Below are 228,288 nucleotides of genomic sequence, written 5' to 3'. Positions count from 1 at the left end.
TGGGCGCTCCGGGCAACATCACCCCGTACCTGGACCAGCTGTCCAAGGAAGGCCTGCTGTTCGACCGCTTCTTCTCCAACGGCACCCATACCCACCAGGGCATGTTCGCCACCATGGCCTGCTTCCCCAACCTGCCGGGTTTCGAATACCTGATGCAGACCCCGGAAGGCAGCCACAAGCTGTCTGGCCTGCCGCAGGTGCTGAGCGCCCGCAAGTATGACGACGTGTACGTCTACAACGGCGATTTCGCCTGGGACAACCAGTCGGGCTTCTTCAGCAACCAGGGCATGACCAACTTCGTCGGTCGCAACGACTTCGTCGATCCGGTGTTCTCCGATCCGACCTGGGGCGTGTCCGACCAGGACATGTTCAACCGTGGCCTGGAAGAGTTGAAGGCACGGGAAAACGGCAAGCCGTTCTATGCCCTGCTGCAGACCCTGTCCAACCACACCCCGTACGCCTTGCCGACGCCGTTGCCGGTGGAGAAGGTGACCGACCGTGGCAGCCTGAACGAACACCTGACCGCCATGCGCTACGCCGACTGGGCCCTGGGACAGTTCTTCGAGAAGGCGCGCAAGGAACCGTACTTCAAGGAAACGCTGTTCGTGATCGTGGGTGACCACGGTTTCGGCAACGAGCGCCAGATCACCGAAATGGACCTGGGCCGCTTCAATGTGCCGATGCTGATGATCGCCCCGGGCATCCAGGAAAAATTCGGCCAGCGCAACCACACCGTGGGTACCCAGGTCGATATCGTGCCGACCATCATGGGCCGCCTGGGTGGCGAAGTGCGTCACCAGTGCTGGGGCCGCGACCTGCTCAACCTGCCGGAAGGCGACACCGGCTTTGGCGTGATCAAGCCGTCGGGCAGCGAGCAGACCACCGCCATCGTCACCGCCGACCAGATCCTGGTACTGCCACGCGAGAAGGAAATGGCGCCGAAGATCTACCAGTACGAACTGGGGGCCAATCCCCATGCCGAAGTCGTGCCGGACGCACCGCGTACCGCCGAGTTGAAGCACAAGCTGGAAGCCTTCCTGCAAACCGCTACCAAGAGCCTGCTGGATAACACCGCAGGCGTGGTGCACGGCACGCCGGACTGATTGACCGCGCTAATCAAAAAGAGGCCCTCGGGCCTCTTTTTTTTCGACGGTTGAACACTACCGGGCATGAACGACCGATGCCTATATCCGGCCCAGTAACAGGAGAACCAGCAACACCACCAGCACCACACCGATGATGCCGGACGGGCCATAACCCCAGCTTCTGGAGTGCGGGAACACTGGAAGACCACCGATCAGCAGAAGAATCAGAATAATGATCAGGATTGTGCCCATGTCGTTTTCCTTTTTGGAGGATCGAAGGCGCGGTTGGATGTGAAGGCAACTGATCCACACCGCTTAATCATTCGGACTCTGGGCTTTGCAGGATGATTCCAAGTTTTTTTAATGCTTTTTGCACGCCGGGCTATTTCTTTTCGTACCTGTCGCCAGTGGCCATCGAGTTGAACGTGCAATGCCCCGGAAGTCGCACCGAGGCCCCGGTTTGCCTGGGGCATTCAGCAATCTGATGGTGCGTGGGCGGCACAAAATCCTTCGCTACACTCGCCTCATCTTCCCCGGAACAACAAGGCAACTCCTATGCAAAATCGCATGATGATCACTGGCGCCGGATCCGGCCTGGGTCGCGAAATCGCTCTGCGCTGGGCGCGCGAAGGCTGGCAGTTGGCGTTGTCGGATGTCAGCGAACCCGGCCTGCAGGAAACCCTCAGGCTGGTGCGCGAAGCCGGCGGCGACGGCTTCGTGCAACGTTGCGATGTACGCGACTACAGCCAATTGACCGCCTTCGCCCAGGCCTGCGAGGTCAAGCTCGGCGGCATCGATGTGATCGTCAATAACGCCGGCGTGGCGTCCGGCGGTTTCTTCAGCGAGTTGTCCCTGGAGGACTGGGACTGGCAGATCGCGATCAACCTGATGGGCGTGGTCAAGGGCTGCAAGGCGTTCCTGCCGCTGCTGGAAAAGAGCAAGGGGCGGATCATCAACATCGCCTCGATGGCGGCGCTGATGCAGGGCCCGGCCATGAGCAACTACAACGTGGCCAAGGCCGGCGTGGTGGCCCTGTCCGAAAGCCTGCTGATCGAACTGGCCCAGCAGGAAATCGGCGTGCACGTGGTATGCCCGTCGTTCTTCCAGACCAACCTGCTGGATTCGTTCCGCGGCCCGACCCCGGCGATGAAGGCCCAGGTCGGCAAGCTGCTGGAGAGCTCACCGATCAGCGCGGCGGACATCGCCGACTACATCTACACCCAGGTCGCCGCCGGCGAATTCATGATCCTGCCCCACGAACAGGGGCGCATGGCCTGGGCCCTGAAGCAGAAGAACCCGCAGCTGCTGTACGACGAAATGACCCTCATGGCCGACAAGATGCGCGCCAAGGCCAAGCAAAACGCCAGCTGAGCTTGCTCCTGCCCCGACGCGTCGTTAGGGTTGCCAGCATCTGGCATCCCTGACGAGACCTTGCATGCTCAATTACCTGTGGTTCTTCCTCGCCGCGCTGTTCGAGATCGCCGGCTGCTACGCCTTCTGGATGTGGCTGCGCCAGGGCAAAAGCGCCTGGTGGATGGTCCCGGCGTTGCTGAGCCTGATGCTCTTCGCCCTGTTGCTGACCAAGATCGAAGCGAGCTACGCCGGCCGCGCCTATGCGGCGTACGGCGGGATCTACATCATCGCGTCGATCGGCTGGCTGGGTGTGGTGGAGCGGGTGCGGCCGCTGAGTTCGGACTGGCTGGGGGTAGCGCTGTGCGTGATCGGCGCGAGCATCATTCTGTTCGGGCCGCGTTTTACCAACGGTTGAGGATCTGGCCGGGTTTTGGGCGCCGCCATGGCGCCCCATCCTGGCCAAAGATCAGTCGAACAATTCCTTGGGCACGTCGTGCTTGAGCATCAACTGGCACTGCTCGCTGTCCGGGTCGAACACTATCACCGCCTGGCCCTTGGTCAGCGCCTGGCGCACGCGCAGGACGCGGGTTTCCAGCGGGGTGTCGTCGCCATTGTCGGTGCCGTCGCGGGTGACGAAGTCTTCGATCAGGCGGGTCAGGGTGTCGACTTCCAGTTGGTCATGGGGAATCAGCATAAGGGCCTCCGGCAAACAATCCCGGATCCTACTGCGCCGGGCCCCGCGCGGCTAGGCAAACCTCGCGCGAGGCCCGGCTTTTCACTTCAGGGCTTATCACCTCAGGACTTTTGCCCCACCAGGCTGTCCACCGACGGCACCCGGGTGTCGCTTTCCATTTGCGTGTCGTGCTCCAGCTGATGGCTGAAGCGGTCCAGGGAGCCCTGGGTCGGCTGCGCGTCGCTGGCGAATACCGGCGGGCTGAGGATGTAGGCGCCCAGCAGGCGACTGAGGGCTGCCAGGCTGTCGATATGGGTGCGTTCGTAGCCGTGGGTGGCATCGCAACCGAAGGCCAGCAGGGCGGTGCGGATGTCGTGGCCGGCGGTGACCGCCGAATGGGCATCGCTGAAGTAGTAGCGGAACAGGTCGCGGCGCACCGGCAGCTCGTGTTCCGTGGCCAGGCGCAGCAGGTGGCGCGACAGGTGATAGTCGTAAGGCCCGCCGGAGTCCTGCATGGCCACGCTCACCGCGTGCTCACTGGAATGCTGGCCGGGGGCGACCGGGGCGATGTCGATGCCGACGAACTCGCTGACGTCCCAGGGCAGGGCCGCCGCCGCGCCGCTGCCGGTTTCTTCGGTGATGGTGAACAGCGGATGGCAGTCGATCATCAGCGGCTCGCCACTGTCGACTATGGCCTTGAGCGCGGCCAGCAGCGCGGCGACCCCGGCCTTGTCGTCGAGGTGGCGGGCGCTGATATGGCCGCTTTCGGTGAACTCCGGCAAGGGGTCGAACGCGACGAAATCGCCGACGCCGATGCCCAGCGAATCACAGTCGGCGCGGGTGGTGCAGTAGGCGTCCAGGCGCAATTCGATGTGGTCCCAGCTGATGGGCATTTCGTCCACCGCGGTGTTGAAGGCGTGCCCGGAGGCCATCAGTGGCAGCACGCTGCCGCGCACTACGCCGTTGTCGGTGAACAGGCTGACCCGGCTGCCCTCGGCGAACCGGCTGGACCAGCAGCCCACCGGGGCCAGGGTCAGGCGGCCGTTGTCTTTCACCGCGCGCACGCTGGCGCCAATGGTGTCCAGGTGCGCCGAGACGGCACGGTCCGGGCTGTTCTTCTGGCCCTTGAGGGTGGCGCGAATGGTCCCGCGGCGGGTCAGTTCGAAGGGGATGCCCAGTTCTTCCAGACGCTCGGCCACGTAACGCACGATGGTGTCGGTGAAGCCGGTGGGGCTGGGAATGGCGAGCATTTCCAGCAGGACTTTCTGCAGGTAGTTGAGGTCCGGTTCGGGAATCGATCGGGTCATGGAAACTCCTGGTGAAGTGGAGCCAGTGAGTGCGTCATCGCGTGCAAGTCGGATCGCCGCCCGCTCGCTCCTACAGGCACAGATATTCATGTAGGAGCGAGGCTTGCCCGCGATAAGGCTCTTCAGGCCGCCGGCTGACTATGGGGAAACAACAGGTCGACGAACCGCTCCGCTGTCGGCTGCGGTTCATGGTTGGCCAGGCCGGCGCGCTCGTTGGCCTCGATGAACACGTACTGCGGCTGGTCGGCCGCTGGCACCATCAGGTCGAGGCCGACCATGGGGATATCCAGCGCCCGCGCCGCGCGGATCGCCGCGTCCACCAGCTGCGGATGCAGAATCGCAGTGACATCCTCCAGGGTGCCGCCGGTATGCAGGTTGGCGGTGCGCCGCACGAACAGCCGGTCGCCGGCCGGCAGGATGCTGTCGTAGCCATGCCCGGCGGCCTGCAGGGTGCGCTGGGTTTCGTGGTCCAGGGGGATCTTGCTTTCGCCGCCGGTGGCGGCCTGGCGGCGCCGGCTTTGTGCCTCGATCAGCTCTCTGATGGAATGCTGGCCGTCGCCGATCACCTCGGCCGGCCGGCGAATGGCCGCGGCGACCACCTCGAAGCCGATCACCAGAATGCGCAGGTCCAGACCCTCGTGGAAGCTCTCGAGCAACACCCGGCTGTCGAACCGCCGGGCGTTGTCGATCGCTTGTTGCAGCTCTTCGATGGTTTGCAGATCCACGGCCACACCTTGGCCTTGTTCCCCGTCGAGTGGCTTGGCCACCACCCGTTCATGCTCGTCGAGAAACGCCAGGTTGTCGTCGGCGTTGCCCGCGAGTTGTTGCGCCGGCAGGTTCAGCCCGGCCTGTTTCAGCACCTTGTGGGTCAGGCTCTTGTCCTGGCACAGGCTCATGCTGATGGCGCTGGTCAGGTCGCTGAGGGATTCGCGGCAGCGCACCCGGCGGCCGCCATGGCTGAGGGTGAACATCCCGGCTTCGGCGTCGTCGACCTGCACGTCGATGCCGCGGCGATGGGCTTCCTCGACGATGATCCGCGCATAAGGATTGAACGCCGCCTCGGGCCCGGGGCCGAGGAACAGCGGCTGGTTGATGCCGTTCTTGCGCTTGATGGCGAAGGTGGACAGGGTGCGAAAGCCTAGCTTGGCGTAGAGGCACTTGGCCTGGCGATTGTCGTGCAGCACCGACAGATCGAGGTAGCTCAGGCCGCGGCTCATGAAGTGTTCGATCAGGTGCCGGACCAGCACTTCGCCAACCCCCGGGCGGGTGCAATGCGGGTCCACCGCCAGGCACCACAGGCTGCTGCCGTGCTCCGGATCGTGGAAGGCCTTCTGGTGATCCAGGCCCATGACGCTGCCGATCACCGCGCCGTTGTCTTCGTCTTCGGCCAGCCAGTACACCGGCCCGCCGGCATGGCGCGGGGTCAGCAGGCTCGGGTCGACCGGCAGCATGTTGCGGGCCAGGTACAGCTGGTTGATGGCCTGCCAGTCCGCCGCGCTCTGCGCCCGGCGGATGCGGAAGCCGCGAAACACCCGGGTGGCCTGGCGGTAGTCGCTGAACCACAGGCGCAGGGTGTCGGACGGGTCGAGGAACAATTGGGTCGGTTCCAGGCCGAGAATCTGCTGCGGCGCGGCGACATACAGGGCGATGTCGCGTTCGCCGGGGTGTTCGTTGAGCAGCTCCTCGGCCAGGCTCGTCGGGTCGGGAAAGGTATGGCCGATCAGCAGCCGGCCCCAGCCGCAGTGCACGGCGATGGGGGCGGTGCCGAGGGCGCTGCGGTCTTCGGCAAAACGCGCCTGCAGACGTTCGTAGGAAGGCGCCTGACCGCGCAGCAAGCGTTGGCTGTAAGCCGTGGCGTGGGGTTTCATGGGTCAGACTCCTTGTTCGCTGAGCCACAGGTTCAGCGCGGCCAGTTGCCAGAGCTTGGAGCCGCGCAGCGGCGTCAGCTGGCCTTGTGGATCGGTCAGCAGGCGGTCGAGCATCGCCGGGTTGAACAGGCCGCGGTCCTGGCTCGGGTCGAGCAGCAGTTCACGCACCCAGTCCAGGGTGTCGCCCTGCAGGTGCTTGAGGCCGGGTACCGGGAAGTAGCCTTTCTGGCGGTCGATCACTGCGCTGGGGATCACCAGGCGCGCGGCTTCCTTGAGCACCTGCTTGCCGCCATCGGGCAGCTTGAACTTGGCGGGCACTCGCGCCGACAGCTCCACCAGCCGGTAGTCGAGAAACGGCGTGCGCGCCTCCAGGCCCCAGGCCATGGTCATGTTATCCACACGCTTGACCGGGTCGTCGACCAGCATCACGGTGCTGTCCAGGCGCAGGGCTTTATCCACAGGCTCGGTGGCGCCGGGCTGGGCGAAATGCTCGCGGACGAAATCGCCGGCGGCGTCGTTGGCGGTCAGCCACTGCGGCCGCACGGTGGCCGCGTAGTCGTCGTAGCTGCGGTCGAAGAAGGCCACGCGGTAGGCCGCGTAGGGATCGCTGGCGCCATCCACCTGCGGGTACCAGTGGTAACCGGCGAACAGCTCGTCGGCGCCCTGGCCGCTCTGCACCACCTTGCAGTGCTTGGCGACTTCCCGGGACAGCAGGTAGAAGGCGATGCAGTCGTGGCTGACCATGGGTTCGCTCATGGCGCGGAACGCTGCCGGCAGCTGCTCGATGATCTCGCACTCGTCGATGCGCAGTTGGTGGTGATCGGTGCCGTAGTGCTGGGCGATCAGGTCCGAATACTGGAACTCGTCACCGCGTTCGCCGCCGGCATCCTGGAAGCCGATGGAGAAGGTCGAAAGGTTATCCACACCCACTTCCCGCAGCAGGCCGACCAGCAGGCTCGAGTCGACGCCGCCGGACAGCAGCACGCCGACATCCACCGCCGCCCGTTGGCGGATCGCCACCGCTTCGCGGGTGCTGTCGAGCACCCGGTCGCGCCAGTCCTCCAGGCTCAGCCTGGTTTCATCGGCGCGCGGGCCGTAGGGCAGGGTCCACCAGGTTTGCTGTTCGGTGCTGCCGTCGGCCTCGATGCGCATCCAGGTGGCCGGCGGCAGTTTCTCGATGCCCGCCAACAGGGTGCGCGGCGCTGGCACCACGGCATGGAAGTTCAGGTAATGGTTGAGCGCCACCGGGTCGAGCAGCGGGTTGATGTCGCCGCCCTTGAGCAGTGCTGGCAAGGTCGAGGCGAAACGCAGGCGCTGGCCGGTGCGCGACAGGTACAGCGGCTTGACGCCCAGGCGGTCGCGGGCGATGAACAGGCGCTTGGCGTCCCGTTCCCAGATGGCGAAGGCGAACATGCCATTGAGCCGCGGCAGCAGGTCGGCGCCCCAGGCGTGATACCCCTTGAGCAGCACTTCGGTGTCGCCGCCGGAATAAAAGGCGTAGCCCAGGCTTTCCAGCTCGGCGCGCAGTTCGGGGAAGTTGTAGATCGCGCCGTTGAAGGCCAGGGACAGGCCCAGTTGGTTGTCGATCATCGGCTGGGCCGAGCCGTCCGACAGGTCCATGATTTTCAGGCGCCGATGGCCCAGGGTTATCGGGCCCTGGCTATGGAAGCCCCAGGCGTCGGGGCCACGAGGGGCGAGGTGGTGGGTGATTCGTTCAACCGCTGCCAGGTCGGCGGGTTGATGATCAAAACGTAGTTCTCCAGCTAATCCGCACATAAGTCCTTACCGGTTTTTCCGTTGGGGAGGGATGAATCGCGACCGGCCAGAAATGGCAGGTACCCGGAAACTGACCCAGGTGAAACCCTGGAGTTTTAGACCGATGGGTTATAAGCGGCGGGAGGCTAGAACGTCACGGGCCGAAGTAAAGGCCTTGATCTGCCTGGAGTTTTGCCGCGAGGACAGGCCCCGTGGGCGTTTGCGAGGAGATGGCGAAGCGATGCCAGGGCGCCTGGCATCGCGGTTTGGTTTCATGGCTTGCCGCGAATCAACCGACGCAAGGCAAAGCGATTAGGGTGACAGGCTTCGGCCACGCTGCGCGGCAGGGGCAGGGGTTCGTTGTCCAGCCAGGCCGCCAGCAACTCGCCGGACAGCGGCGCGGTGATCAGCCCGCGCGAGCCATGGCCGCTGTTGATGTACAGGCCGTCCAGCCAGGGGCAGGGCAGGTCCGGAACCTGGCGCGCGTCCTTGCCCAGCACCGCGTAGACCTCGGCGAATGCCGCCTGGTCCGCCAGGGGACCGACGATCGGCAGATAGTCCGGGCTGGTGCAGCGGAAGGCGGCCCGTCCTTCGAGGGTTTCCGGTTGTAGCTGGTCGGCTTCCAGGCGTTCCAGCAGATCCTGAGAGATCTCTTCGAGCATCTGCAGGTTGCCCGCATGCTCGGCGGCGGTGGGTGTCAGGTCGTCGCTCTTGAAGTCGAAACTGGCGCCCAGGGTGTGTTCGCCCAGGCGCGCGGGGGCGACGTAACCTTCGGCGCAGACCACGGTGGCCAGGCTCTGGCTGCGCGGAGTCTGCGGCAGGCGGGTGATCTGTCCGCGGATGCGCTTGAGCGGCAGCTCGGCGCTGGCCGGGAAGCGCTTGATCTCGGCGGCGCCGGCGAGGATCACCACCTCGGCACTGGCCAGCAGCCGTTCGCCGTCCAAGGCCTGCCACTGGCCATCGACTCGGCGCAATTCCACTACATCCTGATGGGGCAGCAGGCGAATCCGCGGGTGCGCGGCCTGCCACTGGCACAGGGCTGGCGGATGCACCCAGCCGCCTTCCGGGTAGAACAGCCCGCCGTGGGCCAGGCCGATGCCAGCCAGGGCCTGGGCCTGGGGTTGCTCCAGCTGATGCAACAGGTCCGCCGGGAAGGCGGCCGCCAACTGCGCCTGGCGCTCGGCCTCCTTGGCGTTGAAGGCCAGTTGCAGCACGCCGCAGCCGTCCCAGTCGACGCCCCGTTGCAGCTGTTCGAGCAGGCGCCGGGTGTAGCCGAAACCGCTGAGGATCATCTGCGACAGGGCGGTGCCGTGGGCCGAGAGTTTCAGGTACAGCACGCCCTGTGGGTTGCCCGAGGCCTCCTGGGCCAGTTGCCCGTGGCGCTCCAGCAGGCTGACCCGCCAGCCCCGCGTGGCGAGGCTGGCGGCGCTGGCGCAACCGGCCAGGCCGGCGCCGATCACCAGGGCGTGTTTCTCCTGGATCTGTTGAGTCGGGCGGGCGAACCAGGGCTTGCTGGCGGCAGGCAGCGGCGTGTCTTCGGGCCAGCCGAGAAACTCGCCGCGCAGCACTTCCCACTTGTGGCCGATGCCCGGGGTGCGCTTCATCTTGAAGCCCGCGGCATTCAGCAGGCGGCGCACCCAGCCGGTGCTGGTGAAGGTGCTGATGCTCGAACCCGGAGCGGCCAGGCGCGCCAGCTCGGCGAACAGCTCGGCGGTCCACATCTCGGGGTTTTTCGCCGGGGCGAAACCGTCGAGGAACCAGGCATCGACCTGCGCGTCGAGTTGCGGCAACTGCTCCAGGGCATCGCCGATCAGCAGGGTCAGGGTGACGCGGCCCTCGTCCAGCACCAGGCGTTGAAAGCCCTGATGCACGGCGACATAGGCACGCAACAGGCGCTCGGCCAGCGGCCCCAGCTCCGGCCACAGGGCCAGGGCGCGCTGCAGGTCCGCTGGCGTCAACGGGAATTTTTCCACGCTGACGAAATGCAGGCGCGCGCTGGGGTCGGCCTGTTGTTCGAACAACTGCCAGGCGCAGAGAAAATTCAGGCCGGTGCCGAAGCCGGTCTCGCCGATGACGAAGCGCCCACTGGGTGGCAACGCGGCAAAACGCTCGCGCAGGCGATTCTGTTCGAGAAACACATGACGGGTTTCATCCAGGCCCGAGTCGTTGGAGAAATACACATCGTCGAAGACCCGCGAGCGCGGGCGGCCTTGGTCGTCCCAGTCGAGCTGGGCGTGGGACTGGGCATGGGGCTGGGTGTGGGGCAATTCAGCGGTCATGTTCGGCTCGGTAACGGCAAGGCGACCATTCTAGCCGATCGACACAGGGGGTAATGATCCACGGCAACGGCCGGTATATTCCATGCCGACAAATCAGGTGTCGATCCGCTAGTCTTGCTCAATCTTGCCAGGGAGTCGCTCATGTTCGAATCTGCCGAAATCGGTCACGCCATCGACAAAAAAACCTTTGACGCTGAAGTCCCGGCCTTGCGTGAAGCGCTGCTGGAAGCCCAGTTCGAGCTGAAGCAGAAAGCCCGTTTTCCGGTGATCGTATTGATCAACGGCATCGAAGGCGCCGGCAAGGGCGAGACGGTGAAACTGCTCAACGAGTGGATGGACCCACGCCTGATCGAGGTCCGCACCTTCGATCAGCAGACCGACGAGGAGCTGGCGCACCCGCCGGCCTGGCGCTATTGGCGGATGCTCCCGGCCAAGGGCCGCATGGGGGTGTTTTTCGGCAACTGGTACAGCCAGATGCTCCAGGGGCGGGTGCACGAGCTGTTCAAGGACGGCCGTTTCGACCAGGCCATCGCTGGCGCCGAGCGCCTGGAGAAGATGCTGTGCGACGAAGGCGCGCTGATCTTCAAGTTCTGGTTCCACCTGTCCAAGAAACAGATGAAGGCCCGCCTCAAGTCGTTGCAGGACGACCCGCTGCACAGCTGGCGCATCAGCCCGCTGGACTGGCAGCAGTCGGAAACCTACGACAAGTTCGTCAAATATGGCGAGCGGGTGTTGCGCCGCACCAGCCGCGATTACGCGCCCTGGCATGTGATCGAAGGCGTGGACCCGCATTACCGCAGCCTGGCGGTGGGCAAGATTCTCCTCGAGGGCCTGCAGAGCGCGCTCAACCGGCCGACGCTCGAAGTCGAGTCCCATGTGGCGCCGCTGGGCGAGGCGGTCGACAAGCTGACCCTGCTCGACAGCCTGGACATGAGCCAGCACCTGGACAAGGACGACTACGAGGAGCAATTGATTACCGAACAGGCGCGCCTGGCCGGCCTGCTGCGCGACAAGCGCATGCGCAAGCACGCGCTGGTGGCGGTTTTCGAGGGCAACGATGCGGCCGGCAAGGGCGGGGCGATCCGCCGGGTGGCGGCGGCGCTGGACCCGCGCCAGTACAGCATCGTGCCGATTGCCGCGCCGTCCGAGGACGAGCGTGCCCAGCCTTATCTGTGGCGCTTCTGGCGGCATATTCCGGCTCGGGGCAAGTTCACCGTGTTCGACCGTTCCTGGTACGGCCGGGTGCTGGTGGAGCGGGTCGAGGGCTTTTGCAGCCCGGCGGACTGGTTGCGCGCCTATGGTGAGATCAACGACTTCGAGGAGCAGCTCGAGGACGCCGGGGTGATAGTGGTCAAGTTCTGGCTGGCGATCGACAAGCAGACCCAGCTGGAGCGTTTCCAGGCCCGCGAAGAGATTCCATTCAAGCGTTTCAAGATCACCGAGGACGACTGGCGTAACCGCGACAAATGGGACGCCTACCGCGCGGCCGTCGGCGACATGGTCGACCGCACCAGCACCGAGGTCGCGGCCTGGACCCTGGTGGAGGCCAACGACAAGCGCTGGGCCCGGGTCAAGGTGCTGCGCACCCTCAACCGCGCGCTGGAAGAGGCATTCGACAAGTCCGACAAAAAGGACAGGAAAGGCAAGAAGGACAAGAAATAACCGCCGCAGGTTGTGAGCGGGTCACGGGATCAACCTGGCGTTGCGATGGTTTTGCATACGCCGGATGAATGATCGTCGCGGTCGGGCAAAGGCTGGATCTATGCTCGACCCACTCACAACCGACAACAACAATGAGGTATGCCATGCGTGAAGTGGTGATCGTCGATAGCGTGCGGACCGGCCTGGCCAAGTCCTTTCGCGGCAAGTTCAACCAGACCCGTCCGGATGACATGGCCGCCCATTGCGTCAATGCGCTGCTGACCCGCAACGGTATCGATCCGGCCAGCGTCGAGGACTGCATCGTCGGCGCCGGTTCCAACGAAGGCGCCCAGGGCTACAACATCGGGCGCAACGTCGCGGTGCTGTCCCGCCTGGGCACCGGTACCGCGGGCATGACCCTCAACCGTTTCTGCTCTTCCGGCCTGCAGGCGATCGCCATCGCGGCCAACCAGATCGCTTCCGGTTGCAGCGACATCATTGTCGCCGGCGGTGTCGAGTCCATCAGCCTGACGATGAAAAGCGTCAACACCGACAACCTGATCAACCCATTGCTCAAGGAGCAGGTGCCGGGCATCTATTTCCCCATGGGCCAGACCGCCGAGGTGGTGGCCCGGCGTTACAACGTGAGCCGCGAGGAGCAGGACCTGTACGCCCTGCAAAGCCAGCAGCGCACCGCGGCGGCCCAGGCGGCCGGGCTGTTCGACGACGAGATCGTGTCGATGGCGGTGAAGTACCGGGTCGAGGACAAGAACAGCGGCCAGGTGCAGATCCTCGACGGCGTGGTCGATCGCGACGACTGCAACCGCCCGGACACGACCCTGGAAAGCCTGGCCGGCTTGAAGCCGGTGTTCGCCGAGGACGGTTCGGTGACTGCGGGCAACTCCTCGCAATTGTCCGATGGCGCATCCATGACCCTGGTCATGAGCCTGGAGCGGGCCCTGGCACTGGGGCTCAAGCCCAAGGCGTTCTTCCGCGGTTTCACCGTGGCCGGCTGCGAGCCGGACGAAATGGGCATCGGCCCGGTGTTCTCGGTGCCCAAGCTGCTCAAGGCCAAGGGCCTGCAAGTGGACGACATCGACCTCTGGGAGTTGAACGAGGCCTTCGCGTCGCAATGCCTGTACAGCCGTAACCGGCTGCAGATCGACAACGCCAGGTACAACGTCAACGGTGGTTCGATCTCCATCGGCCACCCGTTCGGTATGACCGGTTCGCGCCAGGTCGGGCACCTGGTGCGCGAACTGCAACGGCGCAACCTGCGCTACGGCATCGTCACCATGTGCGTCGGCGGTGGCATGGGCGCGACCGGGTTGTTCGAAGCGGTGCGCTAAACCGTCAGACGGGGTGGATCTGTCCGCCTTACGAATCTATTGCGGGCAAGCCTCGCTCCTACAGAAGCACGCCATCTTCTTCTGTAGGAGCGAGGCTTGCCCGCGATGCTTTTTACGACCAGCACAATCCCAATCACGCTCAGCCGGCAATTGTCCCTGTGTTCGTCACCGCCCCGGGCCTAGAATGCGGGCTCTCTCCATCAGGCTTTTGGGGGTCGCATGCACATCTCGTCCGGGCGCTGGGTTTACGGCTTGTTCCTCGCACTGCTTACGGCGCTGCTGTGGGGCATCCTGCCGATCAAGCTCAAGCAGGTGTTGCTGGTGATGGACCCGGTGACCGTGACCTGGTTTCGCCTGTTGGTGTCCGGTGGTTTCCTGCTGATCTACCTGGCGGCGGTCAAGCGCTTGCCAAGCTGGCGCGTGCTCGGGCCGCGCGGCGGCTGGCTGGTGCTGATGGCCGTCTGTGGGCTGGTGGGCAACTATGTGCTGTACCTGATGGGGCTGAACCTGCTGAGCCCCGGCACCGCGCAACTGGTGGTGCAGATGGGGCCGATCCTGCTGCTGATCGCCAGCCTGTTTGTGTTCAAGGAGCGTTTCAGCCTGGGGCAGGGCATTGGCCTGGCGGTGCTGCTGATCGGTTTCGGGCTGTTTTTCAATCAGCGCCTGACTGAGCTGCTGACGTCCTTGAGCAACTACACCGCTGGTGTGCTGACGGTGCTCGCCGCCTCGGCGGTCTGGACGTTCTACGCCCTGGGCCAGAAGCAGTTGCTGACGGTGTGGAATTCCTTGCAGGTAATGATGGTGATCTACCTGTTCTGCGCGTTGCTGCTCACCCCTTGGGCCCATCCCCTTGAAGCGCTGGAGTTGAGCCCGCTGCAAGGCTGGCTGTTGCTGGCCTGCTGCCTGAATACCCTGATCGCCTACGGCGCCTTCGCCGAAGCGCTGGCCCATTGGGAGGCCTCGCGGGTCAGCGCCACGCTGGCGATCACGCCCTTGGTGACCTTCGCCGCGGTGGCTGTGGCGGCCTGGTTGTGGCCGGAATACGTGCATGCCGAACAGATCAACGGCCTGGGTTATGGCGGGGCGGTGCTGGTGGTGCTGGGGTCGGCGCTGACCGCCCTGGGGCCGTCGCTGATGGCCGGGCTCAAGGCGCGTCGGGTGCGTATGCAAGTGCCGGAGAGCTAGGGCGCGTTATCGTCGATCGCGGGCAAGCCCCTATCCTGTAGGAGCGAGGCTTGCCCGCGATAGCGTCTGTTCAATCACCGCCTTCCATCAGCCCTGCTTGCCAGCCTCCAGCATGTTTTCCGGCCGCACCCAGGCATCGAACTCTTCGTCCGTCAGATACCCCAGCTCCAGGGCCGCTTCACGCAAGGTGCGGTTCTCGGCATAGGCCTTCTTGGCGATCTCGGCGGACTTGTCGTAGCCGATATGGGTATTGAGCGCGGTGACCAGCATCAGCCCGCGTTCCAGGTGGTCGGCCATCTGCACCGGGTCGGGCTCCAGCCCGGCGATGCAGTGCTGCTGGAAGTTGCTGCAGCCGTCGGCGAGCAGGCGCACCGATTGCAGCAGGTTGTGGATGATCACCGGCTTGAACACGTTCAGTTGCAGATGGCCCTGGCTGGCGGCGAAGCCGATGGCGACGTCGTTGCCCAGCACCTGGCACGCCAGCATGGACAGGGCTTCGCACTGGGTCGGGTTGACCTTGCCCGGCATGATCGAACTGCCCGGTTCGTTGGCCGGCAGCCTGACCTCGGCCAGCCCGGCGCGTGGCCCGGAGCCGAGCAGGCGCAGGTCGTTGGCGATTTTCATCAGGCACACCGCGAGGGTCTTCAGGGCGCCGGAGAGGGTGGTCAGGGGTTCGTGGCCGGCGAGGGCGGCGAACTTGTTCGGCGCGGTGACAAACGGCAGCCCGGACAGGGCCGCCAGCTCGGCGGCGATCGCCTCGCCGAAACCGTGGGGCGAGTTCAGCCCGGTACCGACGGCGGTACCGCCCTGGGCCAGTTCGCACACCGCCGGCAGGGCCGCGCGAATGGCGCGCTCGGCGTAGTCCAGCTGCGCGATGAAGGCCGACAGCTCCTGGCCGAAGGTGATGGGCGTGGCGTCCATCATGTGGGTGCGCCCGGTCTTCACCAGCTTCATGTGGCGTGCCGCGAGTTCGGCCAGGCCGCCGGACAGCTCGGCGATCGACGGCAACAGATGCTGCTGCACCGCCTGGGCCGCGGCGATGTGCATCGCCGTGGGGAAGCAGTCGTTGGAGCTTTGCGAGCGATTCACGTGGTCGTTGGGGTGCACCGGCGACTTGCCGCCGCGCGGGTTGCCGGCCAGTTCGTTGGCGCGACCGGCGATCACCTCGTTGACGTTCATGTTGCTCTGGGTGCCGCTGCCGGTCTGCCAGACCACCAGCGGGAACTGGTCGTCATGCTGGCCGTCCAGCACTTCGTCGGCGGCCTGTTCGATCAGCCGGGCGATATCGGCGGGCAGGTCGCCGTTGCGGTCGTTGACCCGGGCCGCGGCCTTCTTGATCAACGCCAGGGCATGCAGGACCGACAGCGGCATGCGCTCGTTGCCGATGGCAAAGTTGATCAGCGAACGCTGGGTCTGGGCGCCCCAATAGGCTTCGTCCGGGACTTCAACCTGGCCAAGGCTGTCGGTTTCGATTCGGCTCATCGTGCTCACTCCTGTAGGTCTGATTGCGCAGTTTAGGCCGTGATCCTTCGCCTGGGTTCCATAAAGCGCCTTTTGTGTCATTTGGTCGAGCAAATGCAGGTACCACAAGGCTTGGGGTTGAGCGGCAGAGTTTTTTAGGCGCAGAATGGTCGCCCTTGGGGTTATACCTCGCCTGCTAGAAAAGGAAACTCGATGACTCGTCTTCGTGCCATCTGTACCGCGGTTGCTCTGGTTTGCGCCAGCGGCCAGGTGCTTGCCGATACCGCCAGCCACAACGCCAGTGCCGAAGCTTTCCTGACCCTGGCGCACGCTGACAAGCTGGGCACTCCGGTGTACATGCAAGTGCAGCAAATGTTCGCTCAGCGTTTTGAACAGACCAAAGCCCCAGAGTCGAAAAAAGCCGTACTGGAAACCTACCAGGCCAAGGCCAATGCCGCCCTGGACCAGGCCATCGGCTGGAACAAGCTGAAGCCGGACATGGTCAAGCTCTACACCAGCAATTTCAGCGAATCCGAACTCAAGGACCTGGTGGCGTTCTACCAGTCGCCGCTGGGCAAGAAAGTCCTGGAAAAAATGCCGCAACTGACCCAGCAATCGGCCCAGATGACCCAGGCCAAGCTGGAAAGCGCGGTACCGGTAGTCAACAAGCTGCTGGCCGACATGACCGCCGAGCTCGAGCCTAAGGCTGCTCCGGCGAAGAAGAAGTAAGCGGAGCCAGGAATGACCATGCAACAACGTATCGAATCGGCACTGGGCGCATTGCAGCCTGAGCATTTGCAGGTGCTGGATGAAAGCCACATGCATAGCCGCGGTCTGGAAACCCATTTCAAGGCCGTGCTGGTCAGCGAGCAGTTTGCCGGGCTCAACAGCGTCAAGCGTCACCAGAAGGTCTACGCGACCCTGGGCGAGCTGATGGGCCAGTTCCATGCGTTGGCGCTGCATACCTACACGCCGGAAGAATGGGCGAAGATTGGCGTGGCTCCGGCCTCGCCGACCTGCGCTGGCGGCAGCAAGCATTAACCACAGGTTTTTTGCTAGAATCCGCAACGCGCCGCTTAGTCGGCGCGTTTTTTTTGCATCCGGTTCACCCTTTACGAGGGTAGCCACCTGGAGAATTACCCATGACACAACCGATTGTCGTGGCGGCACTGTATAAGTTCGTCACCCTCGAAGATTACGTTTCCCTGCGCGAACCGCTGCTCAACGCGATGCTCGACAACGGCATCAAGGGCACCCTGCTGATCGCCGAAGAAGGTATCAACGGCACCGTGTCCGGCAGCCGCGAAGGTATCGACGGGCTGCTGGCCTGGCTCAGGAACGACCCGCGCATGATCGACATCGATCACAAAGAGTCGTACTGCGACGAGCAGCCGTTCTACCGCACCAAGGTCAAGCTCAAGAAAGAGATCGTGACCCTGGGCGTGCCCGGCGTCGACCCGAACAAGAAGGTCGGCACCTATGTCGAGCCACAGGACTGGAACGCGCTGATCAGCGACCCGGAAGTGCTGCTGATCGACACCCGCAACGACTACGAAGTGTCGATCGGCACCTTCGAAGGCGCCATCGACCCGAAGACCACCAGTTTTCGCGAGTTCCCCGACTACATCAAAGCCAACTTCGACCCGAGCAAGCACAAGAAGGTCGCGATGTTCTGCACCGGCGGCATTCGTTGCGAGAAAGCTTCGAGCTACATGCTCAGCGAAGGTTTTGGCGAGGTCTTCCATCTCAAGGGTGGCATCCTCAAGTACCTCGAAGAGGTGCCGCAGCAGGAGAGTAAATGGCAGGGCGACTGCTTCGTCTTCGATAATCGGGTGACCGTGCGCCACGACCTCAGCGAAGGCGACTACGATCAATGTCATGCCTGCCGCACACCGGTAAGCGTCGAAGATCGCGCCAGCGAGCACTATGTACCGGGTATCAGCTGCCCGCATTGTTGGGACACGCTGAGCGAGAAAACCCGCCGCAGCGCCATCGACCGGCAGAAGCAGATTGAACTGGCCAAGGCTCGCAACATGCCGCACCCGATCGGTTACAACTACAAGCAATCTTCTTCCGAGGCCTGAGCCATGTCTGCCCGCCTGCTCTATGTGATGGACCCTATGTGTTCGTGGTGCTGGGGCTTCGCTCCGGTGGCCGAGGCCCTGGTCGAGCAGGCGCGCGCAGCGGGCGTCGAGTTGCATCTGGTGGTGGGTGGCCTGCGTACCGGCAGTGGCTCGGCACTGGAGCCAACCACTCGCCGCTACATCATCGAACACTGGCAGGCGGTCACCGAGGCCACCGGCCAGCCGTTCAAGTTCGAGGGCGCCTTGCCCGACGGTTTTGTCTATGACACCGAGCCTGCGTGCCGCGCCATCGTGACCGCGCGCAGCCTGGCGCCGGATTGCGCCTGGAAACTTTTGCGACTGATCCAGCAGGCCTTTTACGTCGAAGGCCGGGACGTCACTCGCGCCAGCGTCCTGGTGGAGCTGGCGGAAGAGGCGGGCGTGCCGCGCATCGAGTTCGCCGAGGCGTTCGATCGCGCCGAACAGCATGCCGCCACCGCCGCCGACTTCACCTGGGTCCAGGACCTGGGGATCGCCGGCTTCCCGACCATGTTGGCCGAACGCAATGGCCAACTGGCCTTGTTGACCAATGGCTACCAGCCCTTGAGTGAGCTTGCTCCATTGCTCGGCCGCTGGCTGGAGCGTGCCGCCTGTGCGTGATCTGGTTCGTGATCCACAAGCGCCGGAACCCGTCGATCGCCTGAGCTGGGCGGAAGTCCGCCGGCTGGCACTGCAGCATAAAAAAGCCCTGTGGATCGCCAATGGCGTGGCCGTTCTGGCGACGCTGTGCAGCGTGCCTATCCCGTTGCTGCTGCCGCTGTTGGTGGATGAAGTGCTGCTGGGGCATGGCGATGCCGCGCTGAAGGTGATGAACCACGCCTTGCCCGCGGGTTGGCAGAGCGCCGCCGGCTACATCGGCCTGATGTTGCTGATCACCCTGATGCTGCGTTGCTCGGCGCTGCTGTTCAACGTGCTGCAGGCCCGGTTGTTCGCCGGGTTGGCCAAGGACATCGTCTATCGCATCCGTCTGCGGCTGATCGAGCGCCTCAAGCGCATTTCCCTGGGCGAGTACGAAAGCCTGGGCAGCGGTACGGTGACGACTCACCTGGTCACCGACCTCGACACCCTCGACAAGTTTGTCGGCGAAACCCTCAGCCGTTTTCTGGTGGCCATGCTCACGCTGGTGGGCACAGCGGGCATCCTGATGTGGATGCACTGGCAACTGGCGCTGCTGATCCTGCTGTTCAACCCTTTGGTGATCTACGCCACGGTGCAGTTGGGCAAGCGGGTCAAGCACCTGAAGAAGCTCGAGAACGACAGCACCTCGCGGTTCACCCAGGCCCTGACCGAAACTCTGGATGCGATCCAGGAAGTCCGCGCCGGCAACCGCCAGGGCTTTTTCCTCGGCCGCCTCGGTCGGCGTGCCCAGGATGTGCGGGACTACGCGGTCGCTTCGCAATGGAAGAGCGACGCCTCCAATCGCGCCAGTGGGCTGCTGTTCCAGTTCGGGATCGATATCTTCCGCGCGGCGGCCATGCTCACCGTGCTGTTTTCCGACCTGTCCATCGGCCAGATGCTGGCCGTGTTCAGCTACCTGTGGTTCATGATCGGCCCGGTGGAGCAACTGCTGAACCTGCAATACGCCTACTACGCCGCCGGTGGCGCGCTGTCGCGCATCAACGAGCTGCTGTCGCGGGCCGACGAGCCGCAATATGCCGGCGGTGTCGACCCGTTCCAGGGACGCGAGACCGTGGGCATCGAAGTCAACGGCCTGAGCTTCGGCTACGGCGACGAGCCGGTGCTCGACCAGATGAACCTGTCGATCGAGCCGGGGGAGAAGGTGGCGATAGTTGGCGCCAGCGGCGGCGGCAAAAGTACCCTGGTGCAGCTGTTGCTGGGGCTCTATACACCGCAGGCGGGCGTGATTCGTTTTGGCGGCAAGACCCAGCAGGAAATCGGCCTGGAAACCCTGCGCGAAAACGTGGCGGTGGTGCTGCAGCATCCGGCGCTATTCAACGACAGCATCCGCGCCAACCTGACCATGGGCCGCGAGCGCAGCGACGAAGCCTGCTGGCGGGCGCTGGAGATTGCCCAGCTGGACTCGACGGTCCGCGCCCTGGCCAACGGCCTGGACAGTGTGGTCGGTCGCTCCGGCGTGCGTCTGTCCGGCGGCCAGCGCCAGCGCCTGGCGATCGCGCGGATGGTCCTGGCCGAACCCAAGGTGGTGATTCTCGACGAAGCCACCTCCGCCCTGGACGCCGCCACCGAGTACAACCTGCACCAGGCGCTGACGCGTTTCCTCCACGGCCGTACCACCCTGATCATTGCCCACCGTCTGTCCGCGGTAAAACAGGCGGATCGGGTTCTGGTGTTCGATGGCGGGCAGATTGCCGAAGATGGCGACCATCAGCAGCTAATTGCCGACGGCGGCCTTTACGCCAAGCTTTACGGGCATTTGCAGCAAGTCCAACGACCTTGAGTTTTATCTGGTTTTCTGTGCTTAGTGCTTGAATTCTCTGGTGGAAATGACCCTCCTGGGGCACGGCCCTGTCGTGTCTCGACCGGCATCGTGCTTGAACGTCACGGTCTGTGCGTTCGAAGCCGCGGAAATTAGCCTAGTCTGTGCTGTCAGGAGCGGTATTTTCTCGGGTGTTCATCTGGCAGTGCTTATGCAAGGGACCTCATGAAGCAAAAGCGGACTCTCGGAACGCCACGGCTATTGGGCATCGTCTGGCCATTTATTGCGGTGGTGTTGTTTCAAGCGCTGCTGGGTGGCCTCAGCTTATATGTCCTTTCGGCGGTACGTGGTTACGTTGCCGGAGAGAGCCTTTGGTCCAAGGGCCAGAAGGACGCCATCTACTACCTCAATCTCTACGCCGACAGCCGCGACGAATCGATCTTCCTGAAGTACCAGAACGCCATTGCCGTGCCCCAGGGCGGGCATGAGCTGCGCGTTGCGCTGGATCAGCAGCCGCCTGACCTGAAGGCCGCGCGGGCGGGGATCCTCAAGGGCGGCAACCACCCCGACGACAGCGACAGTGTGATCTGGCTGTACCTGAACTTCCGCCATTTCAGCTACCTGGAAAAAGCCATCGACCTGTGGACCGTGGGCGACAGCTATCTGGTGCAGCTCGATAGCGTAGCCCATGAAATGCACCGCGGCATTACCAGCAACCAGGCGTCCGAAGCCGATATTCAGCACTGGAAGAACCAGATTTTTGCCATCAACGATGGCGTGACGCCCGCGGCCAAGGCCTTTAGCGATGCGCTGGGCGAGGGGTCGCGGGTGATTCTGCGGCTGTTGCTGATCACCAATCTGGCCACTGCACTGGGGCTGATTGTCCTGGCGTTGCTGCGTACCCATAAGCTGCTGACCCAGCGTCATGAGTTCGCCAGTGCCCTGCAGCTGGAAAAGGAGCGGGCGCAAATCACCCTGCAATCCATTGGCGACGGTGTCATCACTACCGACGTGGACGGCGCCATCGCCTACATGAACCCGGCCGCCGAGGAAATGACCCACTGGAAGGCCGAGCAGGCCGTGGGACTGCCGCTGGCGGCCTTGTTCAATCTGCTGGATGAAAACGCCCAGGCCGACGGCTTTACCCTGATCGAGCACATCCTCAGCGGCCAGCTCAGCGGCGGCAGCGAGCACTCGAAGTTGATCCAGCGCCTGGACGGCAGCACGGTGTCGGTGACCCTGGTCGGCGCGCCTATCCAGAATGCCGGCAGGGTCAGCGGTACGGTGCTGGTGCTGCACGACATGACCCAGGAACGCCAGTACATCGCCAATCTGTCCTGGCAGGCGACCCACGACGCCTTGACCGGCCTGGCGAACCGCCGCGAGTTCGAATACCGCCTGGAGCAGGCGTTGCACAACCTGAACCGGCAACCGGGGCGGCATGCGCTGATGTTCCTCGACCTGGACCAGTTCAAACTGGTCAACGATACCTGCGGCCATGCGGCAGGGGACGAGTTGCTCCGGCATATCTGCGCCTTGCTCCAGTCGGGCCTGCGCGAGGGCGATACCCTGGCGCGCCTGGGTGGTGATGAGTTCGGCATCTTGCTGGAGAACTGCTCGCCGGAAGCGGCGGAAAAGATCGCCGAGGGCCTGCGCCAGACGGTGCAGAACCTGCATTTTGTCTGGAAGGGCCGGCCCTTCGTCACCACGGTCAGCATCGGCCTGGTGCACGTGGCGCAAACCCCGACCACCCTCGAAGCCTCGCTGCGGGCAGCGGACATGGCGTGCTACATGGCCAAGGAGAAAGGGCGCAACCGGGTCCAGGTCTATCACGCGGACGATTCGGAGCTGTCCCTGCGGTTCGGTGAAATGGCGTGGGTCCAGCGCCTGCACATGGCCCTGGAGGAAAACCGCTTCTGTCTTTATGCCCAGGAAATAGCCGCCCTGGGTCATGTGGACCGGCTCGGCGGGCATATCGAGATTCTGCTGCGCCTGCACGACGAGGCCGGGCGGATGATCCTGCCCGACAGCTTCATTCCAGCCGCCGAGCGTTACGGCCTGATGACCTCTCTGGACCGTTGGGTGGTGGAAAATGTGTTCAAGATCATCGCCGAATGCATCCGTGAGGAGCGCGAAGGGCCCCTGGCGATGTGTGCGATCAATCTGTCGGGCGCGACCATCGGTGACGAGGCCTTCCTGGATTTCCTGCGCGAGCAGTTCATCGTCCATGGCGTGCCACCGGACCTGATTTGTTTTGAAATCACCGAGACCAGTGCTATCTCCAATCTGGGTAGTGCGATTCGCTTTATCAACGAGCTCAAGGGCTTGGGCTGCCATTTCTCGTTGGACGACTTTTGCGCGGGAATGTCGTCATTCGCTTATCTCAAACATTTGCCTGTAGACTTCCTCAAGATCGATGGAAGTTTCGTAAAGGATATGCTGGACGACCCGATCAATCGCGCGATGGTCGAAGTGATCAACCATATCGGTCATGTGATGGGCAAACGCACGATTGCCGAGTTTGTCGAAACGCCGCAGATTGAGCAGGCATTGTTGGAGATTGGCGTGGATTACGCTCAGGGCTACCTGATCGAGCGCCCGCAACTCTTTACCTGTGACAGTCTGCAGTGTCGGCCTTCACGACCACAGCCTCTGTTATTCAAGGCTCCTGGCACGTTCCGTTGAATCTCTCGCTGATCCGTACCATCACCATCAAAAGGAGCCCCGACAGTGATCGACGCATTCAACAGAACCGGTCCGCTCATGGACGCTGCAAGCTATCCGGCCTGGGCCCAGCAGCTGATCCAGGATTGCAGCGAGAGCAAGCGCCGCGTGGTCGACCACGAACTGTACCAGCGCATGCGCGACAACAAGCTCAGCAACAAGACCATGCGCCAGTACCTGATCGGCGGCTGGCCGGTTGTCGAGCAATTCGCCCTGTACATGGCGCAGAACCTGACCAAGACCCGTTTTGCCCGTCACCCCGGCGAGGACATGGCGCGGCGCTGGCTGATGCGCAATATCCGGGTCGAGCTCAATCATGCCGATTACTGGGTGAACTGGAGCCGCGCCCATGGCGTGAGCCTGGAGGATCTGCAGGCGCAGCAAGTCCCCCCGGAGCTGCATGCCTTGAGTCATTGGTGCTGGCACACCAGCTCCGCCGATTCGCTGATCGTGGCGATCGCCGCCACCAACTATGCAATCGAGGGGGCAACGGGTGAATGGTCGGCGCTGGTCTGCTCCAACGGCGTGTATGCGGCGGCTTTTCCCGAAGAAGAGCGCAAGCGGGCGATGAAGTGGCTGAAGATGCATGCCCAGTACGACGATGCGCATCCTTGGGAGGCGCTGGAAATCATCTGTACCCTGGCCGGCACGAAGCCGAGCAAAGCCTTGCAGGGCGAGCTGCGCCAGGCGATCTGCAAGAGTTATGACTACATGTACCTGTTCCTGGAGCGTTGCATGCAACAGGAAAAGACCCCGGCAGCCCGTGAACGGATGGCGCTGGTCGAAGGTTGAGTGGCGGCCACCGATGAAGGCGGCCCCAGTCATGCTCTCAGCCAGCCATCGCCAGGCGGTTGCGACCTTCGCGCTTGGCCACGTACAGCGCGCTGTCCGCACGGCGCAGCAGGCTCTCGGCTGATTCCCCCGGCAGCAGGGTCGAGCAACCCAGGCTGACCGTCAGCTCGATCAATGTGCCGTCTGCCCAGTAATCCTTGGCCTGAGCTGCCTGGCGCAGCCGTTCCCCCACCATGGCGGCGGCATCGCGGCCGGTGTTGGACAGCAGGATCAGGAACTCCTCGCCGCCAAAACGAAACACCATGTCGACGTTGCGCAACTGCGCCTTGATGGCTGCGGCAACGGCCTTGAGCACTTCATCGCCGGCGCTGTGGCCGTGGCTGTCGTTGATTCTCTTGAAGTGATCGATATCCAGCATCAGCAGCGACAGCGGGTGCAGGTGGCGGCGGGCCATTTCAATTTCCCGTTGCAGCGTCTGGTCCATGGCGATCCGGTTGCCGGTATCGGTCAAGGGATCGCGCAGGGCGCTACGGGTGGCGGCCCGATAGAGCAGGGCATTGCGCATCGGGTAAAGCAGGGCGGACAGCAGGGACTCCAGATGACCCTGTTCCTGGTCGTTGAAACGCTGATTGCGCCGAAACACCAGCTCGCCCATGGTCTCGCCTTCATGGCTCAGGCTGTAGCTGATGGAGTGGTGGCCGCGCTGGCCGAACTCCAGGCGCAGGTCGCTGGGCTTGTGCTGGTAAACCAGGGCATCCAGGGGCACAAGGCGTTGGGTTTCGCGAAAGAACAGGCCGAGAATGCGTTGCGGTTCCAGGCTGGTCTGTAATTGCAGGCTCAGTTGCTGGCGCAACTGGGCCAGGCTGACCGGGCGTTGCAGGAGTGGTGACTGCTGGCCAAAGCCCAGGCGTTGCAATTTGGCGCTATCGAAGTCAATTGCGTTGGTCTGGGTCGGTGTTTTCATATGGCGTGAGGCCCCCTGAGCACGTAATGCAGTCTTACTGGCTGGGTGAGAGCGGCACAGGGCTGCACGTCATGCTGTTCCATCAGTCCCGCAGGACAAAGTGCCCACAGTCTAATCCGCTTTACGGTCCGTTATAAGCCCTGACCCGATCGCCGCCGAGTTTCGCCAGTACGCCGCGTATCCAAGGCAGATCAGAGCGAAAGTCGTGCCATTCGCTTCATTTTAATAAAATGCTTTTGAATTCAGTTGGTTGGCTGACGGTGCCGAGTCTTGGCGCGCCAAGGGTGGCATTTGTCTGGCGATGACAGGGGGGAGGTCGGCGGGAAGGGAGTGCCGCGACGGTATTCCGCCGCGGCCAAAGAAAGGATTACTGGGCGTCGAATGCCTGGCCGTTGATCCCGGCACTGTCCGGACCCATGAGGTACAGGTAGGCCGGCATGATCTCGTCGGGGGCCGGGTTGTTGCTCGGGTTTTCCCCCGGGTAGGCCTGGGCACGCATGCTGGTGCGGGTAGCGCCCGGATTGACGCTGTTGGCGCGCACTGGCGCGACGCCGTCGACTTCGTCGGCCAGGGTTTGCATCAGGCCTTCGGTGGCGAACTTCGAAACGCCATAGGCGCCCCAGTACGCACGGCCCTTGCGGCCAACGCTGCTGGAGGTGAACACCACCGAGGCGTCCTGGGACAGCTTGAGCAGCGGCAGCAGAGTGCTGGTCAGCATGAACATGGCGTTGACGTTGACTTGCATCACACGCATGAAGTTCTCGCCCGACAGTTGTTCCAGCGGCGTGCGCGGACCAATGATCGAGGCGTTATGCAGCAGGCCATCGAGGTGGCCGAACTCGGCCTCGACCATGGCGGCCAGTTCGTCGTACTGGTGCGGCAGGGCGGTTTCCAGGTTGAACGGAATCACCACCGGCTGAGGATGGCCAGCGGCTTCGATCTCGTCGTAGACCTGGGTCAGGTTGGCTTCAGTCTTGCCCAGCAGCAGTACGGTGGCGCCGTGGGCGGCGTAGGTCTTGGCGGCAGCGGCACCAATGCCACGACCGGCGCCGGTAACCAGGATGACCCGGTCCTTGAGCAGTTCGGGGCGGGCGGAATAATCAAACATAAAAACCTCGGGAAATCAGAAGCGAAAGCCTGGGCAGATCAGCAGCTGCACAGCGCCTGATCCAGGACCTGACGCAGTTCCAGTGGATGGTCGACCACCACGTCGGCGCCCCAATGCTTGGGGTTGTCGTCCGGATGGATGTAACCGTAGGTCACGGCGGCGGTCTTGGTGCCGGCATCGCGGCCCGATTCGATGTCGCGCAGGTCGTCGCCGACGAACAGTACGCTGGCCGGGTCGAGGTCGAGCATCTTGCACGCCAGGATCAACGGCTCCGGATCGGGTTTGCTGTTCTTCACGTGATCCGGGCAGATCAGCAGGGCGGAACGTTCCGCCAGGCCCAGCTGCTGCATGATCGGCTCGGCAAAGCGCACCGGCTTGTTGGTGACCACACCCCAGATCAGGTTGGCCTTCTCGATATCGGCCAGCAGCTCGGCCATGCCGTCGAACAGCTTGCTGTGCACCGCGCAATGCTTGAGGTAACGCTCCAGGAACTCCAGGCGCAGCTCCTCGAAGCCCGGGGACTCCGGGTCCATCGAGAAGGTGACGGCCACCATCGCCCGGGCGCCGCCGGAGATTTCGTCACGGATATGCTTGTCCGCGATCGGCGCCAGGCCGCGGTCGGCGCGCATGGCCTGGCAGATGGCGATGAAGTCCGGCGCGGTGTCGAGCAGGGTACCGTCCATGTCGAAAAGAACTGCTCTGATACGCATGGGCTTATTCCTCTCGCAGGGTCTGGATCATGTAGTTGACGTCGACGTCGGCGGCCAGCTTGTAGTGCTTGGTCAGCGGGTTGTAGGTCAGGCCGATGATGTCCTTGACGGTCAGGCCGGCGTCGCGGCTCCAGGCACCCAGTTCGGAAGGACGGATGAATTTCTTGAAGTCATGGGTGCCGCGCGGCAGCAGCTTCATGATGTATTCGGCGCCGATGATGGCGAACAGGTAGGCCTTCGGATTGCGGTTGATGGTAGAGAAGAACACCTGGCCGCCGGGCTTGACCATGCGGAAGCAGGCGCGGATCACCGAGGACGGATCTGGTACGTGCTCGAGCATTTCCAGGCAGGTGACGACGTCGAACTGCTCGGGCATTTCCTCGGCCAGGGCTTCGGCGGTGATCTGCCGGTACTCGACGTTCACCCCGGATTCCAGTTGATGCAGTTGTGCCACCGCCAGCGGGGCCTCGCCCATGTCGATACCGGTTACCGTGGCGCCGCGCTGGGCCATGGCTTCGCTGAGGATGCCGCCGCCGCAACCGACGTCGAGGACTTTCTTGCCGGCCAGGTTGACGCGCTCGTCAATCCAGTTGACCCGCAGCGGGTTGATATCGTGCAGCGGCTTGAATTCGCTCTCGCGGTCCCACCAACGATGGGCGAGGGCTTCGAATTTGGCGATTTCGGCGTGGTCGACGTTACTCATGGGTAATCCTCTGAATCTGGAAAATGCTTGCTGTCGGTCTCGAGCCGGGGCTCGAGGGTTCCTGCTATTCGGTATGGCCGCTGATGCGCCGGCCCCAGGCTGTTGCCGTGGCGTGCAGCTGTTGTTCGTCCAGGCGCGTCAGGCGCCGGTCGTCGAGCAATTGCTTGCCGGCGACCCAAAGGTGTTTCACGCAATCGCGACCGGTGGCATATATAAGCTGCGAAACCGGGTCGTAGATCGGTTGCTGCGCCAGGCCGGACAGGTCGAAGGCCACCAGGTCCGCGGCCTTGCCGAGTTCCAGCGAGCCGATCTCGCTCTCCAGGCCCAGGGCTCGCGCGCCGTTTAGGGTGGCCATGCGCAGCGCCTGGTGGGCATTCAGGGCAGTGGCCGAGCCTGCCACGGCCTTGGCCAGCAGTGCAGCAGTACGGGTTTCGCCGAGCAGGTCCAGGTCGTTGTTGCTGGCGGCCCCATCGGTGCCTACTGCAACATTGACGCCAGCCTGCCACAGCCGTTCCACCGGGCAGAAGCCGCTGGCCAGTTTCAGGTTCGACTCCGGGCAATGAATGACATTGCTGTTGGTTTCTACCAGCAAAGCCAGGTCGTCATCGCTGATTTGGGTCATGTGTACGGCCTGGAAGCGCGGCCCGAGCAGGCCCAGGCGCGCCAGGCGGGCCATGGGCCGCTCTCCGTTCCGGGCGACGGCCTGCTCCACCTCGAAGGCGGTTTCATGGACATGCATATGGATCGAGGCATCGAGTTCTTCGGCAATGACCCGGATCTTCTCCAGGTTTTCGTCGCTGACCGTATAGGGCGCGTGGGGGCCGAAGGTGATCTTGATGCGCGGATGATGCTTGAGGTCGCTGAACAGCTCGACGCCCTGGCGGATGGCCTCGTCGGCGCTGTGGGCGCCCGGGATCGGAAAATCGAGGATCGGAATGGCGATCTGCGCCCGAATGCCGCTGTTGTGCACGCACTCGCTGGCAACCTTCGGGAAGAAGTACATGTCGGAAAAACAGCTGATACCGCCTTTGAGCTGTTCGGCGATGGCCAGGTCGGTACCGTCGCGGACGAAGGCTTCATCGACCCATTTGGCTTCGGCGGGCCAGATGTGGTTTTCCAGCCAGGTCATCAGTGGCAGATCGTCGGCCAGGCCGCGGAACAGGGTCATCGCCGCGTGACCGTGGGCATTGATCAGGCCGGGGCTGAGCAGCATGCCGGGCAGTTCGCGGACCTCGGCAGCCTGCAGTTTCAAGGCGTTGGCACGCGGGCCGATGAACACGATGCGCCCGTCGCGGATACCCAGGCCGTGCTCCTTGAGCACCACGCCGGCCGGTTCAACAGGCACCAGCCAGGTCGGCAACAGGAGTAGGTCGAGCGCAACGACAGGGTTCGGCATCGAAGATCGGTTCCAGGGCGTTTGTGGAGGATGGCGAAGTATACCCGAGCGTCTTCGCCGGGGGATCGCTATAATCGGCGGCTTTTGTTCATGAGTGCGGGGTGAGGGATGCGCGACCGACTGTTGGCTGCGGAGAAGGTGAAGGCCATCGATTGGCGGGATGACGCCCTGTATCTGCTCGATCAGCGTATTTTGCCCTTCGAAGAAAGCTGGATCGCCTACACCAGTGCGGCTGGCGTCGCACAGGCCATTCGCGAAATGGTGGTGCGTGGTGCGCCGGCGATCGGCATCAGCGCCGCGTATGGCGTGGTCCTGGCGGCGCGCGCGCGTTTTGCCGCCGGTGGCGACTGGCAGGCGGCGATGGAAGAAGACTTCGCACTGCTCGCCGATTCGCGCCCGACCGCGGTCAACCTGTTCTGGGCGCTGAACCGCATGCGTGAACGCCTGGAGCGCCTCAAGGGCCACGCCGACCCGTTGGCGCTGCTGGAAGCGGAAGCCCTGGCCATTCATGAAAGCGATCGCGAAGCCAACCTGACCATGGCCCAACTGGGTGTCGACCTGATTCGCAGGCATCAGGGCAACGCCCAGGCCATCCTGACCCATTGCAACACCGGCGCCCTGGCGACCGGTGGTTTCGGTACGGCCCTGGGGGTGATCCGTGGGGCCTTTATCGAGGGCATGGTCGAACGGGTGTATGCCAATGAGACCCGTCCCTGGCTGCAAGGCTCCCGGCTGACCGCCTGGGAACTGGCCAACGAAGGCATCCCGGTGACCTTGAATGCCGACTCCGCTGCCGCGCATATCATGAAAACCAAGGGCGTGACCTGGGTGATCGTCGGCGCCGACCGCATTACCGCCAACGGTGACGTGGCGAACAAGATCGGCACCTATCAGCTGGCGGTCAATGCGATGCACCACGGCGTGCGCTTCATGGTGGTCGCGCCGAGTTCGACCATCGACATGGCCCTGGCCAGCGGCGACGACATTCCGATCGAGGAGCGTGATGGCAAGGAGCTGCTCGAGCTCGGCGGCAAGCGGGTAGGGGCGGATGTGGAGGCCTACAACCCGGTATTCGACGTCACCCCTGCGGACCTGATCGACGCCATCGTCACCGAGAAAGGCATAGTCGAGCGTCCCGACACCGCGAAAATGGCTCAATTGATGTGCCGCAAGCGCCTGCACTGAAGTCATTTTGCAAAAAAATTCGCTGACGGCTGCCGTGGGGCGGTCGTCAGTCCGGAAAAAATCCGCATTTATGGGCGAAATCCGCCTCTGAGCTTCTCTCGTCTCTTATCAGCCTGTCACCGGTCAACTAACTATGCTCCATGCGCATCAGGGGGATAGGTGCGTGGCGGCGATTGTGATAACATCCGGCGGTTTCCAAGGTGGTCCGAAGTGACCGCCTTCACTGCGCAAATCCATGGCATAACTTGTTGATTTGTCGTAAGTCGGTGCATGGCACTAGGCCTGCAGCGGCGAGCTTCGTTCGTCCCATATGGATGTGACGAAGTTTCACCAGAAAAAGGAATCAGGCTTCTCATGGGCGAACTGGCCAAAGAAATCCTCCCGGTCAATATCGAAGACGAGCTGAAACAGTCCTATCTCGACTACGCGATGAGCGTAATCGTCGGGCGGGCACTGCCTGATGCGCGCGATGGCTTGAAGCCCGTGCACCGGCGTGTGCTGTACGCGATGAGCGAGCTCGGTAACGACTGGAACAAGCCGTACAAGAAATCTGCCCGTGTTGTCGGTGACGTGATCGGTAAGTATCACCCGCACGGTGATACTGCGGTGTACGACACCATCGTTCGTATGGCCCAGCCATTCTCCCTGCGCTACCTGCTGGTAGACGGCCAGGGTAACTTCGGTTCGGTCGACGGTGACAACGCGGCGGCCATGCGATACACCGAAGTGCGCATGACCAAGCTGGCGCACGAGCTGCTGGCCGACCTGCACAAGGAAACCGTGGACTGGGTGCCGAACTACGACGGCACCGAACTGATCCCCGCGGTCATGCCGACCAAGATCCCCAACCTGCTGGTCAACGGCTCCAGCGGTATCGCCGTGGGCATGGCGACCAACATTCCGCCGCACAACCTCGGCGAAGTCATCGACGGTTGCCTGGCGCTGATCGACAACCCGGAGCTGACCGTCGATGAGCTGATGCAGCACATCCCGGGCCCGGACTTCCCGACCGCGGCGATCATCAACGGTCGCGAAGGCATCATCGAAGCCTACCGTACCGGTCGCGGGCGCATTTACATGCGTGCCCGCTCGATCATCGAGGACATCGACAAGGTCGGTGGCCGTCAGCAGATCGTCATCACCGAGCTGCCTTACCAGTTGAACAAGGCGCGTCTGATCGAGAAGATCGCCGAGCTGGTCAAGGAGAAGAAACTCGAAGGCATCACCGAACTGCGCGACGAGTCCGACAAGGACGGTATGCGCGTGGTGATCGAGCTGCGTCGTGGCGAAGTGCCGGAGGTGATCCTCAACAACCTCTACGCCCAGACCCAGCTGCAGAGCGTGTTCGGTATCAACATCGTTGCGCTGATCGACGGTCGTCCGCGGATCCTCAACCTGAAGGACCTGCTGGAAGCCTTCGTGCGTCACCGCCGTGAAGTGGTGACCCGCCGCACCGTGTTCGAACTGCGCAAGGCCCGTGAACGTGGCCACATTCTCGAAGGCCAGGCCGTTGCCCTGTCGAACATCGACCCGGTCATCGCCCTGATCAAGGCTTCGCCGACCCCGTCGGAAGCCAAGGAAGCGCTGGTCAGCACGCCTTGGGAATCCAGCGCGGTGATGACCATGGTCGAGCGTGCCGGCGCGGATTCCTGCCGTCCGGAGAACCTCGATCCGCAATACGGTCTGCGCGATGGCAAGTACTTCCTGTCGCCAGAGCAGGCACAGGCCATCCTGGAGCTGCGTCTGCACCGCCTGACCGGCCTCGAACATGAAAAACTGCTGGCCGAGTACCAGGAGATCCTCAACCAGATCGGCGAGCTGATCCGCATCCTCAACAGCGCCACGCGCCTGATGGAAGTGATTCGCGAAGAGCTGGAAGTGATTCGCGCCGAATACGGCGATGTGCGCCGCACCGAGATCCTCGATGCCCGCCTCGACCTGACCCTGGGCGACATGATTCCGGAAGAAGAACGTGTCGTGACCATTTCCCACGGCGGCTATGCCAAGACCCAGCCGCTGGCTGCGTACCAGGCCCAGCGTCGTGGCGGTAAAGGCAAGTCGGCGACCGGCGTCAAGGATGAGGACTACATCGCTCACCTGCTGGTGGCCAACAGTCACACCACGCTGCTGCTGTTCTCCAGCAAGGGCAAGGTCTACTGGCTGAAAACCTACGAAATTCCAGAAGCTTCCCGTGCCGCCCGCGGCCGTCCTCTGGTCAACCTGCTGCCGCTGGATGACGGTGAGTACATCACCACCATGCTGCCGGTCGAGGAATACACCGAAGGTCACTACATCTTCATGGCGACCGCCAACGGCACCGTGAAGAAGACCCCGCTGGAATCCTTCAGCCGTCAGCGCAGCGTCGGTCTGATCGCGCTGGAACTGGACGAGGGCGATGTGCTGATTTCCGCCGCGATCACCGATGGCGAGCGCGAAGTCATGCTGTTCTCCGACGGCGGCAAGGTAACTCGCTTCAAGGAGTCCGACGTTCGTGCCATGGGCCGTACCGCCCGCGGTGTGCGCGGCATGCGTCTGCCGGAAGGGCAGAAGCTGATCTCCATGCTGATCCCGGAGGAAGGCAGCCAGATCCTCACCGCTTCGGCGCGTGGTTATGGCAAGCGTACGGCGATCACCGAGTTCCCTGAGTACAAGCGTGGCGGTCAAGGCGTTATCGCCATGGTCAGCAACGAACGTAACGGCCGTCTGGTCGGCGCGGTTCAGGTGCTCGACGGCGAGGAAATCATGCTGATTTCCGACCAGGGCACCCTGGTGCGCACCCGGGTCGACGAAGTGTCCAGCCTGGGCCGTAACACCCAGGGCGTGACCTTGATCAAGCTGGCCAACGACGAAACGCTGGTAGGCCTGGAGCGGGTTCAGGAGCCGTCCGAAGTCGAAGGCGACGAATTGGAAGACGAAGATGGCGAGGTGCTCGAGGGCGCCGTGCTGGATGCGGCGACCGACTCGGATGATGCCGTCGAAGGCCAACAGGCTGACGCCGCAGGCGAAGAAGAGTCGCAAGACTAAATAAATCGTAGCAGGGCAGAGTGTTTGCTCTGTCCGCTACCGTGAATGCATAGCGAGAGTGGATGTGAGCAAACGAGCCTATAACTTCTGCGCAGGTCCCGCTGCGCTACCTGAAGCTGTCCTGTTGCGTGCCCAGGCCGAATTGCTGGATTGGCATGGCAAGGGTCTGTCGGTCATGGAGATGAGCCATCGCAGCGATGAGTTCGTCTCCATTGCCACCAAGGCCGAGCAGGATCTGCGTGATCTGCTGAATATCCCCTCGAACTATAAAGTGCTGTTTCTGCAAGGCGGCGCCAGCCAGCAATTTGCTCAGATTCCACTGAACCTGCTGCCGGAAAATGGCACTGCCGACTATATCGACACCGGTATCTGGTCGCAGAAGGCCATTGAAGAAGCCTCGCGCTACGGCCATGTCAATGTGGCTGCCACCGCCAAGCCTTACGATTACTTCGCCATCCCTGGCCAGAACGAATGGCAGTTGTCGAACGACGCGGCCTACGTGCATTACGCGCCGAACGAAACCATCGGCGGCCTGGAATTCCAGTGGATCCCGGAAACCGGCGACGTTCCGCTGGTGGCCGACATGTCTTCCGACATCCTCTCGCGCCCTGTGGATATCTCGCGTTTCGGCATGATCTATGCCGGTGCGCAGAAAAACATCGGCCCGAGCGGCATCCTGGTCAATATCGTTCGCGAGGACCTGCTGGGTCGCGCGCGCGCGCTGTGCCCGACCATGCTCGACTACAAGGTCGCGGCGGACAACGGCTCGATGTACAACACTCCGCCGACCCTGGCCTGGTACCTGTCCGGCCTGGTATTCGAGTGGCTCAAGGAGCAGGGCGGGGTGGAAGCCATCGCCAAGCTCAATGACGTCAAGCAGCGCACCCTGTACGATTTCATCGACGCCAGCGGCCTGTACAGCAACCCGATCAACAAGTCGGACCGCTCGTGGATGAACGTGCCGTTCCGCCTGGCCGATGATCGTCTGGACAAGCCATTCCTGGTCGGTGCCGATGCGCGTGGTCTGTTGAACCTCAAGGGTCACCGTTCGGTAGGCGGCATGCGCGCCTCCATCTACAACGCCGTCGACATCAATGCGGTCAACGCGCTGGTGGCGTACATGGCAGAGTTCGAGAAGGAACACGGCTAATGTCTGAGCAAGAACTCAAGGCACTGCGCCTGCGCATTGATGCTCTGGATGAGAAAGTCCTGGAGTTGATCAGTGAGCGCGCGCGCTGCGCCCAGGAAGTCGCGCGAGTAAAGATGGCCTCGCTGGCCGAAGGCGAAGTGCCGGTGTTCTATCGTCCTGAGCGTGAAGCTCAGGTGCTCAAGCGGGTGATGGAGCGTAACCAGGGGCCGTTGGGCAACGAAGAGATGGCGCGGCTGTTCCGTGAAATCATGTCGTCCTGCCTGGCGCTCGAGCAGCCGCTGAAAGTGGCTTACCTCGGTCCGGAAGGCACCTTCACCCAGGCTGCGGCCATGAAGCACTTCGGTCACGCGGTAATCAGCAAGCCGATGGCGGCGATCGACGAAGTGTTCCGTGAAGTGGCGGCGGGTGCGGTGAACTTTGGCGTGGTGCCTGTGGAAAACTCCACCGAGGGTGCGGTCAACCACACCCTCGACAGTTTCCTGGAGCACGACATGGTGATCTGCGGCGAGGTCGAGCTGCGTATCCACCATCATCTGCTGGTCGGTGAAAACACCAAGACCGACAGCATCAGCCGCATCTACTCCCATGCCCAGTCCCTGGCGCAGTGCCGCAAGTGGCTGGATGCCCATTATCCGAATGTCGAGCGGGTCGCGGTTTCCAGCAACGCCGAAGCGGCCAAGCGGGTCAAGGGCGAGTGGAACTCGGCGGCTATTGCCGGCGACATGGCGGCGAGCCTGTATGGTCTGACCCGCCTGGCCGAGAAAATCGAGGACCGCCCGGACAACTCCACGCGCTTCCTGATGATCGGTAACCAGGAAGTGCCGCCGACCGGCGACGACAAGACCTCGATCATCGTTTCCATGAGCAACAAGCCCGGCGCCCTGCATGAGCTGCTGGTGCCCTTCCATGACAACGGTATCGATCTGACGCGTATCGAAACTCGGCCTTCGCGCAGCGGCAAGTGGACCTATGTGTTCTTCATCGACTTCGTCGGCCATCACCGTGATCCATTGATCAAGGGTGTGCTGGAAAAGATCAGTCAGGAAGCAGTGGCACTCAAGGTGCTGGGTTCCTACCCGAAAGCGGTTCTCTGAGGCGTTAACAATGAGTGGCGACTTCCTCGCTCTGGCGCAGCCAGGCGTGCAACAACTTTCGCCTTACGTTCCGGGCAAGCCCGTGGACGAACTGGCACGCGAGCTGGATATCGATCCGGCGAAAATCGTCAAGCTGGCGAGCAACGAAAACCCGCTGGGCGCCAGTCCCAAGGCGCTGGCGGCGATTCGCGAAGAGCTGGCCGAGCTGACCCGCTATCCGGATGGCAACGGTTTTGCGCTCAAGACCCTGCTGGCCGAGCGCTGCGGCGTCGAACTGGAGCAGGTCACCCTGGGCAATGGTTCCAACGACATTCTGGAACTGGTCGCCCGTGCCTATCTGGCACCTGGCCTGAATGCGGTGTTCAGCGAGCACGCCTTTGCGGTCTATCCGATCGTTACCCAGGCCGTGGGTGCCGAAGCCCGTGTGGTTCCGGCCAAGGGCTGGGGGCATGACCTGCCGGCCATGCTGCAGGCGATCAATGCCGATACCCGGGTGGTCTTTATCGCCAACCCGAACAATCCGACCGGTACCTGGTTCAGTGCCGAGGCGCTGGACGAGTTCCTCCAGGACGTACCTGCGCACGTGCTGGTGGTGTTGGACGAGGCTTACATCGAATATGCCGAAGGCAGCGACCTGCCGGATGGCCTGGATTTCCTGGCGGCCTATCCGAACCTGCTGGTTTCGCGAACCTTTTCCAAGGCCTACGGCCTGGCGGCGCTGCGCGTGGGTTATGGCTTGTCGACTCCGACCGTTGCCGACGTGCTCAATCGCGTTCGCCAGCCATTCAACGTCAACAGTCTGGCCCTGGCGGCGGCGTGTGCAGCGCTGCAGGATGCCGATTACCTGGCCGAGAGCCGTCGTCTGAACGAGGCAGGCATGCAGCAGCTGGAAGCTGGCTTCCGGGACCTGGGCCTGAGCTGGATCCTTTCCAGGGGCAACTTCATCGCCGTGGATGTCGGGCGGGTTGCCGCGCCGGTGTTCCAGGGCTTGTTGCGTGAAGGGGTGATCGTGCGTCCGGTGGCCAACTACGGCATGCCGAATCACCTGCGCGTGACCATTGGCCTGCCGGCTGAGAACACCCGTTTCCTCGAGGCTTTGGCCAAGGTCCTGGCTCGTGGTTGATGTCATTCCAGTGCAACCTGCGGTGCCTATGATCGGTCGCCTGGTGGTGGTCGGTCTGGGGCTGATTGGCGGTTCCTTTGCCAAGGGCCTGCGTGCAAGTGGCGTATGCCGCGAGGTGGTCGGCGTCGATCTCGATCCGCAATCGCGCAAGCTGGCCGTTGAGCTGGGTGTGGTGGATCGCTGCGAAGAAGACTTGGCGCTGGCGTGCCAGGGCGCTGACGTGATTCAGCTGGCAGTACCGATTCTGGCCATGGAAAAGCTGCTGGCGATTCTGGCCGGCATGGATCTGGGGCAGGCGATCCTGACCGATGTCGGCAGCGCCAAGGGCAATGTGGTGCGAGCGGCGACCGAGGCTTTTGGCGGCATGCCACCGCGCTTCGTCCCGGGGCATCCGATTGCCGGCTCCGAGCAGAGTGGGGTGGAAGCTTCCAATGACCAGCTGTTCCGTCGCCACAAGGTGATCCTGACGCCGCTGGAACAGACCGACCCGGCAGCGCTGGCGGTGGTCGACAAACTCTGGCGAGAGCTGGGGGCCGATGTCGAGCACATGCAGGTCGAGCGCCACGATGAAGTGCTGGCGGCAACCAGCCACCTGCCGCATTTGCTGGCGTTCGGTCTGGTCGATTCGTTGGCCAAGCGCAGTGAAAATCTGGACATCTTCCGCTACGCTGCGGGCGGTTTCCGTGATTTCACGAGAATCGCCGGTAGCGATCCGGTCATGTGGCACGACATCTTCCTCGCCAATCGCGAAGCTGTCCTGCGCACACTCGATACATTTCGCAACGACCTCGACGCCCTGCGCGACGCGGTCGATGCAGGGGATGGGCACCAGTTGTTGGGCGTATTCACTCGCGCCCGGGTTGCTCGCGAGCATTTCAGTAAAATCCTGGCCCGCCGGGCCTATGTGGACGCTATGAACTCCAATAACCTGATTTTCCTGGCAAATCCTGGTGGCCGCCTGACTGGGCGGATTCGTGTACCGGGCGACAAGTCGATTTCCCACCGTTCGATCATGCTCGGCTCCCTGGCCGAAGGTACTACCGAAGTCGAAGGCTTCCTCGAGGGCGAAGACGCCCTGGCGACGCTGCAGGCTTTCCGTGACATGGGCGTGGTGATCGAAGGCCCGCACCATGGTCGCGTGACCATCCATGGCGTTGGTCTACACGGCCTGAAGCCGGCTCCGGGGCCGATCTATCTGGGCAACTCCGGCACCTCGATGCGTCTGCTGTCCGGCCTGCTGGCTGCGCAGAGTTTCGATAGCGTGCTGACGGGCGATGCCTCGCTGTCCAAGCGTCCGATGAATCGCGTAGCCAATCCGCTGCGCGAGATGGGGGCGGTGATTGAAACTGCCGCGGAAGGGCGTCCGCCGATGACCATCCGTGGTGGTCACAAGCTCAAGGGTCTGACTTACACCATGCCAATGGCCAGTGCCCAGGTTAAGTCCTGCCTGCTGTTGGCTGGTCTGTACGCCGAGGGCAAGACCACGGTGACCGAGCCTGCGCCAACCCGCGATCACACCGAGCGCATGCTGCGTGGTTTCGGTTACTCGGTAGCGGTCGAAGGCGCCACGGCCTCGGTCGAGTCTGGTGGCAAGCTGCAGGCGACCCATATCGAGGTGCCTGCGGATATCTCCTCGGCGGCCTTCTTCCTGGTGGCTGCGTCCATCGCCGAAGGTTCTGAGTTGGTGCTCGAGCACGTTGGCATCAACCCGACTCGTACCGGGGTAATCGATATCCTGCGTCTGATGGGGGCTGATATCAGTCTGGAAAACCAGCGGGAAGTCGGAGGCGAGCCTGTGGCGGACCTGCGCGTTCGTGCGGCGAAGCTCAAGGGGATCGAGATTCCGGAAGAGCTGGTTCCGCTGGCGATCGACGAATTCCCGGTGCTGTTCGTTGCCGCGGCCTGTGCCGAAGGGCGTACCGTGCTGCGTGGTGCCGAAGAGCTGCGGGTCAAGGAATCCGACCGTATTCAAGTGATGGCCGACGGTTTGCTGGCCCTGGGCGTCAAGTGCGAGCCGACTCCGGACGGTATCATCATCGATGGCAGCCAGATTGGCGGCGGCGAAGTGCACGGGCATGGCGACCACCGTATTGCCATGGCCTTCAGTGTGGCCTCGTTGCGCGCCAATGCGCCAATCCGCATCCATGACTGCGCCAACGTTGCCACGTCCTTCCCGAACTTCCTCGCGTTGTGCGCGCAGGTCGGTATTCGCGTTGCGCAAGAGGCTCAGTCGTGAACATCAAGGCGCCAGTCATCACCATCGATGGGCCAAGTGGCTCGGGCAAGGGCACTATCGCCGGGATTCTGGCCAAGCGCCTGGGGTGGTGTCTGCTGGATTCCGGTGCCTTGTATCGCCTGCTGGCTTTTGCCGCACGCAATCATGGTGTCGACCTGACCAACGAGGAGTCGCTGAAGCTGTTGGCGGCTCATCTGGATGTGCAGTTCGTCGGAGCGACCGAAGGTCATCCGCAACGCATCATTCTGGAAGGTGATGACGTCACCGATGATTTGCGCAACGAGCAGGTTGGCGCCTGGGCCTCCCAGGTCGCGGCGCTGCCGGCCGTGCGAGATGCGCTGTTGCAGCGTCAGCGGGCTTTTCAGGAGCCGCCGGGACTGGTGGCCGATGGGCGCGACATGGGGACAGTGGTATTTCCCGATGCGCCCCTGAAGATATTCCTTACTGCAAGTGCCGAGGAGCGTGCGCGTCGCCGTTACTTGCAGTTGAAGGGAAAAGTCGATGGTGTTAGTCTGTCGAGTCTGCTAGATGAGATTCGTGCGCGCGATGAGCGTGACACCCAGCGAGCAGTCGCCCCGCTCAAACCGGCGGTTGACGCTATACAGCTGGATTCCACGGAGTTGTCCATCGAGCAGGTGCTGGAACGCATCCTGAGCGAAATCGCCATTCGCGATATCGCCGGGTGACCAAGGAGGAGCGCAGGGGACCAGTCATAGTCCTGCGGTCCTTCTTTTATATGAACGTAACCCACATTGTCTGGGATGTGGCAGATGGGCGTATTCTTCGCCCTTATCAACAGGAATTAAAATGAGCGAAAGCTTTGCGGAACTCTTTGAAGAAAGCCTAAAAACCCTGAACCTTCAGGCAGGCTCCATCATCACCGGTGTTATCGTCGACATCGACTACCAAGCGCGTTGGGTAACCGTTCACGCTGGTCTGAAGTCTGAAGCGCTTATCCCGCTTGAGCAGTTCTACAACGATGCTGGCGAACTGTCCATCAATGTTGGTGATGAAGTTCACGTTGCTCTGGATTCGGTTGAAGACGGCTTTGGCGAAACCAAGCTGTCCCGTGAAAAAGCCAAGCGCGCTGAATGCTGGATCGTTCTGGAAGCAGCCTTCGCAGCCGAAGAAGTGGTCAAGGGCGTTATCAACGGTAAGGTTAAAGGCGGCTTCACTGTCGACGTTAACGGCATCCGTGCGTTCCTGCCAGGTTCTCTGGTTGACGTCCGTCCAGTGCGCGACACCACGCACCTGGAAGGCAAAGAGCTCGAGTTTAAAGTCATCAAACTCGACCAGAAGCGCAACAACGTTGTCGTTTCCCGCCGTAGCGTCCTCGAAGCCGAGAACTCCGCTGAGCGTGAAGCTCTGCTGGAATCCCTGCAGGAAGGTCAGCAAGTCAAAGGTATCGTCAAGAACCTCACCGATTACGGCGCATTCGTCGATCTGGGTGGCGTCGATGGCCTGCTGCACATCACCGACATGGCTTGGAAGCGTATCAAGCATCCTTCCGAAATCGTCAACGTTGGCGACGAGATCGATGTCAAGGTTCTGAAGTACGATCGCGAGCGCAATCGTGTTTCCCTGGGCCTGAAGCAACTGGGCGAAGATCCATGGGTTGCTATCAAAGCCCGTTACCCAGAAAGCACTCGCGTTACCGCTCGTGTAACCAACCTGACCGACTACGGCTGCTTCGCTGAGCTGGAAGAAGGCGTTGAAGGTCTGGTGCACGTTTCGGAAATGGACTGGACCAACAAGAACATCCATCCTTCGAAAGTCGTACAAGTCGGCGACGAAGTGGAAGTTATGGTTCTGGACATCGACGAAGAGCGTCGTCGTATCTCCCTGGGCATCAAGCAGTGCAAATCTAACCCATGGGAAGATTTCTCTGGCCAGTTCAACAAGGGCGATAAAATCTCCGGCACCATCAAGTCGATCACCGATTTCGGTATCTTCATTGGTCTGGACGGTGGTATCGACGGTCTGGTTCACCTGTCCGACATCTCCTGGAACGAAGTGGGCGAAGAAGCCGTACGCCGCTTCAAGAAGGGCGACGAGCTGGACACCGTTATCCTGTCGGTTGACCCAGAGCGTGAGCGTATCTCCCTGGGTATCAAGCAACTGGAAAGCGATCCGTTCTCCGAGTACGTTCAAGAGAACGACAAGGGTGCAATCGTTAAGGGTGTTGTAAAAGAAGTTGACGCCAAAGGCGCCATCATCACCCTGGCCAACGATATCGAAGCTACTCTGAAAGCCTCCGAAATCAGCCGTGACCGCATCGAAGATGCTCGTAACGTCCTGAAAGAAGGCGAAGAAGTTGAAGCCAAGATCATCAGCGTTGACCGTAAGAGCCGTGTAATCCAGCTCTCGATCAAGTCGAAAGACGTTGAAGACGAGAAAGAAGCTATCCAGAGCCTGCGCGACAAGCCAGCTGCTTCGGATATCGCTGCTGGTCCTACCACTCTGGGCGACCTGCTGCGTGCACAGATGGAAAAGCAGAACTAAGTTCTGTCAGACCATAGAAAAAGGGCGACTTCGGTCGCCCTTTTTTGTGCCTGCGATTTGGGTTCTGGCTTGCATCTGTCAATGGGGGGAAACCAATAGAGTCATTCGGGTGTCTATTTTCTTAAGCGGATCAATAACCTATTCAGGGCTAGGCTTACTTGGACTGAATGATGCTGGGGCGATTGCCCGGTATAAGGAAGTAGATGAAAAATCTCATTGTGGTTTTTGCCGTTCTAGTCTTGGTGGGCTGTGCGACCAATGCCAAGGTCCATGCAGTCCGTGGTGTCAGTGGTATAGAGATCGATTGCTCCGGTCTTGGGGCTGGATGGGACAAGTGCTACAAGCGCGCTGAGCGTGAATGCAGGGGGGATGGCTATAAGGTTATCACCAGGTCCAGTGATGCCAAGGATGAAGAGGGGGATTATCCCTTTGGCTGGAATCCTGCGGGTTACCTCACGCGGACCATGCTTGTCATATGCCGTTAGTAGGATGGCGTGGTGAGAGGTCAGATTGCTGCGGAGTTTTCGTTTTAGGCGCTGTTGGATGTCTTCGTTTATGGCGTTTTCGCAAGGGGGGAGATAAGTCAATGCTTGGGCTGTTCAAAATCTCCCGGTCGTGCTAAAACCTTTGAAGCGCTTATCTAGCTGCTTGAAAAAGAAGGGAAAAATATGACGAAGTCGGAGTTGATCGAACGAATTGTCACCCATCAAGGGCTACTCTCATCCAAGGATGTGGAGCTGGCCATCAAGACCATGCTTGAGCAAATGTCCCAATGCCTGGCAACCGGAGATCGTATTGAGATTCGGGGCTTTGGCAGCTTCTCTCTGCACTACCGTGCGCCGCGCGTAGGTCGCAATCCGAAGACTGGTCAGTCCGTCAGTTTGGATGGCAAATTCGTTCCACATTTCAAGCCGGGCAAAGAGCTTCGGGATCGTGTGAACGAGGAAGAGGAGGGGGTGTGATGTTTGTGGCGGGAGGGATCGTATGCGTGCTTTGAGGCGTGTGCTGCTCGTGGTCGTTTTGTTGGTTCTTATCTTGCTGATTTTGATCTTTGTGCTAGAGAATCAGGAAACTGTTGCGTTGAATTTTTTGGGTGGTTCTATTTCTGAATTTCCTATTTCTATCTACATTATAATTTCACTGTTGATCGGAATGACTTTAGGTCCATTGTTGAGAGTCGCTATCAGTGGGGGGCGGAAAAGATAGTGGTCATTGTGGTCATGTAGTGCGGTTCCTTCAGTAAAGAAATTTTTTCGCTGCTAATGTTTTCAACTGCTAGCCTGAAGGTGTTTTAAGTGGGCTTTGGCAGTAATGTTGATCGGTAACTTTTCGAGTCAGGCTGTGTCATTAAAAGGGTTGATGTGCATGCAAGGCGATTCCATAGCAAACAAAAAAAATGAGGAAGTGGATCTGCAGGAGCTTGCTCGGGTTCTCTGGGGCAAAAGAACCATGATACTGATCTTGACGTTGGTGTCGGTGTTGTGTGCTGCAGCGTTCGCTTTTTTGAGTAAGCCTGAGTATGAAGCCAAGGGGTACGTAGTGCCTCCGACACAAAAAGACATAGAAAACTTTAACTACGGCCGAGCCAAGGACTCTCAACTGACTCCTTACACCATTAAAGATGTGTACGGTGTATTTACATCTTACTTTCAGGCTGAGTCGCTCCGGCAGGAGTTTTTCAATAATATCTATTTGCCTTCGTTGAGTGAATCGGAGCGCCAAAAGTCTCCAGACAGATTGTATGCCGATTTCTCCAAAAAAATAGCTGTTGCCCTGCCAAGTAAGGATTTTGCTGGGCGCTATTTCATTACGGTGCGAAGCGATAGTCCTGCTCGATCTGTGGAATGGATTCATCAGTATATTGCTCGTGCCAGTGATCTCGCCAAGCAAGAGTTGTTGGCGAACGTAATGCGAGAAGTTGAGGTCGGTGCGCGAAACGTCGAGCAGCAAATTGCTACGTTGCGTAATGTCAGTCAAAAAGAGCGTGAGGATTCTATTATCAGGCTTCGCGAGGCTTTACAGGTTGCGGAAGCCTTGGGGCTTGAAAGGCCGCTGATCATCACTGGAAATCCAGCTATCGAGATCACCGGCAATATGGCTGGCCAGCTTATTTACATGCGTGGTACCAAGGCTTTGAAGGCTGAAATTGAGAACCTGGAGTCACGAAAGTCGGATGATCCGTTCACTGATCGTTTGCGTGAGCTACAAGCCAAGTATGATTTTTATAAGGGTTTTGAGATCAAGGCTCGTGATGTGTCTGTCTATCGAATGGACGGCAGTATTGCTCGCTATGACACTCCGGTAAAACCTGTGAAATCTTTGATTCTTGTGCTGGGGTTGCTATTTGGTTTGGTCGTGAGCTGTGGGGCGGTGCTCATTGGTTATTTGGTGACTCGAGGAAGGTCTGCATCCTCCTGAAGGTTCTGATCTGTGAGTGAGGAGCGCACTGTCTGTGTTGCGCTAGCGCAGATGTCTCTTTTGGGGGGAAATTTAAGAAATAACCGGCCCTGATCCGGTCTTGCTCTATTGCTTTTGGCTTGATGTGCTTGATGTGCTTGGGGAGGTTGAGGGTTTGAGGGCGGGGCGTCTGCTGTTTACATTTGCTGGCACCGCTCGTCGGCATGTGGTGGAGCTCTGTAATGAGCATCAAATGCATCGTTTTTTTTTTCTATCCGGACTGACCGATAGCGGCCTGATGGGCTAAGGGCTGGGGTTCAAGTTTTCGTGGTAATGGCGCCATAAAAACTTGGGCAGCTGTCCAGAATTACTCGGTCAGTTCAGGCATAATGCTTTGAATAGCTTGGTTGTTGGCTGGTTGATTTCCAGGTTCCGTGATGGCTTCGATTCCTATGGTGCTAATGCGTGTCGGTAGTGGCAAGGTGCTGGCTTTTATTGCTTCAAAAGCAGCTTTCAGCCAGCATCTACGAAGGTTTTGGTCGCCAGACATCGTTCGCCGGGTGAATGTGGATAATGTATTATGCCCGATGGCGATGTCTGCAATTGGGCGTGAGGTCGTCCGATCATATCTGGTCGATAGGTCAAGCAATGGTATGGCGGTAATAAAGCTTTCAGGCTGAACTGCTGAATAAATAATGATATGGAATCATTGGTAATCTAATGACTTTAAAGATCTTGAGTGTTTTCGGGACGCGGCCGGAAGCCATAAAAATGGCGCCACTGGCTTTGGCATTGCATGCGGATGAGCGTTTCGACGCTAAAATCTGTGTCACGGGTCAGCATCGCGAAATGCTGGATCAAGTACTGGAGTTATTCGAGCTTGAGCCTGACTTTGATCTAAATATCATGAAGCCAGGCCAAGATCTTACCGATGTAACCACTTGCATTCTCCAGGGAATGAAAGGCGTATTCTCTAGCTATAAACCAGACATTATTTTGGTTCATGGTGATACGGCTACTACTTTTGCAACAACTCTCGCAGCTTATTACCATCAGATTCCTGTGGCGCATATCGAGGCAGGGCTGCGTACAGGTAATCTCTATTCGCCATGGCCAGAAGAAGCCAATCGGAAGTTGACTGGCGCATTGGCTCACCTTCACTTCGCTCCTACACAAAGATCTGAGCAAAATCTGTTGCAAGAAGGTGTACTGCCTGAATCGATCTATGTAACCGGAAATACCGTTATTGACGCCTTGCTGAATGTTGTCGAGAAGCTCGAGTCTAATACTAAGCTGAATCAGCAGTTTTCAGAGCAATTCAAGTTTCTTTCAGCAGGACGCCGTTTGATTCTTGTCACGGGGCATCGCCGAGAAAGCTTTGGTGATGGGTTTGAAAGAATCTGTATGTCATTGGCTTCTATTGCTCGGGAGTTTGATGATGTCGAGATCGTTTACCCCGTTCATTTAAATCCTAATGTGCGTGAGCCTGTCAATCGTTTGTTGTCCGGTATTGAGAATATACATCTTATCGAACCACTGGATTATCTTCCTTTCGTCTACTTGATGAACCGCTCTTATTTGATTCTGACAGATTCCGGTGGCGTGCAGGAGGAAGCTCCATCCTTGGGTAAACCTGTTTTGGTTATGCGTGACACTACGGAGCGACCAGAAGCCGTCGAGGCAGGTACTGTCAGGTTGGTGGGTACTGAAAAAGAAAAGATTACCAGCAATCTGCGCGAGCTTTTACTTGATAGTGACGCTTATCAGGAAATGAGCTTTGCTCATAATCCTTATGGCGATGGTAATGCCTGTGCCCGGATCGTTAATACTCTTGCCACTTTTAAAAAGTAAGGTTTCGTTATGAGCTTTTCCACTATTTCCGTGATTGGCCTAGGGTATATCGGCTTACCCACTGCCGCAGTGTTTGCTTCGCGAAAGATAAAAGTTATTGGTGTCGATGTTAACCAGAAAGCGGTAGATACCATCAACTGTGGGCAGATCCATATCGTAGAGCCTGATCTTGATATTGTTGTTCACGCGGCTGTAACCGAAGGGTACCTGCGTGCCAGCACTCGCGCAGAGCCTGCAGATGCTTTTTTGATCGCTGTACCTACTCCCTTCAAGGGCGATCATGCTCCAGATCTTTCTTATATCGAGTCTGCAAGCAAGTCGATTGCGCCTGTTCTGAAAAAGGGTGATCTGGTTATTCTCGAGTCCACCTCGCCTGTAGGTGCAACCGAGCAAATGGCGCAATGGCTGGCCGAGGCACGCCCGGACCTGACCTTCCCTCAGACCCATGGCGAGGCATCGGATATCCGAGTTGCTCATTGCCCGGAACGCGTGTTGCCTGGCCATGTGCTGCGTGAGTTGGTGCAAAATGACCGGGTTATTGGTGGCATGACACCTAAGTGTTCTGAGGCCGCTACCCGCCTTTACAAGTTGTTTGTAGAAGGCGAGTGTATTCTTACCAATGCGCGCACAGCGGAAATGTGCAAGTTGACCGAGAATAGCTTTCGTGATGTCAATATCGCGTTTGCCAATGAGCTTTCAATGATCTGCGATAAATTCGGTGTTGATGTGTGGGAACTCATCAAGCTGGCTAATCGACATCCTCGAGTCAATATCCTGCAGCCAGGTCCTGGTGTAGGGGGGCACTGTATTGCTGTCGACCCTTGGTTCATCGTTAGTCAGGCCGAAGGGCAGGCGAAACTGATCAAAACTGCTCGTGAGGTCAATGATTCAAAACCATCTTGGGTTGTTGAAAAAGTTGATGCCGCGGTGGCTGATCATCTTTCGCGTAATCCTGGAAAGCCTGAGAAAGATGTTGTTATTGCCTGTTTTGGTCTGGCATTCAAACCTGATATCGATGACCTGCGAGAAAGTCCATCGTTGGAAATTACCAAACACATTGCGGGTTCTCACCCTGGTAAAGTCTTGGCAGTCGAACCCAATATCGAGTCTTTACCGGCAGCCTTGGCATTGCCTGGCGTGGAACTTTGCGCGATAGAAGAAGCCTTCGGTCGGGCAGATGTTCTTTTGCTTCTAGTGGATCACAAACAGTTCAAGACCGTCCCGTCGTCGACTCTGGAGGGTCGTCAGGTAGTTGATACTCGTGGGATCTGGTTTGTATGAAAATCCTTCCGGTAATCATGTCCGGAGGCGCCGGGACGCGCCTATGGCCTCTTAGCAGAACGCTTTACCCTAAGCAGTTTCTAGCTATATCAGGTCGTGAAACCTTGTTTCAGCAAGCCATTGGCAGGTTGATTGGGATAGCTGCATCAGGTTCTGATTTGCTGCCACCTTGTATTGTTGCCAATGATGAGCATCGTTTCCTGTGTCTGGACCAGATTCGGGAGATGAAGCTGAGCAAGAGTTCCATCATTCTCGAACCTATAGGGCGCAATACGGCGCCCGCGCTCACGCTGGCTGCTCTCTATGCGCGGGATGAACTGGCACAAGTCGATCCAGTTCTAGTTGTGGCGCCTGCTGATCAAATGATTCTCGATGTGCAGATGTTCACGCAGTCGATCAGCAAGGCTGTTGAAGTCGCAGCGGATGGCAGTATTGTCATATTGGGTATCAAGCCCGATCGCCCTGAAACAGGCTATGGCTATATTCATTCGACAGATGCCGCTGAAGTTAAACGAGTTGACGCCTTTGTTGAGAAACCGGGGCTGCAAACTGCGCAGAAGTATCTGAGCGAAGGTAGTTATTTCTGGAACAGCGGTATTTTCGTTCTGCGAGCATCCGTGTGGTTGAAGGCGCTTGAAACTTTCAGGGAAGATATTTTCCTCGCCACTGAGAAAGCCTGGGCCGAGAGAACTCAGGATAATGGATTTATTCGACCTCAGGCCGATGCCTTCTCTCTTGTTCCGTCGGAATCGATAGACTATGCGGTGATTGAGCACTGCGCGAAGCATCCGGAGTTGCAACTCAAGATGCTGGCGATGGATGCTGGTTGGTCTGATCTAGGGGCATGGGACGCCGTCTGGCGCTCAAGCGAGAAGGATGACAGCCTAAATGCAACTCATGGCGATGTGATTGTCGAGTCCAGCGCCAATACGCTGGTTTACGCTTCTCACCGACTGGTGACCGCTGTTGGTCTCGACAATATCGTGATTGTCGAGACGCCCGATGCTGTTTTGGTTGCCAACAAGGAGCGCAGTCAGGGCGTAAAGGCGATTGTCGAAGCATTGAATGTCTGCTCGCGGAGCGAGACCAAACTGCATCGTCGCGTTCACCGGCCTTGGGGTTGGTATGACAGCATTGATTCCGGCTCGCGCTTTCAAGTGAAGCGGATATTGGTCAAGCCAAAGGCAACGCTGAGCTTACAGAAACATTATCATCGCGCGGAGCACTGGATTGTTGTTTCTGGTACAGCAGAAGTTACCTGTGAAGACCGGGTTTTTCAGCTGAACGAAAACCAGAGTACTTATATTCCTGTTGGGCATGTGCATCGTCTTTCCAATCCGGGCACGATACCTCTTGAAATTATCGAGGTACAGTCCGGAAGTTACTTGGGTGAGGATGATATTGTTCGATTTGATGATACTTACGGTCGTGTATAAGATTTAAATAGGGGCTGTACAAATGCAGAAGAATGCGCTGGTCACCGGTGTTACTGGTCAGGATGGGGCTTACCTTGTTGAGTTGCTGTTGTCAAAAGGTTATGAGGTCTACGGAGCATATCGGCGTACGAGTTCTGTAAATTTCTGGCGGATGGAAGAGTTAGGTGTCCTGAATCATGATCGCCTGCATCTTGTCGAATTCGACTTGACCGATCTGGCTGGGACCATTCGCTTGATTGAAAACTGCAAGCCAGATGAGGTGTATAACCTCGCAGCCCAAAGTTTTGTTGGTGTTTCTTTCGATCAGCCTATCACTACGGCTCAGATTACTGGTGTTGGTGCGCTTAATCTGCTTGAAGCAATACGGATTGTAAACCCCAAGATCCGTTATTATCAGGCATCGACTTCTGAGATGTTTGGATTGGTTCAAGCTGTTCCCCAATCCGAAAGCACTCCGTTTTATCCTCGCAGCCCTTATGGGGTGGCGAAGTTGTTCGCGCATTGGACCACGATAAACTATCGTGAGTCTTATGATATCTTTGCTACCAGCGGTATTCTGTTCAATCATGAATCCCCATTGAGGGGTAAAGAGTTCGTTACTCGAAAGATTACCGACGCAGTAGCTTGTATTGAAATGGGTACTCAGCAAGTGCTGGAACTCGGCAATATGGATGCCAAGCGTGACTGGGGGTTTGCCAAAGAGTACGTGGATGGCATGCACCGCATGTTGCAGATCGATACGCCGGAAACTTTTGTCCTGGCTACAAATCGCACTGAAACCGTTCGTGACTTTGTCTCCATGAGCTTCAAGGCTGTCGGTGTTGATATCGACTGGCGTGAAAGTGGTGCGAACGAGTTTGGTGTCGACCGTAGAACGGGCGTAACTCGAGTCAAGGTCAACCCGCGTTTTTATCGGCCCGCGGAAGTAGAGCTGCTGATCGGTGACCCGTCCTTCGCCAAAGAGCGCCTGGGCTGGAAGCCTGAAACCACGCTGGAGCAACTTTGCCAACTGATGGTAGAGGCTGACTTGAGAAGGGCTCGTAATGGCGTCTCACATTAATGACCGAAGGGTCTTGATCACGGGCCTCTCGGGTTTTACCGGGAGGCACCTGGCCGAGACTCTGACCCAGGCCGGCTGGCAGGTTGCCGGCCTGGGGGGGCAGCGACTGCCTTGCGAGTTTGATCACCTGGAAGCTGATCTGAATGAGACCGATCGGTTGCGCGATTGGATAAAGCAGGTTCGGCCGACACATGTCATCCACTTGGCTGCCTTGGCCCATGTGACGGGCAGTGATGCGCTGTCCTATTACCGAGTCAATGTCCTAGGTACGGAAAGTCTGCTTACCGCTATCATCGAGTCGAACATAGACATCGAGAAGGTGGTGGTTGCCAGCAGCGCCAATATCTACGGTAACGCGCTTTCGTCACCTATCGTGGAGTCCGCCCAGCCACAGCCGATGAACCATTATGCGCTGAGCAAGTTCGCCATGGAGGCTCTGCTCCGCAAGTGGTTTGTTCGCTTGCCTATATTGGTGACACGGCCATTTAACTACACGGGACCAGGCCAATCGGAGTCCTTTGTGTTTTCCAAGATCGTCGGTGCTTTTGCCAGAGGCGAGAAGGAAATCAGGCTGGGGAATCTGGATGTTTCTCGCGACCTTTCTGATGTGAGATACGTGGTTGAGGCCTATGCACGCCTTTTGACGTGCGAAAAACATAGTGAGTTTATCAACATCTGTTCGGGGCGCAGTATTTCCTTGCTCAGCGTGATTGACGAGATGGTACAGATTGCTGGATATCGGCCCAATATAGTAGTGGACCCGGCTTTCGTCCGGAGTGATGAAGTAAAAGAGCTTTACGGAAGTTCGGCCAAACTTTTCGATACGGTGGGGTTGTTAGAGGTGCCTAGTCTGCATGAGACACTTCTCTCTATGTATCAGCAAAAGGTAAGAGTCCAAGGTTAATAGCTATAGCGGGTTGGTGAACTGTGCGTATATGTTTTTTTGCGAATATGTCAGCTCACGCCAATTGGCGTGAGCTGTTTGATAAAGTCGAGTTTTATAGAGTCGATATTCGGATTCTCAAAGAGCTCGGGCATGAGGTTGTGCTATCCGGGACGCCAGGGACCCTGGATTGGAAGGCCGATCTTTATTTTTGTTGGTGGTGGGGGCATTCACCTTTTCCGTTGCTTGCGGGAAAACTTCGCCGTCGACCGGTTGTGGTAACTGGAGCTTTTGATTACTCCACCTGCCGAAAAGAAATCCCGGGACTCTGCTATCTGGATCGGCCGTGGTGGCAGAAACTTGTACTGCGTAGCTCTTTGTTATTGGCTGATAGAAACCTATTTATCTCGAAGTCCGAGTGTGAAGAGGTTACTTCCAACCTTCCGGTAAAAAACCCGGTCTATGCCACGTTGGCGATCGATACAGAGTTCTATTCACCGGGTGAAGCGCCGTCTGCCGAGTCGGATTACTTTTTTACCGTCACTTGGACAAGTCGGACCAATGCTATTCGCAAAGGTCTCATTCCGACCATTGAGGCATTCGCAGAAGTTGCGAAGAAATCGACCAATCTTCGGTTGGTAGTGGCTGGCAAGCATGGCGACTATCTGGATGAGCTGAAGAACCTTGCAGATAGACTTGGTGTCGCAGACAGGGTCGAATTTGTCGGGATGATTTCCGATGAAGAGAAGCTCGAGCATTACCGCAAATGCCTTGCTTATGTTCAGCCTACCCTTTACGAGGGGTTCGGGCATGCCATAGGCGAGGCTTTGGCCTGTGGGGCGCGGGTAATCACCTCGCCAAGAGGCGCGGTGCCTGAGGTCGCAGGGGAGTTTGCTTACTGGGTCCAGCCGGACAGCCAGAAAGAGATTGCCGCAGCCATGGAAATGGTAGTGGCTACACCTATTGCGGAGGGAGAGGCACAGGCCAGGCATCAATGGATTTCCTCTAACTATTCGATCGCATCCCGCCGGGCCGCATTGAAAAGTGTTCTGGATTCGTTGTCACCAGAAAAGAAAGGATGATTTTCATTGAGCATAATAAATAATTTTAATGGTGGTACTGCGTGCTAGCTCGTCTGATCAGCATTTTCGAGAATTCGAGGCTATTACAGCTGTTTGTTATCACCGCTTGCATCCAGGGCGGCGTTATCATCAGTCAATTTTTGATTACGCCTTGGGTCGATCCCTCAATTGTTGGGGTCGTGCGTTCTTTAGAGACCATCATAGCGCTTGTTGTGCTGGCGGGTAGTCTAGGGATGCAAAGTATTGCGATTCGGGATACTGCGGCCCACTGCGATGCCTCTAGTCAGAGTGCTGTACTGCGACAGGTTTTTTTGCTTGTCGCGCTCGCGTCCAGTGTTGTCATTTTTGGAATATTCGTGGCTCACGAGTTTGTCCTGACTTCAGCGATAAGCTCTTATGTTTTCACGACCTGCGGTTTGGTCGTGCTCACCAACTTACTACGTGTCAGCACGGGCTTTGCTCAAGGTGCGAAGGCCATTGGTGAGATTTATATTGCGCTGATGCTGGTTACAGCGGTGGGTGTTGTACTGCATGTCGTACTGACAAAACTATATGGTGTAAAAGGCTGGATGGCTGCTCGCTATCTGGGGGAATTCTTCTGCCTTATGGCCGTATGGTGGAAACTTAGAAGCTATATTTTGCCTGCGTTGAACTTTACGGCAGCGGATAGAAAAGAATTGCTGCTTACTGCCAAGTCTGGTTTGACTATCAATGCCAGCCTATTTGTTCGTTTGTTGGTTGACAGCTTGCCGGTCCTGATGTTAACCGCGTTGCATGTCAGAACCGAAGAAATAGGTTTTTTTGGTATCGCCATATTGAGCCTCGTTCTTGGGCTGTTGCCCCTGGCTATCATTGCCCAAAGAGCTTTGCCTGATCTAGTTGAAGCACTTCATTGTCCAGATGAGTTGAGAGCAAAATATTCCGCTGTTTCAAGAAGTATGCTGAAGGTGTCTCTGGCTGTTGCCTTGTCATTGATCTTCGTATCGTCAATCTGGTGGCTGTTTATAGGCGGTGTGTATAAAACTACGGCTCTTTACGTCATGGTGCTGGCATTGACTCTGCCGTTAAAAGCCATTGCGCTCTCTTGCGGAACAATGTTGGTAGCGCTGCGGGTCTTTGGATTGAGTCTAAAGGTTAATATTCTGGAAGGTGTGCTTGTTCTGATTCTTCTCTATATGGGGATTCCGGTTCTGGAAGGGTGGGCCGGGGTTGCGGCTTATATGGCTGGCGCATTGCTATCGGCGGTGTTGCTGTTCTCTGCGGTGAGAATCCGCCTAGCTGATTTATAATGCCAAGAGAGGAGGGGTCATGTTAAAAGAAAGCTGGTTTGTGTCAGCAGCTAAAAAAAAGACTTTTGACTGCTTTAGTGCAGGCTTTTTCTTTTTGGTGATCTGGTTTGCAGGTGTGATAGTCCCCTTGTATCCATTTATTATCGGGATAGATGGGTTTAGTCAGTTTTGGGAGTTCGACTTCTCTGACAAAAGCACAGCCATTGAGTCCGCGCTGCTGTTATATACAGCGGCGCTTTTATTTGTCTTGCTGGGCTGTTATCTGGGGCGTAAGACTCAATTCTCGATCCCTGGTAAGGTTCGTTATATCGGTAGCGCGAGAATTTTCTCCCAGCGCTCGTTTATATTTACCATGTTAGCGCTGTTGGCATTCGCCATGATCTTGGTTGTGTTGGGAGGTGTCTCGGGATTGCTTCAGGGGGCGAGTGATCGAATCAGGGCATTTGCTGGTTTGAATGGTTTGTTTCTTTTAGAGAACCTGCTCCTTTCAGTGTCGCTAGCTTGGTTTATCCGTCTGACGCGTGGTGAAAAGAAGAAGCTTTCCGAACGATTTTGCTTTTGGTTATATCTTTTCGTAGCTTTATTTGTTTGCGCGTTGCAAGGGCAAAAGTCAACAATCTTTATTATCATATTGTCGCTAATTATTGTCAGGCACTATCGGGTTCAACGTGTCAGTTTGGTGAAAGGGGCTGTGCTGGGTTTTGTGATGTTTGTGTCACTGATGATCTATCATTTGCTTAAGCAGGAGTTGTTGGCGACGGGAAGGTTTTTCTTTATTAATGAAGAGCAGGGTGTGTTCTTGTCCTTTGTTCATCTTTTGGCAACGCAGTTTACAGGGAATCTCATGCAGTTGCAGACCATGACTGTACTGGTCGATGCCATGCCCAAGGGCCTGGAGTGGCAAAATGGATCAACACTGTTAATGATTGTTTTGATTCTGATTCCATCTGGGCTTTTTCCCGATAAGCCTCTTACCGCTGCCGGAGTATTTACCGGTGCCTTTTGGCCGGATAAATGGTTGATGGAGGGCACTACACTACCGCCTGGTATATTTGGTGAGCTCTATATGAACTTTGGAGCTCTTGGCGTCTTATTTGGTGGCTTGTTCCTTGGGCTTCTGTGGGGGCGGCTCTACGGGGCTGTTATCTACAACCCCAAAAGTGACCGGGCATTGGGAGTGTATGCACTGGCCGTCGCCTCAATGCTTCATTTGTTCAGGGGGGAACTGGCTTCGGTAGCTCTTCTCGTTGCCTCTATCTTGATTCCCTTTTTATTCTTAAGCTCAAAGCGCCAAGAACCTGTTAATAATTCGATCTAGAGACTCTTATGTGCGGAATTCTGGGCTACATACATAACGGGACGCGAGAGTCCATTGATTTCTCTTCGGCACTTTCTTTCATTCGACGTCGTGGTCCGGATGACAAGGGGATCTGGGCCGATACGGATGTGGGCGTATGGTTAGGGCAGGTTCGCCTATCGATCCTCGATACGACGTCTGCCGGACACCAACCCATGGTTTCGGCCGACGGCCGCGTGGTCATGGTCTTCAACGGTGAAATCTATAACTTCCGCGAATTGAGAGCCCACCTGGAGGCGGCAGGAGATGTTTTCTCCAGCCAATCCGACTCGGAGGTGTTGCTTGCTCTTTTCTGTCGTTATGGCATTGAGTGCCTGAATCGGCTGAACGGTATTTTTGCCGTGGTGTTCTGGGAGCGTGACACGAATACGCTCTGGGTGGCGCGTGATCAACTGGGTGTCAAACCTCTTTATATTCACTCCGGTGATGGTTGTTTTGCTTTTTCTAGTGAAATGAAAGGGCTCATTCGCAGTGGTTTTGGCACAACCGAAATCGATCCAAGGGCTGTTCTGGCCCATCTCGGCTTCTTATGGTCGCCGGGGGAAAAAACAATCGTCCGGGATATCAAGAAAGTTCTTCCCGGGCAGGCACTGTGCGTTCGTAACGGACGTATTGAAAAGAGCTGGTTTTACTACGAGCTGCCTATTGCGGAAAAGAAACTGGCGAAGAACGTCGATGATGTTGCTATCGATGTGGCTGACGCGGTCAGGACTGCTGTCAAGCGACAGCTGGTCTCAGATGTCCCGCTGGGTTCTTTTCTGTCCGGAGGGTTGGACTCCAGTGCGATAGTTGCCTTTGCTGCACAGGAAATGCAGAACAGGGGGCGACTGCAATGTTTCAGCATTCGTATCGATAATGGCGCCACTTCAAATGAAGGGTTTGCCGACGATCTTCCTTATGCGCAGAAAGTTGCCAAGCATCTGGATGTGGATCTGCATGTGGTCGGCGTTGGCGATGAAATGATGGATCGACTGCCCGAGATGGTTTATCTGCTGGATGAACCGACTCCGGACCCGGCAGCGCTGAATGCGTTATTTATCTCTGAGTTGGCGAGCCAGAATGGCATCAAGGTACTGCTATCCGGTGCAGGTGGAGATGATATTTTTACTGGTTATCGTCGACATTTCGCTTTGGCTCAGGAGCGTTGGTGGGGTGGGTTGCCCAAACCACTACGGTCGGTTCTGGCCAGTGCCTCAAGTCTGCTCCCCGCATCATCGCCGCTTTCCCGGCGCGTCGGGAAGGCGTTTCGTTATGCTGATCTTCCAACCAATGATCGCCTGATCAGTTACTTCCTTTGGCTAGAGCCTGAGCAGGCGTACGGGCTGTTGGCACCGGACCTGAGGCGCCAGTTGGCGATGGACGATCTTTTTGCGCCGATGCGTGAGACGCTTTCGCGCCTGCCTTCCGATGTGACTCCGTTGGATAAGATGCTCACCCTGGAGTGCAAGCACTTCCTCACTGATCACAACCTCAACTACACCGACAAGATGGGGATGGCCGCTGGCGTTGAAGTGCGTGTGCCGTTGCTGGACCTGGATCTGGTGCGTTTGGCGGGATCGTTGCCTTCCGACATCAAGCAGAAAGGTCGTGAAGGAAAATGGATCTTCAAAAAGGCGATGGAACCGTATCTGCCACACGACATTATTTACCGGCCTAAAACTGGCTTCGGTGTACCTTTGCGCAATTGGCTGCAGGGGCGCTTGAAGCCTTTGGTTGATGAAGTGCTGTCGCCTGCCTCGTTGCTCCAGAGAGGGATTTTTGATCCTGAAGCGGTTGCACGTCTGATCGAGGCCGATCGTTCAGGACGTATTGATGCGGCCTACACCTTGTTTGGCATCGTTTGTATGGAGCTGTGGTGTAAGCAGTATCTGGACGGCAATTTCGCCCTGGATCGCTGACAGCAATGCCCCCTGCAGTCGAGTTGGGCAGGGGAGCAGAGGTTCTATGCAAATACGGATTGTATGAACCGATGTTAATCTAGGCGGCTAGAGACAGATTCATCAGTGATGAGTGAAATTTTTAACTTTATTGGTACGAATGCATGAAGCAGGTTGTTCAGAATATGGCTAGTGGTGAGACGTCATTGATTAATGCGCCTGCCCCGACCGTTCGCAGTGGCTCTTTACAGATCAACACGACCAATACACTGATTTCTGCTGGCACGGAGCGTATGCTCGTGGGCTTTGGCCGGGCTAACTGGCTGGAAAAGGCCCGGCAGCAACCCGATAAGGTCCGCATGGTCCTGCAGAAGGTCCAGACCGATGGGTTGGCAACTACTGTAGATGCTGTTCGCTCGAAGCTTGCGCAACCTTTGCCGCTGGGATATTGCAACGTCGGAGTTGTTGCCTCGGTAGGCAATCATGTGTCCGGCTTCAAGCCTGGTGACAGGGTCGTTTCAAATGGTCCTCATGCCGATGTGGTGATCGTCCCGAAAAATCTCTGCGCGGTCATCCCCGACTCGGTCAGCGATGAAGCGGCTTCATTTACCGTACTGGCCAGTATCGGCCTGCAGGGTATCCGGTTGGCTCAGCCGACTCTGGGAGAGGCTTTTGTCGTTACTGGTGTCGGCCTGATCGGCCTGATGACTGTCCAACTCCTGCGTGCCCAGGGCTGCCGAGTACTGGCCATCGATTTTGACGAGCAGAAACTGGCACTGGCCCGCAGCTATGGTGCCGAAACCTGCAACCCCGGCAAGGGCGAGGATGCCGTTGTCGCCAGTATGATCTTCAGCCGTTCCAGGGGCGTTGACGGCGTTATCATTACCGCCTCGACCAAGTCATCCGACCCGGTCACCCAAGCCGCGCATATGTGCCGTAAACGCGGCCGCATCGTATTGGTAGGTGTCACTGGTCTGGAGCTGAATCGGGCTGATTTTTATGAGAAGGAACTGACATTCCAGGTTTCATGTTCTTATGGCCCTGGGCGTTATGACCCTACATACGAAGATCAAGGCAATGATTTCCCGATTGGTTTCGTTCGCTGGACTGAGCAGCGTAACTTCGAGGCCGTGCTGGACATGCTTGCCAGTGGTCAACTGGAAGTCGATTCGCTGATTTCCCATCGTTTTGCCTTTGAAGACGCGGCTGATGCTTATCAGACGCTCACGGCGGATAATTCCGCGCTGGGCATCATTCTGCAATATTCTTCAAGCGCCGCTGAGCGCAACATCAAGAAAGTGGTGTTGGCGCCGGAAGCGGTCGCGAGCTTCGACCCGGTCAAACCCGTGGTGGGTTTCATCGGTGCGGGAAACTATGCCTCCAGGATGCTGATTCCAGCTTTCAAGGCGGCAGGCGCGCAATTCCATACGATCGTGACCGCGGGCGGGATAAACGGGGTTATCCACGGCAGCAAGGCTGGTTTTGCGGAGGCGTCGACAGATATCGGAGCGATGCTGGGCAACGACCTGATCAATACCGTGGCGATTGTCACCCGTCACGATAGCCATGCTCGTTTTGTCGCTCAGGCGCTTGAGGCTGGTAAACACGTATTCGTCGAAAAACCATTGGCCATCGAAACCCAAGAGCTGGCGATGGTTGAGCAGGCCTATCAGAGTGCTGTCGAGAAGGGCCTCAAGCCTCACCTGATGGTGGGCTTCAATCGACGTTTTTCGCCGCAAGTGCAGAAGATGAAAGCCTTGCTTGCAGCGGTAAAAGAGCCGAAATCCTTTGTCATGACGATGAATGCCGGCGCTATTCCCGCGAGTCACTGGACGCAGGATCCAGCGGTTGGCGGTGGACGCATTATTGGCGAGGCCTGCCATTTCATCGATCTGATGCGCTTCCTGGCCGGCAGCAAAATCGTTTCGATCCAGGCCCGTAGAATGGGCGATACGGACGCCGTGGAAATCACCGAAGACAAAGCTGCGATCATCCTGGGTTTCGAAGACGGTTCTTTCGGTACCATTCATTACCTGGCCAATGGCGCATCGAGCTTTCCAAAAGAGCGCGTGGAAGTCTTTGCCGCAGGCCGTGTCCTGCAACTGGATAACTTCCGCAAATTGAAAGGTTTCGGCTGGCCCGGCTTCAACAAACTCAACCTGTGGAAACAGAACAAAGGGCAAAGCGAGTGTGCGGCCGCATTCCTCGCTGCTGTGGAAACCGGTGCGGCGACTCCGATCTCTTCCGATGAAATCTTCGAAGTGGCGCGGGTGAGTATCGAGGTTTCGCGGATCCTGCGTGAGCAATGAGCCTTTTTATTACTAAAGCCAGAACTGCCGTCGCGCTGGGGGGCGGCAATCTGGTTCGTGCATTGACGTATCGGCTTGGAGTCAAGACCGGGTTGAACCCTGTCAGACGTCTTTGCGCCGATATGCCACAGGGGCCTTTTTTTGCACCCAGTGCCAGGCGCGCCAACTCATTGCCCGTCAATACCCAATGGGGTACCCGGGCCCGCTATTACGGGTGCTGGGAGATTCCTGTTTCGGACGCGGCACCTGACTGGCACCTGAACCCGCTGAGTGGAGTTCGGGTTCCTGAGCCCGAAAGGGAGTGGTGGCGCATCCCTGACTTTGACGCAGCTGTTGGCGACATCAAGAATATCTGGGAAGCGTCACGCCTGGACTGGACACTGGCATTCGCCCAGCGAGCCTGTTCAGACAATGCCTCGCAGATGGAGCGGCTGAATCTGTGGCTGACGCACTGGTGCAAGAATAACCCTCCTTATTGCGGTCCGAACTGGAAGTGCGGTCAGGAGGCTTCCATTCGGGTTCTGCACCTGGCAATGACGGCGATCATTCTCGAGCAGTCGTCAACGCCATTGCCCGGGTTGATGGAACTTGTCCAACTGCACCTCAAACGCATCGAGCCAACGTTGAGTTATGCGATGGCCCAAGACAACAATCACGGCACCTCTGAAGCCGCGGCCTTGTTCGTCGGTGGTAGCTGGCTGGCGCTGTGCAATCATCCGCAAGGGCAGCGTTGGCAGCGATTGGGGCGTAAATGGCTGGAGAATCGCGCCGCTCGATTGATCGAGCCGGACGGCAGTTTCAGCCAGTACTCGGTCAATTATCACCGGGTCATGCTCGATACCTTTTCCATGGTCGAGGTCTGGCGAATCAAGGCCGGACTCGAAGCCTTCTCCGCAACCTTTCAATCCAGGGTGCGGGCCGCTACGAATTGGCTGTTTTCGCTGGTTGACGAGAGTTCCGGCGATGCGCCGAATATCGGGGCCAATGATGGTGCGCGCCTGTTGCCGCTGACGGACACGGACTACCGCGATTTCCGGCCGGCGGTTCAGTTGGCCATGACGCTGTTCTGTGGAAAAAGAGCCTATGCGGCCCCAGGTGCATGGGATTTGCCTTTGCAGTGGCTGCAATTGTCCGTGCCGTCGGCTGTCGTCGAGCGCCCGGCTAGCCAACTGTTCGACCAGGGTGGATATGCACTGCTACGACGCGCAGATGCCTTTGCCGTGCTGCGTTATCCGCGTTTTCATTTTCGACCCAGCCAGGCCGATGCCCTGCACGTAGATCTCTGGCGTTCGGGCCTCAACCTGCTGCGTGACGCAGGAACCTATAGCTATAACACCTCGGCCCAATGGCTGAGTTATTTCCCAGGTACCGTCAGCCATAACACCGTGCAATTCGACGGGCGTGACCAGATGCCACGACTCAGTCGTTTCCTGTTTGGCGACTGGTTGCGCACGCGCAGGGTCGATGGTCTGAGTGATACAGGAGAGGCCACTACCTGTGGTGCCAGTTATGGCGATAACGCTGGTGCCTTTCATACCCGTCAGGTGCGTCTGAGCGATACCGGGTTACAGGTTCGGGATGAGATCAAGGGGTTCAAAGTCGGCGCGGTTCTGCGCTGGCGTTTGCAGCCAGGCGATTGGCAGATGTCGGATGGTGTATTGAGCAACGGTTCGCACCGGATATCGGTAACGGGCAGCATGCCGATTGTTCGGCAGGAGCTGGTTCAGGGCTGGGAGTCTCGTTACTACTTGCAGAAGACTGAAGTGCCGGTGCTTGAAGTAGAAGTGGATTCGGCGGGTGTTTTGATTACGGAGTATCACTGGTAAACATGAAAATTCTTTATTTTCATCAGCATTTTTCCACTCCGAAAGGAGCTGTCGGCATTCGGTCCTATGAAATGGCCCGTCGCCTGATTGCTCGAGGGCATCAGGTTTCCATGGTCTGTGGTAGCTACGGTGGTGGACAAACCGGGCTGGAAGGCCCTTTTGTCGGTGGGAAACGCAAGGGCACCGTCGACGGAATTGAAATTATCGAGTTCGATCTGGCGTACTCCAACAGTGACGGCCTGTTCACTCGTACACTCAGTTTCTTGAAGTTCGCATTTCGCAGCATTGGGTTGGCGCTGACCGAGCGTTACGATCTGGTTTTTGCCACCACGACACCTCTGACGGCAGGGATTCCTGGCATTTTTGCGCGTTGGTTGCGCAACAAACCATTTGTATTCGAAGTCCGTGATCTCTGGCCCGAGCTCCCCAAGGCAATGGGCGTCATTCGCAATCCGCTGATTCTGTCTGCCATGTCGCTGCTTGAATGGGCGAGCTATCGCTCTGCTCACCGAGTCATCGGGCTTTCCCCGGGCATTGTTGATGGTATCGCCCATCGCGGTGTTGCGCGCGACCGGATCACCATGATTCCCAACGGCTGCGACCTCGATATTTTTAATGCGCCCGCCGAGCCATGGCGGCCTGCCGGTGTGGAAAAAGATCAACTGATGGCCGTCTTTGCCGGTACCCACGGCGTTGCCAACAAGCTCGATTCGGTACTGGATGCGGCGAAGGAACTGAAACTCCGCCAGCGTGACGATATCCGCCTGGTGCTGATCGGGCAGGGCAAGTTGAAGCCGGCGCTGCAGCAGCGAGCGGCCAGGGAAGGACTGGATAATGTGATCTTTCACGATCCGGTGAACAAAGCGAAGTTGTCCGGCCTGATGGCCAGTGCGGATCTTGGCTTGCAACTGCTCGCCAATGTTCCTGCCTTCTATTACGGTACTTCACCCAACAAGTTTTTCGACTACATCGCTTCGGCACTGCCTGTTCTGAATAACTATCCAGGCTGGCTGGCCGAAATGATCACCAAGGAAGATTGCGGTTTTGTCGTACCGCCGGAAAGTCCATCGCTGTTCGCCGATGCCCTGATACAGGCAGCCGATGCGCGTGAAGAACTCAAGGCCAAAGGCCTGAGAGGTCGTGAGCTGGCGGTCAGGGAGTTCGATCGTCGCAAGCTTGCGGATCGGTTTGTCGATTGGCTGGAGGGTGTGGCCCGATGATCAAGCGTGGGTTCGATCTGTTTGCTTCGATACTGGGCCTGTTATTGCTGGCACCGGTCATGGCGATAGTCGCCTGGCAGATCCGCAAGAAACTCGGTTCTCCCGTGTTGTTCCGCCAGGTTCGTCCGGGCAAGGACGGCAAGCCCTTCGAGATGGTCAAGTTCCGTACAATGCGCGATGCTCATGATGCGATGGGCAATCCGCTGCCGGATTCGGAGCGCATGACACCGTTTGGCAGTTTTTTGCGTTCTAGCAGTCTGGATGAGTTGCCAGAGCTGTGGAATGTCTTGAAGGGAGATATGAGTCTGGTAGGGCCTCGACCTCTGCTGATGGAGTATCTGCCGCTATACAATAGTGAACAGTATCGTCGCCATGAGGTGCGTCCGGGCGTGACTGGCTGGGCTCAGATTAATGGGAGGAATGCCCTGGAGTGGGAAGAAAAATTCAACCTGGATGTCTGGTATGTAGACAACCAATCCTTATGGTTGGATTTGAAAGTCATCTTCCTGACGATCAAAAAAGTTGTTATTCGTGACGGTATCAGTGCAGAAGGCGAAGTTACCGCTGCGAAGTTTACTGGGACCAAACGATGAATTTGCGGGCCCTGCTGGAAGCTAAATGGAAATAATACGGTCGTTGTGAATGCGGTTGAGTTCTGCGACTGGAAGGTTATTGAGTTTCCGGCGATTTCTGGCCCGAGCAGCGGCGAAACTGGTGCCAGGGGACCGTTGGCGACATGGCTGCGCGTATGACCCCTCTGATCAGTATGATGGTGTGATCACTGGAGCGGCAGTTATTGCAAATGTGCCTGCCCCGATAATGGGCCGAGTGTTTAAAGCGCTGCCCCAGGCTTTTTGTAGACAGCAGGAGCTCATGAAGAGCTCTCCATATTTTCGAATGAAAACTGACGGGTATTGGTTGTGTTGAATACACCTTTTTCTCCCTGGCCTTCCTTTTCCGACGAAGAGGCCAATGCTGTACGTGATGTGATCCTGTCCAACAAAGTCAATTACTGGACCGGCACGCAAGGACGTGAGTTCGAAAAGGAATTCGCGGCATGGACGGATACTCAATACGCCATTGCGCTTGCTAACGGCACGGTCGCCCTGGACCTGGCCCTTAAGGCTCTGGGGATTGGCGCCGGCGACGAAGTGATCGTTACCTCGCGTACGTTCCTGGCATCGGTGTCCAGCATCGTCAATGCCGGAGCGACTCCAGTTTTCGCCGATGTGGATCGCGATTCGCAAAACTTCACCGCGCAGAGCATTCGCGCCGTAATGACTCCTCGTACCCGCGCGGTCATCTGTGTGCACCTGGCTGGCTGGCCTTGTGACATGGACCCGATCATGGCCCTGGCGCAGGAGTTCGATCTCAAGGTGATCGAGGACTGCGCGCAGGCCCATGGGGCCCTGTACAAGGGGCGTCCCGTCGGTTCGATCGGTCATGTCGGTGCCTGGTCTTTCTGTCAGGACAAGATCATGACCACGGGTGGCGAGGGCGGCATGGTCACCACCAACGATCGCCAGTTGTGGGCAGACATGTGGGCCTTCAAGGACCATGGCAAGAGCTGGGAGGCTGTCTATGAGCGCGAGCATCCACCAGGTTTCCGCTGGGTGCACGAAAGCTTTGGCACTAACTGGAGGATGCTGGAAGTCCAGGCGGTGATTGGCCGGATTCAACTCAAACGCATGACCGATTGGCAGGCAAGCCGTCTGGAGAATGCGCAGCAGATATGGGATTGCGCTCGCCAACTGAATGGCCTGCGTACTCCGGCCATACCCGAAGGCAGTGTTCATGCCGCCTACAAGTGCTATGTGTTCGTGGAACCGCAACAGCTCAAGGACGGTTGGGACAGGGATCGCATTCTGGCGGAGATTACGGCGCGGGAAGTCCCGGTATTCTCCGGTTCCTGCTCCGAGGTCTATCTGGAAAAGGCCTTTGACAATACTGACTGGCGCCCTGCGACACGCTTGCCGATCGCTCGAGAGCTGGGAGAAACCAGCCTCATGTTCCTGGTGCACCCTACGCTGAAGGCATCTGAAATCGAGAAAACGTGCTCGGTGCTCAAAGAGGTCATGCAACTGGCCGCGCGGTAACTATCAGCCAAACTTGTGCGGTGGAGCGGTTTTCGCTCCCCGTACAAAAAGAATTCGGCTGCTGGGCTGTAAAGCGGGCTTGCCTGTTGTCATAAAATGGAACTTCTTGGGATCACCCAGTGTGGCACCAGATATATTTCAGGAGTAATAGAGGTGTTCAAGGTGTTATGGATAAGTTGAGAGCCTTTTTACTGGGATTAACGCGCCGGCAAAAGCGTGCCTTTCAGGTGGTGACTGACGTTATCCTCGTCTGGTTTGCCCTCTGGATGGCTTTTGTCGTTCGTTTAGGCGTCGATGAGCTGGTCAATCCCTTTGCTGATTACCTCTGGTTATTTTTGAGTGCCACTGTTGTCGCAATCCCGTTGTTCATACGCTTCGGTATGTACCGTGCCGTCATGCGTTATTTTGGCAACGATGCGCTGATCACCATTATCAAGGCTGTCAGTCTGTCGGCGCTCATGCTTGCCCTGATCGTGTATTGGAGCAGCAGCCGTCAACCGCTGGTGCCCAGATCGATAATCTTCAACTACTGGTGGCTGAGCCTGGTGATGATCGGCGGGTTGCGTCTCGCGATGCGCCAGTACTTCCTGGGCGACTGGTTCACGGCTGCGCAGCATGTTCCTTTTACCAGTCGGGATGATGGCTTGCCGAAGGTGGCCATTTACGGCGCCGGTGCGGCGGGTAACCAATTGGTCGCTGCTTTGCGGATGGGGCGCTTGATGCGCCCGGTAGCATTCATCGACGACGACAGTAATATTGCCGAGCGAGTGATTTCCGGGCTGCATGTCTATAAGCCCAAACATATTCAGCAAATGATCGATGTGACCGGAGCTCAGCAGATCCTTTTGGCAATCCCTTCTGCTAACCGTACGCGACGCCGAGAGATCCTGAGTTTCCTCGAGGGGTTCGGTCTGCATGTGCAAAGTGTGCCGGGTTTTATGGATCTGGCGAGCGGACGAGTCAAGGTCGATGATATTCAGGAAGTCGACATTGCCGACCTGTTGGGGCGCGACTCGGTCCCCCCTCAGGAAGAGTTGCTCGAGCATTGCATCAAGGAGCAGTCGGTACTGATCACGGGTGCCGGTGGTTCGATCGGTTCGGAACTGTGCCGTCAGATTCTTGCGTTGCGCCCGACCACGATGCTGCTCTACGAGCACAGTGAGTTCAATCTCTACAGCATCTTGCAGGAGCTCGAACAGCGCATCGTTCGCGAGTCGCTGTCCGTGAAGTTGTTGCCGATCCTGGGGTCCGTGCGTAATCAGGAAAAACTGCTCGATATCATGCAAACCTGGCATGTGGATACGGTGTATCACGCCGCAGCCTATAAGCATGTCCCCATGGTCGAGCACAATATCGCTGAAGGCTTGTTGAACAATGTGATGGGTACATTGAGTACGGCGCAGGCCGCTCTTCGTGCGAATGTCGCGAACTTCGTGCTGATTTCAACGGATAAGGCGGTACGCCCGACGAATGTCATGGGCAGTACCAAGCGCTTGGCCGAAATGACGCTGCAGGCTCTGAGCCGTGAGGTGGCTCCGGTATTGTTCGGGGAGCACGCCAATGTTTCCCGGGTGAATAAAACCCGCTTTACCATGGTGCGTTTCGGCAATGTGCTGGGCTCTTCCGGTTCGGTCATTCCGTTGTTTCACAAGCAGATCAAGTCCGGTGGGCCTTTGACGGTCACCCATCCCCGTATCACGCGTTATTTCATGACTATTCCGGAAGCGGCCCAACTGGTAATCCAGGCGGGCTCCATGGGGCAGGGTGGTGATGTGTTTGTGCTGGATATGGGCGAGCCGGTCAGGATTGTCGAACTGGCCGAGAAGATGGTTCATCTGTCCGGATTGAGCTTGCGTTCCGAAAAGAACCCCCATGGCGACATAGCCGTCGAGTTCACGGGACTGCGGCCAGGCGAAAAGCTCTATGAAGAACTGTTGATCGGCGATAACGTCGTAGCGACGCAGCATCCAATGATCATGAGCGCCAATGAAGACTATCTGCCTTGGGATGTATTGAAGGCCAGGCTGGGCGAGTTGCTGTTGGCGGTCGACCAGGATGATTACTCGAGAGTCCGGCAACTGTTGCGCGACACGGTCAGTGGCTACACTCCGGACAGCGAGATTGTCGACTGGATTTATCAGCAGCGCCGGCTCGAGCCCTAGTTGCATCATTAGCCCCTCGGTCGCCATGAACTTGCTGTTTGGTGCTGAGGGGCGATTACACTTGTTAAGCATTACCTGCGTTCTTGTTGTACTTACACAGAGTGGACACTATGGGGGCGGCACTGCCTTGACCCGTCGGTAAAAACGTTCTGCTCTGCAACTACAAAAATAAAAAACATATTGAAGTGGTCAGCCGGGACTGCAGTCTGGTTCCAGACTTTGCTGCCACGACATGCCGTTGGAGTCGACACCTTGAGCTTTCAAGCATCGTCTGACTTATGGTTTCCCTGGATAGGGCTTTTGTGGCCGCTACCGATCATGGCGACCCTCTCGCTGGGGGTGACTGGAGCTTTTCTTCGTTATGCGCTGGCTCACAGGCTGATGGAGATTCCGAACGCACGCAGCTCCCACTCCATTCCTACACCGCGTAGTGGCGGGGTAGGTATCGTCCTGACTTTCCTTATTGCCTTGCCCTTGGCCGGCATGCTTGGAGCTATCGGCCCGAACCTGGTCTGGAGCCTCTCAGGCGCGGGTGCTGGTATCGCCTTGCTTGGATTTATTGACGATCATCGGCCCATTGCGGCCCGCTGGCGTTTGCTCGGACATTTTGCAGGTAGTCTCTGGGCCTTGTTCTGGCTGGGAGGGTTGCCGGCGCTTGAGGTGTTCGGCATGACGCTGGAGCTTGGCTGGATCGGGCATGCATTGGCTGTGGTGTATCTGGTCTGGATGTTGAACCTCTACAACTTCATGGATGGCATCGATGGAATTGCCAGTGTCGAAGCCGTGACATCCTGCCTGAGTATTTGCCTGATCTATTGGCTGTCGGGATATGACGATCTGATCTGGCCGCCCTTGCTGCTCGCCACCTCGACACTGGGTTTCCTGTACTGGAATTTTCCGCCGGCGAAAATCTTCATGGGTGATATCGGCAGCGGTTTCCTGGGTATTGTGCTGGGTATTCTTTCACTGCAGGCCGCCTGGAGAAACGCCGATTTCCTGTGGGTATGGTGCATTTTGCTCGGGGTGTTCATCGTTGATGCGACTTTTACCTTGATCCGGCGTTTTTTACGTGGAGAGCGCATCTATGAAGCTCATCGCAGCCATGGTTATCAGTTCGCTTCACGCCAACTGGGAAGTCATTTCCCGGTTACCTTGGGCGTCGCATTGATCAACCTTCTCTGGCTGTTACCCATAGGTCTGTTTGTTGCCATGCAGAAGCTAGACGGAGGATTGGGGGTGATCGTGGCCTATGTACCGTTGCTCATTTTAGCTGTGAAGTATCGGGCCGGTGAGTCGGAGCGCCGAGCAGAGTGATGAGGGCGGCACTATTACATAAACTGCAATCAATCCATTTTTGACAGTGCATCACCATGGCCTACGTTTGAGAGGCAGCTTCGGAAAAGCTGCATCTTTATCAACGGTGTCATGGAGTGTCACTTATGCGTACAAACTATTTCTATTCCTTGCTTTTTGCCCTGCTGACAAGCGCCTCTATCAGCGTAATTGCTGCTCCCGCGTCGAAACAAGAGACGGCAAGCACGGTGCCAGCCGTGACTGCGGTAGCTGCCCCACAAACTACCATGGTCGATATCAACAGGGCTGACGCTGCTACGTTGCAGCGTGAACTGTTGGGGGTAGGTGAAGTAAAAGCCAAGGCAATTGTTGCATATCGTGAAGCTAATGGAGCTTTCTCGTCAGTGGACGAACTGCTCGAGGTCAAGGGAATCGGCAAGGCGATCCTGGAAAGCAACCGTGAAAAATTGAAGGTCAACTGAGGCTTCAATTCATGCACAAGGCCGATCACTGATCGGCCTTGTGTTTTTCGGGACCTTAGTGCGCAGATCACAATAAGCAAGGTTACGCCATTCAATGTTGTCTATCGCCTCGATAGAATTATGATCGTAATATTTTATTGAATTATGACTATAATCAAATCGCTTCCCAAGCAGCGCATCAATTCCTTGTCTTTCACTTCTCAAGCACTTTTCTGGAGAGCCGTTATGAACTCGATTTCACCCAAGGGGCTGGCACTTGTCACCGGTGCTTCATCTGGTATCGGTGCGGTTTACGCCGAGCGGCTGGCCGCTCGTGGTTACGATCTGTTGCTGGTTGCGCGAGATGAGCAGCGCCTGCAAACCGCGGCTATCCGGCTGCGGGCCGAGCACAAGGTGCAGGTTGAAGTGTTGAAGGCCGATCTGACACTCAAGGCCGATGTGCTGAGGATCGAGCAGCGTTTGCGCTCCGACTCGAGCATCAGTCTGTTGCTGAACAATGCCGGTATTGCTGCTGACGGAAGCCTGGCCGTTGCCGATGCGGATCAGTTGGAGGCGATGATCCAGCTTAATGTGGTCGCGGTCACTCGTCTGGCTGCTGCGGCCGCCACCAGCTTTTCGGCGGCTGGAAGAGGGGCGATCATCAATATCGCTTCGGTGGTGGCGCTGATTCCCGAGCGTTTTAATGCGACCTACAGTGCGACCAAGGCCTATGTCCTGAGCCTGACTCAGTCGCTCGCTGCGGAATTGGACGGTAAAGGCGTGCAGGTCCAGGCGGTATTGCCAGGGGTGACCCGCACCGAGATCTGGGAGCGCTCGGGCATCGATGCCCAGGGAATTCCAGCCGAGATGATCATGGATGCCCCCGAGATGGTGGATGCGGCTCTGGCTGGTTTTGATCAGGGTGAGTTGATCACCATCCCCTCGCTACCCGACTCGGCTGATTGGGATGCCTTTGTAGCTGCGCGTTTTGCCCTGGCGCCGAACCTGTCGAAAAGCAGCGCGGCTGCTCGCTACAAATAAGCGTATCGAGGCCGGAGGGTGGTGCGGATCACTCCGCCTGCCCATCCTGCTTTTTCAGATGCTCGCGTGTTACATCCAGTATCCGTTTGGCCAGGTCTGGGTTCTCGACACTGCGTGATAACACCAGAGCCCCGACCAGGGTCGACATGATCACCAGGCTTTGGTCGGCGGTATTTTCTCCCTCGAGATTTGCTTCTACCTGCGCAAGTCGGGTATTGAGCACTGCATCGGTGGTGGGGCTGGCTTGCCCACGCAGGCCCAGTTCCGAAGACATGGTGGGCAGCGGGCAACCTTGACCGGGGCAGGTCTGATGCCTCTCGGACAGGTAGCTGTCGATAAAGGCCGGCAGTGGCCGTTCCTGGGCAAACAGCGTGGCGCAGTGTGCATCGAGTTCTGCGGCCGCGGCCTGCAGGGCTTTTTCGACCAGATCGTCCTTGGATTTGAAATGCGAGTAGAAACCGCCATGGGTCAGACCCAGGGCTTTCATCAGCGGTTGCAGGCCTGTCGCGCCGATGCCGTCGCGTCGAAAGCGCTCGGCGGCTTCCTTGATGATGCGTTGATGGGTTTGGGCTTTATGGTCTTGCGAGTAACGCATCGGGGGAAGTCTCCACAGCTAGGGAGTCATCTTACCCAAGGTTGATGGGAGGGGGATTGCACTTTTAACCCCAGAAACCTCATTTTCCCCACTGAATGACTAGAAAGTCATGATTTGTCAGTGAGTCAAGTATCAGTTGGCATGAATTGTGATTATTAGATATCCATGGATTGTTCAACAATCGCAAGGCGATATTTATGAGCAACGTATTGTCCCTGGCTGATCAGATAACCCTCGAATTGCGCGCCGATATCATCGGCGGGCGCTTGCTGCCGGGCATGGCGCTAGTGGAAAACGATCTGGTGTCCGCCTACAACGCTTCGCGCAATACCATTCGCGAGGCCTTGCATCGTCTGGGGCAGGAAGGCTTGACCCGCTACGCACGCAATAAAGGCGTCACGGTGCGCAGACTGGGGATCGATGAGGTGCGTGACCTGTTTCAGGTACGCCGTACCCTGGAGTTGCAGGCCATCGCCTCCAGCAAACCGCTGCGCGAATACCAGTCCGATCGAATGCTCGAGGCTATCGAGGCCAGCGAACTCGCTCGTGAGCGTGAGGACTGGCGCTCGGTGGGTACTCACAGCCTGGCCTTTCATCAACACATCGTCGGGCTGATGCGCAGCCCCTTGTTCGACGAGTTTTTCACCAACGTCGTGGCGCAGCTGCGCCTGGTGTTCTGTGCCGCCCCTGACGAGCAGCGTTTCCAGTCGCCCTGGCTGGCCCGGGACCGGCAGATCCATGACTTGCTCGCCGATGGCGACAAGCAGGCCGCCGGCGAGACCTTGGCGATTTACCTGGACGACTCCGAACGGCTATTGCTCGACATTCTCAGCCACTCTTCCCGCCACTGATCGAGGGTTTCAACCATGTACAAGGACTATCCCGCGGCTTATCAGGTCAGCAAAGGCTCGGCCCTACAGGTGGACACGGTCTTTTATGAGCGGGTCCGCGACAGCAAGGAGCAACGCATCTTGATCGAGCAATTCGAGGTGCCGATCCGCACCGGGCGCGCCTGGCATGTGCCGGCCGGGCATGTGTTCCGGGTGACCACGCCGGCCGGCCCGCAGGTCGGGGACTTCAACGTCTGGAATGCCAACGACCCGCGGGAGCGTTTGTGGGCGGCGCGTACCCGGCAGTTGCAGGGCGCGCATGTCAGTACCCATGACCGGCTGTGGTCGAACCTGCCGTTCCTGCGGCCACTGGTGACCATTACCGATGACAGCCTTGCCGGTTATGGCATCGACGAGCATGGCGGGCGTTTGCACGACCTGCTCGGCACGCGCTGTGACCCCTATGTGAACCGCATGCTCACCGGGGAGGACTTCCATCATCATTGCCATTCCAATCTGACGCGCGCGGTCCTGCCCCATGGGCTGACCGAGTTCGATGTGCATGACGTGCTGAACATCTTCCAGTGCACCGGGCTCAATCATGATGACATGTATTTCATGAAGGCCTGTCCTGCGCAGAAGGGCGATTACCTGGAGTTCTTTGCCGAAATCGATCTGTTGTGCGCGTTGTCGACCTGCCCGGGCGGCGATCTGTCGCTGCCCATGTGGGGGCCGGAGGCCCAGGACCCGCTCAGCGTCTGTCGGCCCTTGGGCGTGGAGATCTATCGGCTCGACGAAGCATTGCTCGAAGGCTGGAGCCAGCCAGAGCGTGCTGCCTACAAAGGCCTGCACGGCCTGCAGATCGCCAAGGCTGCCTGGGAGAAATAATGCCGCTGAGGAAATAAAAAGCCCCGCCATTGTGTGAATGGCGGGGCTGTTCGATCGGGTTATCCAGTCAGCGGTCCTGCGCGTCCTTGGCGTCCGCTTCCGCGTTGCGTTCAGCAACGCGCTTGCGTTGCTCCTCGGTCAGTTCCACCTTGTTGGCGGTGTCGCGCAACATCATCAAACCGCCAACGATCGAGCCGATTGCAACGATCAGAATCAACCAGGCATACCAGGGCATAGGGCTCTCCTTGAGGGCATACGGCGGGTGAGGAGTCTCACCCGTCAAGCTGCCATACCACTTCGAGTTACAGCGTTTCGCAGTGGTTCCATTGTAGGCCTGATCTGCCCCGGTAACCTCTCTTGCATCAATCTTCCGTGCGGCTACGCAATCCAATTACAGAGGCATGCTACCCACTCAGAGCCCGGTCAGCATCGCATCCGCCGGGGCATTGGCGCGCAGTTGCGCGGTCAGTTGGAAGTAGACGAAACCGGCCGCCATGAAACCGAGGAAGATCAGGCCGATCAGGCTGTTGAACCAGGCCATGGCCACCAGGCAGACCACGGCCAGCGCCAGGGCGATGGCGGGGACCAGCGGGTAGCCCGGGGCGCGGAAGGTGCGTTCCAGGTGCGGCTCGACTTTGCGCAGTTTGAACAGGCTGAGCATGCTCATGATGTACATCACGATGGCGCCGAATACGGCCATGGTGATCATCGCCGCGGTCAGGGTCATGCCGCCCAGGTTGATCAGGCCATCGCTGTAGATGGCGGTGATGCCGATCAGGCCGCCGGCGATGATGGCGCGGTGCGGCGTCTGGAAGCGCGACAGCTTGGCCAGGGACGCCGGCAGGTAGCCGGCGCGGGCGAGGGCGAAGAACTGCCGCGAGTAGCCGAGAATGATGCCGTGGAAGCTCGCCACCAGGCCGAACAGGCCGATCCACACCAGCATGTGCAGCCAGCCGGAGTTGTCCCCGACCACGGCTTTCATGGCCTGGGGCAGCGGGTCGTTGATGTTCGACAGGGTGCGCCAGTCGCCCACGCCGCCGGCGAAGAACATCACGCCCATGGCCAGCAGGACCAGGGTCAGAATGCCGCTGATGTAGGCCTTGGGGATGGTGCGTTTCGGGTCCTTGGCTTCCTCGGCGGCCATGGCCGCGCCTTCGATGGCGAGGAAGAACCAGATGGCGAACGGAATCGCCGCGAACATCCCGGCAATCGCCGGTGCGCCGAAGGTGTCCGAACCGGCCCAGCCGTTGAGGGCGAAGTTGCTGAAGCTGAAGGCCGGTGCGACCACGCCCATGAATACCAGCAGTTCCGCCACCGCCAGCACGCAGACCACCAACTCGAAGGTGGCAGCGAGTTTGACCCCGAGAATGTTCAGCCCCATGAACAGGATATAGGCGCCAACGGCTGCATGTTTCGGGTCCAGGGCCGGGAACTGCACATTCAGGTAGGCGCCGATCGCCAGGGCGATGGCCGGTGGCGCGAAGACGAATTCGATCAGGGTCGCCAGCCCGGCTATCAGCCCGCCTTTTTCACCGAAGGCCCGGCGGCTGTAGGCAAAGGGCCCGCCGGCATGGGGAATGGCGGTGGTCAGCTCGGTGAAGCTGAAGATGAAACAGCTGTACATGGCCGCGACCATCAGCGAGGTCAACAAAAAGCCCAGGGTGCCGGCGACACCCCAGCCGTAACTCCAGCCGAAGTATTCCCCGGAGATCACCAGCCCGACCGCGATTCCCCATAAATGCAGCGTGCCCAGCGTTGGTTTGAGTTGTGTGTTCATGCGTGGCTCCCGGAATGAAATGCTCGGGCTGCTCATTGCAGCGCTCATGCCAGAGCGAAAACGGGCGTCGTAAAGCGCCAAAAGCTGTCGTATCGAGGATGTTGCCAGTTGTTTCAGGGCTGAAGGCGTCTGGATTGGTGCACAGCCGTGCAACAGAGGAGGGCGGCGGCAGGCATGTTTCTCCTGCATCGTGTCTCCCGTTGCAGCAGCAGAGCGGCTCGCGATGGCTGCCTGCCCCCTCCCGGGCCGCGCCGATTGCCGCTGTAAATCCCGCGTAAAGCCATTCTTTACGCTTTCTTTATGCACCGCCCACACCCTCGATCTCGTTCCTTTACAGCCTCCCTGCGGACAATGCCCCACACGCGGCGATTGCCGTACGACGGAGAGATTCCATGAGCGTTCTGGACGGGGTGTCCCTGCTGCTGGCAGTGGGGCTGTTCATTTATCTGCTGGTTGCGCTGTTGCGCGCGGATCGGAACTAGGAGCGGCTATGCACAGTTATGACTATTGGCTGATCCTCGGCTTCTTTGCCCTGGTGGTGCTGCCCGCGCCTTTCCTGGGGCGGTTCTACTACAAGGTGATGGAGGGCCAGCGCACCTGGCTGACGCCGCTGTTGGGGCCGGTGGAGCGCGCCTGTTACCGGCTCTCGGGCGTCGATGCGCAAAGCGAACAGAGCTGGCAGAAATACACCCTGGCCTTGCTTGCGTTCAACCTGGCCGGCTTCCTGTTGCTGTTCACGATTCTGCTGTTCCAGGACCATCTGCCGCTCAACCCGCAGAACCTGCCGGGACAGGAGTGGACGCTGGCGTTCAACACCGCGGTCAGCTTCATGACCAACACCAACTGGCAGTCCTACAGCGGTGAAGCCTCCCTGAGCTATCTGAGCCAGATGATCGGCCTGACCGTGCAGAACTTTGTCAGCGCCGCCACCGGCCTGGCCGTGCTGGTTGCCCTGTGCCGCGGCATCGGCCGTCGTTCGGCGCGGACCCTGGGCAACTTCTGGGTCGACATGACCCGTGCCACCCTCTACGGCCTGCTGCCGCTGTGCCTGCTGTTGGCATTGTTCCTGGTCTGGCAGGGCGTACCACAAACCTTCGCCCAGTATGTTCACGCCGTGACTCTGCAAGGCGTCGATCAGGTGATTCCACTGGGCCCGGCCGCCAGCCAGATCGCCATCAAGCAACTGGGTACCAATGGCGGGGGCTTCTTCGGCGTCAACTCGGCGCATCCGTTCGAGAACCCGACAGCCTGGAGCAACCTGTTCGAGGTGGCCTCGATCATCCTGATCCCGGTGGCCCTGGTGTTCACCTTCGGCCACTACGTCAAGGACCTGCGCCAGAGCCGGGCGATCATCGCCTGCATGCTGGCGCTGTTCCTGATCGGCGGCGCGACTTCGCTGTGGGCCGAGTACCAGCCCAACCCGACCCTGAACAATGTCGCGGTCGAACAGACCGCGCCGCTGGAGGGTAAGGAAGCGCGCTTCGGTACCACCGCAACGGTGCTCTGGTCGGTGACCACCACCGCGGCCTCCAACGGTTCGGTCAACGGCATGCATGACAGCCTCAGCCCGCTGAGCGGCATGGTTGCGCTGATCAACATGATGGTCGGCGAAGTGATCTTCGGCGGTGTCGGCGCGGGCCTCTACGGCATGTTGCTGAACGTGCTGATCGCGGTGTTCCTCGCCGGCCTGATGATTGGGCGCACCCCGGAATACCTGGGCAAGAAGCTGCAGGCCAAGGAAGTGCAGTTGTTGGTGGTGACGCTGATGGTGATGCCGGTCGGCGTGCTGGTACTGAGCGCCATCGCCGCGAGCCTGCCGGGGCCGGTGGCAGCGGTGAGCAACCCTGGCGCCCATGGTTTCAGCCAGTTGCTGTACGCCTACACCTCGGCCAGCGCCAACAACGGTTCGGCCTTTGCCGGCCTGGGCGCCAATACATCGTTCCACAACCTGATGCTGGGCCTGGGCATGTTGATCGGCCGCTTCGGCTACATCTTGCCGGTGCTGGCCCTGGCCGGCAGCCTGGCGCTGAAAAAGACCGCGCCGATCGGCCAGAACAGCTTCCCGACCCATGGCCCGCTGTTCGTCACGCTGCTGACCATGACCATTTTGCTGGTGGGCGGGCTGACCTTTTTGCCGACCCTGGCACTGGGCCCGATTGCCGAACATTTGAGCTTGGCTGCCTTTGGAATGAAGGGCTGAGGACTTAATGATGAATATGCCTGTTCCTGCCTCCAAGAAGGCTGTAACTGAAATGCCCGGCGCTAAAGCCGTGGCCTCGAAACACACTGCTGCCGAACAACAGAAAACCTCGATCGCAGCCCTGTGGCGTCCGGCGCTGGTACAGGCCTTCGTCAAGCTCGACCCGCGTCAGCTGCAACGTTCGCCGGTGATGCTGGTGGTCGAACTGACCGCGATCCTGACCACGGTACTGTGCCTGGTGCCCAATACCGCGGTGCCAACCTTCGTCGCCGCGCAGATCGCCCTGTGGCTATGGTTCACCGTGCTGTTCGCCAACTTCGCCGAGGCCCTCGCCGAAGGTCGTGGCAAGGCCCGCGCCGACAGCCTCAAGGCCGGCAGCGAAGGCCTGAGTGCACGCCTGAAGAAGGCCAATGGCAGCTTCCAGGTGATCCCTGCCGCCAATCTGCGTAAAGGCGATGTGGTACGTGTCGAAGCCGGGGAAATGATCCCCGGTGACGGTGAAGTCATCGAAGGTATTGCCGCGGTCAACGAAGCGGCGATCACTGGCGAGTCGGCACCGGTCATTCGCGAGTCCGGCGGTGATCGCTCGGCCGTGACCGGCAATACCCGCCTGGTGTCCGACTGGTTGCTGGTGCGTATTACCAGCAACCCGGGCGAGTCGACCCTCGATCGCATGATCGCCCTGGTGGAAGGCGCCAAGCGCCAGAAGACCCCGAACGAAGTGGCCCTGGATATCCTGCTGATCGGCCTGACCCTGATCTTCCTGATCGTGGTCGTGACCCTGCAGCCGTTCGCCCATTTTGCCAATGGCAGCCTGCCGCTGGTGTTCTTGGTGGCGTTGCTGGTGACCCTGATTCCGACCACCATCGGTGGCTTGCTGTCGGCCATCGGGATCGCCGGGATGGACCGTCTGGTGCGGCTGAACGTGATCGCCAAATCCGGTCGTGCGGTGGAAGCGGCGGGTGACGTGCATGTCCTGCTGCTGGACAAGACCGGCACCATCACCTTCGGTAACCGTCGCTGCGCGGCCATCCACTCGGCGCCTGGGGTCAACCACCAGGAAATGGCCGAGGCCACCTTGCTGGCCTCGCTGGCGGACGACACGGCGGAAGGCAAATCCATCGTCGAGTACCTGCGTGGGCTTTATCCACAGCCCGAGCCGGGCGCCGAAATGCTGACTGCCGTGCCCTTCAGTGCTGAAACCCGGCTGTCCGGTGTCGACTATCAGGGGCGGGTCTATCGCAAGGGCGCGGTGGATTCGGTACTGGCCTTCGTCGGTCTGCAACGTGGCGACCTAGCCCCGGCGCTGTCCCGGGAGATCGACAAGATCGCCCAGAGTGGCGGCACGCCGTTGCTGGTGTGCGCCGAGGGCAAGCTGCTGGGCGCCATTCATCTCAAGGACGTGGTCAAGCCCGGTATCCGCGAGCGTTTCGCCGAGCTGCGCAAGCTGGGGATCCGCACCGTGATGGTGACCGGCGACAACCCGCTGACCGCCGCCGCCATTGCCGCGGAGGCCGGGGTGGATGACGTGCTGGCCGAAGCCACGCCGGAGAAAAAGCTGGCGCGCATTCGCCACGAGCAGAACGACGGCCGCCTGGTCGCCATGTGCGGCGACGGCGCCAATGACGCCCCGGCGCTGGCCCAGGCTGACGTCGGCATGGCTATGAACGATGGCACCCAGGCGGCGCGCGAAGCGGCGAACATGGTCGACCTCGACAGCGATCCGACCAAGCTGCTGGACGTGGTGCAGATCGGCAAGGAACTGCTGGTGACCCGTGGCGCCCTGACCACCTTTTCCATTGCCAACGACATAGCCAAGTACTTCGCGATCCTGCCGGCGCTGTTCGCGGCGATTTATCCACAGCTCGGCGTGCTCAACGTCATGCAACTGAGCAGCCCACAGAGCGCGATCCTTTCGGCGATCGTGTTCAACGCCCTGATCATCGTCGTGCTGATTCCGTTGGCCCTGCGCGGGGTACGGGTGCAGGCGGCCAGCGCGGCCCATCTGCTGCGCCGTAACCTGCTGATCTATGGCCTGGGCGGGATCCTGGTGCCGTTCCTGGGCATCAAGCTGATCGACATGCTGCTGACCGCTTTGCACTTGGTGTAACCCCATCCCTGGAGGGGCGAGCCTGCTGGCGAGGCGGTGTCACTGAAGCATCGCCGGCAGGCCGGCTCCTACAGCGTTTGGGGTGAGCTTGTTAACCGAATCGAGGATTTGATGATGTCCACTGTATTGCGTCCGGCCCTGAGCCTGATTGTGTTGATGACCCTGATCACTGGCGTGGCCTATCCGCTGGTGGTCACCGGCGTGGCCCAGGTGGCGTTTCCGAAACAGGCCAATGGCAGCCTGGTGCTCGATGGCGTGGGCCAGGTCCGTGGTTCTGCCCTGATCGCCCAGGATTTCAGCGGCGACAGCTGGTTCCACCCGCGTCCATCGGCCGGGGCCTTTGCCACGGTGTCCAGCAGTGCGAGCAACCTGGCGCCGAGCAACCCGGCCCTGGCCACTCGCGTGATCGACGACGCCAACAAGCTGGCAGTGCCAGGGCAAGGGCCGGTACCGCTGGCGTTGCTGACGACTTCGGGCAGCGGCCTGGATCCGCACTTGCCACCGGCGGCGATTAACTATCAACTGGCGCGCGTAGCCGCGGCACGCAACCTGCCGGTCGCCACGCTGCAGCAACTGGTGGATGCTCATGTCGAGCAGCCTCTGGTCGGCCCGCCGGTGGTGAATGTGCTGGCCTTGAACATGGCGCTGGAAAAGCTCGCCCTGTAGCCAACTGCTACAAGTCTGTATGTCGATGATTTGAGTCCAGAGAGAAAAATGCATGAGTGATTCCGGCCGCGCCGATGCCCTGTTAGCCGATCTGTCCCACGACGGCCGTGGCCGGCTCAAGGTCTTTCTCGGCGCCGCGCCAGGCGTCGGCAAGACCTACGCCATGCTGCAGGCGGCGCACACGCAATTGCGCCAGGGGGTGAAGGTCCTGGCCGGGGTGGTGGAAACCCATGGCCGGGCGGAAACCGAAGCCCTGCTCGGCGGCTTGCCGCAACAGCCGCTGGTGCGTTCCGAGTACCGCGGGGTGATGCTCGAAGAGATGGACCTCGACGCTCTGCTCAAGGCCAAACCCAAGTTGGTACTGGTGGACGAACTGGCCCACACCAACGCCCCAGGCAGCCGGCACGCCAAGCGCTGGCAGGATGTTCAGGAGCTGCTGGCGGCCGGTATCGACGTCTTCACCACGGTCAACGTGCAGCATCTGGAAAGTCTCAACGATCAGATTCGCGGCATTACCGGCGTACAGGTCCGCGAGACCCTGCCCGACTGGGTGCTTCAGGAAGCCTACGAATTGCTGCTGGTGGACCTGCCACCGCGAGAGCTGCTGGAACGCTTGCGCGAAGGCAAGGTGTATGTGCCAGAGCAGGCCCGGGCGGCGATCGATGCATTCTTCACCCAGACCAACCTCACGGCGCTGCGCGAGCTGGCGATGCAGGCCGCGGCGGCGCAGGTCGACGACGATCTGGCCCAGGGTTATCGCAAGCTCGGGCAGGCCGCGCCGGCGGTGCGCGGGCGCTTGCTAGTGGGGGTCGACGGCGACGCCCAGGCCGAGCGCCTGGTGCGCCATGCCAGCCATGTCGCCAGGCGGCGCCATCTGCCCTGGAGCCTGGTGCATGTGGATAACGGCCGCGCTCCCGACGAGCAATCCCGCCAGCGCCTGCAAAGCGCCCAGCAACTGGCCGAGCGTCTGGGTGGCGAGGTGGTCCTGCTGCGGGCCGGCGAGGTGGCGAAAACCCTGATCCAGCATGCCGCGGAGCGGCGCGCCAGCCTGGTGCTGGTGGGGCAGTCACGCAAACGCCTGCGCCGCCGTTTGTTCGGCGGCGGTCTGGCGGCGCGCCTGCTGCGCAACGCCCAGGGTCTGGAAATCAACGTGCTCGACAGCGAGGATGAACCCGGCCAGCCGCGCCTGCGGGTGGAACGTTCGCTGGTCTGGTTCGACTACGCCCTGGCTGTGCTGGCGACGCTCCTGGCGTCGGGGCTGTCGTGGGCGGTGGCGAGTGTGCTGGCGCTGCCGAATATCTCCCTGGTGTTCCTCGCCGCGGTGCTGCTGGTGGCGGTGCGCAGCAGTCTCGGGCCGGCGCTGGTGTGCGCGGCCTTGTCGTTCCTGACATACGATTTCCTGTTTATTCCGCCGACGTTTTCCTTCGCCATCCAGCGTGAGGAAGACGTGCTGACGCTACTGTTTTTCCTGCTGATGGCGGCCCTGACCGGCAACCTGGCGGCGCGCCAGCGTCGGCAGTTGCAGGCATTGCGCGACACCCAGGAAGAAACCAGCGAGCTGCTGGACCTGTCGCGCAAACTCACCGCCGCTACCGACCGGCAGGCGGTGGTCAGTGCCGCGGCGCAGCATCTCAATGGCTGGAAGGAGCTGCAGCTGTGCCTGCTCAATCGCGACGGGCAGGGCGGCTGGAAGGTCGAGACGGGTGGGCCTTTGCAGTTTTCCGAGTCCGAGCGCGCTGCCGCCGACTGGGCTTGGCAACACGACCAACCGGCCGGGATGGGCACCGGAACCCTGCCTTTCGGACGTTGGTGGTGGTGGCCGTTATCCGTTGATGAGGGCCCGCTGGGGTTGCTTGGGGTCTGTCCGAAAGAAGGTGAGGAACTCAACGCCCAGCGTCGTCGCCTGTTGAGCGCCTTGAGCCAGCCCCTGGCCCAGGCCTTGGCCCGGGCACAGTTGGCTGAGGATCTGGAAGCCGCGCGCCTGCACGGCGAGACCGAGCAATTGCGCAGCGCGCTGCTGGCCTCGGTATCCCATGACCTGCGCACGCCGTTGACTTCGATGCGCGGCAGCATCGACAGCCTGCTGGCGCTGGGGGAGGCGATCCCGCTGGAAGACCGTCGCGAACTGCTCGAAGGTACGCGCGATGAGGCCGAGCGTCTGGATCGCTACATTCAGAATCTGCTGGACATGACTCGTCTCGGGCATGGGTCATTGAAGCTGGCGCGGGACTGGGTGGCGCCGGCCGATATCGTTGGCAGTGCGCTGAATCGCCTGCGGGTGGTGCTGGCGCCGCTGCGGGTCAGCACCGAACTGCCGGCCGAGCTGCCGTTGCTTTTCGTGCATGCGGCGCTGATCGAACAGGCGCTGATCAATGTCCTGGAAAACGCCGCGCGCTTTTCACCGGCTAACGGCCGCTTGCAACTGAGTGTCGGGACCCGCGATACCGAGCTGTTGTTTGCCGTGAGCGATGAAGGGCCGGGGATTCCGGTGGAGGATCGACCGCGGATTTTCGACATGTTCTACACCGCCGCACGGGGCGATCGTGGCGGGCAGGGGACCGGCCTGGGGCTGGCGATCTGTCAGGGCATGGTCGGTGCCCATGGTGGGCGTATCACGGTGGGCGAGGGGATTGAGGGGCGTGGTACTTGCATCACCTTGTGCTTGCCGTTGCAGGCGCAACCCGAGCTTGAAGGAGAGGCCTGAGTGCCGGTAAAAAGCGTCAACCCAATGAGGCCAGGAGGGCCGCCCATGTTCTTTACAATCTACAGCGACGCCTGCGCTACTCTTGCGCCACTTATTTGCCTTGAACCAAAACCATGAGCCAGACCGCGACCATCCTGGTCATCGATGACGAACCGCAGATCCGTAAGTTCCTGCGCATCAGCCTGGCGTCCCAGGGCTACAAAGTGCTTGAAGCCGGCACCGGCAACGAAGGCCTGGCCCAGGCGGCGCTGAACAAGCCGGACCTGCTGGTTCTCGACCTTGGCCTGCCGGACATGGACGGCCAGCAGGTGCTGCGCGAGTTCCGAGAGTGGTCGGGCGTACCTGTGCTGGTGTTGTCGGTGCGGGCCAGCGAAGGGCAGAAGGTCGAAGCGCTGGACGGTGGCGCCAACGACTATGTGACCAAGCCCTTTGGCATCCAGGAATTCCTGGCGCGTATTCGTGCCTTGTTGCGCCAGGCGCCTGTCGGCGAAGCGCAGGAAGCAGCCTTGAATTTCGGCCCGCTGACGGTGGACCTGGCGTATCGCCGGGTATTGCTCGACGGTGCCGAAGTGGCGCTGACGCGCAAGGAATACGCCGTGCTGGCGCAACTGGCGCGGCACCCGGGCCGGGTGATCACCCAGCAGCAACTGCTCAAGGATATCTGGGGGCCGACGCACACCGAGGACAGTCACTACCTGCGTATCGTGGTTGGCCATCTGCGGCAGAAGCTGGCGGACGATCCGACCCGGCCACGCTTTATCGTGACCGAGGCCGGCGTGGGGTACCGGTTACTGGGGGCGGAGGAGTGAGCGGGCTCGCGGCCCTCTTTCAATTCAGTTCGTTCTCGTAACGGTCCAGGGTATCGCTGGCAATCTCCCGTCCCAGTGCGATCAGCTCCGGAGCCTTGTAGAACTCGAAGAAACGGCACACCCGCTTGGGCACGTTGATCAGTATGTCCGGCGGGTAGCCGGCGATCTTGTACTGGGCCAGCGAGGTCTGCATCACTTCGAAGCTCTGGTTGATCAGGTCCAGCAGGGAAGCGGGGCCGACGTTATCGATAATGAACGAGCCGGTGGCCGATTTTGGGGCGCCGTCGGTTTCCGGAGCCGCGGCCGGTTGCTGGGCCTCGGGCTCGGCGGATTCGATCCAGGGGTTGCCGATGTCGGCCGCCTCGCTGCGCAGGGCTTCCTGTTCGAGCAGCAGCAGTTGTTCGGCTTGCTTGCGGCGAAAGGGCAGGTGCGAGCCCAGGGAATTGATCAGGCTGTCGAAGCGGCTCTTGAAGGCGGCGGGGCGCTGGATCACCGGCAACTGGTAACGACGCTGGTTGGTCGAGTTGAGGTTGACGGCGATGATCAGGTCGCAGTGGCTGGAGACCACCGGCACAATCGGCAGCGGGTTGAGCAGGCCACCGTCCACCAGCATGCGATTGCCTTGCATGACCGGGGTGAACAGACTGGGGATCGCCGCCGAAGCCCGCATGGCCTGGTGCAGGCAGCCTTCCTGGAACCAGATTTCCTGCTGGTTGGTCAGGTCGGTGGCCACGGCGGTGTAAGGGATGCGCAGGTCTTCGATGTTGATTTCGCCGACGATCTTGCGGATCTGGCCGAACACTTTCTCTCCGCGTATCGCCCCCAGGCGAAAGCTGACGTCCACCAGCCGCAGCACATCCAGATAGTCCAGGCTTTCGATCCAGCTGCGGTAGTCGTCCAGTTTGCCGGCGGCGTAGATGCCACCGACCACCGCCCCCATGGAACAACCTGCGACACAGGCAATGTCATAACCACGTCTTTCGATTTCTTCAATCACCCCGATGTGGGCGTAACCCCGGGCACCACCAGAGCCCAGGACCAGTGCGACACGCTTCTTCATGACCCGATCCTTCGCCAGACAGGTTTCCACAATGCACCCATCGAGGGTTTCGGTTCAATCACTGACTGCCGCTTTGGGCTTTGGGCAAAGGGATTTTTCCAATGCCATGACCCATGGGGTTATGCTCGCGCGGCTATATTTTCCCTTGGCGGGCCAAGGCACTTTTTGCGGCGGCGATCGTCTTACCCTTCACTATTGTTTTGTTTGTTCCCGACTGTTTTCCCTATTGAGGTGTCATTGATGAAAGCCTGGATCTGTCTGCCGTTGATTGCATTGGTACTCGGTGGTTGTGCTGGCAAGACCGCCTATCGCGACAGCTGCGGCACGCAACTGGATGCGGCCTGGCATGAACTGGACCTGGCCAAGGCCGAAGGCTTTGCGGGCACCGTCAGTTATTCCAAAGCCCTGTCGCTGCTGACCGGGGCCAAGACCCAGCAGCAATTCGAAGCCTTCGAGGGCTGCACCAGAAAAGCCGAGAAGGCCCGTTTCTATATTCGTGAGTCGCGCGCCGGCCGCTGATCGCAAGGTCGCCGTTTGCCGCTAGACTGAAGAGCGCTCTTCAGTTTCCGTCTCGCAGGCGCCTTGGTCGCGCCTGCCAGTCATGTCAGGGCCCGGCCGCAGTCTTTGTGCTGCGCGCCGGGTCATTCGTTTCGGGAGTCAATGATGTCTGCCTTGGTTGATCAGTTGGTGGCTCAGGTGTTGGGGCTAGAGGTGCGCTTGCTGGCGTGCCAGGCACGTTTGCAGGCGGTGACCGACACCGAGGCGCTGCATGATCTGCGTACCACGGTGCGCCGCTTGCGCAGCCTGTTGCGAGCGCTGCGCGGCTTGCCCGGTGTCGAGCAACTGGAAGCAGCCGCTTCGGCGGTCGGGCAACTGACGACGCCGTTGCGCGACCGTGAGGTCCTGGCGGCGTACCTGCATCAACATGACTATCATCAGGCTGCGGAACGCCGTACCACTGGCCTGGCGGACGAGTATCGGACGGTGGCAGCAGGCTCCGAACTCAAGCAACTGTTGCTGGTGCTGGATGCCTTTCCGCGTTTCCTGCGGGCGGCGCAGCGTCAGGAACTGTTGTGCGGCTTGCGCAAACGCATCGAAAAGCGCCTGGCCAAGCAATGGAAGGCCCTGGACCAGGCCCTGCATGATCCGGCTCATGACCGGCACCGTTTACGCCTGCTGATCAAGCGGGTGCGCTACGCCGCCGAGGCTTATCCCGAACTTGCCGCGCTGTCGCCCAAGGCGGTCTCTCACTTGAAGGCCGCGCAGGGGGCGCTGGGTGACTGGCATGATTGCTGGCAATGGCTGGCCCAGGCCGAACGGCAGGCGGACCTGTTGCCTTGTGTTCCGGTCTGGCACGCCACCATGCACAAGGCCGAAGCCCGTGCCGATCAGGTACTCGACAAGCTGAGCGCTGCCTGCTTCCGTAGCTGAAAGGTATCTGGGCGGCTTATCTGTCAGTCTTTTTGGCGGGAATAAGTGCTTTACGGCTGCACCCTGCTGGTTAAGATCCTCGAATCTTTCTATGACCCGAGGTGCTCATGCGCTTTTCCGATTTGCTCGATGCCGTCCGCCAACATCCGTTGGAGCTGTCGATTCCAACCGAGTGGGCGCAGGGGCGGGCCAGTTTCGGCGGATTGGTAGCGGCTTTGCAGTATGAAGCCATGCGCGCAAAAGTCCCTGCCGAGCGCCCTGTGCGTTCACTGGCGATCACCTTTGTCGGTCCGGTCACCCCCGATGTACCGGTCAGTTTTGAAGTCGAGGTGCTGCGCGAGGGCAAGGCCGTCAGCCAGGTGCTGGGGCGTGCGCTGCAGAACGGTCAGGTGGTGACCCTGGTGCAGGGCAGTTTTGGTGCCTCTCGGCCTTCCGAAGTGACGGTCGTCTCCGAGGAAGCGCCCGCCATGAAACATTGGGACGAATGCCCGGAGCTGCCTTACGTCAAGGGCGTGACGCCGGAGTTCATGCGCCATCTGGCAATGCGCTGGAGCATCGGTGGCATGCCGTTTACCGGCAACAAGTCGCGGGACATGGGCGGCTGGGTGCGCCTGCGTGGTGACGTGAAGGTGGAACCCATGACCGAGGCGCATATCCTCGCGCTGGTGGACGCCTGGCCGCCGGCCTTGTTGCCGCATCTGACCAGCCCGGTACCCGGCAGCACCCTGACCTGGACCATTGAGTTCGTGCAGCCGCTGCTGGCGCTGAGCACCCTGGACTGGTGCAAGTACCGGGTGAGTATCGAGCATGCCCGTGATGGTTATGGCCACGCGTCCGCGGCACTCTGGAGCGCGGAAGATCAGTTGATCGCGCTTAGCCGGCAGACGGTAACCATCTTCGGCTGAACCCCTCTCAATGCCGGTGGCGTTCGCGCCAGGCACGCCACCAGGCGCCGCTGAGAACGAAGCGTGGAAAGGTCACGAATTGTTCCACCAGCAGGCGCTGGACTGCATCTTTACGGTCACTGAACGGCTCGGCGGCTTGCGCCTCCAGGCTGTGGCCGTGACGCTGCAGGCCCAAGGCCGCAATCAGGCCGACCACGCCGATGGCGACGTTGGTGAAGCTCAAGCCGAATACCCCTGAAACCAGCAACAGAAAGCCGACGATGAACAGCGGCACCGCAATCAAGTGCAACACCAGGTTGGTCGGGTTGCGGTGGTTGTGCGGGTAGGAGCGCCATTGCCAGGCGGGGAGGTTGGGGTGACGTTTACCCATGACGGTGATCCTTGATTCGTAGAAATCTATGTATCAAGGATAGGTCCCGCGCGGGTCTTCGGCGAATCAAGGCTGGCTATGGGGGCGATAGGTTGGCAAGGGTTTCGCTCCGGCAGGTAGGCCGATTCTGCAGGAGCGAAACTCGCGGTTTACAGCTTCAACTGACCGATGGCCTTGCTCAATTCTCCAGCCAGGGTCGCCAGTTCGTTGCTGGTGGTCGCCGAGTCGACGGTCTGTTGCACGGTGTTTTCGGTGACGTCGCGAATACTCACCACGGCGCGATTCATTTCTTCCGCCACCTGGCTTTGCTGTTCGGCCGCCACCGCAATCTGGGTGTTGCTTTCACGCATCTGCGCCACGGCCGCGGTGATTTCCGCCAGCGCTGCGCCGGCTTCCTGTGCCTGTTGCACGCAATCGTCCGCCTTGAACGAGCTTTCCTGCATGAAGTCCACCGCGTCACGGGTACCGGCCTGCAGGGCGGAGACCATTCGGGTGATTTCGTCAGTGGAAGTCTGTACCCGTTTGGCGAGGTTGCGTACTTCATCGGCGACCACCGCGAACCCCCGGCCCATTTCGCCGGCGCGTGCGGCTTCGATCGCAGCATTGAGCGCCAGCAGGTTGGTCTGTTCGGCAATGCTGTGGATCACGTTGACCACGCCATTGATCTTCTGGCTGTCCTCGGCCAGGCGCTGGATCATCTCGGCAGTCTGTTGCACACCGGTGGAGAGCCCGGAGATGGATTTCTGTACGCGGCCCACCACTTCCTGGCCGCTGCCAGCGAGGGCATCGGCGGTTTGGGAGCGATCCCGGGTGGCGCCGGCGTGCTGGGCGATGTGATAGACGGTGGCGGACATTTCGTTGATTGCTGTCGCGGCCTGATCGGTTTCGCTTTGCTGGCCCAGCATGCCGTGACGCACGTCGTTCATGCTCGACGCCAGGCGCGCGGCGCCGATATCCAGTTGTCGGGCGGTGTTGGCGACGGTGTTGACCACCCGCTGGTAACCGGCCTGCATCGCGTTGAAGGCGCTGGCCATCTGGCCTACCTCGTCAGTGCATGACAGGGGCACGCGAGCCGACAGATCGCCGGTCTTCTCCACATGCAGCATCACATCCTTGAGGGTGTTCAGCTGGCTGAGCAGGAAACGGATCAATAGTTGCGAAGCACCGAGCATCGCCAGCATCAGAATGAACACGGCCACCGCGTATTGGTTGAAGCGCTCGCTGAACACCTGGCGCAGGCTCGGCCCATAGGCAAGCACCGCAACTCGTTGGCCGTCGGTCCGGGATAGCACCTGCGCACCGATCAGCGGGTTTTCGCCGAACAGTGGCATCTCGTCGAACGCCACCCATCCGTTGGCGTTGCTCAATTCTGGCAAGGGGCGTTGATCGAGGCTGGGGATCTGGCCGGCAGCGAAGCTCAGCAGATTCTCAGCATTGGGCAGCATTTGCCCGGAGGGCCAGGCGCCGAGCAGGTTCGTTTGGACTCTGGCGTTGCTTTGTGAGGCCTGGCTACGCGCTTGTTGCTCCAGCTGGACGGCGTACAGGACCAATAGAAGGGTGGTCACGAAGGCGACTGCATTGACCGCCCAGAACTTGTATTTCAGTGAGATATTGCTGAGCCAGGCACCCATGGAAGGTCTTCTCTGATTAAGCGGAACAGTATTGGCAAGGTGCCATTATTGTGCCGCTATGCAGAGGGTTAAATCTTGATATGCGTCAAGCAATCCCGGGCAAGTCGAAAAAGGCACGGGCGCTGGCGGTACTGTGGGCCGCCAGCTCTTCCTGGCTTTCGCCGCGATGCAGGGCTACTTCGCGCAACACTTCGGTCAGGTAGGCCGGCTCGTTGCGACCGTTCTTCGGCTTGGGGCGCAGGCTGCGGGGCAACAGATAGGGGGCGTCGCTTTCCAGCATCAGGCGACCGCGGGGAATCTCTCGCACCAGAGGGTGCAAGTGAGTGCCGCGGCGTTCGTCGCAGATCCACCCGGTGATGCCAATGTGCAAGTCGAGGTCCAGGTAGTTGAACAGCGCGCGCTGTTCGCCGGTAAAGCAATGCACCACGGCGGCCGGCAAGCGATCACGAAAGTCGCGGACGATTTCCAGCAGGCGCTGGCTGGCGTCGCGTTCGTGGAGGAAGACCGGTAGTTGCAGTTCAACGGCCAGGGCCAGATGTTCCTCCAGCACTTTTTCCTGTTGCGGGCGGGGGGAGAAGTCCCGGTTGAAGTCCAGGCCGCATTCCCCCACGGCCTTGACGCTGCTTTCCTTGAGCAGGCTGCGCAGACGCTGTGCGCTGTCGGCATTCCAGTCGCTGGCGCAATGCGGATGAATACCGGCGGTAGAGAACAGTTGGTGGCCACTTTCGTCCAGTTGTCGAGACAGTTCGAGCGCCTGTTCGCTGTCTTCGACGCTGGTACCGGTGAGCACCAGTTGGCAGACGCCGGCGGCATAGGCACGGTCCAGTACTGTGCGATGTTTTTCGGCGAAACTCGGGTTGGTCAGGTTGACGCCGATATCGATGAGTTGCATGGTGCTATCTCCGCCTGCGGCCGGAAAGCATATCAGAGCTGTAGATTTATAAGAAAAGCCAAGAACTACAACGAGTTGAAGCTGTCTCTTGATGCCGGAAGAAGGCAGCGGTTGGTTTGCCAACCGTGGTTGTGCCAGTCTTTTGCATCTTGCAGCGCGCTAGGCGCTCTGTTTTTGTTGCCCGTTTTTTTCGCCAGTGCTCGAAAAATCGGACAGTATTCTTTCCTGGAGAGCGGATGACGCGACCCTCGGTTTTGCTAGCGTTGTGCTTGTCGTTGCTGCTGCCCCTGCCGGCGGTCGCGCGCTTGGCTGGCCCTCCGGAAGCAGCCGCTGCGGGCAAGGTTCGCGATCTGGCGGAAATCCGCAGCAGCCGGGTCCTGCGGGTGCTGGTCAACCAGAGCCGCAATAGCTCCGGTGAAGTCCAGGGGCAGGCCATCGGCGTCGAATACCACCGTTTGCGCGCCTTTGAGCAATACCTTAATGGTCACGCTCGCGACGGTCAGGAAATCAGCCTCAAGATCATTCCCAAAGCCAAGGATCAACTGCTCGGTGCGCTGCAGCGCGGTGAGGGCGATCTGGTCGCTCCGGGAGAATTGCTGGAGCCGCTGCCGGGGCAAGCGGTAAGCCCCAGTGATCCAGTCGCCAGCAACGTGCCGTTGCTGCTGGTGGGCATCAAGGGCGAGCGGCGTTACACCCGAGCTGAACAACTCTCCGGCAAGACCCTGGCGTTGACCACGGGCAGCGCGGCCGGGGATGCGGTGAGCCAGATCAATCAGAAGCTGGCGTTGCACAAGCTGGCGCCGGTCAAGATCGAATGGGTCGATCCGAGCCTGGCGGTCGAAGATGTCCTGGAAATGGTCCAGGGCGGGATCTTTCACCTGACCATCGTCGAAAAGCCCATTGCCGAGCGCTGGGGCAAGGTCCTGCCGAAGCTGCGCTTCGATCGGCAACTGGTCATCAGCGAGCCCGGCGAGGAGCACTGGTTCGTACGGCGTGACGCCTCGATGTTGCGGGCGAGCATCGATCGTTTTCTGAAGGTCTACAAGGCGCCGGCGGATCAGGACGTGGCCTTCTTGCGCATCTATCGGCGCCTGTATCAGGTGCATAACCCTTTGACCCGGGCCGATCGTCAGCGCCTGGAAAAGCTGCGCCCGGTATTACAGAAGCATGCCGATGCGCAGAGCATGGACTGGTTGAACCTGGCGGCCCTGGCCTTCAAGGAATCGTCGTTGCAACCCAATGCCAGGAGCGGCAGCGGCCCGACCGGCCTGATGCAGATCACTCCGTCAGCGGCCCAGCGGGTAGGGGTCAGTAACATTCAGACGCTGGATAACAATGTGCTGGCCGGAGCCAAGTACCTGGCGTTGATCCGGCGCAAGTTCTTTTCCAGCCCCAAGCTCAACGAGCGCGAGCGTATGGCATTCGTCCTGGCGGCCTACAACATGGGGCCGGAGCGTGTGCAGGGGATGCGCACCGAAGCCCGGCGGCGGGGGTTGAACCCCAATCAGTGGTTTTTCCAGGTCGAGCGCATTGCCATGGAACAGGTCGGAATGGGCGCCGTCAGCTATGTTAATAGCGTCAACAAATACTATTTGGCGTTTGACCGGGAACGCGAATCGTTGGAGCCGCAAGCGCGTAAGGTCGTCTCACGGAAATAATCGAAAAAATTGATTGTTATCTTGCTGTTTTTGCACTTTTAACATGAATTTTTGTGATTAATATAGCGACCCAATACCCAACACCACAAAGGACTACACAGCATGAGCACACTGATCAAAACCGTACTGAGCACCCGTGCAGGTTATGGCCTGACCGTCCTGCGCGTTTTTGTCGGCATCATTTTTGCCGCACACGGCGCGCAAAAGCTTTTTGGTCTGTTTGGCGGTTACGGATTGGCAGGGACGGCACAGTGGATGGAGAGCATCGGCCTGGCGCCAGGACACTTGATGGCGTTGCTGGCTGGCGGTACCGAGTTCTTTGGCGGTCTGGCGCTGATTATCGGTCTGTTGGCACGTCCTGCTGCGCTGGGGTTGAGCTTTACCTTGCTGGTGGCGATTTTCTCCGTACACATCGGCAATGGCCTATTCATGGCGAACAATGGTTATGAGTTCGCCCTGGCCTTGCTCGGCGGCACCATTGCGGTCCTGATCGAAGGCGCGGGCAAATTGTCACTCGATGCGGCGATTGCCAAGTAACTTTCGGCAAACACTCAAAGGCCCGCTTGTAGCGGGCCTTTTTCGTTGCTGATTTCGTTGTTGGGGATTCTTGACACTACCCCGTCGGCTTCTCTAGGATTGTTGCCCATGCGCCGATTTAAACAGCTACTTGCGGGGCGCCAGGTGATCCGGAATATCACCGACAGAAGCTCTACAGGCTTCGAAATACCGCTAAAGCGCTGGTTCGGTGTTGCCTCTCACCTGCCCGGCAGAAAATTGAGGCAGAGACACGACACGATGAATGCACTTCACCCTCCTGTACGTCTTGCGCCAATCACGGCGAACCTTGTTCAGCACAATCCAAAAATTCTTCTTGGCGGCACACACCAGCCGACATTGCTGCGTTATCTCGATGGCTGGCCACGTCGCAGCACAGGCCCTTCAGCCTTTCTGATCCAGTTCATCGAAGACGGCGAGTCCCTGGCACGTTTTGCCAACGACAGTTTTGACCTGGCGGTGATACAGGCGCCCAGCTCGGAAAATGCCGCCGAAGTCATCCGGCATCTGACCCGTGTGGCTCGACAGGGGCTGATCACCCGTAGGTAAGTACCACAAGTGATCAACCCGGCTGTCGAGGTGGGTGTTTTCCTGATGCTTCTGAATCCCGCCTGAAGGCTCCATCGATATCAGGGCTTTAAACGACAGAGTTGCGTTTGGCCAGCTCCGCCAGTGCGACCAGATTGGAAACGTTGAACCGTTTTAGCAGCCTGACCTTATAGGTGCTCACCGTCTTGTGGCTGATCAGCAGCGCATCCGCGATTTTCTGATTATTCATACCGCTTGCCAGCAGTTTCAGGACGGTGATTTCCCGGTCAGTCAGCTGGGCAATCAAGACGCTTTCCTGGCAGGCGGCGTTTGTATTCTGTTGCAAGGTGCTGATTGTATCTTCGGGGAAGTAGCTATACCCCGACAGTATGGCTTTTACCGCGTTAGCCAGTTCGTTGAGATTATCGTTCTTGCACAGGAACCCGGCTGCACCGGCCTGTAAACAGCGCAGGGCGAAGTTCTTGGAGTTGCTGGAGGTCAGCACCAGTGTCTTTATCGGCAACCCAGCGGACTTTATATGGGAGATAACGGAAAACCCGTCGAGGTTGGGTATGTTCAAGTCCAGAATGAGCAGGTCTGGAAGATGCTTGCGTACCAGCTGGACGGCGTCTGCCCCGTTGTCCGCCTCCGCGACGATGTTGTGTTCGTGAGGTTCCAGAACGGTTCTTATGGCGAGTCGAATCAACGGATGGTCGTCGACGATGATGATACTTCCCATGCAAGGCATCTCGATGTTTAGGGTTGGGTGTGTTTTCTACATATTATCCGAGCACTCTGAAAACTAAATCAGACGAATCTGATAGTTGTCATTGATTGGCTAAGTTATGGTTGAGCACAGTTTTAACCTGGAAAAGACTAACTCTCTATGCACGTTATTATCTTTAAACCGGTCCAGCTTAAAGGCTCCTGGTTATTCAATCTGCTCTTGCGTCTTGATCGCTTCATCTATTGGTTTGCCCCTTCTCTGGCTATGTTGATGGGGGCAGCTGGCATCGCGCTGTGTTTTTTAGCTTGGCAGCAGCAACTGATATTGACAGGGATAGGTGGAGCAGTCCTGATACTAATGGCAGCAGGAATAACCATGCTCTGGTCGAATTATGAGTGGTGGCTGTTCAAACTCAGTCCGCAGAAGGGGTTGAATATCCCTCTTAAGTAAAATCTGAGTTGGAAGATATTGACGCAATAATTTGGTTGTCAGTGTTTTTTATATTTTAAGACGTTTCAATGCGGGGCTCGTCGCTGCGTGGTTTGGTCGCTTGTCGACGGTTTCGGATAATTCTACTTGAGGTTCGGAATTATCTAGTTTTCTGGCAGGCATTGTAAGGTGTATTTTTTGCTCCTTACGATATATATGACGGAGCCTGAGCCAACGATGCTGCTACGAACTATTTCCATCATAAATGCAGAGCAGGAAGTACTGAACGGTGCGGTGCTCTGTAGCTTTGCAATTCCTGTGCTGAGCCATAATTTTCTTGCTTATAGCTTGAATGAGGGCGCTGAAGTTGGAGAGTCGCGAGTTTATTTGGCGATGCTAAATAAGGCGGGACAGAATTATTCACTGAGTTCGATTGAGGCCGAGGAAGATTGGCGTCAGGTTATTCAAGTCTTCAAGGAAATAGTCACCCATGCGAGCCTGCCTGAAGGGCGACAGCAAGGCGCTGGTGGTAGTACTGATATTCCTTACCATCTGATTGACCTTAAGGATTGTGTGATACCGACAGGGAACCTATCGGATCATCGTTCACTCACCATCAAGAAAAATTTGGTGATGAAGCTTATCTCGTCAGAAGCCTCGGTTGCTTGTCTGCCTGCAATCGACAGCGCTGAACTCGGCGTTCCTGCGCTCGATGTCTCTATTTCGATGACTTCTCAAAATACTCCTGCTGCACAAGCTGCCGCGAAGTGTATCGATGAGGTTTCTGATTCGAATGAGCATCGCACGCCAGGAGTCGTTGAGGATCCTGAGGGCGATGTATTCGATGACGTTCCATCCGTATTAGCTCCGATTGGAGAACCAGAGGAGCTCTCTCAAAAGCCGGGAGAAGTTGAGACTGATATGGAGGAGGTTCTTACTGATGCTTCATTATTTACCAAGAGTTTTCAAAACGATATGACTGAAATGCCGACTGCGAATGCCGAAAAATATGTCGACTCCTCTGAAAGTGATGCTCCCTTGTCTGGCCATTTGACGCCTGAGGTTGTCGCTGGCCAGTCTGCCAACTCGGAGGTCGATATTGGACGCCTGTCCCAAGGTATACAGAACACATTGGCTGGCTTGGCGGAGGTGGTTCGCGATTTGGCTTCGGAGGAAGAGGTGGAATTAATCCAGAGTGATGAGTACGACCTGTCGATAGCTGACAGTGTTCCAACTTTGATGGATAGGCCGGCTCAGGCTACCGCAGATATCGATCAATCTGCTCAAGTTGCTGGGGATGTATCACAGGATGAGTTGGCTGATTACCCAGTTCCCTTGGAGAGCTCGTTGGATGAAGCGCAGTTCCTGATGGCAACGCTTCCTGAGGCTGAAGCTGCACTTCAGGGGGCGGATACCGATCATTTACTTCTTGATGTGGAGAGCACTTTGTCGAATCTTGCACTTATGGCGCAGGAGTTGACACAACAAAAAATGGTTGCGGTGAAGCAACAGGAAGCTTTGGAGCTTTTGAAGGAGCAGTTGCAAGAGCGAGAGCGTAAACTTCATGAAAAAGATGAGCACCTGCGCCAGCTACAAAGTCAGCTTCAGCAAGAGAAGATCGCGATCGATAAGTCCGCTGAGCATAATTCCCGAGTGATTGCAGAGCGCAGTACTGCGCTTCAGCAGCTGGCTGAAAGTGTCGAGTCCAGAGAACGAAGCGTTGCCCGGCGCTCAGAACTAATGCAGCTCGAGCAGCAACGTCTTGATGAAATTTCCGCTAAGCAAAGTATCCGCGCAGCCGAACTGGAAAAGAGGGACGTGGGGATCCAGCAAAAAAATGCGGAGCTGGTGGAAAGGTTAACGCAGTTGTCCAGTACCCGTAAGAAACTCAGCAATATTGTAAAAGGTTTCAATGAGACGGTGACCTTCAATAATAGCCTGCATAGCATATCCAGTACATTGCTCAACGATGATGAGTAATGGAATTACAGTTCTCTCTTTTAGTCTGTTGGGTATTTTAATAAAGCAGCATTTGACCTGTATGAAAAGGCGACGAGTGCAGTCAGGCGGGACAAACTGGAGAGAACTGATGAGGCATATCCGGTTTTAAATATGTGCATTCTGATGTGGATTCGTGCATGGGTTTGACGTCCCTATGACCAAACACGACCGCCTTTTCGTACAACGCCCAAGCGGCGGTGTTATCGACCTGCTCATTCTGGATAGGGCGTCCTCGTGTGAAGGCGTGCTGCAGGTGGATTTATCTCGCCTGGCATTGGTTCTCAAGGTCTCGGTTCAACCATAATGCTGAACTGCTCATAAGGCGATGCATGGGGGTTAACCAATTGAGTACCAAGCTCATTACGCAGGAAGGTTTCGAGGCTCTGAAAAACGAGCTGGATTACCTGTGGCGGGAGAAGCGTCCGGATGTGACGCAGAAAGTCACTTGGGCGGCCTCCCTGGGGGACAGGAGTGAAAATGCGGATTATCAATACAACAAGAAGCTCCTGAGGGAAATTGACCGTCGGGTGCGCTACTTGCGCAAGCGCCTCGAAGACATGAAGGTCGTGTCTTATTCGCTGGAACAGGAGGGCCGGGTGTTCTTCGGCGCCTGGGTCGATATCGAGAATGAAGAGGGCGAAACCAAGCGCTTCCGTATCGTCGGTTATGACGAGATATACGGGCAGAAGGATTACATCTCCATCGATTCGCCCATGGCCCGGGCGCTCTTGAAGAAAGAAGTCGGCGACGAGGCGATAGTGCAGACGCCTGGTGGAGAAATGTGCTGGTGGATCAATCAGATCGAATACGTGAAATGAGCCGCGCGCGAGGGGCTTACCCCTCGCGCAGTACTGTCAGCGGGCTGGCATTCAATGCCCGGCGTGTTCCATAGACACCGGCACCGCCGATCAGCAGGGCGCCGATAACGGGCAGGAGCAGCAGCCAGGGATGTGGATGCCAGGGCAGGTCGAAGGCAAACCGATACAGCACCAGGCTCACCAGTTCCGATCCCAATGCGGCCAGTAGCCCGCTGACGGCTCCCAGCAGCCCGAACTCGATACGCCGGGCCTTGACCAGTAATTGTCGTTCCGCCCCCAGCGCCCGTAGCAGGGCGCCCTGACGAATACGTTCGTCCAGGGTGGCCTGCAGTCCGGAAAACAGCACGGCCATGCCGGCGGCGAGTACAAACAGCAGCACGTATTCCACGGCCAGGGTGACTTGGGCCAGTATGCTGCGCAGTTGTTCGAGCAAGGCCTCCACTTGCAGGATGGTCACTGCCGGGAAGGCCCTGGACAGCTCGACCACCTGCTGGTCGTGACCTGCGGCCAGATAGAAGCTGGTCAGGTAAGTGGCGGGCAGATCCCTCAGGGTGCCCGGCTGAAAGATCATGAAAAAGTTGGGCTGGAAGTTGTCCCAGTTGATTTCCCGCAGACTGGTTACCCTGGCCTCGCGATTGACCCCGCCGACGCTGAACGTCATCTGGTCGCCGAGTTTGAGTTTCAGGCTTTCGGCCACCTGGGTCTCGACCGAGACGCCAGGCAAATCCCCTTCGGGCTGTTGCGTCCACCACGAGCCGCTGGTGATCTTGTTGCCCGCTGGCAGATCCGCGGCCCAGGTCAGGCTCAAATCCCTCTGCACGGCGCGGTCGCCACTGGAGTCCTTGCTGACGATTTCTCGGACCGGTTCGCCGTTGATGCTGATCAGCCGCCCTGGCACTACCGGATACAGGGGCGCAGAAGGGGCGGAAAGCGCCACCAGCTTGTCGGTGAAGGCCTGTTTGTCCGCGGGCAGGATATTCAGGGCGAAATAGTTCGGCGCGTTTTTGGGCAACTGGTTTTGCCAGGTGTCGAGCAGCTCTCCACGCAATAGCGCAATCAAGGCCATCGACAGCAGGATCAAGCCGAAGGCCAGGGATTGCCCGGCAGCGGCCAGGGGATGTCGCAGCAACTGGCCCAACCCCAGGCGCCATGGCAGCGACGCCTTGGCCAGCAAACGACGCAGGCTCTGCAGAGCCAGCAGCAGTAATCCCCCCAGAACCAGGGCGGCAATTACACCGCCGCCGAGCAAGGCGAAGGTCAACAGCAGATCCAGGCTCAGGCGCCACATGATCAGGCCCAGGGCCAGCAAGGCGGCGCCATAGACCATCCAGGTGCTTGGGGGGATCGGCAGCAGGTCACGACGCAACACCCGCAAGGGCGGGACACGCCCCAGCGCCGCCAAGGGCGGCAAGGCGAAACCTCCAAGCGCCACCAGGCCGGTACCAATACCGGCGACAGCGGGGAGCAATCCACCGGGAGGCACATCGGTGGGCAGCAGGTCATGCAACAGGTAAAACAGCCCAAGCTGGGCGAGCCAGCCGAGCAGCGCGCCGACGATGCTGGCCAGGATGCCGAGCAGGGCCAGTTGCAGGGTAAACAGCAGCATGGTTTCCCGGCGGGACAGACCCAGGCAGCGCAGGAGCGCACTGGCGTCGAAGCGGCGGGAGGCGAAACGCGCAGCGGACAGGGCAACCGCCACGCCTGCCAGCAGTACTGCCACCAGACTGGCCATGTTCAGGTAGCGTTCGGCCTTGCCCAGGGCTCCGCCGATCTGGCGGTTGCCATCTCGGGCATCCTGCAGGCGCTGGTTGGCCGCAAGGCCTGGCTTGATCAGTTGGCGATAGGTTTCCAGGGCGCTTCCCGGACCGCGCCAGAGCTCCTTGTAACTGACCCGGCTGCCCGGTTGCACCACGCCGGTGGCCTTCAGGTCGCTCAGGTTGATCAGTACCCTGGGAGTCAGGCTATAGAAGTTGCCGGCGCGATCCGGCTCATAAGTCAGTACCCGGCTCAGGCGCAGGGTTTTCATGCCGACGTCGATGCTGTCGCCGATTTTCAGGTCCAGCGCGGTCAACAACCGGGCTTCGACCCAGGCTTCACCTGGTTGCGGACCGCCGCCGATTTCTTCCGCTGCGTATGGGGCCGGGGCGCTTTTCAGCTGGCCGCGCAGCGGGTAGGCGTCGTCCGCGGCCTTGATACTGGAAAGCTGGATGCCATTGTCGGTGGCGATCACGCTGGAGAACTCCACCACCTGCGCATGTTGCAGGCCCAGTTCCCGACCGCTTTGTATCTGTTCGGGCCTTGCCGGAGAACTGCTTTCAAGCAGCAGGTCCGCGCCGAGAAACTCCGTGGCACGCAACAGCATCGCGCCATTGAGGCGCGCACCGAAATAGCCGATGGCGGTGCTGGCGGCTACCGCCACCACCAAGGCGAAGAACAATACCCGCAGCTCTCCGGCGCGGGCGTCGCGCAGAAGTTGGCGAACGGCAAGGCTGAACAGGCGCAACAGCGGCAGACGTGCCATCAAGGCTCCAGAGGGGTGACCAGCAGGCCAGCTTCAAGGCGGATCAGGCGCCGACAACGATGGGCCAGGCGTTCATCGTGAGTAACCAGGACCAGCGTCGTGCCGCTTTCCTTGTTCAGATCGAACAGCAGGTCGCTGATGCGCTCGCCGGTATGGCTATCGAGGTTGCCGGTCGGCTCGTCGGCGAACAGCACGTCAGGTTCGGCGGCGAAGGCGCGGGCGATGGCCACCCGCTGTTGTTCGCCACCGGAGAGTTGGCGAGGCGAGTGACTCAGGCGTTGCCCGAGTCCGACGCGCTGGAGCAGTTCGGTCGCACGTTCGCGGGCATCCCGGCGGCCGTCCAGCTCCATGGGCAGCATGACGTTCTCCAGGGCATTGAGGCTGTCGAGCAGTTGGAACGACTGGAAGACGAAGCCCACATGCTCGGCGCGGATTCGGGCGCGCTGGTCTTCGTCCAATGTGCCGAGGCTGCGACCGGCCAGGGTGACCTCACCGCTGCTGGGCAGATCGAGCCCGGCCAGCAGGCCGAGCAGGGTGGATTTTCCGGAGCCGGAACTGCCGACGATGGCCAGGCTGTCGCCTTTGTTCAGTTCCAGGCTGAGTTCGTGCAGGATGGTCAGTTCACCTTCCGCGCTGGGAACCACTTTGCTAAGGTTCCGCGCAGTGAGAATGCTTGCGCCCATGGAGAATCCGATGCGTGTGTGGTTTTTGAGTGCTGGCCTGGCCTTGATGTGCATGGCCCAGAACGCAGCGGCGGGTACAGTCCTGATCGTTGGCGATAGTATCAGCGCGGCTTTCGGCCTGGATACCCGGCAGGGGTGGGTGGCATTGCTCGAGCAACGGCTCAAGAGTGAAGGTTTCAACGATAAGGTGGTCAATGCTTCCATCAGTGGAGACACCAGCGCAGGTGGCCAGGCGCGGCTGCCGGCGCTGCTTGCAGAGCACAAGCCGGAGTTGGTGATTCTCGAGTTGGGCGGCAACGATGGCCTGCGCGGGCAGTTGCCCACGCAATTGCAACAAAATCTTGCTTCGATGATCGACAGCTCCAAGGCCAGCGGTGCCAAGGTGCTGTTGCTTGGCATGCAGCTGCCTCCCAATTACGGCGTGCGTTACACCCAGGCGTTTGCCGAGGTGTACAGCAAGCTTGCGAATGAAAAGAACATAGCGCTGGTGCCGTTCTTTCTGGAAGGGGTCGGCGGTAATCCCGAGCTGATGCAGGCCGATGGCATCCACCCCGCGGTCGCTGCTCAGGGCAAGTTGCTGGAAAATGTCTGGCCGACGCTAAAACCGCTGCTTTGACGCTTTTCTACCGGCAGTGTTTCGGCTAATGTGGCGCCCCCGATTTGGAGCCCCCGATGCCGCGTCCCGCCTGGTCCCTGTTTGCCTACCAACTGATCGAGCCTGACGAACAGCTCGACCTGTTCGCCTGCCAGGAAGTCCGGGTGCATCTGGTGACGCGTCAGCTGGAGTTGGGGGGCTCTGCCGATCGCACGTTGTGCGGCACCTTGCTGCCCGCGCAACCGCGCTGGTCGAGTGTCGACCGGACGATTTTCCAGGACCAGCGCCTGTGTCCGCTGTGCCGGGCTATCCTGGAATCGCAAAAGCGCGGCACGCCACCGATCTGGCCAGAGTTGCGTTTCGAGCTGTAAGGCAGCAAGTTCTCGCCCGGCTCCCTTCTTGCGCTGATGCGGCTGTCGCTCCCGCAGTCACGGGGGCGGGTGTACAATCACTTTTTTACTCGTTGATCATGCGAAGGATTTTCCGGATGTTGCCGCGCTTTCCTGTCGTCACCCGTTGCCTGACGCTTGCCGCCTTGTGTGTGGCCGGCCCCGTTGCCGCATTGGAACTGCCTCTACCTCCACCGGGCGAAGATATCGTCGGTCAGGTACAGGTGATCAAGGCCAAGTACGAAGACACCTTTGCCGACCTGGGCACAACCTACGACCTGGGCTATTACGAGATGGTCGCAGCCAACCCGGGAGTCGATCCCTGGTTGCCGGGCGCGGGCACCGAAGTGGTGTTGCCGACGCGCTTCATCCTGCCGCCGGGACCTCGTGAAGGCATTGTGATCAACCTGGCCGAATATCGCCTGTACTACTACCCGAAAGGGCGGAACGTGGTGTACACCTTCCCCCTGGGTATCGGTCGGGAAGGTTGGGGATCGCCGATCGCCCATACCAGCATTGTCGCGAAGACCCCGAATCCGACCTGGACTCCGCCTGCCTCGATCAAGGCCGAGCACGCCGCCGACGGTGACCCGCTGCCAAACGTGGTGCCGGCAGGGCCGGACAACCCCTTGGGGCCATTCAAGTTCACCCTGGGCACGCCGGGCTACCTGATCCATGGTTCGAACAAGAAGTTCGGTATCGGCATGCGCACCAGCCATGGTTGCTTCCGGATGTTCAACAACAACGTCCTGGAAATGGCGAGCATGGTGCCGGTGGGGACCTCGGTGCGCATCCTCAACGATCCGTACAAGTTCGGTATCAGCGCTGGCAAAGTCTACCTGGAAGCCCACACGCCACTGGACGACAAGGGCAATCCGTCGGTCGTGGACAAACACACCGCGGTGATCAACGCTTTGCTCAAGCGTGAAGACCTGGCCAATAACCTGCGGATGAATTGGGATGTAGTGCGCGACGTGGTGGCGGCCGAAGACGGTTTACCAGTAGAGATTGCCATACCGACCAATGCACCCGTGGTATCGGCGGTGCCTATCGATATGCAGCAGTAACGGCTGGAACAGCAACCCGTCGACGCTTCAGGGCGTTGACGGGTTTTTTATTGCCGCAAGAAAATCCGGGCAATAAAAAAGCCGACCCAATAAATGGGTCGGCTCGATAACAATCCCGAGGGATTATTACTTGCGGCTAGCTTTTTCCAGCATACGCAGAGCGCGCTCGTTAGCTTCGTCAGCAGTCTGTTGTGCTTTTTGAGCAGCAGCCAGAGCTTCATCAGCTTTACGGTAGGCTTCGTCTGCACGAGCCTGGGCACGAGCTGCTGCGTCTTCAGTTGCAGTCAGACGAGCTTCGGTTTCTTTGGATACGCTGCTGCAACCGGTAGCCAGAACTGCGGCCAGAGCCAGAGCAGAGAATTTCAGAACGTTGTTCATCGTGTTCCCCTTCAAGGACTTTCTATTAAGTAGCTATCTCATCCGAGTGATGAAATGGCCGGCGTACATACTACCCATTACTTGTAGTAAGTAAACTGACGTAGCGCAAGAAGCAAAAAAAATTCTAGGCGTTGAATCTTTTTCGAGCAACTTTTTATTGATCTGTATAAAAAATACGCAACCTTGTCACCCTGTTGGGGGGCTGCGCTTGTTAACCGTATCTGTCGCAGAGTCCCTTTGCACGGCGCCCGCGGAGTGTAGGCTAAAGTCTATCTATATCGACTCGTCTACACTTTTGTTCAGAATCTGTGGGGCGCCTCACGCATCTTTGTCCATGTTGAGGTGACTTTAAATGGGTGGGCTCGTCTTAAATCTCAACATCCGGCGATGTTCAGGTTGTTGATCATCAGCTGGTTTGATCGAGCGCTTTGCATGTATCCGGGAACAGGCCCGGGGGGAAGCATCGACACTAAACTGGCCTGATGCCAGTAGCTTGAACACAAGCGTCCCTTGAGCATTGGTGCCAATGGTGCCTACTATTTGAAACGTGCTCGGTCATGCGAGAGCGGCAAGCTCTCCTCGGTGTCCTGACAGGCACGGGGTGGCGTAGTTGTTCCTTCGCCGGAAAAACATCGGTAAGGTAGGGGTCAGAATTCAAGACCCGCGAGGAGTAGTGATGAGCGAGGCGTTGTCCATCCACCATGACCAGGCTGGTCATCAATTCGAGACCAATGTGGACGGTCATCGTGCCTACCTGACCTATATGGACCTGGGTAAGCAGACCCTGGATATTTATCGGACGTTCGTGCCTAACGCGCTGCGCGGCCGTGGTATTGCCGCGGCACTGACCGAGCAGGCGTTGGAATATGCTGACCGCATGGGCTACACGGTGATTCCGTCGTGCTCATACGTGGAGCGCTACATGGAGCGCCATCAGCGCCACGCCGCGAAACTCTGAGCGGGTACGCCAAAAAAAAAACGCCGGGCTTGGCCCGGCGTTTTTGTGTCCGCGATACGGGATCAGGTACGAACCCGTTTTGGCAGGACGTCCTTGAGCTTGGCGTGCATGCTGCGCAAGGTTTTCTCGGTGCTTTCCCAGTCGATGCAGGCATCGGTGATCGACACGCCGTACTGCAGTTCGGCCAGGTCCTTGGGAATCGCCTGGCAGCCCCAGTTCAGGTGGCTTTCGACCATCAGGCCGATGATCGACTGGTTGCCTTCGAGAATCTGGTTGGCCACGTTCTCCATCACCAGCGGCTGCAAGGCCGGGTCCTTGTTGGAGTTGGCGTGGCTGCAGTCGACCATGATGTTCGGCTTGATCTTCGCTTTGTTCAGTGCCTGCTCGCAGAGGGCGACGCTGACCGAATCATAGTTCGGCTTGCCATTGCCGCCGCGCAGAACCACGTGACCGTAGGCGTTGCCCTTGGTGGTGACGATGGATACGCCGCCTTCCTGGTTGATACCGAGGAAGCGGTGAGGGCTGGAAACCGATTGCAGGGCGTTGATGGCAACGGTCAGGCCGCCGTCGGTGCCGTTCTTGAAACCTACCGCCGAGGACAGCCCGGAAGCCATCTCGCGGTGGGTCTGGGATTCGGTGGTACGTGCACCGATCGCCGACCAGCTGATCAGGTCCTGCAGGTATTGCGGGGAGATCGGGTCCAGCGCTTCGGTGGCTGTCGGCAGGCCCATCTCGGCCAGGTCCAGCAGCAGCTGGCGACCGATGTGCAGACCGTCCTGGATCTTGAACGAGTCGTCCAGGTACGGGTCGTTGATCAGGCCTTTCCAGCCAACGGTGGTCCGCGGTTTCTCGAAGTACACGCGCATCACCAAGTAAAGGGTGTCGGAGACTTCGGCGGCCAGGACTTTCAGGCGTTCGGCATATTCGTGGGCAGCCTTGATGTCGTGGATCGAGCAAGGGCCGATGACGACGAACAGGCGGTGGTCGGTGCCGTCGAGAATATTGCGGATCACTTCGCGACCCTTGGTCACGGTGCGCAGGGCGACGTCGCTCAGCGGGATATCACGCTTGAGCTGGTCGGGAGTGATCAGGGTTTCGTTGGAGGCGACGTTAAGGTCGTTGATCGGTAAATCAGCCATCGTGTTACTCGTCAGGTCACGGGTGCCGGCCGCCAGCGATCCCCGCGCGGCGGTGCACAGCGGATTTAAGCGCGTCGGGGAGCCGAACCTTAGCGCGTTACACCGGGGCTCGACAATGGGCAGAGGCGGGTTTAATCCAGCGCTGGCTGCATAAAAGCCTGGTGAACCCGGTCGTGGGAGAACTCGGCGGCGTGCTGTTCGACCCATTGCTGGGCCAGGGCTTCGATCTGTCGCTGCTCGGCCTGGGGCTCATGCAGGTGGCAGTAGTGGGCGATCTGGCACACCTGCTCGCTCATCCGGGCACGGAACAGGGTCTGTTCGTCGATGAAAGCGATCCCCACCAGATAGCCGCGCTTGCGTCGCAGGCACCAGGCCACATAGCCGTTGTAGCGGGCATTTTCACCGAGCGTGGGGATCCGTACTTCCAGGGCAGTGCCGCAGCGCCAGGCACGGTGATAATTGCAAGCCATGCCACCGAGGCTGATAGTGTGCAACCGTTGACGCGAAATGCATGCGTGCGTGCGTAAGGTCAGCTCAACCGGAACATCGTCAGGATGAGGAATGAAACGTCCCATGAACGCGGACTCCGAGTGTCAGCTATGTGACATTGTTTCCCCCAGTATAGTGGTCGAATTGGAGCTGACTGATTTCGATATCGATCAGCGGCTGTTGGCGATGAGCGGTACTTCGTTGGTGATATTCACCAGCGTTGGCTGTGCCAGCTGTCGTTGGGCCCGGCAGCAGTTGCCTGGCTTCGATCTGCCGATCGAACGGTTGTGCTGGGTCGACGCGGGGAACAATGGCGGCGCGGTCGAGCGTTATCAGGTGTTTCACTTGCCGGCACTGTTCGTGGTGCGCGACGGTGAGTTTTATGGGGCCTTACAGTCGCGCCTGACACCCGGCGAGCTCAGCGAGCGCCTGGCGCAGGCGCTGAACCGAATTCCAGAGGAGTTGCCTTGATGGAAGCAGTCCACACGCCGCGAATCGGCATTATCGGTACAGGAGCGATCGGTGGTTTCTACGGGATGTTGCTGGCGCGAGCCGGCCTGGATGTGCATTTCCTGCTGCGCAGCGAATTCACCGCGGTCACCGAGCATGGTTTGCAACTGCATAGCGCGGTGCATGGTGAGCTGACCCTGAACCCGGTCCAGGCCTATGCCAGTGCCGAAGACATGCCGCCCTGCGATTGGCTGCTGGTGGGGGCCAAGACCACCAGCAACGCCGAGCTGGCTCCGGCGATCCTTCGCGCGGCGGCTCCCGGCGCCAAGGTGTTGTTGCTGCAGAATGGCCTGGATGTGGAAGACGGCTTGCGCGACCTGCTTCCCGACTCGCTGCATCTGTTGGGTGGCCTGTGTTTTATCTGCGTGCACCGTGCCGGGCCCGGGGTGATCGAGCATCAGGCGCTGGGCGCGGTGAACCTGGGTTATCACAGCGGTCCGGCCGCGCAGGACGAATCGCAGCGCCAGGCAATAGTGGAAGAGGGCGCAGCGCTGTTTCGCAAGGCCGGTATCGGTTCCCAGGCCATGGCCAACCTGCAGCAGGCGCGCTGGCAGAAACTGGTGTGGAATGTGCCGTATAACGGTTTGTCGGTATTGCTCAACGCCAGCACCACGCCGCTGATGGCTGATGCCGACAGCCGCGAGCTGATTCAGGCCTTGATGCGTGAAGTGGTGCAAGGCGCGCTGGCCTGTGGTCACAGCATGCCGGACGGCTATGCTGAGCACTTGTTCAAGGTGACCGAAAGCATGCCGGACTATTGGCCGAGCATGTACCACGACTACCGGCACAAGCGTGCGCTGGAGTTGTCGGCCATCTACGCCGCGCCATTGGCCGCGGCCAGAGCGGCGGGGTGCGAGCTGCCGAAAATGGAAGCCTTGTATCAGGCGTTGAGTTTCGTCGACCGGCATAACGGCTGATCGCAGCATCGGGGGAGGCGATATGGCAAAAGGCTTGGGCGGTAAACTGGTGGTGGCGATTTCGTCGCGGGCCCTGTTCGATCTCAGTGAAAGCCACAAGGTCTATCTGGCCGAGGGGGTCGAGGCCTATCGCAAGTATCAGATCGATCACGAGGAGGAATCCCTCGAACCGGGCGATGCTTTTCCCCTGGTGAAAAAGCTCTTGAGCCTCAATGCCAGCCTCGGCCGTGCGCGGGTCGAGGTGGTGCTGGTTTCGCGTAACAGTGCCGACACGGGCCTGCGGGTCTTCAACTCGATTCAGCATTACGGCCTGGATATTTCCCGGGCCGCGTTTGTCGGTGGGCGCAGCCCTTATCCCTACCTCGCGGCCTTTGGCTGCGACCTGTTTCTGTCCACCCACGCTGAAGATGTGCGCAGTGCGCTGGACGCCGGGTTCGCCGCGGCGACCATTCTTTCCGGTGGAGCCCGGCGCGCCGCCAGCGCCGAACTGCGGATCGCCTTCGACGGCGATGCCGTGCTGTTTTCCGATGAGTCGGAGCGGGTCTATCAGCTCGGTGGCCTGGAAGCCTTCCAGGCCAAGGAGCGCGAGTCCGCCCGCGAGCCGTTGCGCGGAGGACCGTTCAAAGGCTTCCTTGCCGCGCTCAATCTGCTGCAGCGCGAGTTCCCCGACGATGGTTGTCCGATTCGCACCGCCCTGGTGACGGCACGTTCGGCACCGGCCCATGAGCGGGTGATCCGCACCCTGCGCGAATGGGATATCCGCCTGGACGAATCGTTGTTCCTGGGCGGCCTGGAGAAGGCCGCCTTTCTCGAAGCCTTCGCCGCCGATGTGTTCTTCGACGACCAGGCGGGCCATTGCGAACTGGCTCGCGAAGTGGTCGCCACCGGCCATGTACCCCATGGCATCAGCAACGAAACCAAGGTTTAGCTCAATGTTCACGGGCTTGCGCGGGACGTCGTAGTCGCCTTGGCACTGCTAAGCTGAATCAATCTCCGCCATATTGGCAGTCGAGGAGGTCATATGATTCGTTCGATGCTGTATGCCACTGACCTCGGTCTGTATGCACCCTACGTGATGCAACATGCCCTGGAGCTGGCTCGAACATTCAATGCCGACTTGCACGTGGTTCATGCGGTGGAGCCCATGGGGCTGTTTGCCGAATCGGTGTTGCAGAGTTATCTCGACGAGCAGGCCCTGAATGAGTTTCACAGTCAGGGCCTGAGCACAGTGATGGCGAATATCGAACAACGGGTGCTCGACAGCTTTCGCGAAGAGTTGGGGGAGGGCATGCAGGATCTCGCACTGATCCAGTCGGTCCGGGTCTTTCAGGGGGACCCCTCGCAAGTCATTCTCGAACAGGCGTCGAAACTCTCCGTGGATTTGTTGATCGTAGGAAGTCACAGCCATGGGGCGGGCGGTGAAACGCCATTGGGCAGGACAGCCGCCAGGGTACTGCAACTGGCCAAGGTTCCGGTTTACCTGGTGCCCTTGGTGCAGCGTCGGCGGTTCGGAGATATCTGACGCGGTTATTGGAATTTTCTTAATAAAAGTTCTAGATTTATTCTTCGAACCATTAATATAGTTATATACCGTCGCTGATGCCCGTGGCGTCTACCTGCTTTGAGGGATTCATATGAAGCTTCAACAATTGCGCTACATCTGGGAAGTGGCGCACCACGACCTCAACGTCTCCGCTACAGCCCAAAGCCTTTATACGTCGCAACCGGGTATCAGCAAGCAGATCCGCCTGCTCGAGGACGAGCTGGGGGTCGAGGTATTCGCTCGCAGCGGCAAGCACCTGACTCGCGTCACCCCGGCTGGCGAACGCATCATCACCACCGCTGGCGAGATCCTGCGCAAGGTCGAAAGCATCAAGCAGATCGCCCAGGAATTCTCCAACGAGAAGAAGGGCACCCTGTCGATCGCCACCACCCATACCCAGGCTCGTTATGCCTTGCCGCCGGTGATCAGCAGCTTCATCAAGCAGTACCCGGATGTGGCGCTGCACATGCATCAGGGTTCGCCGATGCAGATTGCCGAAATGGCCGCCGATGGCACCGTCGACTTCGCCATCGCCACCGAAGCGCTGGAGCTGTTCGGCGATCTGGTGATGATGCCGTGCTACCGCTGGAACCGTTGCGTGGTGGTACCGCAGGGCCACCCGCTGACCAAGCTGCCGAAGCTGACCCTGGAAACCCTCGCCGAATACCCGATCGTGACTTACGTGTTCGGTTTCACCGGCCGTTCCAAGCTCGACGAAGCCTTCAGCCATCGCGGTTTGACGCCGAAGGTGGTATTCACTGCCGCCGACGCCGACGTGATCAAGACTTACGTACGTCTGGGCCTGGGTGTGGGCATCGTCGCCAAGATGGCGGTCGATACCAAGCTCGACAGCGACCTGGTGGTACTGGATGCCAGTGAACTGTTCGAGTCGAGCATCACCAAGATCGGTTTCCGTCGCGGCACTTTCCTGCGTGGCTTCATGTGCGACTTCATCGAGAAGTTCGCGCCGCACCTGACGCGCGAAGTGATGGCCAAGGCCATTCAGTGCCACAACAAGCAGGAACTCGAAGAGCTGTTCGACGGCGTCGAACTGCCTGTTCACTAAGTCGGGCTTACTTGACCTCGGTGACAGCGAACTGTTGCCGAGTGCCCGCGACGACGATCTCCAGCTCATCCCCCTCGAACTTGCCCAGCAGGCCTTTGCCCAGCGGTGAGCGAGGGGTGATGACGGTCACCGGTTGCCCCACCACCTCCACCTTAAGTCCCGCCCCATCCGGCGCCAGGAACAGCCATTGTTCGTGGCCGTTTTCGTCTTCGAGCCCCAACAGTGCACCGACCTGGATACCGACCTGCTCATCGTACGGGCGCAGGGTCAGGTTCTGGCAGAGCGCCAGGGCCTGCCTGATTTCCTCGACGCGCCTGGCCTGGCCGGCGGCGAGATAGGACGCCTCGAGCCCCAGGGTGTCGTACTTGTTTTCGGCAATATTCTCTTCGTGGGTCGCCGCCTCATAGGCGGTCTGCGCCGCACGCTGGGCGATATCCAGATCACCGCGGAGCTTGTCGAGAATCAGTTGGTGGACCGTATGCTTGTTCATGATCAATCGCAGAATTGCAGGACGTTGGCCCGGCTCTTTTCGCTCGGCGCCGTCTGGTCCTGTTGCAACCAGAACTGGCATTTCGGGTTGGACTGGTTGCGCAGGTTACTGCGCGCATTATCCAGTGCCTGCTGCTGTTCGTTCTTGCGCAGGTTTTCCTGGTATTGCTCGAACATGCGGTTGGATGCGGCCGACTCCGTTCTGGGTGGTTTCGCCAGCTGTTGCACGGCCTGGGCGACGGGCGCCAATTGCTGGTCGAATAAAAAACGCCAGGCCAGCCAGCAGGTCAGGGCGATTGCCAGAAAACCCAGCCACAATCCCAGGGCAATACTGCCGCTGAGCTGAAGTGCGTTTACGCTGATACGTAATGATCGACGGGGTGTCGGGCGATAGGGCATGGCAGCCTCCTGGCAGGCGGTGTCGGCAAGCCGTGATTGTCGCACGAAGATTATCGGCGTTGGCTCTTCTGTCTGTAGCGATTTATGCGGACAATCGGCGCTTTTGCCAAACGGAGCCCGGAATGAAAGCCTCCTGGGATATTTTCTGCAGCGTCGTCGACAACTACGGCGATATTGGCGTGACCTGGCGGCTGGCCCGGCAACTGGTGGCCGAGCATCAGTGCGCGGTGCGGCTGTGGGTGGATGACCTGCGGGCCTTCGAGCGTTTGTGTCCGTCGATCGATGTCGCCTTGCCTCAGCAATGGCAGGAAGGTGTCGATGTGCGCCACTGGCCGGCCGAGTGGTCGCCGGTGGCGGCTGCCGATGTGGTGATCGCAGCCTTTGCCTGCCAGTTGCCACCGGCTTATATGGAGGCGATGGCCGAGCGTGAGCGCACGCCCTTGTGGTTGAACCTCGATTACCTCAGCGCCGAGGCCTGGGTGACCGGCTGCCACGGCCTGCCCTCGGTGAAGTTCAAGGGGGTGCAGAAGTACTTCTTCTTCCCTGGCTTTCAAGCCGGCACCGGTGGCTTGCTGCGCGAGGCGGGGTTGTTGGAGCGGCGCAAGGCGTTTCAGCAGGATCCGCTGGCCCGGCAAGGTTTCCTTGAAGGGCTGGGTGTATTTGCTGCACCCGACGTACGCCTGATGTCGCTGTTCGCCTATGAGAACGCGGGCCTGGCCAGTTGGCTGGACGCGCTGGCTGCCGACTCGCGGGCTACCCATCTGCTGGTCCCCGAAGGGCGGATCCTCGGTGACGTGCAAAACTGGCTGGGGGTCGAGGCGCTGGCGGCGGGGGCGGTGCAGGTCCGTGGGGTTTTGACGGTGCAGGTGCTGCCATTCGTCCGACAGGAGGAATACGACCAACTCCTGTGGTCCTGCGATTTCAACGCGGTACGCGGCGAGGATTCGTTCGTGCGTGCGCAGTGGGCCGGCCGGCCGATGCTCTGGCACATTTATCAACAGGACGAAGACATCCACCTGGACAAGCTCGACGCCTTTCTCGAGCTTTACACCCAGGGGCTTTCGCCAGAGGCCAAGGCGGCGCTGATCGACCTGTGGCGGGCCTGGAATACCGGGGGCGAGATGGCGCAGGCCTGGAAAAAACTGCTGGAACACTGGCCGGAAGTGGCCGCTCACGCCGAAAAGTGGTGTCTGGAACAGGGCTCGCAGCCCGATCTTGCTGCGGCGCTGGTGCAGTTTTACCTAAATTGGATATGATACGCGGCCTAGATTTTTGTAAATCCCATCCAAATTCGGATATTCGCAATGAAAACTGGTAAAGAACTCAAACCCGGTACCGTGATCCGTATCGACAACGATCCTTGGCTGGTTCAGAAAGCTGAATTCACCAAGTCCGGTCGTAACAGCGCGATCATGAAGACCAAGCTGAAGAACCTGCTGACCGGTTACAAGACCGAAACCGTTTACGGTGCGGACGACAAACTGGACGACGTGATCCTGGATCGCAAAGAAGCGACCCTGTCGTTCATCAGCGGCGACACCTACACGTTCATGGACACCACTGACTACACCATGTACGAGCTGAACGCTGAAGACATCGAAGCCGTTCTGCCGTTCATCGAAGAAGGCATGACCGACGTTTGCGAAGCTGTGTTCTTCGAAGATCGTCTGGTTTCCGTTGACCTGCCGACCACTATCGTGCGCCAGGTTGACTACACCGAAGGTTCCGCTCGCGGCGACACTTCGGGCAAGGTGATGAAGCCTGCCAAACTGAAGAACGGTACCGAACTGTCGGTTGCCGACTTCATCGAAATCGGCGACATGATCGAGATCGATACTCGCGAAGGCGGTTCCTACAAAGGCCGCGCCAAGGTTTAAGCACTGCTTGAATTCTCGCGTACGAAAAAGCCCGACCATCGAGTCGGGCTTTTTTGTGGCCGAAGATCAGTGACAGCCTTACTTCAGATGTTGCTTGAGCTCTTCGCTGGCTTGCAGCAGGGCCGAGCGCACTGCGGGTACCTGGCTGACCACGTTGAGCAGACCATAGTCGTGGATCATCCCGTTGTAGCGCACCGAGGTCACGGTCACGCCGGCTTCGTCCAGCTTGCGGGCATAGGCTTCGCCTTCGTCGCGCAGCACATCGGCACCGGCCGTCTGGATCAGCGCGGGCGGCAGGCCCTTGAGCTGGGCGCTGGTGGCGCGCAACGGTGAGGCATAGATCTCGTTACGCTGCCGGGCGTCGGTGGTGTAGTTGTCCCAGAACCACTTCATCATGGTTTTGCTGAGGAAGTGCCCCTCGGCATACTGGTTGTACGACGCCGTCTCGAAATTCGCGTCGGTCACCGGCCATAGCAGCAACTGGAACCTGATCGCCGGCGTGCCCTTGTCCTTGGCCATCAGGCTGACCACGGCCGCCATGTTGCCACCGACGCTGTTGCCGGCAACCGCCAGGCGCTTGCCGTCGACATTGATTTCCTGGCCATGCTCGGCCACCCATTGGGTGGCCGCGTAAGCCTGATTGATCGCCACCGGGTAATGAGCTTCCGGAGACGGCGTGTAATTGACGAACACCGCCGCGGCCCCGGAGCCCACCACCAGATCCCGCACCAGCCGCTCGTGGGTCGGGAAATCTCCCAGCACCCAGCCGCCGCCGTGGAAAAACATGAACACCGGCAACGTACCTTTCACCCCGGCCGGTCTGACGATGGTCAGGCTGATGTCCTGGCCGTCGACCTTGATGGTCTTCTGGCTGACATCCGCCTTGGGCAGCGTCAACTTGACCCCGGCCTGGGCGCCGACCAGCACGGCCCGGGCCTCTTTCGCTGTCATCTGTTCCATCGGCTTGCCGCTGCCGGCGTTCAAGGCGTCGAGGAACGCCTGGGTGTTGTGTTCGACCCCGCCTTCGGCGAAGGCCGTGTTGATGGACAGGGCGAGAAGGCTACCGGTCAAGACCTTGCTGAAAGTGTTCATGTTCGTCTCCTGGGCGGTGCGGGCGCTGGTGCGCGGTAGGGTTAGACAGTCACGTGCAGACGTACGTCGACGTTGCCGCGGGTGGCGTTGGAGTAAGGGCAGACCTGGTGAGCCGCTTCGACCAGGGATTGCGCATCGCTCTGTTCAAGGCCTGGCAGGCTGATGTGCAGGTCGATGTCCAAGCCGAAGCCGCCAGGAATCTGGCCGATGCCGACATGGGCGGTGATCGAGGCGTTGTCCGGGATCTTGCGTTTGCTCTGGCTGGCGACGAATTTCAGGGCGCCGATAAAGCAGGCGGAGTAGCCGGCGGCGAAGAGTTGTTCAGGGTTGGTCGCCTGGCCGCCGGCACCACCGAGTTCTTTGGGGGTAGAGAGTTTGACGTCGAGAATGTTGTCGCTGGAGACGGCGCGACCATCACGGCCACCGGTTGCGGTTGCGACTGCGGTATAGAGAGTTTGCATGGTGTGAGCCTCTTGGGTTTCGAAGTTTTGCGCTAAATGTTTGCGCGCTAAGTAAGTGCGAAATAAATGTATCGCTCAAATATTTTGTGCGCAAGATAATTTTTTGGAAAAAATTCGAAAATGCTTGCCGACAGCCCAGGTTTTTTGGCTAAGCGAATGATTTAAATAATATTTCTATCGAGAAAATTTTTTCGTTGGCACGCTGTTGGCGGCGTCGGAACAGGAAGGATCGCGAGCAAGCGCTCCAGCAGGAGGGCAGGGCGTGCTCGCGAGAGTGCCGTCAGAGGCTGTCTTGCAGATGGCCGCGCAGGTTCAGCAGGTCGGCCTGCAGTTTGCGCAGTTGCTCCAGGGTCAGGCCGCTGGCGCCGAGGATGCATTGGGGAACACCGCGCGCCCGGCCATGCAGGGCCCGGCCTTGCTCGGTCAGTTTGATGATCACCACCCGTTCGTCTTCGCGGCTGCGGGTACGGCTCAGCAGTCCCTCGGCCTCCAGGCGCTTGAGCAAAGGCGTCAATGAGCCGGGATCGGTCAGCAGGCGGCTGCTGATCTCGCCGACGGTCAGGCCATCCTGCTCCCAGAGCACCATCATCGCCAGGTACTGGGGATAGGTCAGGCCCAGCTCCTGCAGCAGCGGTTTATAGACTTTGGTCATCAGCAGCGAAGTCGAGTGCAGGGCGAAACACAGCTGGTTATCCAGCAGCAGATCGTCGCATTTTTCCGGGGTGGAGCCTTTGGTGTTCATGGTCGGGCCTTGATCGATACTCGCCCTGAATCTAGCGGGCGAATCTTTAATGCGCCAGATAATTCTCGCGAGCTCTCAGCCCATGGCGCTCTGCAGGGCCAGATCCCAGGGCGGAATCGGGCTGAAGCGGGTCTTCAGGTATTCCAGCAACAGACGGCTGCGGGCGTTGGTGTGCTGTTCCAGGCGCAAGGCATAGATACCGGCGCTTTCCGGTTTGGGCAGGCCGGTTTCGCAGAACAGCGGCAACAGTTCACCGCGCAATAGGTATTCGCTGGCCAGCCAGGTCGGCAGGTGGGCGATGCCCAGCCCGGCCAGGGCGCCGGACAACAGGGCCTCGGCATTGTTGGCGCTCATGCGGATGCGTTGTGGGCGATGGGTCTGCAACTGCCCGTCCAGCTCGAAGCGCCAGGCGAACAGAGGGGCCAGGCCATCCCAGTCCAGGCCGTCGTGCTGGCTCAGCTCGGCGGGATGGATCGGGGTGCCACGAAGCTTGAGGTAGGCCGGGCTGGCGCAGGCGATGCGCACGATGCTCGCCAGTGATGTCGCCACCATGCGGGTATCGACCCTTTGCCCGGCGCGCAGTACCAGATCGACCTTGCCCAGGTGCGAACCCTGCATGTCGACGAAGCTGTCGATCAGGTGCAACTGCACATCCAGCCCCGGATAGAGCATCAGGAAATCGGCGATCGCCGGCGCCAGGTGTCGTCGGCCGAAGGCCGCGGGAGCATCGATGCGGATCAGGCCTTCCGGCGCGTGGCTCAAGGACACGGCTTCCGCCCGCGCCAGTTGCAGTTCGGCGACGATGCGCCGGGCGCGTTCGGCGAAGGCTTGGCCAGCCGCCGTGGCCACCACCGCGTGGGTGGTGCGCATGAACAGCTTGCTGCCGACCGCGTTTTCCAGGCTGTCGATACGCCGGGCCACCGCCGAAGGGGTCAAGGGATGCCGGCGGGCGGCGGCGGAAAAACTCCCGGCTTCCAGGACATCGAGGAACAGGCCGAGCTGGTCGGTGAGGGCGTTGGGGTTCATGGCGGGCATTTGCCTGTGCGAAATTGGCAAAGCCATTGTGCGTTGCTGTGCGTTTCCGCACCAGAGCCGACTGCGTAGCATGCAAGGCCTGAGGTGAGGAGAGCGGCGGTGATCGATTTAGCGATGTATGTGGTGTTGGGCGCGGCGCTGGGCACGGTGGGCGGCTTGTTCGGGATCGGCGGCGGCCTGATCGCGATTCCGGTGCTGGGCGTGCTGTTCGGGCTGGATCAGCAGATCGCCCAGGGCACGGCCTTGGTGATGGTGGTCCCCAACGTGATGCTGGCGCTGTGGCGTTATCACCAGCGCAACCGGATCGAGGCGCGGCATGCGCTGCCCTTGGCCCTGATGGGTTTCTGTTTTGCCTGGCTCGGTTCGATCTGGGCGGTGGGCATCGATGCCCAGGTCATGCGGATCGGTTTCGTCGCGTTCTTGGTGGCCTTGTCTGCCTACAACCTGTTGCGCATGTTCCTGGCCAATGCCCCGGCTTCGGCGCAGATGCGTTATCCCTGGCCGTGGCTCGGTGTGCTGGGGGCGGCTTCCGGGGCCATGGGCGGGCTGTTCGGCGTCGGTGGCGCGGTGGTTGCCACGCCGGTGCTGACCAGCGTGTTCGGCACCACCCAGGTGGTCGCCCAAGGCTTGTCGCTGGCCCTGGCCTTGCCGAGCACTGGGGTGACCCTGGTCACCTACGGGGTGCATCAGGAGGTGGACTGGATGATCGGCCTGCCGCTGGCGGCAGGTGGGCTGCTGAGCATCAGTTGGGGGGTGAAAATCGCCCATGCGCTGCCCGAGCGAATGCTGCGCGGGCTGTTCTGCGGCTTCCTGGTGGTCTGTGCGGTGATGCTCGCCTTTAAAGTTTGAAACCCTCGACTATGTGTTCGGCCAGGCATTCGGTGATGGGCGAGGGCGTGTTGAGGTTGCGCACCAGCATGATGCTGGCTTCGGGCAGCAGGGGCAGGTCTTCGGCGGCGCCCAGGATGCGCATGTCCGGGGTGATCAGGCTTTCCAGTTGCGCGGTGATCGCCAGGCCGGCGCTGACCACGGCCATCAGGGCGGCCAGGCTGGAGCTGTTATAGGCGATGCGATAGTCGCGCCCGGCGGCGTCCAGCGCATTGCACGCCCACTGCCTGCAGAAGCAATCGCTGTTGAACATCGCCAGGGGCAGTGGCGTCTGTTCGTGAGGGCAGAAACCCTGAGCCTCGGCCCAGACGAAACGCTCCTTGCGCAGCAACTGGCCGATTTCGCTGCCCGGCTCGCGGGTGACGATGGACAGGTCCAGGTCCTGGCGCAGCAGCAGTTGCTTGGACGACTCGCAATGCACCTCGATCTGGATCAAGGGATAGGCCTGGGCAAAGCGCGACAGGATCCCCGGTAGAAAGCGCATCACGTAATCGTCCGGCGTGCCGATGCGCACGGTGCCGACCATGTGCGGCTCGCGCAGGGTGTTGAACACCTCGCTGTGCAGTTTCAGGATGCGCCGCGCGTAACCCAGCAGCACTTGGCCTTCGGCGGTCAGGCGCACTTGCCGGCCTTCACGCTGGAACAGCTGGCGCTGCAGCACATCTTCCTCGAGCCGTTTCATCTGCATGCTCACCGCGGACTGGGTGCGATTGACCTGCTCCCCGGCCTTGGTGAAACCGCCCTGATCGGCGATGGCGACGAAGGTGCGCAGGACCTCGGTATCAATGCTTGGGTAACTGGACAATTCATCAAACTCCGAGATGTATTGCATAAGAAACATTCGTTGGATTGATCTTATCCCTGGGTGGAGACTTGAGCCATCCCCACTGGAGGGCAAGACGATGAAAGGTCAAAAAGGTTTTGTATTGGCTCACCGGTTTGCATGGCATGGCGTTTCCTTGCGGCACCTGTTGCAGAGAATTGTCCGCTGGCATGAGCTGCGCCGTGAACGGATCATGCTGGCCGGCATGAGTGACGAGGCGCTGAAGGATATCGGCCTCAGTCGCGCAGATGTGGAACGGGAGACCGTGCGGCCGTTCTGGGACGATCCGATGCACAAGTGAATGTCAAAGCGCTACACAAGCCACTTCTCTCTGAGGTAGTTTGCGGGCAGACAAGGAGATTGCCATGCCCGCAGAACTGTCCTTTTCCCTCAAGCAGGCTCGGCGTCTGGCGCTGGCCGCCCAAGGTTTTTCCGGGCGGCCGCTGCCTGCGACGATCAGGCCGGCGCAGGTCAATCGCCTGATCGCGCGCCTGGGTATCCTGCAGATCGACTCGGTCAACGCCCTGGTGCGCTCGCACTACCTGCCGCTGTTTTCCCGCCTTGGCGACTATCCCGCGCAACTGCTGGACCAGGCCGCCTGGAGCCAGGGCCGGCAACGCACGCTGTTCGAATACTGGGGGCATGAAGCCTCGTTGCTGCCGCTGTCGCTGTACCCGCTGATGCGCTGGCGCATGCAGCGGGCCAGCCAGGGGCAGGGGATCTATCAGCAGTTGGCGCGTTTCGGCCAGGAGCAGCAGGCGACGATCCGCCGGGTGCTGGCCGCGGTCGAGGAGCAGGGTGCCCTTGGCGCGGGAAGCCTGTCGACCCGCGAGGAGCGCGCCGGCCCCTGGTGGGACTGGAGCGCGGAGAAACACGCGCTGGAATGGCTGTTCGCCGCCGGTGAGGTGACAGTCGCCGGCCGGCGTGGATTCGAGCGTTTGTACGACTTGCCGGAGCGGGTGATTCCTTCGAGCATCCTGCAGCATTCGCCGCTCAGCGAGGCCGACGCCCAGCGCGGTTTGCTGCTGCATGCCGCCAGTGCCCTGGGCGTAGCCACCGAGAAAGACCTGCGCGACTACTTTCGCCTGGAGCTGGCAGATAGCCGGGCGCGCCTGGCGGAGTTGCTAGAGGGTGGCGAGCTGCTGGCCTGCGAGGTGGAAGGCTGGAAGCAAGCGGCCTATTGCCTGCCAGCGATGAAGGTGCCGCGTAGCGTGCCGGCCAGCGCCTTGCTTTCCCCCTTCGACTCGCTGATCTGGGAGCGCAGCCGCACTGAGCGCCTGTTCGATTTTCGCTATCGCCTGGAGATCTACACGCCGCAGCACAAGCGGGTGTATGGCTATTACGTGTTGCCGTTTCTGCACCACGAACGGATCGCCGCGCGGGTCGACCTGCGAGCGGAGCGGGCGCTGGGGCGCCTGGCGGTGCATGCCGTGCATGAGGAAGAGCAGGGGCTGGACGAGCAGGGGATGCAGGCGCTGGCGAGCAGCTTGCGGGATATGGCCAATTGGTTGGGGCTGGCCGACGTCCAGCTCAATTGCCCGAGGGCCAGCGCCCAGCGCTTGCGAGGGTTTCTTTGAAGCGTGTCGATCATCCAGCAACTTCCCCTGGATGATCGAGCGCTACAGGTTCAACGCTTGACCTGTTTCAGGGTCTCGGCAATCAGGAACGCCAGCTCCAGCGACTGGTCGGCGTTCATCCGTGGGTCGCAATGGGTATGGTAGCGGTCCGACAACGCATCTTCGGTAATCGGCCGCGCGCCACCGATGCACTCGGTGACGTTCTGCCCGGTCATCTCGATGTGGATACCGCCGGCATAACTGCCCTCGGCTTCGTGGACCTGGAAGAACTGCTTCACCTCAGTGAGGATCTGCGCGAAGTCCCGGGTCTTGTAACCGCTGCTGGCCTTGATGGTGTTGGCATGCATCGGGTCGGAGCTCCACAGCACCTTCTTGCCTTCGCCTTCCACCGCGCGGATCAGCTGCGGCAGATGGTTGCCGACCTTGTTCGCGCCCATGCGCACGATCAGGTTCAGGCGGCCCGGATCGTTGTCCGGGTTGAGGATATCGATCAGGCGGATCAGTTCCTCGGTGTTCATGCTCGGGCCCACCTTGACCCCGATCGGGTTATTCACCCCGCGCAGGAATTCGACGTGGGCGCCGTCGAGCTGGCGGGTACGGTCGCCGATCCACAGCATGTGCGCCGAGCAGTCGTAATAGTCGTTGGTCAGGCTGTCGCGACGGACGAAGGCTTCTTCATAGTTCAGCAGCAGCGCTTCGTGGGCGGTGAAGAAACTGGTCTCGCGCAACTGCGGCGAGCTGTCCATGCCGCAGGCGCGCATGAAGGCCAGGGTTTCGTCGATGCGATCGGCCAGCTGGCTGTACTTCTCGGCCAGGGCGGAGTTGGCGATGAAATCCAGGTTCCATTTGTGCACCTGATGCAGGTCGGCAAAACCGCCCTGGGCAAAGGCACGCAGCAGGTTCAGGGTGGCAGTGGCCTGGTGGTAGGACTGCAGCAGGCGGTCCGGGTCCGGCACCCGGCTTTTTGCGTCAAAGCCTATGCCGTTGACGATATCGCCGCGGTAGGCCGGCAGGGTCACGCCATTGATGGTTTCGTCATTGGCCGAACGCGGCTTGGCGAACTGGCCGGCCATGCGCCCGACCTTGACCACCGGGCAGCCGGCAGCGAAGGTCATGACGATCGCCATCTGCAGCAGGACCTTGAAGGTATCGCGGATCTTCGCCGCGGAGAACTCGGCGAAGCTCTCGGCGCAATCGCCGCCCTGCAGCAGAAAGGCGCGGCCCTGGGTCACCTCGGCAAACTGGCGGCGCAACTCGCGGGCTTCGCCGGCAAACACCAGCGGCGGGTAACTGGCCAGGGTCTGCTCGACCTGCAACAGGTGTGCGGCGTCGGGGTAGGCGGGTTGTTGCTGGATCGGCAGGGCGCGCCAGCTGTCAGGACTCCAGGGTTGGCTCATCACGGACTCGGGTGTTTTTTAAGGTCGGACAGGCATGTTAGCAGCAATTAGTGCGTGACCTGTTCCCGCCGGTTCGCGGACAATCGCGCCTTTCCCGCTCGGCGCCGAGCGGCCGGTTTATCGCGATGGCGAGGTTGAGCCCCGTCGCGGCTAGGAGAAGAGATGACTGAGGAGCGCGTCGAGCGCCTGCTCGCCGAAGTGCACGATGAGTTCGGCATGATCCGAGTGTTCGAAGTGGCGGATTATCGCTTCCTCGAATTTGGCGACGCCATCGAGCAGAGCTGCGTGTTTACCGCCGACCCGAGCTGGCTGGAGTACGACTACACCCGGGCCATGCTGATCGGCGCGCTGTGCCATGAGCAACCCGAGAGTGCGCTGTTTCTCGGCCTGGGCGCCGGCACCCTGACTCAGGCCTGCCTCAAGTTCCTGCCGCTGGAAGATGTCGAGGCTATCGAGTTGCGCCCGGACGTGCCGCGCCTGGCCATCGAGTATCTGGGGCTGGATGACGATCCGCGTCTCTATATCCGTGTCGGTGATGCGCTCGAACTGCTGGACAGCGCCGAGTCGGCGGACCTGATTTTCGTCGACCTGTACACCGACGTCGGGCCGGGCGTCGGGCACCTGGCCTGGGGCTTCCTGGAAAACTGCCAGAAGCGCCTCAACCCGGGCGGCTGGCTGGTGATCAACCAGTGGGCCACCGACGATGGCAAGCCTCTGGGCGCGGCCTTGCTGCGTGGGCTTTACCACCGGCATTACTGGGAACTGCCGGTGAAGGAGGGCAACGTGATTCTGATCGTGCCGTCCGACCTGGATCAGGATCTGGACATGGACGGCCTGAGCGCCCGGGCCGAGGCGCTGGCACCGCGCCTGGGCTATTCGTTGCAGTCGTTGATCAAGTGCATCCGGCCGGCTACCTGAGTCGGCTGTCCGCTTCGCGGATCGTCCGCATCTGTAGGAGCGAGGCTTGCCCGCGATAAGGCCTCACATTTGGCAACTGCCTGAAGCGTTCAACACCCCTTGAACACCCCCGGCCGCTTCTCGAGCATCGCTCGCACACCCTCCTTGGCGTCCTCGCTGTTCAATAGCTTCTTCACCAGTGGCGGCAGCCCCTGCGCCGCCGCGCTTTCTCCTTCGAACCGGGCTTGTCGGGCCGACATCAGGGTCGCCTGAACCCCCAGCGGCGCCTGGCAGGCGATCCGTTCGGCGAGGGCCAGGGCGCGGGGCAGCAGGTCCTCGCTGGCCATCACCTCCTGCACCAGCCCCAGGCGCAGGGCTTCATGGGCGTCGAATTCGTCGCCGGTGAGCAACCAGCGCATGGCGTTGCCCCAGCCGGCGATCTGATGCAAACGCAGGGTGGCGCCGCCGAACGGAAAGATGCCGCGTTGCACTTCCAGTTGGGCGAAGCGGGTATTGCTGGCGCACAGGTTGATATCCGCCGCCAGCATCAGCTCGATGCCTATGGTCAGGCAGTAGCCCTGCACCGCGACTATTACTGGTTTGCTGACCCGTGGCCCGGCGAAGACACCCCAGGGATCGCAGCCACCGGCCGGCGCCTGCCAGCCTTTGGCGAGCTTCGCCCCGACGTTGGCCAGGTCCAGCCCCGCGGTGAAGTGCTCGCCATGGCCGAACACCACGGCGACGCGGGCCTCGCTGCTGGCCTCGAACTCGCCGTAGGCCAGGCTGAGTTGATCGAGCAGTTGCAGATCGAAGGCGTTGCGCTTGGCGACCCGGTCCAGGCCGATGAGGAAGAGATGACCACGTTGTTCACGGCTGACGCGACTGCAACTGGACTGACTCATGGGGCATTTCCTCGGACGGTAAAGAGTGTCTCGGACCGACGGTATCGGCCGGCAAGATGAACCGTTTAAGCGTCATCCCCCGACAGGCGTGGGCCTGTGCAAAATAGACCTTTGCCGGATTATCCGCAAAGCCTGTGACAACTAGGTATTCAGCGGGTTTTTCCGATAAAAAAAACTCCCTTTTTTGAGTAATTCCGGTATAGTGCGCGCCGGCCTTTAACCGGGCCTCGTTTAGGTGATGCAATTCCCCGAAGTCAGCTTCGGCTGCTTGTCCGCTGCGCGGACTATCCTTGACGTTCATTTCTTTCAATCGTTTTCGCAAATCCCCGCCGACAAAGCTGCCAGGGTGACTCTTGAGTCTTACACGGCATGCGCAGCTTTGGAGCATGGGTCTTTGCGGATGCACTTAGAGGCAGACCCATGACCCAGGAAATCGGCGGCTTCGCCGCTCTTGAACTTCATCCCAATATTGTCGCTGCAGTAGTCGCTACCGGCTATGAAGAGCCTTCGGCCATTCAGCAGCAGTCGATCCCGATCATCCTCGCCGGTCACGATATGATTGGTCAGGCGCAAACCGGTACCGGTAAGACCGCCGCGTTCGCCCTGCCTATCCTGCACCGCATTGATCCGTCCAAGCGCGAGCCGCAAGCTCTGATCCTGGCCCCAACCCGTGAGTTGGCGCTGCAAGTTGCAACCGCTTTCGAAACCTACGCCAAGCAAATGCCGGGCGTAACTGTTGTGGCTGTCTACGGCGGCGCGCCGATGGGCCCACAACTGAAAGCAATCCGTAATGGCGCACAGATCGTTGTCGCCACTCCGGGCCGTCTGTGCGACCACCTGCGTCGCGACGAAAAAGTCCTGGCTACCGTGAACCACCTGGTTCTCGACGAAGCCGACGAAATGCTCAAGCTGGGCTTCATGGATGACCTGGAAGTGATCTTCAAGGCCATGCCGGAAACCCGTCAGACCGTGCTGTTCTCGGCCACCCTGCCGCAGTCGATCCGTGCGATCGCCGAGCGTCACCTGAAGGACCCGAAACACGTCAAGATCCAGAGCAAGACCCAGACCGTTACCGCGATCGAACAGGCTCACCTGTTGGTTCACGCTGACCAGAAGACTTCTGCCGTTCTCAGCCTGCTGGAAGTGGAAGATTTCGACGCTCTGATCATGTTCGTGCGCACCAAGCAAGCGACCCTGGACCTGGCCAGTGCCCTGGAAGCCAAAGGCTACAAGGCCGCTGCGCTGAACGGCGACATCGCCCAGAACCAGCGTGAGCGCGTGATCGACTCCCTCAAGGATGGCCGCCTGGACATCGTTGTGGCGACCGACGTTGCCGCCCGTGGTCTGGACGTACCGCGCATCACCCACGTATTCAACGTGGACATGCCGTACGACCCGGAATCCTACGTGCACCGTATCGGCCGTACCGGCCGTGCCGGTCGCGAAGGTCGTGCACTGCTGCTGGTGACTCCACGCGAGCGCCGCATGCTGCAAGTGATCGAGCGTGTAACCGGCCAGAAAGTCGCTGAAGTTCGTCTGCCGGACGCTCAAGCCGTTCTCGACGCACGCATCAAGAAGCTGACCAACAGCCTGTCGCCACTGGTGGCTGACGCTGAATCGACCCACGGTGATCTGCTGGATCGCCTGACCGCCGATATCGGTTGCAGCCCGCGTGCCCTGGCCGCGGCCCTGCTGCGCAAGGCCACCAACGGTCAGGCGCTGAACCTGGCAGCGATCGAGAAGGAACGCCCACTGGTGCCGAACAGCGCGCCACGTGGCGACCGTCCTGAGCGTTCCGGCGATCGTCCTGATCGCGGCGAGCGTGAGCGTCGCGCGCCGATGCCTCTGGCTGAAGGTCGTGCCCGTTGCCGTACCGCGCTGGGCGCGCGTGACGGTATCGCGGCCAAGAACCTGCTGGGCGCCATCCTCAACGAAGGCGGCCTGGCCCGCGAAGCCATCGGTCGCATCCAGGTGCGTGACAGCTTCAGCCTGGTCGAGCTGCCGGAGGAAGGTCTGGAGCGTCTGCTGACCAAACTGAAGGACACTCGCGTTGCCGGCAAGCAGCTGAAGCTGCGTCGTTATCGCGAAGACTGATCGGCGCTGAGCTGATCGGTTGAACAAAAAAATCCCCGCCTGGTGCGGGGATTTTTTTGCCTGGCGTTTGCATCTGTTGTCGCTCGCGATACGCCAGGCTTGGCAGGGCATCAACCGAAGCGATAGATGTCCATGCCCAGCGCGCCCATGGTGAAGCCTTGATGGGCGATGCTGAAGTCGCCACCGGCGCCTCTGGCGAAATACAGCGGCAGCAGGTGTTCATCGCTGGGATGGCTGCGCACGGCATTCGGTGCCTGGCGACGGTAGTCGTGCAGCGCGGCCTCGTCGTTGGCGGCAAGTTTCTCGATTATCCAGTCGCGGAACGCCCTGGCCCAGGGTTCGACGCTTTCCGGGCCGGCGTGCCAGTCCAGTTCGCGCAGGTTGTGGGTAATGCTGCCCGAGCCGATCAATAGCACCCCTTGTTGCCGCAGGCTGGACAGGGCGCGCCCGACCTGAGTCTGCAAGGCTGGGCCCATTCGGCTGGGCAGGGAAACCTGGACAACCGGAATATCCGCCTGTGGGTACATCAGCGACAGCGGCACCCAGACCCCGTGGTCGAGCGGGCGCTGGTCGTCGAGCTGCGCCGGCAGGCCGTCGGCCCTGAGCAATTGCGCCACCTGTTCCGCCAGTTCAGGCTGGCCGGGGGCCGGGTATTGCACGGCGAACAGCGCCGCGGGGAAACCACCGAAGTCATGCCAGGTTTGCGGTTGTGGGTTGCTGCTGACCCGCAGGTCCTGGCTTTCCCAGTGGGCCGACACCACCACTATGGCCTTGGGGCGTGGCAGCTCGGCGGCCAGGCGGGCGAGGGCCGGGCCGCTGGCGCCGGGTTCCAGGGCAAGCATCGGCGATCCGTGGGAGATGAACAGGCTAGGGAGCATGAATAAGGTCCTGAGCGTTAAGATGCACCATCTTCAATCAGATCATTGATCTAAATCTAATATAAGTTTTTGTGGTTTTTGATCGAATTTCAGGGTGATTTATGCAGCCGGAGTTTTGGCACAAACGCTGGGAACAGAATCAGATCGGCTTCCATTTGTCCGAGGTTAATCCTTATCTGCAACGCTACTGGCCCCAACTGGAGCTGGCGCCGGGTTCGCGGGTGCTGGTGCCGCTGTGCGGCAAGAGCCTGGACCTGAGCTGGCTGGCCAGCCAGGGGCATCAGGTGCTGGGTATCGAGTTGTCGGAGAGGGCCATCCAGGACTTTTTCAGCGAGCAGCAGTTGCAGCCGCAGGTCAGCCTTCGAGGTGGATTCAAGGTCTATGAATACGGTCCGATCCAGCTCTGGTGCGGCGACTTTTTTGCCCTGCAGGCCGCGGATGTCGCTGACTGCCAGGCGTTGTACGACCGTGCGGCGTTGATCGCCTTGCCGCCGGAGATGCGCGAGCGGTATGCGGCGCATCTGCAGTCGCTCCTGCCCCAGGCCTGCCAGGGGCTGCTGATCACCCTGGATTACGACCAGGCGCTGATGGCGGGGCCGCCTTTCGCTGTACTCGATGACGAGGTCAAGGCCTTGCTGGGTAAGCGCTGGCAGCTGCGGGTCGAGGAGGAGCGGGACATCCTTGGCGAGAGCTGGAAGTTTCTCCAGGGCGGCGTGACTCGCCTCGAAGAGCGGGTCTATCGTTTGCTGGCGCGCTGATTTCCGGTTTTCCACAGGCCATAAAAAAGGGCGACTCGGGTCGCCCTTTTTGTGTTGCGCCAGCGTTATCCGCGACGACGGCTCAGTGCGTCGATACGCTCTTCCAGCGGCGGGTGGCTCATGAACATACGAGCCAGGCCTTGTTTGAGGCCGCCGTTGATGCCGAAGGCATTCAGGGTGTCGGGCATATGCACCGGCAGGCCCTGTTCCGAGCGCAGGCGTTGCAGGGCGCCGATCATTGCCGCGGTACCGGCCAGTTGCGCGCCAGCTTCGTCGGCACGGAATTCGCGCTTGCGCGAGAACCACATGACGATGGCGCTGGCCAGGAAGCCCAGGACCAGTTCGGCGAAGATGGTCGCGATGTAGTAGGCGATACCCTGGCCTTCTTCGTTCTTGAAAATCACCTTGTCGACGAAGTTGCCGATGATGCGCGCGAAGAACATCACGAAGGTGTTCACCACGCCCTGGACCAACGCCAGGGTGACCATGTCGCCGTTGGCCACGTGACCGATCTCGTGGGCCAGCACGGCTTTCACTTCATCGGGCGAGAAACGCTCGAGCAGGCCCTGGCTGACCGCGACCAGTGCGTCGTTCTTGTTCCAGCCGGTGGCGAAGGCGTTGGCCTCGTAGGCCGGGAAAATACCGACTTCGGGCATCTTGATCCCGGCTTCGCGGGACAGTTGCTCGACGGTTTGCAGCAGCCATTGCTCATGACGAGTGCGAGGCTGGGTAATGATCTGGGTGCTGGTGCTCATTTTCGCCATCCACTTGGAGATGAACAGCGAGAACAGGGAACCGGCGAAACCAAAGACCGCACAGAAAACCAGCAGCTGATTGAGGTTGAGATCAACCCCATTGGCCGCCATGAACCCGTTGAAGCCGAAAAGGCTCAGGGTGATGCTGGCAATCAGCACGACCGCCAGGTTAGTGGCCAAGAACAGCAGGATGCGCATCATGGTTGTAGAAATCTCCTCATGCTAAAGATGTAGCGTTCTGCGGGGTATATAAGGTGCGGCACCGGCCTATTCAACCGGGTGACTATTTCAAACTGTGTCCTGCAGGCTGATTTTAGACGCTTGCATGAGCTTTCTGTCGCAGGTGGGGAAGGCACCGGAAGCTGACCAGCGCTTCAGAGGCGTGTTACCACTGGGCACAAGGCGCAAGGCAAAGATACAGAAGGGGAGGCGCAGCAGGGAGTACAGAAGTGTTGCTGAATTAATCGCAGTGCGACCGGTGTCGGTCGCACTGCGTTGCACGCTTACTGGCGATACGACTTGAGGAAGCTGCCGATACGGCCGATCGCCTGTTCCAGGTCGTCCACTCGCGGCAGGGTCACGACGCGGAAGTGGTCCGGCCATGGCCAGTTGAAGGCGGTGCCCTGAACCACCAGCAGCTTCTCCGAGAGCAGCAGGTCCAGGACGAACTTCTCGTCGTTGTGGATCGGGCAGACTTTCGGGTCGATTTTCGGGAAGGCGTACAGCGCGCCCATGGGTTTGACGCAGCTTACGCCAGGGATGTCGTTGAGCAGTTCCCAGGTGCGGTTGCGCTGTTCCAGCAGGCGGCCCGGCGGCAGCACCAGGTCGTTGATGCTCTGGTAGCCACCCAGCGCCGTTTGAATGGCGTGCTGGCTCGGCACGTTGGCGCACAGGCGCATGTTGGCCAGCATGTCGATGCCTTCGATGTAGCTCTGGGCGTGGTGCTTCGGACCGGAAATGGCCACCCAGCCGGAGCGGAAGCCGGCCACCCGGTAGGACTTGGACAGGCCGTTGAAGGTCAGGCACAGCAGGTCCGGCGCCAGGGAGGCGGTGCAGACGTGCACGGCGTCATCGTAGAGGATCTTGTCGTAGATCTCGTCGGAGAACACCACCAGGTTGTGCTGGCGCGCCAGCTCGAGCATGTCCAGCAACACTTCCTTGGGGTACACCGCGCCGGTCGGGTTGTTCGGGTTGATGATCACCAGGGCCTTGGTGTTCGGGGTGATCTTGGCCTTGATGTCAGCGATGTCCGGCCACCAGTTGGCTTGCTCGTCGCACAGGTAGTGCACCGGGTTGCCGCCGGCCAGGCTCACGGCCGCGGTCCACAGCGGGTAGTCCGGGGCCGGTACCAGCACTTCGTCACCGTTGTTGAGCAGGGCCTGCATGGCCATGACGATCAGTTCGGAAACGCCGTTGCCCAGGTAGATGTCTTCGATGCCGACGCCTTCGACCTGCTTTTGCTGGTAGTACTGCATGACCGCCTTGCGGGCGCTGAACAGGCCCTTGGAGTCGCTGTAGCCCTGTGCGGTCGGCAGGTTACGGATCACGTCCTGGAGGATTTCGTCCGGCGCTTCGAAACCAAAAGGCGCCGGGTTGCCGATGTTCAGCTTGAGGATGCGATGGCCTTCCTCTTCCAGGCGTTTGGCGTGCTTGAGCACTGGGCCGCGAATGTCATAACAGACGTTGGCGAGCTTGTTCGATTTGCTGACCTGCATGGCGATGTGTTCCCGAAAATGAACGATCCAGACGATGAGTGAGCTACCGTACTGGGAATCCTGCGTTTGCACACAGGCCTGAAGCCTGGGTTCGCGGCGGCAAAATCCGTTTGAACCCGTGTAACACGGCTGCCAGACTGGCGTCTAACGAGGCGCAATCATACGTGCCGCCCGATCCGTGGAAAAGATACAGATCGGGCTTTTTCAGTTGTAGAGGAAGGACCATGGAAAAGCTGGAAAAAACCCTTGAAGAATGGCGTGCCATGCTCGATCCGGAGCAGTACAACGTCTGCCGCCTCAAAGGCACCGAGCGGCCGTTCTCGGGCAAGTACAACGCCACCAAGACCGACGGTGTGTATCACTGCATCTGCTGCAATGCGCCGCTGTTCGACTCCAGGGCCAAGTTCGATTCCGGTTGCGGCTGGCCGAGCTTCTACGAGCCGATCGGCGAGAGCGCGATGGTCGAGATCCGTGACCTGAGCCACGGCATGATTCGTACCGAAGTGGTCTGCGCCAAATGCGATGCGCACCTGGGGCATGTGTTCCCGGACGGCCCGCCGCCGACCGGCCTGCGCTACTGCATCAACTCGGTATGCCTGGACCTGGTTCCACGCTGATCGTAGTGGGCGCCCAAGGCGATTTTTCGAAATCGCTTTTCGGCTAATTAAATTGCGTACAATTTAATTGAACGCTATTTTTAGCGTACCTTTCGTTTCTGGAGTCTGCGCCATGAGTGACACATTGCTGAACATTCCGTGCACCACCATCAAGGGCGAGCAAAAGACCCTGGCCGATTTCGCCGGCAAGGCCGTGCTGGTGGTCAATACCGCGAGCAAGTGCGGTTTCACCCCGCAGTACAAGGGCCTGGAAGAACTGTGGAAGACCTACAAGGACCAGGGCCTGGTGGTGCTGGGCTTTCCCTGCAACCAGTTCGGCAAGCAGGAACCGGGCAACGAAGGGGCGATTTCCGAGTTCTGCGAGCTGAACTACGGCGTCAGCTTTCCGCTGTTCAAGAAGATCGACGTCAATGGCGCCGAGGCGCACCCGTTGTTCGTGCAACTAAAAAAACGCGCGCCGGGGGTGTTGGGTTCCCAGGGCATCAAATGGAACTTCACCAAGTTCCTGATCGGCAAGGACGGCGCGCTGGTCAAGCGTTTCGCCCCGGCCACCAAGCCCCAGGACCTGACCCGCGAGATCGAAGCCCTGCTCAAATGACCGACCTGTCCGCCGATTCGCTGAAACTCGACAGCCAGCTGTGCTTCAAGCTGTACGCCGCCTCGCGGGCCGTGGTGCGGGGCTACAAGCCGATGCTCGACCAGTTGGGGCTGACCTACCCGCAGTACCTGGTGATGCTGGTGCTCTGGGAATGGCAGGCCACGCCGCCCGAGCTGCCGACGGTCAAGGCGCTGGGGGAACGCCTGGCGCTGGATTCCGGGACCCTGACGCCCTTGCTCAAGCGCCTTGAACAGCTGCAACTGGTGCAGCGCCAGCGTTCGTCCCGCGACGAGCGCGAGGTGCACCTGAGCCTGAGCGCGGCCGGCCTGGCCTTGCGCGATCAGGTACCACCGCTCAAGGCGGCGCTGCTATGCGACAGCGGTGTCGACCTCGACAGCCTGAGCGAGTTGCGCAATGGCCTGGACCGGTTGCTGGCCCAGGTCAAAGCGCTGTCGTAGTCGGCACCCAGAGGTCCAGCAGGGCAATCAGCTCTTCACGGCGGAAGGGTTTGGCCAGGTAGTCGCTCATGCCCGCAGCCCGGCAGCGTTCGCGCTCTTCGGGCATGGCATTGGCGGTCAGGGCGACGATCGGCAGGTCCGGCCAGCGGCCGCTGCGGCGGATCTGCCGGCTGGCCTCGTAGCCATCCATCACCGGCATGTTGCAGTCCATCAGCACCAGGTCGAAATGCTGGTGCTCCAGCACGTCCAGGGCTTCGGCACCCTGGGAGGCGACCGTCACTTCGCAGCCAAGCTTGCTCAGCATGCCTTTGGCCACCAGTTGGTTCACCGGGTTGTCCTCCACCAGCAGAATGAAGGCGCGGCGCAAGGGCGCCAGGGTTTCCAGCTGGGTTTCGTTGATCACCGCGGTTTCAGCCAGCAGGGCCCGGCGCAGGGTCTGATACAAGGCATTGCGCGCCAATGGCCGCGCCTGTTGTTGCAACGGCGCCAGGGCACTGGCTTCTTCGCTGGGCAGGAAACTGCCGTAGGCGGTGACCAGCAGAATCGGTGCGCTGATGCTCGGACGCAGGCCGAACAGGCATTCCGGGCAGTCGGTGATCAGCAGGTCCGGCTTCTGCCCGAGCAGTGACTCATCGAGATCGCAGCGCCGATATTCCAGCCCCCAGAACGGCAACTGCACGCTCAACAGTTCGGCCAGGCCGCTGCCCTCGGAGGTAATGGCCAGGACCTGGCCGTGCAGCGGCGACGGTGGGCTGGCGGGTGAGTGGCAAGGCAGCGGCAGGTCGGCACAGAACTGGCTGCCAAAGCCCACCTCCGAACTGATGCTCAGGCGACCCTGCATGGCTTCACAGAGGTTGTAGGTCAGCGCCAGGCCCAGGCCGGTACCGCCGTATTGCCGAGTGATCCCGGCGCCGGCCTGGGTATAGGGCTGGAAGATCTTCACCTGGGCCTCGCGGGCGATGCCGATGCCGGTGTCGCAGACTTCGATCCTGACCCCGTCTTCGAACGTACGCAGGCGCACATCGACCCGGCCGAAGCGGGTGAACTTGAGGGCATTGGACAGCAGGTTGCTGACAATCTGCCGCACGCGCATAGGGTCGCCGAGCACCAGCGCCGGGAACTCCGGCTCGATCAGGCAGGCCAGTTCGACGCTTGGCGCCGCATTCTGCGACAGCAGGTTGGCGGTGTCTTCCACCAGCACCCCGAGATCGAAGGGGATGCGTTCCAGTTCCAGTTGGCCGGCGTCGAACTTGGACATGTCGAGAATATCGTTGAGCAGTTCCACCAGCACTTTGCCGGAGTCGTGGGCGATCGACAGTTGCTGGCGTTGTTCGGCGTTCAGCGGGCTGTCCAGCGACAGGGCGATCATGCCCAGCAGGCCGTTGAGCGGCGTGCGGATTTCATGGCTCATGTTGGCCAGGAAGGCGGCACGGGCCTGGGCCATGTCGAGGGCGGTGCTACGGGCGACTTCCAGCTCCTCGTTGGACTGGCTCAGCCGGTCGTTGATGGCCTTGAGCTCGGTGGTGCGTGCCGAGACGATGTTTTCCAGCTGGCCGAGGTAGTCGGTCAGGCGGTTTTCGGCATTGCGCCGTTGCTGGATCTCGGTGGCCATGTTGTCGAACTGCTGGTTGGCGACGGTGACCAGCACGCCGATCTCGTCCTGTTCGTGGCTGGGCGGGAAGTCCAGCCGGGCCTGGTCGGGGCTGCGCGGATCGCGGCCGCTGAGCTCGCGAATGACGCCGACCAGGGGTTTGGTCAGCATCACGTAGAACAGCGCCAGGAGCAGCCCGGTGAGGATCAGGCTGCGCACGAAACCATTGATCAGGGTGATTTCCGCGCGGCGCAGGAAGCGGCTGCCGAACGAGTAGGTGTCGACTTCCAGGTGCAGGACACCGAGGGATTCCGAGGGCAGGTGATCGAGGTACAGGCGGTCCTGGAACTCACGCTTGGCGCCGAACAGGAAGTCGCTGAGCATCCGGTAGCGGCTTTGCTGGGCCGGTCGGGTGACGTTGGCCAGCAGAGTGTCATTGTTGTCGATCAGCCGGGCGCGGATGATCGCCGGCGAGCGCAGCAGGCCGAGCGTCAGCTCCTGGGCGAGCTCGGAGTCGATGTTGTAGGCGATACGCGAGGCCGGATTGTGGCTGATTTCCAGGAGGGCGTTGATTTCCCGGTTGATGGAGGCATCTTCGCTGGCATAATCGATGCCGATTTGCAGCAGACTGAGCGCCGTCCCCAGGACAAACCCGACCAGCACAGTGAGCCTGGCTTGCTTGTAAGACAGGCGGTTGGTGAACTTGATGTCCATGGGGTGTTGAACCAATTTCCGTTTCCCTTCGCTGGGCAAGCATAGCTGATCATCAGTGTGTGCCGGCAGGGCCCGGCGCCGTTCGCTTGCGGTTGACCTGGCATGCGGAAGGTCGTTTTGTCTGTGGGCCACATCATTACTGGGAACCTGCCCGAGGAGAAGTCGTGGAATCTCGATTGAATGCTTTTCTTGAGCGCGCCGACGCGGTTCTGGCGCGTATCGAGCCGCTGTTGCCCGCGCCGCGACAAGCCATCGACTGGACCCAATGCCTGGCCGCGCGCTGGCAGCGTGAAGGCCGCAGCGGTTTCCTGCTGCCGCTGGAGGTCAGCCTGGACATGCGCTTGTCCGACCTGATCGGGGTCGACAACCAGCGCGACCAGCTGGGACGCAATACCCGGCAGTTTCTCGACGGCCTGCCGGCCAACCACGCCTTGCTGTGGGGCTCGCGCGGTACTGGCAAATCGTCGCTGGTCCGCGCGCTGCTGGCCGAGCATGCCCAGCACGGCCTGCGCCTGATCGAAATCGAGCGCGATCACCTGGCCGACCTGCCGCGGGTGGTGGAGCAACTGGTCAAGCTGCCGCAGCGTTTCGTGCTGTTCTGCGACGACCTGTCGTTCGAGTCGGGCGAGGGCGACTATCGGGTACTCAAGAGCGTGCTCGACGGCTCGCTGGAGCAGGCGCCGGACAACGTGCTGCTGTACGCCACGTCCAACCGCCGGCACCTGGTGCCGGAGAAGGAAAGCGACAACGAGAACTGGAAGCGCGTCGATGGCGAGCTGCACCCGAGCGAAGCGGTGGAAGACAAGATTGCCTTGTCGGACCGTTTCGGCCTGTGGCTGTCGTTCTATCCCTTCACCCAGGAGCATTACCTGAATGTGGTCGAACACTGGATCAGCGAGCTAGGGCGCAAGGCCGGCCTGCAATGGCAGCGGGACGAAGCCCTGGATATTCTCGCCGTGCGCTGGGCTACCGGCCGCGGCAATCGCAATGGTCGCTGCGCGTATCAGTTCGCGCGCTACTGGGTAGGTTTGAAGTTGTTGGAGCAAAAAGCATGATCGATCTGCAGAACACCGGCAAAGGCCTGGACGGCTATGCCTTGCTGTGTGCCCAGCTGGAATCGTTGCTGGCCGACGAGCGCGATTTCATTGCCAACGCCGCGCAGTTTTCGGCGTTTCTGTTCAACCAGCTGGACGATTTGAACTGGGCCGGTTTCTACCTCAATCGCAACGAGGAACTGGTGCTCGGGCCGTTCCAGGGCCAGATCGCCTGTGTGCGCATTCCCTTCGGTCGTGGCGTGTGCGGTGCGGCCGCGGCGAGCCTGCAGACCCAGCGGGTCGAGGATGTGCACGCGTTCCCCGGGCATATCGCCTGCGACAGCGCTTCCAACAGTGAGCTGGTGGTGCCCCTGGTCAAGGATGGGCGGCTGATCGGCGTGCTGGATCTGGACAGCCCGAAAATCGCCCGCTTCACCCTCGAGGATCAGGCCGGCATCGAGCGCCTGGCCGCGATCTTCCTGCGCCTGAGCGACTGCTGAGCCTGCGTCAGACCCTGAGCCCGGCCTTGCCCAGCAGGCCCTCGGGGTCTACCCCGTCGATCTGCTGCGGTTCCATGAAACGGTCGGCGTACTGCTGGTAGATCCTGGCCTGGATGAACAACTCGAACAGTTCAGGATCGATATGGGCATTGCGGCACATGCTCGCCATGATGCCCAGCGCTTCGCTCAGGGTCTTGCCCTTCTTGTAGGGGCGGTCCGCCGCCGTCAGGGCTTCGAAGATATCGGCGATGGCTATCATCCGCGCCGGCAGGCTCATCTGCTCCCGTTTCAGCTGCTTGGGATACCCGGTACCGTCCATTTTCTCGTGATGGCCGCCGGCGATCTCGGGGATGTTATTCAGGTGATCGGGGAAGGGCAGGTGGTTGAGCATCAGGATGGTCTGCACCATGTGGTGATTGATCACGTAGCGCTCTTCACGGGTCAGGGTGCCTTTGCCGATGCTCAGGTTGTACAGCTCGCCACGGTTGTACTTGTAGGGCGGCACATCGAGTTTGAAGCCCCAGGGATTGTCCGCCGGGATCAGCTCGGAAGGGTTGCGCTCGATCAGATGCTCGGGCTTGTCGGCCAGCAGCTGTTCGATGACCGGCAGGGGGACCGCCGGGGTGCGTTGCTGGCGACGGTTTTCTTCCCAGGACAGGCCCAGGCGGTCGTCCAGGGTGCGGCTCCAGGTGCGCCGGGCAATCCTGCCCAGCCGTTGCAGATCGGCCTCGGCCATGGCTTCGCTGCCGAGGTTGCAATGGGCGATAAACGCAAAGTCGTCGTCCAGTTCCGCCAGGCCGGCATCGCGGATCGCGCCTAGCGAAGCTTCATCGCCACCCTGGGCGCGAGCCTGCCAATAGTCGATCCAGAGATCGCGCTTGAGCACCTCGAACCGGGTGCGGATCTCGTGGATGCGGTCGTTCAGGGTTTCCAGCTTGGTGGCCTTGTCCACCACGTACTCGGGGGTCGTGACCTTGCCGCAATCGTGCAGCCAGGCCGCGATATGCAGCGCCTCCCACTCGTCCTCGGTGGGCTGGTAGGCGCTGAACGCCGGTTGCTGGCTGGCCGCGGCGGCCTGGGCCAGCATCAGGGTCAGCGCCGGCACCCGCTGGCAATGCCCACCGGTGTACGGGCTCTTGGCATCGATCGCCCCGGCCAGCAACTGGATGAAGGAGTCGAGCAACTGCTTTTGCCGGTTCTGCAGGCGCTGGCTGTCGATGCTGACCGCCGCGGCGCCGGAGACCGCCTGCAGGAAAGCGATGCGGTCCGGGCTCAGCTTTTCCAGGTCGTCTTCCTGCCCGCTGTCGGCCAACAGCAGGACAAGGATGCCGACGGTCTCGTTGTGACGATTGTGCAGGCGGATACCGATCAGATGGACGCTGGGGCAGTTCATGGCCAACAGTACGCTTTGCAGGTCGGCCGCCTGCTCGAATCCCAGGGTCGTGACCACGTTCTCGCTGTTCGTCAGTCGCTGCAGCCACACCGGACTGGCGTCGTGCTGGGCGTCCTGGCTGCGTATATCGAAGACCCGCAGGTCCTGGACATTGTCGGCGATGATCAGGCCGTGAGGTTCCAGGCTCATGCCTTCGTTTTCCCGCAGATAGATCAGCCCGGCCTGGGCCTGGCCGATCTTCATGGTTTCAAACAGCACCCGTTGCAGCAGCGGGTCGAAACGGGTTTCCGCGGAAAGGCTGGCGGTGATTTCAAAAAAGCTGGCCAGGGTTTCCTTCATGCGGGCCATCGACACGCTCAACTGGTCGACTTCCAGCACTGGCGAGCGGCGGGTCAGCGGGTAGTTGAAATCGAAACTGCGGATGGCGTCGGCTTCCTGCACCAGGGCGCGCAACGGCATGACCAGCACCCGCGAGGTCAGCCAGCCGAGCGGCAGGCACAGCAGCAGAATGCTCAGGGTGATCAGCGCGCCTTGCCAGCGCATGCGATAGGCGTCCGCCAGCAACTCGTCTTCGGGCACCAGCAGCGCCAGTTGCAGCCCCTGGGGCCCACCTTCCTGCAGATGACGGCTGGCAACTATCCACTGGCGATCCTTGAGCTGCAGATGATTGCCCTGGGCCTTGCCCTGCAGCAGCGCATCGAGGGCCGGGTTCAGGTCGTTGGCGCGGATCAGCCGGGCGCTCTGTTCTTCGACGATCAGGCGACGGCTGTCCGGATAAGCCACGGCGTTGCCATTGCCATCCACCAGGGCGATTTCGGTACTGGGCGTGACCCTATGCTTGGCCAGGGTGGCCGAGAGTTGTTCCAGGGTCAGGTCGGCGCCCATCACCGCGTTATTGCCGCTGCGACGGGCGAGGGTGGTGCCGACGTTGCGGGTGGAGAAAAAGACGTATGGCTCGGTGGTGATCTGGTCGGTGTCGTCCTTGGCGTTGGCAAACCAGTTGCGACTGCTCGGGTCGTAGGACTCCTGGGTATTGTCCCGGCGGCTGATGAGGGCGAGGCTGGCGTCGTAAAACAGCGACTGCGAATGCAGTTGCCCGGTGCCACGGTCGCGCTCGATGCTCCAGACTTCATAGGCCGCGGGTTCGGGGGCCTGGCGGGCTTGCTTCAAGGCCTGGCTGCGCAAGGGCCGGACCATGAAAAAATCGCCGTCGGCATAACCCACATAGAGGGAGGCCAGATCGGGGTTGTCCTTGAGCGATTGGCTGAAAGGCCCGAGCAGCGCCAGGCGTTGCCCGAGGTCGCTGGCCTGGGCGGCCGGATTGCCCACCAGCAGGCTGAGCAGATGGCGAATCGGTTCGTAGGTCGCTTTCAGGTCCAGCTGCACGTCCTGTTCGATGCGCTGGAACAGTTTTTCACTGCTGGAAAGGATGATGCGGGTGGTCTGCTGGTAATTGAAAACGCCCAGCACCACGCCGGTCAGCAGAAGCAGGCAGGTGAACATCACGCTGATATGCACATGGAGAGGAAATCGGCGTTTATCCAACGACAGCGTGCTCGGCATTGCAGCTCTCTCCAGGGGGCGCGTGATGCGCAACTCAACGTTTCAGCATAGTTAAGGCAGGTGCATTGTGCTCAGGGGCGGCGGCTCCGGGGACGTTGCGGGTTGCAGCCAGGCGGAGGCTCGCCATGAGGCTTTTGGGGCCGACTGACAGGATAGTGGCTTTTTGATATTTATCTGGCAACTGACTGCAACACAAGGCGCTGCGCTGCTTGTTGGGCTCAGGTCGTGGTCGCACTGTGTTGCTGATCGATCTGCCACAGCAGGGCCCGTTCGAGCTTGAGCATTGCCTGTTCCAGGGCGGTTCGGTGTTGCATCAGGGTTTGCCTGCCTGCTTCTTGCAGAACCGCCTGCTCAAGGGCTTCGCACTGCGCTTCAAGGTCTTTTGCCTGCACCATCAGGGCCGAGCCCTTGATCTTGTGGGCGAGCTCCGCCAGTGCCTGGGGCGGGGTCTCGCAGGGCAGGGCCATCAGTTGCTGGCGGTCCCGGTAGCTGCAATGCAGCAGTTCGGTAAGGATGCGCAGGGCGAACTGCGGTTTGCCGCGGGACAGGGTGCGCAGCGCCTTCAGGCTGAACACGCCATTCCAGGGCCGCGGTTGCAGGCCCTCCAGTTTGTGGCTGAGGCTCGCCAGGCCGACAGGCTTGAACAGGCAGTCATCGATGCCGGCCTGTTTGCACTGCTGTCTTTCTTCCGGCCGGGCGCTGGCGGTCACCCCCAATACCCGGCAGGCCGCGCGGGACTCCAGGCGTTCATGCTCGCGGATGGCGCGGATCAGCTTGTAGCCGTTCATGCCCGGCATGTTGCAATCGACGATGAGCAGGTCGAAGAACCCCTTGCACCAGAGCTCGAAACCTTGCTCGACGTCGTCGGCGGTGCGGCAGCGGTGCCCGAGGAAGCGCAGCTGTTCGCTCAGCAGCAGGCGGTCCGCCGAGTGGTCATCGATCACCAGTACGTTCAAGGCCCGGGTGGCACGGGCAATGAATGGCTCGACGATGGCCGCGGGTTCTCGCGCAGGCTGACAGGCCAGGGGCAACAGGACCCGGACTTCCGTGCCTATGCCCGGCTGGCTGGTCAGTTGCAGCCTGCCTTGCATGAGCTCGCAGAGGTGACGGCAAATGGTCAGGCCCAGCCCCGCGCCGTCAGGCCGGGAAAGGGTGCGAGCCTGGGCCTGGAAGAAGGGCTCGAACAGCCTGTGCTGATCCTGCTCGTCGATGCCGATGCCGCTGTCCGTCACTTGCAGCATCAGCCGCACCTGTTGCGGCTGCGTGGCCGCTTGCAGGTCGAGATGGATTTTGACCTGACCCTGTTCGGTGAACTTGATCGCGTTGTGCAGCAGGTTGCCCAGCACCTGTTTGAAACGCAGCGGGTCGAGCCGCACATCGACCGACTCGACGCTGGAGTGGAAGGTCGGCAGCAGCTTGAGGTGCTTCTCCCGGGCCTGGCTATCGAACTCCCTGACGATGGACTCGACAAGGACGCGCGGGTCGAGCCATTCGGGCCTCAGGGCCAGGCTGCCTGATTCGATGCGGGCGATATCGAGGGTATCGTCGACCAGGGCCTGCATCGCCCGGGCCGAGCGATAAGCCATTTCAATGACCGGACGATCCAGGGACTGGCTGTCGGAGCGCTGCAGCACCAGTTCCAGCGTACCGATCAGCGTATTCATGGGACTGCGCAGTTCGTGGCTGGTGCTGGCCAGGAAGGCGCTTTTCGCCTTGCTGGCCGCTTCGGCCTGTTGCCGGGCGGCCCTGAGGCTGTCGCTGAGCCGATGGCGTTCGCTGATATCGATCCAGCCACCGAGGATGCCCTGGATCTCACCGCTCGCATCCCGATAGGGCACAACCCAGTGCTGGACGGTCAGCTCCTGTCCATTCAGGCGCAGTGGCCGGTCACGCAGCAGCGGGCGGTCTTGCGCCATGACCCGCTGGTAGTCGGCGTGATATTCGCGAGCCTGCCCGGGATCGCCCATGGGGCCCTGCAACAGGGTTTTACCGATGAGCTCTTCAGGCCGAGCAGCGAAGCTCTCCAGGTAGCTGGCATTGCAGTTTTTCAGCAGGCCCTGGCGGTCGCGCACGTAAGTCGGATGCGGCATGCCGTCGACCCAGGCCTGTATGAACTCAAGCTGGTGCCTGAAGTCATGGGTGGCCTGTTGCTGCCGGGTCAGGCGCCGGTGCAGCCAGGCATTCCAGCCCAGGGACGCCAGCAGTGGCCCGCCGAGCCCCAGGCCAGCGAGCAGGAGCAGCCCGCGATGGTCGTTATCGGGGGGCGGGGCGGTGGTCGATTCGGCGCAAGGCGCCGTTTCGGTGCACGGGTGGGTGGAGGTTATTCCGGGCTCCCGTTGCCCGGCCTCGACCAGGCCCAAAAACAGTACCGCCGAGGCTGTCGTGGCCATTAGGGTTAAATAATAAAGAATGGGTTTGAACATCCTGTTTTTCACACCAGTTCGTGACGTTGTGCCAACTCAATAAGTTCCGCCATGGAAGTCGCGCGAAGTTTGTGCATGATTCTTTTTTTATAGGTACTGACGGTCTTGCCACTGAGAAATATGCTGTTAGCTATTTGCGTACTGGTGCTGCCCTTGGCAAAAAGTTGCAACACCATCAATTCCCGATCGCTGAGCAACATCAAGCGGCTCAGTTCGTTGTTTGCCGTTTCATCCTGACGTGGGGTTTGCAGGGCGTGACTGGGAAAGTAGTTGTAGCCGCACAGCACGGCTTTCATGGCGCTGAGCACTTCGCTCAGGTCCTCCTGTTTGCACACATAGCCGCAGGCCCCGGCCTGCATGCAGCGTGCGGCGAACAGCGCCGGCGACTGTGCCGTCAGCACCAGCACCCGCAACGACTTGTCCAGGGCGCCGAAACGCAACAGCAGCTCCAGCCCGTCGAGCTTGGGAATGCTGATATCGAGCACGATCAGGTCCGGCATGCTGTCGCGAACCATTTGCAGGGCATCGACACCGTTATCGGTTTCGCCGACGACTTTATAACCTTCATGTTCCAGCAACATGCGGATGGCCAGTCGGATAACGGGATGGTCGTCGATGATGAACACAGAACTCATGGTCAAACCCGTAGGAATAAATACAGGGCTGGACCTTAGCGCAGGCAGGACAGTGGATATATGCGGGTTAAGGCGGGGTTGGGGACAATAAGGCAGTTCTTACATGAAAGACGGTTTCGGATTACAGCGGTTTTTCAGTTGAAAGTAGGAATGAGTATCCAGCCATGTAAAAGGTAAGAAGATGTTGGAGCTTTAGTGCACTTTTTCGCAGGGCAATAAAGGGGAGGAGGGAAGGGCATTGGGCAAGGCTGCCCCCCGTTCATGGGGGGCAGCCGATTACGGAGCGCTTGCCTCAGGGCGCTTTCTGATCGATGCCGGCCTGCAGCAGCTGGCTGTCGCTATGACCGCCGACGCGCAGCGGCCCCAGGTTGAACGCCTGATCCTTCTGGGTGGCCTCGTCCTGCTTGCGGGTCAGCTCATCCTTGGCGCCGAGGGCCAGGTTGACCGGCGACTTCGACAGATTGAGCCCGACATCGGCACGGTAATCCGTACCGGCCAACGCCGTGGTGCTGACGGTCGAGCCGCCGAGGTCGACCTTGCCCTCGCTGGCGCCGATCCGCGCGCCGCTCAGGCGGGTCTCGCCCGACACCTGCAGGTTGACGCCGCGGGTACCGCTGATGCCTGAAGCCTCTGCCACGCTGTCCTTGCTCTGACGGCTGACATTCAGGTTCAGGGTCGGCGTGTAGGAGGTGTTGCCGCTCTTGTCGCCGAACAGCACGCCTTCCGCGGTGTTGGTCAGCTTGCTGCCAGCGCCGGTTTTCTCGCTGACGGCGTAGCTGTCGCTGGTTTTCGGCCAGACCCGTTCCTTGAGGCTGGAGAAGCGATCACCCAAGGCTTCGGTCTTGTCGGCGAGGTAGCCCTTGGCCTTGTCCACGCCGCGACCGAAGGCGCCCTTGGGTTCCGGGTTGACGTCGTAGCTGCCGCTGCGGGTGAATTTCTCGCCCAGGCGCTCCTTGGCGATTTCGGCCTTGTTCACCAGGTTGTCCTTGGCCGCGACCAGGCGCTCGGTGCCTTTGTCGACGACGTTTTCCAGCTTCTCGCGGTGCTTGTCGAAACCGCCTTCGGCCTTGGCCTGCAGCTTGTCCTTGAGCGGGCCGGTCTGCTTGGTCAGCTTGTCGACCACGCCAGGCTGGTTCTTCTCGGCGTCCAGGCGGGCGTCGAGGTTGACGGTGGTGCTGCTGAGCTGGTCCTTGCGGCTCTCTACCTTGAGATCGCCACCGATCCGTCCGTCCACCTGATTGGCGTCGATGCGCGCACCCGCCAGATGGGTATCGCCGCTGCTGTTGAGCGTCACCTGGTCGGCCTTGATCAGGCTGTTGTGCTGGGTGTTGCTGTGCACCTGCGCGACATCGATCTTGGCCCGGGCGTGGATACCGCGATCGGTTTTCGGCGAGTCGTGTTCGCCGGCGTCGGCCCGAGTGGTCTTGCCGCCGTTGCCGCCGGCGCCCAGGGTCAGGCCCCAGTTGTTGTGGGCCTGGGTGGACTGCGCCGACTCCTGGTAGATCCCGCCCTTGTCGGCGCTGAGGATGACGCTTTTGCCCTCGACCTGGGTGCCCTGCAAGTGCAGCGCGGTGTTGCTGTCGGAGCCGCTGGCGAGTGTTACCTGGCCATTGCTGTGCAGTTGCCCGCCGGTCTGCTTCTGGTCCTGCTCCGAGACCCGGCCGATGTTGAAGTTGGCGCTCAGGTTGGCGCTCTTGCCGCTGCTCTGCTCGCTGCTGGTCTTGCTGGCGCCGGCGGTCAGGCCGCCGCCGAGGTTGCTGCCCTGGCTGTTGTGGGTGTCCACCGCGGCCTGCAGGTCGAGCTTGCCGCCGGCGCTCAGGTTGATGTCGCCGGTCTTGGCGTCTTTGCTGCCGATGGTGGTGCCCTGGAGGGTCAGGTCGCCGCCGCTGGACAGTTCGACCGGGCCCTTGCCCTGGATGGTCGCGACGTGCGCCTGGCTGTCCTGTTGATCCAGGCGCTTGTGGTCCAGCTGCAGGCCGGCGCCGAGGTTGAGGTTATTGCCATTGGCGCCCGGGGCGCTGCCGACGGTGAGCGAGGCATCGCCGCGCAGGCTGGAGTCGCTGCTGTTCTGGCGGTCATTGACCTGGTTCAGTGCCAGTTCGCCGCCAGCGTGCAGCTTGACGCCAGCGTCGCGGCCATCGAACTCGCTGCCCTCGTACTGGCCGTCGCCGCTCAGCGCGATGTCCACGCCCTGTTTGCCGACATAGCTACCGACCACCGCCTTGCTGCTGTCGCTGCGCTTGTCGCTGCTGCCGCCGGCGCCGCTGCCACGCAGGTTCAGGTCCTCACCGGTGGTGGTGTAGACCCGTACGCCAGCCTTGGCGTCCAGCGCCTGCTCGCTGCTGCTGTGGGTATCGCTGGCGGCCTTGGCCACCTGGCTGCCGGCCTCGATCTTCAGCGCGCCTTGGGTGGCCTCGTAGCGGCTGCCTTCATCCTGCAACTGGCCGGCTACCTTGACCTCCACCTGGCCGCCCTTGAACTGGCTGACCACGGCGGTGCTGCCTTGCTCGGTGCGCTGTTTGTTCTGGTGGCCGACTTCCACGTCCAGGCCGACGTTGGGTTGTTCCAGGGCATCGAGCAGGCCCGGCTGATGGAACTTGCGCTGGGCCACGCCTTCGATGGCTTTTTCCACCGGACGGGTCAGGCCCTTGTATTCGACGTTGGCGCCGACATCGGCGGTCCAGGTGTTTTCCTTGTGGCTGGTGGACTCGGTGTTGTGCGCCGCGCGGTTGTCGACCTGTTCGGCGTTCACCTGCAACTTGCCGTCGGCCTTGACCTGGGCGCCCTCGGTCACCAGGGTGTTGCCGGCCTTGATGGTCAGGTTGCCGCTGGCGGCGATGCCGGTGGTGTTGGCGGTGCTGGTGTCGCGGGTGTCCTGGGTGCTGCTGTGGGCGAACTCCACACCGTTGCCCGCGCGGTCCAGGCCGCCGGTGTAGTAGAAACCGCCGCCGGTGGTGCGGGTGTCGGTGCTGCTGCTCTTTTGGTCGTGATCGGCCAGCAACTCGACCTGCTTGCCGCTGAGACTGGCGTCGCCGTGGGTGGCTTTCAGGTCACTGCCCTTGATGCTCAGGTCGCCGCCCGCAGCGACTTCCAGGCTGCCGCCGCTGAGGCTCGAACCCTGTTGTTGGGTGTCGTTGGTCTTGACCGTTTTCTGCTGGTCTTCGTAACGCACGCCGGCGCGGTATTGCCGGGTGCCTGGGGCATTTTCCTTGGCATAGGCGTCGAAGCCACGGGTGTGGGTCGTTTTTTCGCTCTGCGTAGTGTCCTGCGCCGAGTCGATCTTGATGTCGCCGTCAGCCTTGGCTTCGAGCTTGCCGGTCGCGGTCACTTGCGCGCCGCTGAGGGCGATGTCCTTGGCGCTTTTGAGCTCGAGGTTGCTGTCCGAGCGCAGGTCGCTGGTGACCGTGGTGCTGTCCTTGCGGTTCTGCCGGCTTTCGTCCTTGGTGATGCCGAAGAACTTGCTGTCCTTGCTGTAGCTGTTGTCGTGGGAGCGGTCCTGCACGCCGTCGATGGTCAGCGAGCCTTTTTCGCTGATCACGCTGGCCTGCTTGCCGCCACGGGCCTGGCTGCCGCTGATGCGGACTTCGTCGGCCTTGACGATCAGGTCGCCCTTGGCGTTGACCTTGCTGCCTTTGTTCAGGGTCTTGCCCTTGTCGCCGTCGCCGTTCTTGCCGAAGAAGCTGCCGCCGACCAGGTCGCCGGAGTAGGACTTGTCGCTGTTGCTCTGGGTGCGGCTGGCGCTAGTGATGTCCACCTGGCGCCCGGTCAGCTGGATATTGTTGCTGGCCAGTTCGGCGCCCTGCAGTTGCAGCTGCTGGCTGCTGGTCAGGTGCAGGTCGTTGCCGGCCTCCAGCTGGCTGGTGATGCTGCGTTGCTCGCTGCTGGACTTGTCCCAGTCGGCTTTCCACAGGTGTTTGCGGTGGTGGCCCTGGTCGCGTTGTTCGTGGGTTTCGGTGGCGGCGGTCAGGCGCAGGTCGGCGCCGCTCTCGACCTTCAGGTTGTTGCCGGCCTTGACCTGGCTGGCCTTGAGCTCGGTGTTGGCGCGGGCTTTGAGCTCGGCATCGCGGCTGGCGGTCAGCCGGTTGCCGTGCTGACGGCTGTCGCTGTCGGTCAGGGTCCGGTCGTAGGTTTCCCAGGTGATGCCGATGGTGCTGTTGCTCCACTGCTCGCGCTTTTCCTGGAGCTTGCGGCTTTCGATGGCGCTCAGGGTCAGGTTGCGCCCGGCGTCGAGCTTGATGTCGCGGGCGCTGACATCGGTGGCGGCGAGGCTCAGGTCCTGGCCGCTGCGCAACTGCACGTCGCCCTGGTCGCTGTGCACGCCGGCTCGGATGGCGTCGAGGCTGTCAGGCTTGGCCTGGCCGCTGATGTGCAGGTCGCCGGCGGAGGCGATATCCACACCGTCGCGACCTTTGACCTGCACCGCGCCGACACGCACGCCGGCGCCTTCGGCGGTGCTGACAATGTTGATGCGTCCGGCCTGCATGGCGCCGAACAGGCTGGCGTCGATGCGCTGCTCCTTGGTGTTACCGGCCGGGTCGGTGCTGAGTACCTTGCCGCTGGCCGCGTCCACGCGGTTGCGCCCGACGGTGAGGTTGAGCTGGTTGCCGGCAGTGAGGGCACCCTGGCTGTCGATGCGCGGGGCGATCAGGTTGATGCTGCCCTTGTCGTTGCTCAGGCCTTTGCCCTCGACCGTCAACTGGCCCTTGGCGTCACGGGTGCTCAGGGCTTGCAGCTTGCCGTCGTTGAGCTCGGGGCGACCGACCAGCAGGCTGGCGTTCGGCGTATTGATGAAGCTGCCGCCGTTGACCGAGATGCCGTTGGGGTTGGCCAACACATAGTCGGCGGCGCGGCCGAAGATTTCCTGGGGGCCGTTGAGCGCCGAGGCGTTGCGGCTGATCACCTCGTTGAGAATCACGCTGGCGTCCTGGCCGTGGAACTGCGGGTTGGCGGCCAATTGCCCGGCCAGTTGCGAGGCTCCGGATTGCAGGGCGTTGTTCAGCACCACGCCTTGGCGATCGACGTTGTAATCGAGGAACTGGTTATGGGAGAGCCCGGCGCCGTTGGGCGCGACGATGTTGACGATAGGCACGCCGTTCTGGTTTTGCAGCTGTGGGATACCGCCCGGGCCTTCGACCACGGTGATGCCGCCGGCCAGCGCCTGCGGCAGGTGGGAGACCAGAAGCAGGCTGGCGATGGCCAGGCGCAGTTTGCCCCTGGGGGACAGGTGAAACACAGATGTGTTGTCGGGCATAAGAAGCTCTCTATGTGTGGGCCGAGTGGCAATGCGCGTTGTTCGTTGCAACGCTGCTGTGGTGTTCAGGCTCGGCTGTTTTCTTCAGGCTGGTGCACGGTTCGCGGGACCTCAGATCTGCACACTCAGGCGGGTCAGCCAGGTGGGCGATTCATGGTGAAAGCGTTGGGGTGTTTCCAGGCTGTGCTGGTAGTCGACATCGACTTGCAGGTTCTTCCAGCTCAGGTTCAGGCCGATGCTGGCGCCGCTCAGGCGCTCGCTGCTGGCTCCCTCTTGCGCCTTGATCCGGCCATGGTCGAAGGCCAGGCGCGGGGTCAGCTTGACGGGCAGATCGTTCTGCAACGGCAGGCGCAGGGTGTTGCGCCAGATCCCGCCGATGGCGCCCGAGGCGCTGTTCTCGCGATAGCCGCGCACGGCGGAGTCATCGGTGCCCAGCAGTTGTTCGATGGCCGGCAGCGGGTCGGGGCTGTACTGCAGCGACAACTGGCTCTGCCACTGCCAGGGCTGGCTGCCGAAGCGGCCATTGCGCCATTGGCTGAGGCTGGCGCGGTACTTGTGGAACTGCGCCTGCGGCAGGTTTTTCTGCACCTGTTGCGAGTCGCGGTCGGCGCCGAACCAGGTCAGGCCCTGGGCGTAGTTGACGTCCAGGTTCCACACCGCGCTGTTGAGCCAGAACAGGTTGAGCCCGGCTTCGGCCACGGTCAGGGTCGGGCTCTGGATGCCCAGGCGGGCTTTTTGCAGGTAGCTGTCGACGTCCTTGTGGGCCAGTTGCAGGTTGGCGCTCAACTGGTGGCCCTGGTCGCGCCACAGCACGCGGTCGGCGCGCAGGCTGAGCAGGTCGGTGCGCCCGCTGTTGTAGAAGGTCACGCTGCTGAGCTTGAACGGCGCCCGGTACTCGGCATGGCTGGCGAACAGGCTGTAGGTCCAGTAGCCGTAGGGGATCGAGTAGAAGACGCTGGTGCTGCGGCTGTAGCGCGGGCCGTGGTTGAGGGTGTCGCTGAAGTTCAGGTTGAGCGCGTCGTTGAGTTGCAGCGGGCTGTCGAGGCTCAGGTTGATGGCGTTGCGGTCGCGCCCGGTGCTGGCGCTGCCGAGGTTATCCACACCCAGCCCCAGGGCCCAGCGCGAGGCGCCGCTGCTGCGCGGGCGCAGGATGATCCGCGAGGCGCCGGGCTGGCTGCCGGGGGCGATATCGGCAGTCAGGTCCAGGGAGCGCAGGCGATTGAGCTGGTCCAGGCCCTGTTCCAGGTCGCGCAGGTTCAGCGGTTCGCCGAGCATGCCGGGAAAGGCCCCGGCCAGCGAAACCGGCAGGCTCTGATCGGCCAGTTCGACGGCCTCGACATAACCTTCGTCGACCACGATATCCAGCGAATGGCCGGCGGCGGGAGCGCTGCTCAGGTAAGGGCGGCTGGCGATGTAGCCGGCCTCGACATAGATCCGGGTGATCTGCGCCAGCAGGCGGTTGATCCCGTTCACCCCCATGCAGGGTGCGATATAGGGTTCGAGCTGGCGGTTCAGCCGGTCTTTCTTGAACAGCGTGACGCCGGCGATCCGCGTGCCGCTCAGGGCCCAGCAGTGTTCATCCTCGCCGCCCTGGGCGGTTTCGGCGGGGGTCACCGCCGGGGTCCCGAAGCTGCCGCGCTGCAACTGGCGCTGGCGCTGTTCCAGTTGCAGTTGTTGCAGGTCGCGCTGTTGCTGTTGCTGCAGGCGCAGGGCTTCCTGACCCGGTTGCGGCATATCGGCGGCCACCACCGGCAGGGACCCGGCCAGCAGCGAGAGCAGCAACCAGCGGCGCAGGCCGGTGTGACAGCTTGGGTGACTTGAGGACGTATAGGGCACTCGACATCCTTAATAGTGAAAAACGGACGAGGAAGTGCGGGAACAACTTATCGACACGGATTCATTCCGTGTACTCACTTCCATTTTGACGCTTGAGTCCTGGGCGTGCTCTTTGTTACAGCGAGGGGTGAAATTATTTTGAAAATATCTACTGAACTAACAGGTTGGCTGGAGTTTGAATGAGAGTACTTAGTTTGCTTGCTATTTGTTTTGCTGCCGATCATCCGGCCTAGGGTCATGAAAGGGGAACGAGCTGTCGAAGAGCGAAATTAATCTTCGTTAGCTCATTAGGGGTCGAGACTAGCGGAAACGATAAAGTCGATTTGTACGGAATTTGTAATCGCACGGAACCCCGCAGGGCCCTTGTATTGCAAGGGTTTCGGCCTGAGGGAGGGGCAGATGTATCGAAAGGTAAAGGTAGGATGTTTGGTTGTATCGTTAACGGTCTGTTTAATTCAGGCTAGTTGGGTTGATTGTTCAGCTACATATGTCGGTCGATATCGCTAGTTATAGAGCAAGTGCTCTAGGTGCCGAAGGCTGTCTGGAATAGTACCTAGCGGATGATATCTGGCGAACTGGGTGGAAGTGAGCGGCACTGTCGAGCCGTGTGAAACAGGCAGGTGATCAAAGTTGAAGTAACGACCGAATCAGGATATTGCCTGATAAGGGACTAGGGGAATCCCTTAGTTGCCGGCTCACGAAAAACCGCTCGAACGGCCACCTCGATAACACGAGGCGGCCGTTCAACGGCGGGTCATTGCGGGCTGGAACGCCCGGTCATTTCCCGGGCCATCTCGCTGGCGTAGCTGTCGGTCATGCCGGCGATGAAGTCGATCATGCGCAGGAAGGAGGCGTGCAGCGAGCCGTTCGGATCCGGCGCGTTATTGCCCAGCAGGTCGAGAATCCGCCGGTTCTTGAATGACGGAGTGCGTCCGCCATGCTGTTCCAGCGCGGCGCCGCAGAACGAGTTGAGGAGGATTTCCAGGGTGGTGTAGGCACCGATCTCGTGCAGGGTCTTGCGCTTGTCCTGGAAGATCTTCTTGCGTGCGATGTCCTTGGCGTTGAGCACGCAACGCTTGGCCGGGCCGTGCATGTGCTCCACCAGGTCGCCAGGCAGGGTGCCGCTGAGCAAGGCGTCCTGTTGTTCGACGAAGGCCCGGGCGGCGGCGTTGGTCAGGTGCTCGATGGCCTTGCCGCGCAGGATCGCCAGCTTGCGCCGGCGCGAGTCCCGCGGGCCGAGCTGGCGATAGGTTTCCGGCAGGTCGTCGCCTACCAGCCCGAGCAGCAGCGACTCGACTTCGGCATAGTCGAGCAGCTCCATTTCCAGCCCGTCCTCGAGGTCGATCAGGGCGTAGCAGATGTCATCGGCGGCTTCCATCAGGTACACCAGCGGATGGCGGGCCCAGCGTTGTTCCTCGAGTTGCGGCAGGCCGAGCTTGTTGGCGATCTGTTCGAGCAACGGCAGTTCGCTCTGGTAGCAGCCGAACTTGTGCTTCTTGTAGCCCAGGGAATCGGCATGGCGCGCGGTCCAGGGGTACTTCAGGTAGGTGCCGAGGGTGGCGTAGGTTAGCCGCGTGCCGCCGTCGAACTGGTGGTATTCCAGCTGGGTCAGCACCCGGAAACCCTGGGCATTGCCTTCGAAGTTGAGGAAGTCATTGCTCTCGTTTTCGCTCATGGCGTCCAGCCAGCCGCGCCCGGCGGCCTGCTGGAACCAGTGCCGGATCGCGTCTTCGCCGGAGTGGCCGAACGGCGGGTTGCCGATGTCGTGGGCCAGGCAGGCCGATTGCACCACCATCCCCAGGTCGCTGGGTTCGCACCAATCGGGCAGGGCGTCGCGAATGGTCTCGCCGACCCGCATGCCCAGGGAGCGACCGACACAGCTGACTTCCAGGGAGTGGGTCAGGCGTGTGTGGATATGGTCGTTGCTGGACACCGGGTGCACCTGGGTCTTGCGGCCCAGGCGGCGGAAGGCTCCGGAGAAGATGATGCGGTCATGGTCCTTGTGGAAGGGACTGCGGCCCAGCTCTTCAGAGCTGTGCAGCGGTTTTCCAAGGCGTTCGCGGGTAAGCAGGGTATGCCAATCCAAGGCGGGGTCTCTCCGTCGAATGACTGATGAGCTAGCTTCCCGGTTCGCGCCAAAGCCTGCAAGTGGAACTAAAGCCCCGCGGCATCGATATCGATCAGCAGCAGGCGCTGGCCATTGTCGAAGAACTGCCCGGCAGTCAGGCAGTACTGGTTGCTGGTGGCATCGCGGTAGGTGTTGGACAGGGTCAGCCGCCGCTCGTCCCAGCCTTCGGCCAGCAGGTGGTAGAAGTACGGACGCCACGACCAGTTGTGGCCGACGTAGCTGTGGTCGGCCTGCCAGCGGTTGTGGCGCCATTCCAGGTTCGGCGTCAGCTGGGTGCCGTGGCGATCGCATTGATAGAAGCGCAGCAGCCAGGGAAAGGCATCCAGCTGGGGCAACCGCTCGATCGGGGCCCGGGCCTGGGCCCAATCCTGCAGCAGGGTCATCAGTTCCGCGAGTTGCTGGCGCATCTGCATCAGGCGTCCGCGCTCGGCCAGTTTCTGCTGTACATAGCGCTGGCGCACCCGGGCAAAAGGCGCGACGAAAGCATCGCTGGCGAAGAACGCCTGCTCGGCCCGGGCAAACAGGAAACCCTGGACATACCGCGAGCCGCATTCCAGGGCGAAGTTGAGTTCGGTTTCGCTCTCGACCCCTTCGGCGATGATCCAGCAGCCGGTTTTCTCGGCCATCTGCGCCAGGGCCTTGACCACGTCGCTGCTGGGCCCGCCACGGGCCGCGGCCTGGAACAGGCGCATGTCGAGCTTGAGAATGTCCGGTTGCAGGGCCAGCACCCGGTCGAGCTGCGAGTAGCCGGCGCCGAAGTCGTCGATGGCGATCCGCGCGCCGGCTTCGCGGTAGCGCGCCACCACTTCGCTCAGGCGCTGGCTGTTGCCACCCAGCTCGGTGATTTCGAAGACCACGCGCCGCGGATCGACACCCTGTTGCTGCAATTGCCTGAGGCTTGGCAAGGGCTGGCCGGCGCGCAGGCGGCTGATCCAGCGGGGCGAGATATTGATGCTCAGGAACCAGTCCGGGGGCGCTTCATGCAGGCGGCTCAGGGCGTCGGCGCGAATCAGCCGGTCGAGCCGCCGCAGGGCGGTCGAGGAGGTCCGGGGATCGCTGAACAATGGGCCGACCGACAACAACTGACCGTTCGATTGACGCAGGCGGCCCAGGGCTTCGACACCGGCAATGCGGCCAGTGGCGGTGTCGATGAAGGGTTGAAAGCAGGCAAGCGGTTGCCCGTCGATCACGGGGCCTCCTTGATTGATCTTGTTGATCTTGGCGCTGCGCCGATGCAACAGGCAGGCACAACCCGACCTCTTGCGAGAGAGGTCGGGGCGCAGCTATTGCGGCAATGATTGCAAGAATGCAGCCAGATAGCGCCGGCTCAATGCTTGCTCGAAGAACCTTGCATGATCAGTTTGATCAGCGGCAACAGGCCGGCGCTGAGCCGCACCAGCCGGGTGAAGTTTCTGACGCTGCCGCTCTTGGCGCCTTTGCCGGTGAGAAACCCCAACAGGGTCACGGCGGCCACGCCCCACAACGGCGCGTGCTTGATGCCGAAGCCCTGTTGCCAGCTCTGGCCAAGGCCACGGACCCGCTGCAAGGGTTGCAGCAACTGCTGGGATTCGTGGCGGATTTCCTGGCGATGCATTTCCATGCGCAGGCGGATCAGCGCCTTGCGCATCTCGCGCCGGGAATTGGTTTGCGGGATGTCGGGCAGGCTCATGGCAGCAGGCGCTCCCTGTCGTTGGCCAGCTCTTCAAGGGTGGCATGAAAGGGCGAGGACTCGTCGAAAATCGCCGCCTTCAGGCGCATGGCGCAGAACAGCGCAGCCAGCGTATAGAAGACGCACAGCCCGATGATGGCGGGCAGGCGATAGGTGTCCCAGAACAGGATCAGCACCAGCGCCGACAGGCCTATCAACAGCAGCAGGGCGAACACCAGGGCCAGCCCGGCGAACAGCAGCAGGCTGACGGTTCTGGCCTTCTGTTCCTGCAACTCGATGCCGAACAGTTCGACGTGGCTGTGCAACAAACCCAGGAAAGCCGCGCCCAGGCGCCGCGTTGAAGAGCCTTGACCCGCGGTGGAGCCGGATTCATCGATAGCCATATCAGCGCCGGGTCGCCAGCAGGCCGATCAGAAAGCCCACGCCCGCCGCGATGCCCACTGCTTGCCAGGGGTTGCTCTGCACATAGTCTTCGGTGGCGGTGACCGCCGCCTGGCCGCGTTCGCGCAGCGATTGCTCGGTCAGTTGCAGGGTCTCGCGGGCGCGCAGCAGGCTGTCGTGAATCTGCGTGCGCAATTCGTCCGCCTGGTCGCCGGCCAGGGTGGCGGTGTGTTCCAGCAGACGTTCCGTGTCACTGACCAGTGCCTGAAAGTCCGCCATCAGTGTTTCTTGAGCTGTCTTGGTGGTTTTGCTGGCCATGATTATCTCCGTAGTGGCGTTCTGAAGGGTTCGAGTATGAGGCTTGCGCGAAGGTTCAGTGCAATTGTCTGGTACAGCTTTTGCTTTGTCCTGGTGCGTAAACACGGGTGGTTGCGCCGAAAGCGCGCAGGATGCGGTGCATGGCAGCTAAAACCTTACCCTAAAAAATCAACACTTATGGAAACACCCCGAGCGATACACCCCTCTCGAAAAAGCGTCGCGCCAAAATGGGTCGTAATACGTAGGTCGACAGGACCTTTGGTGCCAAGTTGGTGCAAAAAACCTTCGAGCGGCTCGCGGCTTTTTCCTGAATATCAGGTCTGCCCATTCCATGGAAAATCTGCAAAGCGCTGTGGACACTCTGGTCCATGGTTCCAATACCCTGTTCATCCTCATCGGCGCGGTCATGGTCCTGGCCATGCATGCCGGCTTCGCCTTTCTCGAGGTGGGCACGGTGCGCCAGAAAAACCAGGTCAACGCCTTGTCGAAGATTCTCAGCGACTTCGCGGTCTCGACCCTGGCCTATTTCTTTATAGGCTATTGGATCTCCTACGGCGTCAGCTTCCTGCAGCCGGCGGCGGTGATCAGTGCCGATCACGGCTACGGGCTGGTGAAGTTCTTCTTCCTGCTGACGTTCGCCGCGGCCATCCCGGCGATCATTTCCGGCGGTATCGCCGAGCGTGCGCGGTTCGTCCCGCAGCTCTGCGCCACGGCGTTGATCGTGGCCTTTATCTATCCCTTCTTCGAAGGCCTGGTGTGGAACGGCAACTACGGCCTGCAAGCCTGGCTGCAGGAGCACTTCGGCGCGGGCTTCCATGATTTCGCCGGTTCCGTGGTGGTGCATGCCATGGGCGGCTGGCTGGCGCTGGCCGCGGTGCTGTTGCTCGGGCCGCGCAACGGGCGCTACCGCGACGGCAAGCTGGTGGCGTTCGCGCCGTCGAGCATTCCGTTCCTGGCCTTGGGCTCGTGGATCCTGATTGTCGGCTGGTTCGGCTTCAACGTGATGAGCGCGCAGACCCTGCAAGCGGTCAGCGGCCTGGTGGCGGTGAACTCGCTGATGGCCATGGTTGGCGGCACAGTGGCGGCGCTGATCGTCGGGCGCAACGACCCGGGCTTCCTGCACAACGGCCCGCTGGCCGGGCTGGTGGCGATCTGCGCCGGCTCCGACCTGATGCATCCGGTGGGCGCGCTGATCACCGGGGCGATTGCCGGCGCGTTGTTCGTCTGGTGCTTTATCGCCACCCAGACGCGCTGGAAGATCGACGATGTGCTGGGTGTCTGGCCGCTGCACGGTTTGTGTGGCGTATGGGGCGGTATCGCCTGCGGCATCTTCGGCCAGAGCGCCCTGGGCGGGCTGGGCGGTGTCAGCCTGATCAGCCAGTTGATCGGTACCGGCCTGGGCGTGCTGGTGGCGCTGGTCGGCGGCTTCCTGGTGTATGGCGCGATCAAGGTGCTCTGCGGCCTGCGCCTGACCCAGGAGCAGGAGTATTACGGCGCCGACCTGTCGCTGCACAAGATCGGCGCGGTCAGCCAGGACTGAGGCCTAACGGCCCTGGCCGGGGTCCCCGGCCAGAGTCGCCTGCCTCTGATCATTGGCCGCCGAGCAGGCGCGCCTCCGACGCTTCGATGGCCGCCAGCGGGCCGGACATCAACACCGTATCGCCGGCTTGCAGCAGGGTGCTGGCGGCCAGCTCCAGGTCGTGGCCATCGCGCTGCACGCCTTACACATCCACGCCCAACTGTTCCAGTGCCAGCTCGCCCAGGGCCAGGTCGCAGGCGTGGGCCGCGCTGCCGAGATTGACCGCATGCATCAGCACCCGCGGCTGGCCACGATTGTCCAGCAGGTCGGTCTGCGCGCCATGGTAGAAACCATGCAGCAGGCGATAGCGGTTGTGACGGACTTCATCGACCTTGGCCTGTACCTGGTGTTCCGGCAGCCCGAGCATCACCAGCGCATGGGACGCCAGCATCAGGCTCGACTCCAGCAGTTCCGGCACCACTTCGCTGGCGCCGGCGGCTTTCAGCTCGACCAGTTGGCTGTCATCCCGGGTGCGTACCAGGATCGGCACTTCGCTGTTGATCCGGCGCGCGCTTTTCAGCACGTTCAGGGCGATATCGGTCTTGTCCACGGCAATCACCAGCAGCCGCGCGCGTTCGAGGCCGACCGCGACCAGCAGCTCGGCGCGGCGGGAGTCGCCGTAATGCACGCAGCTTTCGCCGGCCGCGGCTTCCTGGACCCGCACCGGGTCGTCGTCCAGGGCAATGAAACGCTGCTGTTCGCGGCGCAGGAAGCGGCCGATCGACTGGCCGACACGGCCATATCCACAGATCACCACGTGCGCCTGCAATCCGGCGTTGAGGGCGCTGATTTCTTCCAGGTGGGCCTCCTGGTTCGGCTTGCGGTGCAGGCGCGCGGCAATCCCCGGGGCGGCGCGCAGCAGCAAGGGGGTCAGCAGCATCGAACAGAAGGTCGCGGCCAGCAGCAGGCCGCTCAGCTCGGCCGGCATCAACTGGCTTTGCTGCATCTGCGCCATCAGCGCAAAACAGAACTCGCCACCCTGGGCCAGGGCCAGGCCACTGCGCCAGGCCGTCTCGCCGTCGCTGCCGCGCAGCTTGAGCAACAGCGCTACCACGGTGCCCTTGATCAGCATCAGGGTCAGGGTCAGGCCGAGGATCAACAGGGCATGGCTGGCGAACAGTTGCAGGTCGATCAGCATGCCGATGCTGACGAAAAACAGCCCCAGCAGAATGTCGCGGAACGGCCGGATATCGGCCTCGATCTGGTGCCGGTAACGGCTTTCCCCCAGCAGCATGCCGGCAAGGAACGCCCCAAGGGCAGGGGACAGGCCGAGCAGGTGGGTCAGCCAGGCGGTCAGCAGGACGATGACCAGGGCCAGCAGCACGAACAGCTCGGCGGAATGGGAGGCGGCCACCTCGTGGAACAGCCGTGGCAGCAGCCAGCGGCTGGCCAGCGCCAGGCCGATGAACAGCAGGGCGGTCTTGCCCAGGGTCAGGGGCAGGGCCCAGTACCAGGCCTGTTCGGTGTTGCCGGCGAATACCGGCACCAGGGTCAGCAACAGCACGGCCACCACGTCCTGGAACAACAACACGCCGATCGCATTCTGCCCGTGGCTGCTGAAGATTTCCCCGAGGCTGCCCAGCTCCTTGCTGACGATGGCGGTGGAGGACAATGCCAGGCCCGCGCCGAGCAGCAGGGCCGGGATCAGCGGCCCGCCCGCGAGGATCAGCAGGCCGCCGAGGACGGCGCCGCTGCACAGCACTTGCAAGCTGCCCAGGCCGAAGACCACCCGGCGCAGGGCCAGCATCTTCGATACGGAAAACTCCAGCCCCAGGGAAAACAGCAGGAACACCACCCCCAACTCCGCCAGGTCAGGCAGGTTTTCGTTGTCGTTGACCCAGCCGAAGGCGGTCGGCCCCACCAGCAGGCCCACGCACAGGTAGCCCAGCACGGGCGGCAGGCGCAGGTGCCGGAACAGGGCGATCACCACCAGGGATGAAGCAAGGATGATCAACAGATTGGCAAACACAGGCATCTCCGGCGGCGGGTTGGAATACAGAGCGTAGAGGCAAAAAAAGCCGCGAGGGTCGCTCAATCGCAAGTTGGCGACGCTGACCTGCATCAGCTGTTTGGCAGAATGCCCGACGATGACCGCACGCTGCCGTGTTCATCGGTCGACGGCTTTTTATCGCGGGCCTAGAATAAGCGCCTGTCTCTTTTCGGTCTGTATGTCATGCCTCCTGAATGTCAGCTATTCGGTACCCTGGGCTGCCACCTGTGCGAACTCGCCGAGGCGGAGTTGATGCCGTTGGTGGAGCACGGGTTGTTGGTCGAGCTGGTGGATATCGCGGAAGACGAAACCCTGTTCGAGGCGTATGGCCTGCGTATCCCGGTCCTGCGCCGGGTGGACAGCGGCGCCGAGCTGGGCTGGCCGTTCGATGCCGAGCAGGTGGTGGCCTTCCTGCGCTGAGCCGGCTGTCGCTGGTACGACACTTTCCGTTTGTCGCCTTCGCTGCAATCCCTTGGCGGGATCCCGATTATTCGGTTACTGTATATGCGTACAGTTATCGGGATGGTTCGTCATGTCTCTCACAATCCTCGCCCGCGCCGAGCGTTTGCAACACCTGTCGCCCGAGCATGCAGGGCACGACGGGTTTGCTGCCGGGCTCAAGTTCGAAGGCGGTTTTTCGCTGGATCGCACCGTGGGTCTCGGAGCGCCGCAGATCCGTGCGGTGCTGGTGGATGACGACAGCCTGCTGGGCTTCGGTATCTATCCCGGCGACCGGCTGATCGTCGATCGTTCGGCGGCCCCGGCGGTGGATCAGTACGTGGTGGCCCATCTCGATGGCGAAGAAGCCTATGGCGTGCGCCTGCTGGCTCCCGACCCCAAGGGCGGGCTGCTGCTCAAGGCGGCGCGACCTTCGATTGCACCTATCCCCCTGGACGATCGGGACTCGGCGCAAATCTGGGGCGTGGTGTTGTGGGTGGTCAGTTACGTCGGCCGTGGCTGATACCGATGTGCGGGGCGTGTGCTCAGTGGATGAAATGAGAGGGTAGAAGGACTGATGATGGTCAATGTCGAACAATTGAAGAGCAGTGTGAACCGTATGTCCGCCGATGTGGTGCGTGAAGCGGTACTCGAGTTGCGCCTGGATGGCCTGGTCACGGAAGGCAAGACGCCGTTCAACAAGCTGCATTTCAATACCTGCTTTGCCGAAATCGAAGCCCTGTTCCAGCGTGCGGGTTATCACCGGCAACTGGACGTGGTGGGGTATCAAGGGTTGTTGTATGCACTCTATGACCCGGCCCGCTGGGAAGCGGTCGATGTGTTGCGCTGGCTGAAGGAGTTTACCGATGCCGCCGCACAAGCCGGCGTGGCCCGCGCCTAGTCGTTGGTCCCTAAGGGGGAAACTCTCCTAGGTTCCCCGGGACCCATGTTGGATAATGCCGCTCTGCATTGTCCGCTCGAGCTTTTGTATGTCCTCCGTACCTTTTTCCGCCGCACAGCATCAGGCCAGCACCCTGTACCTACCCCCCGGGTCATGGCCAACCGTACTGGACTGCCTGTGTGATCACTTCAGCACCATCAGCCGCGAACAGTGGCTGAGCCGGATCGCCCGCGGCCGAGTGCTCGATGGACAAGGCTTGCCGATCAGTGGCGACCTGGCGTACCGCGAAGGCCTGCGCATTCATTATTTCCGCGAAGTACCCGATGAAAAGGTCATCCCGGTGCAGGAATCGATCCTCTACGTCGATGAGCACCTGGTGGTAGCGGACAAGCCGCATTTCCTGCCGGTCACCCCGGCGGGGGAATATGTCGAGCAAACCTTGCTGCGCCGCCTGATCCGCAGCCTGGACAATCCCCACCTGGTGCCTCTGCATCGCATCGATCGGCATACGGCGGGCCTGGTGTTGTTTTCGGCCAATCCGCAAAGCCGCTCGGCTTATCAGTCGCTGTTTCCGACACGCAGGATCGACAAGCGCTACGAGGCCATCGCTCCGGCCTTGCCCGGTCTTGAGTTCCCGCGGGTGCATAAAAGCCGCCTGGTCGATGGCGAGCCTTTTTTCCGCATGCAGGAAGGGCCTGGCACCCCTAATACGGAAACGGCGCTGGAGGTCCGGGAAAAGAACGGTGATCTCTGGCGTTATGGGCTGTATCCGGTGACCGGCAAAAAGCACCAGTTGCGGGTGCACATGAGTGCGCTGGGGGCGGCGATCTGCAACGACCCGTTCTATCCCGACGCGCTCAAGGACGTGGAAGACGATTACGCCAAGCCGCTCAAGCTGCTGGCCCAGGGGCTGCGCTTTACCGACCCGCTGACCGGGGAGGAGCGCGAGTTCGAGAGCCGGATCACCTTGCAGTGGTAATCCCGGCAACAGCTTGCTGCATCCAGAAACGATAAAGCCCGCGAAAGCGGGCTTTATGCATTCAGGCTGTAAGGGTATGGATTACAGCTCTTTTACGGTACGAACCTGATCTTTGTTGATGCGGGTTTGTTTGCCGTCCAGTTGTTCGAACTCGTAGAAGCCGGAGTCCTGATCGTATTTCGGCGTATCGACGGCCTGGATTTCGCGACCGTCATTCAGGGTGATCACAGTAGGCGATGCGCAACCGGCGAGAGTGGCAAGGCCCAGTGCAAGCATGAGAGTGGCGAGAGTCCGCTGAATCATTATGTGTCTCCGAGATGAATACTTTTAGTTGCTGTGCTTGAGACGTATACAACGCCTGCAAGTTCCTTGAGTTAAGGGCATTCTGACACGCCGCGCTGCTGGCTTAACAGCTCTGGTGTATTCAGATTAGCCAATCGTGGATCGTTTGCCGGACATTGCAGGGCCTGAGCATCCAGCCCACGCATGATACGTCCGGGGCTGCGTTCACCCTTCTGCCAGGCGCCGTCGAAGGTGCCGAGCAGTGCGCGCGGAATGATACACAGCAAGGGTTCCCAGTGCTCGCCATGGCGCAGCATCAGTGGTTTGTCCGGGTACCGGGCGGCGCTTTGTCGCATGGCGTCGATCAGGTGTGCATCGATGCGCGGTACGTCGCAGGGCAACACCAGCAGCTGGGCATGCCGGGCGACGGCCAATCCAGCACGAATCCCTGCCAGCGGCCCCGGGAAATCATTGCTTTCGTCTTGCACCAGTTGATCGGCAAAAGGCGCGTACTGTTGCCGATTGCGGTTGCAGGAAATGATCAGGTCATCGCTCAGGTCGCGGGTCAGTCGATGCAGGTGGGCGATCAATGGCCGGCCCTGCCACTCGATCAGCCCCTTGTCCCTTCCTCCCATGCGTTGGCCGCGCCCACCGGCCAGGAGCAGAATGGAACAGGGTGGCAAATCTGCGCGCGGGGTCATGGCACGTCTCCACAGGGGCGGTCAAAGAGAGCGCTGTGATATAACACCGAGCTGTTTCTCCTACAACTGGATCGAGCCTATGAAAGCCAAGGCTGATGTACCTTTTGCACCTCTGAATATCGCGGTGCTGACTGTCAGTGATACCCGGACCCTGGAGACCGATACATCCGGCCAGGTCTTCGTCGATCGTCTGGGCGCTGCTGGCCATAACCTGGCCGCACGCGTCCTGCTCAAGGACGATCTCTACAAGATTCGCGCACAAGTGGCGACCTGGATTGCCGACGATCTGGTCCAGGTGGTGCTGATCACCGGCGGCACCGGTTTCACCGGCCGCGACAGCACCCCGGAAGCCGTGTCTTGCCTGCTCGACAAACAGGTCGACGGATTTGGCGAGTTGTTCCGCCAGATCTCGGTGGCTGACATCGGCACTTCCACCGTGCAGTCCCGAGCCCTGGCCGGCCTGGCCAACGGCACTCTGGTGTGCTGCCTGCCGGGCTCGACCAACGCGGTGCGTACCGGTTGGGACGGCATCCTCGCCGAACAGCTGGATTCGCGGCACCGGCCGTGCAATTTCGTCACGCACCTGAAACAGGCCGCGCCTTGTGAATCCCGTGGGTAAGCCGGGCAAGACCGGTGCCTTGATGCCGGTCGAGGTCGCGTTGGCCCGTTTGCTGGAGATGGCCGAGGCTACTCCGATTCTCGAGCGCGAGCGGTTGCCGCTGGCGGCGGCTCAAGGCCGGGTATTGGCCGACGATCTGGTTTCCACCCTGGACCTTCCGCCCTGGCCCAATAGCGCCATGGACGGTTACGCCTTGCGTGCCGCAGATTGGAACGGTGAGCCGCTTGTCGTCAGCCAGCGCATCTTTGCCGGTCAGGCCCCCGAGCCTTTGGCGCCTGGTACCTGTGCACGCATCTTTACTGGTGCGCCGGTTCCGGCGGGAGCCGACTGCGTGGAAATGCAGGAGAACGCCCAAGCCCAGGACGATGGGCGGGTGGCTTTTACCGAGCCTCTCGGCGCCGGGCAGAACATTCGTCCACAAGGCCAGGAAACTACGGTCGGCGAGTGTGTGCTGGTGGCCGGGACGCAGCTGGGGCCGATCGAACTGGGGCTCGCTGCTTCCTTGGGCTGTGCGAAGCTGGATGTGGTACGTCGAGTGCGGGTCGCCGTGCTCTCCACTGGTGACGAACTGGTCGAGCCCGGGCAGGCGCTCGGTCCCGGGCAGATCTACAACAGCAACCGTGTCCTGCTGTGCAGTTGGTTGCAGCGTCTGGGCTGCGAGGTGGTCGACGGTGGAATCCTGCCAGACGATCTGCCCACGACCCGGCATCGCCTTGCCGAACTGGCGGATGTGGATCTGATTCTGTCCACCGGCGGTGTATCGGTAGGCGAGGCGGATTTTCTGGGGATCGCCTTAAGAGAGGAGGGCGAACTGGCCCTCTGGAAGCTGGCGATCAAGCCGGGCAAACCCTTGACCTTCGGGCATTTTCGCGGTGTGCCGGTAATCGGCCTGCCCGGTAATCCGGCCTCTACGCTGGTGACCTTTGCCTTGCTGGCCCGCCCTTATATTTTGCGGCGCCAGGGAGTGAAGGAGCTGCAGCCTTTGCAGTTCCAGGTTCCGGCTGGATTTGCCTGGCCGAAGCCGGGGAACCGACGAGAGTATCTGCGTGGACGCCTGGAGCAGGGTAGGGCTGTCATCTACCGGAACCAGAGTTCCGGGGTCCTGCGCAGTGCCGCCTGGGCCGAGGGTCTGGTCGAAGTGCTGGAAGAGCGAACGCTGGTTGAGGGCGATTGGGTCAACTTCATTCCACTGAGTGAAGTCCTGGGCTGACTCCAGGGGAGGCGGACCTGGTCGGCAGGGCCGGGTCCATCCTCCAGAGCCCTGCCCATCAACGCAGCAGTAGAAGGATCAGCAAGCCAAAACGGCTGTTCAGCCCCCAGGACAGCAGTGCCGATAGAAACCCGGCATAGGCCAATACCCACGCCAGTTTCTTGAGCAAGGCGTGAAGCCGGCTGTCGGGCTTAGGCTCAAGGTCACGGCTATGCACCTGATGGACACTCAGTTCCGAGTGTTTGCCTGTGCCGAGCAGGATGCTCCCTTCCAGTCGGTTGAGCGCGGAGCTCGAGCGTTCAAAGCATTTCTTGTCATCCATGTGTTTCGCTTCCCTGTTTGAGGCGTCGTTCGCCTGCCATGAACATTCTCCGATTGTCTGTTTCGGGTCAATTCAGGTGATTCTCAATCTGCGGTCAGAAAAGTTACCGGTCAGTCGGCAGACGGCCTGATGAGGATGAATTGATTACATCCCGGTCGGACTTTTTCTCATGGAGCGAGGGTCAACATCCTTCAATGGCCCTCGAATGACAGGAGTGATGAGCGATGAGCGAACGCAAGGCGATGCTGATATTGCACGGCAAGCAGGCCCTCAACGAAGAAGTCCGCGCCGCTGTCGAGCGCAAGCGTGAAGAGGGGTGGGAGCTGGCGGTCCGCCTGACTTGGGAAGCGGGCGATGCCCAGCGTCTGGTGGATGAAGCCCTTGCGGTCGGTTATACGCGTCTGATCGCGGGAGGTGGTGACGGCACCTTGCGGGATATCGCCGAGGCCATGGCAGCGCAGGCCAAGGATGCCAGTCTGGTGTTGCTGCCGCTGGGGACGGCCAATGATTTCGCGCGGGCGGCCGGCGTGTCGTTGCTGCCCCATGAGGCTCTGAACCTGCTCGACCTGCCGGCACGGGCGATCGATCTCGGCGAGGTCGGTGGCCAGGTATTTCTCAATATGGCCACGGGTGGGTTCGGCAGCCAGGTGACGGCCAATACCTCTGAGGACCTGAAAAAGATTCTGGGCGGCGCCGCTTATCTGTTCACCGGCTTGTCCCGCTTCAACGAACTGCATGCGGCCTACGGCGAGCTGCAGGGGCCGGATTTCCATTGGCGCGGCGACCTGCTGGCCCTGGGAATCGGCAACGGGCGCCAGGCCGGTGGTGGCCATCTGCTGTGCCCTGAGGCGATGGCCGATGACGGATTGCTGGATGTCAGTATCCTGCCGGCCCCCCAGGAGCTGGTAGGCACCTTGAAGGACCTGCTGGCCGGCGGCTGGGGGATCGACAACCTGTTTGTGCGCACGCGCCTGCCCTGGGTGGAAATCAAGGTGTCCGAGGGGCTGGATATCAATCTCGACGGTGAGCCCCTGCAAGGCGAAAACCTGCGTTTTCGCGCGCTCCCAGGGGCATTGCGGGTTCATTTGCCGGAAGACTCCCCGCTGTTGGGGGCTTCGGCGCCTTAATCGTCGAGGCTGATGATCTGTTCGCGGACGGCAAACAGGACCAGGCCGGCCACGTCATAGATCTGCAAGCGTTTCATGATCTGCGAGCGATGGGTTTCCACGGTCTTGATGCTCAGGCCCAGCCCGTGAGCGATTTCGCGGGTCGATTTGCCGCGAACGATCAGGCGCAGGATCTCCAGCTGGCGTGCGGTCAGGTTATGGGTTTCAACGGGTTCTGGATGAGGCTTCTGCACGCGGATCAGCGCCTGGTTGATCACCGTATGGGCAATGGCCGGGCTGAGATAACGCTCGTTGTTGCGCAAGGCCTCGAGCGCGTGCTCGAGTTCGTTGGCGGTGGTGTCCTTGAGCAGATAACCATGAGCCCCGGACTCCAGGGCCTGCATGATCAGCGCCGGATCGGTGTGCATCGAGAGAATCAGCACCTTGCTCTGCGGGTGCACCACCTTGAGCTTCTTCAGGGCTTCAAGGCCGCTGACATCCTTCATGGAAATATCCAGCAGGATAATGTCTGGCGACAGCCTTTCGACCATTTCCAATACTTGTGCGCCATCGTTGGCTTCGCCGATCACGGCATAGCCAGGAATGTCCATGACCAGGGCACGCACGCCAGCCCTGATGAGCGAGTGGTCATCCACCAGAAGTAAGTTGCAGGTCAATGTAAAACCTTATTCGTACTGGCCCGTTCGAGTGCGCGAGGCGCCCAGGGGAAGAGTGCTTCGATTTGTGTGCCCTGGTCGGGCTGGCTGGAAACCTTCAGGGTGCCACCCAGTTGCGCGATCCTTTCCGACATGCCCGCCATGCCGCGTTGTCCTTGTGCGCCAGGATTGGCCGCCGGGGAAAAGCCACGGCCGTCGTCGCTGATAAACAGCGAAAGCCCCTCGGGCAGGCGTTGCAGGCGCACCAGCAGGTTATCCGCCTGGGCATGGCGCAGCATGTTGGTAACGGCTTCCTGGGTGATGCGAAAGGCGGCCACCGCCATCTCCTCGGGGATGCCTGCCAGGCGTTGCTTGCATTCCAGGCTCCAGTGCACGGAAGTGTTTTCCAGGGTCTTGAGCAAGTGGGCCCGCAGGCTGGCTTCCAGGCCCAGGCTGGCCAATTGTCGAGGATTGAGAATGGCCGATACATCGCGCACCTTGGCCAGGGTTTCTTCCAATGTGCCTTGAAGCGTCATGCAGTGCTGTTGCAGGTCTTCAGGCAGGCGGCGCTTGAGCCATTCGCTTTGCAACTTGGCGGCAGTCAGCAGCTGGCCAATATCATCATGCAATTCACGACTGAGGCGATGGCGCTCGTTTTCCTGGACTTCCAGCAAGCGGTCCGCCAGCTCCTGAGGCTGGAACTTGATCGATTTGCGCGAATCGCCGTAATAGGCCCAGACACTGGCCAGGGCCGCCAGATTCAGGATCAGCAGGCTGAGGGGAAAGGTCGTCGACAGGCAATAGACGGCCAGACTTCCAAGTGCCGAGCATGAGCACAGCAACAGGTTGAGCCAGCGCAGGTTTATTCGAGAAAGAAGCCTGGTGGCGGTTGACTTGAGGCTGGCGTACATAGCGGATGGAGCCAATGAATGTTCGCTGCGGGGAGACTGGTCAAGGCAACTGACGAGCCCCGGTTTGGAAAACGGTATTGTTTGAGTATGCGGCTTCAATTAACGCGATCTATTCGTTGGGAGCAAGCCTTGCACTGATCTGGCGTGTAACAAGATCAATCTGAAGTCACAGTGCCATTAAGTACATCGTCTAGTGGTTGGCATAGTACCAGCTTTAGCTACCGTTGGTCGCGCCTCCATATATGTCCTGCGGGTCAGGAATATTAGCTTTTGGGACGTATGTTCCGATTCGCTTGTTTTAGCTGGCCACCCTGAAACAGTGACTGTATCTCGCCTTGAGCGAACGGCCAGGCGAAATTCAGGACACTTGAAGTCTCTGGATTGGTTTTATTTAGTTGTGCTAGTTGGTTCTGTCGTTAACAGGCATGAAATATTGAATAACGACATGATGCTGGTCAATGTCACAACATATCTAACAGCTGAAGTTAGGGATTAACGACAGGTTATGCGTTTCTCTTGGCGATCGAAAAAACGTTAAACGAATTTTGTTGGCAGGACAGGGACGCGGGCAGAGGGTCGACTTGCACGGCGAGGGATTCGATGAGGGTGGCCTGTTCGTTGCCATCGAGGTTCAACTGTCCAGTCACCGGATCGACGAGTTCAAGCTGCCAGGCCATCAGGCTGAAGCACTCCCCGAGGGTGTCGAGGATCTGCTCGTTCATGTCCGGATGAGGGTGGGGATGATCCAGCAACGAATGGACCTGGCGCGAGAACTCGGCGGTGCTGCGCAGCGCCAGCGCGTCGGTTTTCTCGGCAAGTTTGAGCAGAGTGGACAGCATGCAGTCGATGGCGTCCCGATCGTTCTTGATCAGGTTGAGATGGTTCAGGCACTCAACCGACTTGGCCAATAGTGCTTCTGCCTCAAGCAGAAAGTCGGGTGACTGGTGCCACTCTTTATCGTCGATCAGCATGCTTGTCTCCACGACGCCACGTCAGATGATGGAATGGTCCGTTTTGTGAGCGGCTGTAAGGTATTACGCCGGTTATGCCGTGGGATATAAGACGATTCTGATTGGTTCTTAATGGACGAAGGCGCAGTGCTGATGTTTAGTCGGCAGGTGGCAGACCGTCGGGCACGGTCTATCGACCACGCTTGGACAGCGGAGGCGGGGGGGCTCGAAAGGGCACCAGCCCATCTTCCTGCGATCACAAACAAAAGCCTGACTCCATTCATGCAATGAGAATGGCGTCACATTAATGGCTATTGGATATTGCGAATATCAGGTTGGTCCTGATTGCCGATAGGGGATTCCCTTATAAAGGGGAACCAAGCGCTGAAATAGAGGTCGCGGCGGGGAGATTGTTCGGGTGAAATCGCGAAGCCAGTAAAGCATGATGTTAATGTGACATCAATGCCTTTGCGTGGCATTTTGTACGCGGGTCAAGATTCGGCGAATTGCGCCGATAACCCTCGTTAGTGAATTCATCAGAACAAGCCCAGGAGTCATTACATGGCCGGCATTCTCGACACGGTAGATCAACGCACGCAACTGGTGGGTGAGAATCGCCTGGAAATCCTCATGTTCCGTCTGGCCGGGCGACAGTTGTTCGCGATCAACGTGTTCAAGGTGCAGGAAGTCCTGCAATTGCCGAAGCTGACGCTGATGCCCCAGCGCCATCCGTTCGTCTGTGGCGTGGTCAACCTGCGAGGGCAGACGCTACCGGTCATTGACCTGTCCCAGGCGATCGGCATGCGGCCGCTGGTGCCGGGCCCCAACAGCACCATCATCGTCACCGAGTACAACCGCTCGGTGCAGGCCTTCCTGGTGGGAGGCGTCGACCGCATCGTCAACATGAACTGGGAAGCCATCCTGCCACCGCCGACCAGTGCCGGGCGCCAGCATTACCTGACGGCGATCAGCAAGGTCGACGATCAACTGGTCGAGATCATTGATGTGGAAAAGGTCCTGGCCGAAATCGTTCCGTACAACGCCAAGGTCTCGCGTGACAAGCTCGATGATCCGGTGCTCGAACGTGCCCGTGGTCGTGAAGTGCTGCTGGTGGACGACTCCAACGTGGCGCTTTCGCAATTGCGCGACACCCTGGGCCAGTTGGGGGTGAAGATGCACATTGCCAGCGACGGCCTGAAGGCCCTGAAGATGCTCAAGGCCTGGGCCGATACCGGGGTCGACATGACCGACAAGCTGCTGATGGTGTTCACCGACGCCGAAATGCCGGAAATGGACGGCTATCGCCTGACCACCGAAATCCGCAACGATCCGCGTCTGCGCGGCCTTTACGTGGTGCTGCATACCTCCCTGTCCGGCAGCTTCAACGAGTCGATGGTGAAGAAGGTCGGTTGCGACAACTTCCTGTCCAAGTTCCAGCCGGACAAACTGGTCGACGTGGTGCGCCAGCGCCTGATGCTGGACGAAGTTCCCGCCTGACGGGAGCAGAGGCCGGAGCGACGCCTGCGCGGCAGGTGCTTCTTTGATTCGCGGGCCGGCTCGTATAAGGTTGCTTTTTTTGCCACCCGGGAGCTGGCCATGCGTCTCAGTGCGCTTTATCGATACCCCTTGAAGTCCGGTAGGGGCGAGTCCCTGCAACAGGTCGTGTTGGACAGGCTGGGGCTGGAGGGAGATCGACGCTGGATGCTGGTCGATGAACCCAGCGGACGTTTCCTGACCCAGCGCGCGGTCCCGCACATGAGCCAGCTTTCGGCGCTGTGGAATGCCGAGGGTGGGCTGACCCTCAGTGCTCCCGGCTACCCAGCCCTCGATGTGCCACTGCCTGGTGCGGATGCCCCGTTGCGTGGCGTGACCATCTGGCGCGATACCCTGCGCGTGCCGGATGCCGGCGATGAGGCCCATGCCTGGCTGAGTGACTTCATCGGCAAGCCGACCCGTCTGGTACAGGTGCCCCTGGATCGTGCGCGTACCACTCAGGCCGGTTACGGCAAGGATGACGATCAGGTGGCCTTTGCCGACGGTTTTCCGCTGTTGCTGATTGGTGAGTCTTCCCGGGAGGATCTGTCCAGTCGCGTCGGTCGTCCCCTGGAGATGCTGCGCTTTCGTCCCAACCTGGTGATCGAAGGCTTCCCGGCATTCGCCGAGGACGGCTGGAAACGCATCCGCATCGGCGATATCGAGTTTCGGGTGGTCAAGCCTTGCGCACGTTGCATCCTCACCACCATCGATCCGCAGACTGGCGAGCGCAGCGCCGACCGTGAACCGCTGGCCACGCTGCAGCAGTACCGGGCGCAAGAAGGTGGGGCGATGTTCGGGCAGAACCTGGTAAACGATGGCATCGGCCGACTGGAAGTCGGCATGCCGGTGACTGTGCTGGAATAAAGAGCCGGCAGCGCTGCAACGAAAAATGCCCGTATCGCGAGATACGGGCATTTTTTATGACCGACAATCAGTCCCCGGGGGAGGGATCAGCCGCGGTATTCGCACAGGTAGGCGGTGTCGACGGCGACCTTCAGCTGGAACTTGCTGTTGGCCGGGACGTTGAACTGGCTACCGGCGGCGAAGGTTTCCCAGTCGTTGCTGTCAGGCAGCTTGACGGTCAGGGCGCCGGAAACCACGTGCATGATTTCCCGTTGAGCCGTGCCGAACTCGTATTCGCCCGGAGCCATGACGCCGATGGTGGCTGGACCTTCGGCCGTGCCGAAGGCAATCGACTTGACGGTGCCGTCGAAGTACTCGTTGACTTTAAACATGGGCGATTCCTCAAAAAGGGGTCAAAAAGGCCGGCCAGTATGCACAAGGCCTTCAGATGCGTCACCTGTTGCGCTGACGGATCAGCCGGGAAGAATCAGAGGCAATAAACGCGCCGTATTGCGGGCATCTTCCAGGGCGCGATGCTGCTGGCCGGTGAACTGCAGCCCGGCGAGCTGTAGCGCGCCGTTCAGGCCCAGCGGTCGTTCGAGGCGGCGCGCCTTGGCGAAGCGTTGCTTGAGGTTCATGTGCGGCAGTTGGGCGAGGGCGCTGTGCAGTTGCGAGCGTTGCCATTCCTGCAGCAGCTGCTTGCGATCGTAGTCGCCCCAGCTGGCCCAGCCTTCCAGGCGCCCATGGTGCTGGCCCAGCCAGCGTTCGAACAGCGGCCAGACCTCGCTCAACGGCTGGGCGCCGTCGATCTGGGCCTGGCTGATGTGGGTCAATTCACGGCAGAACGGCGTCAGCATCGGCCGCCGCAGCGGGCGCACGAAGCGCTGGAAATGGTCCAGTTCACGCCCTTCGCGGTTCACCAGGGTGGCGCCGATCTCGATGATTTCCATGTCGGTCACCGGCCAGCCTCCTTCGTCCGTGGTGGCTTCCAGATCAATTACCAACCAGTGGGGCATCACAGGCTCCAGCTTCAACATCCCGATGAGGCTTGAGCGTAGCCAAAGCCGACGTCTGCGCCTAGCGGCTTATTCCACCTCCAGCAGAACCTGGCGGTTTTTCACCTGGTCGCCGAGGTTGACCTGCAGCCGCTTGATCACCCCATCGATCCCGGCCTTCAGCGGATGCTCCATCTTCATGGCCTCCAGCACCAGCAGCAGCTGGCCCTTGCTGACGGTCGTGCCCTCGCTGACCAGTACGTCGACTATGGCGCCGTCCATGGGCGCCTTGAGCATGCCGCTGTGGACGCCGGCCTGGCTGGCGACCGGCGCGTGGCTGAGGTCTTGAAGGTGCAGGCTGCCAGGGCGGGTAAACAGCCAGAGCTGCCCGGCTTCCAGGGTGTAGGCGTAGCGGCGGCGGATACCATTGATGGTCGCCCAGGCCCAGCGGCCATCCGCCTCCAGAAGTTGTACCTCGAAACCTTCGTCGGCCTGTTGAACCTGCAGCGTTCCGGCTTGCTGGTTATTCAATTCAAGGCTCCACAGGGTTTCACCCGAGCCCAGGCGATAGTGCAGCGGCACGCTGGCATTGTTGCGCCAGCCGGCCAACGCCGCGCCGTGGCGCTGGGCCGCGTGCCGATAAAACAGTGCCGCAGCCAGGGCCAGTTCGGCGCCGCTCGGTGGCTGCGGGCGCAGGCTTGGATCGTCGGCGAAATGTTCGGCGATAAAGGCGGTGCTGAATTCGCCGCTGGCAAAGCCGGGATGGCGAAGCAGGTTCGCCAGCAGTTTCTGGTTGCTCGCCACGCCCGTCAGCACCGTGTCTTCGACCGCGCGCAACAGCTTGCGGCGCGCCTCTTCGCGGGTGGCGCCGTGGGCGATGAGCTTGCCCAGCATCGGGTCATAGAACGGGCTGACGCTCTGGCCTTCCAGCAGGCCGTGATCGATACGCACATCGGCGCCCAGCGCCGGTTCCCAGCGCCGCACTTGCCCGGTTTGCGGCAGGAAATCCTGCGCCGGGTCCTCGGCATACAGCCGCACTTCGATGGCATGGCCCTTGAGTTCGACCTGCTCCTGGCGCAGCGGCAGTGGTTGACCGGCCGCCACCTGCAGTTGCAGGGCCACCAGGTCCAGGCCGGTGATCATTTCGGTGACCGGGTGTTCGACCTGCAGGCGGGTGTTCATTTCCAGGAAATAGAACTGCCCCCGCGCATCGAGGAGAAACTCCACGGTGCCGGCGCCGACATAGTTCACCGCGCGGCCCGCCTTGAGGGCGGCTTCGCCCATGGCCTGGCGCAGTTCGGCGGTCATCACCGGGCAGGGCGCTTCCTCGACGACTTTCTGATGGCGGCGCTGGATCGAGCAGTCGCGCTCGCCGAGGTAGATCAACTGGCCGTGGCGGTCGCCGAACACCTGGATTTCCACATGCCGCGGTTCGATCAGCGCCTGTTCCAGAATCAGCTCCTCGCTGCCAAAGGCGTGCAGCGCCTCAGAACGAGCGGTGCGCACCTGCGCCAGCAACTCATCGGCCCGTTGCACCAGGCGCATGCCGCGTCCGCCGCCACCGGCGCTGGCCTTGATCATCAGCGGGTAGCCGATGCGTTCGGCTTCCTGTTGCAGGGTCGTATCGTCCTGTTCCGCGCCCTGATAACCAGCGATGCAGGGCACCCCCGCCGCGAGCATCGCCAGCTTGGACAGGCGCTTGCTGCCCATCAGTTCGATGGCCTCGGCGCTGGGGCCGATAAAGGTGATGCCGGCTGCCTCGCAGGCGCTGGCGAATTCGGCGTTCTCCGAAAGAAAGCCGTAGCCGGGATGCAGGGCATCGGCGCCGGTGCGCCGGGCCGCGTCGAGGATTGCCTGGCTGTTCAGGTAGGACTGCTGGACCGCCGCCGGGCCGATGTGCACCGCTTCGTCGGCCATCCGCACATGCAGCGCATCGGCGTCGGCGTCGCTGAACACCGCCACGGTGCGATAACCCAGGGCTTGGGCGGTGCGCTGGATGCGGCAGGCGATTTCGCCACGGTTGGCGATCAGGATTTTGCTGAAGGCGGGCATGGGTCAGATTCCTGAAGTTGGGGGTGTCTGCTCGCGATGGGGTTCAGACGCCCACGCCGGTTTGCGTTTCTGCACGAACGCCATGGTCCCCTCGATGCCTTCGGCACCGGTGACGGCGGCGCCGAACTGTTCCGCCGCGCGATCGAGCAGGGGCGCCAGCGGTTCTTCAGCGCTGGCCAGCAACAGGGCCTTGGTCACTGCGTTGGCTTCGGGCGCGCAGCACAACACATGGGCCAGCACTTCATCGAGGCGTTCGGCCAGGGCCTCTGGGCTGTTTTCGACAAAATGCACCAGGCCCAGCCGCTTGGCCTCGTGGCCGTCAAAGCGCGCGGCGGTCAGCGCCAGCCGGCGGGCCTGGGTCAGGCCGATGCGCTTGACCACAAACGGAGCGATTTGCGCCGGCAACAGGCCGAGGCTGGTCTCCGGCATGCCGAACTGCGCCTGATGATCGGCGATGGCGATATCGCTGACACAGGCCAGGCCGAAGCCTCCGCCCAGCACCGCGCCTTGCAGCAGCACGATCAGCACCTGCGGGCTGTGCTGGGCTTCTTCGAGCAGCGTGCCGAACGCCCGGTTCAGTTCCTGATAGGCACTGGCGCCCTGGGCGCGGGCACAGGCCATGTCTTTCAGGTCGCCACCCGCGCAGAAGTGCCCGCCGGCGCCCCTCAGGACCAGGGCGCGAATGCCGCGGTCATCGCGTACCGCCGCCAGCACCGCGCGCAGTTCGGCGACCATCTGCAGGCTCATGGCGTTGCGGCTGTCCGGGCGATCGAGGGTGATGTGCAGGACGCCTCCGCGGGGCGCTAGCAGCAGGGTTTCGCAGGCGGGCAGGCGGCTCATTTTCTTTTCCCCGGCAGGATGCCCATGAGTTTGCAGATGATGCCCAGCATGATTTCGTCGGCGCCGCCGCCGATCGAAACCAGGCGCACGTCGCGATAGGCGCGGGCCACCGGGTTGTCCCACATGAAGCCCATGCCGCCCCAGTATTGCAGGCAGCTGTCGCTGACTTCGCGGCCCAGGCGCCCGGCCTTGAGCTTGGCCATGGACGCCAGGCGGGTGACATCCTGGCCCCGCACGTATTGCTCGGTGGCCTGGTACACCAGGGCTCGCAGGCATTCGATTTCGGTGGACAGCTCGGCCAGGCGGAAGTGGATCACCTGGTTGTCGATCAGCGCGCTGCCGAAGGTCTTGCGTTCCTTGCAGTACTCGATGGTGCTGTCGACGCAGTACTCCAGGCCCTTGATCATGTTGGCCGCGCCGAACAGCCGCTCTTCCTGGAATTGCAGCATCTGCATCATGAAACCGGCACCTTCGTGGCCGATGCGATAGCGCTGGGGCACGCGCACGTTGTCGAAAAACACCTGGGCGGTTTCCGAGCTGCGCATGCCGAGCTTGTCCAGGTGCGGGCTGAGGCTGATGCCGGGGCTGTTCATCGGCACCATGATCAGCGACTTGTTGACGTGGGGCTTGTCGTCCGAGGTGTTGGCCAGCAGGCAGATGAAGTCGGCGCTGGGGGAGTTGGTGATCCACATCTTGCTGCCGTTGATCACATAGTCGTCACCGTCCTTGCGCGCGGTGGTCTTGAGCCCGGCCACGTCGGAGCCGGCACCGACTTCGGAGACGCCGATGCAGCCGACCATTTCTCCGCTGATGGCCGGGCGCAGGAACTCCTCGCGCAGCTCGTCGGAGCCGAAACGCGCCAGGGCCGGGGTACACATGTCGGTCTGTACGCCGATGGACATCGGGATGCCGCCGCAATGAATGGTGCCGAATTCTTCGGCGGCGACTATCGAATAGCTGTAGTCCAGGCCCATGCCGCCGAACTTCTCCGGCTTGGAGATGCCCAGCAGGCCCAGCTCGCCGGCCTTGCGGAAAATCTCGTGGATCGGAAAGCGCCCGGCCTTTTCCCACTCATCGACATGCGGGTTGATCTCGCGCTCGACAAAGTTGCGCACCGTGCGTCGCAGTTCTTCATGTTCCTGGGTGAAGATCATTTTTATTGTTCTCCTCAAGTTGAGTGACGCAATTGTCGAACCTCGTGACCCCTGTAGCCGCTGCCGAAGGCTGCGATAAGGCCCGAAGGGCCTTCGACGGCCTCAAGAGCACGTCCCCTGCGGGGCCGATCGCAGCCTGCGGCAGCGGCTACAGGTCAGAACCGTGCGACGCCGAAGCTGTTGGGTTGTAGCTGACGCACCTCGGCCTCGTGGCAGATATCCAGCAGATAACCCAGCAGGGTGCGGGTATTCCGTGGGTCGATCAGCCCGTCGTCCCACAGGTTGGCACTGCCATACAAGGCCGTGGACTGGCTGTCGAGTTTCTGCGCGGTGACCTGTTCCAGCATATCCAGCATCTGCGGATCGGCCGCCTGGCCCTGCTTGGCATGCTTGGCCTCGGTGACGATGCGCAGCACCTTGCCGGCCTGGGCGCCGCCCATCACCGCGGTGCGGCTGTTGGGCCAGGCGAAGATGAAGCGCGGGTCCAGGCCGCGGCCGCACATGGCGTAGTTGCCGGCGCCGTAGGAGCCGCCGACCACGATCGTCAGCTTCGGCACCCGGGCATTGGCCACCGCCTGGATCAGCTTGGAACCGTGCTTGATCACGCCTTGCTGCTCCGACTCGGTGCCGACCATGAAACCGGTGGTGTTGTGGAAAAACAGCAGCGGTGTGCCGCTCTGGTCGCACAACTGAATGAACTGCGCCGCCTTGCTCGCGCCTTTCGGGGTGATCGGCCCGTTATTGCCGATAAAGCCGCAAGGGCGCCCCTGGATCTGCAAATGGCCGCAGAGGGTCTGCTGGTCGAACTCGCCCTTGAACTCGAGGAAGTTCGAGCCGTCGGCGATGCGCGCGATGATTTCCCGGGCGTCATAAGGCTTTTTCGGATCGTCGGGAATCAGCCCCAGCAGCTCGTCGATCGGGTACAGCGGCTCCGCATAGGCGCGCGGCGGCTGCAGCGGCAGCCGGGCATTCCACGGCAGGGCGTCGAGAATTTCCCGCACGATGCGCACGCCGTCGCCGTCGTTTTCCGCCAGGTATTCGGCGGTGCCGGCCACCTGCGCATGCATCTCGGCGCCGCCCAGTTCTTCATCGGTGGCCACCTCGCCGGTGGCGGCCTTGAGCAGGGGCGGGCCGGCAAGAAACAGCTTGGCCTTGCCGCGCACCACTACCACGTAATCCGACAGCCCCGGCTGGTAGGCCCCGCCGGCGGTGGCCGAGCCGTGCACCACGGTGATCTGCGGCAGGCCCATGGCCGACATGCGCGCCTGGTTGGCGAAACTGCGCGCGCCCTCGACGAAGATCTCCGCCGCGTAATTGAGGTTGGCGCCGCCACTTTCGGCCAGGGTCACCACCGGCAGTTTGTTTTCCATGGCGATCTGTTGCAGGCGCAGGGATTTTTTCAGGCCGCTGGGGGAGATGGTGCCGCCCTTGATCGCGCTGTTATTGGCTACTACCAGCACCCGCACGCCGCTGACGTAACCGATGCCGGCGATCAGCCCGCCACCGGCCTGGCTGCCGTCCTTGTCGTCGTGCAGCTTGTAGCCGGCCAGGCTCGCCAGTTCGAGAAAGGGCGCGCCGGGGTCCAGCAGCAGGTTGAGGCGTTCGCGGGGCAGCAATTGCCCGCGTTTTTCGAATTTCGCCTTGGCTTCGGCGGCCTTGGCCAGCAGGTTCTGTTCCAGTTGGCGGATCTGCGCCAGGCCGGCCAGCATCGCTTCGCGGTTCTGCAGGAACTGCGGGCTGTGGGGGTCGAGTTGGGACTGGATGACCGGCATGGCTTACTCCTGATCCTTGAGCACGTCCGGCAGATAAGCGCGGTGAAAGCCGTTGTAGGACTGGCTATGGGAGGCCTTGTACAAAGGCCAGGCGCGGCTGCCGAGGCTGGCGGCGCCGTCGATGCGCAAGGTGCTGCCGCTGATGAAGGCGGCCGCCGGGCTGAGCAGGAAGACGATGGCGGCGCTGACTTCCGATTCGGTGCCGATGCGCTTGAGCGGTACGTGTTCGCGCAGGGTCGGGATCACCGCCTTGAACGCGCCTTCGTAGGTGTCCATGCCGCTGGAGGCGATCCAGCCCGGCGCCACGGCGTTGACCCGCACCCCGGCATGGCCCCATTCGAACGCGGCGGTCTTGGTGAAGTTGTCCATCCCCGAACGGGCGGCGCCGGAATGGCCCATGCCGGGCATGCCGCCCCACATGTCGGCGAGCATGTTGACGATGCTGCCGCCGTGCTTGCTCATGGACTGGTTGAAGACTTCCCGGGCCATGAGAAAACCGCCCACCAGGTTGGTGCGCAGCACGGTTTCAAATCCCTTCTGGTTGATCGAGGCCAAGGGCGAGGGGTACTGCCCGCCGGCATTGTTGACCAGGCCATGCAGCGGCCCATGTTCACGGATCAATTCGCTGACCAGGGCCTTGACCGCTTCCTCGTCACGGATATCGCAGGCATGCCCGCTGGCCTGGCCGCCGTCTTCGGCGATTTCCGCGGCGACTTTCTCAAGCTTGTCCGCCTTGCGCCCCACCAGCAGCACGCGGGCACCAAGGGCCGCCAGTTCGTGGGCGGTGCAGCGCCCGATGCCGCTGCCGCCGCCGGTGACGACTATGGTCTGGCCAGCGAACAGGTCGGGTTTGAAAATCGAGTCGTAACCCACGATAGGCATCCTCTAGTTGACGGCGTCAGCGATGCTCTGCGGCACCGGGATCTGGATTTCCAGCAACTGCTGGGCGAAGGCCTTGCCTTGCGGGTCGATGCGCAGGCTGGCGACACCGCCGCCACCGAGGGCGTTCTCCAGCAGGAAATTCAGGCTGTGGCTGCCCGGCAGGTACCAGCGCTGGACCCGGCCGTGGATCGGGTCCAGCACATGGCTCATCCAGTCCACCACCACCGCGGGGGTCAAGGCTTCGGCGATCCACGGCAGGTATTCGGGCGCGCGGGCCATGACCCCGATATTGCTGTGGTTGCCCTTGTCTCCGGAGCGCGCCACCGCCAGCTTGACCAGCGCCACGCTGGCGTCGGCGCGGCCCAGGGGGCTGGCCACGGCATGGGGCGCGGGCAGGGCACTGGAGTCGAGGCTGTCGAGTTCGGGCAGCTCGACCCGGTGGCGCTGGCCGGCCATTTCGACCTCCAGGGTGCAGGCGCTCTTGTCGATCAGGAACGAGAACAGGCGGATCAGCGGATAGACCGTGGGCCGGCCGCCGACGATGCCGGTCAGGCCCGGGGCCATGCCCGTGGCAGCCTGGGCGATCTCCCGGGAAAACAGCACCAGCGCGCGTTTGTCCGGATGGCGCACGGCGAGCTTGATCACCACTTCGCGGCTGTCCTGGCGCTGGCCGTGGGGACCATAGGTGGCTTCGCTGCCGAGCAGTTCGATATTGACTTCGCTGTAGGGCGCCCAGCCGCGCTGGCCGAACATTTCCGCGGTCTTGTCGATGATCGCCTGGCTGACCCGGCGCGCCTTGGCCACCGCGTCGATGCCGGCGATCAGGCAACTGGCGGTGCAGCGGAAACCGTCCGGGTAGGTGGCGCTGACCTTGTACTGGCCGGTCGGCGGCAGGCCCTTGGCGCCGTGCACGCTGACCGCATTCTTGCCCTGTTGGCGCAGCTTGACCTGGGTGAAGTCGCAGACCACGTCGGGCAGCAGATAGGCCCGCGGGTCGCCGATCTCATACAGCAGCTGTTCGCCGACGGTCAGCGGCGTGACCAGGCCGCCGGAACCTTCGGGCTTGCTGACCACGAATTGGCCGTCGACGCTGACCTCGACTATGGGAAAACCGATGTGTTCATAGTCCGGCACGTCGCGCCAGTCGGTGAAGTTGCCGCCGGTGCACTGCGCGCCGCATTCGATGATGTGCCCAGCGAGGGCGGCCTGGGCCAGCTTGTCGTAGTCGTGCCAGGACCAGCCGAATTCATGCACCAGCGCAGCGCTGACCACCGCGCTGTCGACCCCGCGACCGGTGATGACGATATCGGCGCCCAGCTTCAGGGCTTCGACTATCCCGGGGGCGCCGAGGTAGGCGTTGGTGGACACGCATATGGGGGGCAACGGCGCGCCGCTGAACATTTCATGAATGCCGCTGCCGCTCAGTTGCTTGAATTGGGGTTGCAGGTCGTCGCCCAGCAGCACGGCGATTTTCAGGGCGACTCCGGCCTGGTCGCAGGCCGCTTGCAGGGCCGCGGCGCAGGCCTGCGGGTTGACCCCGCCGGCATTGCTGATGACCCGGATCTGCTGCCGGGCGATCTCGCCCAGCAGCGGGCTCAATACCTCGACGAAATCCGTGGCGTATCCGACAGTGGGGTCCTTCATCCGGGCGCCGGCCATGATCGACAGGGTGATCTCGGCCAGGTAGTCGAACACCAGGTAATCCAGGCGGCCGCCCTGCACCAGTTGCGCGGCGGCGCTCGAGGTGTCGCCCCAGAAGGCACTGGCGCAGCCGATGCGGAGGGTCTTGGTCATGGCAGGGGCTCTCGATAAAAGACTCGATAAAAGGCTCGATGACAGAACTGGGTCGAGACTACCAAGCAAGCGCTTGGTTTGTAAACGTCGGAAATATCTTATTCCCAAGCGCTTGCTTGGTCGTCCCCACGGGCTTAAATTGCGCGCGCAAGCTCCCTGTTTCAGCGGGCTGCGCCGCATAACGATCGAGTGAATGTAGGAGAGAGGCCGTGGACGAGCAAAAAGCCTTGCTGGTGATGCGCCAGCTGGTCGCCAACGGGCAACTGACCGATCCGGACAGCGCCCGCGGCAAGCTGCTGCAAACCGCGGCTCACCTGTTTCGCAACAAAGGCTACGAGCGCACCACCGTGCGCGACCTGGCCGGCGCGGTGGGCATCCAGTCCGGCAGCATCTTTCATCACTTCAAGAGCAAGGACGACATCCTGCGTGCGGTGATGGAGGAAACCATCCACTACAACACCGCCCTGATGCGCGCCGAACTGGCCGAAGCTAGCAGCGTGCGCGAGCGGGTGCTGGCGCTGATCCGCTGCGAGTTGCAGTCGATCATGGGCGGCAGCGGCGAGGCCATGGCGGTGCTGGTCTACGAATGGCGCTCGTTGTCGGCCCAGGGCCAGGCCGACGTGCTGGCGCTGCGCGACATTTATGAGCAGATCTGGTCGCAGGTGCTGGGCGAGGCCAAGGATGCCGGCTTTATCAAGGGCGATGTGTTCATTACCCGGCGTTTTCTCACCGGGGCCCTGTCCTGGACCACCACCTGGTTTCGCGCCGACGGCAGCCTGACCCTCGAACAACTGGCCGAAGAAGCGCTGACCCTGGTGCTCAAGGAGCCGTAGGTGCAAGTAATTAATTACTCAGTGGAAAGTTGTCGAAGCGAAGGAAACCGCCTAGCTTTAATGGCACTGCCCTGTTTCCTTTCTTGAGGTAAGTTACCTGATGTCTTCGCCAATGCGGACGGCTTTGCGAGTGCTGGTGTGGGTCCTGGCCACCCTGACGGTTTTTCCGGCCTGCGCCGCGCAGTTGGTGCGAGTCGGTGCAGCGCATTTTCCTCCTTATACCGTGCGGCCCGAGCAGGGCGCCGACACCGGGTTGCTGCCGCAACTGGTGGACGCCTTGAACGCGCTGCAGAGCGACTACCAATTCGTACTGGTGCCGACCTCGATTCCCCGGCGTTTTCGCGATTTCGAGCAAAGCCGCGTCGACATGGCGATTTTCGAGAACCCGGCCTGGGGCTGGCAGAACATTCCCCACACCAGCGTTGACATGGGCCTGGAAGATGCCGAGATCTTCACCGCCCAGCGCGAGCCCGGCCGCGGCCAGGAATATTTCTCCGACCTCAAGGGCAAGCGCCTGGCCCTGTTCAGCGGTTACCACTACGCGTTCGCCAACTTCAATGCCGACCCCAAGTACCTGGCCGACACCTACAACGCGACCCTGACCTATTCCCACGACAGCAACCTGCTGATGGTGTTGCGCGGTCGTGCCGACATTGCGCTGGTGACCCGTTCCTACCTCAGTGATTTCCTCTCGCACAATACCGACACGGCGCAGCAGTTGTTCGCCTCGGAGCGGATCGATCAGGTCTACCACCACTACGCGCTGATTCGCCCCATGGCGCCGATCAGCGGCGAAGACTTCGCCAAGTTGCTGGGGCGCCTGCGCGACAGCGGTGAACTGCTGAAGATCTTCGATCCCTACCGCATCGTGGTCATGCCGCCGGCCAAGTGAAGCCGGCCCGCCTAAATTTCTCTCTGCGGCTCACGTCACTTGGTTGAACACTGATGACGCTGAGCCCGTGCCATGTCCTCTCTCGATACGCTGTCCGCTGTGGCCGTTGCCGATACCTGCCGTTGCGTCGCCGATACCGGTGGCCTGCAAGCGGTTCGGCTCGCCGGCCTTGAAACCACAGGTGCCAACCTTGGGCCTGGCACGCCGCTGCCGCCGACGGGCAGCGAGGTGCTGCAAGCCTTGCGTGGGCAAGAAGGGCGGCGGGACGAGTGGATGGCCGGCTGGTTATCGGCCCTGGTGCATTCGTTATGCCTCGACCATGGGCCGAACGAGCCGGCGTTTGCCGAGGTCGCTGGCCATGAGCTCGATCAGCAGGAGCGTTGCCTGCATTGCCAGAGGCCCTTCGATTTTTCCCACAAGCGCGCGGCCTTGCTGATTCTGGCGCAGGGGCCTGGCGTCGAACATCGTCGGGCCATCGGGGAAGTCTGGCGAGGAGGAGCGTGTTCGCGGTAGCACCGTGGTGGACGGGTGGCTATCGCGAGCAGGAGCGCGGATCAGTGACGGGCGTAGGTGTCGGCGCGGCTACCCGAGACTTTGCGGCAGTGCACCAGGGCATCGCGGATCATGAAATTCACCAGCGTCGGCGAGACCCCGAGTTCCTTGGCGATGTCCTTTTGCGGCACGCCATGCAGGCGATACATCTCGAACGCATAGCGGGTGCGGCTCGGCAGTTCCGTCAGCGCATCGGCAATGTGTTCCAGGGTCGAGAAATTGATGTGTGAGGTTTCCGGCGACGCTCCCTGCACGACCACATTCAGGCCCTCTTCTTCAGTGCCCGAGTACTTCTGCTCCAGCGCCTGCTTGCGATAGTGGTCGATCGCCAGGTTGCGCACGATCTGGAACAGATAGCTCAACTGCGCCTTGAACGACGAGGTGATCTGCGGCGCCGATTGCAGCCGGAAGAAAGCGTCCTGCACCACGTCTTCGGCGCGGGAGCGGCAGCCGGTAATGCGCGCCGCGATTTTGACCAGGATCAGGCGGTTGTCGACAAAGGCCTGGAGTAGCGGTGAATCGCACCTGCTTGTGGATACTTGTTCCGTCATGGAAATCACCTTGCTGCAAAAGGGTTAGTAGGACGACAGAAAATTCAGATTCGTCTTACACATCGAGCGACAAATTATGTTGAATGATAATGATTGTCAATTGAGAAAGAGAATTAATGATCCTCTTTGGTGCAGAGTGAGAACTGCGGCTCGTTGTCGCACTGGGTGAAGGCGTTAGAGGGGAGAGTGCGGACTAATTATTTCAAGACGTCATCCGTTCTCATTGGAGAAAGATTGCGGGTGAAAAATCCCGCCACAGCAGTCTCCAGATGCCCCATTCCGAGGGCAGGGGCCTTTATTTTTCAAAGATTTATGTAACGGCCGCGGCCTTGGTTCGCGGCTCTACGTGCAAGCACAATCCGCGCAGGAAACCCCATGATGGACGCGTTCGAACTCCCCAGCACTCTGGCTCAAGCCCTTCAACGCCGGGCGGCTCAGACCCCCGATCAAGTGGCCTTGCGCTTTCTTGCCGAAGAGCAGGATCAGAGCGTGGTCCTCAGTTATCGCGACCTGGATCTGCGTGCCCGGACCATCGCCGCAGCGCTGCAGGCCAATGCCGGGTTGGGCGATCGCGCGGTGCTGCTGTTCCCCAGCGGGCCGGACTATGTCGCGGCGTTTTTCGCCTGCCTGTATGCCGGGGTCATCGCGGTGCCGGCCTATCCGCCGGAGTCGAGCCGACGCCATCACCAGGAGCGGCTGATCTCGATCATCGCCGACGCCGAGCCGCGGCTGCTGCTGACCAGCAGCGGGCTGCGCGATTCCCTGGCGCAGATGGACGAACTGCAAGGCGCCGACGCGCCGCAACTGCTTTGCGTGGATAGCCTGGAGGCGAGCCTGGCCGAAGGCTGGAGCGCCACCGAAGTGCGCGGCGACGACATTGCCTTCCTGCAATACACCTCGGGCTCCACCGCCTTGCCCAAGGGCGTGCAAGTCAGCCATGGCAACCTGGTGGCCAACGAACTGCTGATCCGCCGCGGCTTCGGCATCGACCTCAACCCCGACGACGTGATCGTCAGCTGGCTGCCGCTGTACCACGACATGGGCCTGATCGGCGGCCTGCTGCAACCGATCTTCAGCGGCGTGCCCTGCGTATTGATGTCGCCGGCCTACTTCCTCGGCCGGCCGTTGCGCTGGCTGGAAGCGATCAGCCAATACGGCGGCACCATCAGCGGCGGCCCGGACTTCGCCTACCGCCTGTGCAGCGAGCGGGTCAGCGAGTCGGCCCTGGAGCGCCTGGACCTGAGCCGCTGGCGCGTAGCCTATTCCGGTTCCGAACCGATCCGCCTGGACACCCTGGAGCGCTTTGCCGAGAAGTTCGCCGCCAGTGGTTTCACCCCGAACAACTTCTTCGCTTCTTATGGCCTGGCTGAAGCCACCCTGTTTGTCGCCGGCGGCACCCGTGGCCAGGGCATCCCGGCCCTGCGCCTGGACGAGCAGGCCCTGGCGCAGAACCGCGCCGAGCCGGGCACCGGCAACACCATGATGAGCTGCGGCACCAGCCAGCCCGAGCACGCCGTGCTGATCGTCGAACCGAACACCCTGGCCGAGCTGGAAGACAACCAGGTCGGCGAGGTCTGGGCCGCCGGCCCGAGCATCGCCCATGGTTACTGGCGCAATCCCGAGGCCACGGCCAAGACCTTCGTCGAGCATGCCGGCCGGACCTGGCTGCGCACCGGCGACCTGGGCTTCATGCGCGACGGTGAGCTGTTCATCACCGGTCGCTTGAAAGACATGTTGATCGTGCGCGGGCACAACCTTTATCCACAGGACATCGAGCAGACCATCGAGCGTGAGGTCGAGGTGGTGCGCAAGGGCCGGGTCGCGGCGTTCGTCGTTACCGAGCGGGGCCAGGAAGGCATCGGCATCGCCGCGGAAATCAGCCGTAGCGTGCAGAAGATCCTCACGCCGGACGCACTGATCAAGCTGATTCGCCAGACCGTGGCCGAGGCCTATCAGGAAGCGCCGAGCGTGGTGGTCCTGCTCAACCCCGGCGCATTACCCAAGACCTCCAGCGGCAAGCTGCAACGTTCGGCCTGCCGCAACCGCCTGGCCGATGGCAGCCTCGACAGCTATGCCGTCTTCCCCGATCGCCAGGTTGCGACCAGCGAGGCCAAAGGTGAAGCGACCAGCGAACTGCAAGAGCTGATCGGCCGCATCTGGCGCGAACAGCTGCAGGTGGCGCAGGTGGCGAGCGACGATCACTTCTTCCTGCTGGGCGGCAACTCCATCGCCGCGACCCAGGTCGTTGCGCGCCTGCGTGAAGAGCTCGGCCTGGAGCTGAACCTGCGCCTGCTGTTCGAGGCACCGACCCTCGGCGCCTTCGCCGCGCAGATCGCGCAACTGCAACAGGATGGCGGCCTGGCCCAGGGCACGATCAATGCCTTGTCGCGCGCCGAGGCGCTGCCCCAGTCCCTGGCGCAGAACCGCCTGTGGATCACCTGGCAGCTCGACCCGCACAGCAGCGCCTACAACATTCCCGGCGGCCTGCGCCTGCGCGGCGAGCTGGACGAAGACGCCCTGCGCGCCAGCTTCCAGCAACTGATCGAACGCCACGAATCCCTGCGCACGCGCTTTTTCGAGCGCGACGGCCAGGCGCTGCAACAGGTCGAAGCCGTCGGCGAATTCAACCTGCAAGTGATCGACCTCAGCGACCTGCCGCTGGCCGAGCGCGAGGCACGGGCGCAACAGATCCGTGAGGATGAGGCCCGTACCCAGTTCGACTTGGAACAAGGCCCGCTGCTCTGGGTGACCCTGGTACGCCTCGACGACGAAGAGCACCAACTGCTGGTGACCCTGCACCACATCATCGCCGACGGCTGGTCGCTGAATGTGCTGATCGACGAGTTCTCGCGCCTGTATGCCGCCGCCGTGCAAGGCCAGGCGGCGAGCCTGGCGCCGTTGCCGCTGCAATACGCCGACTACGGCAGCTGGCAGCGCCAGTGGCTGGCCCAGGGCGAAGGCGAACGGCAACTGGCCTACTGGAAACAGCAGTTGGGCGAAGAACACCCGAGCCTGAGTCTGGCCACCGATCATCCGCGTTCGGCGCAGCGGCAACACAGCGCCGCGCGTCACAGCCTGCGCCTGGGAGCGAGCCTGAGCGAAGCCATTCGCCAGACCGCCCAGGCCCATGAATCGACACCCTTCATGCTGTTGCTCACGGCGTTCCAGAGCCTGCTGCATCGCTACAGCGGCCAGCGCGACATCCGTATCGGCGTGCCCAACGCCAACCGTCCGCGCCTGGAAACCCAGGGCCTGATCGGCTTCTTCATCAACACCCTGGTGCTGCGCGCCGAGGTCGATGGCCGCCTGCCATTTAGCGCGTTGCTGGCGCAGACCCGCCAGGCCGCGCTGGAAGCCCAGGCCCATCAGGACCTGCCGTTCGAGCAACTGCTCGAAGCCTTCCCCCAGGCCCGCGAACAGGGTCTGTTCCAGGTCATGTTCAACCACCAGCAGCGCGACCTCAGCGCCCTGCGCCGGTTGCCCGGGCTGCTGGCCGAAGAGCTGCCGTGGCACAGCCGCGAGGCCAAGTTCGACCTGCAACTGCACACTGAAGAAGACCGCAACGGCCGCCTGAGCCTGTCGTTCGACTACGCCGCCGAGCTGTTCGACGCCGCGACCATCGAGCGCCTGGCCGAGCATTTCGTCAGCCTGCTGCGCGAAGCCTGCGAGCGTCCGCAGACCGCCATCGCCGACCTGCCGCTGCTCAACCCCTGCGAGCAGGCGCAGCAGCAACAGTGGAGCGAAGCCCCTTGCGCGGCGGCCAGCCAATGGCTGCCCGAACTGCTCGACGCACAACTGCAGCAGACCCCGGAACGCACCGCTCTGGTGTGGCAGGGCGGCGAGCTGAGCTTCGCCGAGCTGCATGCCCAGGCCAACCGCCTGGCCCATTACCTGCGCGACAAGGGCGTCGGCCCGGATGTCTGCGTGGCCATCGCCGCCGAGCGTTCGCCGCAGCTGTTGATCGGCCTGCTGGCGATCGTCAAGGCCGGCGGCGCCTATGTGCCGCTGGACCCGGACTACCCGGCCGAGCGCCTGGCCTACATGCTGGCCGACAGTGGCGTCGAGCTGCTGCTGACCCAGACCCAACTGCTCGAGCGTCTGCCCCAGGCCGAGGGCGTCAGCGCCATCGCCATGGACAGCCTCAAGCTCGACAGCTGGCCGAGCCATGCGCCGGGCCTGGACCTGCACGGCGACAACCTGGCCTATGTGATCTACACCTCCGGCTCCACCGGCCAGCCCAAGGGCGTGGGCAACACCCATGCGGCCCTGAGCGAACGCTTGCAGTGGATGCAGAATACCTACCGCCTGGACGCCAGCGATGTGCTGATGCAAAAGGCGCCGATCAGCTTCGACGTGTCGGTGTGGGAGTGCTTCTGGCCGCTGATCACCGGCTGCCGTCTGCTGCTGGCCGCGCCGGGCGAACACCGCGACCCCCATCGCATCGCCCAGTTGGTGCAGCAATACGGCGTGACCACGCTGCACTTCGTGCCGCCGCTGTTGCAGCTGTTCGTCGATGAGCCGCTGAGCGCCGAGTGCAGCAGCCTGCGCCGGCTGTTCTCCGGTGGCGAAGCCTTGCCGGCCGAATTGCGCGACCGGGTACTGGAACAACTGCCGAACGCCCAACTGCACAACCGTTATGGCCCGACTGAAACCGCGATCAACGTTACCCACTGGCATTGCCGCAGCGTCGATGGCGAGCGTTCGCCCATCGGCCGGCCGCTGGGCAATGTGATCTGCCGGGTGTTGGACGCCGACCTCAACCCGGTACCGGTCGGTGTGCCGGGCGAACTGTGCATTTCCGGGATCGGCCTGGCCCGTGGTTACCTCGGGCGGCCGGGGCTGAGCGCCGAACGTTTTGTCGTCGATCCGCTGAGCACCGAGGGCACACGCCTGTACCGCACCGGCGACCGAGTGCGCTGGGCAGCCGATGGCGCCCTGGAATACCTCGGGCGCCTTGATCAGCAGGTCAAGCTGCGCGGCTTTCGGGTCGAACCCCAGGAAATCGAAGCGCGCCTGCTGGCCCAGGAGGGCGTGGCCCAGGCCGCGGTACTGGTGCGCGAGACCGCGGCCGGTGCGCAGCTGATCGGTTATTACACCGCCACCTCCGATGTGGAGGAGGAAGAGGCGCAGACCGAGCGCCTGAAAGCCGCCCTGGCCAGTGAGCTGCCGGAGTACATGGTGCCGGCGCAACTGATGCTTCTTTCGGCCATGCCCCTGAGCCCGAGCGGCAAGCTCGACCGCCGTGCCTTGCCGGAACCGCAATGGCAGGTGCGCGAACACGTCGAGCCAGCCACCGATCTGCAACAGCAGATCGCGGCGATCTGGCGCGATGTGCTGGGGCAGCAGCGCATTGGCTTGCGTGATGACTTCTTTGCGCTGGGCGGCCATTCGCTGCTGGCCACGCAGATCATTTCCCGGACCCGCCAGGCCTGCGACGTCGAGTTGCCGCTGCGGGCCTTGTTCGAAGCCAGCGAGCTGGGCGACTTCGCCGAGCAGGTGCGGTTGATCCAGGAATCCGGCAAGCGTAACAAGCAGCCGCCGATCGACAAGGTCGACCGCAGCGCGCCTGTGCCGCTGTCCTATTCCCAGCAGCGCATGTGGTTCCTCTGGCAGATGGAGCCAGACAGCCCGGCCTATAACGTCGGCGGCATGGCGCGCTTCAAGGGCGTGCTGGATGTCGGGCGTTTCGAGGCGGCGCTGCAGGCGCTGATCCTGCGTCACGAAACCCTGCGTACCACTTTCCCTAGCGTCGACGGCGTGGCCCAGCAACGGGTGCACGGGGAAACCGGCGTGCGCATGGCCTGGAAGGATTTCTCCAAGCTGGATGCAGCGGCCCGCGAGCAACGCCTGCAACAGCTGGCCGACAGCGAAGCGCACCAGCCGTTCGACCTGGAAACCGGCCCGCTGCTGCGCGCCTGCCTGGTCAAGGCGGCGGAGCATGAGCACTACTTCGTGCTGACCCTGCACCACATCGTCACCGAAGGCTGGGCGATGGACATCTTCGCCCGTGAGTTGAGCGCGTTGTACGAAGCCTTTATCGACGACCGCGACTCGCCGCTGGAACCGCTGCCGGTGCAGTACCTGGATTACAGCGTCTGGCAGCGCCAGTGGCTGGAGTCCGGCGAGCGTCAGCGCCAGCTGGATTACTGGACCGCGCAACTGGGCAACGAACACCCGCTGCTGGAACTGCCGGGCGACCGTCCGCGGCCGCCGGTGCAAAGCCACCAGGGCGAGCTGTACCGCTTCGACCTCAGCGACGAGCTGGCGGTAAGGGTGCGCCGCTTCAACGCGGAACACGGCCTGACCCTGTTCATGACCATGACCGCGACCCTGGCCGTGCTGCTCTATCGCTACAGCGGCCAGACCGACCTGCGCATCGGCGCGCCGGTGGCCAACCGCATCCGCCCGGAAAGTGAAGGGCTGATCGGCGCCTTCCTCAACACCCAGGTGCTGCGTTGCCAGCTCGACGGGCAGATGAGCGTCGGTGAACTGTTCGAGCAGGTGCGGCACACCGTGATCGAAGGCCAGTCCCATCAGGACCTGCCGTTCGACCACCTGGTGGAAGCCCTGCAACCGCCGCGTAGCGCCGCCTACAACCCGCTGTTCCAGGTGATGTGCAACGTCCAGCGCTGGGAGTTCCAGCAGAGCCGCAGCCTGGCCGGCATGACCGTCGAATACCTGGCCAACGATGCGCGGGCCACCAAGTTCGACCTCAACCTGGAAGTCACCGACCTCGATCATCGCCTGGGTTGCTGCCTGACCTACAGCACCGACCTGTTCGACGAACCGCGCATCGCGCGCATGGCGGCGCACTGGCGCAACCTGCTGGAAGCCTTGATCGAGAGCCCCGAGCAACGCCTGAGCGAATTGCCGCTGCTCGACCGCGCCGAGCAACAGCAACTGCTGGACAGCCTGGGCGTCGAGCCCGGCGAGCACCGCCTGGACCAGTGCATCCATCACCTGTTCAGCGAGCAGGCGCTGCTGCGCCCGGACGCGCCGGCCCTGACCTTCGCCGGGCAGACCCTGAGCTACGCCGAGCTCGACAGCCGCGCCAACCGCCTGGCCTGGATGCTCCGTGAACGTGGCGTCGGTCCGCAGGTGCGGGTCGGCCTGGCCCTGGAGCGTTCGCTGGAAATGGTCATCGGCCTGTTGGCGATCCTCAAGGCCGGCGGCGCCTACGTGCCGCTGGACCCGGAATACCCGCTGGACCGCCTGCACTACATGATCGAAGACAGTGGCATCGGCTTGCTGCTCAGCGACGCGGCGATGTTCCAGGCCCTGGGCCAGCTGCCGCCGGGCGTGGCGCGCTGGTGCCTGGAAGAGGACGGCACGCAACTGGCCAACTACCCGGCCGGTGAGCTGCCCTTTATCAGCCTGCCGCAGCATCAGGCGTACCTGATCTACACCTCGGGTTCCACCGGCAAGCCCAAGGGCGTGGTGGTGTCCCATGGCGAGATCGCCATGCATTGCCGCGCGGTGATCGAGCGCTTCGGCATGCGCCCGGACGACTGCGAGCTGCACTTCTATTCCATCAACTTCGACGCCGCCACCGAGCGTCTGCTGGTGCCGCTGCTCAGCGGTGCCCAGGTGGTGCTGCGGGCGCAAGGGCAGTGGGACACCGAAGAGATCTGCCAGCTGATCCGCCAGCACCGCATCAACATCCTCGGTTTCACCCCGAGCTACGGCAGCCAGTTGGCGCAGTGGCTGGCGACCCAGGGCGAAACCCTGCCGGTGCGCATGTGCATCACCGGTGGCGAAGCGCTGACCGGCGAGCACCTGAACCGCATCCGCGCGGCATTCAAGCCGAGCCTGTTCTTCAACGCCTACGGCCCCACCGAAACCGTGGTCATGCCTTTGGCCAGCCTGGCGCCGGAACAACTGGAGGAGGGCGCCGGCAGCGTGCCGATCGGCACGGTGGTCGGTGAGCGCGTGGCCTACATCCTCGACGCCGATCTGGCCCTGGTGCCGCAAGGCGCCACTGGTGAGTTGTATGTCGGCGGGGCCGGCCTGGCCCAGGGTTACCACCAGCGTCCGGGCATGAGCGCCGAACGTTTCGTGGCCGACCCGTTCAGCACTCATGGCGGGCGTCTGTATCGCACCGGCGACCTGGTGCGCCAGTGCGCCGACGGTCAGGTGGAATACATCGGCCGGGTCGACCATCAGGTGAAGATTCGCGGCTTCCGCATCGAGCTGGGGGAAATCGAAAACCGTCTGCTGGAACATGAGGCGGTGCGCGAAGCGGTGGTGCTGGCCCTGGACATGCCGGGTGGCAAACAGCTGGCCGGCTATCTGGTGACCGATGTCGCTGAGCAGAGTGATGAGCAGCAAGCTGCCTTGCGCGAGGCGATCAAGGCCCAGCTGAAAATCCATCTGCCGGATTACATGGTGCCCACCCACCTGGTCCTGCTGGCGAGCATGCCGCTGACCGCCAACGGCAAGCTCGACCGCCGCGCCTTGCCGGCGCCAGACCTGGAGCTCAACCGCCAGCAGTACGTGGCGCCGAGCAACGAGCTGGAGCAAACCCTGGCCCAGGTCTGGTGCGATGTGCTGAACCTGCGGCAGGTCGGCCTGCACGACAACTTCTTCGAACTGGGAGGCGACTCGATCCTGTCGATCCAGGTGGTCAGCCGCGCCCGTCAGTTGGGCATTCATTTCAGCCCGCGGGACCTGTTCCAGCATCAGACCGTGCAGACCCTGGCCGCGGTGGCCAGCCGCAGCGAGCAGATTGTTGCCGAGCAAGGCTTGCTCAGCGGCGAGTCGGGCCTGACGCCGATCCAGCACTGGTTCTTCGACAGCGAGATCCCCGAGCGTCAACACTGGAACCAGGCCCTGCTGCTGGCGCCGACCCAGGCACTCGATGGGCAGCTGTTGGAGCAAGCACTGCAAGCGGTGCTGGCCCAGCATGACGCCCTGCGCCTGCGCTTTACCCAGGTCGAGGGCCAATGGCAGGCGATGCATCAACCGTTGTCCGAAGCACCGCTGCTGGTGCAGATGCATGTGGCGTCTATGGATCAATGTGTTGCGCTGTTCGCCGAGGCTCAGCGCAGCCTGGACCTGAGCAACGGACCGCTGTTGCGCGCGCTGCTGGTGGACGGTCCGGATGAGCAGCAACGCCTGTTCATCGCCATCCACCACCTGGTGGTCGACGGTGTGTCCTGGCGGGTGCTGCTGGAGGATCTGCAAAACGTTTACCGCCAGCTTGAAGCTCAGCAGACGCCGCGCCTGCCGGCGAAAACCAGCGCCTTGCGCGATTGGGCGTCACGCCTGCAGGCCTATGCCGGCAGCGAGTCGCTGCGCGAAGAGTTGAGCTGGTGGCAGGACCAACTGGCTGGCCCGGCAGCGACGCTGCCGGTGCAGCACGCCCAGGGCGGGCGGCAGAACAAGCATGCCCGGACCCTCAGCGTGAAACTGGATGCCGAGCGCACCCGCCAGCTGCTGCAACAGGCGCCGAGCGCCTACCGCACCCAGGTCAACGACCTGCTGCTGACCGCCCTGGCCCGCGTGCTGTGCCGCTGGACCGGCGAGGCTTCGGCGCTGATCCAGCTCGAAGGCCACGGCCGCGAAACCCTGTTCGACGAGATCGACCTGACCCGCACGGTCGGCTGGTTCACCAGCGCTTACCCGCTGCGCCTGACCCCGCTGGCTATAGAGGAAGCGGCCGGGCAGGGCGCCTCGATCAAGGCGATCAAGGAACAGCTGCGCGCCGTACCGCATAAAGGCCTGGGTTATGGCGTACTGCGCTACCTGGCCGATACGACTATCCAGCAGGGCATGGCGGCCTTGCCGCAGGCGCCGATCACCTTCAACTACCTGGGCCAGTTCGACCAGAGCTTTGCCAGCGACGCGCTGTTCCGTCCGTTGGACGAACCGCTGGGCGCCGCCCATTCGCCGGAGGCGCCGCTGCCCAACGAACTGAGCGTCGACAGCCAGGTCTACGCCGGTGAACTGGTGTTGCGCTGGACCTTCAGCGGCGAGCGTTTCGACCCGCAGACCATCGACGCGCTGGCCCAGGCCTACCTCGGCGAACTGCAGAGCCTGATCGCCCATTGCCTGCAGGACGATGCCGGTGGCCTGACGCCGTCGGACTTCCCCCTGGCGCGCCTGACCCAGGCGCAGCTGGACGCGCTGCCGGTAGCGGCCAGCGCCATCGAGGACGTCTACCCGCTGACCCCGATGCAGGAGGGCATGCTGCTGCATACCCTGCTGGAACCGGGCACCGGCCTGTACTACATGCAAGACCGCTACCGCATCAACAGCGAGCTGGACCCGGCGCGTTTCGCCCAGGCCTGGCAGGCGGTGGTGGCCCGTCACGAAGCCCTGCGGGCGTCCTTCTGCTGGAACGTCGGCGAAGACATGCTGCAAGTTATCCACAAGCCGGGCAGCACGCCGATCGAGTTCCTGGATTGGAGTGCTGTCGCGCAAGACGAGCAGGAACCGAAGTTGCAGGCGCTGCTGAAAAGCGAGCGCGAGGCCGGTTTCGATCTGCTCAACCAGGCGCCGTTCCACCTGCGGCTGATCCGCGTGGGGGCCGCGCGCTACTGGTTCATGATGAGCAACCACCACATCCTGATCGATGCCTGGTGCCGTTCGCTGTTGATGAACGACTTCTTCGAGATCTACACCGCCCTGGGCGAAGGTCGCGAAGCCCAGCTCAGCGTGCCGCCGCGCTACCGCGACTACATCGGCTGGCTGCAACGCCAGAGCTTGGCGCAAGCGCGCCAGTGGTGGAAAAACAACCTGCAAGGCTTCGAGCGCACCACGCCTATTCCGAGCGACCGACCGTTCCTGCGCGAACACGCCGGCGACAGCGGCGGCATGATCGTCGGTGACTGCTACACCCGTCTCGATGCCCGCGACGGCGCGCAACTGCGCGAGTTGGCGCAGCAGCAGCAGTTGACCGTCAACACCTTCGCCCAGGCGGCCTGGGCCCTGGTCCTGCGGCGCCTGAGCGGCGAGCGTGACGTGCTGTTCGGCGTCACCGTGGCCGGGCGCCCGGTGGAAATGCCGGAGATGCAGCGCACCGTTGGCCTGTTCATCAACAGCATCGCGCTGCGGGTGAAGCTACCGGAAGACGGCCAGCGCCTGAGCGTGCGTCAATGGCTGGGCGGCCTGCTGGAAAGCAACATGGAGCTGCGCGAGTACGAATACCTTCCGCTGGTGGCGATCCAGGAAAACAGCGAACTGCCCAAGGGCCAGCCGCTGTTCGACAGCCTGTTCGTGTTCGAGAACGCGCCGGTGGAAGTCTCGGTGCTGGACCGCGCGCAAAGCCTGAACGCCACCTCGGATTCCGGCCGCACCCACACCAACTTCCCGCTGACCGCGGTGTGTTACCCGGGGGATGACCTGGGGCTGCACCTGTCCTACGACCAGCGTTACTTCGAGCAAGCGACCATCGAGCGCATGCTCGGCGAGTTCAAGCGCCTGCTGCTGGCGCTGGTGCAGGGCTTCCATGGCGACATGGCCGAGCTGCCGCTGCTGGGTGAAGCAGAGCAGGACTTCCTGCTCGCCGGCTGCAACCAGAGCGAGCATGACTACCCGCTGGAGCGCAGCTACGTCGAACTGTTCGAGGCGCAGGTGGCGGCCCATCCGCAACGCGTCGCCGCCAGTTGCCAGGACCTGCAATACAGCTATGCCGAACTGAACCAGCGCAGTAACCGCCTGGGCCACGCCCTGATCGCCAACGGCGTGGGCCTGGACCAGCCGGTGGCCCTGCTGGCCGAGCGCAGCCTGGACCTGCTGGGCATGATCATCGGCAGCTTCAAGGCCGGCGCCGGCTACCTGCCGCTGGACCCGGGCCTGCCGGGCCAGCGCCTGGGGCGGATCATCGAGCTGAGCCGCACGCCATTGCTGGTGTGCAGCGCGGCCTGCCAGGAGCAGGCGCAAGCCTTGCTCGACGAATTCGCCTGCGCCAACCGACCACGCTTGTTGGTGTGGGAAGAGGTGCAAGCGGCCGATCATTCGCTGGACAACCCAGGCATTTACAGCGGCCCGGACAACCTGGCCTATGTGATCTACACCTCGGGCTCCACCGGCCTGCCGAAGGGGGTGATGGTCGAGCAGCGCGGCATGCTCAACAACCAGTTGAGCAAGGTGCCGTACCTGCAATTGAGCGAAGCCGATGTGATCGCCCAGACCGCGTCGCAGAGCTTCGACATTTCGGTCTGGCAGTTCCTCGCCGCGCCGCTGTTCGGCGCGCGGGTGGACATAGTGCCGAACGCCATCGCCCATGACCCGCAAGGTTTGCTGGCCCATGTGCAGGCCCAGGGCATCAGCGTGCTGGAAAGCGTGCCATCGCTGATCCAGGGCATGCTTGCCCAGGAGTCCATCCACCTCGACGGTCTGCGCTGGATGCTGCCGACCGGTGAGGCGATGCCGCCGGAGCTAGCGCACCAATGGCTACTGCGTTACCCGCAGATCGGCCTGGTCAACGCCTACGGTCCGGCCGAGTGCTCGGATGACGTGGCCTTCTACCGCGTCGATATGGCCTCGACCCGTGGCAGCTACTTGCCGATCGGTACGCCGACCGACAACAACCGCCTGTACCTGATGGATGGCGCGCTGGACCTGGTGCCGCTGGGCGCGGTGGGCGAGCTGTGCGTCGCCGGTACCGGGGTCGGTCGTGGTTATGTCAGCGATCCGCTGCGCACTGCCCAGGTGTTCGTGCCCCATCCGTTCGGTGCCCCGGGCGAACGCCTGTACCGCACCGGCGACCTGGCACGGCGTCGCGCCGATGGCGTGCTGGAATACGTCGGTCGCATCGACCATCAGGTGAAGATCCGTGGCTACCGCATCGAGCTGGGGGAAATCGAAGCCCGCCTGCACGAACAACCGGAAGTCCGCGACGCGGCGGTCGGCGTGCAGGAAGGGGTCAACGGCAAGCACTTGGTGGGCTATTTGGTGGCGAGCGACTCGGTGCTGAACCCGACGGAACGCCTGGAGCGCATCAAGCAACGCCTGCGCGCCGAGCTGCCGGAATACATGGTGCCGCTGCACTGGCTGTGGCTGGAGCGCCTGCCGCTCAACGCCAACGGCAAGCTCGACCGCAAGGCCCTGCCGGCCCTGGAGATCGGCCAGCTGCACAGCCAGGACTACCTGGCACCGCGCAGCGAGCTGGAGCAGACCCTGGCCGAGATCTGGGCCGAGGTGCTCAAGGTCGAGCGGGTGGGCGTGCGCGACAACTTCTTCGAACTGGGCGGGCATTCGCTGCTGGCCACGCAGATTGCCTCGCGGGTGCAGAAAACCCTGCAACGCAACGTGCCGCTGCGGGCGATGTTCGAGTGCAGCACGGTGGAGGAACTGGCGCAGTACATCGACAGCCTGGCGAGCAGTGAAATCAGCGAGGAGAAAGTCGATCGCTTGAGCGATCTGATGGCGGAGCTGGAGGGGCTTTAATCAGCGTCGTCAGCTCTGGCCCTATCGTGGGCAAGCTGGACACCCCAATCGGGCGCCATGATGGCGCCCAAATCTGAACCTTCACCTGGCAGGGCCTTACCATCGAGGTCCTGCTCACTTCCGGCTGGCCCGAGTGCCATCGCCACCTCTACGGCTATCCGCTGCCAATCTTCGAAGTTTAAAAAAACGTGGTCCTTCGGGTTGAATTATTCATCTTCGCGATCAGGGCGATTCAGTCTTTCACTTAGAGTGATTCGAGTTAATCCATCTTCCAAATTTGACTTTTGACACTAACTTTAGTTGCTATGCTCTTACAGTGGGTGACTGTCAAAGTCATTGCCACGCCAGCAATAATGGCAGATCGTTATTTTGGAGTTTTTATGGACATGGAGCTGTTTGAAGCGAGCCATTACCAAGCCCCCGAGACACCAAAACGCCATTGATGTTCTGCTTGCACGCCTCCAGTTATTTCAACGGCTATGTTTCGGAGAATTAAAATGTCCAATGAAAAGTTTGACCGCGTAGCAGCGAATCTGTCTGTTGCCGATATAAGCACTGCAATAGCTTCCGGTTTGCAAAGAGCGCTTGATGCTCGTGGAGAAGCGTTGCGCGATAAAATTCTTATTTATGGCGGAAGGATTGACTTCAACATTCAAGTACTCCCCCAAAGCGCGGTAGGCGAGCTCAAGGAAGTTGCCAATATTGGCAAGGTCTAGGTTTTTCGGCATTTTTTCGTCAAACCAATAGGGACAGAAGGAATGCTGGTGGAGGGAATAAAATGCCACCCAAATCGTTGGAAAAATCCCGCCGATTGATTGAGAACGGTCGAAATAAAGAGCTTCTGTGCCCAAGTGCTCAGCCGGACTGGGAGGGAGCGAAAATATTCGGGGTGGTGAATGGCACGGTGGCAGCTCCTGAAGTAGCTTACCTTTCACAAGCAATACCCATGACCAAAGAGCTGGCTGAATCAACAGTCCCTGTCAGTCCGGCAGAGGTATTTCGCATTTCCGCACCCTGTGCGGAAATGCGATGCCAGCACTACAAGGAAGGAGGCTGCCAGCTTGTATCGCGCACCGTAGATAAATTAAAAACGGTAACAGACAAACTTCCCCGTTGCTCGATAAGAGCCTCCTGTCGCTGGTGGAATGAACAGGGGCCCGATGCCTGTTTTCGCTGTCCGCAAGTTGTAACCAACAGTTTTTCCCAGGACGAGATGATCATTATTGCGGCAACCCCGATATAGCTCAAAGTGTCAGTCTCGTTGAAGATGAAAGGAGTCTGAACAACTTGTACTTGCTGATATGAACTTTGCGTCTATTTACCACTTCTGGAGGGGAGTCGAAGGGACCGGCTGTGCCGCTCATCGATATCTCACTCAAGGGTGTCGAGGGCATACATATCGTTCAGGCGTTCAGCAGCCTACATGGATTCCATCATCCTCTGTAGGAGCGAGCTTGCTCGCGAAAAACCTCCAGGCTTGCACGGCCCTTAGGACTTGTCCGATTGACGGCAACCCTTCACCGGCACAGTCTACCGAGGCTTTTTTCGCAGCCCACCTGACAGGAGACAGTTGATGCCCTTCGCGACTATTGATGGACAAGCCCTTCACTACCTGGACCAGGGCAGCGGCCCCGCGGTGCTGCTGGCCGGCAGTTACCTGTGGGACCTGAACATGTGGGCGCCGCAGATCGAGGCGCTGTCCAAACAGTACCGGGTGATCGCCCTGGACCTGTGGGGCCATGGCCAATCCGGCGCGCTGCCGCAAGGTACCGCCTCGCTGGACGACATCGCCCGGCAGGTGCTGGCGCTGCTGGATCATCTTCAGATCGAACGCATCACCCTGGTCGGCCTGTCCGTGGGCGGCATGTGGGGCGCGCGCCTGACCCTGGCGGCGCCGCAGCGCATCAATGGCCTGGTGCTGATGGACACCTACCTCGGGGTCGAGCCCGAGCCGACCCGCCAGTACTACTTCTCGTTGTTCAAGCAGATCGAAGAGACGGGGACCATCCCGTCACCGCTGCTGGACATCGTGGTACCGATTTTCTTCCGTCCGGGCATCGACCCGCAGTCGGCGCTGTACCAGGACTTCCGCGCCGTGCTCGCGGCACTGCCCAGCGAACGCCTGCGCGAAAGCGTGGTGCCCATGGGCCGCATCACCTTCAGCCGCGCAGACCTGCTGTCGCGCCTCAACCAGCTGGACCCCAAGACTACCTTGCTGTTGTGCGGCGACCAGGACAAACCGCGCCCGCCTTCGGAAACCAAGGAAATGGCTGAGCTGATTGGTTGCCCTTACCAACTGGTGCCGGAGGCGGGGCATATCTCCAACCTGGAGAACCCGGCGTTTGTCACCGAGGCGTTGTTGAAGTTTTTGGCGGAGCGGCATTCCTGCTGATCCCACGGCCACCACCCGACCCTCTGTTATAGTCGCGCCCGGCGCAGGTCCAAGCACCTGCGCCGGGCGTTTTCATTCAGGGACAGGGCCATGACGGAACACATTCACTGGCGGGATATCGAGGATCTGGCTGGCAATTGGAACGGCCTCGGGGTGGACGTCAAGCGCCCGGCCAGCGGCAAGCCGAACCTGCGCCTGCTCAGTGGCAACAACCGACGCATGCAACTGGTGCTGGGTGACCAGACTCTGCTCTGGGGCAGCATGTCCCGCTGCCTATATGGCGTGTGGCTGGTACGCAATCACCTGCTGGAGCAACTGCCGCAAACCCTGGTGGGGCCCATCGATTCGCCCCAGGTGGAGCAACAGGTACGCCTCGACCCGGCCCTGCGCCTCAAGGCCTGGAGCCGCTTCTTCGTCCAGCAGTTGATGCAGCACCAGCCGGAGTTTTTCTACCCCGGCTACTGGCTGGTACGGGCCCTGCGCCCGGAATCCCCCAAGCCGATGCGGCCGTTGCTGAGCGGCACCGAGGCCTGGTACTTCAAGGGCGGCGAAGACGCCCTGAGCCATATGCCGCAGTGGGCGATCCACGGCCGCAACATCCTCGACAACCGGCAACCCGGCGCGGCGCGCTGGGTCGAGTTGGGCGAGAGTGGCGGCGCAGTGGTTGGCCTGCATGCAGTGGACCCGCATTCCGGGCGCCTCAAATGGTGGCGCAAGAAAGCCCGCGAAGGCAGCTTGCCGCCCATCCTGCTGTGGTACGTCAGCGGCCTGAGCTGCCACCTGATTCTCGATGGCCATTACCGCTTGCAGGCGGCCATCGATGAAAACGTTGCACCGGAGTTCCTGGTGCTCAGCTCGCCGCGGCTCTTCAGCTATCGCCCGAACCCGCAAGAGCAGCAGAAGGTGCTGGGGGCTTTGCAGATGCAGATCCAGCGCAAGAACCTGGAGACGGTGCGCTTCAACCAACTGCTGATCAGCACCTTCGATGACCGTCCGTATCACGGCTTCGGCAGCCAGTCGTGGGCCGGGATTGCCTCGGAAAAGGTCTGGGTCGATCAGGTCAGCGGCCTCCTCAACGAACGAGGAGACACGGGCGAACTGGAGAACATCCTTGCCCGCGAAGCGCCGGACGAGTTCGCCTGAGCCTTACGCACAAACGCCGAATTCTGCCCCGCCCCTGTAGCCGCTGCCGCAGGCTGCGATCGGGCTGGGCGGCATTCCGACGAAGCGGCCGCAAACCAGGCAACGGTATTTTGCCTGACACACCGCATGGGCAGGTTTGGCGCCTGCTACGCAGTCGATCGCAGCCTGCGGCAGCGGCTACGGTGAGGCGTTTCGCTTTCTTTTGTAAGGCTTTTCCGAGAAACTCCCACGCGCTTGAGTGCGCCTGTATGCGGGGCTAGGCTGCCTGGGTCATCGCCAAATCGATGGCTTGGACGTGCAAGTCCGGTTCCTGTTAAGGCGCATAAACGCTTAGCCATGCTTGAGCGTTTTTATGTCCGCTGTGTTATGGCGGCCGTGCGCGGGAGATCCTCGGATCTGCTGGGTGTCCTAACAGGCCCGGTCTTGCACTCCGCGTGCGGCTGCCACCCTGATTCGCGTGCAAGCGAACGGTGTCAGCTCCTTTCTTCTGTAGGAGCTCAACCATGAAAAAGCTAGTCCCCGATCCACCCATCGATTCCCCCAGCACCTACCGCTACCCCGAACTGAAACTCGCCAACCAGGCCCTGCGCCAGTCTTTGGCCGAGCAACCTGTCGAGGCGCTGCCATTCGCGTCCTTGGCCACCACCGCGGCGGTGCGTGTCACCCCGGATTCCTTGTTTCATGTACGCGAAGGCATTAGCGCCGAAGAAGCCCTGGTGCATGTGTCGCTGCTGCTCAAATGCGCTGAAGAAGTCAGCGATGAAATCACCGAACGCGGCAGTGGCCTGGAGCGTGGGTTGATCTGGTCGATGGTCCATTCCGTGGAAATGGCCAGGGCGGTGGTGGATGCGTTGCTGGATGGGCGCGGCGCTCGTTGAACCGATACTGTTTTTGAAGTGTTCATCCTGAGCGGGCTCGCCCCCACAGCGACCTGATCGTTGTTTCACAATCAGGTATCCGTGGGGGCGAGCGCGTTCACGAAATATCTTCAGGTCGGCGTCAGGCGCTGACGGTGTTCAACTTGAGGTCTGTTCTTCCAGAGCATTCAGCTTTGCCAGAAATGAAGCAGGCCCCATTCTTTGCAGCGGGAATTTGCCGCGACTCACCGCATCGAAATAGCGCAGCGACCCCCAGAGCTCAAAATCCCCCACCAGATAGACCCGACGTTTGGCCCGGGTGAGGGCAACGTTCAACAGATTAGGCTTGGAGGCGGCCCACTGCGCCGCTCCCGCATGCTCGGGGTCTGCCCCCAGCAGCATGAACACGGTGTCTTGTTCTTTACCCTGGAAGGTATGCACGGTGCCGATGGAGGCTTTCAACCACTGCTTCAACTCGTCCGCGGGTAATTTCGGGCGATGGTTGGGCCTGGCCCAGGCCGCTGCGCGTATGGCTTTTTGCAGGGCCAGGCGCACGGCTTTGAACGGCGAGATCACGTACAGCTGCGGCAGTTCTCCATCGCGCAGGTACAGCTGCCCGAGAAGATCGACCATGAACGCGATCTGCCTGGGGACGACCTGTTTGTGTTCGACATTGCCAGGGATATCGACCCAGCAACTGGAGCTGTACACCGGGGCGTCCTGTGCGGCGTGGGCGTTGGGCAGGCCAAAGACCATCTTGTTACCGTAGGCGATCTGGTTCGACAGGCTGAACATGGGTTCGATGCAGCGTCTGTGGACCCTCAGCGGGCTGCCGATCCACAGCTCTTCGTCGGTGTCGTTCTTGAACACGCTGCCATAGCGATTGTTCTGGTCCGCCAGGCTCTGGACCGACACGCGATTGGGGGCGAAGGCATCGTTTGCCGTGTGCGCCGATAGCTGGCCCAGGGTCTTGACCAGGCGTTGCGGCAGGGTGAAGACCGGCTCGATTTGCAGGGGGTCGCCCACCACCATGGCGCGCTGCGCCCGCCACAAGGCACCGACGGCGGCCTGGGGCACGGCTTGCCCTGCCTCGTCGATGTACAGCCAGCCCAGAGAGCCGGCACCCAGCCCACGGAACTGGTTGCCAAAGGAGGCAAAGGTGCTCGAGACCACCGGGATCACCATGAACAGGCTTTGCCAGAGCACCTGGGTCAGTCGCTCATCCTCGGGTGTCTTGTTGCTCAGCAACAGGCTGATGGCTGCAAGGTTGGCGCTGAAACCCTTGCCGTTCGAGCCTGAGGGCGCTACCTCGGCAAGCCAGGCCTCATGCAGGGTCAACGCCGCGGCGAACAAGGTCGAGCGCAATCGATTGAGTGCGGCATCATGCCAAAGCCCATTTATCTGGAAGTCGCTGTTCTCCAGTTCACTCAGCTGGCCTGGCAGGTTCGGACGGCCCAGGCGGCTGGCAAAATCGTCCAGGCATTGGCACTTGCTGTGCCATTGCGCTTTACGGGTGTCGAGTTCGCTTGCACAGAACAGCAATGCGGTTTGCGCGCGTTCGAGTTCCGGCACGAGGCTATTGTTCAGAAGGCTTTTCGCGCGGTTGATCTCTTCATGCGTCAGACGCTGGAGCCGGGCATTTTCCAGTTGTTCATTACGGTGGGTTTTAGCTGCTTGAGTATTGAACAAGCGCTTCCACCAGACCGGACGACTGCGATCTATCAGGCGCTCCAGTTCCTGCAGGCTGCTCAGATGTTGCGCCGATGCTTGAAGTTGCTGTTGCTGGCGGTCGAGGGCTTGCTGGGCGGACGCCTTGGTCTGTTCGGCCTGATTGAATGACTGCTGTTGAGGGTGCAGGAAGGCCGGCTCATCGGTAGCCGCCATTTCTTCCAGCAGGCTGGCGTAGCGGGCTCGCTCCTCCAGCGCCTTGCTGACCTCCTCGTCGGCTTTTTTGAAGGCTGCGCAGGCATCCTTGAAGGTGGGGCCTTTATAGTCATCCACCCATTGCCGAATCGTCAGTGGTCGATTGGGTTCGGTGGAGTCTACCGGGGCGAAGAACATGCGCTCCTGCAGCACCTTTCGGTTGTTGCTATTACCGAGGGCGGCGCAGATCAATCCCCAGGGTTTGTCCTCATCGGACAGGGGGCTGATGCTGCCATCGCTTTTCTGGGCAGCAATCTTGTGGGCGACCGGTTGCAGGTACTGCAGGTTGTTCCAGCATTTTCCCAGGGATTTGCGTTTGGGCAGGTCCCGGGAAATGTTTTCCACGGCGGCATTGTTGGAGGAGGCCACCACCATTTCATAGCCGGTCAACTCAGGTTTGAGCGCGCGGATGGTGTAGGTATTGGGCATGCCCTTGAAGGTGACCTGCGGTTTTTTCCCGCCAACAAAAGCATCTTCCGCCTCGCTGTATCCCGCCAATACCCGAGCTCGACGAACAATGTTCTCGGCGAACATGTCGCGCAATAACGTCGTTTTGCCTGTCCCGGGTGGTCCGTTAACGGAGAACACCCCGCTGTTTTCCAAGGTGCCGAGCGCGGTATTGATCGCGAACTGTTGCATCAGGCTCATGGCATGGCCGGGCTCATCCGGCCAATGCCCGGGGTTTATGCATTGCGGTTGCAGGGCCTGATAAATGGCCGTGCGGCCATGATCGGTATACAGGTCGATTCTTTTGCCCGGGTTGGCTTCGCTCAGGTACTGAAGCAAAGGCAGCGGCTGTTCTCCGCGCTGCAAGCTGGCGATCGCACGCTCAATGTCTTTTATGAAAAAGCTGTTGAGTATGTCGATCTCGGTATCGGGTTCCTCTTCGTCCTCGACTTCCGTTGCCTGTGCCGCAGAGGGTTGCGTGAGTGGTTTCTCGACCTTGGGCTGGGTCAGCACTTGAATCAATGCGACAGCGGTACCGCTGTTCTGCTCAGGTGTGAAACTGGCCCAGTTGCACAGCAGTTGATGCAAATGCATGACTTCCTCGGCCATCAAGGCCGGGTCATCGTTTTGCTGACGCTGTCCATGGAAGTTGTGCAGCAGTTTGATCAACTGCTCCTTGGCGTCTTCGAAGGCTTGATGGCCAAGAGCGCCAAGCCCTTTGCTCACCGTTTGCCCCAGGGCCCAGGGAGCCGTCGACAGTGACACTGCATCCAGTTGCGGGACGGCTTGAGCATTGAGCTTGATCTTGGCAAAGCACGTCAGCCCTTCAAGCTCCACCCGTTCCTGCTCTTCATAGAAGGTGTTCTCGTCTACCGATAAAGCGGCCAGGTGCGGTTCGCAAAGAGCTGCAATGACGGAGGCATCAAAAACCCCGATGTAGAGGTTGAAGCCTTTGATTTGAAGGTCGTCAGGTATGGAAAAGTTACGCCAGTGGCTGTCCTTGCTCTGCTGGAGATCTTCCTGGGTGAGCCATCGGGTCTCCCATTCCTTGAAGTCCTCGACATATTTTTCGAGGGCATAAGGTAGAAAGAATTCCACCTTGTGCCAGTAGTCGAGAATGTCTAAAAGCCTAGCTTGTCCTTGAGCTGTCAAAACGTTACTTCCCTGTCTACGTGAATAAAGGCAGTAGTGTAACGCCGTCAGTAAGGCTAAAGGCCATTAGTGGTCAGGTCTGGGCGTATCCCATTCATTTCGGCCCGAGAATCTTCACCAACTTGCCCGGCGCCGGCGCACCTTGTTGCTGTTGCAGTTCGCCCTGGTCGTCCATGTAGAAGATCGCCGGGGTGGCGGACAGCTCCAGTTCGTCCATCAGCGCCATGTTGGCGTCGAGCTTGGCCTGGACTTCGGCGGGGATCTTGTCCAGGGGTTTGAGGCTGCTGCCCTTGCCGGCTTTTTCGTGGTCCTGCAGGGCTTTTTGCGGGTCCTTGGCCGCGAGCAGGGCGGCGGATTTGCCCGGGCTGTCCTCGCGGATGATGCCGACCATGATGTGCCGCAGCTGGACCTTGCCAGCGTTCACCCAGGGCCGTGCCTGTTCCCAGAACATGTTGCAGTAGGGGCAGTTGGGGTCGCTGAACAGGTAGACCACGCGCGGTGCGTCGGCCTTGCCGTCGGCGATCCAGTTGCTCTTTTCCATCTTGGCCCAGACGGCCTTAGCCATCGGCGCATACACCAGTTTCTGCAGCGGTTCGGCGCTCAGGTCCTTGCCGTCGGCGTCGTACAGGTTGCCCAGCAGCACATGCTTGCCATCCGGGGTCAGGTACAGGGCCATGCCACGGTTCTGGTACTGCGCGGCATAACCCTTGAGGCCGTCCGGGGCGTCGAAGCTGCCGACGATCTTGGCGCCTTTGGCTTCGATGTTCTTGATTGCCAGGGGCAGTTCTTCGGCGTGCAGCAGCGGTACCTGGAGCAGGGCCGCGCCCAGGGACAGGCTCAGCAGGTGGCGGATGAAGGGCATGGCAGTTTCCTTGAAGGGGCGGCCTGCGTGGCCGTGGTCGAATGCGGTCGGTCGAAATGTTCCAGGGCGCGGGCCAGGCTGGCCTCGGACAGCTCGCCGAGGTGGCTGCCGAGCATGCGCCCGTCAGCGCTATAGAACAGCGTAGTTGGTAGCGCCATGGAGCCCACGGCCTGGCCCAGGCGGCCGCTGCCGTCGAACAGCACGTTGTTCAGGTTCAGCTCCTGGGTGGCCAGGAAGGTGCTGACGCTCTGCATGCTTTCGGCCTGGTTGACGAACAGGAAGGTCAGGTCCGGGCGCTGCTGCTGGGCTCTTTCCAGCACCGGCATTTCCCGGCGGCAGGGCGGGCACCAGGTGGCCCAGAGGTTGATCACCAGGGGCTTGCCCTGGTAGCTGGTCAGTTGCACGGTATTGCCGTCGGCATTGCGCAGGGCGATTTCCGGCAACCGCGTGCCTTGTTCGAAGATGCTCAGGGACAGGCTGGCGAGCAGCCAGAAGGCCAGGCCGCTGCCGACCCCGGCGCCCAGCGGCCTGCGCAGGGCCGGGCGGCGCCAGCCCCAGGCGAGGGCGGCCAGCAGCAGGACGATCACCCCCGGCCAAGGCAGAAAACCGCCATCGCGCAGGTCGATGATCAGCCACAGGTCGTGGCGGTAATGCTTCCAGTAGGCGACCACGAAGCCGATGCGCGCCGCCAGCATGCCCAGCAGGAACAGGCCGAACAGCACCGATTCCGGGTTCTCGCCACCGCGCTTGGCGACTCGCCAGCCGACAAAGGTGGCTAGCGCCAGGGCACTGATCAGCAGCAGGTGGTTGAGCGCGATGGCAAAGGTGCCGATGGTAAAGGTCAGCATCAACGGGCTTCTCGGGTAGCGGTCCAGCGTTGCAGGAAGCCAGCGGCGTCTACCTCGCCGGTAATCCGCTGGCTGCGTCGTTCTTCGCCGTCCGGGCCGATCCACAGCAGGCTCGGCGGCCCCGGCACTTTATACCGGTTGAGCAGCTCGCGGCTGGCGGCGTTGTCGGCCGTCACGTCCAGGCGCAGCAGGCGCACGTCCTTCAGGGCCTCGAGGACCTGGGGTTGGCCGAACACCTGTTTCTCCATGATCTTGCAGGACACGCACCAGTCAGCGTAGTAGTCCAGCAGCACCCACTGGCCCTGGGCCTTGGCAGTGTCGAGGGCGCCTTGCAGGGCGGCCGGGTCCTTGACGGTGGTGAAGGCGTCATGGGCGCTGACCGCCACCACGGCATTGCCGCCGCTGTAGACCTTCAGCGGTCGCCACAGGTCGTCGCTGCCACCGGCGGCGCCCACCAGCAGCAGGCTGCCCCACAGACCGAACACCACTGAACCGGCGCCGAACAGGTGGCCGGCACGCCCGGCCGCGCGCATCTGATGCCAGGCGGTGTAGGCCAGGACCAGCGCCAGCGCGCCCCACAAGCCGATCCACAGCGACTCGTCGAGCACCGGGCGCAGCAGCACGATGGCGGTGCCGAGGAACAGGAAGCCGAACACACCCTTGAGCAGGTTCATCCACGGGCCGGGCTTGGGCAGGAAGCGGTTGCCCACCGTCACCAGCAGCAACAGCGGCAGGCCGATGCCCAGGCCCATGACGAACAGGATCAGCCCGCCGTGCAAGGCATTGCCGCTTTGGGCGATGTACAGCAGGGCGCCGGCCAGCGGCGCGGTCATGCACGGGCCCACCAGCAGGCCGGACAGGGCGCCGAGCACCCCGGCGCCGACCAGGCTGCCACCGCGGCGCGAACGGCTGGCGTTTTCCAGGCGGTCGCGCAGGGCCGCCGGCAGTTGCAGCTCGAAGAAGCCGAACATCGGCAGCGCCAGGATCACGAACACCGCGGCAAAGCTGCCCAGCAGCCAGGGCTGTTGCAGCAGGGCTTGCAGATTGGCGCCGAGCAGCGCGGCGAGCACACCCATGGAGGCATAGACCAACGCCATGCACACCACATAGCTGCCGGCCAGGGCGAAGCCGCGACGCGGGCTGGCGCCGCTGCCTACCACCAGGCCGGCGAGGATCGGCAGCATCGGCAGCGAGCAGGGGGCGAAGGCCAGCAGCAGGCCGAGGCCGAAGAACACCAGCAGGCTCCAGCCCAGGGCCCGCTGTTGCAGGCCGCTGGCCAGGGCCTGGTCGCTGGCCTCGGTGCTGGCTCCGGAGGCGGCCGGGCTGCCGCCCAGGTCCACTTCCAAAGATTGCGGCGGGTAGCACAGGCCGGCGTCGGCGCAGCCTTGCCAGCCGAGCTTGACCTTACCGGTGGCGCCGGCGGGGATTTTCAGTTCCAGGCCCTGGCGATACACCTGCTGCGCACCGAAGAATTCGTCGCTGTGGGCCTCGCCCTCGGGCAGCGCCGGTTTTTGCGCGTCCGCCAGGCCGTCGAATCTCAGCCGCTGCTGATACAGGTAATAGCCGTCGGCGATCTGCCAGAACAGCTGGGTTTCCCCCGACGCCAGGCGTTCGGAGGTGAAGACGAAGGCTTTGCCGACCGGGAGAAAGTCGGGTTTGACCTCGAACGGGTTGTTACCCGCCTGGGCCAGGCCCGACAGCAGCATGAACAACAGGATGAACAGACGACGCATGGAAAAGCCTTAAACCGGTGCAAGTGGGGGGCACAATGGCCGATGGCGATTAACCGATGATTAACCCTGCACGCCTTGTGACACTGGCGGTGCGGGCATAATGTCGGCTTAATCGGCGATAGTTTTAATGCACCCCTTTTCTACAGGTTTCACCATGCACGTACTGGTCTGTGAAGATGATGAACTGATTGCCAGCGGGATCGTGGCCGGCCTCACGGCCCAGGGCCTGACGGTCGAACACGTGGCCACCGCCTCGGCGGCGCGGGCCATGCTCGGCGTGGCGGAGTTCGACGTGATGGTGCTCGACCTTGGCCTGCCCGACGAAGACGGCCTGAAGCTGCTCAAGCAACTGCGCCACAACGGCCTGGAAATCCCCGTGCTGATCCTCACCGCGCGGGATTCGGTCACCGACCGGGTCGATGGTCTGCAGGCCGGTGCCGACGATTACCTGCTCAAGCCCTTCGACCTGCGGGAACTGGCGGCGCGCCTGCATACCCTGTTGCGCCGGGTGGCGGGGCGCAGCGTCAACCTGATCGAACACGGCCGCCTGACCTACGACCCAAGCACCCGCGAGACCCTGCTCGGCGGCCAGCCGGTGGACCTGTCGCGGCGCGAACAATCGCTGCTCCAGGCGCTGCTGCACAACCGCGGCCGGGTGCTGTCCAGCGAGCAGCTCAAGGACAGCGTCTACGGTTTCAACGATGAACTGGAAAGCAATGCCCTCAACGTGCACATCCACCACCTGCGGCGCAAACTCGGCAACGGCATCGTCGAGACCGTGCGCGGCCTGGGCTATCGCCTGGGGCCGGCGGATGGCGGGGAGGAGTCGTAAGTGATGAGCCTGCGTTTGCGCCTGAGCCTGACCATCGGCGCGGCCTTTGTGCTGATCTGGGCGCTGGCCGCGGCCTGGATGTTCAGCGACTTGCGCAACCAGATGATGTTTTCCCTCGACCAGCGCCTGGTGGCTTCGGCGCGCATGGTCGCCGGTCTGCTGGAACAATTGCCGCCCTTGTCGAGCAAGGGCGAGGGCACCCATTTCAGCGCCGAACAGTTGAACATTCCCGGGGGCATGGCCTGCCAGGTCAGCTCCCTGCGCGGCGAGATCCTCGCCCGCAGCCATAACCACCCCGACGAAAAGCTCGAAGCCGAACGCCTGGGCTTTCACGACCAGATGATCGATGGCGTGCGTTGGCGCAGCTTCACCCTGGCCCGGGGCGACCTGCGCATCACCACCGCCGATCGACAGGTCGAGCGCGAAGCGCTGAACATGTCGGTGCTGCTGGCCGCTTCGGTGCCGGTCGGCGTGGCGTTGCTGGGTTGCCTGTGGTTGTTGTGGCTGGGGATCGGCCAGGGCCTGGCGCCGCTGAACCGCATGCGCGATGCCTTGATGCGCCGCAGCGCCGACTCCCTGGAACCTTTGCAGATCCACCCACTGCCCAGCGAGTTGCGGCCGTTGCTGGAAACCCAGAACCAGCTGTTCCAGCGCATCGGCAAGACCATCGAGCGCGAGCGCCGCCTGACCGGTGACGCCGCGCACGAATTGCGCAGCCCGCTGACGGCGATCAAGACCCACCTGCAAGTGGCGCGCATGACCGAAGGCGTGGCCCGCGATCAATCCCTGGCGCGCGCCGAAGAAGGCGCCGACCGTCTGCACCGGACCTTGGAGCAACTGCTGTTGCTGGCCCGGGTCGAGGGCAGCCTGTCGTTCGAGGACGGCGTGCAGTGCAATGCCGAACAGGTGGCGAAGACCGCGATCCAGGACGCCGCCAGCGGTGCCCGGCAGCGGGTCCGGCTGCACATCGACGAACGGGTGTCGGCGGCGCCGCTGGAAATGCCCTCGGTGCTGGCCATCGCCGCGTTGCGCAACCTGCTGGACAACGCCCTGCGCCATACCCCGAGCGATGCGCCGGTGGAGCTGAACCTTGAAACCCTCGGCAACCGGGTGCGCTTCCAGGTGCGCGACCATGGCAGCGGCATTCCCGAGGATGACTTGCAGCACCTGACCCAACGCTTCTGGCGCAACGGCCAGAGCACCGGTTGCGGCCTGGGCCTGGCCATTGTCCAGGCGATTGTCCAGCGCTGCGGCTGCGTGCTGCACTTTGACAGCCGGCCGGATGGCTTGCGGGTCGAGTTGACCATGCCGTTGCAATCGGCCTGAGGGCCTTATCGCGGGCAAGTCGGATCGCCGCCCGCTCGCTCCTACAAAATCCTGTGGGAGCGAGGCTTGCCCGCGATGACGTCTTGATGTTCGCCACCACCTTCGCGGTTGATACGCAATAAACCCTCTCCCGGGTGTAAATCCTCTCGTCGCTGATGCGTTTCCAGAACAGGAAAACCTGCGAGTGCGCGCTGAACCGGCTGCGTACCTGTGTGGTGTGCGGTTTCGCTCAACTCATCAGCGTGAGGATTCGAGAGATGTCAGTTGCTACCAGCCTTGTCGACGATCAGCCCGCGCGGACCAGTGCCGCGCCGGCCGAGACGCTTTACCAGTTCACCGAATCGCCGTTGCTGGCCCGGCAGAACCAGCAGGAGTCCAATGCCCGCAGCTACCCGCGGCGCATTCCCCTGGCGCTCAAGCGGGCGCGCGGGATTCATGTCGAGGACGTCGAAGGCCGGCGCTTCATCGACTGCCTGGCCGGTGCCGGGACCCTGGCCCTGGGCCACAACCACCCGGTGGTGATCGAGGCCATCCAGCAGGTGCTGGCCGATGAGCTGCCGCTGCTGACCCTGGACCTGACCACGCCGGTCAAGGACCAGTTCGTCCAGGACCTGTTCGGCCTGCTGCCGCCGGCCCTGGCCGCCGAGGCGAAAATCCAGTTCTGCGGCCCAACCGGCACCGACGCCGTGGAAGCGGCATTGAAGCTGACCCGTACCGCCACCGGCCGCAGCACTGTGCTGTCGTTCCAGGGCGCCTACCACGGCATGACCCAGGGCGCCCTGAGCCTGATGGGCAGCCTGGGGCCGAAGCGGCCGTTGGGTGCACTGCTGACCAACGGCGTGCAGATCCTGCCGTTCCCTTACGACTACCGCTGCCCGTTCGGCCTGGGCGGCGAAGCGGGGGTGAAGGCCAACCTGAGCTATCTGGAAAACCTGCTGAGCGACCCGGAAGCCGGCGTGCAACTGCCGGCGGCGATCATCGTCGAGGCGGTCCAGGGCGAGGGCGGGGTGATTCCCGCCGACCTCGACTGGTTGCGCGGCGTGCGCCGCATCACTGAAAAGGCCGGCGTGGCCTTGATCGTCGATGAGATCCAGAGCGGCTTCGGTCGTACCGGCAAGATGTTCGCCTTCGAGCACGCCGGGATCATCCCGGATGTGGTGGTGATGTCCAAGGCCATCGGCGGCAGCCTGCCGATGGCGGTGGTGGTCTACCGCGACTGGCTCGACACCTGGCTGCCGGGCGCCCATGCTGGCACCTTCCGAGGCAACCAGATGGCCATGGCCACCGGTTCCGCGGTGATGCGCTACCTCAAGGAGCACAAGGTGCCCGAGCATGCCGCCGCCATGGGCGAGCGTTTGCGCGAGCACCTGCGGATCCTGCAGCGCGACTTCCCGCAGATGGGCGACATTCGTGGGCGTGGCCTGATGCTGGGGATCGAGCTGGTGGACCCGGCCGGCGAGAAAGACGCCCTGGGCCATCCGCCGCAGTTCAGCCGCTTGGCGCCGCTGGTACAGCGTGAATGCCTCAAGCGCGGGTTGATCCTGGAAATGGGCGGGCGCCACGGCAGCGTGGTGCGTTTCCTGCCGCCGCTGGTGATCACCGCGGCCCAAATCGACCAGGTGGCGGATATTTTCAGCCGGGCTTTGGCGGCGGCGGTCGCCAGCCTCTAATTTTCCACAGGCCTCGAACGTTCCTTATTCACAACCGCTGCGCGTTCAGCGCAGCGAGCCTTACAGCGATGGAGACACGTAATGACTTCAGTATTTGACCGCGAGGACATCCTCTTTCAGGTAGTGGTCAACCATGAGGAGCAGTATTCGATCTGGCCGGACTACAAGGCTGTGCCACAAGGCTGGCGCACCGTGGGCAAGAGCGGCTTCAAGAAGGAATGCCTGGCCTACATCGAAGAGGTGTGGACCGACATGCGCCCGCTGAGCCTGCGGCAGAAGATGGACGCCCAGGCGGCCGCCAACTGATTGTGACTGACACAGGCCTGTAGCCGCTGCCGCAGGCTGCGATCGACCCGGGCCGCGTTCGGAGAACGGTCGCTGGCGATCTTGAGATCGCCGAAGCCCTGGCGGGCTTATCGCAGCCTTTGGCAGCGGCTACAGGGAATAAAAAAGCCCGCTGGATCTTCAGGTCCAGCGGGCTTTTTTGTGGGCGTCAGATCGGGCGTTTGATGGCCTGCAAGGTGTAGCTCAGTGGCAGGCGCAAGGGCGCTTCCTTGAGGTGCCATTCGCCTTGTTCGTCACAACGCATCTGCCCGGGCAGGGCGTCCCAGGGGATGCTCTGGTGTTCCACCAGGCCGCTGATCTGCAGGCCGTGTTTGAGCAGCGCGCTGACGATTTCCCCCAGGCCGTGGTTCCATGCATGGGTCACCGTGGCCTTGAGCGGCCGGTCGGTGCTGACGTAGGTGCTGTCGTCGTCCCACACCAGCGGTTCGCTGTGCTCGAAGTAGGGCAACTCCACCAGCAGCGTATCCTCGCGCCTTTCGTCCAGGGCCCAGAGCATCGGGTGGCCTTCGCGGATAAACAGCCGGCCACCGGGCTTGAGCAGTTCGCTGACATTACGCGCCCAGGTATCGACGCTGGGCAGCCAGCACAGGGCGCCGATACCGGTGTAGACCAGGTCGAACGCGGCCTTGGGCAGCACCTCGGAGGCTTTGTAGACGTCGGACTCGACGAACTCGATAGTCGTATCCGTGCGCGCCATCAGGTTGCGGGCTTCGGCCAGGGAGGCGGGGGAGAAATCCAGCCCGGTCATCCGCGCGCCGAGGCGCGCCAGCGACAGGGTGTCGGTGCCGATATGGCATTGCAGATGCACGCCGCGCAGGCCGCTGATGTCGCCCAGCAGCGGCAGGTCGAAACGCACCACCTCGGACAGGTGCCGCGGGTCGTCGACAAACATCTGTACCTGGTAGTCCGGCGAGGCCGCGTGCAGCGGTGCGCGCTCGTCCCAGTTGGCCTGGTTGAGCTTGAGGTAGTCACTCATGAGGGGCTTCCTGTCCGTTCGATGGGAGAGCAGCACCCTAGCACCGGCGAGACGGGCGATTCTTGGGGGAATTTGTAAGCACTGGCAGGCGCCTGTAGCCGCTGCCGAGCCTCAGCGAGGCTGCGATCGCCCGCGGAGCGGGCGCCAAGCCAGACAACCCCACACATCAGACCGGCGTCCGGTCCACGGGGCTGCGCCCCGATCGCAGCCTGCGGCAGCGGCTACAGGAATCGCGGTCGTGCCCCTGTCACCCATTCAGGACTTGGCGTTCAGCGCCGTGGTCACCTGCTTGATGTTGTTCTCCAGCTCCGCCAGCGGGTCGGCGCTGTCGGTTTGCAGCACCAGCAACTGGCTGCCGGCGGCGCTGATGGCGGCCTTGATCGCGTCGGACGGCTGGCGGTGATGCAGGACGATGGCCACGTCGTTGTCCTTGAGCCGGGCTTGCAACTGCTGCAGCGCTTCGGCCGTCCACTCGTTGTCGGCGCGGGCGTCGACCTCCAGCAGTTCCAGGTTGAGCCCGCTGACCAGATACCCGAAGTGGTCGCTGAGGCTGAGCACGCTGAGGTTGTCGGCGTTGGCCAGTTGCCCCTCGGTATCGGCGCTGAGCTTGAGCAGGCGTTGCTTGAGGCTGGCCAGGTTGGCGTCGATCTTCGGCTTGGCGGCGGGGGCCAGGCGCACCAGGTCGGCGGCCAGCACATCGGCCATGCGCCCCAGGTTGTTGCTCGACAGCCACGGCTGGCTGCTCAGGCCATCGCTCTTGCCAGGTTGCAGGGCGACTCCGGGCAGGGCGCCGTCCACCGGGCGCGCGGCATCGACTTCGACGATGCGGATGTTGCTGCGCCGCGCGTTGGGGTACAGCGGGTCGTCCGGCCAGATCGAGCGCAGGCCGATCACCGCGTCGGCGTCGAGGGCCAGCTTGTGCAGCGCCGGGGCGCCGCGGCCGGTGAAGTAGGCGGTCTGGCGCGAGCCCGGCAGGTTGTCGGGGGCGGCGCGTTCGAGCTGCACATTGGTGCCTTGCAGCAGCAACTGGCCGAGGCCGAAGGTCACCGGTAGCGAGGCCAGTACGCTCAGCGGCTTGTGTGAGCTGGCGCTGTGCAGCGCCGTGGTGCCCAGGCTCTGGTTGGCGGTGACGCGCATGGGTTCGAAACGGTCCGGCTGGGCCAGGGCCGGAGCGCTGCTCAGCCCGCCGAGGGCCAGGGCCAGGGCGATGGTCAAGGGTGGTGTCAGGTGACGTAGTGAACTGTGCATTTATCCGATATTCCCTTTGAGGCTGGGGACAATGCCGCGGGCAATGGCGGCCAGGGCGAAGGCGACACCGGCCACCAGGATGATTGCGGCGCCGGAAGGCACCGGCAGGTCGAAGAGGATCGGCAGCAGGATGCCGCACAGGGTGCTGACCGTGGCGATCAGCACCGAGATCCAGAAAAAGCCCTTGAGCGACTGGCTCAACAGGCGCGCGGCCGCCGCCGGAATCACCAAAAGGGCGCCCACCAGGATCGCGCCTATGACTTTCACTGCGGCCACGGTGATCAGGGTCACCAGGATCACGAACAGGTAGTCCAGGGTCTTCACCGCGACGCCGCGCACCGCCGCCAGTTGCGGGTTGAAGCTGGCCAGCATGATGCGGTTGTACAGCGGCAGGCTCAGGCCCATCACCAAAGCGCCGACGATCAGCAGCACCAGCAGGTCGTTGCCGTTGACCGTGAGCACCGAACCGAACAGCACGTTTTCCAGGATGTGCACGTTGATCTTGCCGGCGAGGATCAGCAGCAGGCTGGCGCCCAGGGCCAGGGACACCGAGAGGAACACGCCGATCAGGGTGTCCGGCGCCAGGCCGGTGCGGTTGCGCAGGTAGTTGAGCAGGATGCCGAACAGCAGGCAGTAGCCGAACAGGCTGCCGTACGGGCCGGTGTAGGGCTCACCGAGCAGAATGCCGATGGCCACGCCAGTCAGGGCCGCATGGCCCACCGCTTCGGAGAAGAACGCGAAGCGCTTGACCACCACCAAGGTGCCCAGGCCGCCCAGCACCGGGCCGATGAGCAATCCGGCGAGCAGGGCGTTGACCACAAAACCATAGGCCAGGGCTTCCGGCAGGTAACCGGAGGAGGCCCAGCCCTGGATCATCAGACGAAAGGCTTCGTAACTCATCAGGCAACACTCCCGCTGACGACGTCCGCGCTGCGCGGGTGGGTGGAAAACAGCGTCAGCAGGCGTTCCGGGGTCAGCGCCTGCTGCGGCTGGGCGTCGAACAGTACTCGGCGATGCAGGCCGGTGACCCGGTCCGCCAGGCGGCCGACCGCTTCCAGGTCGTGTTCGATCCACAGCAGGGTGATCCCGGCCTGGCGCCAGTCGCCGAGCAGGCGCTCGAAGACCTGGATGCCGGCCTCGTCGAGGGCCGACATCGGTTCGTCCAGCACCAGCAGTTGCGGCGCCGGGATCAGCCCCTGGGCCAGCAGCACCCGCTGGCGTTCGCCGCCGGACAGGGCGCCCATGCGCCGCTTGCGCTTGTCCTGCATGCCGACCCGTTCCAGGGCCTCGCCTATGGCCTTGGCGTAATGCCGGCTGAGGCCGAGGAAGGCCGGGCGGCGCTGGCACATGGCGGCCATGAAGTCGTCGACGGTCATCGGCAGGCCGCGATCGAATTCCAGGGCTTGCGGCACATAGCCGATCACCCCCGGTTCGCCCGGCCATTGCAGGCTCAACTGGCCCTGGTGGGGCATCTGCCCGAGCAGGGTCTTGATCAGCGAGCTCTTGCCGCCGCCGTTGGGGCCGACCAGGGCATGCAGGGTGCCGGGCTGCACCTTGAAGTTGACGTTATCGAGGATGGTGGTGCTGCCCAGAGTCAGGCTGACCTGGTCGAACTCGATGGACGGGCCGCGGGCCAGGCTGTGCAGGGCGGTCATGCGCCGGCCTCCTGGATCGCCCGGACCACGGTGTCGAGGTTGCCGGCCATTTCCTTCTCGTACTTCTCTGCGCTGTAGTCGCCATAGGAAATGTGCGACAGCGGGTACAGCTTGACCCCGGACTCGCGCTGGATGGTGTCGACGTAGGTGGACGGGAAGTCCATCTCGGAGAAGATCACCTTGACGTCCAGCTCACGCAGTTGGTCGATGGTCTTTTTCAGCTGGCTCGGGCTGGGCTCGATGCCGTGGGCCGGTTCGACCACGGCGGTGACTTCCAGGCCGAATTCGCGCAGCAGGTAGTCGTAGGCGGCGTGCACGGTGGCCACCCGCAGGTCGGCGTTGGGCGCCTTGGTCAGCTTGGCCAGGGCGTCGGCGCGCATCTGCCGCAGGCGCTTGCCGTAGGCGCGGGCGTTCTGGGTGTAGGCCTTGGCGTTGGCCGGGTCCATCTTGCCCAGCTCGCGGGCGATGTTGTTGACCTGGGCGATGGAGGCGCTGATGGACAGGAAGGTGTGCGGGTTGACCACCTTGCCGGCGCCGCGCGCGGCGATGCCGGTGGCGGCCAGCAGCGGCACGTTCTGGTTGGACTCGATCACCGGGATGTCCGGGCGTTCGCTGGCCTCGATCATGCGGTCGGCGAAGTCGTCGTGGCCGACGCCGTTGAGCACGATCACGTCCAGGGTGCCGATGCGCTTGATGTCTTCGGCGCGCGGCTCATAGGCGTGGGGGTTGAAGCCGGCGGGAATCAGCGGCACGACGTCGGCCTTGTCGCCGACGATGTTGGCCACATAGCTGTAGTAGGGGTGCAGGGTGATGCCGATACGCAGGCGCTTGGCCTGGTCGGCCGTGGCGAGAGGGCTGAGCAACAGGGCGAACAGGCTGACCAGCAGCACCCGCAGGAACGGGCGGCGTTGAGATGAAATAGGCATGGGCTAGCAGTCTTCTCTCGGGTGAATGCGTGGGTTCAGTGGCGATGCTGGCGGGTCACTCCGGCATCGAATTGCGCGACCACCTGCTGCCAGCCGGCACTGGCCAGGGCGGCGTCGCTGAGGTCGTCGGGGGCGGCGAGGGACGGGCCGCGGTTGAGCCAGATATCCGGGGCGGCGGCCGGGTCGGCAGCGATACGCATCAGCAAGGAACCGGCCACTGCGTTGTCCTGGCTGAGGCCGACATAGGCCTGTTGCCGCAACTGCCAGACATGCCCACCACGGCTCACCGAACTGGCGTCCTGGGCAAAGGGCGCGAAACCTTCCTCGGCCAGTTGCTCGGGCGTCGGCAGGGCCTGGGCTTCTTCGCGCAGCAGGCGGATTTCGTCGAGGGTCACCCGCAGGTCGGCGTACAGGCCCTGCTCGCCGGCGGTGAGGTCGCGGCGGGCGTCCAGTTGATGGCTGTCGACGCTCGCCACTTCGCGGGTTTCGCCGCGCCAGAGCACCACGGTGCCGGCCACACTGAGGATCAGCAGGCACAACAGCAGGACGTAGAGGGTTTCATGGCCGGCGCCGGCCGGGCGCACGACTTGGCTGGTGGAGGTGTTCATGGGGCCTCGATGTCGGCTTGGTCGATCTCGACCACGTGGCCGGGGCCGGCGTCGAACAGCACATAGAACTCGGCGTCGGGTTTCTTGAAGGTCAGGGTGGAGTCGGCGCCCAGCTTGCCGGGCACCAGGATGGTTTCGTCGTAGCCGATCACGTCCAGGGTCACCCCCGGGGCGCCGCTGCCATCGGAGAAGCCGCCGGTGCAGCGGATCTGCTCGCCGTCGATCTGCTTGCACTCGCACATCGGGTTGTGGGCCAGGGCGCCGCCACTGAACAGAGTGCTGGCGAGCAGGAGCGTGCCGGCACCGAGCAGGCGCAGGCGGGCGGTGGGTACAGCAATCATGGTTTGCCTCCTTGTTTGTTCAGCCAGGCGAGGGTCGCCGGGGATGCCTGGCCCAGGGGGATGGCCGCCTGGTGCATGCTGCCGTCCCAGCCTTCCATGGTTATCCACAGCTCGGCGTCGGCCTTGGTCTTTTCCGGAACGGGCAGGCTGGCCCCCATGCGGTATGGGGTGCCGAAGAAAATCACCCCGGCGGCGCGCAGGCTGCGGGGTTTGCCGATGCGCAGGTAGGTGGCCTTGACCTGATCGATGCAGGCGTCACACAGGGCGGCATTGAAGCCTTTCATATAACCGGCCGGCCCCTGGAGTTGCGGCGCTTCGTTACGCAGTTCGGCCAGGCGCAGGCTCCAGGGGCCGACTTGCACTTCGCCCACCTCGCGTTCGCCCAGGCCGCTGTCGCCACGGGCCAGCGCCGCGTCGGCAAAGTACTTGGGCATGAAGCCAAGGGGGATCAGCAACAGCAGGATGTTCAGGTGGAAACGCCATTTCAGCCAGAACTGGCGCAGGGGCGAAACCGGCATTGGGTTATCTGTCTTGCTCACAGGTTGCCCTCCGGCGTGTCGCGGTGCAGGGCCGCAACCGGGCGCTGGGCGAGGGTGGGGCGCGCGGGCTTGTTGCTGCGCTTGAGGGCGGCGGCGGTGGCCAGGGCGGTGCGTTTGGTCCAGATCAGCAGGCCGCTGAGCACCATCATGCTCAGCAGCAGGCCGAAGAAGAACCAGATCAGCTTGATCCAGATGCCGCCGAAGTCACCGGTGTGCAGCGGGCGCATGGACTCGGTGACGAATTCCAGGGCCGAGCGATGGGACAGCAGGTGCGTGGTATCGACCGAGCCGCTGTAAGGGTTGAGGTTGGCGGTCTGGTACATCAGCGGGTACCAGCCGCGGCCGCCGATGAACAGATGGCTGTAGGCATTGCTCGGCAGCATGACGAAGCCGACCTCGAAGCCCGAGATCTGCTGGGTGGCGATGCGGATGGCTTCATCGACGCCGATCATCGGCGCCGGGCTGCCGTCGGCGGAGGTGGGCACGTTTTCGCGGGCGATCACCGGCACTATGGGTTCGCTGGAGAGGGTGATCTGGTTGTCGCTGAGGATTGCCTCGATCAGAAACCAGGTGCCGGTGATGGAGATCACTGCGATGAACCAGATCGACCAGATGCCGCTCAGGCGATGGAAATCGCCCCAGAAAATCCGCGCGCCGTGGCGCAGGCGCAGGGTCGGCTTGAGAAAGCCCTTCCAGAACTTCTTGTAGACCACCAGGCCCGTGACCAGCGACGCCAGCATCGGCAGGCCAAGCAGCGATACCAGGTACCAGCCCCAGCTGTAGCCGTTGGTGAAAGGCACCAGCCACCAGCCATGCAGGGCACGGGTGAAGGCCTGGAAGTTGAACTGCGGGCTGACACCCTGGATGACCCCAGTGTACGGATTGACGTAGACCTCGACGGAGCGGCCATCGGGGTAGTTGACGCCCACGGTCAGGGCGAAATGCGTTTCGTCGGGGGTCCTGATGCTATTGACCAGAGTCTGCGGTTCGGCCTGTTTGATGGCCTTGACGATCTGGTCATAGCTCAGCGGTTGGGCGTCGCCTGTGGGTTTGCTGGCGCGGATGTCGGGGTTGGCCAGCCAGACGATTTCCTGGCTGACCACGGCCAGGGTGCCGGTGACGCAAACGATCAGCACAAAGAACCAGATGGGCAGCGCCAGCCAGCTGTGAACGAGAAACCAGATTTTCGAGCGGGACTTCTTCGACATTGAGCACGCGTCTTGATTCGAGGAGTGGAGCCGCGGGCGTCTGCTGAGCCCGGAGAGAAACCCGCGGCGTAGCCTTCGCCAACGCGACCTGCTGCATCTAATTAAGACGAATGAGAATCGTAAATCCCGAAAGACGATATGAAAGTAAATGTTTCCGCGCGACCAATGGCGTGCAAAAGGCCGGCGCTGTGGGGCGTTGGGGGGGCGCTATCGCGGGCCAGCCTCGCGCGCTTCTTCTGTAGGAGCGAGCGGGCGGTGATCCGACTGGCCCGCGATCAAGGGTTTTCAGGCACAGGGCTTATCCCTGCTGTTGAAACATCTCCATGGCCCGCTGCTTGATCTGCTCTTCGCTCAGGTCTTCCTTGCGGGTGGCGAGAAACCACAGGTGGCCGAACGGGTCTTTCAGGGTGCCGCTACGGTCGCCGTAGAACTGGTCCTTGACCTCGGACACCACCTGGCCGCCGGCGGCGATGGCCTGGGCGAACTGTTTGTCGACGTCGTTGACGTACAGGTGCAGGCCGACGGCAGGCGATTTATCGGGATTGCTCAATGGGCCCTGATCGCAGGGTGTTCCCAGCATGATCGGGCAGTCGCCGATGCGCAGCTCGGCATGGCCGACACTGCCGTCGGGCATGTCCAGGCGCATGACCTGGATGGCGTCGAAGGCATTCTTGTAGAACTCGATAGCCTCGGCAGCCTGGGTAATCCCCAGGTAGGGCGTGATGCTGGGGTAACCCTCGGGGATGGGTTTGACACTCATCTCAGTTCTCCTTTCTTGTCTGGGTGTTCGTCGAAGTGAACCTGGCCGGTTCTCCGGTCGGTTCACTATAGGCCCGGGTAGCCGGCAGCCCGGCGCGGGCCGACGAGGTGTTGCTCGGGCAACAGTCCTGGGTGTTCGGTGGCCAACAGCGATCCAGCAATTTGCCCCGAAGCCTGGGGGCGTGAGTCCTTTGGTGGGCACAAACCCTTGAATTTGGGGGTAAATCTTCCGGCACAGAAGCTGCAGTGAGCCTGGCAACCTTTAATTCGCCCGAGAGCGTTGTATGCCTGTCTTGCCTGAATCTGCCGAGTACTCCATTCACTCCCCTAATGCCCATGTGATTGGCGATGCCGCCGAGGCCCTGGCGGTGGCCGAGCGGGTCGCCGCCGTCTTGCTGGAGCAGGACGCCGAGCGCGACCGCACGCGCCAGGTGCCGGCCGAGGTGGTCGACCTGTATTCCAACAGCGGTCTGTGGGGTATCAGCGTGCCGAGGGAGTTTGGTGGTGCCCAGGTGTCCTATGCGGTGCTGGCCCAGGTGATCGCGATCATTTCGGCGGCCGACCCGTCGCTGGGGCAGATCCCGCAGAACCATTACTGCCTGCTGGAGGACATCCGCCTGCAAGGCAGCGCCGAGCAGCAGGCGCACTTTTTCACCCTGGCGTTGCAGGGCCATCGTTTTGCCAATGCGCTGTCGGAAACCGGCGGCAAGAACGTGCAGGACATCCAGGCCACTGTGCGCCGCTCGGGGGAGGGCTATCTGATCAATGGCCGCAAGGGCTACTGCACCGGCTCGCTGTACGCCCACTGGCTGGCGGTGCTGGCCCTGGACGAAGAGCAGCGAGCCCAACTGGCGTTCGTCGAACGCGGCACGTCAGGGCTGGCGGTACTTGACGACTGGGACAGCATGGGCCAGCGCACCACCTCCAGCGGCACGGTACTGGCCCAAGACCTGCGGGTCCCGGCGTTCAACCTGTTCCCGACCTATCGCTCCTATGAGACCCCGACCCTGGCCGGCCCCTTTGCCCAGCTGACCACTGCCGCCATTGACGCCGGCATTGCCCGTGCGGCCCTGCGCGACACCATTGCCTTCGTGCGGCAGCACGCCCGGCCGTGGATCGACGCCGGGGTGGAAAAGGCCAGCGAAGATCCGCTGACGATCATTCAGGTCGGTGCCCTGGACATTCGCCTGGAGGCCGCCGAAGCCCTGCTCGAACGCGCTGGCAAGGTGCTGGATGCGGCGCGTTCGGCGCCGGATGCGGAGAATGTCGCCCAGGCGTCGCTGGCGGTGGCCAGGGCCAAGGTGCTGACCACGGAAATCGCCCTCGAGGCCAGCAACAAGCTGTTCGAGCTGGGCGGTACCCGCTCGACCCTGAAACAGCACAACTTCGACCGCCACTGGCGCAACGCCCGGGTGCACACCCTGCACGACCCGGTGCGCTGGAAATATCACCTTGTCGGCAACTGGCTGCTCAATGGGGTCAAGCCGCCGCGTCACGACTGGTCCTGAGCCATGGCCGAACTGTTCAAGAACATCTATTGGGCCGACATCGGCCAGGCCTGCCTCGACACCCTGAGCATGCTTGGCGCGGCGCTGGGTTTTACCGTGCTGCTGGGGCTGCCGCTGGGGGTGTTGCTGTTTCTCACCGGCAAGCGCCAGTTGCATGAGTCCATGGGCGTCTACCGGGTGCTGTCGGTGCTGGTGAACATGCTGCGTTCGCTGCCGTTCATCATCCTGCTGATCGTGTTGATCCCGCTGACCACGCTGCTGGTGGGCACATCCCTGGGGGTACCGGGGACCATTCCACCGCTGGTGGTGGGCTGCACGCCGTTTTTCGCCCGGCTGGTGGAGACCGCACTGCGCGAAGTCGATCGCGGCGTGGTGGAGGCAACCCAGGCCATGGGCGGCAGTACCTGGCAGATCATTCGGCACACCCTGCTGCCCGAAGCTCGTGGCGGGCTGCTGGCGGCGGTCACGGTGACGGCCATCGTGCTGGTGGATTACACCGCCATGGCCGGGGTGATCGGTGGCGGCGGGCTCGGTGACCTGGCGATCCGCTACGGCTACCAGCGCTTCCAGACCGACGTGATGGTGGTCACTGTGGTGCTTCTGCTGGTGCTGGTCCAGGCCCTGCAAATGACCGGCGACCGCCTGGTGGCGCGCTACAGCCGGCGCTGAACTCATTAGCGAAAACCAAAAAACATGGCCCTACGTGCGCCCCACGACGGCTGTCTGTATCTGCCTTAGGAGCAACCCATGAAAAAGACCCTGGCCCTGTTGGCCGCTGTGCTGTCCTTGAGCGTTCACGCCAACGAGAAACTGGTGGTGGGCGCTACCCCGGTGCCCCACGCCCAGATCCTCGAATTCGTCAAACCCGAGCTGGCCAAGGAAGGCGTGGACCTGGACATCAAGGTGTTCACCGACTTCATCCAGCCCAACCAGCAACTGGCCTTGAAGAACCTCGACGCCAACTACTACCAGTACCGGCCGTTCCTCGATGATTTCAACAAGACCCGGCACACCGACCTGGTGCCGGTGGTCGGCGTGCATATCGAGCCGTTCGGCGCCTATTCGACGCGGATCAACAGCATTGCCGAACTCAAGGACGGGGCCAGCGTGTCGATCCCCAACGACCCGGTGAACGCCGGCCGCGCCCTGGTGCTGCTGCACGAAGCCGGGCTGATCAAGCTCAAGGACCCGAGTAACACCCTGGCCACCCAGCGCGATATCCTCGACAACCCCAGGCACTTGAAGATCCGTGAACTGGAAGGCGCCTTGCTGGCGCGTTCGGTGAGCCAGGTGGACCTGGCGTTCGTCTTCGCCAACTACGCCCTGGAAGCCGGGATCGACACCAACAGCGCATTGATCGTGGAGAAGGGCAAGGATCTGTACATCGAGTTCCTGGTGGCCCGGCCGGACAACATCAAGGATCCGGGCATCCAGAAACTGGCCAAGGCATTGAACTCCGACGCGGTGCGCCAGTTCATCCTGACCCGCTACAAGGGCCAGATCGCTCCGGGTTTCTGAGTCAGCCCTTGCTGTGCGGTGCGTCTGTGAGGACGCCATCGCGAGCAAGCTTCGCTCCTACGGGGGCGACGGGTTGCGGGATCAGTCGGTTTCCAGCAATTGTGCGCCCGGGCCGCGTTCGCCCAGTTGGTCGCCCTGGTTGCGCAGCGGGCAGTCTTGCATCGACAGGCAACCGCAGCCGATGCAGCCATTGAGGCGGTCGCGCATCAGGGTCAGTTGCTTGATCCGTTCATCCAGCTCATGGCTCCACTGCTCGGACAACCGCTTCCAGTCGGCGGCTGTCGGTGCGCGGTGGTCCGGCAGGCTGCGCAGGGCCTGGCCAATCTCGGCCAGGGGAATGCCCAGGCGCTGCGCCACCTTGATCAGCGCCACCCGGCGCAGCACTTCCCGCGGATAACGGCGCTGGTTGCCGGCGTTGCGGTTGCTCTTGATCAGCCCCTTGGTTTCATAGAAATGCAGCGCCGTGACCGCTACGCCACTGCGGGCGGCCACTTGGCCGACGGTGAGTTCCTTATGCATGGTTTCGGGGCTGAGCATGCAGCGCTCCTGCGGGTGGGGAATGAGAAAAGTTGCTTGACCTTTACTTAACTGGAGGTTTTACCCTGCAGGCCTTCGAATCACAAGATTCCGTTTATCCGTCAGTGGGGACTCGCCATGCGTGCGCTTGAGCAAAACCGCAGTTTTACGCAATTGATCGAATTCGAAATCGAACCTCATCAGCAATCTGGCCTGGTGTCGGCGCTGTCCGAGCAGACCGAGTGCCTGGCCCAGGGCTACCCGGGGTTCCTGAGCGGCAGCGTGCTGGCCAGCGACGACGGCCGGCGGGTGCTCAACTACCTGCAATGGCAAACCCGGGAAGCCGGCGAGGCGGCTTTCCAGAGTTTCGAGAAGGGCGAACAGGACTTCTGGCACCTGATCCGCGCCTATCAGGCCAAGACCGTGACTTTCGGCTCGTTCCAGGTGGTGCGCAGCATCGAGCGCAGCCCGGACAACGCGCTGCACTGCCGCTTGGCCAGCTAGATCGACAGTTGCAGGGTGCGCTCGTGCTGGCCAGGTTTTTCCAGCGGACGGCGCTTGTTCACCGCCAGTTCGCCGATCTTGATCAGCCGGGTGCGGGTGACGTTGCGGCTCAGGCCCAGCAGGTTGGCGGTGTGCACCTGGTTGTAGTGGCTGAAACGGTAGGCCGCGCGCAGCAGCGCATCCTCGACCTTTTCATGCAGGGCGCCGGCCTGTTCCTCGAAGAGTTTGTGGAAGGCCCGCTCCAGCAGGGCTTCGGCTGAGTCGTCGTGGCTGTGATGGCTGTCGTCCTGGCGTTCGATGCGCATGTTCGACAGGCGCAGGTCGTCGCGCTCGATCACGCCGTCGCGGCAGATCAGCAGGGTGTGGTGGATGACGTTTTCCAGTTCGCGGATATTGCCCGGCCAGCTGTAGCTGCGCAGCTTGTGCTCGGCCTCGCTGCTGATGGTCACGGCGCCGTAGCCCAGGCGCTGGCTGTAGGCTTCGATAAAGTGCCGGGTCAGCGGCAGGATGTCGCCGGGGCGTTCGCGCAGCGGGCTCAGTTCCAGGCTGACGACGTCGAGGCGGTAGTACAGGTCCTCGCGGAAATGCCCGGCGTTGATGGCCTTCTCCAGCTGCACATTGGTCGCCGCCAGCACCCGCACATCGATGGGAATGCTTTTTCGCGAACCCAGGCGCACCACTTCGCGCTCCTGCAACACCCGCAGCAACTTCACCTGGATCGCCATCGGCAGGTCGCCGATCTCGTCGAGGAACAGGGTCCCGCCATTGGCCTCTTCGAACCAGCCGGCCTTGGCGCTCAGGGCGCCGGTGAAGGCGCCTTTTTCATGGCCGAACAGCTCGGCCTCCACCAGCGACTCGGAGAACGCACCGCAGTTCACTGCCACGAACGGTCGGTTGCGCCGGGCGCTGAGATTGTGGATATGGCGCGCCACCAGCTCTTTACCGGTACCGGTTTCGCCGATGATCAGCACGCTGGCCTCGCTCGGCGCGACCTGCTGCAGATGCGCCAGCAAGGCCTGGGATTTCGGGTCTTCGAATACCTGGGCGGTGGCCCGGATCGAGGTGGCCAGGGCGGGCGAGGGCGGTAAGGTCAAAAGCTGCATGGACAAGCTCCGGGAACAGAAGGCTAGGAATAGAAAGTCGGGGTCGGCAGGGACTGGTTCAGGGCCCAGTCGCCCAACTCATGGAGTTTGTAATCCACCGGGTCGTGCAGGGTTTGCGTGCGCAGGTTGCGCCAATGCCGGTCCAGGCGCAGGGAGGCGTGGGTGGAGCGGGCGCCGGTGACCTCGAACAGGCGGCTGCACAGTTCCAGGCCCTGGCGCGTGGTGGCGACCTTGGCGGTGGCGATGGCCGTGGCCAGGTGGCCGCGTTCTTCGGCGCTCAGGTTCGGCCCCTTGGCCCAGGCCTTGTCCAGCAGCTCCGCGGCGCGCTCCACCAACAGGCGCATGCCTTCCAGGGCCACCCAGAAATCACCGTAATGGCCCAGCACATAAGGGTCCTGATGGGCCTCTTGCGCGCTGGACTTATGCCAGGGCCGGGTTTCGGTGAGGGTGTACTGGCGGGCTTCTTCAAAGGCCCCTTCGGCGATGCCGAGGAACATGTGGGTGAAGGTCAGCTGGGCGATCAGCGGACGCAGGCAGGCAAAGGGCGTGCTCAAGGGACCCGGGTCCAGCAGCAGCTCCGATTCCTCGACCCGCACCCGCTCGAAGCTGGCGCTGCCGCTGTCGGTCTGGCGCTGGCCCATGTTGTTCCAGTCGTTGTGCAGGGTGATGCCGCTGCGGCCGCTGGGGATGGCGGCGATCAGCAGCTTGCCGCCGTTGCTTTCGTCGACCGCCGAGGCGATGAGCATTTCCGAATCGCTGGCGCCGGAGCAGAAGCTTTTCTTGCCGGAAAACTCGCGCCAGCCGCCAAGGTTCTTCACCAGGGTACGGGTGTCCAGCGGGTTGAGGGCGTTGCCCCAGAACCAGTTCTTGCGCGCGGTCTGTTCGAACCAGGGTTGCCATTGTTCCGGGCGGGCGAACAGGCGCACGGTGGCCAGCATCAGGTGATGGAAGCCGAAGACGTGGGCGATGGAGCTGTCGACCTTGGCGAACTCGCGGACGATGTTCAGGGTCTCGCTCCAGCTGGCGCCGAGGCCGCCGTACTGGGTGGGAATGCTCAGGGCCAGCAGCCCGCTCTGGCGCAGGGCGTCGCGCTGGGCTTTCGGGGTTCCGCCGCGCTCGTCGCGTTCGACGGCGGTCAGGGCAAACTCGGCCGCCAGCTGGCGGGCGGTCTGCAAGGGGGACAACAGGGCGCTTTGCGGCTTGGCAGTCACGCGGTGTTCCTCGTTCGGGGCCGGTTGTTGGGCCGTGAAATCGGTGGGGCTATCGGGAAGAGCGAGCAAGCTGCAGATTGTTTCTGTAGGAGCAGGGGGGACGCCCAGTTCTTGCCCGCGATAGCGTTCTGTCGGGCGACCCGGGTAGCAGGCCGCCACGGCCATCAGCCTCCAGCCACTTTCGCCGGCAGCACATCATTGGCGATCATTTCGCCAAACGGCCCGGTGAGGTTGGTCACACCACGTCCGGCCAGGCTGGCGTAGGGTTCCGGCAGCAGCGGGAACACCAGCTCGGCAAAGCGATAGGCTTCTTCCAGGTGCGGGTAGCCGGAGAAAATGAAGCTCTCGATCCCCAGGTCCGCGTATTCCTTGATCCGCGCCGCCACCTGCTCGGGGTTGCCCACCAGCGCAGTGCCGGCGCCGCCCCGCACCAGGCCGACGCCGGCCCAGAGGTTGGGGGCGATTTCCAGGTTGTCGCGCCGCCCGTCGTGCAAGGCAGCCATGCGCCGCTGGCCTTCGGAGTCGAAACGCGAGAAGGATTTCTGCGCGGCGGCGATGGTTTCGTCGCTGATGTGTTCGATCAGCTTGTCCGCGGCCTTCCAGGCCTCTTCCGAGGTTTCGCGCACGATCACATGCAGGCGGATACCGAACTTCACCGTGCGGCCATGGCGGGCGGCACGCTCGCGCACATCGGCGAGTTTCTCGGCGACGGCGGCTGGTGGTTCGCCCCAGGTCAGGTAGACATCCACCTGTTCGGCGGCGAGGTCATGGGCGGCGTCCGAAGAACCGCCGAAATACAGCGGCGGATAGGGCTTCTGCACCGGCGGGTACAGGGCCTTGGCGTTCTGCACATGCAGATGCTTGCCTTCGAAGTCCACGGCTTCGCCTTGCAGCACCCGGCGCCAGATCCTCAGGAATTCGTCGGTGACTTCATAACGCTCGCTGTGGCTGAGGAAGCTGCCGTCGCCGCGGTTCTCGTCGGGGTCGCCGCCGGTCACCACGTTGATCAGCAGGCGGCCGTTGGACAGCCGGTCTAGGGTGGCGGCCATGCGAGCCGAGACGGTCGGCGAGATGATCCCCGGACGAATCGCCACCAGGTAGCGCAGGCGTTCGGTCAGGGGCACCAGCGCCGAGGCGATCACCCAGGAGTCTTCGCATGAGCGCCCGGTGGGGATCAGTACGCCGTGATAACCCAGGCTGTCCGCGGCCTGGGCCACTTGCTTGAGGTAGTTGAGGGTGACCGGGCGCGCGCCCTGGGTGGTGCCCAGGTAATGGCCGTCGCCGTGAGTCGGAAGAAACCAGAAAACATCCATGACAGGTCCTTAAGCGATTTTCAGCAGATTTTTCGGATGCACGCCGAACAGGGGCGCGGCGCGTTCTGCCGCAAGGCGAATGCGGGCCTTCAAGGGCTCGCTGGTTATCTGGTAGTTGGCGAAGTCGGCCTCGGTGGCATAGACCCCGATGGGCAGGGTCAGGGCCTGGAAGAAACTGAACAGCGGCCGCAACTGGTGATCCAGCACCAGGGCGTGACGCTCGCTGCCCCCGGTGGCGGCCAGCAGCACCGGGGTGTCGATCAGGGCGTTGAGGTCGATCAGGTCGAACAGGTGCTTGAGCAGGCCCGGGTAGGAACCGCGATACACGGGCGCTGCGACGATCAGCAGGTCGGCGCTTTCGATGGCCTGCAACTCGGCTTCGACTTCCGCCGCCAGTTCCTGACGGGACAGGGCCGCGCCCAGCGGCCGGGCGATGTCGCCCAGTTCGATGAGCTTGCTCTCGATCGGCAATTGCCCCGCCAGTTCGGCGAGCAGCGCCTGGGTCAGCACCAGGGTGCGCGAGGGGCGCCAGGTTCCACCGGACAGGGCAACGACTTTTAATGGACGCGACATGATCAGTTCCTTTGTTGAACAGGGCTCAACGAGCAGTGAGTAGTCCCAGGGCTTGAGCAAGAGCTGTACCAGCGACGCAAAGCCTTGAGTGGCGGGGCTTGTGGCGCTGTTCCAGGATCAGGCTGTTGTTGGGAAGACACTGTTTTGTTGATTGGCTGTTGCCTGGCGAACAGTTGCTCAGGCAACAGCAGGCGACGCGATGGACCTGTTATAAAGGCTTACTGATATTCCTAAAAAATACTTTATTTCCATATTTATAGTTATTTTTGGAATATAAAAGGGTGATATGGACCGCGATAGGAGTAATCGATAGCCACTATCGAGCGTGATGATTTCTGTCCCGGGAAGGGCGCCGGTAGCCTGTGTTCATTGCCTCGCAGCCCAGATCCAGGAGCCTTTGCCATGAACCCTTCGCTCGTCCTTTCCCTGCTTGTCGTCACTGCGGTGCTGGCCGGTTGTGCCAGCCAGCCGGGCCCGGAATCGCGCCCATACACCGCCGAGGAAACCCGCGAACTGGCGCTGGAAGCACTGAACCGGCGCGGGCTGTCCTTTGACGAATACCAGCAGAAGAAGGCCGAGCTGCTTGCCCCGCAGCGGACCTATGGTTTCGACCGGCAGGGGGAAATGAACGCCGAACACAGCGTGCCCCTGCATGGCCGTGCCAGCTGAGTTGTCGATCTGCCGCAGCCCTGCCCGCAGAGGCTGATGGACAGCCGATGGCAGTTGGCAAAACCCTGTGATGATTTTCCCGCCTCCCGCCTTGTTCTTCGGCCCCTTGGCCGAACCTCGCTTAACCCGGCTCCCGGAGCCTGTTAAGCTGCCCCTCGGGAGCGTTCCTACGCACTTTTAAATGAAGTTGTTCTTCTTTAACTGCATCCGATCGGGTATTGCTGACGGTCTGCCGTTTTTGCGTTGCTGAAAGGGCGCGTATCAGCGTTCGGCACCGAGCGAACCTTGATCCTGGAACAGGCTCTGCGGGTATTTTTGCGATGAATAAACGTCCTCTCTATTTCGACTACGCCGCCACCACGCCGGTGGACGAGCGAGTCATTCAGGTGATGGTGGAATGTCTGGGGTTCAAGGGTAACTTCGGCAATCCAGCGTCCAGTTCCCACGCCTTCGGCCAACAGGCCCGGCGCAGCGTCGAGCTGGCGCGGCAGCAGGTCGCCCAGCTGGTGGGCGCGGCACCCGAGCAGATCGTCTGGACCTCCGGCGCCACCGAATCCAACAACCTGGCGCTCAAGGGCGTGGCCCAGGCCCGGGGCGTATCCGGCGGGCACATCATCACCAGCCAGATCGAACACAAGGCCATTCTCGACACCGCCAGCCAGCTGCAGGCCGCCGGCGTGGCAGTGACTTACCTGGTGCCGGACAGCGACGGGCTGATCACGCCCGAGGCGGTCAGTGAGGCCATGCGCGACGACACTTTTCTGGTGTCGCTGATGTTGGTCAATAACGAACTGGGCACGCTCAACGACATCCCGGGCATTGGCCGCGTGGTCCGCGAGCGCGGGGCGCTGCTGCATGTCGACGCGGCCCAGGGCGCGGGCAAGGTGGCGATCGACCTGGCGCAGTGGCCGGTGGACTTGATGTCCTTTTCCGCCCACAAGATTTACGGCCCCAAGGGCATCGGCGCGCTGTACGTCGGCCCTCGCGCGCAGCAGCGCCTGCAGGCGCAGATCCACGGCGGCGGCCATGAGGGCGGTTTGCGCTCCGGGACGCTCGCGACCCATCAGATTGCCGCCATGGGCGCCGCCTTTGCCCTGGCAGCCGAGCATTTCGACGAAGAGGCGGCGACCATCGCCCGTCTGCGCGAGCGCCTGCTCGAACAATTGGCCGATGTGCCGGGGCTGCGCTTGAACGGCAGCCCGGCCCAGCGCATTCCCCATACCTTGAGCCTTACCTTCGGTGAAGGGGAGTTCAACCCGGCGGCCCTGAGTGCCTCCATCGCGTTTTCCGCGACCTCGGCCTGCAACTCGGCGAGCAATGCGCCGTCCCATGTATTGCTGGCGCTGGGGCTCGACGCCCGGGCGGCGGGTCGGACCATCCGCCTGAGCCTGGGGCGTTTCACCACCGAGCAGGACATCGATCAGGCTGTCCAGCTGATCAAGGCTTCATCCGCCAGTGCACCGGCGTTCTGGGCGGTTGCCCAACCCTGAGGGCCGATGCCCTCGGTATCCAATAACAATGATTCACCTGGTAGCAGGAGACACAATGAGTACGCAGCCCTTGACCAATGGAGTGGTCCCCCAGCGCCTGGCGCGCACCCGTGAGCTGATGAGCCGCGAGGGCATTCATGCCCTGCTGGTGCCGTCGGCCGATCCGCACCTGTCGGAGTACCTGCCCGGTTACTGGCAAGGCCGGCAGTGGTTGTCGGGCTTTCACGGTTCGGTCGGCACCCTGATCGTGACGGCGGATTTCGCCGGGGTCTGGGCCGATAGCCGTTATTGGGAGCAGGCGACCAAGGAACTCAAGGGCAGCGGTATCGAGCTGGTCAAACTGTTGCCGGGTCAGCCCGGTCCGCTGGACTGGCTGGCCGAGCAGACCCCGGAAGGGGGCGTGGTCGCGGTCGACGGCGCGGTGATGGCGGTGGCTTCGGCGCGAACCCTGGGCAACAAACTGCAGGAGCGTGGTGCTCGCCTGCGCACCGATATCGATCTGCTGAACGAGGTCTGGAGCGATCGCCCGAGCCTGCCGGATCAGCCGATCTATCAGCATTTGCCGCCTCAGGCCACGGTCAGCCGGGTCGAGAAGCTCGGCAAGTTGCGTGAAACCCTGAAAGAGCGAGGCGCGGACTGGCATTTCATCGCCACCCTCGATGACATCGCCTGGCTGTTCAACCTGCGCGGCGGCGACGTCTCGTTCAACCCGGTGTTCGTCTCCTTCGCCCTTATCAGCCAGCAGCAGGCGACGCTGTTCGTGGCGCTGAGCAAAGTCGATGACGCCTTGCGCGCCGTGCTGGAGCAGGACAGCATCAGCCTGCGTGACTACAGCGAAGTGGCCGCGGCCCTGAGTGCGATCTCCGACGGCACCAGCCTGTTGGTGGATCCGGCGCGGGTTACCGCCGGTTTGCTGGATAACCTCGGTAGCGGCGTGAAGCTGCTGGAAGGCCTGAACCCGACGACGTTGGCCAAGTCCCAGAAAAGCCTGGCTGATGCCGAGCATATCCGTCAGGCCATGGAGCAGGACGGTGCGGCGCTCTGCGAATTCTTCGCCTGGCTGGAGTCGGCCTGGGGCCGTGAACGCATCACCGAACTGACCATCGACGAGCACCTGACCGCGGCCCGCACCCGTCGCCCCGGCTACGTCTCCCTGAGTTTCAACACCATCGCCGCGTTCAACGCCAATGGCGCGATGCCGCATTACCACGCCACTGAAGAAGAGCACGCAGTGATCGAAGGCGATGGCCTGCTGCTGATCGACTCCGGCGGCCAATACCTGGGCGGCACCACAGACATCACCCGCATGGTTCCGGTCGGTACTCCGAGCGCCGAGCAGAAGCGCGATTGCACGCGGGTGCTCAAGGGCGTGATCGCCCTGTCCCGGGCGCAGTTCCCGCGGGGCATCCTGTCGCCGCTGCTGGACGCCATCGCCCGCGCGCCGATCTGGGCCGAAGGCGTGGACTATGGGCACGGCACCGGCCATGGCGTGGGGTACTTCCTCAATGTCCACGAAGGCCCGCAAGTGATCGCCTATCAGGCGGCACCAGCACCGCAAACCGCGATGCAGCCAGGGATGATCACCTCGATCGAGCCGGGTACTTATCGTCCGGGCCGTTGGGGCGTGCGCATCGAAAACCTGGCGATGAACCGTGAGGCAGGCACTAGCGAATTTGGCGAGTTCCTCAAGTTCGAAACCCTGACCCTGTGCCCTATCGATAGCCGCTGTCTGGAGCCTTCGCTGCTGACCCAGGACGAACGTGAGTGGCTCAACGCCTACCACGCCGAAGTGCGTCGGCGCCTGAGTCCGCTGCTGCAGGGCGCGGCGCTGGAGTGGCTGAATACCCGTACCGCCACCCTCTGAATGTGAATCGCGCTGCCAGCCTAAAGCCGGCAGCGCGAATTGCATTGCTTGTCGTGCAGACGCCTTGGCTTAGCTCAGGGCTTCGAGGACAAAGTCCAGGCGATCCTGGCCGAAGAACAACTGGTTATCGACGAACATGCTCGGCGCGCCAAACACGCCGCGCTGCAAGGCTTGTTCGGTCTTGTCCTTGAGGGCGTTCTTGACCTCTTCATCGTTGGTCAGGGCCAGCACCTCTAGGGGATCGAATCCCCCCTCACTGAGTACCGCTGCCACCGTGGCCTGATCGTTCAGGTTGCGCTTCTCGACCCAGAGTGCGCGGAACAGGCAGTCGATAAAGGCAACGAACCGTTGCGGATGTCGCAGCTGCATGCCAGTCACCGCGCGCATCAGCAGCAGGGTGTTGATCGGGAAGTGCGGATTGAACGCCAATGGCACCTCATAACGTCTGGCATAACGCGCCAGGTCCTGAAGTGTGTAGCGCCCTTTGGCGGGGACGCTGATCGGCGATGCGTTGCCAGTGGCCTTGAATACGCCACCGAGCAACATGGGTTGATAAATCAGTTGGCTACCTGTCTGGGCACAGATCTTCGGCAGTTGGGTGTAGGCCAGGTAAGAGGTCGGGCTGCCCAGGTCGAAAAAGAACTCGACGGTTTTGCTCATCGGTGATGCTCCCTTTTTGTTGTTGTGGAGGAGGGGGTTACCAGCGTTCGTTCCAGGGCCGCAGATCCAGCTCGAAGGTCCAGGCATCCCGTGGCTGGCTGTGCAGATGCCAGTAGTTGTCGGCGATGTGCTCGGGGTTGAGGATGCCGTCTTCATCCTTGAGCGCGTACTTTTCCGGGAAACTGTTGCGGATGAAGTCAGTGTCGATGGCGCCATCGACCACCACATGAGCAACGTGGATATTCATCGGCCCCAGTTCGCGGGCCATGCTTTGCGCCAGCGCGCGAATGCCATGCTTGGCTCCGGCAAAAGCGGCAAAGCCCGCTGCGCCACGCAAGCCTGCGGTGGCGCCGGTGAACAGGATGGTTCCGCGTTTGCGAGTGACCATGCGCTTGGCCACTTCTCGCGCATTGAGGAAACCCGAGAAGCAGGCCATCTCCCAGATCTTGAAGTACTTGCGCGCTGTTTCCTCGAGGATGCTGCACGGCACGTTGGCGCCAATATTGAACACCAGGGCCTCGATCGGGCCGATCTCGCTCTCGATCTGTTCGATCAAGGCAATCACTTCTTCCTCTTTTCGAGCATCGCAGGCAAACCCGTGGGCTTCGCCTCCCGATTGCTGGATGGCCTCTACCAGTGGCTGCAACTTGTCCGCGCTGCGTCGGGTGACACAGGCCACAAGACCTTCCTGGGCAAAACGCTTGGCAATTGCACCGCCTGTGGCATCGCCGGCTCCGACGACCAAAACGACTTTCTTGTTCTCTGTAGCTGTAGTCATGGTGGGATCGCTCTATTGGTAAACGGTCGTTAACTAAACGAACGTTATGCTACGATTCACCAAGCGTCAAGGCGAAGAGAGGAGAGGGGCGTCATGCGTTATTCAGCCAGTCACAAGCAGGAAACCAGAGAGCGATTGCTGCAGAGCAGCGCGGTGTCAGCCAAAAAGGAAGGGTTTTCGACTGTGGGTGTCGATGGCCTGATGAAAGCGATCGGGCTGAGTGGCGGTGCGTTCTACAGCCACTTTTCGTCCAAGGATGAACTGTTCGGTTCGATTGTCGAACGGGAACTGAGCCAGAGCCTTGAACGTCTGGGCGCCGATGGCGAGCAAAGCCGGATGCGGCTTGAACGCTGCCTCAAGCATTACTTGAACATGGCGCATCTCGAGAGTCCTGAAACAGGCTGTGCGCTGCCAACCTTGGGCGCGGAAATTTCACGGGCGGACGAGGGGGTTCGACAGCAGGCAGAGGAGTGGATTTGCCGCTTGCAGCAGAGTTGGGCGCGTACCCTGGGCAGCGATAGCCTGGCCTGGTCGATTCTGTCGCAATGTGTGGGGGCACTGGTGGTGGCGCGAATGCTGGTCAGTCCGGACATTCAGCGCCAGGTCCTGAAATCGAGCCATGACGAAATTGTTCGTCAGTTGCCAACACAGGATGTGCAGTAGGCAGGTGCTGCCTACTTGCAGATGACGATCATGCTGCGGCTGGTGTAGCCGGCGGGGTTCAGGCCGAAGGGGTAATCACCCGGATCCTCCACCGTATCGCCGGACTTGGCGATCACTTTGTAGCCTTTGGGGCCACAGGAGGTAGCAGCACTGGCGTAGCATTTGTCCCAGGAGGAGGACAGGCCGGAGCAGTTGATATGTAGGCCCTTCTTTCCGCGCTTGACCTCGGTTTTCGAAGTTGCGGCGCAACCTGCGATGGCAAGTACGGCTAACAGAATCAAAAAACGTTTCATTCCTGTCCCTATTGCTGATCCCGGATCTGTTGTCCAGGTTCGACTGCGTTGGCTGTCACTTTGGCGTCTGTGCGGTCCTTGCCTGAAAAATCCATGACTGGCGCTGAGTTACAGCGCCTAAACATGGCCTAATTGAGCGGCAAATACCAGAGCTATGTACAACCGAGAATCAATCAGCCGCTACCAAAGGTTTCGATTCGCTGCGCATGGTCAGGGTCGCGCCCACTGACGCCAGGATGATGCAGGCAATAGCCAGCCACTGCGCCAGAGACAGGAATTCGTGGAGGAACAGTAGCCCGGACAAGGCGCCGAAAGCTGGCTCGATGCTCATCAGCGTGCCGAAGGTTCTCGCCGGCATTCGGGTCAGGGCAACCATCTCCAGGCTATAGGGGAGGGCGGTGGAGAGAATGGCGACACCTATGGCGATGGGAATCAGGCTGGGCGTCAGCAAGGCGGCCCCGGCATGCACGATACCGATAGGCGCGACGAACAAGGCGGCGATCATTACGCCCAGTGCTGCGGTCTGGATGCCGTTGTCGGCCCCGGCCTTTTGCCCGAACAGAATGTAAAGCGCCCAGCACACACCAGCCCCCAAGGCATAGCCCGCGCCGATCAGGTCGATGCCGGCGCTCGTATCGCTGGTAGGGATCAACAGCAGCAGGCCGATAATCGCCAGGGCAATCCAGAGAAAGTCGATGGCTTTTCGCGAAGCATAAATGGCCACGGCAAGCGGGCCAGTGAATTCCAGGGCGACGGCGATTCCCAAGGGAACGCTGCGTAGCGACATATAGAAGAGGAAGTTCATTCCGCCCAGCGCCATTCCGTAGACGATGACCGTGCGCAGGGACTTGGCGGTGAGCTTGGCGCGCCAGGGGCGCAGCAGAAGCAGCATGATGATGCTGGCGAAGATCAGGCGCAGTGTTGTGGTGCCCTGCGCGCCCACGATCGGGAACATGCTTTTGGCCAGTGACGCACCGGACTGGATGGACGCCATGGCAATAAGCAGCAGTCCCACCGGGAACAGGGTTGAGGCTAGGCTGCGGGGCTGGTCATTCATGGCAAGGCATCATCCGGATCAGGGGGGTGGGTTCGGTGCGCCAACATGATGCTCAACTAAGAAGGCTTGAGCAATATATTGCTCATGGTGTTTCTGCTCTTCTTATATAGAGGAGGATTCATCTGTTTTTGCAGGTTATTGATAGAAAAGACAAATTAGGGGTTGACGGCAGATTCTACAGGTCTATAATTCGCCCCACTTCCGGCGCAG

General features: G+C 61.4%; 201 protein-coding genes and 2 pseudogenes (1 of these 203 only partly in view). 114 read left to right on the top strand and 89 right to left on the bottom strand.

Annotated elements, in window-relative coordinates; translation table 11 throughout:
• A protein-coding gene (locus J4D52_RS03685) for an LTA synthase family protein (RefSeq protein ID WP_097304616.1) crosses the window boundary here: on the top strand, nt 1–1,103 show its 3' portion. 991 nt of this gene lie to the left of the window's left edge; only the last 1,103 of its 2,094 coding nucleotides appear in the window; its start codon lies off the left edge, out of view; the stop codon is at nt 1,101–1,103.
• An 81-nt stretch (nt 1,104–1,184) separates the two neighbouring features.
• Here the strand turns inward: J4D52_RS03685 and J4D52_RS03680 are convergent, their stop codons facing one another.
• Complete coding sequence (locus J4D52_RS03680; RefSeq protein WP_003226960.1) at nt 1,185–1,337, bottom strand: DUF3309 family protein; 153 nt, start codon at nt 1,335–1,337, stop codon at nt 1,185–1,187.
• A 303-nt stretch (nt 1,338–1,640) separates the two neighbouring features.
• On the opposite strand from J4D52_RS03680, the gene J4D52_RS03675 reads away from it, so the two are divergent.
• Nucleotides 1,641–2,456, top strand: a complete 816-nt coding sequence (locus J4D52_RS03675) for an SDR family oxidoreductase (protein WP_009045033.1) — start codon at nt 1,641–1,643, stop codon at nt 2,454–2,456.
• Nucleotides 2,457–2,520: 64 nt separating this feature from the next.
• The gene (locus J4D52_RS03670; RefSeq protein ID WP_025805569.1) at nt 2,521–2,853 is read left to right on the top strand and encodes a YnfA family protein; all 333 of its coding nucleotides are present in this window, start codon (nt 2,521–2,523) and stop codon (nt 2,851–2,853) included.
• 51 nt (nt 2,854–2,904) lie between these two features.
• On the opposite strand, the gene J4D52_RS03665 is transcribed toward J4D52_RS03670, so the two are convergent.
• The 5 genes from J4D52_RS03665 to mnmC all read right to left on the bottom strand — a co-directional run bounded on the left by J4D52_RS03665 (nt 2,905) and on the right by mnmC (nt 10,320).
• On the bottom strand, nt 2,905–3,132 hold the full coding sequence (locus J4D52_RS03665) for a YheU family protein (RefSeq protein ID WP_007932245.1): 228 nt from the start codon (nt 3,130–3,132) through the stop codon (nt 2,905–2,907).
• Between the two features lie 101 nt (nt 3,133–3,233).
• A complete protein-coding gene (locus tag J4D52_RS03660; protein ID WP_063432607.1) occupies nt 3,234–4,418 on the bottom strand; it encodes an osmoprotectant NAGGN system M42 family peptidase in 1,185 nt (394 codons plus the stop codon).
• A 122-nt stretch (nt 4,419–4,540) separates the two neighbouring features.
• A complete protein-coding gene (gene ngg / locus J4D52_RS03655) occupies nt 4,541–6,286 on the bottom strand; it encodes an N-acetylglutaminylglutamine synthetase (RefSeq protein ID WP_102676593.1) in 1,746 nt (581 codons plus the stop codon).
• Nucleotides 6,287–6,289: 3 nt separating this feature from the next.
• Nucleotides 6,290–8,062, bottom strand: coding sequence for an N-acetylglutaminylglutamine amidotransferase (locus J4D52_RS03650; RefSeq protein ID WP_102676594.1), 1,773 nt, complete (start codon nt 8,060–8,062; stop codon nt 6,290–6,292).
• 251 nt (nt 8,063–8,313) lie between these two features.
• The gene (gene mnmC / locus J4D52_RS03645) at nt 8,314–10,320 is read right to left on the bottom strand and encodes a bifunctional tRNA (5-methylaminomethyl-2-thiouridine)(34)-methyltransferase MnmD/FAD-dependent 5-carboxymethylaminomethyl-2-thiouridine(34) oxidoreductase MnmC (RefSeq protein WP_102676595.1); all 2,007 of its coding nucleotides are present in this window, start codon (nt 10,318–10,320) and stop codon (nt 8,314–8,316) included.
• A gap of 141 nt (nt 10,321–10,461) precedes the next feature.
• Here mnmC and pap point away from each other — a divergent pair, with 141 nt between their 5' ends.
• The 3 genes from pap (at nt 10,462) to J4D52_RS03630 (ending at nt 14,495) form a co-directional block, all read left to right on the top strand.
• Nucleotides 10,462–11,982: a polyphosphate:AMP phosphotransferase gene (gene pap, locus J4D52_RS03640; RefSeq protein ID WP_102676596.1), complete on the top strand. Its 1,521-nt coding sequence runs from the start codon at nt 10,462–10,464 to the stop codon at nt 11,980–11,982.
• Between the two features lie 143 nt (nt 11,983–12,125).
• Entirely contained in the window at nt 12,126–13,310 is a 1,185-nt protein-coding gene (locus J4D52_RS03635; RefSeq protein ID WP_102676597.1) for a thiolase family protein, read from the top strand.
• A gap of 219 nt (nt 13,311–13,529) precedes the next feature.
• On the top strand, nt 13,530–14,495 hold the full coding sequence (locus J4D52_RS03630; RefSeq protein ID WP_009050180.1) for a DMT family transporter: 966 nt from the start codon (nt 13,530–13,532) through the stop codon (nt 14,493–14,495).
• 87 nt (nt 14,496–14,582) lie between these two features.
• Here J4D52_RS03630 and J4D52_RS03625 read toward each other — a convergent pair whose 3' ends face one another.
• The gene (locus J4D52_RS03625; RefSeq protein WP_025805562.1) at nt 14,583–15,977 is read right to left on the bottom strand and encodes a class II fumarate hydratase; all 1,395 of its coding nucleotides are present in this window, start codon (nt 15,975–15,977) and stop codon (nt 14,583–14,585) included.
• A 192-nt stretch (nt 15,978–16,169) separates the two neighbouring features.
• Here J4D52_RS03625 and J4D52_RS03620 point away from each other — a divergent pair, with 192 nt between their 5' ends.
• From J4D52_RS03620 to J4D52_RS03590, 7 genes are all read left to right on the top strand, one after another.
• Entirely contained in the window at nt 16,170–16,685 is a 516-nt protein-coding gene (locus tag J4D52_RS03620) for a DUF2059 domain-containing protein (RefSeq protein ID WP_009045024.1), read from the top strand.
• 12 nt (nt 16,686–16,697) lie between these two features.
• Entirely contained in the window at nt 16,698–16,997 is a 300-nt protein-coding gene (locus tag J4D52_RS03615) for a BolA family transcriptional regulator (protein ID WP_007932228.1), read from the top strand.
• A gap of 101 nt (nt 16,998–17,098) precedes the next feature.
• Complete coding sequence (locus J4D52_RS03610) at nt 17,099–18,040, top strand: rhodanese-related sulfurtransferase (RefSeq protein WP_025805561.1); 942 nt, start codon at nt 17,099–17,101, stop codon at nt 18,038–18,040.
• Between the two features lie 3 nt (nt 18,041–18,043).
• Complete coding sequence (locus J4D52_RS03605) at nt 18,044–18,679, top strand: DsbA family protein (protein ID WP_102676598.1); 636 nt, start codon at nt 18,044–18,046, stop codon at nt 18,677–18,679.
• Nucleotides 18,672–20,498, top strand: a complete 1,827-nt coding sequence (locus tag J4D52_RS03600) for an ABC transporter ATP-binding protein (RefSeq protein ID WP_025805559.1) — start codon at nt 18,672–18,674, stop codon at nt 20,496–20,498. Before J4D52_RS03605 ends, J4D52_RS03600 begins: the two co-directional genes overlap by 8 nt.
• 204 nt (nt 20,499–20,702) lie before the next feature.
• Nucleotides 20,703–23,162 carry an EAL domain-containing protein gene (locus J4D52_RS03595; protein WP_025805558.1) on the top strand — a complete coding sequence of 820 codons (2,460 nt, stop codon included), beginning with the start codon at nt 20,703–20,705 and terminating at the stop codon, nt 23,160–23,162.
• A gap of 78 nt (nt 23,163–23,240) precedes the next feature.
• The gene (locus J4D52_RS03590) at nt 23,241–23,993 is read left to right on the top strand and encodes a TenA family transcriptional regulator (protein ID WP_219736159.1); all 753 of its coding nucleotides are present in this window, start codon (nt 23,241–23,243) and stop codon (nt 23,991–23,993) included.
• A gap of 37 nt (nt 23,994–24,030) precedes the next feature.
• Here J4D52_RS03590 and J4D52_RS03585 read toward each other — a convergent pair whose 3' ends face one another.
• The 5 genes from J4D52_RS03585 to J4D52_RS03565 form a co-directional block, all read right to left on the bottom strand.
• Complete coding sequence (locus J4D52_RS03585) at nt 24,031–24,957, bottom strand: GGDEF domain-containing protein (RefSeq protein ID WP_102676599.1); 927 nt, start codon at nt 24,955–24,957, stop codon at nt 24,031–24,033.
• Nucleotides 24,958–25,324: 367 nt separating this feature from the next.
• Nucleotides 25,325–26,065: a YciK family oxidoreductase gene (locus J4D52_RS03580; RefSeq protein ID WP_102676600.1), complete on the bottom strand. Its 741-nt coding sequence runs from the start codon at nt 26,063–26,065 to the stop codon at nt 25,325–25,327.
• 38 nt (nt 26,066–26,103) lie between these two features.
• Nucleotides 26,104–26,775 carry an N-acetylmuramic acid 6-phosphate phosphatase MupP gene (mupP, locus tag J4D52_RS03575; protein WP_025805554.1) on the bottom strand — a complete coding sequence of 224 codons (672 nt, stop codon included), beginning with the start codon at nt 26,773–26,775 and terminating at the stop codon, nt 26,104–26,106.
• A 4-nt stretch (nt 26,776–26,779) separates the two neighbouring features.
• A complete protein-coding gene (gene ubiG, locus J4D52_RS03570) occupies nt 26,780–27,478 on the bottom strand; it encodes a bifunctional 2-polyprenyl-6-hydroxyphenol methylase/3-demethylubiquinol 3-O-methyltransferase UbiG (protein WP_007932212.1) in 699 nt (232 codons plus the stop codon).
• Nucleotides 27,479–27,542: 64 nt separating this feature from the next.
• Nucleotides 27,543–28,874, bottom strand: a complete 1,332-nt coding sequence (locus tag J4D52_RS03565) for a TRZ/ATZ family hydrolase (protein ID WP_102676601.1) — start codon at nt 28,872–28,874, stop codon at nt 27,543–27,545.
• Nucleotides 28,875–28,982: 108 nt separating this feature from the next.
• Here J4D52_RS03565 and mtnA point away from each other — a divergent pair, with 108 nt between their 5' ends.
• From mtnA to J4D52_RS03410, 31 genes are all read left to right on the top strand, one after another.
• Complete coding sequence (gene mtnA / locus J4D52_RS03560) at nt 28,983–30,059, top strand: S-methyl-5-thioribose-1-phosphate isomerase (RefSeq protein ID WP_102676602.1); 1,077 nt, start codon at nt 28,983–28,985, stop codon at nt 30,057–30,059.
• 354 nt (nt 30,060–30,413) lie between these two features.
• The gene (gyrA, locus tag J4D52_RS03555; RefSeq protein ID WP_009050168.1) at nt 30,414–33,083 is read left to right on the top strand and encodes a DNA gyrase subunit A; all 2,670 of its coding nucleotides are present in this window, start codon (nt 30,414–30,416) and stop codon (nt 33,081–33,083) included.
• Nucleotides 33,084–33,147: 64 nt separating this feature from the next.
• A complete protein-coding gene (gene serC / locus J4D52_RS03550; RefSeq protein WP_063432741.1) occupies nt 33,148–34,233 on the top strand; it encodes a 3-phosphoserine/phosphohydroxythreonine transaminase in 1,086 nt (361 codons plus the stop codon).
• Nucleotides 34,233–35,327: a prephenate dehydratase gene (gene pheA, locus J4D52_RS03545; protein WP_009045010.1), complete on the top strand. Its 1,095-nt coding sequence runs from the start codon at nt 34,233–34,235 to the stop codon at nt 35,325–35,327. Before serC ends, pheA begins: the two co-directional genes overlap by 1 nt.
• A 10-nt stretch (nt 35,328–35,337) precedes the next feature.
• Nucleotides 35,338–36,450, top strand: a complete 1,113-nt coding sequence (hisC, locus tag J4D52_RS03540; protein WP_063432593.1) for a histidinol-phosphate transaminase — start codon at nt 35,338–35,340, stop codon at nt 36,448–36,450.
• A 28-nt stretch (nt 36,451–36,478) separates the two neighbouring features.
• Nucleotides 36,479–38,686, top strand: a complete 2,208-nt coding sequence (locus tag J4D52_RS03535) for a bifunctional prephenate dehydrogenase/3-phosphoshikimate 1-carboxyvinyltransferase (RefSeq protein WP_063432592.1) — start codon at nt 36,479–36,481, stop codon at nt 38,684–38,686.
• Entirely contained in the window at nt 38,683–39,372 is a 690-nt protein-coding gene (cmk, locus tag J4D52_RS03530) for a (d)CMP kinase (protein ID WP_007931317.1), read from the top strand. The genes J4D52_RS03535 and cmk overlap by 4 nt, the downstream gene beginning before the upstream one ends.
• A 121-nt stretch (nt 39,373–39,493) precedes the next feature.
• On the top strand, nt 39,494–41,188 hold the full coding sequence (gene rpsA, locus J4D52_RS03525) for a 30S ribosomal protein S1 (RefSeq protein ID WP_007931318.1): 1,695 nt from the start codon (nt 39,494–39,496) through the stop codon (nt 41,186–41,188).
• 203 nt (nt 41,189–41,391) lie between these two features.
• Nucleotides 41,392–41,673, top strand: a complete 282-nt coding sequence (locus tag J4D52_RS03520) for a hypothetical protein (protein ID WP_063432591.1) — start codon at nt 41,392–41,394, stop codon at nt 41,671–41,673.
• Nucleotides 41,674–41,856: 183 nt separating this feature from the next.
• The gene (gene ihfB, locus J4D52_RS03515; RefSeq protein WP_025805547.1) at nt 41,857–42,150 is read left to right on the top strand and encodes an integration host factor subunit beta; all 294 of its coding nucleotides are present in this window, start codon (nt 41,857–41,859) and stop codon (nt 42,148–42,150) included.
• A gap of 22 nt (nt 42,151–42,172) precedes the next feature.
• A complete protein-coding gene (locus J4D52_RS03510; protein WP_025805546.1) occupies nt 42,173–42,394 on the top strand; it encodes a lipopolysaccharide assembly protein LapA domain-containing protein in 222 nt (73 codons plus the stop codon).
• Nucleotides 42,395–42,553: 159 nt separating this feature from the next.
• Nucleotides 42,554–43,606, top strand: coding sequence for a Wzz/FepE/Etk N-terminal domain-containing protein (locus J4D52_RS03505; protein WP_102676644.1), 1,053 nt, complete (start codon nt 42,554–42,556; stop codon nt 43,604–43,606).
• A gap of 416 nt (nt 43,607–44,022) precedes the next feature.
• Nucleotides 44,023–44,265, top strand: a complete 243-nt coding sequence (locus tag J4D52_RS03500; protein ID WP_124303231.1) for a hypothetical protein — start codon at nt 44,023–44,025, stop codon at nt 44,263–44,265.
• A gap of 40 nt (nt 44,266–44,305) precedes the next feature.
• Nucleotides 44,306–45,436, top strand: coding sequence for a non-hydrolyzing UDP-N-acetylglucosamine 2-epimerase (wecB, locus tag J4D52_RS03495; protein WP_025805543.1), 1,131 nt, complete (start codon nt 44,306–44,308; stop codon nt 45,434–45,436).
• 9 nt (nt 45,437–45,445) lie between these two features.
• Nucleotides 45,446–46,717, top strand: coding sequence for a UDP-N-acetyl-D-mannosamine dehydrogenase (gene wecC, locus J4D52_RS03490; RefSeq protein ID WP_081251685.1), 1,272 nt, complete (start codon nt 45,446–45,448; stop codon nt 46,715–46,717).
• Nucleotides 46,714–48,153, top strand: a complete 1,440-nt coding sequence (locus tag J4D52_RS03485) for a mannose-1-phosphate guanylyltransferase/mannose-6-phosphate isomerase (RefSeq protein WP_025805541.1) — start codon at nt 46,714–46,716, stop codon at nt 48,151–48,153. The genes wecC and J4D52_RS03485 overlap by 4 nt, the downstream gene beginning before the upstream one ends.
• A 22-nt stretch (nt 48,154–48,175) precedes the next feature.
• On the top strand, nt 48,176–49,213 hold the full coding sequence (gmd, locus tag J4D52_RS03480) for a GDP-mannose 4,6-dehydratase (RefSeq protein ID WP_025805540.1): 1,038 nt from the start codon (nt 48,176–48,178) through the stop codon (nt 49,211–49,213).
• A 13-nt stretch (nt 49,214–49,226) separates the two neighbouring features.
• Entirely contained in the window at nt 49,227–50,117 is an 891-nt protein-coding gene (locus tag J4D52_RS03475) for a GDP-mannose 4,6-dehydratase (protein WP_231103275.1), read from the top strand.
• A gap of 47 nt (nt 50,118–50,164) precedes the next feature.
• Nucleotides 50,165–51,178, top strand: coding sequence for a glycosyltransferase family 4 protein (locus J4D52_RS30455; protein WP_230589647.1), 1,014 nt, complete (start codon nt 50,165–50,167; stop codon nt 51,176–51,178).
• A gap of 41 nt (nt 51,179–51,219) precedes the next feature.
• Nucleotides 51,220–52,467, top strand: a complete 1,248-nt coding sequence (locus J4D52_RS03465; RefSeq protein ID WP_102676604.1) for a lipopolysaccharide biosynthesis protein — start codon at nt 51,220–51,222, stop codon at nt 52,465–52,467.
• Nucleotides 52,468–52,486: 19 nt separating this feature from the next.
• Nucleotides 52,487–53,785 (top strand): oligosaccharide repeat unit polymerase, encoded by a 1,299-nt coding sequence (locus tag J4D52_RS03460; protein WP_025805535.1) that lies wholly within the window; start codon nt 52,487–52,489, stop codon nt 53,783–53,785.
• 8 nt (nt 53,786–53,793) lie between these two features.
• On the top strand, nt 53,794–55,722 hold the full coding sequence (asnB, locus tag J4D52_RS03455; protein ID WP_025805534.1) for an asparagine synthase (glutamine-hydrolyzing): 1,929 nt from the start codon (nt 53,794–53,796) through the stop codon (nt 55,720–55,722).
• A 143-nt stretch (nt 55,723–55,865) separates the two neighbouring features.
• Nucleotides 55,866–58,010: a bi-domain-containing oxidoreductase gene (locus J4D52_RS03450; protein WP_102676605.1), complete on the top strand. Its 2,145-nt coding sequence runs from the start codon at nt 55,866–55,868 to the stop codon at nt 58,008–58,010.
• The gene (locus J4D52_RS03445; RefSeq protein WP_063432587.1) at nt 58,007–59,836 is read left to right on the top strand and encodes a heparinase II/III-family protein; all 1,830 of its coding nucleotides are present in this window, start codon (nt 58,007–58,009) and stop codon (nt 59,834–59,836) included. The genes J4D52_RS03450 and J4D52_RS03445 overlap by 4 nt, the downstream gene beginning before the upstream one ends.
• 2 nt (nt 59,837–59,838) lie before the next feature.
• Nucleotides 59,839–61,056 (top strand): glycosyltransferase family 4 protein, encoded by a 1,218-nt coding sequence (locus J4D52_RS03440; RefSeq protein ID WP_063432586.1) that lies wholly within the window; start codon nt 59,839–59,841, stop codon nt 61,054–61,056.
• The gene (locus J4D52_RS03435; RefSeq protein ID WP_025805529.1) at nt 61,053–61,649 is read left to right on the top strand and encodes a sugar transferase; all 597 of its coding nucleotides are present in this window, start codon (nt 61,053–61,055) and stop codon (nt 61,647–61,649) included. The genes J4D52_RS03440 and J4D52_RS03435 overlap by 4 nt, the downstream gene beginning before the upstream one ends.
• A 327-nt stretch (nt 61,650–61,976) precedes the next feature.
• Nucleotides 61,977–63,152, top strand: coding sequence for a DegT/DnrJ/EryC1/StrS aminotransferase family protein (locus J4D52_RS03430; protein ID WP_102676645.1), 1,176 nt, complete (start codon nt 61,977–61,979; stop codon nt 63,150–63,152).
• Nucleotides 63,153–63,319: 167 nt separating this feature from the next.
• Nucleotides 63,320–65,314: a nucleoside-diphosphate sugar epimerase/dehydratase gene (locus J4D52_RS03425; RefSeq protein ID WP_025805525.1), complete on the top strand. Its 1,995-nt coding sequence runs from the start codon at nt 63,320–63,322 to the stop codon at nt 65,312–65,314.
• Nucleotides 65,315–65,632: 318 nt separating this feature from the next.
• Nucleotides 65,633–66,628, top strand: coding sequence for a glycosyltransferase family 4 protein (locus tag J4D52_RS03420; RefSeq protein WP_219736162.1), 996 nt, complete (start codon nt 65,633–65,635; stop codon nt 66,626–66,628).
• Between the two features lie 125 nt (nt 66,629–66,753).
• On the top strand, nt 66,754–67,089 hold the full coding sequence (locus tag J4D52_RS03415; protein WP_102676606.1) for a ComEA family DNA-binding protein: 336 nt from the start codon (nt 66,754–66,756) through the stop codon (nt 67,087–67,089).
• Nucleotides 67,090–67,314: 225 nt separating this feature from the next.
• The gene (locus tag J4D52_RS03410; protein ID WP_102676607.1) at nt 67,315–68,109 is read left to right on the top strand and encodes an SDR family oxidoreductase; all 795 of its coding nucleotides are present in this window, start codon (nt 67,315–67,317) and stop codon (nt 68,107–68,109) included.
• A 28-nt stretch (nt 68,110–68,137) separates the two neighbouring features.
• Here J4D52_RS03410 and J4D52_RS03405 read toward each other — a convergent pair whose 3' ends face one another.
• Nucleotides 68,138–68,704, bottom strand: a complete 567-nt coding sequence (locus tag J4D52_RS03405; protein WP_102676608.1) for a TetR/AcrR family transcriptional regulator — start codon at nt 68,702–68,704, stop codon at nt 68,138–68,140.
• Nucleotides 68,705–68,901: 197 nt separating this feature from the next.
• Between J4D52_RS03405 and J4D52_RS03400 the strand changes: the two genes are divergently transcribed.
• On the top strand, nt 68,902–69,555 hold the full coding sequence (locus J4D52_RS03400) for a GntR family transcriptional regulator (RefSeq protein WP_025805520.1): 654 nt from the start codon (nt 68,902–68,904) through the stop codon (nt 69,553–69,555).
• A gap of 15 nt (nt 69,556–69,570) precedes the next feature.
• Nucleotides 69,571–70,422: a DUF1989 domain-containing protein gene (locus J4D52_RS03395; RefSeq protein ID WP_102676609.1), complete on the top strand. Its 852-nt coding sequence runs from the start codon at nt 69,571–69,573 to the stop codon at nt 70,420–70,422.
• A gap of 67 nt (nt 70,423–70,489) precedes the next feature.
• Here J4D52_RS03395 and J4D52_RS03390 read toward each other — a convergent pair whose 3' ends face one another.
• Together J4D52_RS03390 and eat are read right to left on the bottom strand one after the other, a co-directional pair.
• Entirely contained in the window at nt 70,490–70,657 is a 168-nt protein-coding gene (locus J4D52_RS03390) for a DUF2897 family protein (protein WP_008006000.1), read from the bottom strand.
• 177 nt (nt 70,658–70,834) lie between these two features.
• Nucleotides 70,835–72,199, bottom strand: a complete 1,365-nt coding sequence (gene eat, locus J4D52_RS03385; protein WP_102676610.1) for an ethanolamine permease — start codon at nt 72,197–72,199, stop codon at nt 70,835–70,837.
• Between the two features lie 392 nt (nt 72,200–72,591).
• Here eat and kdpF point away from each other — a divergent pair, with 392 nt between their 5' ends.
• The 6 genes from kdpF to J4D52_RS03355 all read left to right on the top strand — a co-directional run bounded on the left by kdpF (nt 72,592) and on the right by J4D52_RS03355 (nt 80,688).
• Nucleotides 72,592–72,681 carry a K(+)-transporting ATPase subunit F gene (gene kdpF / locus J4D52_RS03380; RefSeq protein ID WP_007899818.1) on the top strand — a complete coding sequence of 30 codons (90 nt, stop codon included), beginning with the start codon at nt 72,592–72,594 and terminating at the stop codon, nt 72,679–72,681.
• 8 nt (nt 72,682–72,689) lie between these two features.
• Nucleotides 72,690–74,399, top strand: coding sequence for a potassium-transporting ATPase subunit KdpA (gene kdpA, locus J4D52_RS03375; RefSeq protein WP_102676611.1), 1,710 nt, complete (start codon nt 72,690–72,692; stop codon nt 74,397–74,399).
• Between the two features lie 10 nt (nt 74,400–74,409).
• Nucleotides 74,410–76,509 (top strand): potassium-transporting ATPase subunit KdpB, encoded by a 2,100-nt coding sequence (kdpB, locus tag J4D52_RS03370; RefSeq protein WP_025805516.1) that lies wholly within the window; start codon nt 74,410–74,412, stop codon nt 76,507–76,509.
• Between the two features lie 114 nt (nt 76,510–76,623).
• Nucleotides 76,624–77,175 (top strand): potassium-transporting ATPase subunit KdpC, encoded by a 552-nt coding sequence (kdpC, locus tag J4D52_RS03365; RefSeq protein ID WP_023966324.1) that lies wholly within the window; start codon nt 76,624–76,626, stop codon nt 77,173–77,175.
• A 52-nt stretch (nt 77,176–77,227) separates the two neighbouring features.
• Nucleotides 77,228–79,879 (top strand): sensor histidine kinase KdpD, encoded by a 2,652-nt coding sequence (locus J4D52_RS03360; RefSeq protein ID WP_063432578.1) that lies wholly within the window; start codon nt 77,228–77,230, stop codon nt 79,877–79,879.
• A gap of 113 nt (nt 79,880–79,992) precedes the next feature.
• Entirely contained in the window at nt 79,993–80,688 is a 696-nt protein-coding gene (locus J4D52_RS03355) for a response regulator (RefSeq protein ID WP_016704350.1), read from the top strand.
• Between the two features lie 19 nt (nt 80,689–80,707).
• Here J4D52_RS03355 and J4D52_RS03350 read toward each other — a convergent pair whose 3' ends face one another.
• The gene (locus J4D52_RS03350) at nt 80,708–81,748 is read right to left on the bottom strand and encodes a patatin-like phospholipase family protein (RefSeq protein ID WP_007931359.1); all 1,041 of its coding nucleotides are present in this window, start codon (nt 81,746–81,748) and stop codon (nt 80,708–80,710) included.
• A gap of 240 nt (nt 81,749–81,988) precedes the next feature.
• On the opposite strand from J4D52_RS03350, the gene J4D52_RS03345 reads away from it, so the two are divergent.
• From J4D52_RS03345 to J4D52_RS03335, 3 genes are all read left to right on the top strand, one after another.
• Complete coding sequence (locus J4D52_RS03345; RefSeq protein ID WP_009050148.1) at nt 81,989–82,267, top strand: hypothetical protein; 279 nt, start codon at nt 81,989–81,991, stop codon at nt 82,265–82,267.
• A gap of 144 nt (nt 82,268–82,411) precedes the next feature.
• Complete coding sequence (locus tag J4D52_RS03340) at nt 82,412–83,179, top strand: CHAD domain-containing protein (RefSeq protein WP_102676613.1); 768 nt, start codon at nt 82,412–82,414, stop codon at nt 83,177–83,179.
• 107 nt (nt 83,180–83,286) lie between these two features.
• Nucleotides 83,287–84,084, top strand: a complete 798-nt coding sequence (locus tag J4D52_RS03335; RefSeq protein WP_102676614.1) for an acyl-CoA thioesterase II — start codon at nt 83,287–83,289, stop codon at nt 84,082–84,084.
• A 7-nt stretch (nt 84,085–84,091) separates the two neighbouring features.
• On the opposite strand, the gene J4D52_RS03330 is transcribed toward J4D52_RS03335, so the two are convergent.
• From J4D52_RS03330 to J4D52_RS03320, 3 genes are all read right to left on the bottom strand, one after another.
• Complete coding sequence (locus tag J4D52_RS03330; protein ID WP_009050145.1) at nt 84,092–84,454, bottom strand: Mpo1-like protein; 363 nt, start codon at nt 84,452–84,454, stop codon at nt 84,092–84,094.
• A 149-nt stretch (nt 84,455–84,603) separates the two neighbouring features.
• Entirely contained in the window at nt 84,604–86,085 is a 1,482-nt protein-coding gene (locus J4D52_RS03325; RefSeq protein ID WP_063432576.1) for a methyl-accepting chemotaxis protein, read from the bottom strand.
• A gap of 85 nt (nt 86,086–86,170) precedes the next feature.
• The gene (locus tag J4D52_RS03320) at nt 86,171–86,977 is read right to left on the bottom strand and encodes a TatD family hydrolase (protein ID WP_102676615.1); all 807 of its coding nucleotides are present in this window, start codon (nt 86,975–86,977) and stop codon (nt 86,171–86,173) included.
• A 236-nt stretch (nt 86,978–87,213) separates the two neighbouring features.
• On the opposite strand from J4D52_RS03320, the gene J4D52_RS03315 reads away from it, so the two are divergent.
• From J4D52_RS03315 to J4D52_RS03305, 3 genes are all read left to right on the top strand, one after another.
• Nucleotides 87,214–88,635 (top strand): transglycosylase SLT domain-containing protein, encoded by a 1,422-nt coding sequence (locus J4D52_RS03315; RefSeq protein WP_102676616.1) that lies wholly within the window; start codon nt 87,214–87,216, stop codon nt 88,633–88,635.
• 102 nt (nt 88,636–88,737) lie between these two features.
• Entirely contained in the window at nt 88,738–89,172 is a 435-nt protein-coding gene (locus J4D52_RS03310; protein ID WP_053280323.1) for a DoxX family protein, read from the top strand.
• A 258-nt stretch (nt 89,173–89,430) separates the two neighbouring features.
• Nucleotides 89,431–89,739, top strand: a complete 309-nt coding sequence (locus tag J4D52_RS03305) for a hypothetical protein (RefSeq protein WP_025805507.1) — start codon at nt 89,431–89,433, stop codon at nt 89,737–89,739.
• Between the two features lie 88 nt (nt 89,740–89,827).
• On the opposite strand, the gene J4D52_RS03300 is transcribed toward J4D52_RS03305, so the two are convergent.
• Entirely contained in the window at nt 89,828–90,457 is a 630-nt protein-coding gene (locus tag J4D52_RS03300) for a response regulator transcription factor (RefSeq protein ID WP_025805506.1), read from the bottom strand.
• A 147-nt stretch (nt 90,458–90,604) separates the two neighbouring features.
• On the opposite strand from J4D52_RS03300, the gene J4D52_RS03295 reads away from it, so the two are divergent.
• The 3 genes from J4D52_RS03295 to greB all read left to right on the top strand — a co-directional run bounded on the left by J4D52_RS03295 (nt 90,605) and on the right by greB (nt 93,693).
• A complete protein-coding gene (locus J4D52_RS03295) occupies nt 90,605–90,895 on the top strand; it encodes a hypothetical protein (RefSeq protein WP_102676617.1) in 291 nt (96 codons plus the stop codon).
• 216 nt (nt 90,896–91,111) lie between these two features.
• Nucleotides 91,112–92,854, top strand: a complete 1,743-nt coding sequence (locus J4D52_RS03290; RefSeq protein WP_102676647.1) for a hypothetical protein — start codon at nt 91,112–91,114, stop codon at nt 92,852–92,854.
• Between the two features lie 365 nt (nt 92,855–93,219).
• Complete coding sequence (gene greB, locus J4D52_RS03285; RefSeq protein ID WP_102676648.1) at nt 93,220–93,693, top strand: transcription elongation factor GreB; 474 nt, start codon at nt 93,220–93,222, stop codon at nt 93,691–93,693.
• Nucleotides 93,694–93,709: 16 nt separating this feature from the next.
• Here the strand turns inward: greB and J4D52_RS03280 are convergent, their stop codons facing one another.
• Nucleotides 93,710–96,214, bottom strand: coding sequence for an ABC transporter permease (locus tag J4D52_RS03280; protein WP_102676618.1), 2,505 nt, complete (start codon nt 96,212–96,214; stop codon nt 93,710–93,712).
• Nucleotides 96,214–96,897 carry an ABC transporter ATP-binding protein gene (locus J4D52_RS03275; RefSeq protein ID WP_053280317.1) on the bottom strand — a complete coding sequence of 228 codons (684 nt, stop codon included), beginning with the start codon at nt 96,895–96,897 and terminating at the stop codon, nt 96,214–96,216. Before J4D52_RS03275 ends, J4D52_RS03280 begins: the two co-directional genes overlap by 1 nt.
• A gap of 10 nt (nt 96,898–96,907) precedes the next feature.
• On the opposite strand from J4D52_RS03275, the gene J4D52_RS03270 reads away from it, so the two are divergent.
• The 3 genes from J4D52_RS03270 to J4D52_RS03260 all read left to right on the top strand — a co-directional run bounded on the left by J4D52_RS03270 (nt 96,908) and on the right by J4D52_RS03260 (nt 98,948).
• Nucleotides 96,908–97,513, top strand: coding sequence for an arylesterase (locus J4D52_RS03270; protein ID WP_025805500.1), 606 nt, complete (start codon nt 96,908–96,910; stop codon nt 97,511–97,513).
• Between the two features lie 56 nt (nt 97,514–97,569).
• Nucleotides 97,570–97,863 carry a hypothetical protein gene (locus J4D52_RS03265; protein WP_007931378.1) on the top strand — a complete coding sequence of 98 codons (294 nt, stop codon included), beginning with the start codon at nt 97,570–97,572 and terminating at the stop codon, nt 97,861–97,863.
• Between the two features lie 116 nt (nt 97,864–97,979).
• Entirely contained in the window at nt 97,980–98,948 is a 969-nt protein-coding gene (locus tag J4D52_RS03260) for a L,D-transpeptidase family protein (protein WP_025805499.1), read from the top strand.
• Between the two features lie 126 nt (nt 98,949–99,074).
• Here the strand turns inward: J4D52_RS03260 and oprI are convergent, their stop codons facing one another.
• A complete protein-coding gene (gene oprI, locus J4D52_RS03255) occupies nt 99,075–99,326 on the bottom strand; it encodes an outer membrane lipoprotei OprI (RefSeq protein ID WP_003448337.1) in 252 nt (83 codons plus the stop codon).
• A 676-nt stretch (nt 99,327–100,002) separates the two neighbouring features.
• On the opposite strand from oprI, the gene J4D52_RS03250 reads away from it, so the two are divergent.
• Nucleotides 100,003–100,284, top strand: coding sequence for a GNAT family N-acetyltransferase (locus J4D52_RS03250; protein ID WP_007931380.1), 282 nt, complete (start codon nt 100,003–100,005; stop codon nt 100,282–100,284).
• A 62-nt stretch (nt 100,285–100,346) separates the two neighbouring features.
• Here J4D52_RS03250 and J4D52_RS03245 read toward each other — a convergent pair whose 3' ends face one another.
• Nucleotides 100,347–101,423 carry a 3-deoxy-7-phosphoheptulonate synthase gene (locus J4D52_RS03245; protein WP_025805498.1) on the bottom strand — a complete coding sequence of 359 codons (1,077 nt, stop codon included), beginning with the start codon at nt 101,421–101,423 and terminating at the stop codon, nt 100,347–100,349.
• Nucleotides 101,424–101,554: 131 nt separating this feature from the next.
• The gene (locus J4D52_RS03240) at nt 101,555–101,998 is read right to left on the bottom strand and encodes a PilZ domain-containing protein (RefSeq protein WP_025805497.1); all 444 of its coding nucleotides are present in this window, start codon (nt 101,996–101,998) and stop codon (nt 101,555–101,557) included.
• On the opposite strand from J4D52_RS03240, the gene J4D52_RS03235 reads away from it, so the two are divergent.
• The 5 genes from J4D52_RS03235 to cysB all read left to right on the top strand — a co-directional run bounded on the left by J4D52_RS03235 (nt 101,997) and on the right by cysB (nt 105,948).
• Nucleotides 101,997–102,383 carry a co-chaperone YbbN gene (locus tag J4D52_RS03235; RefSeq protein ID WP_025805496.1) on the top strand — a complete coding sequence of 129 codons (387 nt, stop codon included), beginning with the start codon at nt 101,997–101,999 and terminating at the stop codon, nt 102,381–102,383. The genes J4D52_RS03240 and J4D52_RS03235 overlap by 2 nt on opposite strands.
• Complete coding sequence (locus J4D52_RS03230; protein ID WP_102676619.1) at nt 102,383–103,339, top strand: putative 2-dehydropantoate 2-reductase; 957 nt, start codon at nt 102,383–102,385, stop codon at nt 103,337–103,339. Before J4D52_RS03235 ends, J4D52_RS03230 begins: the two co-directional genes overlap by 1 nt.
• Nucleotides 103,340–103,361: 22 nt before the next feature.
• Nucleotides 103,362–104,267: a 5'-nucleotidase gene (locus J4D52_RS03225; RefSeq protein WP_007931385.1), complete on the top strand. Its 906-nt coding sequence runs from the start codon at nt 103,362–103,364 to the stop codon at nt 104,265–104,267.
• Nucleotides 104,268–104,360: 93 nt separating this feature from the next.
• Nucleotides 104,361–104,861 carry a universal stress protein gene (locus tag J4D52_RS03220; RefSeq protein ID WP_009050130.1) on the top strand — a complete coding sequence of 167 codons (501 nt, stop codon included), beginning with the start codon at nt 104,361–104,363 and terminating at the stop codon, nt 104,859–104,861.
• Between the two features lie 112 nt (nt 104,862–104,973).
• A complete protein-coding gene (cysB, locus tag J4D52_RS03215; protein WP_007931387.1) occupies nt 104,974–105,948 on the top strand; it encodes an HTH-type transcriptional regulator CysB in 975 nt (324 codons plus the stop codon).
• 7 nt (nt 105,949–105,955) lie between these two features.
• Here cysB and J4D52_RS03210 read toward each other — a convergent pair whose 3' ends face one another.
• Entirely contained in the window at nt 105,956–106,438 is a 483-nt protein-coding gene (locus J4D52_RS03210) for a transcription elongation factor GreAB (protein WP_102676620.1), read from the bottom strand.
• Between the two features lie 2 nt (nt 106,439–106,440).
• Nucleotides 106,441–106,836 (bottom strand): hypothetical protein, encoded by a 396-nt coding sequence (locus tag J4D52_RS03205; RefSeq protein WP_102676621.1) that lies wholly within the window; start codon nt 106,834–106,836, stop codon nt 106,441–106,443.
• Nucleotides 106,837–106,958: 122 nt separating this feature from the next.
• Between J4D52_RS03205 and earP the strand changes: the two genes are divergently transcribed.
• A complete protein-coding gene (earP, locus tag J4D52_RS03200) occupies nt 106,959–108,092 on the top strand; it encodes an elongation factor P maturation arginine rhamnosyltransferase EarP (RefSeq protein ID WP_102676622.1) in 1,134 nt (377 codons plus the stop codon).
• A gap of 48 nt (nt 108,093–108,140) precedes the next feature.
• A complete protein-coding gene (locus tag J4D52_RS03195) occupies nt 108,141–108,713 on the top strand; it encodes an elongation factor P (protein ID WP_007931398.1) in 573 nt (190 codons plus the stop codon).
• Nucleotides 108,714–108,791: 78 nt separating this feature from the next.
• Here J4D52_RS03195 and J4D52_RS03190 read toward each other — a convergent pair whose 3' ends face one another.
• The 4 genes from J4D52_RS03190 to J4D52_RS03175 all read right to left on the bottom strand — a co-directional run bounded on the left by J4D52_RS03190 (nt 108,792) and on the right by J4D52_RS03175 (nt 112,034).
• Nucleotides 108,792–109,805, bottom strand: coding sequence for an alpha/beta hydrolase (locus J4D52_RS03190; RefSeq protein ID WP_102676623.1), 1,014 nt, complete (start codon nt 109,803–109,805; stop codon nt 108,792–108,794).
• A 41-nt stretch (nt 109,806–109,846) separates the two neighbouring features.
• The gene (locus tag J4D52_RS03185; RefSeq protein ID WP_009044954.1) at nt 109,847–110,266 is read right to left on the bottom strand and encodes an organic hydroperoxide resistance protein; all 420 of its coding nucleotides are present in this window, start codon (nt 110,264–110,266) and stop codon (nt 109,847–109,849) included.
• Between the two features lie 280 nt (nt 110,267–110,546).
• Complete coding sequence (locus tag J4D52_RS03180) at nt 110,547–111,008, bottom strand: MarR family winged helix-turn-helix transcriptional regulator (protein WP_102676624.1); 462 nt, start codon at nt 111,006–111,008, stop codon at nt 110,547–110,549.
• 75 nt (nt 111,009–111,083) lie between these two features.
• Nucleotides 111,084–112,034, bottom strand: a complete 951-nt coding sequence (locus J4D52_RS03175) for a LysR family transcriptional regulator (RefSeq protein ID WP_063432568.1) — start codon at nt 112,032–112,034, stop codon at nt 111,084–111,086.
• A 108-nt stretch (nt 112,035–112,142) separates the two neighbouring features.
• Here J4D52_RS03175 and J4D52_RS03170 point away from each other — a divergent pair, with 108 nt between their 5' ends.
• The gene (locus tag J4D52_RS03170; RefSeq protein ID WP_025805487.1) at nt 112,143–112,892 is read left to right on the top strand and encodes a sulfite exporter TauE/SafE family protein; all 750 of its coding nucleotides are present in this window, start codon (nt 112,143–112,145) and stop codon (nt 112,890–112,892) included.
• Here J4D52_RS03170 and J4D52_RS03165 read toward each other — a convergent pair.
• Entirely contained in the window at nt 112,882–113,736 is an 855-nt protein-coding gene (locus J4D52_RS03165; protein ID WP_164486091.1) for a LysR substrate-binding domain-containing protein, read from the bottom strand. The genes J4D52_RS03170 and J4D52_RS03165 overlap by 11 nt on opposite strands.
• A 97-nt stretch (nt 113,737–113,833) precedes the next feature.
• Between J4D52_RS03165 and J4D52_RS03160 the strand changes: the two genes are divergently transcribed.
• Nucleotides 113,834–114,055: a DUF1127 domain-containing protein gene (locus J4D52_RS03160; RefSeq protein WP_102676625.1), complete on the top strand. Its 222-nt coding sequence runs from the start codon at nt 113,834–113,836 to the stop codon at nt 114,053–114,055.
• Between the two features lie 64 nt (nt 114,056–114,119).
• Nucleotides 114,120–115,331: a winged helix-turn-helix domain-containing protein gene (locus J4D52_RS03155; protein ID WP_102676626.1), complete on the top strand. Its 1,212-nt coding sequence runs from the start codon at nt 114,120–114,122 to the stop codon at nt 115,329–115,331.
• Between the two features lie 50 nt (nt 115,332–115,381).
• On the opposite strand, the gene J4D52_RS03150 is transcribed toward J4D52_RS03155, so the two are convergent.
• The gene (locus J4D52_RS03150; protein WP_025805483.1) at nt 115,382–116,728 is read right to left on the bottom strand and encodes a class II 3-deoxy-7-phosphoheptulonate synthase; all 1,347 of its coding nucleotides are present in this window, start codon (nt 116,726–116,728) and stop codon (nt 115,382–115,384) included.
• Nucleotides 116,729–116,890: 162 nt separating this feature from the next.
• Between J4D52_RS03150 and J4D52_RS03145 the strand changes: the two genes are divergently transcribed.
• On the top strand, nt 116,891–117,646 hold the full coding sequence (locus tag J4D52_RS03145; protein WP_102676627.1) for a spermidine synthase: 756 nt from the start codon (nt 116,891–116,893) through the stop codon (nt 117,644–117,646).
• Nucleotides 117,647–117,735: 89 nt separating this feature from the next.
• On the opposite strand, the gene J4D52_RS03140 is transcribed toward J4D52_RS03145, so the two are convergent.
• Together J4D52_RS03140 and J4D52_RS03135 are read right to left on the bottom strand one after the other, a co-directional pair.
• Nucleotides 117,736–118,527, bottom strand: a complete 792-nt coding sequence (locus J4D52_RS03140; RefSeq protein ID WP_025805482.1) for a crotonase/enoyl-CoA hydratase family protein — start codon at nt 118,525–118,527, stop codon at nt 117,736–117,738.
• On the bottom strand, nt 118,493–118,828 hold the full coding sequence (locus J4D52_RS03135; RefSeq protein ID WP_164485784.1) for a hypothetical protein: 336 nt from the start codon (nt 118,826–118,828) through the stop codon (nt 118,493–118,495). Before J4D52_RS03135 ends, J4D52_RS03140 begins: the two co-directional genes overlap by 35 nt.
• Before the next feature lie 85 nt (nt 118,829–118,913).
• Here J4D52_RS03135 and J4D52_RS03130 point away from each other — a divergent pair.
• Nucleotides 118,914–120,621, top strand: a pseudogene (locus tag J4D52_RS03130) (DEAD/DEAH box helicase).
• 110 nt (nt 120,622–120,731) lie between these two features.
• On the opposite strand, the gene J4D52_RS03125 reads toward J4D52_RS03130, so the two are convergent.
• Nucleotides 120,732–121,499: a class III extradiol ring-cleavage dioxygenase gene (locus tag J4D52_RS03125; protein ID WP_102676628.1), complete on the bottom strand. Its 768-nt coding sequence runs from the start codon at nt 121,497–121,499 to the stop codon at nt 120,732–120,734.
• A gap of 101 nt (nt 121,500–121,600) precedes the next feature.
• Here J4D52_RS03125 and J4D52_RS03120 point away from each other — a divergent pair, with 101 nt between their 5' ends.
• Nucleotides 121,601–122,257 (top strand): thiopurine S-methyltransferase, encoded by a 657-nt coding sequence (locus tag J4D52_RS03120; protein WP_102676629.1) that lies wholly within the window; start codon nt 121,601–121,603, stop codon nt 122,255–122,257.
• Nucleotides 122,258–122,322: 65 nt separating this feature from the next.
• Here the strand turns inward: J4D52_RS03120 and htpX are convergent, their stop codons facing one another.
• Both htpX and J4D52_RS03110 read right to left on the bottom strand, forming a co-directional pair.
• Complete coding sequence (gene htpX / locus J4D52_RS03115) at nt 122,323–123,213, bottom strand: protease HtpX (RefSeq protein ID WP_025805479.1); 891 nt, start codon at nt 123,211–123,213, stop codon at nt 122,323–122,325.
• Between the two features lie 302 nt (nt 123,214–123,515).
• On the bottom strand, nt 123,516–124,727 hold the full coding sequence (locus J4D52_RS03110) for a pyridoxal phosphate-dependent aminotransferase (RefSeq protein WP_025805478.1): 1,212 nt from the start codon (nt 124,725–124,727) through the stop codon (nt 123,516–123,518).
• Between the two features lie 224 nt (nt 124,728–124,951).
• Here J4D52_RS03110 and msrB point away from each other — a divergent pair, with 224 nt between their 5' ends.
• The 3 genes from msrB to J4D52_RS03095 all read left to right on the top strand — a co-directional run bounded on the left by msrB (nt 124,952) and on the right by J4D52_RS03095 (nt 126,400).
• Nucleotides 124,952–125,344, top strand: coding sequence for a peptide-methionine (R)-S-oxide reductase MsrB (gene msrB, locus J4D52_RS03105; RefSeq protein ID WP_007931439.1), 393 nt, complete (start codon nt 124,952–124,954; stop codon nt 125,342–125,344).
• A gap of 112 nt (nt 125,345–125,456) precedes the next feature.
• The gene (locus J4D52_RS03100) at nt 125,457–125,942 is read left to right on the top strand and encodes a glutathione peroxidase (RefSeq protein WP_063432559.1); all 486 of its coding nucleotides are present in this window, start codon (nt 125,457–125,459) and stop codon (nt 125,940–125,942) included.
• Nucleotides 125,939–126,400, top strand: coding sequence for a MarR family winged helix-turn-helix transcriptional regulator (locus J4D52_RS03095; protein ID WP_063432558.1), 462 nt, complete (start codon nt 125,939–125,941; stop codon nt 126,398–126,400). The genes J4D52_RS03100 and J4D52_RS03095 overlap by 4 nt, the downstream gene beginning before the upstream one ends.
• Here J4D52_RS03095 and J4D52_RS03090 read toward each other — a convergent pair.
• Nucleotides 126,384–128,705: a response regulator gene (locus tag J4D52_RS03090; protein WP_025805475.1), complete on the bottom strand. Its 2,322-nt coding sequence runs from the start codon at nt 128,703–128,705 to the stop codon at nt 126,384–126,386. The two genes, J4D52_RS03095 and J4D52_RS03090, sit on opposite strands and share 17 nt — an antisense overlap.
• A 164-nt stretch (nt 128,706–128,869) precedes the next feature.
• Between J4D52_RS03090 and J4D52_RS03085 the strand changes: the two genes are divergently transcribed.
• The gene (locus J4D52_RS03085) at nt 128,870–129,760 is read left to right on the top strand and encodes an ATP-binding protein (protein ID WP_063432557.1); all 891 of its coding nucleotides are present in this window, start codon (nt 128,870–128,872) and stop codon (nt 129,758–129,760) included.
• Complete coding sequence (locus J4D52_RS03080; protein ID WP_025805473.1) at nt 129,757–130,239, top strand: GAF domain-containing protein; 483 nt, start codon at nt 129,757–129,759, stop codon at nt 130,237–130,239. Before J4D52_RS03085 ends, J4D52_RS03080 begins: the two co-directional genes overlap by 4 nt.
• A gap of 7 nt (nt 130,240–130,246) precedes the next feature.
• Here the strand turns inward: J4D52_RS03080 and J4D52_RS03075 are convergent, their stop codons facing one another.
• The 10 genes from J4D52_RS03075 to J4D52_RS03030 form a co-directional block, all read right to left on the bottom strand.
• Nucleotides 130,247–133,195 (bottom strand): HD domain-containing phosphohydrolase, encoded by a 2,949-nt coding sequence (locus tag J4D52_RS03075; protein WP_102676630.1) that lies wholly within the window; start codon nt 133,193–133,195, stop codon nt 130,247–130,249.
• A 218-nt stretch (nt 133,196–133,413) separates the two neighbouring features.
• Nucleotides 133,414–135,585, bottom strand: a complete 2,172-nt coding sequence (locus J4D52_RS03070) for an ATP-binding protein (protein ID WP_256581510.1) — start codon at nt 135,583–135,585, stop codon at nt 133,414–133,416.
• Between the two features lie 41 nt (nt 135,586–135,626).
• Nucleotides 135,627–136,253, bottom strand: coding sequence for a response regulator transcription factor (locus tag J4D52_RS03065; RefSeq protein ID WP_007931447.1), 627 nt, complete (start codon nt 136,251–136,253; stop codon nt 135,627–135,629).
• A 292-nt stretch (nt 136,254–136,545) separates the two neighbouring features.
• On the bottom strand, nt 136,546–141,504 hold the full coding sequence (locus J4D52_RS03060) for a hemagglutinin repeat-containing protein (protein ID WP_102676632.1): 4,959 nt from the start codon (nt 141,502–141,504) through the stop codon (nt 136,546–136,548).
• 111 nt (nt 141,505–141,615) lie between these two features.
• Entirely contained in the window at nt 141,616–143,340 is a 1,725-nt protein-coding gene (locus J4D52_RS03055) for a ShlB/FhaC/HecB family hemolysin secretion/activation protein (protein ID WP_371860284.1), read from the bottom strand.
• A gap of 754 nt (nt 143,341–144,094) precedes the next feature.
• Nucleotides 144,095–145,426 carry a deoxyguanosinetriphosphate triphosphohydrolase gene (locus tag J4D52_RS03050; RefSeq protein ID WP_063432552.1) on the bottom strand — a complete coding sequence of 444 codons (1,332 nt, stop codon included), beginning with the start codon at nt 145,424–145,426 and terminating at the stop codon, nt 144,095–144,097.
• Nucleotides 145,427–145,494: 68 nt separating this feature from the next.
• Nucleotides 145,495–146,658, bottom strand: coding sequence for an EAL domain-containing protein (locus tag J4D52_RS03045; protein ID WP_063432735.1), 1,164 nt, complete (start codon nt 146,656–146,658; stop codon nt 145,495–145,497).
• 137 nt (nt 146,659–146,795) lie between these two features.
• On the bottom strand, nt 146,796–147,137 hold the full coding sequence (locus tag J4D52_RS03040; protein WP_102676634.1) for a hypothetical protein: 342 nt from the start codon (nt 147,135–147,137) through the stop codon (nt 146,796–146,798).
• Nucleotides 147,134–147,520, bottom strand: coding sequence for a phage holin family protein (locus tag J4D52_RS03035; RefSeq protein ID WP_063432551.1), 387 nt, complete (start codon nt 147,518–147,520; stop codon nt 147,134–147,136). Before J4D52_RS03035 ends, J4D52_RS03040 begins: the two co-directional genes overlap by 4 nt.
• 1 nt (nt 147,521) lies before the next feature.
• Entirely contained in the window at nt 147,522–147,836 is a 315-nt protein-coding gene (locus tag J4D52_RS03030; protein ID WP_025805463.1) for a YqjD family protein, read from the bottom strand.
• A 331-nt stretch (nt 147,837–148,167) separates the two neighbouring features.
• On the opposite strand from J4D52_RS03030, the gene J4D52_RS03025 reads away from it, so the two are divergent.
• Nucleotides 148,168–149,376, top strand: a complete 1,209-nt coding sequence (locus J4D52_RS03025) for an ammonium transporter (protein WP_025805462.1) — start codon at nt 148,168–148,170, stop codon at nt 149,374–149,376.
• 49 nt (nt 149,377–149,425) lie between these two features.
• On the opposite strand, the gene J4D52_RS30450 is transcribed toward J4D52_RS03025, so the two are convergent.
• Nucleotides 149,426–149,554, bottom strand: coding sequence for a hypothetical protein (locus tag J4D52_RS30450; RefSeq protein ID WP_256581511.1), 129 nt, complete (start codon nt 149,552–149,554; stop codon nt 149,426–149,428).
• A gap of 126 nt (nt 149,555–149,680) precedes the next feature.
• A pseudogene (locus J4D52_RS03020) lies at nt 149,681–151,384 on the bottom strand (cation:proton antiporter); the annotation flags it as partial.
• 204 nt (nt 151,385–151,588) lie between these two features.
• Between J4D52_RS03020 and J4D52_RS03015 the strand changes: the two are divergent.
• The 4 genes from J4D52_RS03015 (at nt 151,589) to J4D52_RS03000 (ending at nt 153,723) form a co-directional block, all read left to right on the top strand.
• Entirely contained in the window at nt 151,589–151,825 is a 237-nt protein-coding gene (locus tag J4D52_RS03015; RefSeq protein WP_025805459.1) for a glutaredoxin family protein, read from the top strand.
• A gap of 112 nt (nt 151,826–151,937) precedes the next feature.
• Nucleotides 151,938–152,366, top strand: a complete 429-nt coding sequence (locus J4D52_RS03010; protein ID WP_025805458.1) for a S24 family peptidase — start codon at nt 151,938–151,940, stop codon at nt 152,364–152,366.
• A gap of 57 nt (nt 152,367–152,423) precedes the next feature.
• The gene (locus J4D52_RS03005) at nt 152,424–152,744 is read left to right on the top strand and encodes a hypothetical protein (protein ID WP_007923266.1); all 321 of its coding nucleotides are present in this window, start codon (nt 152,424–152,426) and stop codon (nt 152,742–152,744) included.
• A gap of 88 nt (nt 152,745–152,832) precedes the next feature.
• Nucleotides 152,833–153,723: a pseudouridine synthase gene (locus J4D52_RS03000; RefSeq protein ID WP_063432550.1), complete on the top strand. Its 891-nt coding sequence runs from the start codon at nt 152,833–152,835 to the stop codon at nt 153,721–153,723.
• Between the two features lie 81 nt (nt 153,724–153,804).
• Here the strand turns inward: J4D52_RS03000 and J4D52_RS02995 are convergent, their stop codons facing one another.
• Both J4D52_RS02995 and mobA read right to left on the bottom strand, forming a co-directional pair.
• The gene (locus J4D52_RS02995) at nt 153,805–154,026 is read right to left on the bottom strand and encodes a YgdI/YgdR family lipoprotein (RefSeq protein WP_025805455.1); all 222 of its coding nucleotides are present in this window, start codon (nt 154,024–154,026) and stop codon (nt 153,805–153,807) included.
• 71 nt (nt 154,027–154,097) lie between these two features.
• Nucleotides 154,098–154,706 carry a molybdenum cofactor guanylyltransferase MobA gene (gene mobA / locus J4D52_RS02990; protein WP_063432549.1) on the bottom strand — a complete coding sequence of 203 codons (609 nt, stop codon included), beginning with the start codon at nt 154,704–154,706 and terminating at the stop codon, nt 154,098–154,100.
• A gap of 79 nt (nt 154,707–154,785) precedes the next feature.
• On the opposite strand from mobA, the gene moaB reads away from it, so the two are divergent.
• Complete coding sequence (gene moaB / locus J4D52_RS02985) at nt 154,786–155,325, top strand: molybdenum cofactor biosynthesis protein B (RefSeq protein ID WP_025805452.1); 540 nt, start codon at nt 154,786–154,788, stop codon at nt 155,323–155,325.
• 22 nt (nt 155,326–155,347) lie between these two features.
• Complete coding sequence (glp, locus tag J4D52_RS02980; protein WP_164485813.1) at nt 155,348–156,535, top strand: gephyrin-like molybdotransferase Glp; 1,188 nt, start codon at nt 155,348–155,350, stop codon at nt 156,533–156,535.
• 58 nt (nt 156,536–156,593) lie between these two features.
• Here the strand turns inward: glp and J4D52_RS02975 are convergent, their stop codons facing one another.
• The gene (locus J4D52_RS02975; RefSeq protein ID WP_063432547.1) at nt 156,594–156,857 is read right to left on the bottom strand and encodes a hypothetical protein; all 264 of its coding nucleotides are present in this window, start codon (nt 156,855–156,857) and stop codon (nt 156,594–156,596) included.
• A gap of 224 nt (nt 156,858–157,081) precedes the next feature.
• On the opposite strand from J4D52_RS02975, the gene yegS reads away from it, so the two are divergent.
• Complete coding sequence (yegS, locus tag J4D52_RS02970) at nt 157,082–157,984, top strand: lipid kinase YegS (protein ID WP_063432546.1); 903 nt, start codon at nt 157,082–157,084, stop codon at nt 157,982–157,984.
• Here the strand turns inward: yegS and J4D52_RS02965 are convergent.
• The 3 genes from J4D52_RS02965 to J4D52_RS02955 form a co-directional block, all read right to left on the bottom strand.
• Nucleotides 157,981–158,640: a response regulator transcription factor gene (locus J4D52_RS02965; protein ID WP_025805446.1), complete on the bottom strand. Its 660-nt coding sequence runs from the start codon at nt 158,638–158,640 to the stop codon at nt 157,981–157,983. The two genes, yegS and J4D52_RS02965, sit on opposite strands and share 4 nt — an antisense overlap.
• Entirely contained in the window at nt 158,637–159,530 is an 894-nt protein-coding gene (locus tag J4D52_RS02960) for a sensor histidine kinase (protein ID WP_025805445.1), read from the bottom strand. The genes J4D52_RS02965 and J4D52_RS02960 overlap by 4 nt, the downstream gene beginning before the upstream one ends.
• Nucleotides 159,531–160,033: 503 nt before the next feature.
• The gene (locus J4D52_RS02955) at nt 160,034–160,501 is read right to left on the bottom strand and encodes a hypothetical protein (RefSeq protein ID WP_063432545.1); all 468 of its coding nucleotides are present in this window, start codon (nt 160,499–160,501) and stop codon (nt 160,034–160,036) included.
• A gap of 540 nt (nt 160,502–161,041) precedes the next feature.
• On the opposite strand from J4D52_RS02955, the gene J4D52_RS02950 reads away from it, so the two are divergent.
• A complete protein-coding gene (locus tag J4D52_RS02950; RefSeq protein WP_009044919.1) occupies nt 161,042–161,977 on the top strand; it encodes a chemotaxis protein CheV in 936 nt (311 codons plus the stop codon).
• A gap of 99 nt (nt 161,978–162,076) precedes the next feature.
• Entirely contained in the window at nt 162,077–162,880 is an 804-nt protein-coding gene (locus tag J4D52_RS02945) for an MOSC domain-containing protein (RefSeq protein WP_102676635.1), read from the top strand.
• 86 nt (nt 162,881–162,966) lie between these two features.
• Here the strand turns inward: J4D52_RS02945 and J4D52_RS02940 are convergent, their stop codons facing one another.
• The 8 genes from J4D52_RS02940 to J4D52_RS02905 form a co-directional block, all read right to left on the bottom strand.
• Nucleotides 162,967–163,251 carry a pyrimidine/purine nucleoside phosphorylase gene (locus tag J4D52_RS02940; protein ID WP_007930001.1) on the bottom strand — a complete coding sequence of 95 codons (285 nt, stop codon included), beginning with the start codon at nt 163,249–163,251 and terminating at the stop codon, nt 162,967–162,969.
• Nucleotides 163,252–163,332: 81 nt separating this feature from the next.
• Nucleotides 163,333–163,875, bottom strand: coding sequence for an exonuclease domain-containing protein (locus tag J4D52_RS02935; RefSeq protein ID WP_025805442.1), 543 nt, complete (start codon nt 163,873–163,875; stop codon nt 163,333–163,335).
• A gap of 69 nt (nt 163,876–163,944) precedes the next feature.
• Nucleotides 163,945–165,906: an acetyl/propionyl/methylcrotonyl-CoA carboxylase subunit alpha gene (locus tag J4D52_RS02930; RefSeq protein WP_102676636.1), complete on the bottom strand. Its 1,962-nt coding sequence runs from the start codon at nt 165,904–165,906 to the stop codon at nt 163,945–163,947.
• 3 nt (nt 165,907–165,909) lie between these two features.
• Nucleotides 165,910–166,746 (bottom strand): enoyl-CoA hydratase/isomerase family protein, encoded by an 837-nt coding sequence (locus tag J4D52_RS02925; RefSeq protein WP_102676637.1) that lies wholly within the window; start codon nt 166,744–166,746, stop codon nt 165,910–165,912.
• The gene (gene atuD, locus J4D52_RS02920) at nt 166,743–167,900 is read right to left on the bottom strand and encodes a citronellyl-CoA dehydrogenase (protein ID WP_025805438.1); all 1,158 of its coding nucleotides are present in this window, start codon (nt 167,898–167,900) and stop codon (nt 166,743–166,745) included. The genes J4D52_RS02925 and atuD overlap by 4 nt, the downstream gene beginning before the upstream one ends.
• A gap of 155 nt (nt 167,901–168,055) precedes the next feature.
• The gene (atuC, locus tag J4D52_RS02915) at nt 168,056–169,672 is read right to left on the bottom strand and encodes a geranyl-CoA carboxylase subunit beta (RefSeq protein ID WP_102676638.1); all 1,617 of its coding nucleotides are present in this window, start codon (nt 169,670–169,672) and stop codon (nt 168,056–168,058) included.
• A 3-nt stretch (nt 169,673–169,675) separates the two neighbouring features.
• Complete coding sequence (locus J4D52_RS02910) at nt 169,676–170,545, bottom strand: SDR family oxidoreductase (RefSeq protein ID WP_102676639.1); 870 nt, start codon at nt 170,543–170,545, stop codon at nt 169,676–169,678.
• A 12-nt stretch (nt 170,546–170,557) separates the two neighbouring features.
• Nucleotides 170,558–172,348 (bottom strand): acyclic terpene utilization AtuA family protein, encoded by a 1,791-nt coding sequence (locus J4D52_RS02905; RefSeq protein ID WP_102676640.1) that lies wholly within the window; start codon nt 172,346–172,348, stop codon nt 170,558–170,560.
• A 209-nt stretch (nt 172,349–172,557) separates the two neighbouring features.
• Here J4D52_RS02905 and J4D52_RS02900 point away from each other — a divergent pair, with 209 nt between their 5' ends.
• From J4D52_RS02900 to J4D52_RS02890, 3 genes are all read left to right on the top strand, one after another.
• Entirely contained in the window at nt 172,558–173,181 is a 624-nt protein-coding gene (locus J4D52_RS02900; protein ID WP_025805433.1) for a TetR/AcrR family transcriptional regulator, read from the top strand.
• Nucleotides 173,182–173,281: 100 nt separating this feature from the next.
• Nucleotides 173,282–174,073: an ABC transporter substrate-binding protein gene (locus tag J4D52_RS02895; protein ID WP_102676641.1), complete on the top strand. Its 792-nt coding sequence runs from the start codon at nt 173,282–173,284 to the stop codon at nt 174,071–174,073.
• A gap of 72 nt (nt 174,074–174,145) precedes the next feature.
• Nucleotides 174,146–174,586 (top strand): pyoverdine biosynthesis protein, encoded by a 441-nt coding sequence (locus J4D52_RS02890; RefSeq protein WP_102676642.1) that lies wholly within the window; start codon nt 174,146–174,148, stop codon nt 174,584–174,586.
• A 41-nt stretch (nt 174,587–174,627) separates the two neighbouring features.
• On the opposite strand, the gene J4D52_RS02885 is transcribed toward J4D52_RS02890, so the two are convergent.
• Nucleotides 174,628–175,176, bottom strand: a complete 549-nt coding sequence (locus J4D52_RS02885) for an RNA polymerase factor sigma-70 (RefSeq protein ID WP_009050074.1) — start codon at nt 175,174–175,176, stop codon at nt 174,628–174,630.
• Nucleotides 175,177–175,551: 375 nt separating this feature from the next.
• Here J4D52_RS02885 and J4D52_RS02880 point away from each other — a divergent pair, with 375 nt between their 5' ends.
• The 6 genes from J4D52_RS02880 to J4D52_RS02855 all read left to right on the top strand — a co-directional run bounded on the left by J4D52_RS02880 (nt 175,552) and on the right by J4D52_RS02855 (nt 192,981).
• Nucleotides 175,552–188,568, top strand: a complete 13,017-nt coding sequence (locus J4D52_RS02880; protein ID WP_110721759.1) for a non-ribosomal peptide synthetase — start codon at nt 175,552–175,554, stop codon at nt 188,566–188,568.
• Nucleotides 188,569–189,065: 497 nt separating this feature from the next.
• The gene (locus tag J4D52_RS02875) at nt 189,066–189,284 is read left to right on the top strand and encodes a hypothetical protein (RefSeq protein WP_124303223.1); all 219 of its coding nucleotides are present in this window, start codon (nt 189,066–189,068) and stop codon (nt 189,282–189,284) included.
• A gap of 62 nt (nt 189,285–189,346) precedes the next feature.
• On the top strand, nt 189,347–189,811 hold the full coding sequence (locus tag J4D52_RS02870; protein WP_102677850.1) for a nitrogen fixation protein: 465 nt from the start codon (nt 189,347–189,349) through the stop codon (nt 189,809–189,811).
• A gap of 330 nt (nt 189,812–190,141) precedes the next feature.
• Complete coding sequence (locus J4D52_RS02865) at nt 190,142–190,960, top strand: alpha/beta fold hydrolase (RefSeq protein ID WP_102677849.1); 819 nt, start codon at nt 190,142–190,144, stop codon at nt 190,958–190,960.
• A gap of 90 nt (nt 190,961–191,050) precedes the next feature.
• On the top strand, nt 191,051–192,103 hold the full coding sequence (locus tag J4D52_RS02860) for a hypothetical protein (RefSeq protein WP_102677848.1): 1,053 nt from the start codon (nt 191,051–191,053) through the stop codon (nt 192,101–192,103).
• Between the two features lie 503 nt (nt 192,104–192,606).
• Nucleotides 192,607–192,981 carry a DUF6124 family protein gene (locus J4D52_RS02855; RefSeq protein WP_102677847.1) on the top strand — a complete coding sequence of 125 codons (375 nt, stop codon included), beginning with the start codon at nt 192,607–192,609 and terminating at the stop codon, nt 192,979–192,981.
• 138 nt (nt 192,982–193,119) lie between these two features.
• On the opposite strand, the gene J4D52_RS02850 is transcribed toward J4D52_RS02855, so the two are convergent.
• The 4 genes from J4D52_RS02850 to dsbD all read right to left on the bottom strand — a co-directional run bounded on the left by J4D52_RS02850 (nt 193,120) and on the right by dsbD (nt 199,925).
• Nucleotides 193,120–196,482 (bottom strand): ATP-binding protein, encoded by a 3,363-nt coding sequence (locus tag J4D52_RS02850; protein WP_102677846.1) that lies wholly within the window; start codon nt 196,480–196,482, stop codon nt 193,120–193,122.
• Between the two features lie 94 nt (nt 196,483–196,576).
• Entirely contained in the window at nt 196,577–197,344 is a 768-nt protein-coding gene (dsbG, locus tag J4D52_RS02845) for a thiol:disulfide interchange protein DsbG (RefSeq protein ID WP_025805423.1), read from the bottom strand.
• A complete protein-coding gene (locus tag J4D52_RS02840; RefSeq protein WP_102677845.1) occupies nt 197,320–198,192 on the bottom strand; it encodes a TlpA disulfide reductase family protein in 873 nt (290 codons plus the stop codon). Before J4D52_RS02840 ends, dsbG begins: the two co-directional genes overlap by 25 nt.
• A complete protein-coding gene (gene dsbD, locus J4D52_RS02835) occupies nt 198,192–199,925 on the bottom strand; it encodes a protein-disulfide reductase DsbD (RefSeq protein ID WP_102677844.1) in 1,734 nt (577 codons plus the stop codon). Before dsbD ends, J4D52_RS02840 begins: the two co-directional genes overlap by 1 nt.
• A gap of 154 nt (nt 199,926–200,079) precedes the next feature.
• Here dsbD and J4D52_RS02830 point away from each other — a divergent pair, with 154 nt between their 5' ends.
• The 4 genes from J4D52_RS02830 (at nt 200,080) to J4D52_RS02815 (ending at nt 204,059) form a co-directional block, all read left to right on the top strand.
• A complete protein-coding gene (locus J4D52_RS02830) occupies nt 200,080–200,757 on the top strand; it encodes a response regulator (RefSeq protein ID WP_038577297.1) in 678 nt (225 codons plus the stop codon).
• Nucleotides 200,758–200,760: 3 nt separating this feature from the next.
• Nucleotides 200,761–202,083 carry an ATP-binding protein gene (locus J4D52_RS02825; protein WP_102677843.1) on the top strand — a complete coding sequence of 441 codons (1,323 nt, stop codon included), beginning with the start codon at nt 200,761–200,763 and terminating at the stop codon, nt 202,081–202,083.
• Between the two features lie 257 nt (nt 202,084–202,340).
• Nucleotides 202,341–203,753, top strand: a complete 1,413-nt coding sequence (locus J4D52_RS02820) for an aspartate aminotransferase family protein (RefSeq protein WP_102677842.1) — start codon at nt 202,341–202,343, stop codon at nt 203,751–203,753.
• A gap of 81 nt (nt 203,754–203,834) precedes the next feature.
• Nucleotides 203,835–204,059 (top strand): MbtH family protein, encoded by a 225-nt coding sequence (locus tag J4D52_RS02815; RefSeq protein WP_007923760.1) that lies wholly within the window; start codon nt 203,835–203,837, stop codon nt 204,057–204,059.
• Nucleotides 204,060–204,246: 187 nt separating this feature from the next.
• Here the strand turns inward: J4D52_RS02815 and J4D52_RS02810 are convergent, their stop codons facing one another.
• The 10 genes from J4D52_RS02810 to J4D52_RS02765 all read right to left on the bottom strand — a co-directional run bounded on the left by J4D52_RS02810 (nt 204,247) and on the right by J4D52_RS02765 (nt 212,359).
• The gene (locus tag J4D52_RS02810; protein ID WP_025805417.1) at nt 204,247–205,074 is read right to left on the bottom strand and encodes a bifunctional 2-polyprenyl-6-hydroxyphenol methylase/3-demethylubiquinol 3-O-methyltransferase UbiG; all 828 of its coding nucleotides are present in this window, start codon (nt 205,072–205,074) and stop codon (nt 204,247–204,249) included.
• A 255-nt stretch (nt 205,075–205,329) separates the two neighbouring features.
• Nucleotides 205,330–206,322 (bottom strand): metal ABC transporter solute-binding protein, Zn/Mn family, encoded by a 993-nt coding sequence (locus J4D52_RS02805; RefSeq protein WP_102677841.1) that lies wholly within the window; start codon nt 206,320–206,322, stop codon nt 205,330–205,332.
• Complete coding sequence (locus J4D52_RS02800) at nt 206,323–207,222, bottom strand: metal ABC transporter permease (protein ID WP_009044895.1); 900 nt, start codon at nt 207,220–207,222, stop codon at nt 206,323–206,325.
• Nucleotides 207,222–207,977, bottom strand: coding sequence for a metal ABC transporter ATP-binding protein (locus tag J4D52_RS02795; RefSeq protein ID WP_102677840.1), 756 nt, complete (start codon nt 207,975–207,977; stop codon nt 207,222–207,224). Before J4D52_RS02795 ends, J4D52_RS02800 begins: the two co-directional genes overlap by 1 nt.
• Nucleotides 207,974–208,903 (bottom strand): metal ABC transporter substrate-binding protein, encoded by a 930-nt coding sequence (locus tag J4D52_RS02790; protein ID WP_102677839.1) that lies wholly within the window; start codon nt 208,901–208,903, stop codon nt 207,974–207,976. The genes J4D52_RS02795 and J4D52_RS02790 overlap by 4 nt, the downstream gene beginning before the upstream one ends.
• Nucleotides 208,904–208,938: 35 nt before the next feature.
• Nucleotides 208,939–209,511 carry a DUF6162 family protein gene (locus J4D52_RS02785; RefSeq protein WP_063432502.1) on the bottom strand — a complete coding sequence of 191 codons (573 nt, stop codon included), beginning with the start codon at nt 209,509–209,511 and terminating at the stop codon, nt 208,939–208,941.
• Nucleotides 209,508–209,852, bottom strand: a complete 345-nt coding sequence (locus J4D52_RS02780; protein ID WP_063432500.1) for a hypothetical protein — start codon at nt 209,850–209,852, stop codon at nt 209,508–209,510. The genes J4D52_RS02785 and J4D52_RS02780 overlap by 4 nt, the downstream gene beginning before the upstream one ends.
• The gene (locus J4D52_RS02775; RefSeq protein ID WP_102677838.1) at nt 209,849–210,370 is read right to left on the bottom strand and encodes a thiamine pyrophosphate-binding protein; all 522 of its coding nucleotides are present in this window, start codon (nt 210,368–210,370) and stop codon (nt 209,849–209,851) included. Before J4D52_RS02775 ends, J4D52_RS02780 begins: the two co-directional genes overlap by 4 nt.
• Before the next feature lie 17 nt (nt 210,371–210,387).
• Nucleotides 210,388–211,599 carry a PepSY domain-containing protein gene (locus tag J4D52_RS02770; protein WP_102677837.1) on the bottom strand — a complete coding sequence of 404 codons (1,212 nt, stop codon included), beginning with the start codon at nt 211,597–211,599 and terminating at the stop codon, nt 210,388–210,390.
• 298 nt (nt 211,600–211,897) lie between these two features.
• Entirely contained in the window at nt 211,898–212,359 is a 462-nt protein-coding gene (locus J4D52_RS02765; RefSeq protein WP_102677836.1) for a VOC family protein, read from the bottom strand.
• Between the two features lie 283 nt (nt 212,360–212,642).
• Between J4D52_RS02765 and J4D52_RS02760 the strand changes: the two genes are divergently transcribed.
• The 3 genes from J4D52_RS02760 (at nt 212,643) to J4D52_RS02750 (ending at nt 215,384) form a co-directional block, all read left to right on the top strand.
• Nucleotides 212,643–213,866 (top strand): SfnB family sulfur acquisition oxidoreductase, encoded by a 1,224-nt coding sequence (locus J4D52_RS02760; RefSeq protein ID WP_102677835.1) that lies wholly within the window; start codon nt 212,643–212,645, stop codon nt 213,864–213,866.
• Nucleotides 213,867–213,869: 3 nt separating this feature from the next.
• The gene (locus tag J4D52_RS02755) at nt 213,870–214,535 is read left to right on the top strand and encodes a methionine ABC transporter permease (protein WP_053280246.1); all 666 of its coding nucleotides are present in this window, start codon (nt 213,870–213,872) and stop codon (nt 214,533–214,535) included.
• Between the two features lie 78 nt (nt 214,536–214,613).
• Nucleotides 214,614–215,384 carry a MetQ/NlpA family ABC transporter substrate-binding protein gene (locus J4D52_RS02750; RefSeq protein WP_102677834.1) on the top strand — a complete coding sequence of 257 codons (771 nt, stop codon included), beginning with the start codon at nt 214,614–214,616 and terminating at the stop codon, nt 215,382–215,384.
• Between the two features lie 81 nt (nt 215,385–215,465).
• Here the strand turns inward: J4D52_RS02750 and soxR are convergent, their stop codons facing one another.
• Nucleotides 215,466–215,921 carry a redox-sensitive transcriptional activator SoxR gene (gene soxR / locus J4D52_RS02745; RefSeq protein ID WP_063432489.1) on the bottom strand — a complete coding sequence of 152 codons (456 nt, stop codon included), beginning with the start codon at nt 215,919–215,921 and terminating at the stop codon, nt 215,466–215,468.
• Nucleotides 215,922–216,038: 117 nt separating this feature from the next.
• On the opposite strand from soxR, the gene J4D52_RS02740 reads away from it, so the two are divergent.
• A complete protein-coding gene (locus tag J4D52_RS02740; protein WP_025805401.1) occupies nt 216,039–216,404 on the top strand; it encodes an antibiotic biosynthesis monooxygenase in 366 nt (121 codons plus the stop codon).
• Here J4D52_RS02740 and J4D52_RS02735 read toward each other — a convergent pair.
• From J4D52_RS02735 to msuE, 4 genes are all read right to left on the bottom strand, one after another.
• On the bottom strand, nt 216,401–217,507 hold the full coding sequence (locus tag J4D52_RS02735; RefSeq protein ID WP_053280243.1) for a sigma-54-dependent Fis family transcriptional regulator: 1,107 nt from the start codon (nt 217,505–217,507) through the stop codon (nt 216,401–216,403). The genes J4D52_RS02740 and J4D52_RS02735 overlap by 4 nt on opposite strands.
• Nucleotides 217,508–217,530: 23 nt before the next feature.
• Entirely contained in the window at nt 217,531–218,718 is a 1,188-nt protein-coding gene (locus J4D52_RS02730; RefSeq protein WP_025805399.1) for an acyl-CoA dehydrogenase family protein, read from the bottom strand.
• A 164-nt stretch (nt 218,719–218,882) separates the two neighbouring features.
• Nucleotides 218,883–220,031 carry an FMNH2-dependent alkanesulfonate monooxygenase gene (gene ssuD, locus J4D52_RS02725; protein WP_063432488.1) on the bottom strand — a complete coding sequence of 383 codons (1,149 nt, stop codon included), beginning with the start codon at nt 220,029–220,031 and terminating at the stop codon, nt 218,883–218,885.
• A 9-nt stretch (nt 220,032–220,040) separates the two neighbouring features.
• On the bottom strand, nt 220,041–220,604 hold the full coding sequence (gene msuE / locus J4D52_RS02720; protein WP_025805396.1) for an FMN reductase: 564 nt from the start codon (nt 220,602–220,604) through the stop codon (nt 220,041–220,043).
• A 402-nt stretch (nt 220,605–221,006) separates the two neighbouring features.
• Here msuE and J4D52_RS02715 point away from each other — a divergent pair, with 402 nt between their 5' ends.
• The 3 genes from J4D52_RS02715 (at nt 221,007) to J4D52_RS02705 (ending at nt 224,627) form a co-directional block, all read left to right on the top strand.
• Nucleotides 221,007–221,273, top strand: a complete 267-nt coding sequence (locus J4D52_RS02715; protein ID WP_063432487.1) for a hypothetical protein — start codon at nt 221,007–221,009, stop codon at nt 221,271–221,273.
• A gap of 320 nt (nt 221,274–221,593) precedes the next feature.
• A complete protein-coding gene (locus J4D52_RS02710) occupies nt 221,594–222,763 on the top strand; it encodes a cysteine desulfurase family protein (RefSeq protein WP_063432486.1) in 1,170 nt (389 codons plus the stop codon).
• A gap of 55 nt (nt 222,764–222,818) precedes the next feature.
• Nucleotides 222,819–224,627, top strand: a complete 1,809-nt coding sequence (locus J4D52_RS02705; protein WP_063432485.1) for an aminopeptidase P family protein — start codon at nt 222,819–222,821, stop codon at nt 224,625–224,627.
• Nucleotides 224,628–224,696: 69 nt separating this feature from the next.
• Here the strand turns inward: J4D52_RS02705 and J4D52_RS02700 are convergent, their stop codons facing one another.
• Entirely contained in the window at nt 224,697–225,287 is a 591-nt protein-coding gene (locus tag J4D52_RS02700; RefSeq protein ID WP_063432483.1) for a 2-hydroxychromene-2-carboxylate isomerase, read from the bottom strand.
• A gap of 37 nt (nt 225,288–225,324) precedes the next feature.
• On the bottom strand, nt 225,325–226,065 hold the full coding sequence (locus tag J4D52_RS02695; RefSeq protein ID WP_025805390.1) for an SDR family oxidoreductase: 741 nt from the start codon (nt 226,063–226,065) through the stop codon (nt 225,325–225,327).
• Nucleotides 226,066–226,158: 93 nt separating this feature from the next.
• Here J4D52_RS02695 and J4D52_RS02690 point away from each other — a divergent pair, with 93 nt between their 5' ends.
• Nucleotides 226,159–226,728 carry a TetR/AcrR family transcriptional regulator gene (locus tag J4D52_RS02690; RefSeq protein WP_102677833.1) on the top strand — a complete coding sequence of 190 codons (570 nt, stop codon included), beginning with the start codon at nt 226,159–226,161 and terminating at the stop codon, nt 226,726–226,728.
• 11 nt (nt 226,729–226,739) lie between these two features.
• On the opposite strand, the gene J4D52_RS02685 is transcribed toward J4D52_RS02690, so the two are convergent.
• Together J4D52_RS02685 and rhtA are read right to left on the bottom strand one after the other, a co-directional pair.
• Nucleotides 226,740–227,021 (bottom strand): hypothetical protein, encoded by a 282-nt coding sequence (locus tag J4D52_RS02685; RefSeq protein ID WP_009050041.1) that lies wholly within the window; start codon nt 227,019–227,021, stop codon nt 226,740–226,742.
• A gap of 169 nt (nt 227,022–227,190) precedes the next feature.
• Nucleotides 227,191–228,078, bottom strand: coding sequence for a threonine/homoserine exporter RhtA (gene rhtA / locus J4D52_RS02680; protein WP_007930397.1), 888 nt, complete (start codon nt 228,076–228,078; stop codon nt 227,191–227,193).
• Nucleotides 228,079–228,288: the final 210 nt, after the last annotated feature.

The sequence above is a fragment of the Pseudomonas sp. GW460-12-10-14-TSB1 genome (genome assembly GCF_017349775.1).
In the GTDB taxonomy this organism is placed as follows: Bacteria; Pseudomonadota; Gammaproteobacteria; order Pseudomonadales; family Pseudomonadaceae; genus Aquipseudomonas; species Aquipseudomonas piscium.
Note: the sequence above shows the minus strand (reverse complement) of the source record. Positions and strands in the feature narration are given on the sequence as shown.

Excerpts from the sequence above, each read along its gene's own strand:
- J4D52_RS03680 (WP_003226960.1), bottom strand. The coding sequence starts at position 1,337 with ATGGGCACAATCCTGATCATTATTCTGATTCTTCTGCTGATCGGTGGT.
- J4D52_RS03675 (WP_009045033.1), top strand. The coding sequence starts at position 1,641 with ATGCAAAATCGCATGATGATCACTGGCGCCGGATCCGGCCTGGGTCGC.
- J4D52_RS03670 (WP_025805569.1), top strand. The coding sequence starts at position 2,521 with ATGCTCAATTACCTGTGGTTCTTCCTCGCCGCGCTGTTCGAGATCGCC.
- J4D52_RS03665 (WP_007932245.1), bottom strand. The coding sequence starts at position 3,132 with ATGCTGATTCCCCATGACCAACTGGAAGTCGACACCCTGACCCGCCTG.
- J4D52_RS03660 (WP_063432607.1), bottom strand. The coding sequence starts at position 4,418 with ATGACCCGATCGATTCCCGAACCGGACCTCAACTACCTGCAGAAAGTC.
- ngg (WP_102676593.1), bottom strand. The coding sequence starts at position 6,286 with ATGAAACCCCACGCCACGGCTTACAGCCAACGCTTGCTGCGCGGTCAG.
- J4D52_RS03650 (WP_102676594.1), bottom strand. The coding sequence starts at position 8,062 with ATGTGCGGATTAGCTGGAGAACTACGTTTTGATCATCAACCCGCCGAC.
- mnmC (WP_102676595.1), bottom strand. The coding sequence starts at position 10,320 with ATGACCGCTGAATTGCCCCACACCCAGCCCCATGCCCAGTCCCACGCC.
- pap (WP_102676596.1), top strand. The coding sequence starts at position 10,462 with ATGTTCGAATCTGCCGAAATCGGTCACGCCATCGACAAAAAAACCTTT.
- J4D52_RS03635 (WP_102676597.1), top strand. The coding sequence starts at position 12,126 with ATGCGTGAAGTGGTGATCGTCGATAGCGTGCGGACCGGCCTGGCCAAG.
- J4D52_RS03630 (WP_009050180.1), top strand. The coding sequence starts at position 13,530 with ATGCACATCTCGTCCGGGCGCTGGGTTTACGGCTTGTTCCTCGCACTG.
- J4D52_RS03625 (WP_025805562.1), bottom strand. The coding sequence starts at position 15,977 with ATGAGCCGAATCGAAACCGACAGCCTTGGCCAGGTTGAAGTCCCGGAC.
- J4D52_RS03620 (WP_009045024.1), top strand. The coding sequence starts at position 16,170 with ATGACTCGTCTTCGTGCCATCTGTACCGCGGTTGCTCTGGTTTGCGCC.
- J4D52_RS03615 (WP_007932228.1), top strand. The coding sequence starts at position 16,698 with ATGACCATGCAACAACGTATCGAATCGGCACTGGGCGCATTGCAGCCT.
- J4D52_RS03610 (WP_025805561.1), top strand. The coding sequence starts at position 17,099 with ATGACACAACCGATTGTCGTGGCGGCACTGTATAAGTTCGTCACCCTC.
- J4D52_RS03605 (WP_102676598.1), top strand. The coding sequence starts at position 18,044 with ATGTCTGCCCGCCTGCTCTATGTGATGGACCCTATGTGTTCGTGGTGC.
- J4D52_RS03595 (WP_025805558.1), top strand. The coding sequence starts at position 20,703 with ATGAAGCAAAAGCGGACTCTCGGAACGCCACGGCTATTGGGCATCGTC.
- J4D52_RS03590 (WP_219736159.1), top strand. The coding sequence starts at position 23,241 with ATGGACGCTGCAAGCTATCCGGCCTGGGCCCAGCAGCTGATCCAGGAT.
- J4D52_RS03585 (WP_102676599.1), bottom strand. The coding sequence starts at position 24,957 with ATGAAAACACCGACCCAGACCAACGCAATTGACTTCGATAGCGCCAAA.
- J4D52_RS03580 (WP_102676600.1), bottom strand. The coding sequence starts at position 26,065 with ATGTTTGATTATTCCGCCCGCCCCGAACTGCTCAAGGACCGGGTCATC.
- mupP (WP_025805554.1), bottom strand. The coding sequence starts at position 26,775 with ATGCGTATCAGAGCAGTTCTTTTCGACATGGACGGTACCCTGCTCGAC.
- ubiG (WP_007932212.1), bottom strand. The coding sequence starts at position 27,478 with ATGAGTAACGTCGACCACGCCGAAATCGCCAAATTCGAAGCCCTCGCC.
- J4D52_RS03565 (WP_102676601.1), bottom strand. The coding sequence starts at position 28,874 with ATGCCGAACCCTGTCGTTGCGCTCGACCTACTCCTGTTGCCGACCTGG.
- mtnA (WP_102676602.1), top strand. The coding sequence starts at position 28,983 with ATGCGCGACCGACTGTTGGCTGCGGAGAAGGTGAAGGCCATCGATTGG.
- gyrA (WP_009050168.1), top strand. The coding sequence starts at position 30,414 with ATGGGCGAACTGGCCAAAGAAATCCTCCCGGTCAATATCGAAGACGAG.
- pheA (WP_009045010.1), top strand. The coding sequence starts at position 34,233 with ATGTCTGAGCAAGAACTCAAGGCACTGCGCCTGCGCATTGATGCTCTG.
- hisC (WP_063432593.1), top strand. The coding sequence starts at position 35,338 with ATGAGTGGCGACTTCCTCGCTCTGGCGCAGCCAGGCGTGCAACAACTT.
- J4D52_RS03535 (WP_063432592.1), top strand. The coding sequence starts at position 36,479 with ATGATCGGTCGCCTGGTGGTGGTCGGTCTGGGGCTGATTGGCGGTTCC.
- rpsA (WP_007931318.1), top strand. The coding sequence starts at position 39,494 with ATGAGCGAAAGCTTTGCGGAACTCTTTGAAGAAAGCCTAAAAACCCTG.
- J4D52_RS03520 (WP_063432591.1), top strand. The coding sequence starts at position 41,392 with ATGAAAAATCTCATTGTGGTTTTTGCCGTTCTAGTCTTGGTGGGCTGT.
- ihfB (WP_025805547.1), top strand. The coding sequence starts at position 41,857 with ATGACGAAGTCGGAGTTGATCGAACGAATTGTCACCCATCAAGGGCTA.
- J4D52_RS03510 (WP_025805546.1), top strand. The coding sequence starts at position 42,173 with ATGCGTGCTTTGAGGCGTGTGCTGCTCGTGGTCGTTTTGTTGGTTCTT.
- J4D52_RS03505 (WP_102676644.1), top strand. The coding sequence starts at position 42,554 with ATGCAAGGCGATTCCATAGCAAACAAAAAAAATGAGGAAGTGGATCTG.
- J4D52_RS03500 (WP_124303231.1), top strand. The coding sequence starts at position 44,023 with ATGGCTTCGATTCCTATGGTGCTAATGCGTGTCGGTAGTGGCAAGGTG.
- wecB (WP_025805543.1), top strand. The coding sequence starts at position 44,306 with ATGACTTTAAAGATCTTGAGTGTTTTCGGGACGCGGCCGGAAGCCATA.
- wecC (WP_081251685.1), top strand. The coding sequence starts at position 45,446 with ATGAGCTTTTCCACTATTTCCGTGATTGGCCTAGGGTATATCGGCTTA.
- J4D52_RS03485 (WP_025805541.1), top strand. The coding sequence starts at position 46,714 with ATGAAAATCCTTCCGGTAATCATGTCCGGAGGCGCCGGGACGCGCCTA.
- gmd (WP_025805540.1), top strand. The coding sequence starts at position 48,176 with ATGCAGAAGAATGCGCTGGTCACCGGTGTTACTGGTCAGGATGGGGCT.
- J4D52_RS30455 (WP_230589647.1), top strand. The coding sequence starts at position 50,165 with ATGTCAGCTCACGCCAATTGGCGTGAGCTGTTTGATAAAGTCGAGTTT.
- J4D52_RS03460 (WP_025805535.1), top strand. The coding sequence starts at position 52,487 with ATGTTAAAAGAAAGCTGGTTTGTGTCAGCAGCTAAAAAAAAGACTTTT.
- asnB (WP_025805534.1), top strand. The coding sequence starts at position 53,794 with ATGTGCGGAATTCTGGGCTACATACATAACGGGACGCGAGAGTCCATT.
- J4D52_RS03450 (WP_102676605.1), top strand. The coding sequence starts at position 55,866 with ATGAAGCAGGTTGTTCAGAATATGGCTAGTGGTGAGACGTCATTGATT.
- J4D52_RS03445 (WP_063432587.1), top strand. The coding sequence starts at position 58,007 with ATGAGCCTTTTTATTACTAAAGCCAGAACTGCCGTCGCGCTGGGGGGC.
- J4D52_RS03440 (WP_063432586.1), top strand. The coding sequence starts at position 59,839 with ATGAAAATTCTTTATTTTCATCAGCATTTTTCCACTCCGAAAGGAGCT.
- J4D52_RS03435 (WP_025805529.1), top strand. The coding sequence starts at position 61,053 with ATGATCAAGCGTGGGTTCGATCTGTTTGCTTCGATACTGGGCCTGTTA.
- J4D52_RS03425 (WP_025805525.1), top strand. The coding sequence starts at position 63,320 with ATGGATAAGTTGAGAGCCTTTTTACTGGGATTAACGCGCCGGCAAAAG.
- J4D52_RS03420 (WP_219736162.1), top strand. The coding sequence starts at position 65,633 with ATGGCGACCCTCTCGCTGGGGGTGACTGGAGCTTTTCTTCGTTATGCG.
- J4D52_RS03415 (WP_102676606.1), top strand. The coding sequence starts at position 66,754 with ATGCGTACAAACTATTTCTATTCCTTGCTTTTTGCCCTGCTGACAAGC.
- J4D52_RS03410 (WP_102676607.1), top strand. The coding sequence starts at position 67,315 with ATGAACTCGATTTCACCCAAGGGGCTGGCACTTGTCACCGGTGCTTCA.
- J4D52_RS03405 (WP_102676608.1), bottom strand. The coding sequence starts at position 68,704 with ATGCGTTACTCGCAAGACCATAAAGCCCAAACCCATCAACGCATCATC.
- J4D52_RS03400 (WP_025805520.1), top strand. The coding sequence starts at position 68,902 with ATGAGCAACGTATTGTCCCTGGCTGATCAGATAACCCTCGAATTGCGC.
- J4D52_RS03395 (WP_102676609.1), top strand. The coding sequence starts at position 69,571 with ATGTACAAGGACTATCCCGCGGCTTATCAGGTCAGCAAAGGCTCGGCC.
- J4D52_RS03390 (WP_008006000.1), bottom strand. The coding sequence starts at position 70,657 with ATGCCCTGGTATGCCTGGTTGATTCTGATCGTTGCAATCGGCTCGATC.
- eat (WP_102676610.1), bottom strand. The coding sequence starts at position 72,199 with ATGAACACACAACTCAAACCAACGCTGGGCACGCTGCATTTATGGGGA.
- kdpF (WP_007899818.1), top strand. The coding sequence starts at position 72,592 with ATGAGCGTTCTGGACGGGGTGTCCCTGCTGCTGGCAGTGGGGCTGTTC.
- kdpA (WP_102676611.1), top strand. The coding sequence starts at position 72,690 with ATGCACAGTTATGACTATTGGCTGATCCTCGGCTTCTTTGCCCTGGTG.
- kdpB (WP_025805516.1), top strand. The coding sequence starts at position 74,410 with ATGAATATGCCTGTTCCTGCCTCCAAGAAGGCTGTAACTGAAATGCCC.
- kdpC (WP_023966324.1), top strand. The coding sequence starts at position 76,624 with ATGTCCACTGTATTGCGTCCGGCCCTGAGCCTGATTGTGTTGATGACC.
- J4D52_RS03360 (WP_063432578.1), top strand. The coding sequence starts at position 77,228 with ATGAGTGATTCCGGCCGCGCCGATGCCCTGTTAGCCGATCTGTCCCAC.
- J4D52_RS03355 (WP_016704350.1), top strand. The coding sequence starts at position 79,993 with ATGAGCCAGACCGCGACCATCCTGGTCATCGATGACGAACCGCAGATC.
- J4D52_RS03350 (WP_007931359.1), bottom strand. The coding sequence starts at position 81,748 with ATGAAGAAGCGTGTCGCACTGGTCCTGGGCTCTGGTGGTGCCCGGGGT.
- J4D52_RS03345 (WP_009050148.1), top strand. The coding sequence starts at position 81,989 with ATGAAAGCCTGGATCTGTCTGCCGTTGATTGCATTGGTACTCGGTGGT.
- J4D52_RS03340 (WP_102676613.1), top strand. The coding sequence starts at position 82,412 with ATGTCTGCCTTGGTTGATCAGTTGGTGGCTCAGGTGTTGGGGCTAGAG.
- J4D52_RS03335 (WP_102676614.1), top strand. The coding sequence starts at position 83,287 with ATGCGCTTTTCCGATTTGCTCGATGCCGTCCGCCAACATCCGTTGGAG.
- J4D52_RS03330 (WP_009050145.1), bottom strand. The coding sequence starts at position 84,454 with ATGGGTAAACGTCACCCCAACCTCCCCGCCTGGCAATGGCGCTCCTAC.
- J4D52_RS03325 (WP_063432576.1), bottom strand. The coding sequence starts at position 86,085 with ATGGGTGCCTGGCTCAGCAATATCTCACTGAAATACAAGTTCTGGGCG.
- J4D52_RS03320 (WP_102676615.1), bottom strand. The coding sequence starts at position 86,977 with ATGCAACTCATCGATATCGGCGTCAACCTGACCAACCCGAGTTTCGCC.
- J4D52_RS03315 (WP_102676616.1), top strand. The coding sequence starts at position 87,214 with ATGACGCGACCCTCGGTTTTGCTAGCGTTGTGCTTGTCGTTGCTGCTG.
- J4D52_RS03310 (WP_053280323.1), top strand. The coding sequence starts at position 88,738 with ATGAGCACACTGATCAAAACCGTACTGAGCACCCGTGCAGGTTATGGC.
- J4D52_RS03305 (WP_025805507.1), top strand. The coding sequence starts at position 89,431 with ATGAATGCACTTCACCCTCCTGTACGTCTTGCGCCAATCACGGCGAAC.
- J4D52_RS03300 (WP_025805506.1), bottom strand. The coding sequence starts at position 90,457 with ATGGGAAGTATCATCATCGTCGACGACCATCCGTTGATTCGACTCGCC.
- J4D52_RS03295 (WP_102676617.1), top strand. The coding sequence starts at position 90,605 with ATGCACGTTATTATCTTTAAACCGGTCCAGCTTAAAGGCTCCTGGTTA.
- J4D52_RS03290 (WP_102676647.1), top strand. The coding sequence starts at position 91,112 with ATGCTGCTACGAACTATTTCCATCATAAATGCAGAGCAGGAAGTACTG.
- J4D52_RS03280 (WP_102676618.1), bottom strand. The coding sequence starts at position 96,214 with ATGGCACGTCTGCCGCTGTTGCGCCTGTTCAGCCTTGCCGTTCGCCAA.
- J4D52_RS03275 (WP_053280317.1), bottom strand. The coding sequence starts at position 96,897 with ATGGGCGCAAGCATTCTCACTGCGCGGAACCTTAGCAAAGTGGTTCCC.
- J4D52_RS03270 (WP_025805500.1), top strand. The coding sequence starts at position 96,908 with ATGCGTGTGTGGTTTTTGAGTGCTGGCCTGGCCTTGATGTGCATGGCC.
- J4D52_RS03265 (WP_007931378.1), top strand. The coding sequence starts at position 97,570 with ATGCCGCGTCCCGCCTGGTCCCTGTTTGCCTACCAACTGATCGAGCCT.
- J4D52_RS03260 (WP_025805499.1), top strand. The coding sequence starts at position 97,980 with ATGTTGCCGCGCTTTCCTGTCGTCACCCGTTGCCTGACGCTTGCCGCC.
- oprI (WP_003448337.1), bottom strand. The coding sequence starts at position 99,326 with ATGAACAACGTTCTGAAATTCTCTGCTCTGGCTCTGGCCGCAGTTCTG.
- J4D52_RS03250 (WP_007931380.1), top strand. The coding sequence starts at position 100,003 with ATGAGCGAGGCGTTGTCCATCCACCATGACCAGGCTGGTCATCAATTC.
- J4D52_RS03245 (WP_025805498.1), bottom strand. The coding sequence starts at position 101,423 with ATGGCTGATTTACCGATCAACGACCTTAACGTCGCCTCCAACGAAACC.
- J4D52_RS03235 (WP_025805496.1), top strand. The coding sequence starts at position 101,997 with ATGAACGCGGACTCCGAGTGTCAGCTATGTGACATTGTTTCCCCCAGT.
- J4D52_RS03240 (WP_025805497.1), bottom strand. The coding sequence starts at position 101,998 with ATGGGACGTTTCATTCCTCATCCTGACGATGTTCCGGTTGAGCTGACC.
- J4D52_RS03230 (WP_102676619.1), top strand. The coding sequence starts at position 102,383 with ATGGAAGCAGTCCACACGCCGCGAATCGGCATTATCGGTACAGGAGCG.
- J4D52_RS03225 (WP_007931385.1), top strand. The coding sequence starts at position 103,362 with ATGGCAAAAGGCTTGGGCGGTAAACTGGTGGTGGCGATTTCGTCGCGG.
- J4D52_RS03220 (WP_009050130.1), top strand. The coding sequence starts at position 104,361 with ATGATTCGTTCGATGCTGTATGCCACTGACCTCGGTCTGTATGCACCC.
- cysB (WP_007931387.1), top strand. The coding sequence starts at position 104,974 with ATGAAGCTTCAACAATTGCGCTACATCTGGGAAGTGGCGCACCACGAC.
- J4D52_RS03210 (WP_102676620.1), bottom strand. The coding sequence starts at position 106,438 with ATGAACAAGCATACGGTCCACCAACTGATTCTCGACAAGCTCCGCGGT.
- J4D52_RS03205 (WP_102676621.1), bottom strand. The coding sequence starts at position 106,836 with ATGCCCTATCGCCCGACACCCCGTCGATCATTACGTATCAGCGTAAAC.
- earP (WP_102676622.1), top strand. The coding sequence starts at position 106,959 with ATGAAAGCCTCCTGGGATATTTTCTGCAGCGTCGTCGACAACTACGGC.
- J4D52_RS03195 (WP_007931398.1), top strand. The coding sequence starts at position 108,141 with ATGAAAACTGGTAAAGAACTCAAACCCGGTACCGTGATCCGTATCGAC.
- J4D52_RS03190 (WP_102676623.1), bottom strand. The coding sequence starts at position 109,805 with ATGAACACTTTCAGCAAGGTCTTGACCGGTAGCCTTCTCGCCCTGTCC.
- J4D52_RS03185 (WP_009044954.1), bottom strand. The coding sequence starts at position 110,266 with ATGCAAACTCTCTATACCGCAGTCGCAACCGCAACCGGTGGCCGTGAT.
- J4D52_RS03180 (WP_102676624.1), bottom strand. The coding sequence starts at position 111,008 with ATGAACACCAAAGGCTCCACCCCGGAAAAATGCGACGATCTGCTGCTG.
- J4D52_RS03175 (WP_063432568.1), bottom strand. The coding sequence starts at position 112,034 with ATGAACCCCAACGCCCTCACCGACCAGCTCGGCCTGTTCCTCGATGTC.
- J4D52_RS03160 (WP_102676625.1), top strand. The coding sequence starts at position 113,834 with ATGAAAGGTCAAAAAGGTTTTGTATTGGCTCACCGGTTTGCATGGCAT.
- J4D52_RS03155 (WP_102676626.1), top strand. The coding sequence starts at position 114,120 with ATGCCCGCAGAACTGTCCTTTTCCCTCAAGCAGGCTCGGCGTCTGGCG.
- J4D52_RS03150 (WP_025805483.1), bottom strand. The coding sequence starts at position 116,728 with ATGAGCCAACCCTGGAGTCCTGACAGCTGGCGCGCCCTGCCGATCCAG.
- J4D52_RS03145 (WP_102676627.1), top strand. The coding sequence starts at position 116,891 with ATGACTGAGGAGCGCGTCGAGCGCCTGCTCGCCGAAGTGCACGATGAG.
- J4D52_RS03140 (WP_025805482.1), bottom strand. The coding sequence starts at position 118,527 with ATGAGTCAGTCCAGTTGCAGTCGCGTCAGCCGTGAACAACGTGGTCAT.
- J4D52_RS03135 (WP_164485784.1), bottom strand. The coding sequence starts at position 118,828 with ATGAACGTCAAGGATAGTCCGCGCAGCGGACAAGCAGCCGAAGCTGAC.
- J4D52_RS03125 (WP_102676628.1), bottom strand. The coding sequence starts at position 121,499 with ATGCTCCCTAGCCTGTTCATCTCCCACGGATCGCCGATGCTTGCCCTG.
- J4D52_RS03120 (WP_102676629.1), top strand. The coding sequence starts at position 121,601 with ATGCAGCCGGAGTTTTGGCACAAACGCTGGGAACAGAATCAGATCGGC.
- htpX (WP_025805479.1), bottom strand. The coding sequence starts at position 123,213 with ATGATGCGCATCCTGCTGTTCTTGGCCACTAACCTGGCGGTCGTGCTG.
- J4D52_RS03110 (WP_025805478.1), bottom strand. The coding sequence starts at position 124,727 with ATGCAGGTCAGCAAATCGAACAAGCTCGCCAACGTCTGTTATGACATT.
- msrB (WP_007931439.1), top strand. The coding sequence starts at position 124,952 with ATGGAAAAGCTGGAAAAAACCCTTGAAGAATGGCGTGCCATGCTCGAT.
- J4D52_RS03100 (WP_063432559.1), top strand. The coding sequence starts at position 125,457 with ATGAGTGACACATTGCTGAACATTCCGTGCACCACCATCAAGGGCGAG.
- J4D52_RS03095 (WP_063432558.1), top strand. The coding sequence starts at position 125,939 with ATGACCGACCTGTCCGCCGATTCGCTGAAACTCGACAGCCAGCTGTGC.
- J4D52_RS03090 (WP_025805475.1), bottom strand. The coding sequence starts at position 128,705 with ATGGACATCAAGTTCACCAACCGCCTGTCTTACAAGCAAGCCAGGCTC.
- J4D52_RS03080 (WP_025805473.1), top strand. The coding sequence starts at position 129,757 with ATGATCGATCTGCAGAACACCGGCAAAGGCCTGGACGGCTATGCCTTG.
- J4D52_RS03075 (WP_102676630.1), bottom strand. The coding sequence starts at position 133,195 with ATGCCGAGCACGCTGTCGTTGGATAAACGCCGATTTCCTCTCCATGTG.
- J4D52_RS03070 (WP_256581510.1), bottom strand. The coding sequence starts at position 135,585 with ATGGCCACGACAGCCTCGGCGGTACTGTTTTTGGGCCTGGTCGAGGCC.
- J4D52_RS03065 (WP_007931447.1), bottom strand. The coding sequence starts at position 136,253 with ATGAGTTCTGTGTTCATCATCGACGACCATCCCGTTATCCGACTGGCC.
- J4D52_RS03060 (WP_102676632.1), bottom strand. The coding sequence starts at position 141,504 with ATGCCCGACAACACATCTGTGTTTCACCTGTCCCCCAGGGGCAAACTG.
- J4D52_RS03040 (WP_102676634.1), bottom strand. The coding sequence starts at position 147,137 with ATGAGCCTGCCCGACATCCCGCAAACCAATTCCCGGCGCGAGATGCGC.
- J4D52_RS03035 (WP_063432551.1), bottom strand. The coding sequence starts at position 147,520 with ATGGCTATCGATGAATCCGGCTCCACCGCGGGTCAAGGCTCTTCAACG.
- J4D52_RS03030 (WP_025805463.1), bottom strand. The coding sequence starts at position 147,836 with ATGGCCAGCAAAACCACCAAGACAGCTCAAGAAACACTGATGGCGGAC.
- J4D52_RS03025 (WP_025805462.1), top strand. The coding sequence starts at position 148,168 with ATGGAAAATCTGCAAAGCGCTGTGGACACTCTGGTCCATGGTTCCAAT.
- J4D52_RS03015 (WP_025805459.1), top strand. The coding sequence starts at position 151,589 with ATGCCTCCTGAATGTCAGCTATTCGGTACCCTGGGCTGCCACCTGTGC.
- J4D52_RS03010 (WP_025805458.1), top strand. The coding sequence starts at position 151,938 with ATGTCTCTCACAATCCTCGCCCGCGCCGAGCGTTTGCAACACCTGTCG.
- J4D52_RS03005 (WP_007923266.1), top strand. The coding sequence starts at position 152,424 with ATGGTCAATGTCGAACAATTGAAGAGCAGTGTGAACCGTATGTCCGCC.
- J4D52_RS03000 (WP_063432550.1), top strand. The coding sequence starts at position 152,833 with ATGTCCTCCGTACCTTTTTCCGCCGCACAGCATCAGGCCAGCACCCTG.
- J4D52_RS02995 (WP_025805455.1), bottom strand. The coding sequence starts at position 154,026 with ATGATTCAGCGGACTCTCGCCACTCTCATGCTTGCACTGGGCCTTGCC.
- mobA (WP_063432549.1), bottom strand. The coding sequence starts at position 154,706 with ATGACCCCGCGCGCAGATTTGCCACCCTGTTCCATTCTGCTCCTGGCC.
- moaB (WP_025805452.1), top strand. The coding sequence starts at position 154,786 with ATGAAAGCCAAGGCTGATGTACCTTTTGCACCTCTGAATATCGCGGTG.
- glp (WP_164485813.1), top strand. The coding sequence starts at position 155,348 with ATGCCGGTCGAGGTCGCGTTGGCCCGTTTGCTGGAGATGGCCGAGGCT.
- J4D52_RS02975 (WP_063432547.1), bottom strand. The coding sequence starts at position 156,857 with ATGGATGACAAGAAATGCTTTGAACGCTCGAGCTCCGCGCTCAACCGA.
- yegS (WP_063432546.1), top strand. The coding sequence starts at position 157,082 with ATGAGCGAACGCAAGGCGATGCTGATATTGCACGGCAAGCAGGCCCTC.
- J4D52_RS02960 (WP_025805445.1), bottom strand. The coding sequence starts at position 159,530 with ATGTACGCCAGCCTCAAGTCAACCGCCACCAGGCTTCTTTCTCGAATA.
- J4D52_RS02955 (WP_063432545.1), bottom strand. The coding sequence starts at position 160,501 with ATGCTGATCGACGATAAAGAGTGGCACCAGTCACCCGACTTTCTGCTT.
- J4D52_RS02950 (WP_009044919.1), top strand. The coding sequence starts at position 161,042 with ATGGCCGGCATTCTCGACACGGTAGATCAACGCACGCAACTGGTGGGT.
- J4D52_RS02945 (WP_102676635.1), top strand. The coding sequence starts at position 162,077 with ATGCGTCTCAGTGCGCTTTATCGATACCCCTTGAAGTCCGGTAGGGGC.
- J4D52_RS02940 (WP_007930001.1), bottom strand. The coding sequence starts at position 163,251 with ATGTTTAAAGTCAACGAGTACTTCGACGGCACCGTCAAGTCGATTGCC.
- J4D52_RS02935 (WP_025805442.1), bottom strand. The coding sequence starts at position 163,875 with ATGCCCCACTGGTTGGTAATTGATCTGGAAGCCACCACGGACGAAGGA.
- J4D52_RS02930 (WP_102676636.1), bottom strand. The coding sequence starts at position 165,906 with ATGCCCGCCTTCAGCAAAATCCTGATCGCCAACCGTGGCGAAATCGCC.
- J4D52_RS02925 (WP_102676637.1), bottom strand. The coding sequence starts at position 166,746 with ATGAGCCGCCTGCCCGCCTGCGAAACCCTGCTGCTAGCGCCCCGCGGA.
- atuD (WP_025805438.1), bottom strand. The coding sequence starts at position 167,900 with ATGATCTTCACCCAGGAACATGAAGAACTGCGACGCACGGTGCGCAAC.
- atuC (WP_102676638.1), bottom strand. The coding sequence starts at position 169,672 with ATGCCGGTCATCCAGTCCCAACTCGACCCCCACAGCCCGCAGTTCCTG.
- J4D52_RS02905 (WP_102676640.1), bottom strand. The coding sequence starts at position 172,348 with ATGACCAAGACCCTCCGCATCGGCTGCGCCAGTGCCTTCTGGGGCGAC.
- J4D52_RS02895 (WP_102676641.1), top strand. The coding sequence starts at position 173,282 with ATGTCTTCGCCAATGCGGACGGCTTTGCGAGTGCTGGTGTGGGTCCTG.
- J4D52_RS02890 (WP_102676642.1), top strand. The coding sequence starts at position 174,146 with ATGTCCTCTCTCGATACGCTGTCCGCTGTGGCCGTTGCCGATACCTGC.
- J4D52_RS02885 (WP_009050074.1), bottom strand. The coding sequence starts at position 175,176 with ATGACGGAACAAGTATCCACAAGCAGGTGCGATTCACCGCTACTCCAG.
- J4D52_RS02880 (WP_110721759.1), top strand. The coding sequence starts at position 175,552 with ATGATGGACGCGTTCGAACTCCCCAGCACTCTGGCTCAAGCCCTTCAA.
- J4D52_RS02875 (WP_124303223.1), top strand. The coding sequence starts at position 189,066 with ATGTCCAATGAAAAGTTTGACCGCGTAGCAGCGAATCTGTCTGTTGCC.
- J4D52_RS02870 (WP_102677850.1), top strand. The coding sequence starts at position 189,347 with ATGCCACCCAAATCGTTGGAAAAATCCCGCCGATTGATTGAGAACGGT.
- J4D52_RS02865 (WP_102677849.1), top strand. The coding sequence starts at position 190,142 with ATGCCCTTCGCGACTATTGATGGACAAGCCCTTCACTACCTGGACCAG.
- J4D52_RS02860 (WP_102677848.1), top strand. The coding sequence starts at position 191,051 with ATGACGGAACACATTCACTGGCGGGATATCGAGGATCTGGCTGGCAAT.
- J4D52_RS02855 (WP_102677847.1), top strand. The coding sequence starts at position 192,607 with ATGAAAAAGCTAGTCCCCGATCCACCCATCGATTCCCCCAGCACCTAC.
- dsbG (WP_025805423.1), bottom strand. The coding sequence starts at position 197,344 with ATGCCCTTCATCCGCCACCTGCTGAGCCTGTCCCTGGGCGCGGCCCTG.
- J4D52_RS02840 (WP_102677845.1), bottom strand. The coding sequence starts at position 198,192 with ATGCTGACCTTTACCATCGGCACCTTTGCCATCGCGCTCAACCACCTG.
- dsbD (WP_102677844.1), bottom strand. The coding sequence starts at position 199,925 with ATGCGTCGTCTGTTCATCCTGTTGTTCATGCTGCTGTCGGGCCTGGCC.
- J4D52_RS02830 (WP_038577297.1), top strand. The coding sequence starts at position 200,080 with ATGCACGTACTGGTCTGTGAAGATGATGAACTGATTGCCAGCGGGATC.
- J4D52_RS02825 (WP_102677843.1), top strand. The coding sequence starts at position 200,761 with ATGAGCCTGCGTTTGCGCCTGAGCCTGACCATCGGCGCGGCCTTTGTG.
- J4D52_RS02820 (WP_102677842.1), top strand. The coding sequence starts at position 202,341 with ATGTCAGTTGCTACCAGCCTTGTCGACGATCAGCCCGCGCGGACCAGT.
- J4D52_RS02815 (WP_007923760.1), top strand. The coding sequence starts at position 203,835 with ATGACTTCAGTATTTGACCGCGAGGACATCCTCTTTCAGGTAGTGGTC.
- J4D52_RS02810 (WP_025805417.1), bottom strand. The coding sequence starts at position 205,074 with ATGAGTGACTACCTCAAGCTCAACCAGGCCAACTGGGACGAGCGCGCA.
- J4D52_RS02805 (WP_102677841.1), bottom strand. The coding sequence starts at position 206,322 with ATGCACAGTTCACTACGTCACCTGACACCACCCTTGACCATCGCCCTG.
- J4D52_RS02800 (WP_009044895.1), bottom strand. The coding sequence starts at position 207,222 with ATGAGTTACGAAGCCTTTCGTCTGATGATCCAGGGCTGGGCCTCCTCC.
- J4D52_RS02795 (WP_102677840.1), bottom strand. The coding sequence starts at position 207,977 with ATGACCGCCCTGCACAGCCTGGCCCGCGGCCCGTCCATCGAGTTCGAC.
- J4D52_RS02790 (WP_102677839.1), bottom strand. The coding sequence starts at position 208,903 with ATGCCTATTTCATCTCAACGCCGCCCGTTCCTGCGGGTGCTGCTGGTC.
- J4D52_RS02785 (WP_063432502.1), bottom strand. The coding sequence starts at position 209,511 with ATGAACACCTCCACCAGCCAAGTCGTGCGCCCGGCCGGCGCCGGCCAT.
- J4D52_RS02780 (WP_063432500.1), bottom strand. The coding sequence starts at position 209,852 with ATGATTGCTGTACCCACCGCCCGCCTGCGCCTGCTCGGTGCCGGCACG.
- J4D52_RS02775 (WP_102677838.1), bottom strand. The coding sequence starts at position 210,370 with ATGCCGGTTTCGCCCCTGCGCCAGTTCTGGCTGAAATGGCGTTTCCAC.
- J4D52_RS02770 (WP_102677837.1), bottom strand. The coding sequence starts at position 211,599 with ATGTCGAAGAAGTCCCGCTCGAAAATCTGGTTTCTCGTTCACAGCTGG.
- J4D52_RS02765 (WP_102677836.1), bottom strand. The coding sequence starts at position 212,359 with ATGAGTGTCAAACCCATCCCCGAGGGTTACCCCAGCATCACGCCCTAC.
- J4D52_RS02760 (WP_102677835.1), top strand. The coding sequence starts at position 212,643 with ATGCCTGTCTTGCCTGAATCTGCCGAGTACTCCATTCACTCCCCTAAT.
- J4D52_RS02755 (WP_053280246.1), top strand. The coding sequence starts at position 213,870 with ATGGCCGAACTGTTCAAGAACATCTATTGGGCCGACATCGGCCAGGCC.
- J4D52_RS02750 (WP_102677834.1), top strand. The coding sequence starts at position 214,614 with ATGAAAAAGACCCTGGCCCTGTTGGCCGCTGTGCTGTCCTTGAGCGTT.
- soxR (WP_063432489.1), bottom strand. The coding sequence starts at position 215,921 with ATGCTCAGCCCCGAAACCATGCATAAGGAACTCACCGTCGGCCAAGTG.
- J4D52_RS02740 (WP_025805401.1), top strand. The coding sequence starts at position 216,039 with ATGCGTGCGCTTGAGCAAAACCGCAGTTTTACGCAATTGATCGAATTC.
- J4D52_RS02735 (WP_053280243.1), bottom strand. The coding sequence starts at position 217,507 with ATGCAGCTTTTGACCTTACCGCCCTCGCCCGCCCTGGCCACCTCGATC.
- ssuD (WP_063432488.1), bottom strand. The coding sequence starts at position 220,031 with ATGGATGTTTTCTGGTTTCTTCCGACTCACGGCGACGGCCATTACCTG.
- msuE (WP_025805396.1), bottom strand. The coding sequence starts at position 220,604 with ATGTCGCGTCCATTAAAAGTCGTTGCCCTGTCCGGTGGAACCTGGCGC.
- J4D52_RS02715 (WP_063432487.1), top strand. The coding sequence starts at position 221,007 with ATGAACCCTTCGCTCGTCCTTTCCCTGCTTGTCGTCACTGCGGTGCTG.
- J4D52_RS02710 (WP_063432486.1), top strand. The coding sequence starts at position 221,594 with ATGAATAAACGTCCTCTCTATTTCGACTACGCCGCCACCACGCCGGTG.
- J4D52_RS02705 (WP_063432485.1), top strand. The coding sequence starts at position 222,819 with ATGAGTACGCAGCCCTTGACCAATGGAGTGGTCCCCCAGCGCCTGGCG.
- J4D52_RS02700 (WP_063432483.1), bottom strand. The coding sequence starts at position 225,287 with ATGAGCAAAACCGTCGAGTTCTTTTTCGACCTGGGCAGCCCGACCTCT.
- J4D52_RS02695 (WP_025805390.1), bottom strand. The coding sequence starts at position 226,065 with ATGACTACAGCTACAGAGAACAAGAAAGTCGTTTTGGTCGTCGGAGCC.
- J4D52_RS02690 (WP_102677833.1), top strand. The coding sequence starts at position 226,159 with ATGCGTTATTCAGCCAGTCACAAGCAGGAAACCAGAGAGCGATTGCTG.
- J4D52_RS02685 (WP_009050041.1), bottom strand. The coding sequence starts at position 227,021 with ATGAAACGTTTTTTGATTCTGTTAGCCGTACTTGCCATCGCAGGTTGC.
- rhtA (WP_007930397.1), bottom strand. The coding sequence starts at position 228,078 with ATGAATGACCAGCCCCGCAGCCTAGCCTCAACCCTGTTCCCGGTGGGA.